This is a genomic window from Pseudomonas sp. LBUM1664, from assembly GCF_059695895.1.
In genome coordinates this window covers 3,889,004-4,119,689 of the sequence record NZ_CP166791.1, presented here as the reverse complement: position 1 = coordinate 4,119,689, position 230,686 = coordinate 3,889,004, and the positions used below count along the sequence as shown (strand labels likewise).

The window sequence follows — 230,686 nt, the reverse complement described above, 5'->3', positions numbered from 1 at the left end:
CGCCTGCTGGATAAACTGCCGGCCAGCGCCGTGCCGAGCTTCTGCCTGGACCGTGACTGGGCCCAGGTGCAGGCCTGTGTGCCGTTGCCGGTTATGGATGTGCCACCGTTGGCGGCGGCTTATTGCATCTACACCTCTGGTTCCACCGGCAAGCCCAAGGGCGTGATCAACAGTCACGAGGGCTTGTACAACCGGGTGCTGTGGATGCAGGACGCCTACGGCCTGACGGAGCAGGACCGGGTGCTGCAAAAGACGCCGATCAGTTTTGACGTGTCGGTGTGGGAATTCTTCTGGCCGCTGTTTACCGGCGCACGCCTGGTGATGGCGCCGCCGGGTGCCCACCGCGACCCGCGCCAATTGCGCGCCTGCATCGTCGAGCAGGGCGTGACCACGCTGCACTTCGTGCCTTCCATGCTGCAGGCCTTCGTCGGCAGCGGCGAGCTGGCGCACTGCCCGAGCCTGACCCGCATCCTTTGCAGCGGCGAAGCCTTGCCCGCGGACCTGCAACAGCGTACCCGCGCCGAGCACCCGGCGGCGCTGTACAACCTGTACGGCCCCACCGAGGCCGCCATCGATGTGACCGCCTGGACCTGCGGCGACTGGCCACGGCCGTGCACGCCCATCGGCCAGCCCATCGCCAACACCCAGATCCACGTGCTTGACGAGCAGTTGCAACCGGTGCCCCTGGGCGTGGCTGGCGAGCTGTACATCGGCGGCATCAACCTGGCCCGCGGTTACCTGAACCGCCCGGGCCTGACGGCCGAGCGCTTTGTCGCCGACCCGTTCGGCAGCGGCGGGCGACTGTACCGCAGCGGCGATCGTGCGCGCTGGACCGCCGAGGGCGAAATCGAATACATGGGGCGCCTGGACCACCAGGTGAAGCTGCGCGGCCAGCGCCTGGAACTGGGTGAGATCGAGGCACGGCTGCGCGAATACCCCGGCATCGCAGAAGCGGCGGTGATCCTGCGCGATGGCCCGGCGGGCCAGCAATTGATTGGTTATGTCTGCGGCCCTGCGGCGCAGGAGGAAGACGCCCTGCGCGCACACCTGGCCCAGACCCTGCCGGAAGCCTTGTTGCCAACCCGGCTGCTGGCCCTGGACAGCCTGCCGCTGACCCCCAATGGCAAACTCGACCGCAACGCCTTGCCCGAGGTCGAGTTGACTCAACAGCAGTACGTGGCCCCGCGCAACGACATCGAACGGGCCCTGGCTGGCCTATGGGAACAGGTGCTTGGCGCCGGGCAGGTCGGCATCGAGGACAACTTTTTCGCGCTGGGCGGCGACTCCATCAATGCCCTGCAAGTGGTCAGCCGCGCGGCCGCGCAAGGCCTGCAACTGGAACTGCGCGAACTGTTCCTGCATCCGCGCATCGACCGCCTGGCCAGCCGGGTCAGCCAGTTGCACGTCCAGGTCCCGACAAGTGCGCCGTTGCAGCCGGTGCCCGCCGACCTGCGGGCACGCCTGCCGGCTGAGCTGGGTGAGCTGGAAGACCACTATCGCCTGTCACCGATGCAGCAGGGCATGCTGTTCCATACCCAGGACGATGACGGCACGCTGTACATCAACCAGCTCACGGTGGGCGTCAACGGCCTCGACGTGGCCCGCTTCGAGGCTGCCTGGAACGCCACCCTGGCCCACCACAGCGTATTGCGCAGTGCCTTCCTCTGGGCCAACGGCGAGGAGGCGCTGCAACTGGTCACGCGTCAGGTGCGCCTGCCCCTGAGCGAGCTGGACTGGCGTGGCGGCGATACTTCGGCCGAGCGCCTGGACGGCCTGGCCCGCGCTGAGCGCGAACGCGGGTTCGACCCCTTGGTGCCGCCGCTGATGCGTCTGCTGCTGGTGCGCCTGGCAGACAACCGGCATTACCTGATCTGGACCTACCACCATGTGCTGATGGACGGCTGGAGCAGTTCGCTGCTGCTGGGCGAGGTGCTGCGCCGCTACGCCGACCCCGATCAGGCGCAACCGGAGGCCGGGCGTTTCCACGATTACATCCAGTGGCTGGAAAGCCGCGATGCGGCGCTTACCGAGGGCTACTGGCGCGGGCGCCTGCAGGCGCTGGAAAGCCCCACGCAACTGGCCGCCAGCCTGACCCCGCCGCGCGATGGCAGCCGCGGCCACCAGGCCATTTACACCCGACTGGACGCGCCTGCCACGGCGGCGCTGCGCAGCTTTTGCCGTGAGCAAAGCATCACCCTCAATACCCTGGTGCAAGGCGCCTGGCTGATTCTGTTGCAGCGCTACACCGGCCAGCGTTGCCCGGTGTTCGGCGCTACCGTATCCGGGCGTCCGGCGCAGTTGCCGGGCATCGAACAGATGCTCGGGCTGTTCATCAACACCGTACCCGTGTTGCACCCGGTGGCGGACAGCCAGCCGGTGGGCGACTGGCTGCGGGACTTGCAGGCGGCCAACCTGGAAGGCCAGGCCCATGAGCACGCCTCCTTGCCACAGATCCAGCGCTGGGCGGGCCAGGGCGGGCAGGCGCTGTTCGACAGCATCATCGTGTTCGAGAACCAGCCGGTGGACCAGACCCTCAAGGCCTGGAACGACGCGGATCTGCAGTTCGACGATATCGCCGACGTGGGCCTGACCAACTTCGCCATGGACCTGATGGTCAGCCTGACCGACTGCCTGCATATCGAATACATGTTCCTGCGCGAGTGCTTCACCCTGCAGAACGTGGAGCGCCTGCGCGACCACTTGGAATACCTGCTGCAAAGCCTGACGCAGCAGCCGGCGCGCCCGGTCGGCAGCCTGGGCCTGAGCGCAGCGCTGGCCCGCCCGCCGATGCCGACTGCAGCCGCGCCGTGGCGGGCGGTGATGTCGCGCATCAGCGAGCACGCGCAATGCCAGCCACAGGCCGTGGCACTGATCGGGGAACAGGGGCAACTGACCTTCGCCGAGCTCGAGCGACAGGCCAACCAGTTGGCCCACCTGATGATCGCTCGCGGCGTGGCGGCGGAAACCCGCGTGGGCGTGGCCCTGCCGCGCGGCCCGCAGACCGTGGTGGCACTGTTGGCGGTGCTCAAGGCCGGTGGCGCCTACGTGCCACTGGACGCCAGTTACCCGACCGAGCGCCTGGCCTTCCTGCTCGAGGATGCCGCACTGACCTTGCTGGTCACCGACAGTGGGTTGCACGCCCGCTTGCCCGTGCCGTCGCAACTGCCGTGCCTGGAACTGGACCGCCTGGACCTGGCGGCGCAACCGGCCAGCGCCCCGGCGGTGGCGGTTCACCCTGGGCAACTGGCCTACCTGATCTACACCTCCGGCTCCACCGGCAAGCCCAAGGGCGTGGCCGTGACCCATGGGCCGCTGGCGATGCACTGCCAGGCCATCGGCCAGCGCTACGGGATGAGCCCGGCGGACCGCGAGCTGATCTTCATGTCGTTTTCGTTCGATGGTGCCCAGGAGCGTTGGATCACCGCGCTCAGCCATGGTGCGGGCGTGGTGATCCGTGGCGAGGAACTCTGGACCCCGCAGCAAACCCTGGAGGCGATGTGCGAACACCGGGTCACGGTGGCGGCCTTCGCCCCGGTCTACCTGCAACAGCTCAGTGCCGAGGCGGCGCACAGTGGCAACGTGCCGTCCATGCGCATCTACTGCTTTGGCGGTGACGCGGTGCCCGAAGCTGCGTATCGGCAGGCCTGGGAATGCCTCAAACCCCAGGCGATCATCAACGGCTACGGCCCCACCGAGACAGTGATCACGCCATTGCTCTGGCGCGCGGCAGTCGACGACGCCTGCGGGGCGGCATACGCGCCCATTGGCAGCTTGGTGGGCGCGCGCACGGGTTGGGTGCTGGACGAGGACCTGAACCCTTTGCCGCCGGGCCTGGCCGGTGAGCTGTATCTGGGGGGCGAAGGCCTTGCCCGTGGTTATCACCAGCGCCCGGGCATCAGCGCTGAGCGCTTTGTCGCCGACCCGTTCGGCCCGTCGGGCGCGCGGCTGTACCGCACCGGCGACCTGGTGCGCCAGCGCGATGACGGGGTGTTCGACTACCTGGGGCGTATCGACCATCAGGTGAAGATTCGTGGTTTTCGCGTGGAACTGGGGGAAATCGAAGCCCGTCTGCGCCAGCGCCCGGGCGTGCGCGAGGCCGTGGTGCTGGCGCTGGACACCCCCCGCGGGCGGCAGCTGGTAGCCTATGTCGAGGGCGGCGAGGAAAGCAGCGGGCAATTGCGTGAGCAGTTGCACAACCAGTTGCCCGACTACATGGTGCCAGCCAAGATCATCAGCCTGGCCAGCCTGCCGGTGAACGCCAACGGCAAGATCGATCGGCGAGCGCTGCCCGAGCCGGTGTGGGAATCGAGCGGGCGGGTCGAACCGCGCAACGACAACGAGCGCCTGCTGGCCACCCTTTGGGCCCAGGTACTGGGCGTGGAGGCGGTGGGTATCCGTGACAATTTCTTCGAGCTGGGCGGCGATTCGATTCTTTGCCTGCAGGTGATGGGACGCCTGCGCGCGTTGCCGTCGTTGGGGGTGGAGATCAAGCTGCGCGACCTGATGCGCTACCAGACTATCGAGGGCGTGCTCGAACATGCCACGGCCCAGGCAGTGGCGCCGGTCGATATCCAGGCGCTGCCCGGCGAGTTCCCGCTGCTGCCGATCCAGGCTTGGTTCTTCGAACAGCCCATGGCCAACCGCTCGCACTATAACCAGGCGGTGCTGCTGGATGTGCGCGAGGCCCTGGACCCGCAAGCGCTGGAGCGCGCCTTGCAGGCCTTGGTGCTGCAGCACGCCAGCCTGCGCCTGCGCTACCGTGAAAGCGCGCCGGGCCAGTGGACCCAGGCCTACCGCGAAACCGCCGAGATGGAGGCGCAATGGCGCCATGCGCCGTTGCTGTGGCAGGCCGATATCGACGCTGTCGAGCAGGTTACCGTGCAGGCCGAAGCGGCCCAGCGCAGCCTGGATATCCAGCGTGGCCAACTGGTGCGCGGGCAATACTTGTGCCTGGGCCAGGAGCGTCGCTGGTTGCTGCTGTGCATTCACCACCTGGCCATGGACGGCGTGTCGTGGCGCATTTTGCTCGAGGACCTGCAGGCGGCCTATGCCCACGCGCTGGACCCGTCGGCCGAGGCCCCGTTGCCCACGGGCAGCCCTTACCGTGCCTGGGTTGAACGCCTGGGCGCGCGCGCCTTGGACCCAGCCTGGAGCGCCGCGCAACTGGCTTACTGGCAAGGCGGCGACGGGCCACAGGTTTTCGTCGAGCCGCCCCGTGACAACCCGCGCGGCCGGCAGCAGGTGGCCCAGCAGGCCACGGCCATGCTGGTGCTGGACAAGGCGGCCACCGCGCGCTTGTTGAAACAGTTGCCGACGGACCTCGGCGTGCGCATCGATGACTTGTTGCTGGCGGGCCTGGCCCGCAGTCTGTGCCGCTGGAGCCAGGGCGAGGCGGTGCGAGTGATGCTCGAAGGCCATGGCCGCGAGGACCTGTTCGATGAGCTGGACCTGAGCCGTACCCTGGGCTGGTTCACCAGCCTGTACCCGATGGGCTTGCAGGCCCCAGCCGCAGAGCCCTTCGCCGACACCGCCAAGCGGATCGCCAAAGGTTTTGCCGGCCTGCCGGACAAGGGCCTGGGTTATGGCGCCCTGCGCTATCTGGGTAGCGGGGAGGCCCGCGCGGCCCTGGCCGCGCATACCGCGCGGGTCACTTTCAACTACATGGGCCAGTTCGATCAGAGCTTTGCCGACGACGGACTGTTCAAGCCGGCTCGCGAGCACATGGGGGCCTTGCAGGGCGCCGATACGCCGCTGGCCAACTGGTTGGAGATTGTCGGCCAGGTCTACGACGGCCAGTTGAGCCTGCGCTGCGTCTATAGCCAGAAGGTCTGGCGCGCCGAAACCGTCCAGCGTTTCATGGACGATTACTGTAATGAATTGCTGTTGGCCACTGGAGTTTCCGATGTCGCTCAACCCTGATGTCGCCGTGTTTCTCGATCTGCTGCAGGACAGCCGCGACGCCGGTCGCAGCCAGCCTTTCCACGACATGACCCCGGGCCAGGCCCGCGCCGAGTTCGAGCGTGCGTCCCAGGGCTTGGACTGGCCGGGGCCCGCGGGGGTGACCTGGCAGGCGTTCAGTGGCGCCAGCCGCGACGGTGACCAACTGGCGCTGCGCCTGTATCGCCCGGCGCCCACTGCTATGCCGACGGCCTTGCCGGTGGTGGTGTACCTGCATGGCGGTGGTTTCATGGTTGGCAGCCTGGACAGCCACGCGGCGGTGTGCCGCGAGCTGGCCGGGCGGGTCGGCTGCGCGGTACTGGCGGTGAGTTACCGCCTGGCCCCGGAGTACCCGTTCCCCACTGCCGTGCACGACGCCGAGGATGCTCTTGGCTGGCTGGCACGGGAGGGAGCGGCGCTGCAACTGGACACCGCGCGGCTGATCCTGGCCGGCGACAGTGCCGGCGCGACCCTGGCGACGGTGCTGGCCAGCGCGCCCGAGCGATTGCCGCTGCGACCGTGCCTGCAGGCGCTGTTCTACCCGATCACCGACGCCAGCCGGGTCAGCGGTTCGGCGCAGTTGTTCGACGAAGGCTACCTGCTGGAAACGGCGACGCTGGAATGGTTTTACCAGCACTACGCCCGAACCCCGGAAGACCGTCTGGACCCGCGCTTTTCACCCTTGCTGCGGCCCGAGCTTGCGGGAGCGACGCCGACCCTGCTGGCCATCGGCGGGTTCGACCCGTTGCTGGACGAATGCCTGGCCTATGCCGAGCGCCTCGCCCAGGCCGGGGTGGCGGTGACCACCCTGCAGTTGGCCGGGCTGCCCCATGACTTCCTGCGCCTGTACACCTTGAGCGAGGAAATCGAGGGGCTTTACCAGCAGGTTGCCGAGTGCTTTGAACGGGCCTTCGCTCTCCTCACGCCTTGCGCTTGAGAATCAGCAGCATGAAGTAAGGGCCACCGATAAAGGTGGCCATCAAGCCAGCGGGGATTTGCCAAGGGTAGATCAGGGTGCGTCCCAGCCAGTCGGCCAGGCTCATCACGATGGCGCCCAGCAGCGCCGCACCGAGCAGTTGCGGCAGTGCCTGGCGCACCCCGATCATGCGCAGGATATGCGGCACGATCAGGCCGACGAAGCTCAAGGGTCCGACGATCAGCGTGGCGGTGGCCGTGGCCATGGCCGTGAGCAGCAACAGGAACAGCCGCGCCCGTGCCAGGGGAACGCCGACGTTTTGCGCGGTGACCCCGCCCAGGGGCAGGATGTCCAGCCAGCGTGCGGTCAGCGGAGTGCACAGCAGCAACACCAACACCACCGCGCAGGCGGTCCAGGCATCGGTGAAACCGACCCGGTAGGTGGAGCCCGACATCCATGACAGCAGCAGGTTCAGGCGCGGGTCGCCGCTGATCAGCACCATGGCCGACAGCGAGCCGGTGAGGGTGGCCAGCACCACGCCGGTGAGCAGCACTCGGTCGGGCGCGAAGGCGCTGCGCCAGCCCAGCCCCAACAAGATCAGCAGAGTGATGAAGGCTCCGCCCAGGGCCATCAGCAGCATCGCCCCTTCGGGCAGGGCGCGGCCGGCGGTCAGCAGAAACAGCAGGATCACCCCCAGTGCGGCTCCGGAGCTGATGCCCAGCACTTCCGGGCTGGCCATGGGGTTGCCGGTCATGCGCTGGATGATCACCCCGCCGATGGCCAACATGGCCCCGGCGGCCAGGGAGGCGATGACCCGTGGTGCCCGCCAGTTCCACAATTCTCGAAGCTGCGCCAAGTCGCTGATGTGCCAGCCCTGGGGCCCCTGGCTGACGAACAGCAGTATCAGCACCATCAGCACCAGGCCGAGGCCGGCCACGGGCAGCACGAGCCGGGGGGTGAAGGGGCGAGCACGGGTGGGGCCGCGGCTGTCGCCGGGGCGTGGTGGCGTGTCGCGCAGGCGGGGGAGCAACCACAGCAGCAACACCGCACCTAGCAGCGAGCTGGCGATCCCGGTGGGCAGGCCGTGGGCAAAACGACGCATCAATTCGTCGGCCAGCCATAGCAGCGCGGCGCCCATCAGCGGCGCGGCCAGCAGTTGGTTGCGCAGGCGCCGCACGCCGCCCAGGCGCACCAGGTGCGGTGCGGCCAGGCCGAGAAAGGCGATCACCCCGACACTGCTGACCACGCAAGCGCTCAGCCAGGTCGCCAGGAGCATGCCGGCCACCCGGGTCATGCCCAGCGACACGCCCAGGCCGCGCGCGCCGGCATCGCCCAGGCCCAGGGTGTCGAGCATGCGCGCCAGCAACGCGGTCAGCAGCAGGGCCAGGGCCAGGCGCGGCGCAAGGAACTGCACGTTGGCCCAGCCGATCTGGGTCAGGTCGCCGGCCTGCCAAACGAACAGCTCGCTCAAGGCTTCCTGGTTGAACAGCACCAGGATCGAGTTGCTGGTGCCGCAGTACAGGGTCACCAGCATGCCACCGATGATCAGCGCCAGCGGTGACAAGCCGCGCCGCGCCGCCAACAGCACCACCAGCAGAGTCGCCACGCTGGCCCCGGCCATGGCCACCCACTCGCGGCCGCCATCCAGCAGGTCGGGGGCGTAGAGCAGGGCGATGGACAGCGCCAGGTAGGCCCCGGCCGAAACGCCCAGGGTCGAGGGCTCGGCCAGGGAACTGCGCAGCACCGCCTGGAACAGCGTGCCGGCCAGGCCCAGGGCGGCGCCCGTCAACAGCGCGATACACGCGCGCGGCAGCACCCCGTACTGGATCAGCAGCAATTGCGGATCGGTTTGCGGGGCAAGCAGTTCAGCCCAGCGCTGCACGGGCAGCACCTGGCTCAACTGGCCGCAGGCGATGCTCGCGGCCAGCACCAACAAGCCCAGGATCAGCCAGACGGTGACCGGGAGGGGGCGGCGCGGGGTCGCCGAGCACAAGGCTTCAGACATGCTGGGCTTCCAGGTAGGCAGTGACGGCTTCGGCCAGGTTTACGGCACTTTGAGCGCCACTCACGTAGGTGGGGGGCAGGGGGATGACATGGCCCTGGCGTACCAGCGGCAGTTGGTTCCACAGCGAGCTTGCTTGCAGCTCGTGCAGGGCGCGCTGGCTGCTTTTGCCGTAGTTGAGGTAGAACAGCAGCGCGTGTTGCTCGGTCGCCAGTTGCTCGATGCCGACGCGGGTCTTGCCGTACTCGTCGACTTCCCCGTGCCAGGCATTGTCCAGGCCGATCAGGCGCAGTGCATCGTTGAGGATGCTGTTGCGTGCATACAGGCGGATATAGCCTTTGCCACGGGTCAGGTCGCCGATGAAAATCGGTGGCCAGGTGCGGCCGGTCAGTCGCTCGCGACAGGCTTGCAGGCGCGCTTCGAGCTGCTGCGCGACGGCCTGGGCCTGGGGCAGGCGATCGAGCCAGCCGCCGACTTGAAAGAGGGTTTCGATGCCTTTGTCGTAAGGGCGTTGGCCAGGGGCTAGTTCCCAGACGTATTCGCGCACCGGTGCGATGCGTTGCAGGGTCTGCCGTTGACCGGGGTCGAGCGTGGAGGTCAGCAGCAGGTCCGGCTTGAGTTGTTGCATCAGTTCCAGGTTGGGTTCGCTTTCGCTGCCCAGGTCCAGGACCTGAGGCGGCAGTCGCGGGTCTGCAATCCGCTCGCGAAAATGCTCGCGCTGGTTGACGGCCAACGGCGTCACGTCCAGCGCGAGCATCAACCGCGCCAGCTCCCAGTCCAGAGGGATGACCCTGGGAGAAGCGGGCGCGCCCAGCAGTGGCCAGCACGGCAGCAGGCACAGCCCGCCCAGCAGTTGGCGACGGGTATGTCCGATCATGCGTGAGGCCACTTGGTTACCAGTTGTAGGTGAGGGAGCCGGTCACGGTACGACGGTAGCCGTACTTGCAACTGTCACCGGTATAGCCGCACTGCGACACGTATATCTCATCGGTCAGGTTGGCGACGTTGAGCCCAACCTTGACGCCCTTGAGGGAATGCGCGACATGGCTCAAGTCATAGCTGAGAGCGGCGTCGAACAGGGTGTACGAGGGGACGGTGTCGGTGTGTTCGTCGTCGATGTAGCTGGCGCCGACATAACGCACGCCGGCACCGGCACCCAGGCCTGCCAGCGGGCCGTCATGCAAAGTGTACTGGGCCCAGAGCGACGCCAGCAAGGCCGGGGTGTTGCCCGGGCGATTGCCCACGTTGCCGTTGTCGTTCTTGGTGATCTCCACGTGCGAATAGCTGTAGTTGGCGATCAGGTCCAGGGAGTCGTTGACGGTGGCCTTGCCCTCGAGTTCGATACCCTTGGATTCCACCTCGCCGGTCTGGATGCTGTAGCGATTGTTGGTCGGGTCTGTGCTCACCACGTTCTGGCGGGTCAGGTCGAACAACGACACGGTAAAGAAGCTCTCGCTGCCCTTGGGCTGGAACTTCACGCCCACTTCGTACTGGTTACCGGTTTCCGGCTTGAACGAGCTGCCATCTTGCGCGGAATAGCCCACGGTGGGATAGAACGATTCCGAGTAGCTGACGTAGGGTGCCAGGCCGTTGTCGGCGAGGTACATGGCACCGGTGCGCCAGGTGAAGGCGTGGTCGCGCTGTTTGGTGGTGGTGCCGTCGAGGTGGTCGTCGACTTCCTTGCGGGTCCAGTCCTGACGACCGCCGACGTTCAGCACCCAGTGGTCGTCATACTTGAGTTGGTGTTGGAAGTACGCACCGGCCTGGTTGAGGGTTTGCTTCTGGTCCAGGTCGTATTCGATGTCCAGGTCGCTGTAGTCCTGGTGGTACACCGGGTTGTAGGCGTCCAGGGTCGAGGCCACGGCGCCGCCACCCAGTTGGTCGGTGGTGGCGTGCTGCAAGTCCAGGCCAACCAGGGTGGTGTTCTCGAACAGGCCGGCGTTCCACTTGGCCTGCAGGTTGTTGTCCATCAGCACGTTCTTGACCTTCTCATGGCCGACGTAGGCAAAGCGATCGACGGTGCGGTTGTCGTCCTCCAGGCCATATTGGTACAGCGTGCGCTGGTCCTGGTAGGAGCGCGAGTAACGGGTGTTCTGGTGGAAGGTCCAGATATCGTCGAAGTGGTGCTCGAACTGATAACCCAACGACCACTGTTGCACGTCGTACTTGTCGAAATCGGGATCGCCGACGAAGGTACTGGTGGACAGGCGGCCGTACTGTGAGGACTTCAGGGTGCCGACACGCGGCAGGGCGTAGTAGCCCAGCACGTTACGGTCTTTCTGGAATGAGGTAAGGACCGTCAGCGAGGTGTCCTCGGACGGGCGCCAGGTGAAGGCCGGCGCGATGTACTGGCGATCGTCCTTGGCGTAATCGATCTGGGTGTCGCTGTCGCGCACCAGACCGGTCAGGCGATAGGAAAACACCCCGTCGTCATCGATCGGGCCGCCGAAGTCGGCAGCGATCTGTTTACGATCGTAGGTGCCTGCTTCCACGGCGATTTCGTGCAGCGGCTCGTCGGTGGGGCGCTTGCTGACGATGTTGACCATACCGCTGGGCGCGCCCTGGCCGTAGAGGATCGACGAAGGGCCGCGCAGCACTTCGATGCGGTCCAGGCCATAGACTTCGCCAACGGCGCGGCTCTGGTTGCTGAAACTGTACTGGCGCAGGCCGTCGCGGTAGATGCCGCCGGTGGTGGTGGCGTCGAAGCCGCGGATGCCGATGGTGTCACGACGGGTATCGACACCGTTGGCCTCGGCGTTCACCCCGGAGGTATAGCGCAACGCGGCGCCTACGTTCTGGGGTTTCTGCTCGTCGATCTGCTTGCGGGTGACGACGGAAATGGACTGCGGCGTTTCCATGATCGAGGTGTCGGTCTTGGTGGCCGTTAGCGTACGGTTGGCGATCAGCCCGCTGACCGGGGTCAGTGCGGTTTCCTGCGAGGTGCCGGTAATGGTCTGCGCCGGCAGGGTCATCGCCGAGGAGCCGTTGGTGCCCACCACGGTGATGGTATTGTCCTGGCGTTGGTAGTTCAGATTGGTGCCTTCCAGCAACTGCTCGAGCGCGCGCTGCGGATCCATCTGCCCATGTACCGCATGGGAGTTGACTTTGGGCAACTGGCCTGGCTGGTAAATAATGTTCAGGCCGGTCTGCTGGCCCAACTGGCGCAGGGCGTTTTCCAGGGGCTGAGCCGGGATGCTGATGCTGGTCGGCGTGTCGGCCAGTGCCGAGCTGACGGGCAGGGCGACCATCAACAACGCGGCGGTCAGCAGGCCGATAGCCATGTGGGGCGATGCGGGTTGCGAGGGGCGTGCGAGGCGAAGCGTCCGAGACTGCTGTGAGTTCATGCGATCGAGCTCTGTGGTGAAGTTAGTGTGTGTTTTTTTTAGGATTGGCAGGTGAAGCAGAACATTGGTGCATGGGCCCCTTATCCAGCAGCGGGCAATTGCCGCAGTACTCGGTGTCGGGAATCAGGTACGCGATACAGCACAGGCGCCGTTGGCGATGCGTCTCGCCGTCGCCTTGGGCGATATAGCGGATCGGGTTACGCAACGGGTTGCGCCAACCATCGGGCCAGGTGGGCTGGGTGAGCAGCCACTCGCCATCGGCCATGGCCTGGTGCGGCGGATGTGGCAGGCGCGCAACCGAGCGCAGGATGAATTCGACGATGTTGCCGGCGTTGCTCCAGAACACTTTGGTCGAGGCACCGCTGATGCGTGCCAGGGCTTCGATGGCGGGCTGCAGATGGCCACGCACCAGGTTTTCGAAGCGTTCGGCCGGCGTCCCGGCGGCGCGGGTGTTCCCCTCGTTGGCCAGTTTCAGGGCCACGGGCAGGCCGTCATCAGCCAGAACCCAGGCCACTTCGCCCAGGTTCAGAGGCAGTTGGCGGTCCAGGATCAGGTTGGCCGACAGGCAGGGCATCAGCAATTGAGTGAAATAGCGCTTGGACCACAACGACAGCACGGCACGAAGATCCCCGTTGCCGAAGCGTCGGGAAAAATTTTGGGTGGCATGCAGCAGCGCCGACTCGGTAAACAACCGGTCGGCGGCAATCGCCGGGCGCGGGTCGTCATACAGCACCAGGCTGCCGCGATATTCCTCCAGAGGGCCCTGGAACAAAGGGGCGAGGAGTTCGGTCATGGTGGTGTTTTCCCCAGGCTGCCGCGTGGGAGCCTTGCTGCATTCAGTTCAAACGATGCGTACCTGTTAGGAAAAACGGATGGGCGGTAGAAAAGATTAGTAGTTTTTGAAAATATTTATCATTAACAGTACATCGAGCGTTTTTTTCCTCGGGGCGGATGTATTTCATTTGCCGTTTTTATTGTTTTTCTGCGTCCGCAGGCCCACCGCAGCGCCGCCGGACGCCGCCTGCGGTAGCGAAAGGTTGATCATCGGTGATGAGACTTAAAAAAGCCGGCCCGGATTTCGTATGAACAAGGAGGGCGGTCATTTTGTCCGTCATGCGGTTATTCGGGAATTTTTTCATGCACCCTTTCTGCTTGAGACACCCAGGCCAGCGCTCATTGGCCCTGGCCGTCGCCACGGGTTTGGCGCTGTTGTCGTTACCCTCGCTGGGCAGTGCCGCGCCGCGAGGCAGCCTGATCTCCGACACCCTGGTGCGCGACTACAGCGTGGATGCGTTGCGCGCCGCCGCCGGGCAGACCCTGGCGCTGACCGGTGCACCCCGTTGCGGGGTGCAGATGCGCGAACTGCTGTACCGGACTGTGGGTGTGCACGGTGAGCCTGCTACCGCGTCGGCCATGCTGTTGCTTCCCCAGGGCCACGGCTGCACCGAATCGCAACCGCTGTTGGGTTGGGCCCGGGGTACCGAGACCTTGCGCGATTCGCAGCAGGCTAGCCAGGAGCCAACTGGCCCGGCCACTGCGCTGATGACGTTTTATGCCGCCCAGGGTTACGTGGTGACTGCCACCGATTACCTGGGTCTGGGCAAGTCTGACTATAAGTTTCACCCTTACTTGCATGCCGACAGCGAAGCCTCGGCCATCATCGATGCCCTGCGTGCCGCACGGCTGGCCGGCAGGCAGGATGCCGTGAGGCTGAACGGTAAAGTGGCGCTGGCCGGCTACTCCCAGGGCGGGCATGCGAGCATGGCCGCCCAACGGGCCATCGAAAAAGACTTCAGCACCGAGTTCGACCTGCGTGCCAGCGCGCCGATGTCGGGTCCCTATGCCTTGAGCCAGACCTTCCTGGACAACTGGAACAGCCCCCATGGACGTGGCGATGCGCTGGCGCCATACCTGTTCGTCTACACGCTCAATTCGATGCAAAGCACCTACCGCAATATCTACCGCCAGGCCGAGCAAGTGCTCAAGCCACCATATGCCGAGCAGGTGCGGGGGCGTTTCCCTGGCAAGGAACGTTTGATGGACATGGTGCGGGCCGGCGTACTGCCGCCGCTGGGGGTGGGGGACAGCCTGCGTCAGGCGAGCTTTGCCGAGGACTTCGTGAGCAACCCCCGCAATCCGTTGCGCGTGGACCTTGTGCGCAACGACCTGCTGGCCTGGACACCCAAGACCCCGACCACCCTGTGTGGCTCTTCGCGCGACACCGTGGTGCCGTGGAGCAATGCGCAAACGGCCAGCCAGGCATTCGAGGGGCGGGGGGCGAAGGTGACTTTGGTGGACGTGGATGCGCAGATCCCGGCGGATGTCGACGGTGTTGGTGCGCACACCAGTTGGGGGGCGGCGCTGTGCATGGCTCAGACGCGACGCCTGTTGCTCGATCCGTTGATGCTTGATAACGGCAACCACGCCGTGGAGCAGGTGCCGGCCAGGCAGCCGAACCCGGCATGAGTGGCGGGCCGGCCGCAGCGATGCGGTCGGCCCGACGCTTCAGACAGCGACGCTTATTTCTTCCAGTACCTTGCCGGTCTGCAGTTTGAGCAGATGGTCAGCGCAATCGAAGTAGCGGTCGTCGTGGGAGATCACGATGATGGTCTTGCCCAAGGCCTTCAGGCTTGGCAGCAGCTCGTTGTAGAAGATCCGGCGGAACGTCGGGTCCTGGTCTGCCGCCCATTCGTCGAATACCAGCACCGGTCGTTTCTCGGTCCAGGCCTGTAACAGCGCCAGGCGTTTGCGTTGGCCGGTGGACAGGTCGGTGGTGGAGAACTTGCCGTCTTGGATATTGACCTTGTGGGCGACCTCGAGGCGCCGCAGGTATCGCTCGGTGTCCTCTGGAATGGCCTCGTCGCCCTGGATCAGGTCCTCGAACAGGAAGTAGTCGGAGAAGATCGTGGTAAACAGCTGGCGATAGTCGTCGCAGCTTTGCGCCGTGACCGGTTCGCCGTCCAGGAGGATGGCGCCCTGTTGAGGTACGTAGAGGCCTAGCAGCAGCTTGATCAAGGTGGTCTTGCCGCAGCCGTTCTCGCCGACGATGAACAGGATTTCTCCGCGATTGATCTTCAGGTTCACCGGGCCCAGCACAAAGGGCGCTACGTCGGGCTGGCTGGGGTAGGTGTAACGCACGTCGCGCAGTTCCAGGCTATCGATGCTGGTGGCTACCGGTTTGTGCTCGTCGAGCAGCAAGTGCGGTTCGGGCGAGGAGAACTGGGCGGACAGGTCGGCAATGCGCTTGAAGGCGATTTGGGCGCGGCTGACGATTGGCAGGGTGCCAATCAGGTGTTCCAGCGGGCCTTTCATGTACAGCAACACCAAGATGAAGCCGCTGAGGGTGGCTTTGTCGGTACTGGGCCAGATCGATTGGAAGCCCAGGGCCACGCCAATCACGATGAAGAACAGGGTGGAGCCGAAGCCTTTGGCGATGACGAACAGGCGGATGGCCCGCAGCTGGATGTCACAGATGCGCCCGGTGGTCCCCTTGAGCTTGTCTTCGAACAGACGCAGGCGGCGCGGGCGGTTGATGCGCAGCTCCTTGGCGCCTTCGGCGATGGAGCGGTACTGCTTTTGCAGGTCGTCCTCAAGTTCGCGGGCCTCGAAGAAGCCCTGCAGGCCCCGCACTCGGGCGGAGTACTGGATGATGCTGCCGATCAGGATGGCCACCACGGTTGTCAGGAACATCGGCAGGGAAAGACCGGCCAGGTAGGCCAGGCAGCCCAGGGTCACGCTCAGGGACACCGCCAGCGGCGCGAAGGCGAAGGCGAAGTCGCTGATGGTGTCGACGTCGTGGGTCAACACCGGGATCAGCCGGTGGGTGCGGTAGCGTTCTAGCTGGTCGATGGGAGCCGAGAGGATGCGGCTGCCCAGGTCGATGCGCAGCTTGGCGATCACATGCTGGCCCACATAGTTGGTGCCGATATCCGAGAGGATCGAACCCAGCAGCGCCAGGGTGCACAAACCGCCGAAGGTCAGCAGCAGGCCACTGGAGGTGATACCGTCGTTGTGCAGGGTCTGGTTGATGGTGGCCAGCAGGCCGGTAATGCTCAGACCGCCCAGAATGCCGAGTGCTACGGAAACAATCAGTATGCCGCGCATGGGTTTGAGAAGGCTCAGCAATTCGCTGAACGTGCTGCGTGGGTGCATGGACATCGGTGGCCAATCCTTTTTTGCATGGGCGCCTGAAGGCGTCTGTACGTGATCATCCTTTTTTAGACGAATGAGCCGGGTAAAAATTGAGGTTCTTCATGCAATGCAGGAACAAGTGCCCCGGCTCTTGAGCTCGCCCCTTTGCGCAGTGTGAGCTTGCAGATCGTTGTACAGCATCAATCAAGGCATCTAATGTGCGTCAAGGTGCGTTGCGTGGCAGGTCGGACGTCTTGCGGCAATGCACCAGGGCATCGCGAATCATGAAGTTGACCAGTGTGGGTGAAACCCCAAGTTCTTTGGCGATTTCCCTCTGCGGTACGCCGTGCAGGCGATACATCTCGAACGCGTAGCGGGTGCGGCTGGGCAGCTCGGTCAGCGCATTGGCAACTTGTTCCAGCGTCGCCTGGTTTATGTGCAGGGCTTCAGGCGAAGAGCCGTGTATGGTCACGCCTAAGGCTTCCTCTTCCGGGCTGCAAAAGCGCTGCTCGACGGCCTGCTTGCGGTGGTGGTCGATGGCCAGGTTGCGCACAATCTGGAAGATGTAGCCCAGTTGCGCCTTAAAGGAGGGGATAGTCAAGGGCGCCGGCTGCAGGCGGAAAAAGGCATCCTGCACCACGTCTTCGGCCCGAGACCGGCAACCAGTGATTCGGGTGGCGACCTTGATCAGGGTTCTTCGATTGTCGACAAACGCTTGAACCAAGGGCGAAGTGCACCCGTCTCTGGAGCGTTGTTCCTGCATGGACATCACCTTGCTACCAACTAAGAGTAAGCGGGCGCTCACAAGCAGCGGCTGCCAACTGAGCGAGATACAAATTAGAGATAATGACAATTGCTGTCAAATGCAAAAACTAATCGATCAGCACTTCTCACAAAACGGCCCAAAAGGCATATCCGGTTGGTCGCAAGCGCGCAGGACCTTGTTGAATTTCTGTTACGAGGAAAGCCGATGGCCACCTTTGTTGAGTCTGGCCAAAGCCTTTGGATACCGAACTCAGGGCTGGCAACAACACAGTGGCCCTCGCGGCTTGAAGCTTTTGTTCAGTAGATGAAGCTCAGTGGGCTGCCGTCCACAGGATGGGGCAGCACGCCCATGCTGATGCTATAAATTGACCCCAGGGTGGCACTGTTCATGAGTTCGGCCGGTGCGCCCTGGATCAGCAAGCGCCCGTTTTGCAGCGCAACCAGGTGGTCGCAGTAGCGGGCGGCCATGTTGATTTCGTGCAGCACCACGATCACGCCCAGGTCCAGGTCATGGCTGAGCTGGCGTACTAGCGACAGCACCTCCACCTGGTGGGCGATGTCCAGCGCTGAGGTCGGCTCGTCCAGTAGCAGGTAGCGGCTGTTCTGCGCTAACAGCATGGCCAGCCATACCCGTTGCCGTTCCCCACCCGATAGTTCATCAACGCGCTGTCCGGCGTACACCTGCGTGTGGGTGAGCTCCAAGGCCCGGTCCACTTGGATGCGGTCCTCGGCGCTGAAACGGCCGAGGGCGCCGTGCCAGGGGTAGCGGCCGAAGCCTACCAGCTCACGCACGGTCAATTCGTCAGCTGGGGGCAATTGTTGCGGCAGATAGGCGACCTGACGGGCAAAGTCGCGATTCTTCCATTGTTCCAGCGGCCGGCCATCCAGGATCAGGCGTCCGGCGGTCGGCAGTTGCTGGCGGGCAAGCAGTTTGATCAGAGTGGATTTGCCCGAGCCGTTATGCCCGATCAGGCCGATCATTTGCCCGTGGGGCAGGTTCAAGTCCAAGGGGTGGAGCAGGGTGCGTCCTGGTACGCCAAAGCTGACGGCCTGAAGATCGAACATGACGACATCTACGTGAAAAGCGATCGGGGCAATTTAGTGCATATGATAAGCAATATCAAATGAATAGGTAGGTTGAGCTATTGGTACTGGAGGGGGAAACGTAGTCGCTGCGACGTCAATGGGCATCACGATGTCGTCGTGTCCACTCGTCGACGACATCTCCCATGGTTTTAGTTTCTCCATTACGTATCCAGGCCATAAAGTCTCTGTCAAATTTAAAGCCCGCGCCGCAATGCTCTGCCATGAATCTGCGGACGTTCTGCGTATTTTTATAACGCTTGCAGACGTGAGTATTTCGTGTGATCGGGTCGCTGTGCCAGTTAAAGGTCATGGGCGTGGGCTCCATACGCAGTGTGCGTTATCAATGGATTTATAGCGGGTGTCTATCCGATGTTTCGGATGGCCCACGGCAGGCAAGCGGTATCCACACCTCCACGTAACCCTTGCCCTGTGATGGATCGAAATCGGCACTGTATTGTTCGAACTCAGGGGCATCGGCAAGCGCGTAGTCAGACTCAGGCAACCATTGATTGAAAATGGTGAAGAACGTTTGATGGATTGTCGAGATATGACCCTGATGCCGAAACACGACATAGCGCTGCGCAGGAATCCTGAAGTGTCGAAAAGCTGGAGCAAGCGCGTCGACGCGGGACACTTCGACGCCGGCAATGTACTCAAAACTACCATCCAGCGCAGGATTGCAGCACAGCCCATAGTTCCAGTCGTTTATCTGGCCTGGCACCCGACCTATGTAAGGAGCGAAGGTTTGCCACAAGCCAACGATTCCTTCATTTCTATCGACGGTAAAACGTTCGCCCATACCCGCAACGACAAACTCGGCTCGGGTTTCAAAGCGGGGCTCAGACAGTGGGATGAGCTTCTTTTCTTTCATACGTAAAGGCTCCACCAGTGGTAGGTTCTCATGCTCTTGTTCGCGAACCTGCTTCGGGGTCACCCCGAACAGATCGCAGAAGGCTCGCGTAAAGGCTTCATGGGACCCGTAGCCCGCATCCAGCGCCACTTGCAAGATATCCGGTGCCCCTCGCCGCAAGGTCAGTGCCGCCTGGCTCAAACGCCTCGCGCGGATGTAACGCATCACCGGCCAGCCCGTCGACAGCGCAAACAAACGGGTTAGCGCAAAGGGAGACAGGTTGCAATGGCGCGCCACACGTCCAAGATCCAGCGCGGATCCTAACTCCACCTCGATGTACCACAGGGCTTTTTCAATGTTCAGCATGACGACGCTCCTTGAAAGCTGGAGCCACGTTAGCAAATGAGCAGGGCGGGCATTTGATCGTTCTTGCGATTTGTGCGTGATAAAGTGAAGCCACTTTGGTCAGCAGCTGTCGCTATGCTGGTGCATAGAGGGCGCCGCTGACGGCACGCCACCCCGATCATATTCTTCAATGAATAGGCCAATGTTCACAGCATTGGCCTTTTTCATGTGCGTGAGTTTTGCGTGATGTAAGATGCTTGTCGTGTTGCTTCTTTAGTGTTGTAGAGCGCGCAGGATGCTCAATGAACCGCCGAAGACCTTGGAACCTGGACATGATCAATTCTTGAAATGGTCTTGACCCAGAAGCGGCGGTATTCAGTTTTGTCCGGCGCCAACGGTTTGTGGCTTGACCATGGATGCTCAGCCTTCAAGCTTGCGTAGTAAGCCTCCCATTCTTTCTGCTCGGCAACCTCATGGGCTTTGTTCCTGTCATCGAACCAACCCAAAACGTAAGCCTCGCCCTGATCCATGCCGTGCGCTATCAGCAGATAAATCTCTCTCATTATTGGCCCGCCGTTCAATCCTGAAACCCCCATGCACTGGGGCGTTATCATGACTATCGGCAGCAGCTTTTCGTTTTTTAGATTTATCGATGAGCGGCGTGTATTCCGAATCTGGATCAGGTCTGGGGCTGTTGCCGGCAAGCGAGGGGAGGGTGAGCTTGTCGACGACGGCCCCAGATAACTCAGGGGCGAGCGGCCGTGCCGTCAGGCAGTCGCGCATTGGTCCAGCTCGGAATGCCACCCTGGCACGGATAACGTTTGGCTTTCTCTTCGTCGATGTCCACGCCGATGCCCGGACGGTCACTGAGGTAGGCGTAGCCGCGGTCGATTTCCGGACAACCGGGGAAGACGTCCAGCAGGTTGTCGTTGAGCGGGGTCCATTCCTGGATGCCGAAGTTGGTGGTGCTCAAATCCAGGTGCAGGTTAGCGGCCACGCCAATCGGCGAGATGTCTCCCGGACCGTGCCAGGCGGTGCGCACGCCGTGGAACTCGGCGAAGGTGGCAATTTTTTTCGCCGGGGTGATGCCGCCAACCGTGCTGACGTGGCAGCGGATGAAGTCGATCAGGTTGTTTTGGATCAGCGGTTTGAATTCGTTGACGTTGGTGAACAGCTCACCCATGGAAATGGGGGTCGAACTCTGCGTGCGCAGGGTTTTCAGCCATTCAATGTTTTCTGGTGCAACCGGGTCTTCGAGGAAAAACAACTGATGCTGTTCGAGGTTCTTCGCCAGTTGCACCGCAGCGATTGGCGACACTCGTTCATGTACATCGTGGATGAACTCGACCCCGAAGCCGAGTTTGTCACGCAGGTGATCGAACAGCTTCGGCACGGCGCGCAGGTAGGCATCCGGATCGAAGTAGATGCCGTGGGTTTTGTTCCGCGGGGAAATCTTCGGCTGGATGTTTTTGGCTCTGGCCAGTTTGCCGGCGATCAGCTTTAAATCCTCGGTGCCCGAGCCGCCGTACATACCCATCTGGCAGCGTACGTGCTGATAACCTTCTTCCATCGCCGCCCGAATACTGTCTTCCACGGCGATTTCATCTTCACCGTCGCAGTGCCGGTACAGCGGCACGCCATCACGGCAGCGGCCGCCGAGCATTTGGTAGACCGGCAACCCGGCGACTTTACCCTTGATGTCCCACAGCGCCATGTCCACGCCGGACAGTGCGTTGTTCATGATCGGCCCGGAGCGCCAGTAGCCGCTGACTGCCGCCGACTGCCAGATGTCCTCGGTGCGCAGCGCGTCCTTGCCAATCAGGAAGGGCTTCATGTACTGCTCGATGGCCGCCTCGACTGCGAAAATGCGCTGGGTGAACGTTGCACAACCCAGGCCGTAGAGGCCTGGCTGGTTGGTTTCCACTTTCACTACCACCAGATCAATGCCGCCAGGGGCGGTGAGAATCGTTTTTACATTTGTGATTGTTATAGATTCCATCTCGGTCTCCCGGTTGAGCCGTCGTTTTCATAAACCTTGAGTCAGCCGCCAGCATTGGCCCGTTACTCGATGTGCCGTGCCTCATTGATCGCGTCTACGTTGTTGGCCATCGCCTCATTGAGGGTTTCGGCGGCGGCGACGGCGTCATGGTTTTTGATGGCCATGTAGACCTTGATGTGTGCATTGACACTTTCCAGGGTGACGCCCAGCACGCGATTCAATTCTTCGAGGTAGTACAGATAGATGTGCCGGATCGAGTCCATGGCATGGATGAATATCTTGTTGTGCGAGGCCTTGACGATGGCGTAGTGGAAGTCGAAGTCGGCCTGGGAGTAGCGCTTGTAATCGTCCTTGTTCACCAGCATCCGGTTCAGGGCCGCTTCCAGCAGGGCGATGTCGTCGCTGGTGGCGTTCACCACTGCCAGCTCCATGCAGCGAAATTCCACTGCCTGGCGAAAGACTCGCATGTCTTCGAATTCTTCCTGGGACAGGTGCATGATCGGCTGGTTGTCATTGAGCAGGCCGTGTTGTTCGAGGTCCTTGATGACGAAGGTGCCCTTGCCCTGATGCGTCACCACGATGCCCAGACCGCGCAGACGTTGGACGGCGCTGCGCACACTGACCCGGCTGACGTCGAAGCTGGCGATCAGCTCGGACTCGGAGGGCAGCTTGCTGCCAGGAGGCCAAAGCCCTTCCAGAATGTTGCGCTTCATCTGCTCGTAAACGATGTTGACGATGTTTTGCGTCTTGACGATTTCGGTGTTCATTTTGTTGTTTTTAACTCGTCACATAAGTTGCAGCCTTTGTAGCACCTTTCGCCAAAAAATCGAAGAAGTAAATAGACGATCAGAAAAAAAACTGATTATTTTCTTGATTCTTCCCTGAAAACGGGATCAGGATAGGGTCAAGGTTGTACGACTAGTCCGATTTTCCCTTTCAACTTATTAGTCATGTTATGGGTTGGTACGGTTGGGGAAGCGTCATTGCCAGGCGCATCGGGGCTTCGTTCCAAGAATAAAAACGCTGAAAACCGAGGAAATCATGTCATCACTTTTTGATTTGAGCGCCCGCACCGCGCTGATTACCGGCTCCACCCGCGGCTTGGGGTTTTCCTATGCGCTGGGTCTTGCAGAGGCGGGGGCCACGGTGATTCTCAACGGCACTGATGCGGGGCGGATGGAAGAGGCCATCGGCCAGCTCGCCGCCAAGGGGCATCACGCCACCGGCCATCTCTTCAATGTCGCGGATGAAGCGGCGGTGGAAGCGGTGTTCCGTGAACTCGACAGCCAGGGCGTGTTGGTCGATATCGTCTTCAACAACGCGGGCATCCAGCACCGTCAGCCGATGCTCGAACTGGCGCTGGCCGATTGGCAGCGAGTGCTGGACGTCAACCTGACCAGTGCCTTCATCGTTGGCCGGGCGGTGGCCAAGCGCCTGGTGGCTGCTGGTCGTGGTGGCAAGATTATCAACATCGGTTCGCTGACCAGCGAAGCGGCACGCGCCACGGTCGCGCCGTATACCGCGGCCAAAGGCGGCATCAAGATGCTGACCAAGGCCATGGCCGCTGAATGGGCGCAGTTTGATATTCAGTGCAACGCCATCGGACCGGGGTACATCCTCACTGAAATGAACGCGGCGCTGGTGGACAACCCGGACTTCGATCGCTGGGTCAAAAGCAGCAACCCGACGCAACGTTGGGGCCGTGCCGACGAGTTGATCGGCACGGCTGTCTACCTCTCATCTCAGGCCTCCAACTACGTGAGCGGCCAAATCATTTATGTCGACGGAGGCTGGTTGGCCACGCTGTGATCTGACTCGGCAGGCACGGCGGCCAGTGCCCGCTCGCCGTGCTTGCGAACGCAAAAACTTACCTCATAAATACAAATAAATAGGTAGAGCGATGAAACCCACACGCGCAAGACTTTCGGTCTTGGCCATGCTGTTTGTGGTCACGGCAATCAACTATATGGACCGCGCCAACTTGTCTGTGGCCGGCTCAGCGATTCAAGGTCAATTCTCCCTGTCGCCGACCCAGTTGGGCCTGCTGTTTTCGATGTTCACCTGGTTTTATGCCATGAGCCAGGTCCCGGTCGGCTATGTACTCGACCGCGTGGGGCCGCGACGTTTGTACGGCGGTGCGATCATCTTGTGGAGTGTCTTCACCTTCCTCATGGGCTTCGCCTCGCACCACCTGTTTGCCACTGCGTCGGCGTCGTTTGTGATGCTGATGGTCTGCCGCGCCTTGATCGGCGTCGCTGAAGCACCGTCATTTCCTTCCAACACCAAGATTATCGCCAACTGGTTCCCCGATCATGAACGGGCGCGGGCTACTGCGACCTATTCGAGCGCGCAATACATCGGCCTGGCGGTGTTGACGCCGGTGCTGTCGTACATCGTCGCCACCTGGGGCTGGGAAGCTTCGTTCTACATTAGCGGCGCAGTGGGCGTTGTGTTCGGTGTCTATTGGTTGATCGCTTATCGTGATCCGCAAGACAGCACCAAGGCTAACCAGGCGGAACTGGACATGATCCGCGATGGGGGCGGCTACGGTTCGGCAAACCAGCGCGGCAACAGTACCAAGGTCAACTGGCCGGACGTACGCCATGTGTTGCGGCAGCCAACCGTCTGGGGACTGTTTATCGCGCAGTTCGCTGCGTCTTCAACCCTTTACTTTTTTCTCACCTGGTTCATCGTCTATCTGGAAAAAGGCCTGGGGCTGTCGATTGCCAAAGCCGGGATTGGCGCCATGTTTCCGTACCTGATGGCCATGTGCGGCGTGCTGTGTGGCGGCGTGCTCAGCGACATGTTGCTCAAGCGCGGCCACTCGCGGACCAAGGCGCGCAAGATTCCGGTAATGCTCGGGCTGGCGGTGACGACCAGCATCTGCCTGGTGAATTTTTTCGAAGACCAGCCGGTGATCGCCATCGCGATTCTGTCGGTGGCGTTCTTCGCCAATGCTTTCTCCAATCTTGGCTGGGTGGTGTGCAGTGACGTGATTCCGCGTCACTTGATCGGCACCCTCGGTGGCTTCCTGAATATCTTCGGCAACCTGTCGGGGATCATCAGCCCGATCGTCATCGGGGTGATTCTGGAACGTACCCATAGCTTTCAGTACGCCATGTTTTACATCGCCGCCGTCGCATTGATGGGCCTGCTCGCTTACACCTTTCTAGTGGGCAAGATCGAGGTCGTCGCACTTCCAGGCGCCGAGCTCAAATCCAAATCCAAACCTGAATCCGATCGCCCTCTGGGCACACACTCTGAGGCATGAGGTAAATCGCAATGGCCATTCAAACCATAGAAAACCGCGCTTGTATCGCTTACGGGATCAAGGACGTACGCCACACCTCACTGCCTCTGGCGTACTCCCCCGAGGAGCAGGTATTGGTCAAGGTCAGTCGCGGTGGGATTTGCGGCTCGGACATCCATTACTACCAGCATGCCAGGGCCGGCATGTCGATCCTCAAGAACCCACTGGTGCTGGGGCATGAGTTCATCGGCGTGGTCGCGGCAGTGCCGACGGGTAGCGTGCTGAAGGTGGGGCAGCGAATCGCGGTCAATCCGTCGCAGCCATGCAACACGTGCACGCTGTGCCTGGAGGGTAAACAGAATGTCTGCCGCAACATGAAGTTCATGGGCAGCGCGCAGTTCAACCCCCATGTGAATGGCGGTTTTTCCGAGTACGTGGCGGTCACGCAACAGCAGTGCGTGCCGTATGCCGACAACTCCAAAGACAGCGTGATGGTTTTCGCCGAGCCTTTGGCGGTGGCCATTCACGCGGTGCATCAGGCGGGTGATCTGGTCGGAAAAAAAGTCCTGGTCACTGGCTCTGGCCCGATCGGTTGTCTGGTGATGGCGGCCGCCCTCAAGGCCGGTGCTGCCGAAGTGGTCGCCACTGACATGAGCGAACGCTGTCGCGAACTGGCACTGCAAATGGGCGCGACCCTCGCCGTGGACCCGACCGATACCGAGCGCACAGCGCAATGGGCGCAGGAGGGTGGTTATTTCGATGTCTGCTTCGAGGCATCCGGCTCGCCGGCAGCGATCGCTTCCACAGTGTCCTTCACGCGTCCCAAAGGCACGGTGGTGCAGTTGGGCATGGGCCACAACACGGTCGAGATGCCGTTGGGTCTGTTACTGGTCAAAGAGATCAAGTTGGTCGGTTCGTTCCGCTTTATCGACGAGTTCACCACCTCGGTGCGCTGGCTGGAGAGCGGTCGCATCGATCCACTGCCACTGCTGTCCGCCGAGTTCAGCCAGGACCAGGTGGTCGAGGCGCTGGAACTGGCGGGTGACAAGAGCAAAGCGGCGAAGGTGCAGTTGATCTTCGCTTGAAGACTGCTGACAGCTTGAGTGCATCAGCCCCTCCTTGTGGGGGGCATTTAATGATCCGCATCGGATGATTGAACTTCATGACTTTCATTGCACCAACCCTCGCGCCGTTGCGTATCGCTCTGATCGGCGAATGCATGATCGAGCTGCAACAGCGCTCCGATGGCCAGCTGCGGCAGAGCTTCGGAGGCGATACCCTGAACACCGCCGTTTATTTGCGCCGACTGGTCGCTGCGAAATGGCGGGTGTCCTACGTCACCGCATTGGGTGACGACAGTTTCAGCGACGCCATGTGTGCGGCTTGGGAAACTGAGGGGATCGACCTGTCACGGGTACAGCGTTTGCCGGGACGTCTTCCAGGGCTGTACTGCATCCAGACCGACGCCCATGGCGAACGACGTTTTTTGTATTGGCGCAACGAAGCTGCCGTGCGCGAATGCTTTACCAACGCTAACGCGGCTCAAGTGCTGACGGCACTGGACGATTACTCGGTGTTTTATCTGAGCGGCATCACCCTGGCGGTGCTGGGTGAGGCCGGTCTTGATCGACTGTTGCCACGGCTGATAGCGGCGCGCGCTCGTGGCGCCAAACTGGTGTTCGACAACAATTATCGACCCCGCCTGTGGCGTGATCGCCAACACGCGGCAGACACCTATCAACGGCTGTTGCCGCACCTGGATCTGGCCTTGTTGACCCTGGACGATGAGCAGGCGCTGTTTGAGGAGACCGACGTTGAATCCATCTTCAATCGCTACCGGCAAATGGGTGTGCGTGAAGTGGTGATCAAGCGCGGTGCGCAGAGTTGCCTGGTCCGATACGAAAGTGCATTGCATGAGATTCCTACGACGGCGGTCGCTAGGGTGGTTGATACCACGGCCGCTGGTGATTCGTTCAGCGCGGGTTATCTCGCCAGCAGGTTGGACGGCGGCACGCCACAACATGCCGCTGCCGAAGGCCATAAGCTGGCCGGGCGAGTCATTCAGTATCCAGGGGCGTTGATTGCAAGGGAGGTGATGCCGGGCTGACAGCAGCGCGGGGCTGGGGGACTTTTAATGGGGTTCAAGGCGCTATTCGATTCAGTTGGGTCACCAGGATGTATCCATCTGGGCCATATCTGCCATGAGGGACGCGTAGCGCCCGGATTGCTGTTTGCCTACGTATTTCAGGGATTCGCGCAGGTCTTTATTGCTCTGGACCCGGCCCTCCCTGGTGTGATCTTTCATCGACTGTTGGTAAGTCTTGTCTCTTGATAACGCGAGCAGGCCATTGACGACGATATCGTTATCATCGTGCGAGTGTTTTGACGTCTCCTTGCTGGGGTAAGGAAAATGCCAATAGACCGGTGTGTTATCCAGCAGCACATCATTCAAAAAAGGGCTGCAAGTGCCGCACGGTTGCCGCTCGGTATAGACCGCTAGAATCACGGTACCATCGAGTAATTGAGCGGCGGCTGGCGTTAGCCGTGGCAACCCGCCTGCTGCACCTTGGCCCACGACCCAATTGGGAATGTTAAGCCGGTTTAGCGAAGGCATCGCGCGTATCGCCATCCACACTTCTTTTTCCGAGTGGTAGTGGTTGCTCGGTTGCGTGACGATATAGGGCAGGAGCGGGCCAACGCCTAGTGGGTTGGGGACGGAAAAGAAGAATGTCGCGTAATTGACGAGGCTGAAGTCATTGTTTGCCCCGCGCATGGCCCGGGCGGCGGCTGCCCACTGGCTGTTCAAATACGCCTGCACCAGGGTTGGGTACCCTTCATAGCCGAGCCAAATCGAATTGAAGGCCAAGAGGATCTCCTTATCACGGCCGATTGACTGGGTGTCGTCACCTCCAGCCAGCTAAGTCGAGGATAATGACCCTGTCAATCGGGTTCACCCTTGAGCAGTTAGTGGATGCGTATCGTCAGCTGCGCTTGGCGGCGGACACCTAGACGATGGCGCTATCTCAGCTGGAATGGAAAGTGCATAGCGTTATGGGTACGCGGTCCCCTTCGAGGTTCTTCCATGCGCCATCTCGATACCGATTGTCTTGCCGCCTTCGTCGCCGTCATCGACTGTGGCGGGTTCACTGCCGCCGGTGAGCGAATCGGTAAAACCCAGGCGGCGGTGAGCCTGATGTTGGGACGGCTTGAAGCCAGGGTAGGGCGCAAGCTGCTGGAGCGCTCTCGCCGGGGTGTGGCATTGACGGATCATGGTGAGCGACTGATCGGCTATGCGCGGCGGATTCAGATGCTTGAAGATGAAGCACTGATCGCGTTGGAGTGTGGGCAGGAGGCAACGAGCATTCGTATCGGCATGCCGGATGACTACCTGGAGACCCTTGGCTGTGAATTGATGCAGGCTTTCACCCATCGCCATCCGCATCTACAGGTGGAAATCATCTGTGATTTTTCTTCTCGCCTGGAGGTCATGATTACAGATGGTAGCATCGACATCGCGATTATTACCCGTGCGCACGCCAAGGTGCAGGGTGAGTTGCTCAGGCGTGAGCCGATGCTATGGTGCGCGGCGCCCGGGCATTTCCCTGAGCAACAACGGATCTTGCCATTGTCGTTGTTTACCGATAGTTGCCGGGCGCGCCCGCACATCATCGAGGCGCTGGATCGGCTGGGTACGCCCTGGCGGGTGGTCAGTTCTTCATCGCATCTGCCAGGAGTGATGCACGCTGTTCGGCTGGGCACCGCGTTGACGGTGTTGCCGGCCTCGGTGGTGCCGTCTGACTGGCGTATCTTGGAGGGTGAGCAGCTACCGGCACTGCCGAGCATCGAGTTGGCATTGCTGATGCCCGAGCACGCACTGCTGAACACTCGCCGCCTGGCGCATTTCGTCCGTGATCGCTTCCAGGCGGCGAGCCTGCCTCAGAGCGAGGCGATGGCGGCGTTGTAGCCTTCGAGCAAGGCTTGCAGGGCTTCGTCGTCGTGGGCGAAGGTGAGGTAAATACGACCGAAGGCAAATGGCATGGTCATGACGCGCTCGCGGCGCAGTGCCTTATGCAGGGCCAGGGTCCAATCGCTGTCAGCCACTCTCGCGGCTTCGGCGTAAGTCTGTGGGGGGACCGGCGAAGGCCACAGTGTAAATACCGAACCGTAACCCGTACTGCTCACCGCGATGCCCTTGCGAGCGAATGCCGTGATCAGTTCGGTACGCAGGCGATCACCCCGCGCCAACAGCGCGCGATAATCAGCCGTGGCCAGTTGCTTGAGGGTCGCCAGTACGGCAGCGCAGGCCGGTGGCGCACCGCTGTAGGTGCCGGCGCGGATAATTTTCCCCTGCTCAAAAAGGCCCATGTATTCGGGTTTGCCCACCAGAGCAGCCACTGGCACACCGCTGCCAATCGCCTTGCCGACGGTTGCCAGGTCGGGTTCGGCGCCTAACAGCAGGCCGGTCAGGCCGGGGTATAAGCGCCAGCCCATCAGCACCTCATCGAGAATCACCAACGAGCCATGGTGATGCGCCAGGTCACTAAGGTGCTTGAGGTAGCCTGGCGCGGGCTCGATGCATCCGGCGTTGGCCAGTACGGGTTCCACCACCAGGGCGGCGATGTCGTTATAGTCGCGGAATAGCTGCTCGGCATCCTCGAAATCGTTGTAGCGCAACAGCAGCATACCCTCACGCTCAGGACGGACGCTGTCGGCCATCAAGGCGCAGGGCTGTCCGGCATTGCCAAAGGCGACCGAGTCATACCAGCCGTCGTAGCCTGCGGCGAACTTGACGATGCGGGTGCGACCGGTGGCCACGCGTGCGGTGCGGCAGGCCAGGTGCACGGCTTCACTGCCGGTGTTGAGGAATATCACTTGGCTGAGGCTGCCGGTGAAGGCCGCCAACGCGGCAGCGGCAGCCTCTTCCTCGGCGTGGGCAAAAGACGGCATGGGGCCGTTGAGCATGGCTGCATTGCTGGCGGCCATGACGTCCGCCTGGGCGTGGCCGAGCAGGGTGGCGCCGAAACCCATGGCGGTATCGACATAGCGCACGCCTTTGTCATCCCACAGCCACGGCCCTTGGGAGCGAGTCACGTTGAAGGTCTGGCCGTTGATTTCAGGCAAAGCGCGGCCACCGCTGGAAATGCCACCGATCAAATGATTCATCTGTTTTCTCTAATAAATGAGGGAGATCAGTAACCCATGACGCGGGGCAACCATTGCGTCAGGCCAGGGAAAAACACCAGTAAGGCGATAGCTAACGCCGTGGCGCCCCAAAACGGTATCAACCGTCGTGACACTGCACCGATGTCGATCCGGCCGACATTGCATACCACAAAGATGTTGGTACCGATGGGTGGGGTAAAAAGCCCCCAGCCAAGGGTCATGGTGAAGATAAGGCCGATCTGATAAGGCTCGAAGCCGGCTGCTTTGGCGACAGGAACCAGAATCGGCGCGAGGATGATCATGGCCGGCCCCAGGTCCAGCCAGAAACCGACCACCTTGAGCACCAGAATGACCAGCAGTATGGTGACCAGTGGACCGGTATGCATGCCCACGATCCATGTGGCCACGGTGTGGGGCACCAGCTCGAAGGTCAGGATCCACCCAAAGGGCATGGCCACCGCCATGATGATCATCACTGAGCCGGTGATCGTCACCGCTTCGGTCACCGCGGGGAAGAGGTCGCCCCAGCTCAGTTGCCGATAGATGAGGGTGCCTACTGCCAGGGCGTAGAGCACCGACAGCGAGGCGGCTTCGGTCGCCGTGGCAAAGCCGGTGACAATCGAACCCAGCACCATGATCGGCATTAACAGGGCCGGCAGTGCGCCGCGTATATCGCGCAGGAATTCGGCCCAGTCCATGCGGCCCTCAACCTTGGGAAAGCCCTCTCTGACACCCACCACATAAGCGGTCACCATGAACACGGCTGCCAGCATGACACCCGGGATCACTCCGGCCATGAACAGGCCGCCGATCGAGGTATTGGTCAACACGCCGAACATGATCAGAATGACACTCGGCGGCACGATGATGCCCAGGGTGCCTGACGCTGCGGTGACGGCGGCAGCGAAGGCGCGTGGGTAGCCGCGTGCTTCCATCACCGGAATCATGACCTTGGCCACAGTGCCGGTATCGGCCGTGGCCGAGCCGGTAAGGCCTCCATAGACAAACGCGGTGGCGACGTTCACCAAGCCAAGGCCGCCACGCAAGCGACCGAAGCAGTGTTGCGCGACGCGCATAATGCGCAGGGTCAAACCGCCGCGATTCATCAGTTCGCCCGCCAGCAGAAACAACGGGATCGAAGCCAGAGTAGAAGAATCCGCACCGCGCAGCGTCTGCTGGGCAAGCCAGGCCAGTGGCAGGTGCAGATCGCCAAACATCAGGGCCGCGATACTGCCGCCGGCCATGGCCCATACGACCGGCAAACCGGCCATCAATAAGCAAAAAAACGCCAGGAAAAGAATCAGTACGGTCATTGACGAGTTCCCGTACGAACCAGCCTCACCGCTCGGATGACGGCCAGCAGCGCGAGCATCGCAGCAGCGCTGATCAGCGCCATCGAGCTTAAGCCGGCAGGCCAGCGCAGCACTGGCGTCGGCATCCAGCCGGTACGCGCGATGAATGCACTGGCGCTGTACAGCAGCCATACACTGATCCCCAGCAGGGCGACGCTGGCAAAGATATCGAGCATCTTCTGCAGCGTGGCTGGCAGCAGCTTCACCAGGCCTTGGAAACGCACGTTTTCATGCCGTAGTTCGGCAATCACCGCGCCTATAAAAGTCACCCAGATGAAGCCGATGGTGGCGACTTCGAACGACCATTCAAAACCATGGAGGTTGAAGTAGCGGGAAAACACTCCCGCAAGGATGGACAGGAAGGTGATGGCAAACATCACCGCACCGACCACCGCAAGCGCGCGCTCTGACCATTTCCTGAGCGGATGGTCCGGTTGCTGGGGGATGGACATGGGCTTACTCGCCTTGTGCGTCGCGTCGCAACTGGTTGACGAAGTCTTCACCCCAGACCTTGCCGAACTGGGCGTAAACCGGATCGCTCAATTCGCGGAATGGGCGTGGGTTGACGTCGTTGAATTTCACGCCCTTGCTCTGCATTTCCAATTGGATCTTGCTATACACGGCTTCCAACTGAGAGCGATACCAGACCGTGGTGTCCACGACCGCCTTGTCCAACGCTGCGCGTTCGGTGGCGCTCAGGCTTTCGTACTTGTCCTTATTGATGAACCAGAAGTTTGCAGACCACACATAGTTCGAGAGCGAGACGTTCTTGGCGACCTCGTACCACTTCTGATCGTAGAAATCGCGCAGCTCCGGTTCGACACCGTCCACCACACCTGACTGCAGCGAGGTATAGACCTCTCCGAATGGAATCGACTGCCCCTGCCCGCCGAGTTGCTTGATGGTGGCCAGGATCACCGGGTTGGGTGGCGTACGTATTTTCAGGCCGCTGAGGTCTGCAGGTTTGAGAATCGGATGCTTGCTATTGGCGAACTGGCGAAAGCCCGAGTCCAGCGCCGAAAGTATGATGAAACCGTGGTCCTGCCCCATGCTCAGAAATTTTTTACCCGCCTCGCTATCGAGGTAAGCGTGCACGGCGATTGAGTCTTCAAACAGGAACGGCAACGACAATGCATTCAGCCGCGGATCAATGCCGTCGGTAGAGCCGCCCAGGCCAATATCGATGGAACCGGCCCCGACTGAATCGACGATGGGGGCCTCATCACCAAGTTGGCCATCTGGATAGAGCTGCACTTTTAATTCGCCTTTCGTTTCGGCGCTGACCTCAGCGGCAAAGCGAGTCATGGCTTGGTTGATCAGGCTGTCAGAGCTGGAGGCATGAGCCAGGCGTAAGGTTTGTTCGGCCATCGCGCCGTTCGCAGCAACGATAAAAACGAGCCCCGTGAGGGCGCTGAGGGTAGGATTTTTACGAAGTAGAAATCTGATCATGACGGCGACCTCTATGTCGGATGACGTTGAAGTCATTAATCATGACTGGCGACTTCAGCGTCAATCGAGGGATGGCCGTTGATGATTAAGATGCGTAATGCACCCATACATTTATTTATCCAACTGGCCCCGACAATTGCGCCAGCGGTTACGGGACTGACTATTTGTCACAAAATTCATACTCGATAATTCTCCCCCTGTAACGTCCCTGTCATCTCTAGTTCCTATGTTACTTCGGCGAAACAAATTGTTACGATTTTTTGGTTCTGAAAATCCGACAACCCACCCTCGCAGTGAATTCGCCCGAATGTACCAGGCCCATCGGCCTGGGGAGGAGAATGACCATGGATGCGACCTTGACATCTACACTGCACCTTCAGCCATTGCCTGCCGGCGGTCCCTGGCGCGTATTGCGCCGTGGGGTGGCGGTGGTGCTGGTGGTGGCAATGCACGCGCTGGTATTGAGCGGGCTGAACTGGCCATCAACCCAGTCACCTGCCACGCCGGTGATACGTACTATCTACGCATCGGTCATCAATGAACCGGCCCCCGCGTCAGCAGCCAGGGCCGAGCCCACGCCACCGCCGTCGGTTGCCCCGCTCATGCCAGCGCCGGCGGAGGCCGTTCGCCCCGTGGCCCGTCCCAAGCCGGTGGCCAAGCCACAGGTCGCGCAGCACCCGGTGGCGCCCGTCGCAACGCCTGGCCCCACAGCCATCAGCACCCCGGCCGCCGCTCCGGTCGTCGCGCAAACGCCAGCGCCGCCAGTCCAACCCAAGACCATCACCCGGGGTGTCGAATACCTGCGCGAACCGCAACCCGAATACCCCGACAGCGCTCGCGAAGAAGGCCATGAAGGCACCGTGATCCTGCGGGTGTTGGTGGACGAGCACGGCAAGCCCAGCTCGGTGGACGTGGTGCGCTCCTCAGGCTTCGGCAACCTCGACGAGTCGGGCAGGGCGGCGGCGCGCGGCGCACTGTTCAAGCCATACCTGGAGGATGGCCATGGGGTTTCGGTCTACGTGATCGTGCCGCTGAGGTTCCAGCTTGACAGTTAGCGCGCCAACCAGGCGTCACACCCCATTTATCGAAGGGCCTCCCGGTCAGGGCGGCACTCACTTCAAAGAAAGGAAAAGCACATGGAAACCGGATCACTGGGCTTGAACGTTTTGTGGCAGCAGGCCGACCTTGTCACCCGTGGCGTGGCCTTGATGTTGCTGGTGATGTCGATTGCTTCCTGGTACGTCATGGCCGATAAACTGGTGCGCCTGGTGCTCAATCGCCTGCGTGCGCCCAAGCTGTTGGCCGCCTTCTGGAGTGCGCCGACGCTCAAGGACGGCGTGCAGCAACTGGGCCGCCGCAGCGCCTACGCCGAACTCACCTATGCCGGCATCAACGCCGCGCGCCAGCACCGCGATGCGCTGGACGGCGACATGAACCCACCGGCTTTCAGCGACTGGCTGACCCGCGCGCTACGTCAGGCATTACTGAGCGTGGGCGGGCAGTTGCAAGGCGGCATGGCCATTTTGGCCACCGTTGGTTCCAGCGCTCCCTTTGTCGGTTTGCTGGGCACCGTGTGGGGCATCTACCACGCCCTGATGAAGATCGGCCTGACCGGTGATGCGAGCATTGATAAGGTTGCCGGCCCCGTGGGTGAAACCCTGATCATGACCGCCCTGGGTCTGGCCGTGGCCATCCCTGCCACGCTGGGCTACAACCTCCTGGTGCGCAGCAACAAACAGACCCTGGCCGAGCTTGGCAAGTTTGCCTTCGAACTGCACGATTTGCTGGTGATCGGCGCCCGTGCCACGCCGCGCGGAGCGCAACCTGCGCGAAGCACCTTCAGTGCCCAGGCGGAGTACGTCTGATGGCGGGTGGACTGTTGGACAGCGACGAGCTGGAAGAAGGCAGCTTCAACCCTGATATCAACACCACGCCGTTGGTGGACGTGATGCTGGTGCTATTGGTGATCTTCATCATCACGGTGCCGGCCATTCAGCACTCGGTGAAGATCGACTTGCCCAAGGCCGCCGCGCAGCAGGACAGCAAGCCGCCGGCCGCCGTGGACCTGGCGCTGGACGACAGTGGCCGCCTGCACTGGAACGACCGCGACATCACCGATAACGAGCTGCCGGCGCTGATCGCCGAGGCCGCTGCGCGCGAGCCGACGCCCGAGTTGCACCTGCGCGCCGAGCGCAACACGCCCTATGAAAAGGTGGTGCGTGTGATGGCCGCGGCGCAGTCCGGTGGCCTGGACAAGATCGGCTTCGTGACACAGGCCGTCACCCCTTAAACACCGCGTCACCCTCGTCGAATTCAACCGGTCGGCCGTTGCAGCCAGCCACGGTGAGGTGCGCGCCACATCAAACCAACAGAGCCTTGAACGGCCGCTTTTGAAGGTGCAGTCATGTTTCGCAAATCCCCGTTGTACCTGCGTGCCGGCCTCGGTTTTGCGGCGTTGACCCTGGGTCTTCCATCCTTTGCCGCCGACGCGCCACCTGCGATTGACGACAGTGTGCTGGCCACCTTGCCCCAGGTCACCGTGAAGGCAGCCAAGCGCAAGCCTGCGTTGCACCAGAAGGCCTCCAGCGGCGCCTTGGGCAACCTCGCGGTCATCGACACGCCGTTCTCGCTCAGGAGCGTGAGCAGCGACGAAATCCAGGCGCGCCAAGCCGGCATCTTGTCCGAAGCGGTGAAGTACGATGCCTCGGTCACCTCCATCAGTTCCAGCTACGGCACCCACCCGGCCACCCTGGCGGTGCGCGGCCTGCCCCTGGATGACCTGAACGGCTACAAGGTCGATGGCATGGCCAATATCAATCGCGGCGTGGAAATGCCTCTGGAGATGTTCGAGCGGGTCGAGGTGCTCAAGGGCCTGTCGGGCTTCATGTACGGCTTTGGCAGCCCGGGCGGCATCGTCAACTACGTGACCAAACGGCCCACCGACAAGACCACCTTGAGCGTCGAAGCCGGTTACCAGTCTGACAATCTCTACAAGGAACACCTGGACACTGGCGGGCGTTTTGACGACCCGCGTTTCGGCTACCGGGTCAACGTGGTGCATGAGGAGGGTGACGCCGCCTCGGGGGCGGCCAAGGTCAATCGCACGTCGCTGGGCCTGGCCCTGAACGCGCAACTGAGCGATGACCTGAGCATCGACTTTGACACCCTGTACCAACAGCGCAAGACCAGCGGTGGTACCGACATCATCGTCAGCACCAAGTACGCCTTGCCCAAGGCCATCGACGGCAGCAAGCGCCTGTACAGCAACGGCTCCTACACCGACGTCGACTACAGCCTGTCGACCTTGAGCGCCACGTATAAGTTTTCGCCCGACTGGCAGGGCAAACTGGCCTACCGCTACAGCGATTCGACGCGCCGCTATGCCAAGGATCAATACCAGATCTCCAGCGACTCCGGGAACTACTCCGACAAGGTCTCCTCCGAATACCACGCCTACGACTACAACGACGCCATGGCCACCCTGGAAGGCAAGTTCACCACTGGCTGGTTCAGCCATGACGTGGTGCTGGGCGGCAGCTACTCCGAGCTTAACTCGGACAAGTCAGTGAACACGCCCAAGACCACCGTGGGCAAGGGCAACCTGTACAGCCCGACGATCTTCTCGGTGTACAACATCGACTACAGCGGCGGCACCTACGGCGACGACAAGATCAACGAAAGCGCTTTGTTCGCCAGCGACACCGTCGGCTTGGGCGAGCACTGGTCGTTGCTGGCAGGCCTGCGCAACGAAACTTTCCGCGAAGAAACCCACGACTCGGCCACCTCCGACGCGACGCGCTACAAAGCCCGGCCGGCGACTCCGACCGTGGCGCTGATGTACAAGCCGACCCCGGACCTGACCCTGTACACGAGCTATGTCGAGTCCCTGGAAAGCGGCGGTACCGCACCCAGCTCCGCGGCCAACGCCGACCAGACCCTGGGCCCGCTTCGCAGCAAGCAATACGAAGTGGGCGTGAAGACCCAGCAGCGCAACTGGAACGCCACCGCTGCGGCCTTTCGCATCGACCGCGGCGCCGAGTACACCAACGACGCCAACGTCTATGTGCAGAGCGGTACCATCCGTTACCAGGGCCTGGAGCTGAACGCCAGCGTCGACCCCACGCCAGACCTGACCCTGGAAGGCAGCGTCATGTCCCTGGATTCGCAATACCGCGACGCCGGTGACGACGTGAACGGCAATCGTGCGGCCGGCGCGGCGCACTACCAGGCCGCGACCCAGGTCACCTATCGAGTGCCCGTGGTGCCAGGGCTGTTCCTGCACAGCGGCGCTCAACGCATCGGCAAGATGGCCGTGGATTCGGGCAACGTGCACACGCTGCCGGCCTATAGCCTGTTCGACGCCGGCGGCGGTTATCGCCTGCGCTTGGCCGGCGGCCACGCGCTGACCTTTGGCGCCAACCTCACCAACCTGGCCAACAAGAAGTACTGGACCTACTACCAGGAAAACTACCTGCAACCGGGTTCGCCGCGTACCTTGAGCCTCAATACCCGTTATGACTTCTAGGCCCTTGATGATGAGATCGACCTTACTGCACTGCATGGGCCTGGCGCTGGGCCTGTGCCTGGCCCTGCCATCACCGGCCGCTTCCCTAGACACCACCGGCCTGCACCTGGACAAGGTGGTGCTGGTGATGCGTCACGGCATACGCCCAGCCACCGACACTGCCGAATTGCAAAGCTGGTCGGCCAAGACCTGGCCCGCGTTTGGTACTCGTGACGGCCAGTTGACTGTCCATGGACGCGCCGCTGTCGTGCTGCTGGGTCAGTGGCAGCGCCACAGGCTGGATGAGCTTGGCCTGTTCAAGGCCGGGCAGTGCCCGCAGGCCGGCGATGCCTACGTGTGGTCCAGCCCGGTGGCGCGTACCCAGGCCACCGGTGCTGCGTTGGTGCAGGGGATGTTCCCGGGCTGCGGCGTGGTCGTGCACCATGCGCGCGAAAGCGAGGACCGGCTGTTCCACGGCAGCGAAAACGGCCTGGCACCGCTGGACCCGGCCCGAACCCAGGCGGCGTTGCTAGCGGCCATGGGCGGCAGCGTCGACGCCGCCCGCCAGCGCTACGCTGCGCCGTTGCTGGCGATGCAGCAACGGGTGGGCGTTCCGACGCCGTGCGCGAGAAAGACCTGTGCCTTGAGCGAGCAACCCTGGGCGCTGAAAACCAAGGGCAGCACGGTCAAACTGGACAGCCCCTTGGGTGTGGGCGCGGCCATGAGTGAAACCATCCGCATGCAATACGCCGAGGGCTTGCCGCTGGATCAGGTGGCGTTTGGCGAGGGGCGCACGGCGGCGGACGTGTCGCGCTTGATGGCCTTGCGTTCGGGCAAGTACGCGTTGAGCAATCACGTGCCCTACATCGCGCAGCGCGGTGCTTCGCAATTACTCGGGCAAATCCTCCAGGCCTTGCAACCGGCCAGCGCGGGTGGTCCGCCCGGAGCGAAATGGCTGGCCTACGTGGGCCATGACACCAACATCGCGCAACTGCGCACGCTATTAGGCTTTGACTGGAAAATCGCCGAATACCCCGAAAACGACGCCGCGCCGGGCGGCACAATCCTGTTCGAACGCTGGGTGAACGACCGCACGGGCGAGCAGTTTGTCAGCCTGGCCTACGTGGCCCAGAGCCTGGACCAGATGCGCAGCCTGTCCGGTTCGCCACCGTATCAGGTGCAGTACCTGGGGTATGCGGGTGAGGCGTTGATGCCGTTGAAGGGGTTTGTCACCGAGATGGAAAAACGCATCGACCCAAGCGCGACCGAGGCGCAGCAATATAGCGACCTCTGAAACCTGGAACGCGTGATCAAATTCGTGGCGTTCACTTCAATGCTTGGTCGTTGCATCATTTGCAATGGACGCCCCCAGGAGGTACAGCATTGCGCCCATGATGATGAACAACGCGAGCATGTAGAAAATGTAGTGGGCAGGCTGGGTTGCCAATACCATCCCGCAGAGGACAGGCCCCAATGCTGCGCCAATGTTGCTCAGGTTTTGGGCGCCGTAGTACATGCCTCGCAGGTGACTGGGCGCGATAGTGTCGATGAACATGTACTCGACGGGGAATACGATCATTTCACCGACTGTGAAAATGGCCATGGAAACCACCCAGAACATCATAGTGGTGGACAGGCCAAAACCTGCCAACCCCAAGATGAACATGCTGAGCCCGCCCACAAGCCACAGATTCAGGCGTTCATGGGAAATTCTTTTGCCAATGCTGTATTGCAGACTGATCACCATCAGAGCATTTGTCGCCACAACGGTGCTGATAATCCGGTACGCCGCCTCGGGTGTCGTGGTGACGATCAGGTATTGCGAGAGATAGGCAGTGAACTGACCAAAAACGACGGCGCTGAGTAACCCGCCCAGGGTAAAACATACGAGCCGATAATCGCCTAGCAGGCGTTTGCCCAGCGCCAGAAATGGCGTGGTTTGCCGGCTTTCCTCAACGGTCGCCCAGCGTCTGTTGCCCCACACGAAATAGATAAAAAAGAACCCGGCCCCAAGCCCCGCCGACATGAGAAATGGCAGACTGATGTCCAGCCTGGCCACTGCCGCACCGACAAAGGGCCCGACGGCATAGCCAATATTGGTCAGCGTATATTTGATCGAAAACACTTCACCCCGCTCGGCGACGGGGAGCAGGCTACCAAATCCGGATTTCACGCAAATATCGATGACGGCATACGCCAGGTTGATCAACACCAGGCAGAGGTAGAACAGCCAGAGTTCGCGCGCGATGTACGCTGCGAGACAACCCGCTGTGAATAAGCCGCTAAAGCCCAGGATGAGTCGATACCTGGACATCCTATCCACTAGAAAGCCGCCATACAGGCTCAACAGCGAGCCGATGATCAACGTGCTTCCGATCACCAGGCCGATATCGGCGACGCTTAATTTAAAATTACCCGACAAGTAAATGACCAGGTAGGGCAGCGTGATCGCGCGGGCGAGTGTTAGCACCAGTGACGCAGAAAGCAGCAGGTTAACCGTCGTGGGATAGTTTTTTAGCGTGGCCAGCATTCGAGCCTCATCGTCAATTTTAAACAGTCCATGCGTCGCGATTCGCTTGAGTGTATGGACGCAGCCTACAGTTGAACTGAATTCTGATTTAGGATGCTTTTTACCGAATTTCCTGAAATGAATTCATCAATATGGGAAGTCTATGTTTTCCTCCGAACGCTTGAAGGGAATCGATGTGTTTGTTTGCGTCTCGGAACTCGGCAGCTTCAGGGCTGCCGCTGAGAGAATGAACCTCACGGCCTCTGCCATTAGTAAAAGCATCGCTCGGCTGGAAAAACGGCTGGGGGTTCGGCTGTTCCAGCGGACGACGCGGCGACTGTCACTGACCGATGCTGGCGTTGCCTTCCATCGTACTTGTACGGGTGTGCTGGCTGACTTGGAAGAAGCCGAGCTTTCACTCCAGACCGAAAACACCGAGCCCCGTGGGCGTGTTCGCATTGACCTGCCAAGCGCCTTCGGTCGCGCACAGGTACTGCCGATCCTGCTGCAATTTGTGCAGGAATATCCGTTGGTGGTACCCCACATCACCTTCGGCGACAGCTACATCGATCCGCTCAAGGAAGGCGTGGATGTTGTGGTGCGTATCGGTGGCGCGGATTCCTGGCCGGAGACGGTAGGGCATCGTCTTCTCGCCCGTGAGCGCTATACCCTTTGCGCGTCTGCATCGTATTTAGCCCGCCATGGCGCGCCCCTGTCTGAATCCGACCTTGAGCACCATCAGTGCATCGCCTATGGCTGGGTGGACGGAAGCATCAGCCCTTGGAACTTCGCAGGAGAGCAGGGCACCACCCTGCGCAGGCACATAGACCCTCAACTGGTGGTGGGTCATGGCGACGGTCTGATGATGGCTGCGATGGCAGGCTGCGGCATCGCACAGCTGCCGTCCTGGCTGATAAAACAACCGCTGCAACAGGAAACATTGGTGGAGGTGCTTCCTCAACTTGCAACCGAGGGGATGGGGATCAGCTTGGCCTGGATCAAAAGCCGCCAGGCGCTTCCCAAGATTCGCGTGTTGCTGGAGGCATTAGTGGCAGGGTTAACGTTGCTGGAGGGCAGCGATCAATGACTGCTTCTGGCCGATTTTCTGCCTGTCGCCCCCGTCAGCTTTGGGTCGGTTGTTGCCTTTCGCGACGGGCAGCAACCGGCCCAGAGTGTGTAAAAACGTTTTTCAGCGAGATTGACGCCCAAATCAGGGTTGAAAGTCGCGCATCTACGCAAAATCCAGGTCTGCCAACCAGCCGATAAACTTCAGATTTCACATAGAAGCGCAGACTTCAATTTTGACTAAGCGTTTTTACACACTCTGGGCCAAAAGCGGTCCTCCGCATTATTTAGGGAAATTGGCAGCGCATCTACCAAATTGGGCGTATGACAGAGCGAACGCCCCACACCAATGGCAGCTACCGCGCTCCATCAAGCGGGGGCTGGAGAAGGAGTGAAAGTGCGGTATGAGGTGGTGTGTGAATCTGCTGCGACCGAGGCTTGCGTCATTATCTGAAACTTGGAGCCCTACAGGCGCACGTCACCGTGCGCCGACAGCATTAATCAATGGTGCTTAGTAACCAACGCCTCGTATACCACCCGAAGCCCGAATGGATTCGCCTGTTACCCAATGCGAGTCCTCGGACGCCAGGAAGACGGCCAGCGGTGCAATGTCTTCTGGTTCGCCGAATCGGCCTAGCGGCGTGCCCGCTATAAGTTTTTCGCCAAACTCACCGGCGAAGTTGCCATCAGTCGCAGGGGGGTGTTGGTGTGGCCGGGCAAGATCGAGTTGACCCTGATACCGCTCGGCCCAAGCTCTCTGGCCAAGGCGAACGTCAACGTATCGACCGCGCCCTTGGTGGCAGAGGTGTTGTCGCGCCCTAAAAATCTGTGATTGTCGTCCCTGAAATCGTCTCGGCGAATCCGATGCCAAACACCCGCGCAGGCGTTTCAAAGCCTGGTCGTCGCTCACCGCCCAGCACCCGGCGTGCAGCCTCCACAGCGGCCAACGGTGTGTAGGTGTAGCCGTTGACGGTCTCGATCACTGAGCGCGCACTTGTGCCGTCAGCGCCAATGACTTCAGCCACGGCTCGGGCGCGGTGGGCTTCACGCTGCTCCGCGCTTGGGCCATCGGGAAGTTGTGAGAGATCGCCTTCAGGAAAGGCATCGCCGGTGATGTGCACGAACATGGAAATGTTGGGAATGCCGGTGGAGTGCCAGCCGGTGACCAGGTCACCGAAAGACAGTGGCGCGCACAGTTCCGGGCCGTCGCCAAAATCGAAGTGCTGCGGCTTCGTATCCGGGGTGGCGACCAGCAGTCCGTCCACTCGTGCCAAAAGGCCCGCGCCAATGATCTTGCTGACACTCAACGCTGATCCCCGTGACATGGAGCCTGCGATCTGTAGCGCCACCTTCAGGGCCTGCGGATCCTGCACACGGCGAGCGACATGCATCGCCAGGCAGTCTGTCGGCACCACGTCCCAGCCGACTCCGGGCAGCAGCATGACACCCGCCTCGGTAGCCTGAGCGCCAAGCCGTTCTGCCAGCCGATAGACATTGATCTCGGCCGTTATGTCCAGATAGTCGACCCCAGCCTTGATACAGGCCTGCATCAAGGCGTCCGCCGTCTGAGCAAAAGGCCCTGCGAAATTCAGCAGCGCGCCGATGCCGTGCAGGGATTCGGCTGCTTGGGCATCAGGGGTGAACACTCGATAAGGCACGCCCAGTTGCGCAGCGAGTGACTCCAGCCTTTCTCCATTGCGACCAGAGATCACAATGTCTAGCCCCAGCGCTTTGGCATGCTCGGCAGCCATGCGACCGGTATAGCCGGTCGCCCCGTAGATCATTAATTGATTCATTGGGCGTGCTGCCAGTTTTTGTAGACGAATTCGAGGCTGTAACCGTCCGGGTCAAGGACATTGGCGGCGTAATAATTCGGGTCGTAATACAGACGTGCGCCAGGTGTACCGTTGTCTACAGCGCCATTCTCCATAGCCGCCGCGTAAGCTGCGTTGACCTCGGCCTTGCTGTTCGCTACGAAGCCAACATGTACCGCCCGCCCCTCCACAACACCCTCGCGCAACCAGAAAAACACCCGCCCATTGGCACCGAAGCCCTTGAGGTCCGGGTGGCCTGGCGGGCCGTCCTTGCCGTCGTAATCAAGCCTGCCGGTAATGCCAAGCGGGGTTAGTGTTGCCGTGTAGAAACGGATGGAACGATCAACGTCGCTTACCGAGATAAAAATATGATCAAGCATTGCGATTGCCTCGCTTTTCAGGTGCTGATTTAGATGAAATACCCGCCCGCGACTTCGATAGTCTGGGCATTGATCCAGCTTCCTTCTTCGGACAGCAGCATGGCGATAACGCGAGCTACGTCCTCCGGCTCGCCCACCCGGCCAAGGGCGGTTTGCGATGCGAGTAAAGCTTCGAATTCGTCATTCAAGCCTCCACCGAGTTCGGTGCGGATCGCCCCCGGCGAGACGGAGTTGGCACGGATGCGCCGAGGGCCGAACTCCTTGGCCATGTAACGAGTCAACACGTCGAGTCCGCCCTTGAAAGCCGCATAAGGCGCGACGCCTGCCGTGGCCACTCGGGTCGTGGCGCTGGTCAGGTTGACGATGCTGGCGCCCTCTTCCATCAGCGGCAGCAAGGCTTGAGTCAGGAAAAACGGGCCTTTGAGGTGAACGTTCAACAAGCCGTCAAACTGCGCCTCGGTGACCGATTCCATGGGATGGAAAAAGCCATGACCCGCGTTGTTCACCAGACCGCCGAGCGTTGCCACACCCCAGGTTGTCTGTAAGGTGAGCACCACCGTTTCTCGGAAGTGCTCGAAGCTGCTCACATCAGCAACGTTCAGTTCAAGCGCCACGGCCTTGCCGCCCGATGTCTGGATACGCTGGACAACAGCGGTTGCCGAATCTGCATGGCTTTTGTAGGTGAGGATGACCCCCATGCCGCATCGAGCACAATGTTCGGCCGTGCTGGCGCCGATGCCCCGGCTGCCACCGGTGATGACGATAACGCTCATGCGCTGCTCCAATGTCACTGAGATGAGTCACCACAGTAACCATCGCCTTCGCAACGAGCGCAGCCGTTCCTACTCGAATCCTGCCTGTTTCTGCTTTTTTCTTGCCTGGGCGTATCAACCTGGGTTCAGATGTTCCCCATGACAAACCAACTGAATGAACTTCGCTCGCTGGCTTCCCGTGCCGAAAACCGCCGCACGGAGACGGGCATCCCACGTGTAGCCATGGTCCAGGGCGAAATCCCTGAACACCTGCTGGCCGCCGTTTACGACCCGATGATCAACCTGATCCTGCAAGGCAGTAAATCAATGACCATCGGCGACCGCACGCTTCGCTATGACCCGGCGACTTATTTCGTCATGTCCATCGAGTTGCCTGCGGTCGGTCAAGTACACCCTGCCTCTTCCGGCGAGCCTTACCTGGCGGTCAGCCTGACACTCCACCCGACGGTCCTGGCGACTCTACTGTCCGACCTGCCAAAGCCCATCGGGCAATACGACAAGGATGCAGGCTTTTCGGTAGCCGCCGTGACGCCCGACTTGATGGATGCCTGGGTGCGCATGCTTCGATTGATGACCCGGCCTGAAGAAATTGCGGCCCTGGCGCCTGTATACGAACGGGAGATTTTGTACCGTGTTTTACAAGGCCCACACGGCTGGATGCTGCGGGACATCGCGGCACCCGATAGCGCCATGGCTCGGGTCAGCCTGGCCATTCAGTACATTCGCCGGGAGTTTGCCGAGTCCATCCGGGTGGAGACACTGGCACAACGCGCTGCGATGAGCGTGTCAGCCTTTCACCGTCACTTCAAAGCCGTCACCGCGCTTAGCCCGTTGCAATATCAAAAAAGGGTTCGACTACTTCAGGCTCGTACGTTGCTGGTGGCCAACGCCAAAAGTGTTACTAACGCGGCCTTTGAGGTCGGCTATGAAAGCGCTACCCAGTTCAGCCGCGATTACGCACGGGTATTTGGCTTACCGCCGGCACGAGATGCCGCGAGGATACTTGGGGAAACCCGAGGCGAGAGAAGATAGGAAAAAAATGACTATATAACCCCGTCACGTATTGAGTCGGCTTGGCAGTCGGTCTTTGTCAGGACCAAGCTATAGGGCCAAGAGATCATTGCTCCTTGACGAGAGACAGCAATCGGCCCAGAGTGTGTAAAAACGCTTTCGCAAACCCTTGCTATGATTTCTGAGGATTTCATCGCAGGGATCGCCCATGAAGCGCTTTATCCAAGGTGAACATCGAGGCCAAGGCACCTTCCTTCCGGCGAGCCTCGACGATTACGTCACGGATACCAATCCGGTGCGCGTAGTCGACGTCTTTGTCGACGAACTCGACCTGGTCAAACTGGGTTTCGAGGGCGCCATACCGGCTGATACTGGCCGGCCGGCTTACCATCCCGCGATCCTGCTGAAGATCTACATCTACGGCTATCTGAACCGCATTCCATCGAGCCGGCGTCTTGAACGAGAGGTCCAACGCAACGTCGAGCTGATGTGGCTGACCGGGCGTTTGATGCCCGATTTCAAGACCATCGCCAACTTCCGAAAAGACAACAGCAAGGCCATCCGAGGTGTCTGCCGCCAGTTCGTGGTGCTGTGCCAGCAGCTGGGACTGTTCGGAGAAAATCTGGTCGCCATCGACGGCAGCAAATTCAAGGCGGTCAACAACCGCGACCGCAATTTCACCAGCGCCAAACTCAAGCGGCGAATGGAAGAAATTGAATCGGGTATCAATCGGTACCTGACTGCGCTCGACGAAGCCGATCGGCAAGAACCCTCGATCGCCCAGCCTAAGGCTACTCGTCTGCAAGAGAAAATCGACAAGCTCAAAGCTCAGATGAAAGAGTTACAGGTCATTGAAACTCAACTCAACGAATCACCGGATAAACAGGTCTCACTGACCGATCCAGACGCCCGCTCCATGATGACGCGCGGCACTGGAATCGTCGGTTACAACGTGCAGACAGCGGTCGATACCCAGCACCATTTGATCGTTGCACATGAGGTTACCAACGTCGGTTCCGACCGCGATCAACTCAGCTCGATGGCCAAGCAGGCCTGCGAGGCTATGGCGTCAGAAACGTTGTCGGTAGTGGCTGATCGAGGTTACTTCAAAAGCGAAGAGATCCTGGCTTGTCACGATGCAGGCATCACTGCCTATGTGCCCAAGCCGATGACCTCTGGAGCCAAAGCGGACGGGCGTTTCAATAACGATGCTTTCATCTACGACGCGGCAAAAAACGAATACATTTGCCCGGCGGGAGAAGCACTGATCTGGCGCTATACCAACGTTGAAAAAGGCCTGACGCTGCACCGTTACTGGAGTTCGAAATGCAAGGGCTGCGCAATGAAACCGCAGTGCACACCGAGCACGGAACGGCGGGTTCGACGCTGGGAGCATGAAGCCGTACTGGAGGAAATGCAGAACAGGCTGAGCAACGCGCCGGACATGATGCGAGTCCGCAAACGTACGGTCGAGCATCCCTTCGGGACACTCAAACAATGGATGGGCGCCACGCATTTCCTGACACGAAAGCTGAACGGAGTGAGTGCGGAGATGAGCTTGAACGTCCTCGCCTACAACTTGAAGCGGGTCATGAAAATTCTCGGTACCAGCGGTTTAATGAAGGCGCTGTCGGCCTGAAGAGGTCTGTATTTTGGCCACCCAGCAAGGTAGAAGCGGTGCTAGGGGCTCCCAGGCCCTCGTGATGATCCGCAGGACTTGTTGCGAGCAATCACTCAGCTAACAACCGTCAGCGCTGCGCGCCGACGGTGCATCAGCGCGTTTTTACACACTCTGGGCCATTAACGGTCGTCTGGGCCAGACGGTCGGTGTGTTGCGCAGCAGCCTGCTGACGTTTACGGTGGGCACGGTGACCACCGGGTTGCTGATCGTATTTTTCGAGCCGGCCCACGCCGTCACCCTGCTGGAGGTACCGAAATGGCAACTCAGCGGTGCATTGTTCGGGGTGGTTTACATGATGGTGATGGTGGGCGCGGTGCCAAGGGTTGGCACTGCCGTGGCGACCGTGGCGGTCATCGTCGGGCAGTTGGGCATGGGCATGCTGATCGACAACTTCGGTTGGCTGGGCAACCCGGCCATTGAATTGTCCGGCAGCCGTGTCTTGGCAATGGCCTGCCTGGCACTGGCGCTGGTGTTCATGTATCGCAGCAGTGCGCGGCAAGCCTGAAAGACTCAGTTGGGTTCGACGACCAGTTGCAGGCTGTCATCTGAAGGATTAGAGGCTGGGCACTCCGTCTTTCCACACCGACCAGTTTTTCACGATGTCCTGCACCAACGGGTTACCGGTGCGGAACAGGTTTTCCAACGCGGGGACGAACGCGCCCTGGTCGGCGTACTTGAGTAGGTTGTCCACTTCGTTGCCACCAGGCTCGGGACGATCGAAGTCGGACCCAGCCCGCAGCACTGCTAGCCGGTTGATGTCCACCCGTCCTTCGCGACTGGCCCGTAGCAAGGCCTCGTAGGTGGAGTTGTCTTCCTGTTGGGTGGTGCAGTAGACGCCTTTGTTATCCGTGAGCAGACGAGTCCAGACTTCGGCGCGCTCGCTCAGGCGCGTACCGGAGAACCAGGTGTTGCCTGCCAGGGTGTCGCAGCGGGTCACCACCGGTGGCTGGTTGGCCGGCGCGTAGGGGTATTTCAAACGCCAGGCCGCCGATTCCTTGCTTTCAGTCAAGGTCACGTTCTGGCTGAGGGCAAAGGCCTTGGCTTGCAGCGCCGGGTTGAGTTCGAAGACTTCGGTCTTGTAGTCCAGCGGCGGCTTTTCGTTCGGCCCCTTGGTGTTGATGCCCAGATAACCGGTGGGCCAATCCTTGGGCACATCCCGCGAGTCCAGTTCCCATTGGGTGCCGAACTCCACCAGATAATGAGCCCAGGCGGTTGTGCCGAGGGTGCCGTGATGTGGGTTGATGCCGGCGATCCCGGCCACCAGGAAATAGCTTTTGCGCAGGTCGACGGTCGGGGACATCGCCAGGGCCAGTGTCGAGGCCGCGGCGTTGGTCTGGCCCATGCCGGTAACCAACAGGCAAACCCGCTCGGCATTACAGCGGATCTTCGGATACTCGGCGGACAGCCCCGGGACGCGGATTTCGTCCTTGAGTTCCAGGCGTTCGATCCAGTTCTGCGCCTCGGGGGCGAACATCGTGATCAACATGACCTTGGGCTGAATCGGTGCCGGTGCGGCCCCGGCGGTGGAGCAGAGCAGGGCAGTGTTTGCCAGGCCGATTGAAATAAACAGACGATTAATCATGTGTTTGTTACCTCCATGGATTCGAAATAGATGTTTCTACGAGGCCGCGTTTGATCAGAATTGATAGCCTACGCCAACGTAGTACCCCCACCCATCGGAGCGGGCGCGGAAGTTGCCATCGCCAAAGTTAAGCTCACTGCCGTCTTCCCAGTTGCCACCGTTATGGAAGTAACGGCCCGCCAGCATGAAGCGCAGATGGGTGAAGGAATACAGTAATACGTTGGTCGCGACCGTGGCGTTGGCGGTGCGGGCCGGGTTGTCTTCGTGCAGGTCCGAACCGAAATCGAAGTTGGTGAAGCCGATGTAGGTCAACGAAGCACCGTTGCTGAATTGGCTGATCGGCACGATGTATTTGAGTTGGGCGCGGTAGCCGTCCCAGGAGTATTCATTGCTGGCGCCGTAGTTTTCCCATTGATAACGACCGTAGATGTTGGCCGACAGGTTGACCCTGGAATGGGTATCGATGTCGGTGCCCAGGCCGCTGTACAACGTGTTGGCTCGGTTGGCGCGGTTACTGCCGTGATCGTAGATCCAGTCGAACGCCACATACCACTCTTTGAACGGCCCGATGGCCAGGCTGCGGCCGGTCAGGTAGTCGATGGAAATACGCGGCTCGTGCTCCATGAACACCGGCGAGCCGTGGTCCCACACGCCTGTGTCGTGGCTGTTGCCGATGTTGAAAATCTTGGGAATGTCGATGTAGCCATATAGTTCGAACGGGCCCTTGCGCCCGAAATATTCGTATTCCAGGTAAACATCGTCGGCCGGTTGCGGGCCGAAGCTGATGTCTTTGCTGCCGATGATTGACAGGTCCTGGTTGTACCAGTCCGACAGGTAGGCGCCTTTTTTAGAGGGGGTGGCTTCGGGGCTGAGAGCTTCGCCTTGGGCGGAGGTTTCGGCCGTTTCGGCTTGGCTCGTGGTACTGAGTAATCCGGTAACGGCGGTCAGTAGCAAGGAGGCTGCAAACACGCCGGGTGAAGCGCGACATTGGGAAATGAAGTGCATGGACATTCCTTATTCGTGCGGGTCGAAGCCGGTATTCCGTGATTGGGAAAAGTACGCGATCAGGTGTCCCTGATCGATTTTCGCAAACGTTTGCACAACCCATACCAGTGTTCACATATGATTGAAAATAATGGGGTTTATGTGTTTTTTCTGTCCTTTCGGTCAGTCATCCTGCCCCGGATAGTTCACTGCCGCTTGAAACGGCACCAAAGGGTGGCGGGAACGTGTGGTCGACACCCATCGCGGCGCGGCACTGAGCCGCTGGCGTTGCTGGTAGACTCGGTCATCTTGACTTACGAGAGGTATGCCCATGAGCGAGCCGATTCGCCTGACCCAGTACAGCCACGGCGCCGGTTGCGGCTGCAAGATTTCGCCACAGGTACTGGAAGTGATTCTGGCCGGCAGCGGTGCGCAAAACCTCGACCCCAAACTGTGGGTCGGCAATGCCTCCCGGGATGACGCTGCGGTATACGCCATCGACGAGGAGCGCGGTGTGGTCTCGACCACCGATTTCTTCATGCCCATCGTCGACGATCCTTTCGATTTTGGCCGCATCGCCGCCACCAATGCCATCAGCGATATCTACGCCATGGGCGGTGATCCGCTGATGGCGATTGCGATTCTCGGCTGGCCAGTGAATGTGCTGGCCCCGGAAATCGCACGGGAAGTGATTCGTGGCGGTCGTTCGGTGTGTGACGAGGCGGGTATCCCTTTGGCGGGCGGGCATTCGATTGACGCGCCTGAACCAATTTTCGGCCTGGCGGTTACCGGTCTCGTGCAAAAGCGCCACATGAAGCGCAACGACACCGCCACCGCGGGTTGCCGCTTGTACCTGACCAAGCCCCTGGGCATCGGTATCCTCACCACCGCGGAAAAGAAGGGCAAGCTGCGCGCCGCCGATGTTGGCCTGGCCCGTGACTGGATGTGCACCCTCAATAAGCCTGGCAGCCGTTTCGGCAAGCTTGATGGCGTGACGGCGATGACCGATGTCACTGGTTTCGGCCTGCTCGGGCACTTGGTGGAAATGGCCGACGGCAGCCAACTGACGGCGCGCATCCGCTACGACGCGGTGCCACGTCTGCCGGGCGTCGAGTATTACCTTGACCTGGGCTGTATGCCGGGCGGTACGTTGCGCAACTACGACAGCTACGCCAGCAAGGTCGGGCGCGTCCAGGAACTGCACAAGCGAGTGCTGTGCGATCCACAGACCAGCGGCGGCCTGCTGATCGCTGTCACCGCGCAAGGTAACGACGAATTCCTTGCGCTTGCCGTCGAGCTGGGCCTTGTGCTGGAGCCGATTGGTGAACTGGTCGAGCGACAGACCAACGCGGTCGAGGTGTCATGATGCCCCATGACGTTATCGATTACCGCGACATCTTCCTCAATGACCGGCCGATGATGGACACCCGAGCGCCCATTGAGTTTTTCAAGGGTGCATTCCCCGGTGTGGTCAATTTGCCGTTGATGACCGACCTCGAACGGCAACGCGTCGGTACCTGCTACAAACAGCAAGGGCAGCAAGCGGCCATTGTCCTGGGGCATCAACTGGTGTCCGGCCAGATCAAGGCGCAACGCATTCAGGCCTGGGCCGAGTTCGCCCGGACTCATCCTGACGGTGTGCTGTATTGCTTTCGGGGCGGCTTGCGTTCACAGATCGTCCAGCAATGGCTCAAGGACGAAGCGGGCATCGAATACCCCAGGGTCGTTGGCGGCTACAAGGCCATGCGGACATTCTTGCTGGACACCGTCGAGCAGGCAGTCGCCCAGTGCGACCTGGTGCTGCTGGGCGGCATGACCGGCACGGGCAAGACCGAAGTGCTAACCCAACTGGGTAACGGCCTGGACCTGGAAGGCTATGCCAACCATCGGGGTTCGAGCTTTGGCAAGCGCGCCACCGGGCAGCCGTCCAACATCGATTTTGAGAACCGTCTGGCGGTGGACGTGCTGAAAAAGCGCGCCGCCGGTGTCGGGCAATTTGTGCTGGAAGATGAAAGCCGCATGGTCGGTAGCTGCGCCTTACCGCTGTCGTTGTTCCAGCGCATGCAGCAGGTTCCGGTGGTCTGGCTTGAAGATAGCCTGGAGCGACGAGTCGAGCGGATCCTGCGCGATTACGTCATTAACCTGTGCGCCGAATTTGTCGCCGTGCATGGCGACGAAGGGTTCTCGCTGTTTTCCGAGCGCTTGCTGGCAAGCCTGAACAACATTCACAAGCGCCTGGGCGGCGACCGCCACCGACGCTTGATGAACATCATGGAAAGCGCCCTGGCCGAGCAGGCCAACAGCGGCGCCGTCGACTTGCATCGCGCCTGGATCGAAGGCTTGCTGCGTGAATATTACGACCCGATGTATGCGTTCCAGCGGGAAAAGAAGGGCGGGCGGATCGAGTTCTCGGGAGAGCAGGCGGCGGTGCTGGAGTATCTGAGTGAACGAGACGCCCGAAAAGGGTGATCTCAGATGTGATATTCACCGCAAAATCCCTGTGGGAGTGTTGATAGGCATTCACTTGCCTGATGTTTAAAGCAATACCGCCCCAATCAACCCGCAAACAATGCCCACCACCATGGTCAGCACCGCCACGGTCACCAGCACCCGGGCATCGAAGTCCTTACGCAGCATCAACAGCGACGGCAGGCTGATGCTCGGCAGGGTCATCAACAATGCCACGGCCGGGCCAGTGCCCATGCCCAGGGTCATCATCGTCTGGACGATCGGGATTTCTGCTGCTGTAGGAATCACGAACAGCGTGCCGACGATAGCCAGCGGCACCAGCCACAACACGCTGTCGGTCATGGCGCCGTCGACATGGGGAAACAGCCAGACCCGTGCCGCGCCCAGTACCAACACCGCCAGTATGTAGATCGGAATGGTGCTCCAGAACAGCTGCCATAAGGTCCGGCCCCAACGGACCAGGAAGGGCTGCGCGTCGACCACGCTGGCGTTGGTCACCGCTTCCACGGCCGCTTCGGGCAATACATCGGGATCGGGCCGTGCGATACGTTGAGCCACCATCGATACGCCAAACACCAGCACGATGCCCGCCACCAGTCGCAGGGCGGTGAACCCCCAGCCCAGCACGAAACCCATGAAGACCAGGGTGGCAGGGTTCAGCACCGGGTTACCGATCCAGAAGGCCAGCGCCGCTCCCACCGAAACGTTCTGTCGGCGCATGCCGGCCGCCACTGGTGCGGCGCAGCACGAGCACATCATGCCGGGCAGGGCGAACAGACCGCCGCGAAGGGTCGAGCCAAAACCGGCCCGACCGAACAGGCGCAACAGCCAGTCACGGGGAATCAATACTTGCAGCAGTGAGCCGAGGATCACCGCCAGCACCGCCGCTTTCCAGATAGCCAGGAAATACACCTTGGCGTAGGCCAGGGCCGCCGTCAGCGGTGCGGTCTGGGCATCGTTGAGGATCGAGCCGCCAATGCTGTGGTTGTCAGCGGCGACAAACGCCTTGAGGTAATAGGGCGACCATTTGACGTAATAGAGGCCGACGCACGCTACCAGCAGGAACAGGGCGGGTTTCCACCAGAACGACCAGCCCCGATCGGGAGCGGTGGAGGATGCAGTCATGGGGAGGTTCCGGGCAGTTAGAGAAGTGCTCGCATCATAACCCAGCGCGGCCTTCTCATGATCTGCACGGTTTGTGGGACGTACCGACTGGTTATGTCGGACAGGCTACCTTGCCGTTGTCCAGGCCTTGCTTGTAGCTCTTGCTGGTGAGGCTGGCCTTGCCGTTGTGCCAGGTCAGGGTCAGCACGTACAGGGAATCGAAGTCCCCCGATGCCCAGTCTTCGGTAATGGTTTGCTTCTTGCCCACGGCCTCACCGGCGACCTTGTTGATCAATTCCGGCAGGTAGCCATGGGACCAAGCGGTATAGATGATGGAATTGTGGTACTTGTCGTGCAGCAGTTCGTCAGCCAGGTCGCTGGTGTCGTTGGCCGAAAAATTGATGTTTACCGGCAAGCCGAGTTTGATGGCGCTGGGACTGATGGTCATCAGCGGGCGAATGTAGCTGTAGGAATTGTCCAGCTCACCCTCCTCGACGTTGCGGGTAGGGTTGGCCGCGAAGACGTAGTCGGCCTTGCCGAATTTTTCCGGCAGCAGGGTGGCCAGGTCGATGGCGCGGTTGAGGCCCTGGCAATTGAGCTGACCCAGGCCGCCGGCGGGTTTCTCGGCGTGGCGCAGGAACACCAGGGTCTGGACGCCATCGACTGGCTGGGCGCGGCTGACGCTGGATTCCAGCGCCAGCAGCAAGCCACAGACCACCAGCAGCGTTGGCAGCATCAGCCACGAGCGGTGTTTGAAGCGTTTGGCGAAATTCAGTGGGTTCATCATCGAATAATGTTCATCGGCACTCTCGAGGCAGGCTGACAAACCTTGGCACCGCGAAGTTTCTGGTCGCGGGTATTTTCCCTGTCGTTACGCCGCTCGATTCCGCGGGGGCATTGCTCAGAGTCTCCTGAAGCCCTTTGGTTCGATCTCGACCGAATCCCGCGCACTGTAGCGGCCTCCTTCCAGAAGATGGGGAGGATATTAGCGACAGGATGTTTCGAATTTAAGAACGGTTGGTGTGAATCCCGTTACGTGCCCATGAGACTTTTTGAATTTAGCGAATCGCCCTACATCCACCGCCTCTTTCCCTGACTTATTTCCTCCTGCATCCCCGGCAAAGTCTCGCGCTTCTTGAGTGCTGCGAGATTCCTGCATGTTTGCCCCCGACAAGCTCCTGGCTTTGAACAACACCATCGGCTTGCTGGTGATTGCCGCCATGGACCCCGAACGTCCGGATGTCGAGGCGGTGCTGGCGGACTTTCGGACCTGCCTGAACGACTACGACCGCTGGGCTGAAAGCTTCTGGGCCGGTTGGGCGCTGGATCTTGAACAGGTATTCAAGGTCGGCAGCGAGGTGTCGCTCGCGGCGCCGAAGAACCTTGATCAACCCTTCAGTACCACTGTGGAGGCTTGTCCGGCAGGCGGTCCGCTGACGCTGGTGCACATGTTTCAGGCGGCGCGCTTCGTGCCGATCGGCGATACACCGGTGATGCTGGAGCGGGTCACCGGGGGCGAACCAGGGAAGGAAACCTTCGATGAGCCGGCCCATCACGTGATCGGCCCCAGCGGCATTCTGGAAGTTCCTGACTGCTGGCGTGGCCATCGTTACCGGATCACCTTTTTCCCCTATGTGACGGCGGATCACGTCAAAGCGCTGTATGCCTCTTATCAGGACGTGATCGCCGAGCTTGAGGGGTGGCTGAAAGCGGAGTGGGAAGAATTTCAACCGTTGTGGACGGAGTTTTCCGACGCGGGGTTTCTCAAACGCTACGGCGTATTGCAGCAGGCCGATTGGCGTGGCTTTGAAAAAGCCCTGCTTGAACTGTGGGGCGACGTCAAACAGGTTTTCGGACTGCTGGCGGACCTGCAGGCCAATAGCGAAAAGCTGCTGGAATACCTGACCGAGGCCGAGCTTGAGCAACTGCTGAAAGCCTCTTCCGAAGCGATTGCCAAAGGGCTGATGGTGTTGAGCGACGAGCCGTTGCTCTTCGTTCACATGGCGGCGTTCGCCAGTTGGCTGAGGATGTTGCCACCTCAGTACGTTGCCGAGGTCGTGGGGGAGATGCGCGCCTCGGTACTGATCAATTACCTATTGATATGCTTGACCGGCGGGCTTGGGCTGGGCGTTCGGATGAGCGGCAAGGTATTGGGCCAGATTAAGTCGAGTCGGGCCCGGGAGTGGTTGCAGGCATCGAGCCAAAGGTTGGGCCAACTCACCACCGATCGCCTCAACCGGCACGCCGATGTACTGAAACCGGTGGTGATCAGCGCCCAGCATGCGCCGTTGAAGCCAGCGCCTGTCGGACCTCTGAACATCACCCGTGAACATGCGCCGCCACTGGCGGTCAGCAATCCAGCCGCCGTGGCGCGGGAGAAATCCCAAAGCGCTACGCGGCTGAGCCAATACGAACCCCACGACGACGTCCCGGCCCAATCGAAAAACCCCAACGGCGACAGTGCCGATACCGCAGCCCTGACCCAAACCAGCGGCTGCCCGGTGTCGATGGTCACCGGCGAAGAACTGCTGACCCTGGAGGACGGCACCCTCGATGGCCGGCTGCCGTTTGTCTTCACCCGCCTGTACCGCACCAGCGCGGCGGACCTGGACGTGGGGCTCGGGCGCGGCTGGAGCCATGCCCTGGCGCACCGCTTGCAGATCGAGGGCGAGCAGGTCATCTGGCTCGACCAGGAAAACCGCCGTACGACCTTTGCGCTGCCCAACGCCCAGCGCCCGGCGATCCACAACAGCCTGGCCCGCGCGGCCATTTACCTGGGCGCCGAGGCGGACGAACTGATCATCGCCCAGCCCGGCGAAAACGCGCCTTTCCTACACTTTCGCGACGGCCATCTGACCGCCCTCAGCGACCGGTACGACAACCGCCTGACGCTCCAGCGCAACATCCATGGCGACATCTGCCGCCTGGACAACGGCGCCGGGCGCTGCCTGCGCTTGCGCTACCAGCAGCGCCACCTGGTGGCCGTCGACTACCAGAGCTTTCACCCTGCCCTCACCCTGGACGAAGCCTGGCGCACCGAGCAGACGCTGGTGTCCTACCGCTACGACGGCCGTTTCCGACTGATCGAAGCGACCAACGCCGCCGGTGAAAGCGAACGCTACGACTACGACGACCAGCACGTCATCCTCCAGCGGCAATTGGCCGGCGGGGCGAGTTTCTTCTGGGAGTGGCAAGGGGCCGGGCCGGCGGCCCGCTGCGTACGGCATTGGGCCTCGTTTGCGCAGATGGACAGCCGTTACACCTGGGGCGAGGACGGCAGCGTCACGGTTCAACACCTCGATGGCAGCCAAGAGGTGTATGTCCACGACGAGCGGGCGCGGCTGGTGCGCCAGGTCGAGCCCGATGGCGGCGAGCACCTCAAGGCTTACGACGAACAGGGCCGGCTGATCGCCGAACAGGACCCGCTGGGCGCCGTCACGCAATACCGCTACGACGAAGTCGGACGGCTGGTGGCGCTGATTCCGCCCGAAGACGAGCCCACGTCCTACGAATACCGCAACGGTTTCCTGCACGCCCGTTCGCGCGGCAAAGCCGTGTGGACCTACCGGCGCAACGTCCAGGGCGACGTGATCGAGCTCATCGATCCGGAGCAACAACGCACCGGCTATGCCTACGACGCCCAAGGGCAACTGCTGTCGATCCGTTATCCGGACAGCAGCGAACATCGGTTTACCTGGAATCGCCTGGGCCAACTGAGCGAAGAAATCCTGCCCGATGCGGGGCGGCGGTGTTTTGCCTACGACGCCCAGGGGCGTTTGCTGACCCGCGAGGACGAACACGGCGCCCTCACGCACTACCAGTGGGACGCCGTGGGCCGTTTGCTGCAGACGACCTTGCCCAGCGGCGCCACCCGTGCCTGGAGCTACAACGCCTACGGCAAGGTCACCGCCGAGCGCGATGAGCAGGGGCGCATCACCTGCTACGAATACGCCGACGACCTGCACCTGATCAGCCGCCGCCTCAACCCCGACGGCAGCGAGCTGAAGTACCGCTACGACTCGGCGCGGCTGTTGCTGACCGAGATCGAAAACGAATCCGGCGAAAAATATCAACTGGACTACACGCCCAACGGCTTGATCCGACAGCAAGTCGGCTTCGACGGCCAACGCAGCGCCTATGCCTACGACCTCAACGGGCACCTGCTGGAGAAAACCGAGCACGGCGAGGATGGCAGCCAACGCGTCACCCGCTACCAGCGCGACGCGGCCGGGCGGCTGCTGGTCAAGACCTTGCCCGACGGCCAGGCGGTCCAGTACCGCTACGACGGGCTGGGCCGGCTGGTCCACGTCAACGACGGCACGGACCATCCGCTGGCTTTTGAATACGACGCCCAGGACCGGCTGGTCACCGAGCACCAGGGGTGGGGCACCCTGCGTTATCGCTACGACGCCTGCGGGCGCCTCAACCACCTGCGCCTGCCGGACGACAGCAAACTCGACTTCCACCACGCCCCGGGCGGGGCGCTAAGCGCCATCGACCTGAACGGCGCGCGCCTCACCGAGCACCAAGTGCACGGCGGTCGCGAACGGCAGCGCCAGCAGGGCCTGCTGCGCAGCCAGTACGATTACGACGAGCAGGGCCGCCTCAAGGCCCAGACCGTGTGGCAGAGCCAGCAGCAACTGATCTGGCGCGATTATGCCTACAGCGCCAAGGGCAATCTCGAGGTCCTGTCCGACAACCGAAACCGACGCCGCTACCAATACGACGCGCTGGATCGCCTGGTCCGCATCGACTATTCCCACACCGAGCCCGCGGAACACTTCGCCCACGACCCGGCCGGCAACCTGCTGATGCAGGACCGTCCCGGCCCGACCACCCTCAAGGGCAACCGCCTGCTGATGGAGGGCGACCGCCACTACGACTACGACGCCTTCGGCAACCTGATCCGCGAACGGCGTGGCAAGGCCCACAGCCTCGTCACCGAATACCGCTACGACAGCCAGCACCGCCTGATTGGCGTCACCCCGCCGGACGGCCGTGAAACGTCCTACCGCTACGACGCCTTCGGCCGACGCATCAGCAAGACGGTGGACGGCCTGACCACCGAATTTTTTTGGCAGGGCGACCAGGTCGTCGTCGAAAGCAGCCCGCACCACCACCGCAGCTACGTCTACGAACCGGGCACCTTCCGCCCGCTGGTCATGCTCGATGGACAAGGCCTCAACGCCTGCCCGTTCTACTACCACCTCGACCACCTGGGCACGCCCCAGGAACTGACCAGCTACAGCGGCGAAATCGTCTGGTCCGCGCGCTACAGCGGCTACGGCACACTCGCCGAGCTTGCGCACGGTGGCGGCGAACAGCTTGACCAACCGCTGCGCTTCCAGGGCCAATACTTCGACCCCGAAAGCGGCCTGCACTACAACCGGCATCGCTACTACAATCCCGAGACCGGCCGCTATTTGACGCCCGACCCGAGCAAGTTGGCGGGAGGGCTCAATGGGTATCGGTACACCTTGAACCCGACGGGGTGGGTAGATCCGTTGGGGTTGTCATGCCGGTGCCCTGGTGATACCGAAGTCGATGGGCCATTCAGCGAGATCGTACCGGGAGGAGGTTTGGCTGCGCATGAGGCTCGGGGTGGGCATTTGATTGAGAAACATATTGGTAGAACAGATGCACAATTAGCTCAAAGGCTGGAGGCGGAGCCGAATATCCCTGCCGCCTCGACATTTCCTGATCGAGCTACTGCTGAATCGTCCGCAGCGAGAGCGTTAGCGGCAAATGAAAAGAGAATCGAAAAATTTTTAACCAGCAAGAAAGAAAAGACGACTATTACCCATACCTTCTCCAAGCCAGTGGGGATCAGTTTGCTTAATGGCCGTACCGACTATCTGCCTGCATCGAAAGTACTATTGGTTCTGAAAAAAGACCAAAAAAGACCAGAAGGGTATTTTTTGCTAACAGGATTCCCGGAAGTATGAATACAGAATTTCCTGAGCTTCATGATTTTTTTGGGGCTTATTTTCACCAGGATTGGACATCTGAGCACGAAACCGCTGAGCAGGTCCTCGATGCTTTTCTAGCAGAGTCTGACATTGAAGATCTGAGGGCTATTCAGCAAGAACTCAATATTTTGCTCGGCAGGAAGAAAGGTGAGTTGGAATTGAGAGAGTATTTACTGAAAGAGTTGAGTTGTTACTACAGCTACTGGAACTCGTGGGGGACGGGCGAGGCGTGGTTGCGCCATATCGCTGGCAGGCTGGATTTTAAAATTGATCGTTTTGGCTGAGGTTTCAGGATCCAATCTGAATCATCTGATTTATGCTTCAGCTTTCTAGCTAACCCGTGGAATCCGCCCCATGCCCAACCTAACCCCATTCCCAATCACCCAGAAATGGCCCGCCCAATACCCTGAGTGGATCCAGCTCTACTCCTTGCCAACCCCTAACGGCGTCAAGGTCTCGATCATGCTGGAAGAGATCGGTCTGCCGTACGAGCCCCATAAAGTGGACTTCGGCAGTAACGATCAGTTGTCTCCCGAGTTCCTGTCCCTGAACCCCAATAACAAGATCCCGGCGATTCTCGACCCTCATGGGCCGGGGGATCAGCCGTTGGCGTTGTTCGAGTCGGGAGCGATTCTGATTTATCTGGCGGACAAGAGCGGCCAGTTGCTGGCCCAGGAATCGGCGGCGCGCTATGAGACGATTCAGTGGCTGATGTTCCAGATGGGCGGGATCGGGCCGATGTTCGGGCAGTTGGGTTTCTTCAACAAGTTCGCCGGCAAGGACTACGAAGACAAGCGGCCTCGCGATCGTTATGCCGAGGAAAGCAAGCGCCTGCTCAAGGTGCTCGACGGGCGTCTGGAAGGCCGGGACTGGATCATGGGCGATCGCTACACCATTGCCGATATCGCCACGTTTCCATGGGTGCGCAACTTGATTGGTTTTTATGAGGCCGGGGATCTGGTAGGCATCCAGAACTTCCCTAATGTGACGCGGGTGTTGGAGCGTTTTCTGGCGCGGCCGGCGGTGGCCCGCGGGTTGAAGATTCCGGAGTGAGCAGGCCGATGGCGAGTCGATTCGATTTCAAGCAATTGGATGTGTTCAGCGAAGTGCAGCTCAAGGGTAACCCGCTGGCGGTGGTGCTCGGGGCTGATGGGATCAGTGATGAGCGCATGGTCGCTTTTGCCAACTGGACCAACCTCAGCGAAACCACTTTCCTGTTGGCGCCGCAGCACCCGGAGGCTGATTACCGGGTGCGTATTTTTACCACGTCGACCGAGTTGCCGTTTGCCGGTCATCCGACCCTGGGCAGTTGTCACGCGTGGCTGGAAGCCGGAGGTGTGCCGAAAGGGCAGGAGATCGTTCAGGAATGTGGCGTCGGTCTGGTAAAAATTCGCCGCAGCGATTACGGGCTGGCGTTCCTGGCGCCGCCCTTGCTCAAGTCCGGACCGCTGGAAGCTGATGTGCTGGAGCGGGTGCGCAAGGGGCTCGGGTTGCAGGCCGAGGCGATTGTTGAGGCGCAATGGGTCGATAACGGCGCCGGTTGGTTGGCATTGATGCTCAAGGATCGCCAGCAGGTTTTAACGCTCAAGCCAGATTATCATCAGTTGTTGGATTTGGCCGTGGGTGTCATTGCGCCTTGGGATCGGGCTGTGGATGGCGACGACGCGCAATTTGAAGTGCGTGGTTTCATTGCCGGTGATGGCATGCCGGAGGATCCTGCCACCGGCAGTTTGAACGCGGGGCTCGCCCAATGGATGCTGGGCAAAGGGTTGGCGCCTAAGTCCTATGTGGTCAGCCAGGGGCTGACCATGGGCCGGGCTGGGCGGATCCATGTCGAGCAAATAGGGGAGGAGGTCTGGATCGGCGGTGCGGTGGTGACCTGCATCAATGGCTCGCTGACCTTGTAAGGGGATTATTGCCGGGCTGGTAACTCTCTGTTTTCCAGTCGGTGTTTGTGCCCTGTTTGACCAAGGCATAAGCTTCGTCCCCTGTTATTGAGCACCCATTTACCTAGGAGTCCCATGTCCAGCCAGTTCCCCGAAGCGCGTCCACGCCGTCTGCGCCGCAATGCGAGCCTGCGCAGCCTGTTCCAGGAAACCGAGTTCACCTTGAACGACCTGGTGCTGCCGATTTTCGTCGAAGAAGAAATCGATGACTTTGTGCCGATCAAGAGCATGCCGGGCGTGATGCGCATCCCTGAATCGAAACTGGCCGGCGAGATCGAACGATATGCCCGTGCCGGCATCAAGTCGGTGATGACCTTTGGTGTGTCCCATCACCTGGACAGCGACGGCAGCGACACTTGGAGAGCGCGCGGCCTGGTGTCGCGCATGGCCGGGATCTGCAAGGACGCAGTGCCGGAAATGATCGTGATGTCCGACACCTGCTTTTGTGAGTACACCGACCATGGCCATTGCGGCGTACTCCAGGGGCATGAAGTGGACAACGACCGGACCTTGCTTAACCTGGGCAAGCAAGCCGTGGCGGCGGCCCGTGCCGGTGCCGATGTGATCGCGCCCTCCGCCGCCATGGACGGGCAGGTCCAAGCCATTCGCAGGGCCCTGGACGAAGCCGGTTTCAGCCAGACGGCAATCATGGCCTACTCCACCAAATTCGCATCGGCGCTTTACGGCCCGTTTCGCGAGGCTGGCGGCAGCGCGTTTAAAGGCGACCGCAAGAGCTACCAGATGAACCCGATGAACCGTCGCGAAGCACTGCGTGAATCCTTGCTCGATGAGCAGGAAGGCGCCGACGCACTGATGGTCAAACCGGCCGGTGCCTACCTGGATATCATTCGCGACATTCGCCAGGCTTCGAACCTGCCGCTGTCGGCCTACCAGGTCAGCGGCGAATACGCGATGATCAAATTCGCCGCCCAGGCCGGCGCCATCGACGAAGCCCGCGTGGTGCGCGAGAGCCTTGGCGCGATCAAGCGGGCAGGGGCGGACCTGATTTTTACTTACTTTGCGATGGACTTGGCGTTGAGCGGAATCTGATTCAGCATCAGATTTTTGTGGGAGCGGGCTTGCTCGCTCCCACATGGGTCTCTGGTGACTATCGAATCGGTTGTCTTTCAAAGTTATTTTGTTGTTCTGATGAGCGACAGAACATAGCCCGTGCCCGTTTTTGATCGTATGGTTGCTCCGGGATAACAGACCTGATGGAGCAACATGCAACTCAATCGATTGATGATCAGCGTGGCTGCGTTGCTGGCCCTGGCCGGTTGCGGCAGCCGCCAGGCCCAGGAGCCTGAACGTCAGCCCGCCGAGGTCAAGGCACAGATCGTTCGATTGTTGCCGGCCAAGACCACGGATCGTGAAGGCTGGGCGAACGACATCTATGTAGCCTTCGCGGCTCAGCAGATCTCACCCACGACGCAGAATATCTGCGCTGTCATGGCTGTGGCCGAACAGGAGTCGACTTTCCAGGCTGACCCGGCGGTGCCGGGGCTGGGCAAGATCGCTCGGCAGGAAATCGACCGCCGTGCGGCGAAGGTACACATTCCGGGGGTGTTGGTCAGCGGCGCGCTCCAGGTGCGTTCGCCCAACGGCAAAAGCTACAGTGATCGGCTCAACGCGGCGCGTAGCGAGAAGGAGCTGAGTGAGATTTTCGATGATTTCATCGGCATGGTGCCGTTGGGCAAGACCCTGTTCGGCGGTTTCAACCCAGTGCACACGGGTGGACCGATGCAGGTCAGCATCGCGTTTGCCCAAGCCAATGCCAGGAATTATCCCTACGCGGTGGATGGTTCGATTCGTCGGGAAGTGTTCAGTCGTCGCGGCGGGATGTATTTCGGTATCGCGCATTTGCTGGGTTATCCGGTGAGCTACACCGAACCGCTGTATCGTTTCGCCGATTTCAATGCGGGGTGGTACGCCAGTCGCAACGCGGCATTCCAACATGCGGTGAGTCGCGCATCAGGCATTGCTTTGGCACTCGACGGCGATTTGATTCTTCCTGATTCAATCATGCCGGGCAGCACGGAGTTGGCGGTGCGCACGCTGGGCAAATCATTAGGGATGCGTAACCCGACCATTCGCGATCAGCTGGAGCAGGGCGACAGTCTGGCGTTCGAGGACAGCAAGCTTTACAAGCGGGTGTTCGAGTTGGCTGAAAACGCCGAGGGTAAGCCGTTGCCGCGCGCAGTGTTGCCGGGGATCGTGCTCAAGAGTCCGAAAATCACTCGCAAGTTGACCACGGCGTGGTTTGCCAAGCGCGTGGATGAGCGTTATCAGCGGTGCATGGGGCGGGCGGCGGGGCGTTAGCCAGTACTTAAGACCCATGAAAAAGCCCGGCGGATAAGGCCGGGCTTTATTGCGATGCGTTGGGTTCGGGCGCTGTTTGAAGCACTGTGGCGGGAGCAAGCTCCCTCGCCACGGATTGTGTTGAACAACTCATACACGGTTCTGAGTCAGACGATCGGAACCACCTTCAGCAACGCGGTTCTGTTGCAGACGATCGGAGCCACCTTCAGCAACGCGGTTCTGTTGCAGACGATCGGAACCACCTTCAGCAACGCGGTTCTGTTGCAGACGATCGGAGCCACCTTCAACAACGCGATTCTGTTGCAGGCGATCGGAACCGCCTTCGGCGACGCGATTTTCGATCAGTCGATCAGAGCCGCCTTCGGCGACGACAGGGTGGGAGGAGGCGGCAAATACGTTGGCTGCCAGAACCGAGAAAGCGATGCTGAGGATGATTTGGCGTTTCATGATGGTGTGCTCCGGGGATGCAGTGGTTTGGTGTGGAGCCATTGTTGCGCCGGGCAATCATCAAGAGAACTTCATTGACATGATGGTAAATATCGACGGCAGTGATAACGGGTTGGCCTGCTGGAGCAAGCTTGGCTTGCACAGTGAGTGTGTGTTGTCCACCAAGTGGAACACCGACGGGCTTGCGGGATCTACCGCCTAACCCACATGCAGAAGGCAGGTTTATGTATCAGTTATTCGGCCACAGACAGTCCGGCTCTTCGGCCGTTGAGATCGCCCTGTGCCTGTGTGGCGTACCTTATCGGCGGGTCGATGCCTATTCGACTGAAGACAGCGATGCGGCGGATGAACTCGAGGCGTTGAATCCGCAGAAACAAGTCCCGACCCTGCAGTTGCCGGACGGCTCGGTGCTGACCGAAGCCGCGGCGATTCTGATTCACCTCGGGCTGAGTTTTCCTGAATCGAAGTTGCTGCCTGAGGACACTGCCCAGCGCGCGCAGACCTTGCGGGGTTTGGTCTATATCGCCGCCAATTGCTACACGCCCATCGGCATCATCGATTTTCCAGAGCGCTGGCTGCTCGATTCCGATGAGTCGGCTCGGCAACACCTGGTGTCGGGCACCAAGCAACGGCTGTATCGCAACTGGGCCCTGTTTGCCGACCAGTTCCCGGCTCGACCGTTTCTCAGTGGTGCCGAGCCGGGAGCGCTGGATATCTTCGCCGCCGTGATCACGAAGTGGAGCGGAACGCGGGAGGCTATGCTCGGGGCGCGTCCTGAGTTCTACGGGCTGTTGGAGCGTATCGACCACCACCCGCGCATTGCGCCGGTGCTGTCATTGCATTGGCCTTCGTAGATTACGGGCAAGCATTGCGTGAAGCAGTCTGCTCAACGAGGCCGACAAATTGCCGGACATTATTCTGATGGGCCGTCACCAGTTCGTCGATGCTGCTTCCCGCCGGCGTTTGCAGGCTGCTGCGGCAGGTGAGGGTGTGCGCTTCGTTGCCTTGGTTGCGCAGGCGCCATTGCACGTCCATGCGGGCATAACGGCCGGGGATCGAATCGAAGCGTTGCACGTCTACCCGCAGCAATAACTTCGGTGCGCCGGGGTTGCTCAGTTGTTCGTCCAGGCTGCTGTGCAGCTCGTCAGCCAGGCTGGCGCCCCACCATTCGCTTTCCAGGATCGCCAGCCCGGTGTTGCCTTGGCGAATGACCATCTGGGTGCGATCCACCTGAGGCGGAACGCTGACTTGCTCGACCTGGATATCCATCCCGGCGCGCGGTTGGCCGGCCGGCTGCGCCGGGCTCAGGGTGTGATAATGGATCGGATCGCTGCGGCAGGCGCCGAGCAGTAATGCCAAGGCAATCAGCGAGCATCTAAGCGTCAGCGGCATAAGGCGTGCTCCTGTGATCATTGTTTCACCGGCAATGTGAGGTTCTGCGCCGGTGTGTCTTTGGGACGACCGCGAAGCAGCGATTCGGGGTGGCGGCTGAGGTAGTCAGACAGCTCACGCAGTGAGCGCGACATGCGGCCCAGGTCGTCCAGGGTCTGGGTCAGTTGTTCGCGCTGCGGCGAGTCTTCGGCCAGGGTCGAGTTGGCCGATTGCAGAGTCTTGCTGACGTCCTGCAAGGTACTTTGCACGCCCGGCAGGGTCTTGCTGTTGAATTGCGCCAGGCCTTTGCGCAGTTCCACCAGACTGCCGTCCAGGTTGCTGGCGATGCTTTCCACCGGCAGTTTGTTGATCCGTTCGACTACCGACTGCAGTTGTTCCTGCAATTGCTGGAGGCTGCCCGGGATGGTCGGTATACGAAGAGGTCGGGCAGTAGGGTCGAAGGTGACTTTCTCCGCCTTGGGATAGAAGTCCAGCGAGATGTACAACTGCCCGGTCAGCAGGTTGCCGCTGCGAGCCTGGGCGCGCAGGCCCCGTTCGACGAAGCTGCCGATCAGGCGGGCGCCGGCGGCTTCGTCCTCTTCATTGTGATTGAGCGCCTTGAGCAATTTCTCATGGGCTTTGCCCAGCCGTTGAGGGTAGAACACCAGGCCGACGTTGACCGGAAAACTGCGCTGCTTCTCATCGAAATCGAGGTTGATGGATACCACCGTGCCGACTTCCACCCCCTGGAACTCTACCGGCGCACCGACCCGTAACCCACGTAACGCTTGATCGAAACGTAAAGCCAGGTATTGCGCCTTGCCATTGGGCGGGGCGAGAGCGGTCTGCTGGTCGGCAAACAGCTCGAATGTCTTTTCCTCGGCGGCAGGGGTGTCGTTGGGGCTGTATTCCGGCGCCCGGAACGCGATGCCGCCGACCAGCAGTGCAGAGAGTGATTCGGTCTTGAGCTCGAAACCGTTGGCGCCGACCCCTACGTCCACGCCACTGACATTCCAGAAACGAGTGTTTTCGGTGACGTACACATCGTTGGGCGCGTTGACGAATACGTCGATGTTGACGCCTTTGCCATCGGCGTCCAGCGCGTAGGACACGACCTGGCCTACCGGGATCTTGCGCAGGTACACCGGCGAGCCGACGTCCAGCGAACCGAGGTCCTGGGAGTGCAATGTGAAGCGCTTGCCCGGTTCGCCGTAAGTGATCGGCGGCGGGACTTCCAGGCCGGTGAAGGATTTGGCGCGAACTTTCGATTGTCCGGCGTCGGCCCCGATGAAATCCCCTGACAGCAGGGTGTCGATCCCGGAGATACCGCCGGCCCCGATGCGCGGCCGTACTACCCAGAACACCGAGTCCTCGTGGGTGAAGGTATCCGCCGTTTTGGTGAGCTTGATCGTGGCGGTCACGTTCTTCTGATCGTTGCTCAATTGAACGTCGGTGACCTGGCCGATGACCACGTTGCGATATTTCACCGGTGTCTTGTTGGCGGTCAGGCCTTGGCCGGTCTTGAAGGTGATAGTGATGGTCGGCCCTTCCTGCAGCCAGTTGTGAACCACCAGGGACACCCCCACCAGCACCGCGATGATCGGCACGATCCACACCAGCGACACCGTCCAGCGGCGGGTGGTGACGTTGGCGCGCCCCGGTGCGGGTTGCTGCCCGTCAGTGGCTTGTGACTTCATCCATGACCTCCTCGGATGGTTGGGTGTCCCAGATCAGCCGTGGGTCGAAACTCATGGCCGACAGCATGGTGAACAGCACCACGAGACCGAAGAACAGGATCCCCGGTCGTGGTTCGATATCGCTCAGTGCCTGGAACTTGACCAGCGCCGCCACCAGGGCCACCACCAGCACGTCGAGCATTGACCAGTAGCCGATGATTTCCACCAGCCGGTACAGCTTCGCCCGCTGGACCTGGGCCCAGGTGCTGCGTCGCTGCACGGTCACCAGCAGTAGGGTCAGTACCACGAACTTGATGCCTGGCACCGCGATGCTGGCGATGAAGATGATCAGGGCAATGTCCCAGGCGCCACCTTGCCAGAATTCGATAACGCCACTGATGATGGTGCTGTCGGCGCCATCGCCGAGCATCTGGGTATTCATGACCGGCAGCAGGTTGGCCGGAATGTAGAACACCAGCGCGGCCAGCATGTAGGCCCACGTACGGGTGAGCGAGTTGGATTTGCGCCGATGCAGGGGGGCGTCGCAGCGCGGGCATGTCTGGGGTTCGGCGGTCATGTTGCAGGCCTGGCCGCAGCTGTGGCACAGGCACAGGTTCAAGTCACTGGCCAGGGGCGGGGGAGGCAGTGGCTCGCGACTCATAGGCTGTCCCACAAATCACGCACATCGCGCCCGGCGATGCGGATCATCAGCAGGCTCAAGGCGGCGAGGGCGAACAGGCCGATGCCTGGCAACACGTCCAGCAGCCCGGCGAGTTTGATCACCGCCACCAGCGCGCCCAGCAGGCACACCTCCAGCATGCTCCACGGCCGTAGGGTTTCCAGGCCACGCATGCACAGCTTGAACCCGGGTGCTCGCTGGTTGGCGTGGGCGTAGGCCAGCACCCAGATCAGCAGTGCCAGTTGAAAGGCCGGCGCGATGATGATCGCCACCGCTGCCACCAGGGCGATAAAGGTAATCGGCCCCAGGCTCAGCGCCACAACGGAATCCCACAGCGTGGCGCTGTTGCTCAGGCCTTGCAGGCGGATGCTCATCACCGGATAGAGGTTGGCGAAGGCCCACAGCACCGCTGCCGTGACGCTCAAGGCCAGGCGCTGTTCGATGCTCAGGCCGTTGTAGCGCTGGATTACCGCGTGGCATCGCACGCACGAGGCTTTTTGGTGCGCAACGAGTACAACCGGCTCGTATACCGCATCGCAATGCTCGCAAATGATCAGTCGGTCGGTATCGGCCATTGGGATGCTCGGCAGGAACTCCCCCTTCAATACATGAAGTGCGCTGGGAATAGCAACCCGCCGAGTGGATCATTCACCGCGAATGTATTGCTCCAGCTGTCGGATCAGGTCCGCCTGCTCGGCAATGGCTTCCTTGACCAGGTCGCCGATGGACAGCAGGCCGACGAGCTTGCCGTCCTCCACCACCGGCAAATGCCGCAAGTGCTTTTCGGTCATGATGCTCAGACAGTTTTCGACGTTCTGGTGCGGGTCTATCGTGATCACGGGGGACACCATGATGTCGCTCACCTTCGTGCCGACTGACGAACGACCGTGCAAGACCATTTTGCGCGCATAGTCGCGCTCACTGATGATCCCCAGCACTTCATCGTTTTTCACCACCAGCAAGGCGCCGACGTTTTTTTCGGCCATGCGCATCAGGGCCTGCAATACCATGTCGTCCGGTGAGATGGTGTGCACTTGCTGGTTTTTTTCATCTTTTATCCGGAGCAACTGCGCGACGGTTTTCATGGGAGGGCCTCGGGTGTTGTTTTTTGCGGGTGGTTAAAGAATCGTAGACCCAACGGCGCAGAGCAAGTGATAAAGCGGCAGCCAATCGTCAAAAAACGTCATTGCAGGTGAAAAACCCCCAATCTCACGCCATGCACTGTTGTGACAGAGGCGTCCGTCCGTCTGTGGGAGCAAGGCTTGCCCGCGATGAAGACGACGCGGTCTCCCAGGGAAAACGGGGTACCTGCATCGCGGGCAAGCCTTGCTCTCACAGAGGGATAAATCCCTTCGTCACAGGTAGAATCGCGGCTTACGCAAAATTCGAGGTTGCAGCGGTGGATTTACAGCAGGGCTTCGTCCTGACCCGGCATTGGCGCGATACCCCGGCCGGCACCGAAGTCGAGTTCTGGCTGGCGACCGACGCCGGCCCCCGGCGCGTGCGCCTGCCGGTGCAGCCGTCGGTGGCGTTTGTGCCGCAGATTCAGCGCGGGCAGCTTGAAGCCCTGCTGCAAGGGGAGAAGGAGGTTGAGCTGCGGCCTCTGGATCTGCTGGATTTCGAGCATCGCCCGGTGTTGGGGCTGTATTGCCAGCAACATGCCCAATTGATGCGCCTGGACAGCACCTTGCGCCGTGCCGGTGTGGAGGTGTTCGAGGCGGACGTTCGGCCGCCGGAACGCTACCTGATGGAGCGCTTTATCACCGCGCCGGTCTGGTTTGGCGGCACACCGGCCGCTGACGGCCTGCTGCTCGACGTCCAGATGAAACCCGCGCCCGAATACCGTCCACCGTTGCGCCTGGTGTCCCTGGACATCGAAACCACCGCCCAGGGCGAGTTGTATTCCATCGCGCTTGAAGGCTGCGGCGAGCGCCAGGTCTACATGCTCGGCCCGCCCAATGGCGACGATACTGGCGTGGATTTCCAGCTCGAATACTGTGAATCGCGCACCGTGCTGCTGAAAAAACTCAACGACTGGTTTGCCCGTTTCGACCCCGACGCGATCATTGGCTGGAATCTGGTGCAGTTCGATTTGCGGGTGCTGCATGAACACGCCCGGCGTCTGGCCGTGCCGCTGCGCTTGGGGCGAGGCGGGGAAGAGATGCAGTGGCGCGAGCACGGCGCGCGCAACAACCACTTTTTTGCCTCGGCGGCCGGCCGGCTGATCATCGATGGCATTGAGTCCCTGCGTTCGGCGACCTGGAGTTTTCCGTCGTTCAGCCTGGAAAACGTCGCCCAGACGCTGTTGGGGGAGGGCAAATCCATCGACAACCCGTACCAGCGCATGGATGAGATCAATCGCATGTTCGCCGAGGATAAACCGGCCCTGGCCCGCTACAACCTCAAAGACTGTGAGTTGGTGACGCGGATTTTCGCCAAGACCGAGCTGCTCAAGTTCCTGCTGGAACGCGCCAGCGTCACCGGCCTGCCGACAGACCGCAGCGGTGGTTCGGTGGCGGCCTTCACACACTTGTATATGCCGCTGATGCACCGCCAGGGTTTCGTTGCACCCAATCTTGGCCAGCGCCCGCCCGAAGCCAGCCCGGGCGGCTTTGTCATGGACTCCCAGCCGGGGCTTTATGAGTCGGTGCTGGTGTTGGACTACAAGAGTCTATATCCGTCGATCATCCGCACCTTTCTCATCGATCCGGTGGGCTTGATCGAAGGCCTGCGCCACCCGGACGACCGCGCGTCGGTGCCAGGTTTTCGCGGTGCCCGGTTCTCCCGTACCCGGCATTGTCTGCCGGCTATTGTGGCGAGGGTCGCCGAAGGCCGGGAAACTGCCAAGCGCGAACACAACGCACCGCTGTCCCAGGCGTTGAAAATCATCATGAACGCCTTTTATGGCGTGCTCGGCTCCAGTGGCTGTCGCTTCTTCGATCCGCGGCTGGCGTCGTCCATCACCCTGCGCGGCCACCAGATCATGCAGCGTACCCGGCAGTTGATCGAAGCCCAGGGGCATGTGGTGATTTACGGTGATACCGATTCCACGTTCGTCTGGCTGCGCCGGGCTCACGGCCAGGAAGAGGCGGCCAGCATCGGCCGCGAGCTGGTGACGCATGTCAACCAATGGTGGCGTGAACATGTGCGTGACGAATTCGGGCTGGAGAGCGCGCTGGAGTTGCAGTTCGAAACCCATTTCAAACGCTTCCTGATGCCGACGATTCGTGGCGCCGAGGAAGGCAGCAAGAAACGTTATGCCGGGTTGGTGACCCGCGCCGACGGCAGCGACGAAATCGTCTACAAGGGCCTGGAAACCGTGCGCACCGACTGGTCGCCGCTGGCCCGGCAGTTCCAGCAGGAGCTGTACGGGCGGATCTTCCACCGCAAGCCTTATCAAGATTACGTGCGCGAGTATGTCCACCAGACCCTCGCCGGCGCGTTCGATGATCGGCTGGTCTACCGCAAGCGCTTGCGCCGGCCACTGGAAGATTACGAACGCAACGTGCCGCCCCACGTGCGGGCCGCGCGGCTTGCCGATGAGTTCAACCAACGCCAGGGCCGTCCTCGGCAATACCAGAATGGCGGCTGGATCAGCTACGTCATCACCGTCGCCGGCCCCGAGCCGCTGGAAATCCGTAGCGCGCCAATCGATTACGACCACTACGTGACCAAACAGCTACAACCGGTGGCGGATGCGATCCTGCCGTTTGTGGACGATGATTTCTCGACGTTGTTGGGGGGGCAGATGGGGTTGTTCTAACGGCGGCGGCCCTGATGCTTTTGTGGCGAGGGAGCTTGCTCCCGCTCGGTCGCGCAGCGATCGCAAAATAATGGGGCCGCTACGCAGCCCAGCGGGAGCAAGCTCCCTCGCCACAAAAAGCTCTTTGCTCGTGAGAACTAGACCATCGCCAATCGCTGCTTGTCCTGAGGCTGGGGAAACATCAGGTCGAGGGCCGCCAGGTCCTGGGGTTCGAGCTTCAGGTTCGCCGCTTCGGCGTTCAGGCGCACATGTTCAGTCTGCACGGCTTTGGGAATGGCGATGACATTGTCGTGGCGCAACAGCCAGGCCAGTGCGACCTGCGCCGGCGTCGCGCCATGGCGTTCGGCGATCTGTCCCAGGGTATGGTCCTTGAGCAGATGCCCGCCCTGGCCGACCGGGCAGTAGGCCATGACCGGCATGCGCTGCTGTTGGCACCAGGGCAACAGGTCGAATTCGATGCCTCGTTCTTGCAGGTTGTACAGCACCTGGTTGGTGGCGCAGGCCGGCGAGGACAGCTCTTCAAGGTCGGCGACGTCAAAGTTCGACACGCCCCAACGGCCGATCTTGCCTTCTTCGCGCAGACGTTCAAAGGCTTCGACGGTTTCGTCCAGCGGGTACTGCCCGCGCCAATGCAGCAGATAAAGGTCAATGTAATCGGTGTCGAGCCGTCGCAAACTGCGTTCGCAAGCCTGTGGGATGCCTTTGCGGCTGGCGTTGTGGGGATAGACCTTGCTTACCAGGAAGACCTGATCCCGCAGGCCGGTGATTGCTTCGCCCACCACGTTCTCGGCGCCGCCCTCGGCGTACATTTCCGCCGTGTCGATCAGCGTCATGCCTAATTCGATGCCCAGGCGCAGGGCTGCTACTTCTTTCTTGTGATGGGACGGCTCTTCACCCATGCGCCAGGTGCCCTGGCCGATCACCGGTACGGACACGCCAGCCAAATCCAGAGTCCTCATGCCTGCCTCCTGTTGTGTAGAACTATTAATGCTTTTGGCAGCAGGATAGACGGGAATGAAGCCCGCGGACGCTCCGCGTTCCCCAAAGCGTGACGCAGAGCGTCACAGGAGTCGTTCCCACGCGGAGTGTGGGAACGATCAGTCAACGAAGAAGTTATTTTGCGGAGAACTTCAACACCATGGTCTGGGTGTAGGTCTGGCCCGGATCAAGCCGGGTGGAGGGGAAGTTCGGCTGGTTTGGCGAATCGGGGTAGTGCTGGGTTTCCAGGGTAAACGCACCCCAATGCGGATAGACCTTGCCGTGCTTGCCCTTGACCGTGCCGTCGAGGAAGTTGCTGGTGTAGAACTGCACGCCAGGTTCGGTGGTGTAGAGCTGCAAGCGGCGGCCGGACTGCGGGTCGAGGACGTCGGCGGCCAGTTTGCTCACGTCACCCTTGGCATCGAGCGCCCAGTTGAAATCGAAGCCACCCTGTTTCGGTTCGGCGAATTTGAGCTGCGGATGATCAGCCTTGATATGGGTACCAATGGCCGTGGGTTTGGTGAAGTCCATCGGCGTGCCAGCCACGGGAGCCAGCTCGCCGGTGGGGATGAGCTTGCCGGTTACCGGGGTGTAGTGGGCCGCATGCAGGGTCGCGACTTGCTTCAAGATATCGCCGTTACCCGCCCCGGCCAGGTTGAAATAGCTGTGGTTGGTCAGGTTCAGCACTGTGGGTTTGTCAGTGGTGGCCTTGTACTCGATGCGCAACTCGTTCTGTTCGTTGAGGCTGTAGGTGACGTCGGTCTTCAGCGCACCAGGAAAGCCCATCTCGCCATCCGCCGACAGGTAGGTCAAGGTCACGCCCACCGAGTCCTTGCCATCATGGGGTTCGGCCTTCCACACGCGCTTGTCGAACCCCTGTGGTCCGCCGTGCAGGGAGTTGCCATGGTCGTTCTGCGGCACTTGGTAGCGCTTGCCGTCCAGCTCGAACGCACCGTCGGCCAGGCGATTGCCAAAGCGGCCGATGGTCGCGCCGAAATATACGCTGCCGTTTTTCTGGTAACCCTGCACGTCGTCAAAACCGAGTACCACGTCGGCGGCCTTGCCGTTTTTATCCGGCACGATCAGTGACTGAAGGGTCCCGCCGTAAGTGATGACGGTGGCCTCTATGCCGTGGCTGTTGCGCAGCACGTACTTTTCCACCGCCGTACCGTCGTTGGTCTTGCCGAACGCAGCGTGTTCGCTGGTCAAACCGGCGGCCTGGGAAGCAGAGGTGGCGATCATCAGAGACACTCCGAGGGCCGTGAGCAGATATCTGGATTCAAACATGATGTGACCTTCCTGTTGTTTTGTTGTTGTTTTTAACGCGAGTCGAGTCCGTTGTTTGGACGGACAGCGGCGAAGGTTTTTCTGTTTAGTAGTCTTTCTATTTGAGGGGTGAGAAGGGATTTATAGCTACTAATCTAGATTTATCAACTAAAAAGTCAGACTAATTAAGCGGTCCGGGTTATGCCCAGACGCGAGGTTTTTGTCGGTATCGCACTTTTATCGGGCTGAACTACGTCCAGAGCCTGCTCTTGCTTAACTTCCTGGCGGTCCAAAGCGGTAATTGGTAAAAAAAGGAATAAAGATAGATCACATCGATATAGGGGGTTATAAGAAAAATCGCTATGCTCGCGGCCAGATTTTTCATGCGGTCGTGCTGAGACGGGTTTAATGGATTTCGGTAGTGTCGGTTTAGTCGTAGCAGGCCTGGTGGTCGGTTTCATCGTCGGGATGACCGGCGTTGGCGGTGGGTCGCTGATGACCCCCATTCTGTTGTGGTTTGGTATCAACCCTGCGACTGCGGTGGGGACAGACTTGCTTTACGCGGCCATTACCAAGTCTGGCGGTGTTCTGGTTCACGCCAAGAACCGCAACATCGACTGGGCCATCACCGGTTGGCTGACCTTGGGCAGCGTGCCGGCAGTCGGGTTGACGCTGTGGTTTCTCAGCAGCCTGCACAGCTCGCCCGACGCCATGAACGCGGTGATCAAACAAGCCTTGGGCTTTGTGCTGTTCGCCACGGCCCTGGCGATTCTGTTCAAAAAACGCCTGCTGCAATTTGCCCATGACCGCGCTGGCGGTCACTACAATCCCACCGGCACGCGCCTCAACGTACTGACGGTCATCACCGGCCTGGTGTTGGGCACGATGGTCGCGTTGACCTCCATCGGCGCCGGCGCCCTGGGCACCGTCGCACTGTTCATCCTCTACCCGTTCCTGGTCACCAAGCGCCTGGTGGGCACCGAGATCGCCCACGCCGTGCCGCTGACCCTGGTCGCTGGCCTGGGCCATGCGAGCATGGGCAACATGGACTGGCATGTCCTTGGTTTTCTGCTGATCGGTTCGTTGCCAGGGATTTACCTGGGGAGCCATTTGTCAGGACGCATCTCCGACGAACTGCTGCGCCCGTGTCTGGCGGTGATGCTGGCGATGATCGGGTTCAAATTGGCGTTTTGAGTATTTTTTGCCGGACCCGATCTACAAAGCTTCCATGACCCAATGTGGTCGCGCCCCAATCCCTCACCCCTGCGCCACGGTTGCGCAATGAACCCGCTGGCCTAAGCTTCAGGGCAGGCAGGCGTAGTATTGGGCGACTCGCGGAACAATCGCCGCCATGCGCAATCAGTACAGCGTAACTATCAAAAGGAGAGGCGCATGCTCATTCGGTCATTGACCTTCGCTACCTTGCTGGCCGTCGTCGGCCCCCTGTTCGCCGCAGATGGCGACTCACCCTTGGTGGCGGAGTTGGGCAGAAACCGCCCCTTGATCATCATCGCGCCCAGCACTGTCGACCCTGCGTGGGTCAGCCTGAAGAAAGCGCTGGATGAACCGGCAGGCAAACAGGGCTTTTCCGAGCGCAACATGGTGCTTTACACCGTGCTCAACACGATGGGGCAACGCGAGGGTAAAGACCTGGACCCGCAAAGCACCATGGCGCTGATCCGTTCACTCAAGCTGGGGGCTGGTGCGCAGACCAAGATCATCCTGGTGGGCAAGGATGGGGAAAAGAAGCTCGAGCATTCCGGGGCGATTGAACTGAAAGACGTCTTCGACACCGTTGACAAGCTGCCAGCGACAGAAAAAGAAGCGGCGGCTCCACCCCCACCTCCCGCAGCGGAGCCGGTACCCACCAAGGATGCGAAGGGCGCCAAGCCTGGCAAGGCGGGCAAAACGACGGCTGCGCCCAAGCCGTTGGATGATTGACCCCAAGGCCAATGAGATTCGCAGTGGCGAGGGAGCTTGCTCCCTCACTCACTCACCACAGTTAGCCCCGGTCGTTTTTTCTGCCGTTGAATCTGGCTGCTGCGCACTCGATCAACACAAATGATCCCTTTAGCCCGTTCGATTATTGCCCATCCAGTGCCGTCAGGATCTGGTGCGCGGCCTTCACCCGTTCCGCAATTGGATAGTTTTTGTTGGCCAGCATCACGATCCCCAGGTCCTTTCCAGGGACGAAAACCACGTAGGTGCCAAAGCCACTGGTTGACCCTGTCTTGTTGATCCACGCATTGTCCGGTGCCGGGTGGGGCGGATTGAGAGGTTCCACTTTCTGTGGCGTCATGACCATCTCCGGCGCGTTGCCGGCCAGTAACTCATCCAGGGTGACCGGGTAAGGGTAGAACTCCCAGCCCAGCCCTTGAGTCATTCCGCGCACTTTGTAGAACCCGGTGTGGGTCGTGGCGATGGCTTGGCGCAGGGTGGCGTCCAGTTTTTCAGGCCGCAGGTTGGCCTCGACGAAACGAATCAGGTCCGATGAGCTGGTTTTCACCCCATAGGCCTCGGAATCCAGAGCGCCGGGCCCGACCCGGACTGGCTTGCCGTCCTTTGCGTAGCCCTGGGCGTATTGGTTTGACTGAGCTGGCGGAACCCGCAGATAACTGTGCTTGAGGCCCAACCCTGGCATCAGCGTGTGCTCCATCACATCGTCAAACGGGCGACCCATGCTGCGGGCCGCCAGATAGCCGAACAGGCCGATGCTCGGGTTTGAATACACCCGCTGGGTGCCGGCCGGGTAGAGTGGTTGCCAGGACTTGAAATAACCGAGCATCCGATCCGAATGGTCCGCGTCGTCGGGAAACTGCAAAGGCAGGCCGCCCGGGGTGTAGGTGGCGAGATTGAGCAAAGTGATGCCTTCAAACGCGCTGCCACGCAGCTCGGGGGCGAAGCGACTGGCCGGGTCCGACAGCGACAGTTTGCCTTGGGCCTGGGCATAGGCACCGAGCGTGGCGGTGAAGGTCTTGCTGACCGAGCCGATTTCGAAGAGAGTCTGGTCGGTCACTGCCTGGTTCGTGTCCTTGGAGGCCACGCCGTAATTGAAATAATGACGTTGACCGTTGTGCGTGATCGCCACGGCCATGCCCGCGATGTCCTGTTGTTTCATCAAGGGCTGGATAACGGCATTGACCGTGTCTTCAGTACGGTCCTGGGCAAAGCCCGGCGTCGTTCCACAGGCCAGGAAGAAAGTGCCCGCGAGTATCGATTTGGCGATGTGCATGTATGACCGTTCTCCGTGGATGGCGATGGTTCAAGCTGCTCTGCAGCCCAGCAGCTTTTGAGGCATGGGTGTTACTTGGGGAGGTCAATCTAGGGAGTTTTCGGTTGCTGGGCAATCGGGATCCATCCGGCCCAGGCCAGGATCCGAGTTGTCTGACGGAGTCGTAAGGGCGCTCTTACGAAAGTCTTCGGCTGTCCGGGGACTTCGGCGGCCCCATGGCAAACCACACAAACCAACGGCCGCCGGGTAAACTTGCGCTCTTTCTAAAGGAGTTCACATGAGTTACTACCAGCCTGGCATTCTCGCCGCCCCTGTCCCGCCTCAGGCCCGTCATTTGTTTTTTGCCCTGGAATCGGTCGAGGCGCTGCCGGCTGCGATAGACAAGCTCCTGCTTCAGCTGGATGGCCGGGTGGTGATCGGCTTTGGCGAGTCGCTGGTCCAGGCGCTGGGCGCGCAGATCGAAGGCCTGCGGGCATTTCCGGCACTGGCCGGGGTGGGCGTGGACAACCCTTCGACCCAGCACGCGTTGTGGTGCTGGTTGCACGGCGAAGACCGAGGCGAGCTGCTGCACCGCAGTCGCGCCATCGAGGCCGCGTTGGCGCCGGCCCTGCGCCTGGTGCAAATGAACGAAACCTTCCGCCACATGACCGGCCATGACCTGACGGGTTACGAAGACGGCACCGAAAACCCCCACGACGATGCGGCCGTCGCCGCTGCCCTGGCCCAAGGCATCGATGGGTTGCGCGGCGGCAGTTTTGCCGCGATCCAGCAGTGGCAACACGATCTGGACGGTTTCGCGGCGATGCAGCCCCATGAGCGCGACAACATCATGGGCCGACGCTTGAGCGACAATGAAGAAATCGACGATGCGCCGGAGTCGGCCCACGTTAAACGCACCGCCCAGGAAAGCTTCGCTCCGCAAGCCTTCGTCGTGCGCCGCTCCATGCCCTGGATCGAAGGCGATCGCGCCGGCCTGATGTTCTTGGCGTTTGGTTTCTCCCTCGACGCCTTCGAGGCGCAACTGCGACGCATGAGTGGCCTGGAGGACGGTATTACCGATGGCCTGTATCGCATGAGTCGTCCGATCACCGGCGGTTACTACTGGTGCCCGCCGCAGTTGGAAGGGCGTCTGGATCTACGGGCCCTGGCCCGCTGAGCAGAGCACCCTGGCCCGCTGAGCGGAGCGCTTTGTCAAAAGCGATACGTGAACGCTATTCTTGGGCCGCACGTCTATCGGTGGAACGGAGGGAAGCAAGCGTGGATAAAGTCATGGTCATCACCGGTGGCGGTCGAGGTATTGGAGCGGCCACGGCGCTGTTGGCTGCCGATCTGGGTTATCGGATTTGTATCAATTACCAGTCCGATGAAGTCGCCGCGCAGAATGTGCTCGAACAGGTCCGGGCCAAGGGGGCGCAGGCAATCGCCGTGCGGGCCGATGTGAGCATCGAAGATGAAGTGATCGGCCTGTTCAATCGGGTGGACGCCGAACTGGGCCGCGTGACGGCGCTGGTGAACAACGCTGGCACGGTCGCCCAGAAGTCCCGGCTCGATGAAATGTCTGAATTTCGCATCCTCAAGATCATGAAGACCAACGTGCTGGGGCCGATTCTCTGCGCCAAACACGCGGTGTTGCGCATGTCACCCAGGCATGGCGGGCAGGGCGGCAGCATCGTGAACGTCTCGTCAGTGGCCGCACGCTTGGGGTCGCCGGGCGAATACGTCGATTACGCGGCGTCCAAGGGCGCGCTGGACACCTTCACCATCGGCTTGTCCAAGGAAGTGGCGGGTGAAGGCATCCGCGTCAACGCGGTTCGTCCAGGGTATATCTACACCGATTTCCATGCCCTCAGCGGCGACCCGGATCGGGTCAGCAAGCTGGAATCTGCCATCCCCATGGCCCGGGGCGGCCGTCCGGATGAAGTGGCGGAGGCGATTATCTGGCTGCTGTCGGATAAGGCTTCGTATGCCACGGGGACGTTTGTGGATTTGGGCGGCGGACGCTGAGCCCAGATCGTCGAAACTCAAAACGAGCGAATAATCCGCCCCAACGTCTCCATGGCTTTTTCCGACGCTTCGGTCCACGGGCTGCCGTAGTTCAGGCGGATGCAGTTCCTGAAGCGCCGGGTCGGTGAAAAGATCGGCCCCGGTGCAATGCTGATGCCTTGGGCCAGGGCCATCTGGAACAGTTTCAACGAGTCCATCTGCTCTGGCAGCTCCAGCCACAGGAAATAACCGCCTGCCGGCTGGCTGACGCGGGTCTGGGCTGGGAAATAGCGGGCGATGGCGGCAAGCATCGCGCTTTGCTGTTCTTCCAGGGCGTAGCGCAGTTTGCGCAGGTGGCGGTCGTAGCCGCCGTGTTGCAGGTAATCGGCGATGGCAGCCTGGGCCGGCATCGAGGCGCACAGTGAAGTCATGAGTTTGAGCCGTTCGATTTTCTGCGCGTAACGTCCGGCGGCGACCCAGCCGATGCGATAACCCGGCGCCAGGCTCTTGGCGAACGAACCGCAATGCATCACCAGCCCGTCGGTGTCGAACGCCTTGGCAGGCTTGGGTGCCTGCTGGCCGTAATAGAGTTCGGCGTACACGTCGTCCTCGATCAGCGGCACCTGATGGCGGCGCAATAACTCCACCAGCGCCTGTTTCCGTTCCTCGGGCAGGGTCGCGCCCATGGGGTTCTGGAAACTGGTCATGCACCAGCAGGCCTTGATCGGGTGGCGCTCCAGCGTCTGTGCCAATACGTCCAGGTCGATGCCGTCGCGCGGGTGCACAGGGATTTCCACGGCTTTGAGCTTGAGTCGTTCCAGCACTTGCAGGCTGGCGTAGAACGCCGGCGCCTCGATCGCCACCAGGTCGCCGGGCTCGGTCACGGCTTGCAGGCACAGGTTCAATGCCTCCAGAGCGCCGTTGGTGACCAGCAATTCCTCCATGGGCAGCATCAGCCCGCCGACCATGTAGCGCAGGGCGATCTGCCGACGCAATTGTGGATTACCTGGCGACATGTCCGTGACGACCACGCGCGGGTCCATATCCCGCGTTGCGCTGGACAGCGAGCGGGACAGCCGTTGCAGCGGAAACAGCGTCGGGCTGGGGAACGCCGAGCCGAACGGCACGGTGGCCGGGTCCTTGATCGAGTCCAGCACCGAAAACACCAGCTCGCTGACGTCGACTTCGGTGGACTCGTGCACATGGCTGCTGACCGCCGGCTCGGAAAACGGGCTCGGCGCATGGGTGTTGACGAAGTAGCCGGAGCGCGGCCGGGCTCGGATCAGGCCACGTCGTTCCAGCAGGTAATAGGCCTGGAACACCGTGGACGGGCTGACGCCGTAGGTTTGGCTGGCATAACGCACCGACGGCACACGCTGACCGGGCCCCAGCATGCCGGAGCGGATCAGTTCAGCGATGTCGTCGGCGAATTTCTCGTAGCGTTTCATAGCGGGCCCAGCCTTAAGTGACACATGGTTTGCGCTTTTTAACTGTGGGGCATCTTAAAGCTTCACCGATTCATCGGCGCCACAAAACGGCTTTTGGCCACGCTGTAGACGTCGTGCTCGTCACTGTCGACCACTTTGAAGGTCATTTCCCGGGAGCCGCTTTGGGGCCGCTCACTGAGCATGGCTACCGACACCGGCACGTCGACGATTTCCCCCGGCGCCAGGCTCAGTTGCGTCTTGCCCTGCAGAACAAAGCCGTCGCCGTCCACCAGGGACAGCTGGTAATCCTGGCGTTGCTGGGTCTTGTTGATGATTTTCAGGCTATAGATATTCTCGATCTGGCCTTCGCTGTTTTCCCGGAACAGACCGCGGTCCTTGCTCACGTCCAGCGACACCATGGGCCGTTCCACCAGCGCCAGGGCCAGTGCGCCGATCATCACCAGCAGCACGGTGGTATAACCGATCAACCGGGGCCGCAGCAGGTGAGTCTTGCCGCCCTGCAGTTGATGTTCGGAGGTGTATTTGATCAGCCCGCGGGCGTAACCCATCCTGTCCATGATCGAGTCGCAGGCGTCGATGCAGGCCGCGCAACCGATGCACTCCATTTGCAGGCCGTCGCGGATGTCGATGCCGGTGGGGCAGACCTGCACACACATCTGGCAATCGATGCAATCGCCCAGGCCAATATTGGTCGGGTTCACCTCGCGCTTGCGCGGGCCGCGGATTTCACCCCGGGCCGTGTCATAGGAAATGGTCAGCGTGTCCCTGTCGAACATCACGCTCTGGAACCGTGCGTAGGGGCACATGTGCATGCACACCGCTTCACGCAGCCAGCCGGCGTTGAGGTAGGTAGCGGCGGTAAAGAAAAGTACCCAGAACAGGCTGACGCCGGCCATTTGCAGGGTCAGCAGTTCTTCGGCCAGCGGGCGGATCGGCGTGAAGTAACCGACGAACGTCAGGCCGGTGAGCAGGCTGATGGCCAGCCACAGTGTGTGCTTGGCCGAGCGGCGCAACAGCTTGTTCAAGCCCCAGGGCGCCGCTTGCAGCTTGATCCGCTGGTTGCGTTCGCCTTCGGTGATTTTCTCGCACCACATGAAAACCCAGGTCCAGGAGCTCTGCGGACAGGTGTAGCCGCACCACACGCGACCGGCGAACACGGTGATCGCAAACAGGCCGAAAGCGGCGATGATCAGCAACGCCGACAGCAGGATGAAGTCCTGGGGCCAGAAGGTCGCGCCAAAAATGTGGAATTTGCTTTCGCTGAGGTCCCAGAGCACTGCCTGGCGGCCACCCCAGTTCAACCACACCGTGCCGAAAAACAGCAGGAACAGACCCCCGGCACCGCTCATGCGCAACGTGCGAAACAAACCGGTGAAACTGCGGGTGTGAATCAGGTTATCGGTGGTCCTGGCCTTGATCTTCGTCGGCGCGGGTTCGAAAGTCTGTATCAATTGGACGGGGATTCTATCGCTCATGGTCGGTCGCTCATCAGCCTGTATCTGGCGACGCACTATGACCACCGAACTGTTTGCATAACAGACTCAGGTGTTTGGATAAAAACCGGATCAGATGCGCTGAAGCCCAGTCCCTGCGACACTTTGATGCACCCAGGGACGAGCGAACAAGCTCCTGTTAAATCGGGCTTCAGATAACCGAATCACCATCAGTAGCCTTTAGGTTCTTGCGGCCATCAGTCGCCCCGGCCACGGTCAGGGCGTTGGCTTCCTTCTCGGTGATATAGATCCGCTCGTCGTTGATCTCCACGGCTGACATGGCTTTGTCCGAGTCGGTGATAACGGTCAGCTTGCTGGCAAGGCGCTGTTCCTCGCCGTGGGAGGTTTTGAAATAGCAGGTTTGGTTGTTTTCGATACGTACCGTCATGATTGTTCTTCCTTCTGGATGTCCTGAACGTTAGGTGCCGTCCGGTGGCGAGGGTTCGTTGCGCCTGATCAGCGGTCGGGCGCACCTCTGGCGTCGCTTGCGGTCCATCGTTTATCGAATGAAAAGAGGACGATTCATGAAAGCCTGGTGGCATGAAGTCTGGATAACCCTGCAAGCGGAATTTGCCGACATCACCGATGCCCAGCAACTGACGCGGGTCACCGTGCGCCTGCTGATGGCCGCGCTGTTAGGCGGCATCCTGGGCTTTGAGCGTGAACACAAGGGCAAGGCCGCCGGTGTGCGTACTCATATGCTCGTGGCGCTGGGGGCTGCGCTGTTCGTGCTGGTGCCACAGATGTCTGGCTCCCAGGCCGACGCCATGAGCCGGGTGATGCAGGGTGTGATCGCCGGCATCGGTTTTCTCGGTGCGGGCACCATCCTGAAAAGCAATGACGGCGACGAAAGCGACGTCAAAGGCCTGACCACCGCCGCCGGCCTGTGGATGACCGCCGCCATCGGCATCGCCGCCGGGCTGGGCCGGGAATCGACGGCGGTGCTGAGCACGTTGCTGGCGTTGGGGATCTTCAGTGTGATGCCGATGATTGTCCGGGCGCTGGATAAGGGGGATAAGCCGTAACTGCGGCCAATCCACACACAAACCCCACAGGTTTACTACTAGGCTGTTGAATCAAACCCGCTCCGGCGGCGCCTCGCTCGGCGGGTCGCCCAGGGGCGGTTGGGGATCGAGCGGTGGATCTTTTTCCGGAATCGGCTCCAGGTCAGGGTCGGGCAGCGGCAGGGTGGGGTTGTCTATGTTGGGATCAGGGGTTTCAGCCGGGATGGGGATATTCATTGGCAAGGGTCTCCGTGACGCACATGGCTTGAGTCGTGCTTATTAGTTGTTGACCACCCTGCGCCGGGTTTGATCCCGGATGCATCGGGGTAAATCCCTCTGAACTTTTAGCCGCCGGCTCGGTTCGGAGCTTAAGTGAGTTTATTCAGGACCCGTTGGGCCTTTACCGCCACAATCGCGTCCATGGGGCGTAAAAGGAGCGATGCTCGATGACTGCTGAATACCCGACTGACCTGGCGTACAACCCGCATTTGCCGTTGTCCCAGGCGTTGTTGTTGCCGCGTATTGCAATTGAAAACACCATGCCGGTAATTGATGGCGGGCAATTCGCCGTCAAGGCCGTGGCCGGGCAGGATGTGACGGTGACCTGCAAGGTGTTCGCCGACGGCCACGACAAACTGGCCGTGCGAATCCGCTGGCACGCGTTGGAGGATAAGGCGTGGAACAGCGAGGTCATGACCGATCTGGGCAACAACGGCTGGCAGGGCCAGTTCAACGTGCCGGACCAGGGCCTCTATGTGTTTTGCATTGAGGCGTGGATCGATCAGTTCGCCAGTTTCTGCTACGAGCTGGAGAAAAAATTCGGCGCCGGGGTCCCTATCAGTCTGGAGCTGCAAGAAGGGCGCAATCAGGTGCACATGGCCGCCGAGCGCAGCTCGGGTGAACTGAGCGAACAGTTGGCTGCGTTGCACCACGAGCTCTCCGGCCTGTTGCCGGACGAGCAGGTGGCATTGTTCCTGGCATCGCGCAGTGCCGATCTGATGTCACAGGCCGATCATCGACCTTACTTGAGCATCAGCCCCAAGTACCCGCTGGACGTGGAGCGCAAGCTGGCCGAGTTCGCCAGCTGGTACGAGTTGTTTCCACGCTCAATTACCGACGATCCCAAACGCCATGGCACTTTCAACGACGTGCATTCGCGCTTGGCGGTGATCCAGGACATGGGCTTCGACGTGCTGTATTTCCCGCCGATCCACCCCATCGGCCGTAGCTTTCGCAAGGGGCCGAACAATTCCCTCACCGCCGGCCCCGACGATCCGGGCAGCCCTTATGCCATCGGCAGCGAAGAGGGCGGGCACGAGGCGATTCATCCGCAATTGGGTTCCCGTGAGGACTTCCGGCGCCTGGTGGCGGCGGCCGCCGACCATGGCCTGGAGATCGCCCTCGACTTCGCCATCCAGTGCTCCCAAGACCACCCGTGGCTCAAGCAGCATCCGGGCTGGTTCAGCTGGCGGCCGGACGGCACGATCAAATACGCAGAAAACCCGCCGAAGAAATACCAGGACATCGTCAACGTCGACTTCTATGCCGCCGATTCGATTCCCAGCCTCTGGCTGGAGCTGCGGGACGTCGTGGTGGGCTGGGTCAACGAAGGCGTGAAGATCTTTCGAGTCGACAACCCCCACACCAAGCCGTTGCCCTTCTGGCAGTGGCTGATCGCCGATGTGCGGGCCCAATACCCTGAAGTGATGTTCCTTGCCGAAGCCTTCACCACGCCGGCCATGATGGCGCGGCTGGGCAAGGTGGGTTACTCCCAGAGCTACACCTATTTCACTTGGCGCAACACCAAAGCCGAGTTGGCGACCTACTTCAGCGAACTCAACGAGTCGCCTTGGCGCGAATGCTACCGGCCGAACTTTTTCGTCAATACGCCAGACATCAACCCGGCCTTTCTCCATGAGTCGGGGCGCGCTGGTTTTCTGATTCGCGCGGCCCTGGCAACCATGGGCTCGGGCCTGTGGGGCATGTATTCGGGCTTTGAACTGTGCGAAGCGGCGCCGGTACCGGGCAAGGAGGAGTACCTCGATTCGGAGAAATACGAGATCCGCCCTCGGGACTTCACCGCGCCAGGCAACATCATTGCCGAAATCGCCCAGCTCAACCGCATCCGCCGGCAGAACCCGGCGCTGCATACGCACCTGGGCCTGACGATCTACAACGCCTGGAACGACAACATTCTCTATTTCGGCAAGCGCACGCCCGACGGAAGCAATTTCATCCTGGTGGCGGTGAGCCTCGATCCGCACAACCCGCAGGAAGCCAATTTCGAATTACCACTGTGGGAGATGGGCCTGCCCGACGATGCCCAGACCCAAGGCGAGGATTTGATGAGCGGTCACCGCTGGAGCTGGCATGGCAAGTATCAGTTTATGCAGATTGACCCAGCGACCCAGCCGTTTGGGATTTGGCGGATCAGCGTGGCGTAAGGCTGTGGGAGCAAGGCTTGCCCGAGATGAAGATGACGCGGTCTCTTGGAGAATCTAGGCGCCTGCATCGCGAGCAAGCTTTGCTCCCACAAAGTGAGGATGAATCCCCTCGCTACAAAAGGCCTCACAACACAAAAAGACCTCACAAGCCTGTGTTCCAGCGGCTTTATTGAATTCATCAGGAGTTGCAAATGGCGAAGAAACCCCGGTCTGCCACCTTTATCAAAGACCCGCTCTGGTACAAGGATGCGGTGATTTATCAGGTTCACGTAAAATCTTATTTCGACTCCAATAACGACGGGATCGGTGACTTTCCCGGCCTGATCGAGAAGCTCGACTACATCGCCGATCTGGGCGTCAATACCATCTGGTTGCTGCCGTTCTACCCATCGCCCCGGCGCGACGACGGCTACGACATCGCCGAATACCGCGGCGTCAGCCCAGACTACGGCACCATGGCCGATGCCCGGCGCTTCATTGCCGAGGCTCACAAGCGCAACTTGCGGGTCATCACCGAACTGGTCATCAACCACACCTCGGACCAGCACCCGTGGTTCCAGCGCGCCCGTAAGGCCAAGCCGGGTTCGAAGGCGCGGGACTTCTATGTCTGGTCCGACGACGACCACAAATACGATGGCACGCGGATCATTTTCCTCGACACCGAAAAATCCAACTGGACCTGGGATCCGGTAGCCGGCCAATACTTCTGGCACCGTTTCTATTCCCATCAGCCTGACCTCAACTTCGATAACCCGCAGGTCATCAAAGCTGTACTGTCGGTGATGCGCTACTGGCTGGACATGGGCATCGACGGCCTGCGCCTGGATGCGATCCCGTACCTGATCGAGCGCGACGGCACCAACAACGAAAACCTGCCCGAGACCCACGACGTCCTCAAGCAGATCCGTGCCGAGATCGACGCCAACTACCCCGACCGCATGTTGTTGGCCGAAGCCAACCAGTGGCCGGAAGACACCCAGCTGTACTTTGGCGATGTCGACGCCCAAGGCCTGAACGGTGACGAATGCCACATGGCGTTCCACTTCCCGCTGATGCCGCGCATGTACATGGCGCTGGCCCAGGAAGATCGCTTCCCCATCACCGACATCCTGCGCCAGACCCCGGAGATCCCCGCCAATTGCCAGTGGGCGATCTTCCTGCGCAACCACGATGAGTTGACCCTGGAGATGGTCACCGACAAGGAGCGCGACTACCTGTGGAATTACTACGCGGCCGACCGTCGGGCGCGCATCAATCTGGGGATTCGCCGACGCCTGGCGCCGCTGATGGAGCGCGACCGTCGCCGCGTGGAATTGCTCAACAGCCTGCTGCTGTCGATGCCCGGTACGCCGACCTTGTATTACGGCGATGAAATCGGCATGGGCGACAACATCTATCTGGGCGACCGTGACGGCGTGCGCACGCCGATGCAGTGGTCCATCGACCGCAACGGCGGTTTCTCTCGGGCCGACCCGGCCAGCTTGGTGCTGCCGCCGATCATGGACCCGCAATACGGCTACCAGTCAGTCAATGTCGAGACCCAGGCCGGCGACCCTCACTCGCTGCTCAACTGGACCCGGCGGATGCTGGCGGTGCGCAAGCAGTCCAAGGCCTTTGGCCGGGGCACGCTGAAAATGCTGTCGCCGAGCAACCGGCGGATCCTGGCTTACACCCGCGAATACACCGGCCCCGATGGCAAGCACGAAGTCATCCTGTGCGTGGCCAACGTGTCGCGCAGTGCCCAGGCTGCCGAGTTGGACCTGTCGACCTACGCTGGCATGGTTCCGGTGGAGATGCTGGGCGGCAATGCATTCCCGCCCATCGGCCAGCTGAATTTCCTGCTGACCCTGCCACCGTACGGCTTCTATTGGTTCGTCCTGGCGACGGAAAACCAGATGCCGAGCTGGCATGTGGAACCGGCTCAGAGCCTTCCGGATTTCACCACTCTGGTGCTGAAAAAACGCCTGGAAGAGTTACTCGAAGCGCCGTCGCGCACCACGCTGGAGCAAACCATCCTGCCGAGCTGGTTGCAGAACCGTCGTTGGTTTGCCGGCAAGGACAGCGCGATCGAGAAGGTCAATATTGTCTATGGCGTGCGCTTCGGCGACCCGCAGCACCCTGTGTTGCTCAGCGAAATCGACGTCACCAGCGGCGGCCAGACGCTGCGTTATCAACTGCCATTCGGCCTGCTCGCCGAAGACCAGTTGGGCGCGGCGTTGCCACAGCAACTGGCGCTGTCGCGCGTGCGGCGGGTTCGTCAGGTTGGTTTGATCACCGATGCATTCAGCCTGGAAAGCTTCGTGCGGGCTGTGCTGCAAAGCATGCAGAGCGCCACGGTGCTGCCGTGCTCGGAGGGTGAGTTGCGCTTCGAACCCACCGAGGGCTTGGCCCCGTTGAACCTGGGCGCCGAGCCGGAAGTGCGTTACCTGTCCGCCGAACAGTCCAACAGTTCGGTGGTAGTGGGTGGCAGCCTGGTACTCAAGTTGATCCGCAAAATCGCCTCGGGCGTGCACCCGGAACTCGAAATGAGTGCTTATCTGACTGCCGCAGGTTTCGGCAACATCTCGCCACTGCTGGGTTCGGTGATTCGCCGCGATGCCGAAGGCGAGGATGCGCTGTTGATGATTGCCCAGGGGTATCTGAGCAATCAGGGCGATGCCTGGGAATGGACTCAGAACAACCTTGAACGCGCCTTGCGTGACGAGCTGGCCGATGCCGTGTCCGAGCAGGAGCAGCATTACAACGCCTTGGGCGAGCTGAAGGATTTTGCCGGCATGCTCGGCCAGCGCCTGGGAGAAATGCACCAGGTGCTGGCCCAGCCCACCGACGATGCGGACTTCGCTCCGCAGGCCACCCATGCCAAGGACGCCCAGGCTATCGGCAAGGACGTGGTCGCGCAGGTGGAAAACGCTTTGCGCCTGCTCAAGCAGAACCAGAGCCAGTTGAGCTCGACGGACCAGGCCATGGTCGCGCGCTTGCTGGAGCACAAGAAAACCGTTCTGGCCCACATCCAGGAACTGGCCGGCAAAGCCGTCGGTGGCTTGCGCATCCGCGTCCATGGCGACCTGCACCTGGGGCAGGTGCTGGTGATCAAGGGCGATGCCTATCTGATCGATTTCGAAGGCGAACCGGCACGGCCACTGCATGAACGCCGAGGCAAGCACAGCCCGTACAAGGACGTCAGCGGCGTGCTGCGCTCCTTCGATTATGCGGCGGCGATGGCGATTCACTTGCACACCGTCGATAGCACCGCCGATGCCGATTCGGCGCGGCAACGAGTGGCCGATCGTTATTTGAAAGAGGCCCGCCAGGCATTTGTTCAGGCATATCGGCTGGCGGCAGCTAGTCTTGCCCATGAATGGAAGGATGCTGAAGGCGAGGACGCTGCGCTGGCGTTGTTCGGCCTGGAGAAGGCGGCCTATGAAGTGGCCTATGAAGCCGAGAATCGCCCCGCCTGGCTGCCCGTGCCACTGCACGGTCTGTACGGGTTATTGAGCGGGTTGAAACCCTTTTCCGACATAGCCGGACCGATTTAGTGGAGAAAATCATGAATGTCTCGAACAAGGAACCACAGGGGCAGGCCAAAGAGTCACTGTTGCCGGCCCCCCATGACATCGACGCGCTGGTGCGCGCCGAACACCAAGACCCGTTTTCCATCCTCGGCCCCCACGGCGACGGCGCGGGCGGGCAATTCATCCGGGCGTATCTGCCCGGCGCGCTGAGCGTGCAGGTGCTCGCCCGTGAGGGCGGTGACGAACTGGGTGAATTGCAACTCACCGAAACCCCGGGCCTGTTCGTCGGCCATTTTGACCGTGCCCAGGCGTACCTGCTGCGTACCCGTTGGGCCGGCGGCGAGCAAGTGGCGGAGGATCCTTACAGCTTCGGGCAGTTGCTGGGGGAAATGGACCTTTACCTGTTTGGCGAAGGCAATCACCGTGACCTCAGTTCCTGCCTCGGTGCGCAACTGACCACTGTCGATGGCGTCGATGGCGTGCGCTTTGCCGTGTGGGCGCCGAACGCTCGACGGGTGTCGGTGGTGGGCGATTTCAACGTCTGGGATGGGCGGCGGCATCCGATGCGCATCCGTTATCCGTCCGGCGTGTGGGAGTTGTTCATCCCTCGGCTCGGCGCGGGCGAAGGCTACAAATATGAAATCCTTGGGGCCCACGGCATCCTGCCGCTCAAGGCTGATCCGGTGGCATTGGCCACCCAAATGCCGCCAGACACCGCCTCGAAAGTCGCCGCGCCGTTGAAGATCGAATGGCAGGACGACGAATGGATGCAGCACCGCGCTGAGCGGCAGTTGCCCGGTGCGCCGCTGTCGATCTACGAATTGCACGCCGGTTCCTGGCAGTGCGAAATCGACGAGGCAGGGGAGGTTGCCCGGCAATACAACTGGCATGAAATGGCCGAACGGCTGGTGCCTTACGTCAAGGACCTGGGCTTTACCCACATCGAGCTGATGCCGATCATGGAGCACCCGTTCGGTGGCTCCTGGGGTTATCAACCGCTGTCACAGTTTGCCCCGACGGCGCGTTTTGGTTCGCCGGACGATTTCGCCGCGTTCATTAACGCCTGTCACCAGGCCAACATCGGGGTGATCCTCGACTGGGTGCCGGCGCATTTTCCTACCGACACTCACGGCTTGGCCCAATTCGACGGCACGGCGCTGTACGAATACGGCAACCCGCTGGAAGGCTTTCACCAGGATTGGGACACGCTGATCTACAACCTGGGTCGCACGGAAGTCCACGGTTTCATGCTGGCTTCGGCCCTGCACTGGTTGAAGCATTTCCACATCGACGGCTTGCGTGTCGATGCGGTGGCCTCGATGTTATACCGCGACTATTCGCGCAAGGCGGGTGAGTGGGTGCCCAACCGCCACGGCGGTCGCGAAAACCTGGAAGCCATCGACTTTCTGCGGCACCTCAACGACGTGGTGGCGCTGGAAACCCCAGGTGCGTTGGTCATTGCCGAAGAATCCACCGCCTGGCCGGGCGTCAGCCAGAGCACGCAACAGGGCGGCCTGGGCTTCTCCTATAAATGGAACATGGGCTGGATGCACGATTCGCTGCACTACATCCAGCAGGACCCGGTGTACCGCGCCCATCACCACAACGAACTGAGTTTTGGCCTGATGTACGCCTGGTCCGAGCGGTTCGTCCTGCCGATTTCCCACGATGAAGTGGTCCACGGCAAACGCTCGCTGATCGACAAAATGCCGGGTGATCGCTGGCAGAAATTCGCCAACCTGAGGGCATACCTCAGCTTCATGTGGGGGCATCCCGGCAAGAAGCTGTTGTTCATGGGTTGCGAGTTCGGCCAATGGCGCGAGTGGAACCACGATCAGCAGTTGGACTGGTACTTGCTGCAATACCCGGAACACCGTGGGGTGCAGCAACTGGTCAGCGATCTGAACCGGCTCTATCGCGAAGAACCGGCGCTGCATGACCAGGATGACGCGCCCCAGGGCTTCCAGTGGTTGATTGGCGACGATGCGGTCAACAGCGTCTACGCGTGGCTACGCTGGAGCAAGGAAGGGCGACCGGTGCTGGTGGTCGCCAACTTCACACCAGTGCCGCGCGCCGCCTATCGGATCGGTGTGCCGTTCGCCGGGCGTTGGGTGGAATTGCTCAACAGCGATGCTGACACCTACGCCGGTTCCAACTACGGCAACGGCGGCGGAGCCTCCACCGAAGAAGTGCCTAGCCATGGGCAGAACCTGTCGCTGGAACTCAATCTGCCGCCGTTGGCGGTGTTGATTCTGCGGCCGGAGGGTTAGTAGTAGATCTGATGACACAGCCCCCTGTGGGAGCGAGCCTGCTCGCGATTGCGGTCTGCCTGAGAAGGTGATGTTGGATGTACCGCCGTCATCGCGAGCAGGCTCGCTCCCACATGTGATCGGCTCAGCGCACCAGGCACGGCTGTTTGTTGTTGAACGTCCAGCCTGGAATCAGGTACTGCATCGCCACCGCATCATCCCGAGCACCAAGGCCCATGCCTTTGTACAGCTCATGCGCCTTGGCCAGTTGATCGCTGTCCAACTCAATCCCCAGCCCCGGTTTTTTCGGCACCTGCACGCAACCGCCCTGGATCTGCAACGGCGCCTTGGTCAGCCGCTGGCCGTCCTGCCAGATCCAGTGGGTGTCGATCGCGGTGATATCGCCCGGTGCCGCCGCGGCCACGTGGGTGAACATCGCCAGGGAAATGTCGAAGTGGTTGTTGGAGTGAGAGCCCCAGGTCAGGCCCCATTCATTGCACATCTGCGCCACCCGCACGGACCCCTGCATCGTCCAGAAATGCGGGTCGGCCAGGGGAATGTCCACTGACTGCAAGGTGATGGCATGGCCCATTTCGCGCCAGTCGGTGGCGATCATGTTGGTGGCGGTTTTAAGGCCCGTGGCGCGGCGGAACTCGGCCATGACCTCGCGACCGGAGTAGCCGTTCTCGGCGCCACATGGGTCCTCGGCATAGGCCAACACCGCGTGCTGGTCGCGGCACAGGCGGATGGCTTCCTTGAGTGACCAGGCGCCGTTCGGGTCCAGGGTAATGCGTGCCTGGGGGAAGCGTTCGGCCAGGGCCGTGACCGCTTCGATCTCTTCGTCGCCCTTGAGCACGCCGCCCTTGAGCTTGAAATCCTGGAAGCCGTAGCGCGAATGGGCTGCTTCGGCCAGGCGCACAACGGCGTCGGCGTCCAGGGCTTTTTCGTGGCGCACGCGGAACCAGTCGTTGTCGGCGTCCGGCTCACTGCGGTAGGGCAGGTCGGTCTGCTGACGATCACCGACATAAAACAGGTAACCGAGCATCTTCACTTCATCGCGCTGCTGGCCTTCGCCGAGCAGCGCGGCAACCGGTACGTCCAGGTGTTGGCCGAGTAAATCCAGCAATGCCGCTTCCAGCCCGGTGACCGCGTGAATGGTGATGCGCAGGTCGAAGGTCTGCAGCCCACGGCCACCGGTATCCCGGTCGGCGAAGGCTTGGCGCACAGTGTTGAGAATCTTCTGATACATACCGATGGGGCTGCCGACCACCAGCGAGCGGGCGTCTTCGAGGGTCTGGCGGATGCGCTCGCCGCCGGGTACTTCGCCAAGGCCCGTGTGGCCGGCGTTGTCCTTGAGAATGACGATGTTGCGAGTGAAAAACGGGCCATGGGCGCCACTGAGGTTCAACAGCATGCCGTCATGGCCGGCCACGGGCACGATCTGCATGCTGGTGATGATCGGGGCTTTGCTGGCTTCTTGGAGGTTCATGTGCATGGGTCCTTGAACGAATAGAATAATCAGACGTGACTGGCGGCTGGGTTGGCCGGCGTCGATACGGGTTTGGGCTTGGGCGTATTACGCGCGGCAAACACGATGATCGCGGCAATGATCGAAGTGGCCGCCAGGCCATAGAGGCCACCTTGGATCGAGCCGGTGTGCTGCTCCAACAGGCCGAATGTGGTCGGGGCGACAAACCCGCCGAGGTTGCCCACGGAGTTGATCAGCGCAATCACCCCAGCGGCGATTCGTGCGTCCAGGTAGGCCTGGGGAATCGGCCAGAACAGCGACGACGCCGACTTGAAGCCCAGCGCAGCGAAGCAGATGGCGACGAAAGCGAAGATCGGCCCGCCCGTGGTAGACATGAACATCCCGGCTGCTGCGATCAGCAGGGCAGTGGCCACCCAGGCTTGCTGGAATTTCCACCTGGCCGACAGCGAGGCAAAGGTGTACATGCCGACAATCGACAGCAGCCAGGGGATCGAGTTGAACAGCCCGACCTGGATGTCGCTGAGGTCGCCCATCTTCTTGATGATGCTGGGCAGCCAGAACGTGGCGGCGTAGATCGTCAGTTGAATGAAGAAGTAGATCAGGCAAAACAGGATGATCTGGCGATCCTTGAGCAACTGGCCGATGGACAGTTTGATCGGCGAAGCAGCTTCGCGGGCCCGCTGTTCATCGTCGATGGTCTTGACCAGCGCGTCCTGTTCCTCACGGCTCAGCCATTTGGCGTCGTGAGGCTTGGAGTCCAACCAGAACCAGACGAAGACGCACAGGCCGACGGAGAACAGCCCTTCGATGAAGTACATCCACTGCCAGCCGTGCATGCCCAGGCCGTTGATTTGCAGCAGCAACCCCGACAACGGACCGGAGATTAGCGAGGCGATGGCCGAGCCGCTGAGGAAAATGGCGATGGCTTTGCCGCGTTCAACACCCGGTAACCAGCGGGTGAAGTAATAAATCACCCCAGGGAAGAAACCGGCTTCGGCCACGCCCAAGAGGAAGCGCAGGATGTAGAAGTGGGTTTCGTTCTGGATGAAGGCCATGCCCGCTGCCACCAGGCCCCAGGTGAGCATGATGCGGGTGAGCCAGATGCGGGCACCGATCTTTTGCAGCAGCATGTTGGAGGGCACTTCGAACAGGGCGTAACCGATGAAGAACAGGCCGGCACCAAAGCCATAGGCGGCTGCACCGATGCCCAGGTCTTGCTCCATATGGGCACGCACGAAGCCGATGTTCACGCGGTCGATGTAGTTGACGATAAACATGATGACGAACAGCGGCAGGATGTGGCGCTTGACCTTGGCTATGGCCGACAACAACACCGGATCCGCGCCGGCATTCGCCTTGAGGCTGGATGTGTTCACTGGTTTTTCTCCCACTCGTTATTTTTATGCGGGGCATCGTGCAGGTGTCGATGTTGATAGACATCATACAACCTGAATTTTTTTGGTTACAAGGGATTTTTCATCACCCTTGGATCGACATGTCTGCTTTTTTATGCCGTATTTGTTGGGCTTTGTAAGGGGATTAGCACTTTGTCAGGCGGGGGAATGCCTTGCGAAGTAATCTCTTTGGGGTGTTTGAGCCTAATTAAAATGGCTGAATATCCATGGTTATCATACAAGTTTGCGGTTCGGCGATGATCCCGCTCAAGCCCGCTGATGATAGGATCTATCAGCCTGTTTTCGAGGAACCCTGGCGATGCCGCAAGACACCGAAGCGCCCCTGCGCAAGCGCACCCACAACCTGGCCCATGACTTGGTGGCGAAGCTGAGCCAGAGCATCTTGCTGGGGCAGTTGAAGCCAGGGCAGAAGCTGCCATCGGAAGGGGCTATCGTGCAGGCGCATGGCGTCAGCCGTACGGTAGTGCGCGAGGCAATTTCCAAGCTGCAAGCGTCGGGGTTGGTGGAAACCCGTCATGGCATTGGCACTTTTGTGCTGGAGCAAACGGGCGAGCCTGGGCTGCGGCTCAATGTCGATACCGCGGCGGGCGTAAGGGGAATTCTGGAGTTGCGCATGGGCCTGGAAACCCAGGCGGCGGCCCTGGCCGCCCAACGTCGCAGCGAAGACCATTTACAGCAGATGCGCCAGGCCCTGGATGACTATCAGCGGTTGTTCAGCAACAACGACAGCTGTGTCGAAGCTGACCGGCGCTTCCACCTGCTCATCGCCGAAGCCACGGACAACACTTGTTTTGTCGAAATCATGCAGCACCTGGGCAGTGCGATGATCCCCAGGACCCGAGTGAACGTGGCCGAACGCGGCCAGGCAGACCTCGGGAAACTGGCGCAACTGGCGAACCTGGAACATGAGGCGATCTTCAACGCCATCAAACGCCAAGACCCAGACGCCGCCCGCGCCGCCATGTGGCTGCACCTGACCAACAGCCGTGACCGCTTTGGTGCGGGGGCCTGACAACGCATCGTCACCTGACCCACCGCTATCGCGAGCAAGCTCAGCTCCCACAGAGTTTGTGGTAAACACCGGATTTGTGAACACCCGAGATCCCCTGTGGGAGCCGAGCTTGCTCGCGATGGGGCCGGCAAGCCATGCTCAAAACCAACAGGCAAAAAAAACCGGCGCAACCAAGGTTGCGCCGGTGGTGTTGCCAGTGGGTGCGCGGATGTTCGTGGGTCCGCTCACCCACCGTTGAGCTCGTTGCCGGTTACGCCCGTTCCAGTGCCAGGGCCACGCCCTGACCACCGCCGATGCACAATGTGGCGAGGCCTTTCTTGGCATCGCGCTTGATCATTTCATGCAGCAGCGACACCAGTACCCGGCAACCCGAAGCGCCGATTGGATGGCCCAGGGCGATAGCGCCACCATTGACGTTAACCTTGTCCAAGTCCCATTTCAGTTCCCGTGCCACGGCCAGCGACTGGGCGGCGAAGGCTTCGTTGGCTTCGATCAGGTCCAGTTGATCCAGCGACCAACCTGCCTTATCCAGGCAGCGGCGGGTGGCTGAAACCGGGCCAATGCCCATGATTGCCGGGTCGACGCCCGCGTTGGCGTAGGCACTGATTTTCGCCAGCACCGGCAAGCCCAGTGCCTTGGCTTTTTCTGCGCTCATCAGCATGACCGCAGCCGCGCCGTCATTGAGCGACGAGGCATTGCCGGCGGTGACGCTGCCATCCTTCTTGAAGGCGGGCTTGAGCTTGCCCAGGGATTCGGCGGTGGTGCCGGCCCGTGGTTGTTCATCAGTGGCGAAGGCCACGGGGTCGCCTTTGCGCTGAGGGATCAGGATCGGTGTGATCTCATCGGCAAACCGGCCACCTTCAATGGCGGCGACGGCTTTCTGTTGGGAGGCGGCGGCAAAGGCGTCCTGCTCTTCGCGGCTGATACCGTACTTGTCTACCAGGTTCTCGGCGGTGATGCCCATGTGGTAATCGTTGAAGGCATCCCACAGGCCGTCGGTGATCATGCTGTCGATCATCTTTGCGTGGCCCATGCGCAGGCCGGTACGGGCGGCTGGCAGCACGTATGGAGCCAGACTCATGTTCTCCATGCCGCCAGCGATGATGACGTCGGCATCGCCGCAACGGATCGCCTGGGCGCCCAGGTGCAACGCTTTGAGCCCCGAGCCGCAGACTTTGTTCAGGGTCAACGCCGGCACCGCGTGAGGCAGGCCGGCGAGGATCGACGCTTGGCGGGCTGGGTTCTGGCCGCTGCCTGCGGTCAACACCTGGCCGAGAATCACCTCATCAACCTGCTCACCAGAAAGACCGGTCTGTTCCAGCAGGCGACGGATCACCGCTGCGCCGAGTTGCGGTGCGGGAATGGAGGCCAACGAACCCTGGAAGCTGCCGATGGCAGTGCGGGTGGCGGCGACAATCACGACTTCTTGCATCGAATCTCTCCTCATTGTGCAGCGAACTGCATTTCAGGGACGTGGTCTGGCACGATCAGTTTACCGGCGGTCTTGGCGATGATTTCCTCGACGCTGACCCCCGGCGCACGTTCCTTCAGGATGAAGGCGCCGTCCTGGATTTCCAGGTAGGCCAGGTCTGTCAGGACCCGCTTGATGCAGCCGGCGCCGGTCAGCGGCAGGCTGCAACGGGGCAGCAGTTTCGACTCGCCGTCCTTGGATGCGTGGGTCATGGTGACGATGATGTTCTCGGCACCGGCCACCAGGTCCATCGCGCCGCCCATGCCCTTGACCAGCTTGCCAGGGATCATCCACGAGGCAATGTTACCTTCGACGTCAACCTCGAACGCGCCGAGTACGGTCAGGTCGATGTGGCCGCCGCGGATCATGGCAAACGATTCGGCCGAAGAGAAGATCGAGGCGCCGATGCGCGCGGTGACGGTCTGTTTGCCGGCGTTGATCATGTCGGCATCGACTTCGGCTTCGGTGGGGAAAGCGCCCATGCCGAGCAGGCCGTTTTCCGACTGCAGCATGACTTCCATGCCTTCAGGGATGTAGTTGGCGACCAGGGTCGGAATGCCGATGCCGAGGTTCACGTAGTAGCCGTCCTGCATTTCGCGGGCGACGCGTTGAGCCATTTGTTCGCGGGAAAGTGCCATGTTGTTATTCCTTCATTCGGGCCGGGGGCAGGGGATCACTTACGCACGGTGCGCTGTTCGATGCGCTTTTCGAACGTGCCGCAAATGACCCGGTCGACGTAGATCCCTGGGGTGTGGATCTGCGCCGGGTCCAGCTCGCCGGGTTCGACGATTTCTTCGACTTCCACCACGGTAATCTTGCCGGCAGTGGCGGCCAGCGGGTTGAAGTTCTGGGCAGTGTGGCGATAGATCACGTTGCCGAAATGGTCGGCTTTCCAGCCTTTGACAATGGCGAAGTCGCCGGTGATGGATTCTTCCATGAGGTACTGGCGACCATGGAATTCACGCACTTCCTTGCCTTCGGCCACCGGAGTGCCAACGCCCGTGGCGGTGAAGAACGCCGGGATGCCTGCGCCGCCGGCGCGCATTTTTTCGGCGAGAGTGCCTTGGGGGGTGAGTTCGACTTCGATTTCGCCGCTTAGCAGTTGCTGCTCGAAGAGGGCATTTTCACCCACGTAGGAGGCCACCACTTTGCGGATCTGCCGGTCTTCCAGCAGCACGCCGAGGCCGAAACCGTCGACGCCGCAGTTATTCGAAACCACGGTGAGCTCGCGGATGCCCCTGCGCTTGATCTCGGCGATCAGGTTTTCCGGAATGCCGCAGAGGCCGAAGCCGCCAGAGATGACGGTCATGCCGTCCTTCAAGCCTTCCAGCGCCTCTTCATAAGAGCTCACGCGTTTGTCGAAACCAGCCATAGACACCTCTTTTAATTCTTGATGGGGTCGCAATGAAATGCAGTGTTGCGCCAAGTCATATATTTGTTAAGTTGATTTTTAGGTTGGATTGATTGATAAAACTCAATAATAGTTCTCCTGTAGGAGCTGCCGAAGGCTGCGATCTTTCCACCGCCTGTTAAATCTCAAGCGAAAGATCAAGATCAAAAGATCGCAGCCTTCGGCAGCTCCTACGCATCCGGACACAAGACGCTCATGACCCTCAAGCAAATCCGCGCTTTCCTCGCCGTGGCCCAGAGCCTGAGCTTCGCCGTGGCCTGCGAGCGACTGCACCTGTCCCAGTCGGCCCTGAGCCTGACCATCAAGGCCCTGGAAGAGGGCCTGGGCGGGCGCCTGTTCAGCCGCAATACCCGTAACGTGGCACTGACGCCCGAAGGCGAGTCCTTGCTGCCTCTGGCCCGGCGGCTGATTGCCGACTGGGATAACGCCGAGGATGAAATGCGTCAGCGTTTCACTTTGCAGCGCGGCCGAGTGACGTTGGCGGCGATGCCTTCATTTGCCGGCAACCTATTGCCGCCGATCCTCAAGACCTTCCGCGCCCGCTATCCGAATGTCAATGTCACGGTCAACGATGTGATCAACGAACAGGTACTGGAAATGGTCCGGGATCGTCACGTCGAACTGGGCGTGGCGTTCGAGCCGATGCAGAGTTCCTCCCTGGTCTTCACCCCGCTGTACCTGGACCGCTTCGTCGCGGTGGTGCCGCTGGATTCTGCGCTGGCCCAGTGCAGCGAAATCCAGTGGCAAACCTTGCTGGAGCAGCCGTTTATCACCTTGCAACGGCCCTCCACCGTGCGGGTGATGCTCGAAGAGCATTTGCAGGCCCGGGGCATGAAACTGCCCGTAGAGTTTGAAAGCCACCAACTGGCGACGGTCGGGCGGATGGTCGCCAGCGGGTTGGGGGTGAGCGCCGTGCCAGCGCTGTGTGTCGGGCAGATGCATGAGCTGGGCGCCCACTGCATCACCCTCAGCGATCCGGTGATAGAGCGGGCCATCGGCGTGTTGACCAAGCCTGGACACGAACTGTCAGCGGCGGCGCAGGCGTTGTTCGATACGTTCAAGGATCAGGACCTTGGTGCGCAGCTGGCCGTGCGCTAACTCCGCAATTGCTGTGGGAGCGAGCCTGCTCGCGATGCGGTGGCACATTCAACATGGATGCAAGCTGAAAAACCGCTATCGCGAGCAGGCTCGCTTCCACAAGGGTTATAGGTTGTTCTTTAGAACTGGCGCTGTGTCAGTAGCGGCAACAATCGCTCGCACGGCTCTTCAAGTTTCAGATCCAGCCACTCATCGGCCCGGGTCTTGCCCCGATTGATCGCCAGCAGCGGCTTGCCCCGGTCCTTGATCGCCCGGCACAAGCGAAACGCCGACCAGGCCATCAGCGACGAGCCCACCACCAGCAGGCCGTCCGCTTCCTCGACGGCCTGCATAGCGCGAGCTGCGGTGGTGGCGGCGACATTTTCGCCGAAAAAGACCACGTCGGGTTTCAAGCGCTCGCCGCCGCAATGGGGGCAACGGGGCACTTGGAAACGCGCCTCGAAGCTCGAGTCCAGTAGGGTGTCGCCGTCGGGTGCCTGCACTGCATCGACACCGGCCAGGTAAGGGTTTTCAGTTTCCATCGACAGCTGGATTTGCTGTCGCTCGCTGCGCTGGCTGCAATCCAGGCACAGCACGCGGTGCAGGCTACCGTGGAGTTCGATCACGTCCTGGCTGCCGGCCTGATCATGCAATGTGTCGACGTTCTGGGTAATGAGACCGGTGATGCGTTGTTGCTCCTGCAATCTCGCCAGGGCCTCGTGGGCCACGTTCGGCCGGGCCTGTCGCACCCGCGGCCAGCCCAGCATCGCCCGCGCCCAGTAACGCTGGCGCGCCTCGGGCTTGGCGAGGAACTCCTGATACATCATGGGTTGTCGACCCCGTCGCACACCGTCGCTGTCCCGGTAGTCGGGAATGCCCGACGGGGTGCTGATGCCGGCACCGGTGAGTACCAGGAAGCGGCGCCCGGCCATGTGCTCCAGCAATTGATCGAGCGGTTCACGGTGAAGATCGTCCGACATGTGTGTTTCTCCGCTGGCCTGGAGTCATTGAGGTTAGCACTGAGGTGGAGCCGCCGGTCGCGGTAACGCCTTTCGTCGCCCTGCGCGGCGGTTTCTTCAAACTTTCCCCGGCTGCGCGACATCCACCTTCTATGTGCGGTACTTCCTGAACCGAAGCCAAGCGCCAAGCGTAAAAAGAATGGTCGACATTTTTCGGTCGCCTGAACCTGTTGTGAAGAGGACCCGTATGAAGCAGACCACCAGTGAAGTACGAGCCATCAATCGACAGAGCGCAATGGTGGGTGTGTACGTGGCGCAAGAGCATGGCCACACCGTGCTCGAGTTGAGTACGGCCAATCACATCGACATTGGCGATGTCATCGAATGGGACAGCGGCACAGTCTTGGGCAATCAGTCCTATCGCAACCGGCAGCTTGCTTGGTTTGCTATAGATCAACGTGGGAGCGGGCTTCACGTTGATGAATAGGCCGGTACTTAAAATAATGTATCGGCTGTCGCTTGCTTCATAGCTTGATGCAATACAAACAACCTACGGAGATATAAGTAAACTGAACTTGAAAGCCAGGACCGTTCGTCGCCGTTCGCCGGTTTCTTTAAAACCTTAGCGGCGTCGGGTTTTCCCAATACTACGAGCCGTCGGGTTCGCTAATATTAACTAACGAGGTGAATGAAATGGCTAACACAGGAAGTAATAATCCTGGCAATTTCGCTAACGATCGTGAGAAGGCATCCGAAGCCGGCAAGAAGGGCGGCCAAGCGTCGGGCGGCAACTTTGCCAATGATCCGCAGCGCGCATCCGAGGCGGGGCGCAAGGGTGGCCAGGCGTCGGGCGGCAATTTCTCCAATGACCGGGAGCGTGCTGCTGAGGCCGGCCGCAAAGGCGGTCAGGCATCCGGTGGCAATTTTGCCAGCGACCCGGAACGCGCCTCTGTAGCCGGTAAGAAAGGGGGGAAGGTGGCGGTCGTAAATCGTAATGATTGATCACCGCGCAGGCCCCTAGCCACTTGCATGGGGCCTGCATCAGTGTTGATAAATAAATCCTTTTTGAGGATTTATCAATCGATTGAGTGGCGCTTCCATTATTCAATAACCTGACGTCTTGTACAGTTTTTTATGCGTTACCGTTCGTCTCGATTATTGAATAAAAAACAAATTTTAATCATTTAACTTTTTCAGAATTTTGTGGGCCTGCCACCAGTAGTGCCCCCATGACTTGTGTCCTGATCGAGGAATTTAATCATGTTTTTACATAACAAAAGACTGCAGTACACCGTGCGTGTCGCTGAACCTAATCCAGGACTCGCCAACCTGTTACTTGAACAGTTCGGTGGGGCCCAGGGTGAACTGGCGGCGGCGTCGCGTTATTTCACCCAGGCGCTGTCCGAGGACGATCCAGGCCGCAAGGATCTGCTGATGGACATTGCCACTGAAGAACTCAGCCATCTGGAGGTGATCGGTTCGATCATCGTGATGCTGAACAAGGGCGCCAAGGGCCAGATGGCCGAAGGCGTGGAGAAAGAAGGCCAGCTGTACCGCGACATCAACGGGGCTGGTAATGACTCTCACATCACCAGCCTCCTGTATGGCGCCGGTTCGCCGCTGACCAACTCGGCCGGTGTGCCGTGGACCGCAGCCTATGTCGACACTATTGGCGAGCCAACCGCGGACATGCGTTCCAACATTGCCGCCGAGGCGCGGGCGAAAATCATCTATGAGCGACTGATGAACCTCACTGACGATCCTGGCGTAAAAGAAGCGCTGGGGTTTTTGATGACGCGTGAAATTGCTCACCAGATGTCGTTCGAAAAAGCCCTGCACTCCATCCAGCCCAATTTCCCGCAAGGTAAATTGCCAGGCATGCCGGAGTTCACCAATGTGTACTTCAATATGTCCCAGGGCGAACCTTCTGTGCGTGGCCCTTGGAATCAGGGCGACGATTGGGAATTCGTTGAAAACCCTACGCCAGCCGTGGATGGCGGCGATGGCCTGGCCAGCGTAAAGCTGAGTAAAAAAGATGAGGCATTGTTGATGGACATGAAGGCGCGGACGATGTCCAACCCTGAAAGCGATCCCACCACAGGCGCCGACTTGGGCTCAGGGATGCAAGTTGAAAAACTGTAAAGGACCGGCGAGGGAGCTTGGCTCCCTCGCCTGAAAATACTGCTTGATCGTTCCCTCCGTTGCGTGAACGATCAGGCATGGCATGGCTAAACCAGTAAGGATATTCGATGGACCAGCCCACCTCCCGGATCCGATCGCCCTGGCGTACCTGGCTGGATCCTGTGCAAAACAATTTGCTGCTGGGGCTGAGCTTCTGGCTGGGGCTGGCCGTGGTCGCCGTGTTGCTGCTCTACAGCGGCTACAACGCACTGGTGGGCGCCGACCGGCAAAATCTGGGTTACGCGGTGTTGGGCGGTACGTCCGGTTTCGCCGCCACGGCCTTGGGTGCACTGATGGCGGTGGTGTTGCGGGATATCTCGTCACGTACCCAAGACATCATGCTGGGTTTCGCCGCAGGCATGATGCTCGCCGCCAGCTCATTTTCGCTGATCTTGCCGGGCATCGCCGCGGCACAGATCATCTGTGGCAATCAGTTGCTCGCTGCGTTTGTCGTCGTGGTCGGCCTGGGGCTGGGTGTTGCCCTGATGATCGGTCTCGACCGTTTCGTGCCCCACGAACACGAATTGAGCGGTCGACGCGGCCCGCAAGCCGAGCGCATCAATCGGGTCTGGTTGTTCGTGCTCGCGATCACCTTGCACAATTTACCGGAAGGCATGGCCATCGGCGTCAGTTTTGCCGACGGCGATTTCAAGGTAGGCCTGCCCCTGACCACCGCCATTGCGATCCAGGACATCCCCGAAGGGCTTGCGATTGCGATGGCGTTACGGGTCACCGGCATCAGTACGCTGCGTGCCGCGCTGATTGCGGTGGGCTCGGGACTGATGGAGCCTCTGGGCTCGGTGATTGGCCTGGGCATGTCGTCGGGCGTGGCCGTGGCCTATCCCATCAGCCTTGGCCTGGCAGCCGGAGCGATGATTTTCGTGGTGTCCCACGAAGTGATTCCCGAAACCCACCGCAACGGTCACGAAACCCCGGCCACCCTGGGGTTGATGATGGGGTTTGCGGTGATGATGTTTCTCGACACGGCGCTGGGTTAACGCGTCCGTTGACCGTCTTGATACCTCTGTGTGCGCCACAAGGTTTTACTTGATTCTACCCACCTATACTCAACCCGTGGATGACGTGAAACCGGGGTGGCGCGACCGTGCTGCGTTCGCTGATGCTGGCCGTTTTGATCGTTCTGGCGGGGTGCGCCACGTCGCAGCGCGGTCAACCGACAGCCACGCTGGCGATTTCCCAGGACACCTGGCGGCAGGTTGATCAGCAAATCATTGCCGCGTCGAAAAGCGCCCTCGAACAGTCCGAACGCTATGCTCGCGGGTCGATGGAGCATTGGCGGGTGTTGGTGTACGAACGGACCGAGGCTGAGTTCATCCCCTGGTTCAGCAGTTACTGGACCCAGGAATGGCTGGCGATGAAGGTCGGTTGGTATTCCGCCAGTGCCAAGGGTGAGGAGGATTCTTCGGCCAGGCGCCTGGCGATTTATCTGCAAGAACAGTATCGCGAGCAGGTGCTGGAGCCCGTGGCGGTGGAAATCGATCCCGAAGCGATCAGGGCCAATGCAACGGACTATTACGTGCGCCAGCTCAACCAGCAAGTCCAGGTGATCGCCCAACGGCATCGAATCCCCACCGAGCTGATGAGCCGCCGCCTGCACGGCATTGCCGCCATCAACCTGGGGCCGCCGGCGGCGCGCAATGCGTCGTTGTATGAGATGGTCCACACCGCACCGCTCAATACACTGCCGGCCTACGCCGCGTTGATCGACCACGTCAACAAGGCGTCCGCCACCGGTTCGGGTCCATCGGACGCGGTGATCGCCACGGTGGCGCAACGCACCAGTGAAAAGATCGAAGCGCAGTTCGCTACACGAGGGGCGGCCGGGGCGGCAGCGGCCGTGGCCGGGAAGGCGGCGGGGGCGTTGATCTCGGTGGGAGTGGCGGGCATTCGCGCCATCATCCATGAGGGCGAACGGCCGGAAATGGAAGCGCAGATCCGCAAAAGCCTGAGCGCCGCGTTCGACGAGGCCTGGTTCAAGTCACTCAAACATCCCCTCAGCGGAGTGATGGCCCCGGTGTACTACCTGGACGAGGAAATCGAAGGCAACCTGGTGGAGGCGGATCTGGCCAACCGAGCGGTGGTGTTGCCGGACATCAAGCCGTGACGGGACGGGCTCATTTTGACCCAAGGGTGACGCGGCAACCCTTACGATGATGGATTTGCTCGTCCGTGGGCCGTTCCTTTACGAATTCGAAGCGCGGTTCGCCTTCGCTGTAAATTACCAGCCAACCCCATTCCAGCTCGCTTTCATCCTGCCCAGGCTTGGGCGGCGAGGCCCACCAGGGTTCTTTCTGCATGATCTGCCGCATCCTGTACCTCCTGCCGGTTGATCCCTTCAACTATAGACCGCTCGATTTGTGACATGCGCCCGTGAAAATTTTTGAAGCTCATGGGCTGAATGAGCCTTCCAGTGGCGGGGATCTGTGGGAGCAAGGCTTGCCCGCGATGAAGGTTACGCGGTCTATCTTGAACCGAGTCGACTGCTTCGCGGGCCAGTCTTGCTCCCACAGAAATTCCCTCGCCACAGGATGTTTGTGCAGTTTGATGGAACAGTGTGCTCTGACGCCGCCCATCAGCGTCTAGCGTCTGTATCCCCGCACTCGAACGGGGAATGACTGGACCCCGCGCATATGCAAGCACTGTTGAACGAGATCCTCGATGCGGTTCGCCCCCTGATCGGTCAGGGCAAGGTGGCCGACTACATTCCGGCCCTGGGCAGCGTGCCGCCCAAGCAATTGGGCATTGCCGTCTATGGCAACGACGGCGAGATGTATTGTGCAGGCGACGCTGACACACCGTTTTCGGTGCAGAGTATTTCCAAGGTTTTCAGTCTGGTGCAGGCCATCCAGCATTCCGGCGAAGCGATCTGGGAGCGTCTGGGCCATGAGCCGTCCGGCCAGCCCTTTAACTCGTTGGTGCAGCTGGAGTTCGAACGCGGTCGGCCGCGCAACCCGTTCATCAATGCCGGCGCCTTGGTGATCTGTGATATCAACCAATCGCGTTTCGCCGCTCCCGCGCTGTCGATGCGCGATTTCGTGCGGCGCCTGTCGGGTAATCCGCAGGTCATGGTGGACGGCAAGGTCGCCGAGTCGGAATACCAGCACCGCGCCCGCAACGCGGCAATGGCCTATCTGATGCAGTCCTTCGGCAATTTTCATAATGACGTGGAAGCGGTGCTGCGCAGTTATTTCAGCCACTGTGCCCTGCGGATGAGCTGCATCGACCTGGCCCGGGCGTTCTGCTTCCTGGCCAACGACGGATTTTGCAAGCACAGCGGCGAACAGATCCTGAGCGCCCGTCAGACCCAGCAGGTCAATTCGATCATGGCCACCAGCGGGCTGTACGATGAGGCCGGCAATTTCGCCTATCGCGTTGGCCTGCCAGGCAAGAGCGGCGTGGGCGGTGGGATTGTCGCCGTAGTGCCGGGGCGTTTCACGGTGTGCGTCTGGTCGCCGGAGCTCAACGTCGCCGGCAACTCACTGGCGGGAATGGCGGCGCTGGAACTGCTCAGCCAGCGGATCGGCTGGTCGGTGTTCTAGGCACTGCGAAAAAGGGCCCGTTCCTGGTTGAGGAACGGGCCCTTTTTTATTCAAGTGCAATCAGCAGAAGCGGTCGATGACCTGCACTTGCGAGGTGTTTTGCATCGACTGCCAGGCTTGGGTCAGCGTTTGCAGTACGCGACCGATGAAGTCCTTGTCCGCGGCAGCCTTCTTGCCGACATAGCCCTGGCCGCGGCGGTACATCTTCAGCCGGGCACACAAGTCTTGTCTGTTCTGTTCGAACTCGTCTTCGTGAGCGTAAGGCGACAGGCAGTCCATATGCACCTGGCCAGTCTTACTGATCCACAGGATATGGCTGTCGAGGCTGTCCTTTTGTGCTGCGAATATGCGAGCCAGTTCATCAATAGATGGTTGATTATTCAGATTCATGTGTAAGCCCCTTGACCATTTGGTTGATCTGTCTGGTGGTTCGCAAAAACTTCGCTATTTGGTAAGTGCCTGCCCAATGCCTGTATGGCTAGCACCGAAACCGGGCCGTCAGCATCTGTCCGTCAGACTTCGACGGGGTCGTGCAACGGTGATGTAGTGTTATCGAAGGGCTGCTACGCAAATGCGCTACAACGAAGAGAAACAGCGAAGAACCTTCAGACATCGTCAACTTTCGAGGGTCGACCACGCGCGTCATGAGGATCGATCGCCAGCGTTTCTCGTCCTTGTTACCGGACGGTCATGCCAGGTCAGCACCTTCAATCTGCCTTGTGGGCAGTCCCTTATCCAAAAAACAGCTCGGCGGTCAGACGAGCTTGCTCAAACAGTTGCCTGTACTCCCGATCGGGGAGACGTCTTCATCATGCAAGGGCAAATCGGAGGCGTCAACGGTTTTGTAGTGATTATTTTAAAGCACTACATATTGTCGGACAAAATGGTTTGGGTATGAAAAATTGGCGAAAGGGCGTGCGGTGCAGTCTTTATGGCAAGCCTTGCTCCCACAGATAAAGCCCTTGCCAAGGGGTAATGCAGTGGCGAACCCAGGCTCAGGTCGCCTTGGCTTTGGTCGCCTTGCGCGGTGTACCGCCAGCCTTGCGCTTGGCCGGTTTGCGCTTGTTTTTCCACGGGGTAGCGCCACGGCCGGCGGGGCTTGCCGGGCCGCTGATGGTCAGGCTCATGCCCTGGCACCGGGCGATGTGCTTGCTCATCCAGGCAGCTTGCCGGGTCACGAATTCTTCCAGGCTCATTTCACCGCTTTGCACCATGTCCAGCGCCTGCTCCCAGATGGCGGTGGTCCCCGGGTCGGCGATGGCGCGGGGCACGGCGTCGATCAGGCTGAAGGCCGCCGGGGTGGCGGACAAGGCCTTGCCGTTTTTCACCAGGTAACCACGGTCGAGCAAACCCTGGATGATCGAGGCCCGGGTCGCTTCGGTGCCGATGCCGGTGGTGTCCTTGAGCTTTTGCTTGAGCAGCGGGTCCTCCACCAGTTTGGCGACGTTTTTCATGGCCTTGATCAAGTCACCCTCGGTGAATGGCTTGGGGGGTTGGGTCCACATGTCCTTGAGTTTCACCTCGTCCACGGCGCAGTCGCGACCTTCGACCAGCGCTGGCAAGGTTTGCGGCGCCGGGGCTTCACGGCCCCGTGCCGGCGCCAGCGCTTCGGGCAGGGCGCGTTTCCAGCCGGGTTCGACGATCTGCTTGCCGACGGCGCGCAGCGCCTGGCCGGCGCAGTCGAAGTTGGCCTGGGTCCGGTCGTATTCGTGGTTAGGCAGGAACTGCGCGAGGTAGCGCGCACGAATCAGTGTATAGACAGCCCGCTGCTTGCTGGCCAGCTTGTCGAGGTTCTTCGCCGCGGCGGTGGGGATGATGCCGTGGTGGGCACTGACCTTGGCGTCGTTCCAGGCCCGGGATTTACGCTGCGCCTGCAGGTGCTCGCGCAGTGGCGCAAGGCTCGGGTCGGCCTGGGCGAGGGCGGCCAGGATGGCCGGTGCTTCGCTGTGCTGGCTCACGGGCAGGAAACCGCAGTCGCTGCGGGGGTAGGTGATGAGCTTGTAGGTTTCGTAGAGCGATTGGGCAATGTCCAGGGTTTCCTGGGCGCCGAGGCCGAGCTTCTTCGAGCAGACTTCCTGCAGGGTCCCCAGGTCGAACGGCAGCGGCGCCGCTTCGCGCAGGCGCTCGGTGCGTACTTTCATCACTCGGGCGGTGGTGGCATTGCTCATGGCTTGGGCGGCATCACGGGCCAGGGCCTGGTTCAGGCAACGCTCCTGGTCGTCGCAGGCGTCCGGGTCGGCGCGCCACTGGGCGGTGAAGGCGGTGCCGTCGTGGCGCAGTTGCACGTCGATGGCCCAATAGGCGACCGGCACGAAGTCGGCGATGCTGCGGTCGCGATCCACCACCAGCCGCAGGGTAGGCGTCTGCACGCGGCCCACCGGCAACACGCCTTGATAACCGGACTGACGCCCCAGCAGCGTGAACAGTCGACTCATGTTCATGCCGATGAGCCAGTCAGCCCGGGAGCGGCCCAACGCCGAATGATACAGGTTGAAGGTTTCGGCCCCTGGCTTGAGGGCGGCCAAGGCCTTGCGGATCGACGCTTCATCCAGCGCGGACAGCCATAGCCGCTGGATCGGCCCGCGATAGCGGCAATGCTCCACCAGCTCCCGGGCGATCATTTCGCCTTCACGGTCGGCGTCGGTGGCAATCACCAATTCCTTCGCTTCCCCCAGCAGGCGCTTGACCGCCTTGTATTGGCCGGCGGTTTTCGGCTTGACGGTCATTTTCCATTGCGCCGGAACAATGGGCAGGTCGGCCAGCACCCAGCGCTTGTAGCGGGCATCGTAGGCGTCGGGCGGAGCGGTTTCCAGTAGATGGCCAATGCACCAGGTAACCGTGACATTCGCCCCCAGCCAGCACCCGTCGCCACGGCGCGTGGCGCCGAGCACGGCTGCGATGTCCTTGGCCTGGGACGGTTTTTCACACAGGTACAGCTGCATAGCGCCCTTTTCCTAAGCAAATTTCATGGGCTGTAGCATGGTCATGGATGCGCGTCGGAGCAAGCTTTATCTGTATGGATATACAGATAAAAGTGTTGCACCCCGCGTTGCATCGGGCTGTCTGGCACGACGTTCGGCAGCGTATTGGCACGCAGAATGAATTTCTCGCAAGCGCATCGCTCATAACTTGCAGAGCGGTTGAAACCGCAAAGAAAGTTTATGGGGTCAAGGAGAGTCACTTACATGAATTCGATGCCAAAGGGCAACGGACAGGCGGCCGCGCGTTTGATTCTCGTTGTGGAAGATGATCAGACCATTCTGGAATTCCTGTGCGAGATCCTGCAGGAAGAGGGGTTTGAAGTGGAACCGCGAGACAGCGCCGACGCGGCACTGGAGTTCCTCGAACACAGTGCTGGCGATGTGAGCCTGCTGCTTACCGATATCACCATGCCCGGCATGCTGAACGGTGCGGACCTGGCCAACCTGACCGGGGACCGCTGGCCACGAATCGCGCTGTTGATCATGTCCGGCTACGAAACGCCGGAAAGCGCCGGAATCAAACACCGCGCTTCGTTCATCGCCAAGCCCTGGGCGCTGGGGAAGATGCTGGATCTGGTGGTAGACACGATGAAAAATCATCAGGTGCAACGAGGGTTATGACACAAATCCTGGGAAGGGTTATCTGTGGAAGCAAGGCTTACCCGCGATGAAGATGACGCGGTCTATCCTGAACCGAGTCGCGTGCTTCGCGGGCAAGCCTTGCTCCCACAACTGACGTCCCACCACAGAGTGGTTGTTAAGCCGACTGTTCCTCAGTTTGTATCCAGGTCCACGTTCCTGGTTTCCCGCAGGCAGATCATGCCCACCACCAGGCTCACCCCGGTGATCACCACCGGGTACCACAGCCCATAGAAAATATCCCCGGTGTAAACCACCAGGGCGAACGATACGGTGGGCAGGAAGCCGCCGAACCAGCCGTTGCCGATGTGGTAGGGCAGGGACATGGAGGTGTAGCGGATACGGGTCGGGAACAGTTCGACCATCAGCGCCGCGAGCGGGCCGTAGCACATCGCTGAAATGATGATCAACGCCACGATCAGTGCAACGATCATTGGCCGGTTGATCTGCTGGGCGTCGGCCTGTTGCGGGTAGCCCGCCAGGGTCACTGCACCGCGCAGGGCGGCTTCGTCATAGCCATCGATCTTCACGTCACCGACGCTGACCTGCACATTGCTGCCGGCCGGGGCCGCGACGCTGCTGTAGGGCAGGCCTTGCTTGACCAGGAAGGTCTTGACCTTGTCGCAGGGGCTGTCGAAACGCGCCTTGCCCACTGGGTCGAACTGGAAGGTGCAGGTGGCCGGGTCGGCAACCACGGTGATCGGCGCTTGCTGACTTGCCATGTCGATGGCCGGGTTGGCGTAGTGGGCCAGTGTCTTGAAGATCGGGAAGTACAGCACCGTCGCCAGCAGCAGGCCGAGCATCAGCACTGGTTTGCGTCCGACCTTGTCCGACAGCCAGCCAAAGAAGATGAAGAACGGCGCGCCGATCACCACGCTGACGATCAGCAGGCTGTTAGCCAGCGCCGGGTCCATCTTCAGAAATTGGGTAAGGAAGAACAGCACGTAGAACTGTGCGGCGTAGAAGGTCACTGCTTGGCCAGCGTTGATGCTGAACAGGGCGATCAGCACCACCTTCAGGTTTTCCCATTTGCCAAAAGATTCGCGGATCGGCGCCTTGCAGCACTTGCCTTCTTCTTTCATTTTCACGAAGGCCGGCGATTCGTGCAGGCTCAGGCGAATCCAGGTGGAAATGCCCAGCAGCAGGATCGACAGCAGAAACGGAATGCGCCAGCCCCAGACTTCGAACTGATCACCGGTGAAGTAGCGACAGCCCAGCACCACCAGCAGCGAGAGCAACAGCCCGAGGGTGGCTGTGGACTGAATCCAACTGGTGTGAAAACCGCGCTTACCCGTTGGTGCGTGCTCGGCGACGTAGGTGGCCGCGCCGCCGTACTCACCGCCCAGGGCCAGGCCCTGAAGCATGCGCAGCAGCACCAGGATGATCGGCGCGGCGATGCCAATGCTGGCGTAGTTGGGCAGCAGGCCGACGCAGAACGTCGCCAGGCCCATGAGCACGATCGTTGCCAGGAAGGTGTATTTTCGCCCGATCATGTCCCCCAGCCGTCCGAATACCAGCGCACCGAACGGCCGCACGATGAAGCCGGCGGCGAACGCCATCAGGGCGAAGATGAACGCCGTGGTGTCGTTGACCCCGGCAAAGAACTGCTTGCTGATCACCGCCGCCAGGGCGCCGTAGAGGAAAAAGTCGTACCACTCGAACACCGTCCCCAGGGACGAGGCGAAGATGACTTTCTGGATTTGCTGGCTGGTGCCGGCGCTGCGCGTGGCTTCCAGGGGCTGAACATGTTCAGACATAGCGGTATCCCTCACAGTGATTGTTTTTGTTGTTCCACTGTCGACGCCGGTTTGGCGTCTCCTGCTTTGATACTTTCCTTGATTACACACATTCCCCTGTGGGGGACTCTGTTGTTCTTCAGACCGTGGCAGTCTCCTTCTGGATCGTGGTGTTCCTGGTGTCCGACTCAAGCATCAATTGCGCCGCCTTCTCAGCAATCATCAGCGTCGGCGAGCAGGTGTTGCCCGAGGTGATGCGCGGCATGATCGAGGCGTCGGCGATGCGCAGGCCTTTGACGCCGTGGACCCGTAATTGCGCGTCCACCACGGCGTCGCGGTCCTGACCCATGCGGCAGGTGCCCACCGGGTGGAAAATCGTCGTGCCAATGCGGGCGGCGGCCTGGTGCAGCTCTTCTTCGGTCTGCAGGCTTGGCCCCGGCAGGTATTCCACCGGTTTGAAGGCGCGCAGGGCCGGGGACGCGACGATGCGTCGGGTCAGGCGGATGGCGTCGGCGGCGATGCGCAGGTCTTCGGGGTGGCTCAGGTAATTGGGCTGGATTAGCGGCGCCTCGTGTGGGTCGGCCGAGCGGATGTCGACCCGGCCACGACTTTGCGGGCGCAAGTCGCAGACCGACGCGGTGAACGCCGCGAAGGTGTGCAACGGTTCGCCGAAGCGTTCCAGGGACAACGGCTGCACGTGGTATTCGAGGTTGGCCGACGTCTGTTCCGGCCCCGAACGAGCGAACGCGCCGAGCTGACTGGGGGCCATGGACAGCGGGCCGCTGCGGTCGTACAGATAGCGCAGGCCCATGCCCATCTTGCCCCACAGGGTGCCCGCGATCTGGTTCAGGGTGCGGGCATTTTCCAATTGATAGATCAGCCGCAGTTGCAGGTGGTCCTGCAAGTTGCCGCCCACCCCAGGCAGTTCATGAACCACGCCGATGCCCAGGCGCTGGAGCAGGCTGCGCGGGCCAATCCCGGAGCGCTGGAGGATGCCCGGTGAGCCAACGGCCCCGGCGCACAGCACGATCTCTTTGCGGGCTGTGAAGGTCATGCCTTTGCCTTGCCAGCGGGCGCTGACCGCGTGCGCCCGGTCGTCACGCAACAGTACGCGGTCGGCTTCGACGTCGGTCAATACCGTGAGGTTGGGGCGCTGGCGAATCGGTTTGAGGAAGGCCTTGGCGGCGTTCCAGCGTACCCCGGCTTTCTGGTTGACCTGAAAATAGCCGCAGCCTTCATTGTCACCACCGTTGAAGTCGTCGACGCTGGGGATGCCGCTCTGTTCGGCGGCGCTGCGGAACGCATCGAGAATCGGCCATGAAAGGCGCTGGCGTTCGACCCGCCATTCTCCGGCAGCGCCATGGAACTCGGACGCTCCAGCGAAGTGGTTTTCGCTCTGTTTGAACAGCGCCAATACGTCTTTCCAGGCCCAGCCAGGATTGCCCTCGGCGGCCCAGCCGTCGTAGTCCGTGGCTTGGCCGCGCATATAGATCATGCCGTTGATGGAGGAGCAGCCACCCAATACTTTGCCGCGCGGGTAACTCAGGGCGCGCCCTTGCAGGCCCGCTTGTGCTTCGGTCTTGAAGCACCAGTCGGTGCGCGGGTTGCCGATGCAGAACAGGTAGCCGACCGGGATGTGGATCCACGGATAGTTGTCGCGCCCACCGGCTTCGAGCAGCAGCACCCGGTGTTGCGGGTTGGCCGAAAGTCGGTTGGCCAGCAGGCATCCGGCGGGGCCGGCACCCACGATCACGTAATCGTATTCATCGACGACAGGTTGCATCCGCGACCTCATTTTTTGTTTTTGTGGGATCCATCCTAGTTGTTAGTTTTCGTCAAAAGAATGTTAGTTTTTGCGCAGCAGCTGTGCGTTTTTAAACAGTCATGCCTTCAGGCTTATTCAAGGATGGTCCATGTTTGACTGGAATGACCTACGCTACTTTCTGGAACTGCAACGCAGCGGCCGTTTGCTGACGGCCGCCCGGCGCCTGAACACCACTCATGCCACGGTGGCCCGGCACATCGAAGCTATCGAAAAAAGCCTGGGCACCGCGCTGTTTGTCCAGCACGCCCAGGGCTATGAACTGACCCCGGCCGGCGAGGCGCTGCTCAAGCACGCCGAGGCCATGGAGAACGTGGCGTTGCTGGCCCAGGAAGATATCACCCAGTCCAGTGCGCCCCTGGGCAAGATCCGGCTGGGGGTGACCGAAGGGCTGGGCATCATGTTCCTGGCCAGTCGCATGGACGGGTTGTTCCAGCGTTACCCGGGGCTGGAAGTGGAACTGGTGGCGGTGCCGCGGTTTGTCAGCATCCTCAACCGTGAGGCGGAAATCAGCATTCACCTTGAACGCCCGGCTGCCGACCTGCTGGTGACCCGCAAACTCACTGACTACAGCCTGGCGCTGTACGCCAGCCAGGCCTATCTGGATCGCTCGCCACCGTTGCGCAGCCGCGAGGACCTGGCCCGCCACGCCTGGATCGGTTACGTCGATGACCTGCTGTTCAGCCAGGAGCTGATGTTCCTCAACAGCTTTTGCCGTAACCCTCGGGTGGTGTTTCACAGCACCAGCGTCATCGCCCAGCAACAGGCCGCGCGCTCGGGGCTCGGGATCGCCGTGCTGCCGTGTTACATGGCCAGCAACGACCCGGCGCTGGTGCCCTTGCTGCCGGACGAAACCATCTGCCGCAGCTACTGGATCAGCACCCGCCGCGAACTGCACAAGTCCGTGCGCCTGCGCGTGCTGTGGGATTACGTGGTGCAGTTGTGCGAGCGCGAGCAAGGGCTGCTACTGCCTTAGCCGAGCAGCCCAATCTTCTGCCAGGCCAAAAACCTGTGGCGAGGGAGCTTGCTCCCTCGCCACAGGTTGCCTGGCCGCTCAAGCCCCCTTTTATGGCCCCCAATGACCTCAAGCAGACGCGGTGCGTGCCTTAGTGTGGGAACTGCCTGATCCACAACAAGAAACGTGCATTCATTGCACCGCCCAAGAGGGACGCCATGCCGGCAAAGACTCCAATGCCCCGCTTCAGTTGCCTGCTTCACGCCACAACCATCGTACTGCTCGGCGCGCTGCTCGCAGGGTGCGGCGAAGAGGCCAAAACGCCTGTGCCCACTGCAATCACGAGCATGCCCGCCGACGCGGCGCTGGCCCAGGTCTACGACAACAGTTGCAAGCTCTGCCATGCCAACCCCGGCGCCGGAGCGCCCTTGACTGGCGATGCCAACGCCTGGGCGCCACGGGTGGCCCAGGGCGCCGATACCCTGCTGGACCACGCGATCAACGGCTACAACGGCATGCCGCCGATGGGCTTGTGCATGCACTGCTCCGAAGAACAGTTCCTGGCCCTGATTTCCTTCATGTCCGGCCAACATTTCCAATAACAAGCATGGGTACTACGGCATGACGATGGACTACTCACGGCGCCAGTTGCTGCAACGCGGCGGCGTTGTCGCAGCCTTCACGGCGTTGCAAAGCCAGGGCGCCCTGGCCGACCTGCTGCGCGCCCCGCGACTGATCCCGTGGCGCAATTGGTCCGGCGCACAAAGTTGCCTGCCGGCGGCGCGCCTGGCGCCCAAGGATCTCGATGAACTGGTACAAGTGGTGACCCGTGCCGAAGGGCGGATCCGTCCGGTCGGTTCCGGTCACTCCTTCAGCGCGCTGGTGCCCACCGACGGAACCTTGCTGTCGCTGAGTTTTTTCAGCGGTCTGCTGGATCACGACGCGGCCAGCCTGCAGGCCGAGTTCGGCGGCGGCACGCCCATGTCCCGCATGGGCCCGGCACTCAAAGCCATCGGCCAGGCCCTGCCCAACATGGCCGACGTGGATTACCAGACCCTGGCTGGGGCTATCGCCACCTCGACCCACGGCACCGGCAAGGCCTTCGGCTCGTACGCGTCGCAGGTCGTCGGCCTGCAATTGGTGACGGCCAGTGGCGAGGTTCTCGATTGCGACGCCAACCGTCACCCCGAGGTCTTCAAGGCAGGTCGGGTGTCCCTCGGCGCGCTGGGGCTGGTGACCCGTGTACGCCTGCAGAACCGCGCGGCTTATCGGTTGCGTGAGCGCCAATGGGTGGCAAAAACCGAAGAGCTACTGGAGGATCTGGAAACCAACACCCGAGACAACCAGCACTGGGAAATGGAAGTCATCACCCATTCTGACTATGCGTTGTCGATTGCCCTGAACGAAACCACCGACCCGGCCACCCCGCCCATCAGCCCCGAGGAGGAGGGCGGTAACGAATTCGTCACCCTGATCGAAAAACTCGACAAGTACGGCAGTGACTTTCCAGAAACCCGTCGAACCTTGCTCAACAGCCTGCGGCTGCTGGCTAGTTTCGATGATCGGGTTGGCGATTCCCATAATATCTACGCCAATGCCCGCACCGTGCGTTTCAACGAGATGGAATATTCCGTGCCGGCCGAGCACGGCCCGGCGTGCCTGCGGGAGATTCTCAAGCTGATTCGTGACAAGGATCTGCGCACCTGGTTTCCCATCGAATACCGCTATGTGAAGGCCGACGACATTGCCCTGAGCATGTTCGAAGGCCGGGACAGTTGCTCGATTTCCGTGCATCAGCACTACCAGATGGACCATCACAATTTCTTCGCCGCCATCGAACCGATTTTCTGGAAATACCAGGGTCGCCCGCACTGGGGGAAACTGCATACCTTGAACGCGAAGGCGCTTGAGGCGCTGTACCCGCGCTGGAATGAATTCGCCCAGGTGCGACAAGCCCTGGACCCCGGCGGAAAATTCCTCAATGGGCACCTTTCATCGATTCTGGGGGTGAGCTGATGGGCTTCAATCGTCGTGGGTTCCTGGCCGGGACATTGGGCGCCGGCGTGTTGCTGGCCGGTGTCGGTGCCTGGTTGCGGCCGCAGGACCGGGGCGGGCCGTACAGCGATTATTTCCGCCAGTTGAACCGCGAACTCAAGGCTCACGGCCCCATGCGCCCGGTGATGGTGATTGACCTGGATCGACTCGATCACAACATCGACGTGGTGAAGGCCTCGGTCCGGCGCACCGGCAAGCAACTACGGCTGGTGGAAAAATCCCTGCCATCGCCCGGGCTGCTGAACTACATAGGCCAGCGGGCCGAGACAGGGCGGTTGATGTCGTTCCATCAGCCGTTTCTCAATCACGATGCGTTGCAGTTTCCTGAGGCCGACATCTTGCTGGGCAAGCCCCTGCCGGTGCGTAGCGCCGAGTTGTTCTATCAGCTTCACAAAGGGCCGTTTGACCCGTCGCGCCAGTTGCAGTGGCTGCTCGACACCCCCGAACGCCTTGAGCAATACCGCGCCTTGGCCCAGGGGTTGGGCACCCGTTTGAGGGTCAATATTGAACTGGACGTAGGCCTGCACCGGGGCGCAGTGGCCGACGATGCCACCCTGGACGCGATGCTCAAGCTGATCCGCGCCCATCCGGCGCAGTTGGAGTTTGCCGGGTTCATGGGCTACGACCCGTTCGTGGGCATGGGCGTGCCCGAGTGGCTGGCCACACCTGAAACGCTGCTGGCCCGGGTCATGGCGATCTACAACGCACGGGTGGATTTCGTCCGTCTGCGTTATCCCGACCTGTGGCATCCGGGGCTGACCTTCAACACTGCCGGCAGCCCCAGTTATCGCCTGCATGAACAGGAAAGCCTGAGCACCGAAGTCTCGGTGGGCACCGCCATGCTCAAGCCCAGCCATTACGACCTGCCGTCGTTGAGTGAGCACGTGCCGGCGGCCTACATCGCCACGCCGGTACTCAAGAGCACTGGCGCGGTGAACATTCCGGCGCTGGACGACAAGTCACGGGTTTTCTCCTGGTGGGACGTGAATCAGCGAGCCACCTTTTTCATCTACGGCGGCAACTGGATGGCCGACTTCGAATCGCCGTCAGGCTTGAAAAGCAACAGCCTCTACGGTCGCAGTTCCAACCAGGAAATGGTCAACGGCTCCGAAGCGGTGGGGCTGGCGGTGGAGGACCAGGTGTTCCTGCGACCGACCCAGACCGAGTCGGTGCTGTTGCAATTTGGTGATTTGCTGGCGGTGCGCGAAGGGCGGATTGTCGAGAGCTGGCCGGTTTATAGCTGATTCAGTCCTGCCGGATACAAAAAACTGTGGCGAGGGAGCTTGCTCCCGCTGGGTGGCATAGCCGCCCCAAATGACCCGACGCAATCTTCCAGGTAGACAGCGTCAGCCGGTTTTACGACGGCTGCGCCGCCGAGCGGGAGCAAGCTCCCTCGCCACAGGTCTTGAAGCCCTTCAAAACGCAAACGGAATACTGACCCTGGCCCAGAGCATTTCGCCTTCGGCGCGGTTTTCCAGGGCGAATTCCTTGGCCCAGCGGATTTCGGCGCTGGCGTATTTGAGGAAGGTCAGGTGCAGTGCCGGGCCCGATGGCGAATACCTGGCCGCGCGGCGGCCAGGGTCAGGTTTTTGCCCTAGCGGCAACAGGTCCGAGCCATAGAAATAAGCTGTTCGCCGCCGACAGGGCAGGGTATTGGCGGCCACACAGGGGACTTGCGCGGCCAGATTTGAGCGCCCGATTCACCGGGCCATGCTAACGTTCATAAACCCACCGGTTACAAAAACGCCTCCTAACGTGCTCCGGAACCCGCCTATGCAGATGAAAGTCATCGACCCCACCTATGAATTGGCGCTGGTGTCGCCGTTTCTGCTGCAAACCCTGGCCGAGGTGGTGACGAACAAAGGCTTCGATGCCACCAGCCTGTGTCGCGGCCTGGGCTTTGGCCTCGACGATCTGCAAGATCCCGTCCAGCGAATTTCCCACCGCCAGGCCGTGGTCATGATTCAGCGGGCGCTCAAGTTATTGCCCGACCAGGGCTTGGGATTGTGGGTCGGCAACCGCAACGTACTGGGCACCCTGGGCTTGTTAGGGCACGTCTTGTCGTTGTGCGAAACGCTGCGCGATGCTTTTGCCCTGGGGGTTCGTTATCAGCACACCACCGGCAGCATCGCGGTCTCCAGTGTCGAAGAAGCCAGTGACTGGGTCATGGTCGAGGCGAGTTGCCGACTGCCTTTTGCCGAGGTGCAGGTATTTGCGGTGGAAGAGTTCTTCGCCAGCCTGATGGTGTATGGCCGGGCGCTGGCGGGGCCTGATTTCAGGCCCCAGGCCGTGGAGTTCATGCACGCCGCGCCACCCTATGTCCAGGAGTACCAGCGGGTATTGGGGCCGGACGTGCGCTTCGGTTGCCGGCACAATCGCATGCTGGTCGATGTCCGTTGGCTGGACCTGCGTTTGCCTAATCACCACCCGCTGGCCTTGCGTCAGGCATTGGCCTTGCTGGAGCAGGAAGCTGCACAGGTCCACCAGAAGATCGATCTGATCCAGGCCGTGGAGCGAGCGATTGCCCGGGACCTGACCCGCGGCAGCCAAATCGAAAAAATCGCCAGCGACCTCAACATGAGCAGCCGCACCCTGCGCCGACGCCTGACTGGGCACGGCCTGACCTTCGAGGTCTTGCTCGAACAGGTGCGTCGTGGCCGGACACTGAACCTGTTGGCCAACCCCGAGTTGTCCATCGAGCGCATTACCGAAGAAGTCGGCTACAGCGATGTGCGCAGTTTTCGCCGGGCGTTCCGGCGCTGGACCGGGATGAGCCCCAGCGCATTTCGCAGCGAGGGGCACACACAGGTGTAGTCGGGACGGCCCCTGTCGGCTCCAGGTGATTGACTGACTGGCGGTGCTTGTCAGAAAAAATCGACAGGAGTACAAATGTACTCCATGACGACTCTCACTCCTCGCCGTACCGCCATCCTGACCTTCATCCGCGAACGCATCGCCGACCAGGGCCAGCCCCCCAGCCTCGCTGAAATCAGCGAAGCGTTCGGTTTCGCCTCTCGCAGCGTGGCGCGCAAGCATGTGCTGGCGCTGACCGAAGCCGGCTTTATCGAGGTCAACCCACACCAGGCTCGGGGCATCCGGTTGCTGAACCAGCCGCCGCGTCCCGAGCTGTTGGACGTGCCGGTGCTGGGGAGGGTGGCCGCCGGCCTGCCGATCGGCGCCGACGCCGAGGTCCACAGCCGCCTGATGCTCGACCCGGCGATTTTCACCAAGGCGCCGGATTACTTGCTGCGGGTCCAGGGCGACTCAATGATCGAAGACGGCATTCTCGACGGTGACCTGGTGGGCGTGCAGCGCACCCCTCAAGCCTCCAACGGGCAAATCGTCGTGGCGCGGCTCGACGGTGAAGTCACGATCAAGCGCTTTGAGCGAATAGGCGAGCGGGTGCGTTTGCTGCCGCGCAACCCGGCCTATCAGCCGATCATCGTCGAAGCCGACCAGGACCTGGCCATCGAAGGCGTGTTCTGCGGCTTGTTGAGGCAAGGTTGATGGGCGCTGTCGTTGCGCTGGACACGCTGTTCAACGGGGGCCAGGTCTGGAAGGGCCGGCCTGCGCCCCCGGCGGCCAGCCCGCAACCCACCGGTCATGCAGCGCTGGACGCGGCGTTGCCCAGTGGCGGCTGGCCGGAAGCGGCGTTGACGGAATTGCTCATCGGCGCACCGGGCGTGGGCGAGTTGCAACTGGTGTGGCCGACCCTGGCGCGGCTGTCGGCAGCGGGGGAGCGGATCGTGCTGGTGGCGCCACCGTTCGTGCCCTATCCCCAGGCCTGGCAGAACGCCGGGGTCGACCTGCGCCAGTTGTCGGTGATTCAGGCCGATGAGCGCGATGCCTTGTGGGCCACCGAACAATGCCTGCGTTCGGGCAGTTGCGGCGCGGTGCTGTGCTGGCCCCGCCAGGCGGATGACCGGGCTTTGCGCCGCCTGCAAGTGGCGGCGGAAACCGGCCAGACCCTGGCGTTTGCCTGGCGCTCGATCCAGGAAGCCATCAACCCGTCTCCGGCGGCCTTGCGCATCGCCATTGATGCCCGGCCTGCGCAATTGCGAGTGCTCAAGTGCCGAGGCGGGCTGGCCCGCTCGGCGCCGATTGCTTTCGCCACGCTCACCGCACATACCGGGTACTGAGGTTGCGATGCGCTGGGTCTGTATTCTCTTTCCGCAATTGGCGCTGGACGCCGCGCTGCGTCAGCGCCCCGATCCCGACGAGCCCCTGGCCCTGCTGACCGGCCCGTCCCAGCGCCGAGTGCTGCAAGCGGTCAATGGTCCGGCACGGGCCCTGGGTTTGCGCCCTGGCCAGACCATGACCGCCGCCCAGGCCCTGAGCAAAGGTTTTGTCACCGCCGAATACGACGCCGCGCAGATCGCTCACTGGCAACAGTTTCTGGCGGCCTGGGCCTACCGTTTCAGTTCCCAGGTCAGCGTGCATTACCCGCGCACGGTGCTGTTCGAGATCGAGTCGAGCCTGGGCCTGTTCGGTCCTTGGCCGGTGTTTGAGGCGCGGCTGCGGGCCGAGCTGACGGAACTGGGGTTTCGCCATCGCATCGTCGCCGCCCCGAACCCGGTGGCGGCGCGGGTGCTGGCCAATGCTTATGACGCCTTGGTAGTGCCCGATACCGAGGCCTTGCAAGCGTACCTGGGGCAAATGCCGGTGGACCGGATTGGCCTGGCGCCCGACGTGGCTACGGCATTGTCGCGCATGGGCCTGCGCCGCCTGAGCCAGGTCCAGGCCTTGCCCCGGCATACCCTGGCACGGCGTTTCGAAGCCCAGGTGCTCAAGCACCTCGACGGGCTGACGGGCAGCCGCACCCTGGCGCTGTCGTTTTACCTGCCGCCGGACCGTTTCGATGTGCGCATCGAGCTCAACTACGACGTGCAGTCCCATCAGGCGCTGCTGTTCCCGTTGCGCCGGTTGACGGGCGATCTGTCGGCCTTCCTGTGCGGTCGCGACAGCGGCGTGCAGCGTTTTGATCTGCATCTGGAGCACGCCGGGTTGCCGGACACGGTGATCAAGGTCGGTCTGCTCAGTGCGGAGCGGGATTGTTCGATGCTCTTCGAACTGGCCCGTGGTCGGTTGGAACAGGTGCAGGTCGAGGCGCCGGTGCGCGGTTTTCGCTTGTGTGCCGAAGACCTGCCGAGTTTCGTGCCGCAGCGTCTGGAGCTGTTCGATGAGCGCCCCCAGCAGTCCTTGCCCTGGGAACAGTTGCGCGAACGGCTGCGCGCGCGGCTGGGGGATGAAGCGGTGCAGGGCCTGGGGTTTCGCGCCGACCATCGCCCTGAGTGCGCCTGGCAGATGACCCCCCAGCCGCGGTTTGAGGCATGTCCGGTGCGCGATGGCGTGCAGCGTCCCGGCTGGCTGCTGGGCGAACCCCAGGCGCTGCAGGCGGGCCAGGCGCGAATCCTCATGGGCCCGGAACGCATCGAGTCCGGCTGGTGGGATGGCGCCGACGTACGCCGCGATTACTACCTGATCGAGACCCGCGCGGGGCAACGAGGCTGGGCTTATCGACCGGTGGGCGAGGGCGGGCCGCTGTGGCTTCAGGGGTGGTTCGCATGAGCGTCGAATATGCCGAGCTGCATTGCCTGTCGAACTTCAGCTTCCAACGCGGCGCCTCCAGTGCACTGGAGCTGTGCCGCCGGGCCAGGCAAGAGGGTTATCAGGCCCTGGCGATCACGGACGAGTGCACCCTGGCCGGGATCGTCCGGGCCTGGCAGGCCGCCAAGGAACTGGGCCTGCACCTGATCGTCGGCAGCGAGGTCCAGATCGAGAACGGTCCGAAACTGGTGTTGCTGGTGGAGAACCTTGAAGGCTATCAAACCTTGTGCCGGCTGATCACCCGCGCCCGGCGGCGCAGCGAGAAGGGTCGCTATCGCATTGTGCGAGAAGACTTCGACGAGCCCTTGCCGGGGCTGCTGGCGTTGTGGGTGCCCGATGGCAAAGACGCCGAAGAGCAGGGGCGCTGGCTCCAGCAGATCTTCGCCGGGCGCTTGTGGCTGGCGGTCCAGTTGCACTGTGGGCAGGACGACCGGCGTCGGCTGACGGACTTGCTGGCGCTGGCAGACCGCCTGAACCTTGCGGCCGTCGCCAGCGGCGATGTGCACATGCACGTGCGTGGCCGGCGCGCCTTGCAGGACACCATGACCGCCATCCGGCACCACGTCACGGTAGCCGAGGCCGGCCAGCGCCTGCATCCCAACGGCGAACGCCACTTGCGCAGCCTCCAGGCCCTGGCCGATCTCTACCCCCGGGCCTTGCTCGACGAAACCCTGAACATCGCTCGGCGTTGCACTTTCGACCTTGGGCAGTTGCGCTATCAATACCCGCGCGAACTGGTGCCTGAGGGGCATGATCCGGCGTCCTGGCTGCGGGAACTGACCGAGCGCGGCATGCGCGAGCGCTGGAAAGAGGGGGTAGAAGACCGGATTCGGCGGCAGATCGACGATGAATTGCAGCTGATCGCCGAACTGGGTTACGACAGTTATTTCCTCACCGTGCAGGACATCGTCAGCTTCGCCCGCAGCCGGCACATTCTCTGTCAGGGGCGTGGTTCGGCGGCGAACTCGGCGGTGTGCTACGCCCTGGGCATTACCGAAATCGACCCGAGTCGTACCCGCATGTTGTTTGAGCGATTCTTGTCCCGGGAGCGCAACGAACCGCCGGATATCGACGTTGATTTCGAACACGAGCGGCGAGAAGAAGTGCTGCAGTACGTGTTCCAGCGCTACGGTCGTCATCGCGCGGCGCTGACCGCAGTGGTCAGCAGTTACCACGGTGCCGGGGCGGTGCGGGACGTCGCCAAGGCCCTGGGCCTGTCGCCGGATCAGGTCAACGCACTGGCCGACTGTTGCGGTCGCTGGAGCGACGAGGCTCCGCCAGTGGAGCGCTTGCGCGAAGGCGGTTTCGATCCAGACAGCCCGGTGCTGCGCCGGGTCCTGAGCCTGACCCGGCAATTGATCGGTTTTCCCCGGCATTTGTCCCAGCACCCTGGCGGCTTCGTGATTTCCGAACAGCCCCTGGACACCCTGGTGCCGGTGGAAAACGCCGCCATGGCCGAGCGCACCATCATCCAGTGGGACAAGGACGACCTGGACGCGGTCGGGCTGCTCAAGGTGGATATTCTGGCCCTGGGCATGCTCAGTGCGATTCGACGTTGTTTCGACTTGATCGAGCAGTACCGCGGGCAGCGCTACACCTTGGCGTCGTTGCCCAGTAAAGACCGGGCTACTTTTGAAATGATGACCCGCGCCGACACCATCGGCGTGTTCCAGATCGAATCACGGGCGCAGATGGCGATGTTGCCTCGCCTGAAACCCGAGACGTTTTATGACTTGGTCATCGAAGTGGCAATCGTTCGACCGGGGCCGATCCAAGGCGGAATGGTGCACCCGTACCTGCGGCGCAAAAACAAAGAAGAGGCGGTGACTTACCCCTCTAAAGCGTTGGAGGAAGTGCTCAAGCGCACCTTGGGTGTTCCCTTGTTTCAAGAGCAGGTCATGCAGATCGCCATCGTCGCGGCCGATTACACCCCCGGCGAAGCGGACCAGCTGCGTCGCTCCATGGCCGCCTGGAAACGCCACGGCGGGCTGGAACCCCATCGTGAACGGCTGGCGGCGGGGATGAAGAAAAACGGCTATACGGCCGAATTCGCCGCACAGATCTTCGAGCAGATCAAAGGCTTTGGTAACTACGGTTTTCCCGAATCCCATGCCGCCAGTTTTGCCTTGCTGACCTACGCCAGCAGTTGGCTCAAATGCCATGAACCGGCGGCGTTCGCCTGTGCCCTGATCAACAGCTGGCCCATGGGTTTCTACAGCCCGGACCAGATTCTGCAGGATGCCCGTCGGCATCAATTGCAGATCCACCCGGTGGACGTGCGCGCCAGTGACTGGGATTGCAGCCTCGAACCCATGGAGGGTCGGCAACCGGCGATTCGCATGGGCCTGCGCATGGTCAAAGGCTTTCGTGAAGACGATGCCCGCCGTATCGAGGCGGCCCGCCGGCATCGGGCTTTCAGTGATGTGGCCGACTTGGGCGAGCGCGCGCAACTCGATGCCCGGGCTCAGGAACGATTGGCCGATGCCGGTGCCTTGCGTAGTCTGGCCGGCGATCGCCATCGCGCCCGCTGGGAAGTCGCCGGGGTGCAGAAACAGTTGGGCTTGTTCGCCGGTTTGCCCAGCCAGGAAGAACCGCCCGTGGCCTTGCCAACACCCACGGTGGGAGAAAACCTGTTCGCCGATTACGCCAGCCTTGGTACGACACTGGGCCCTCATCCGCTGGCCTTGCTGCGCGCCGAACTGCGAGGCCGGCGTTGCCGCAGCTCACGGGAACTGCAGGACGTGGAGCATGGCCGCAACGTCAGCGTCGCCGGGCTGGTTACCGGCCGCCAACGCCCGGGCACGGCCAGCGGCGTGACCTTTGTCACCCTGGAAGATGAGTTCGGCAACCTCAACGTGGTGGTCTGGCGCGATTTGGCCGAGCGCCAGCGCAAAACCCTGGTGGGCTCGCAACTGCTCAGGGTTGACGGGCGTTGGGAACGCGTCGGTGAGGTCCGCCATTTGATTGCCGGGCGCTTGAGCGACTTGACCGAATTGCTGGCGGGCATCCAAGTGCATAGCCGCGATTTCCGCTGAAACCCGTTGCACACTGCACCCTCGCCACAAAGATTTGCGCCATGACCTCACCATGAAACCAAACGCCAACGCAGTGCTCGAAGCTCTGATCGCAAGGGACTTGTGCATGCCGATTCCTTGCAGGCATTTCGAGGTTGAGAGTCGACCCATGCAGTTCTTATCCCAAAATCACGGATGTCCCGGTTGGGGCGGTGAAATGGCCGGGCGTATCCGGGCGTTCGATTGGAGCCAGACCGAACTGGGCACCATCGAGCACTGGTCTGCCAGTTTGCGCAGTGCTGTCCAATTGCTGCTGGCCTCGCCGCTGCCAATGGTGATGTTGTGGGGCCGCCAGGGCTTCATGATCTACAACGATGCTTATGCCGAGTTCGCCGGCGGTCGTCATCCGTACCTGCTGGGGTGCGCGGTGGAGCTGGGTTGGCCGGAAGTGGCCGAGTTCAATCGTCATGTGCTGGACGTATGCCTGGCCGGTGGCACCTTGTCCTATCGCAACAAAGAGCTGGTACTGCTGCGCGATGGCAAGCCCGAAGATGTGTGGATGGACCTCTTATTACAGTCCGGTGCCCGACGATGATCAGTCGCCGACGGGCGTCCTGGCGATCGTGGTGGAAACCACCGAACATGTGCTGACCGAGCGGGCCCGGCAAGAGGCGGAGCGCAGTTACCGCGCCGTCAATGAACGCATCCAGCTGGCTCTTTCGGCCGGGCCATTGCTGGGCTCTTTTGTCTGGGATATCCAGGCCGACACGCTGTCCGGCGATGAGCGTTTCGCCCGTACCTTCAACTACCCGCCAGGCTGTTCGCTGGATGCACTGCCCGTCGAGATTGCCCGCCAGAGCATCCATCCGGATGACCAGGACGAAGTCAACCAACGGGTCGAGCTGAGCTTGCGCACGGGTACAGCTTACAGTGCAGAGTATCGGGTGCGTCGCTCTGACGGTGATTACCTGTGGGTGTTGGCCAGCGGTCGATGTGAGTTCGATCCCTTGGGCAGGCCCCTGCGTTTCCCCGGGGTGCTGATTGACATTAACGAACGCAAGACCGCCGAAGCGTCGCTGCTCACGTTCACCCACGATCTGGAGCAGCGCGTCGGCGATGAAGTACAAGCGCGGCTGACGGCTGAAGAACAACTGCGCCAGTCGCAGAAACTCGAGGCCATTGGTGGGCTCACCGGCGGTGTGGCCCATGACTTCAACAATTTGCTGCAAGTGATCGCCGGCAACCTGCACTTGCTGGCCCGCCACGAGCCCAACAACCTCAACGTGCAACGGCGGGTCAGCGCCTCCATCGAAGCCGTGGAGCGGGGTGCCAAGCTGTCCTCGCAAATTTATGAGGCCCTGGGCGAACTGCTGCAACGGGCCCTGGGCGAAACCATCCAGATCGAAGTGACTTTGCCTCAAGACCCCTGGTGCATTCACGTCGATCGCAATCAACTGGAAAACGCCCTGTTGAACCTGGCGATCAATGCGCGCGATGCCATGGGCGGCGAGGGCACCATTGGCATGATCAGCGAGAACATCGTGCTCGACGAATTCTCCTGTGTCGGCAAGGGCATCCCGGCGGGGGACTATGTACGCCTGTCGGTGATTGATCGCGGTGCAGGCATGCCGTCTGAGGTCCTGAATCAAGTGTTCGAACCGTTCTTCACTACCAAGACTGACGGCCAGGGCACCGGGTTGGGGCTGAGCATGGTGTTTGGGTTCGTCAAACAAAGTGGCGGCCATATCGAGATTTCCAGCGACCTGGGCGAAGGCACCCGGGCGCAAATGTATTTTCCCCGCAGCCACCATGCTGAAAGCCCGGAGGAGGTGCAACACCGTCCTCTTCAGCCCGGCGAACAGGAGACCATTCTGGTGGTGGAAGACAACGACGAGGTGCGCAGTGCGTCAGTGGAACTGCTGGAGCAGTCCGGCTATCGGGTTCTCACCGCCGCCAACGGCGACGCGGCCATGAAACTGCTGCTCGAGGGCGCCTCGGTGGACCTGATCTTCACCGACGTGGTCATGCCCGGCCTGATCAAGAGTTCCGACCTGGCGGCGTGGGCCAAGGTGCAGAATCCGCCGGTGCCGGTGCTGTTCACCTCGGGCCACACCCAGGACATCATCTCGCGCAATCACCAACTGAGCCCCGACACTCATTTGCTGAGCAAACCCTATGGCCCGGACGCGTTGACTCAGATGGTCCGGTCGGTGCTCAGCGGTTGATCGTGGCGCCGCAAACAAATGGAACCGAAGCCGTTGTGTCACCTTCGAATGAACAAGGCCGGTCATCAAACCGACCCTGTCAAAACGAGGTGTCTATGAACGACGATCCTGCAAACACCCAGCAACAAGGCCAGACGCAAACCCCATCCCCACGTAACGACTCGGCCATCGATCCCCAGGCCCCGGCCGACCCATCGAGCGCCCAGCCGGTCAGCCCCGCCGGAGCGAATCAGGCTCAAAGCGCTGACAGCGAGGTCGATCAAAAAAATCATCATCAGGACAATGACAACACCTTCAGCCCTGGCTTCGAACCTGACCCGGATCGGCCGAAGTCCAATGACAGTACTGATGCTGATATTGATACCGATGGTGGCTAGGGATATCTATCTTTTATGGGCGCTGGATTTCGGAGGTTTGGGTGTATATCCGTTGCTGCGGTAACGGATATACACACCACCCAACCCCAAAAAAGCGGCGCTTTCCCTACCTGGGAGAAGCGCCGCTTTCCTTAAGTGAACAACATCACGACTCAAACATTACTTGCTTGGGTGAGCAGCCTGCAGTTTCTTGGCTGCATCCAAGTGATGCTCCAGGGCTGGCAGCATCTTCTGGGCAAACGCCTTCAGCTCAGTGTTGCCAGGCTTCTTGTCGTCCGTCACGGTGTCGGCTTCTTTCTTGAACAGGGCGATGGTTTCTTCGTGGGCCTTCACTTGGTTGTTGGCGTAGGCCGCATCAAAAGACTCATCGCGCATTTCGAGGATTTTCTCCTTGGCCTGCTTCACCAGCGTGGTGTCGTCGGGTACTTCGATGTCGTGTTTTTTCGCCAGCGACATCAATTCCTCATTGGCCTTGGTGTGGTCGGAGATCATCGTGTTGGCAAACGCCTTGACGTCCGCCGAGGCGCTTTTTTCCAGCGCCAGTTTGCTGGTCTCGATTTCCGCGATGCCACTGGCCGCCGCGTTCTCGACGAAGTCGTTGGAAGTCGCGGCCCAGGCCATGCCCATGCTGGTGCTCAGGGCAACTGCCAGGCCGAGTTGACGCAGGGTGAATCCGTCCATAGGTAAGTCTCCACGCGGGTTGAAAGAGCGATTCTTTTCGTCTCTGTTCAGTGGAGAGCAGCGCGCCGGCAAAGGTTTGATCGCAAAACGTCGTGGTACGACGAACGGTCACCGCTGGTCGGATTGGCGGTCGACAGAACCCCATCGGCAAGGCCATCCTGAAATTGACGAGCGCCATAAAAGGCGTCTGCCGTCGTCCCACCAAAGGAGGTGTTCCATGCCGGTGCCACACGATTTGTGCCAGGATCTCAAATGCACAAAAGACCACATCCAGAAAAAACGCAGCGAGGATCCAAGGCTCGACTCGTTACTTCACAAATACTCCCAACTTGATGCCGAGGTGGTGGACGCCGAGAAGCCATCATCTGCCGCGCTATCCGACGATGCCCTGGAGACGCTCAAGAAGAAACGATTGCTGGTCAAAGACGAGATCGCGGCGAAGTTGCAGGTGTAGCCATTAGACCGGTCTGCTTGTGAAGGGCCCTTTGCGCTGCAAAGGGCCTTTGGACTGTAAGCGGCTTTTGTGGCGAGGGAGCTTGCTCCCGCTGGGCCGCGAAGCAGCCCCATTCAAACGACACTGTCAGCTTTCAGGACTGTTACGCGCTCCAATGGGGATAAATCCCCTCGCCACAAAACCGATTTTTTCGGACTCAAGGCACCGTTTGCAGGGCCGCCGCCAATGGCAGCCGGGCCATGTGATCGGCCTTCAACGAGCCGAAATACAGCCAGTCGCCATACTCGCGCACGGTGGTGATGGGGGCATAGCTGTCCTTTGCGGTGTCCTGCAAATTGGCAATGACCTGACCTTGCAGATCCAGCCCGAGCACGAAGGCGCGCTTCTCCACCGGTTTGGGCAAGACCATTAATGCCCGGACAATCATCTTGCGCACAAAAGGGTGTCCGGCTGTGCCGTCCAGCAGCCCGCTGCGCGGCGCATAGAGGGCCACCCAGAAGCGGTCACGACCATTGAAACTGAGGTTGTCCGGCAATCCCGGCAGGTTATCGATGAACACATCCTGGGTGCCCGCTTTTGGCCCTTTGAGCCAGTAGCGGGTGATGCGATAGGCCCCGGTTTCGTTGACCAGTACAAAAGCATCGTCAGGCCCCAGGGTGACGCCATTGGCAAACTCCAGCTGTTGCAGCAGTACGTCGGTCTTGCCGGTCTGGAAGTCATAGCGCAACAGGCGCCCGTCGCCGCCGTGCTCGATGATCGCTTCGCTGTCATGGCCATAGCCCCAGCGGCTGGAGGCATCGCTGAAGTAGGCGTAATGCCCCGGGCTGTCGACAGCGACGTCATCGGTGAAACCGTAGGGCAGGCCTTTGGCTTCGGTGCTCAAGGCGACCAGGTGGCCCTTGGCGTCCAAGGCCAGCAGACCCTTGACGGCGTCTGCGATGATCAGCAAACCGCTGGGATGCCGCGCCAGGCCCAAGGGCCGGCCGTCGGTGTCGGCCAATACATCGAGGGTTTTGCCGTCCAGGCCGGTGCGCACAACGCGCCCGTCGTGCAGCCCGGTAATGAGAAACCCGTCTTCCAGCAACAACGCTTCAGGCCCGGAGAGGGGCGCTCGTGCGGTGCTCTCGACACGCTTGAGCGCACCGTTCTCGGCATAAGGACCGTTGCTCAATGAGGGCGCGGGCGCTGGGGTCCAGGCACGCGGTTGAACCTTGGTCGGCATCAGGAGCAGGAAAACGGCGACGAGGATTGCCAACCCCAGCAGCACGGTGCGAAGACGGATCATTAAGCGTCCCCCGCAATCGTCGGCGGTTTTCGCTTAAGCGATGACGGGGGCATGGGGACGATGTTGATGGGGTGTGGCGGGTGGGTCATGGCGTTCTCGTTTTTGTTAGTGGCCATTGAACAACATACATTGGCGATGAATTAAAACGCCAGGATGCACTGCAAATCTGTCAGGTCAGCGGATCCCAGCGCTGGGACCAGTCGCTGCCGGTTGCAACGATCTCGCGCAGGACTTCGAAGGCCTGCTGCAACGCCGCCGAATCCCGGTCCCGGGAGTAGACCAGGTAGGTCGGGTAGTTGAACTCCGGGGCCTTGGGCACCCGTTCCAGGATGCCGCTGTCCAGGTAGCTCTGCACGACCCGGGTGCGGAAGTAGCCGCTGCCGCCGTTCTCCAGGATGTACTGCAAGGCCAGCGGGCCAAGGTTGAAGGTCACGGCGGCCTTGGCTTTGTCCGGCAGGGCGGTGTCGTGCTGGCGGCGGAAGTCAGCGCTCCAGTCGATATACACGTAGGGCTCGGGACGGGAGGCCAGGCGCACCAGGATCAGTTTTTCTTCCAGCAACTGCTCCACCTGCAACCGCGGCCAGTATTCGGGCTGGTAGACCACCGCCGCATCCAGCAGGCCCAGTTCCAGCTGTTGCAGCAGTTTTTCGCCGTCGCGGATGTCCATGCGCAGGGCATGGCCGGGGATCTTCTGGCGCAGCTCTCGGGCCCAACTGAGCATCAACGGGTTGCACAGGCTGACCTCGCCACCGATGTGCAACACGTTGCGATAACCCTCAGGCAGTGGCAGGTCCCGGCGGGCCGCTTCCCAGGTCTGCACGAGCTGGTTGGCGTAGACCACGAAGGCTTCGCCGTCGGCGGTCAACCGCGCGCCGGCACGATTGCGCACGAACAGCGCGCAACCGAGCTGGCTTTCGAGCTTCTGTACCCGAGCGGTAATCGCCGTCTGGGTGACGTGCAGCTTGTCGGCCGCTGCGGCCAGACTGCCGTGGCGAACGATTTCCAGAAAGGTGCGGGCGAGGTCGATGTCCATGTTCAGGCCGATGCGGGGGGAGCGGGCATTGTAAGAGCTGCCACGCGTCCCCGATACCGGCAATCATTGGACGATTTTGGCCTCGACCAGCCGCGCCCATGGCGCAATCAGGCGTTCGGGCGTGCGACAGGCCTTGCGCTTGAGTACGAAGTTGCGGCACTTCTCGGCGAAGTCGTGGCGATTGTCCACCATGTCGCGCTGCATTTGCTTGAGCTCGCCATCACGACACGCCTGGACCGCCGGCAGGTTCCGTTCGGCCTTGCGGGCCCGGATGCTTTCATAGGCCGGATCGAGCAGCGCGCCGTTGGCCCGTTGCAGCAGCCACAGACCAAGCTGGTCGGGGCAGCGCGGGCCGATCTCCTGGACCATGCCGTAGCGCAACGCCTGGAGGGCGCTGATGGGCAGGCAGTCCTGGGTGAGTTTCCAGGCCATGTCCGGGCCGACTGCGCGGGGCAGGCTGTAGGTCCAGTATTCGGAGCCGTACAGGCCCATGGTTGCGTAGTGAGGGTTGAGCACAACCTCGCTGCGCGCCAGCACGATATCGGCGGCTAGGGCCAACATCACGCCGCCAGCCCCGGCGTTGCCGGTCAGGCCGCTGACGACCAGTTGCCGGGCGCTCAACAATTCAAGGCAAACGTCATCGATGGCCTGGATGTTGGCCCAGGCTTCCAGGCCGGGTTCGGCGGCGGCCTGGATCACGTTCAGGTGCACGCCGTTGGAAAAACTGCCGCGCCCGCCCCGGATCAACAGCACCTGGGTGTCCCGGGATTTGGCCCAGCGCAGCGCCTCGACCAGGCGTCGGCATTGCTCGGTGCTCATCGCGCCGTTATAGAACTCGAACGTCAACTCACCCACGTGACCGCATTCCCGGTAGCGAATGGGCTGATAAGCCTCATCGCTGAACGGCTGCCGGGCCAGCGAACCGTCGAGTACCGGAACATCGTCGAGCCGTCCCGACAGCACGTGGCGAGCCGGTCGCTTGAAGGTCTGTTCGCCGGGCTGCGGTTTGTGGCGCAGGGCGCCGATCCAGAGGCTTGCATCACCGGTTGCCACCAGCACCGCATCGTCACGCACGGCCAGCAATTCGCCGGGCAGGCCACGACGGACATCCGGATGGGCGTCGTACAGGTAAAACTGGCCGCCGGCCAGGCTGGCGAGCACGCCCGGCTGACCGTCGGCGGCGTCGATGCGGCGCTTGATGAAGCCGGTGCTGTCGTGCCAACTGAAGGCGCGGTCGTCCTGGGTCATGTTCGGTTGCAGGCGCCCGATAACGTGATGGCAGCTGTAATCCAGTGGCTGCGGGACGAAACCGGTGCCGAATTTATCCACGACTTCGCGGATGCAACGAATGGCCGCGTCGCTGACCGGGCCGTTATACAGCTCTGATTTACGCAGGCCTTCGGGCAGGTTGAATTCACAGGTGGCCCAGATCGGCCCGGCGTCCATTTCCTCCACTGCCTGCAATGCCGTCACGCCCCAGCGCTCGGGTTGCCGGGTGATGGCCCAGTCCAGGGCGCTGGCACCGTGATCGCCGACAATGCCGGGGTGGATGATCACCACCGGGCGTCGGGGGTTGCGCCACAGCCGCTCGGGGACGCGGTCCTTGAGAAACGGGCAGATCACTAGGTGGGCGCCACTTTCTTCGATTTTCCGGCAGACCGAGGCTTCATCGGTGAACAGCACCACGCTGGGGCGGTAGCCGGCCTCGCGCAGGTCCAGCCAGACGCGTTGGGTCAGGCCGTTGAACGCGGTCGACAGCAGAATGATCTTCAGTGCGGTCATGACAGTCTCTTCCTTGAGATGAGCGGGCGCAGGCTCCCGATGAGCCGTCCCTGGCTTTGATGGAGGCGCTAACTTAGCGGTTGCGGGAAGAGGGGCAACTGACGGGGATCAAGGTTGTGTCTACGGCATGAAAGCATGAGGGCAAAAACACGAATCCCGCCACGGGGGCGGGATTCGTTTGCAGCCAGGTGCACCCGAAGAAAGGGTGCCCAGACTCAGGCCGGGAACAGCTCGGACAGTTTCATCGCCAGCATCATGTCGCCTTCAGCGCGCAGTTTGCCGCCCATGAACGCTTGCATGCCATCGGTTTCGCCGCTGACGATGCCTTCGAGGGTTTCCCCGTCCATCACCAGAGTCACTTGGGCGTCCGGGTTTTCACCTTCCTGCAGTTCGCAGGTGCTGTCCTTGACGATCAGCGAGAAATTCTTGGTATCGTCGATGCGAAAACCGAATACCAGGTCCAGGCCGGCAGCGGCGGCTGGGTTGAACTTGGCTTTCATGGCTTGTACGGCGTCGGCTACGGAGGTCATGGTTTCGATCCTTATTTGGGTTAATACAGCAAGGGTCTACAGTAATCCGGACTCAGCGAAAGGTGATGAGGTCCGGGGCCTTCAGCAGTTGCAGGTGGGCATGACTGTTGAAGGAAGCCAGGGCCACCTCGCGGCCTCTGAATTTCAGATGGTTGAGCGAGGTGTTGACGATTTGCCAGTTCAGTTCGAAGGCCTGTCGGGCAGGTATCTGGGTGATCAGGTGGAGCAGGGCGGTGATGGTGCCACCGGACGTGAACACGGCGATTTTCTGAGTGTTGTCGGCTTGTTCCAGGATGCGGTGCAGGCCGGCCTGGACCCGCTCGACGAAACCCAGCCAGCTTTCCAGCCCCGGCGGGTCGTACTGGCCGCTGAGCCAGCGCTCGACGATCAGCGCGAAGATGCGTTGGAATTCGGCGCGGTTCTGCGCGGCGTTGCGCAGGATGTACAGGGCTTCGGGTTCCTGGGGGAGCATGTCCGGCAGCAGGGCGCGGATCACCGCGTCGGCGTCGAACTCGTTGAACGCTGAGTCGATTTCCAGTTCGGGAACCGGCAGCCCGGCGGCGGACATCTGGCCCAGCGCACCGGTGGCGGTGTCCTGCTGGCGGCGCAGGTCACCCGAGAGGCAGCGATCGAACACGACACCGAGCTCCACCAAGTGGCTGCCCAGCACTTGCGCCTGGCGTATGCCGTTGGGCGAAAGGACATCGTAGTCGTCCGCACCGAAGGAGGCCTGGCCATGTCGAATCAGATAGATGCTGCCCACGTCCGCGTCATCCCGGTACGTTGAAGGTTTGGCGAGGTTATGAGGATGGCGGTGAGCTGTCAATGAAAAAACATACGCTTGTTTGAAATGCCCGTTACAGCCTTGTCCTGCCTCGTCCCGCTAAGGTAACCATAGGTTTCATGGCTGGTCGCGACGCAGGCGCATGGGTATGCTGGGACCGTTACGCGCCTGCGTTTGAGCGGCGTATTGAACTGATTAGGAGCCACTGTGGAGTTTTTCATCGAATACGCCAGTTTTCTGGCCAAGACCGTGACGCTGGTAATCGCCATTCTGGTGGTGCTGGCCAGTTTTGCTGCGCTGCGCAGCAAGGGACGGCGCAAGTCGGTCGGCCAGTTGCAGGTGAGCAAACTCAACGATTTCTACAAAGGGCTGCGCGAGCGCCTGGAGCAGACGCTGCTGGACAAGGACCAGCTCAAGGCCCTGCGCAAGACAGAAGGCAAGGCTGAAAAGGCGCAAAAGAAACAGAAGGACAAACCGGCGGACAAACCCCGGGTGTTCGTGCTGGATTTCGACGGCGACATCAAGGCCTCGGCCACCGAGAGCCTGCGTCATGAAATCACCGCGCTGCTGACCCTCGCGACCTCGAAGGATGAAGTGGTGCTGCGCCTGGAAAGCGGCGGCGGCATGGTCCACAGCTACGGCCTGGCTTCGTCGCAACTGGCGCGCATCCGTCAGGCCGGCGTGCCGTTGACGGTGTGCATCGACAAGGTCGCGGCCAGCGGCGGCTACATGATGGCGTGCATCGGCGAGAAAATCATCAGTGCCCCATTCGCCATCCTCGGCTCCATCGGCGTCGTGGCCCAGTTGCCGAACGTCAATCGCCTGCTGAAGAAACACGACATCGATTTTGAAGTGCTGACCGCCGGTGAATACAAACGCACGTTGACGGTGTTCGGCGAAAATACCGAGAAAGGCCGGGAAAAATTCCAGGAAGACCTGGACATCACCCATGAGTTGTTCAAGAACTTCGTGTCCAACTACCGTCCACAGCTGGCCATTGATGAAGTGGCCACCGGTGAAGTCTGGCTGGGGGTCGCGGCACTGGACAAACACTTGGTGGACGAGCTGAAAACCAGTGACGAATACCTGGCTGAACGGGCCAAAAAAGCCGAGCTGTACCACCTGCACTACGCCGAACGCAAAAGCCTGCAGGAACGCATCGGCATGGCGGCCAGCGGTTCGGTGGACCGCGTATTGCTGAGCTGGTGGAGCCGCCTGACTCAGCAGCGTTTCTGGTAATTGGGGGGCAGGTGTTCCCAGGATTGGGGTGGGCTGCGGGATTTTGTGAAAGTCATGCTCCAATAAAAAAAGCCCTGATCCGGATGTTCCGGATCAGGGCTTTTTCATGGGGCAGTTTCAGCGACGACGAAACAGCGGCAGCGGTTCGTCAGTGGCAGCCTGGTAGGTTACCGAGAAGTCCTTGAGGCTTTCGAGGGCTTCGTAGGGGTCTTTGTCGGCACGCAAGGCAAAGGCGTCGAAACCGCAGCGGCGCATGTAGAACAGCTGGTCGCGCAGCACATCGCCAATTGCCCGCAATTCGCCTTTGAAACCATAGCGGTCACGCAACAGGCGGGCGTTGGAGTAGCTGCGCCCGTCGGTAAAGGCCGGGAAGTTCAGGGCGATGACCCGGAGCTGATTGGCGTCATCACCAATCTCTTCCGCTTCCTCGTCGGCGTCCAGCCACACACCCAGGCCGCCGTCGCGGGCCTTGAGGGCGTGAGCATGATCGCGCCACAGGGCCAGGGGTACGATCAGGTCATCGCAGTTGGAGATGCCATCGAAGGTCGCGTCCTTGGGCAGCAGGTGCCAGGTTTCGTCGATGACCTCGTTGTTCTTAATGATTCGCTGCATAGACGCGTTCCTTGAAGAGGTCGATGCCAATACGTTGATAAGTGTCGATGAAACGCTCGTCTTCGGTACGTTGTTCGATGTACACGTCAATCAGCTTCTCGATCACGTCAGCCATGTCGTCCTGTGCAAACGACGGGCCGAGGATCTTGCCCAGGCTGGCGTCGCGGCTGCCGCTGCCGCCCAGGGAGACCTGGTAGAACTCTTCGCCTTTCTTGTCCACGCCCAGAATGCCGATGTGGCCAACGTGGTGGTGACCGCAGGCGTTCATGCAACCGGAAATGTTCAGGTCCAGCTCGCCGATGTCGAACAGGTAGTCCAGGTCGTCGAAACGACGCTGGATCGATTCGGCGATAGGGATCGACTTGGCGTTGGCCAGGGAACAGAAATCGCCGCCCGGGCAGCAGATCATGTCGGTGAGCAGGCCGATGTTCGGTGTGGCAAAGCCTTGCTCGCGCAACTCGCCCCACAGGGTGAACAACTGGCTCTGTTCAACGTCCGCCAGGATGATGTTCTGCTCGTGGGACGTGCGCAGTTGACCGAAGCTGTAGCGCTCGGCCAGGTCGGCCACGGCATCCAGTTGCTTGTCGGTGATGTCGCCCGGCGCAACGCCGGTCGGCTTCAGGGACAGGGTCACCGCGACGTAGCCCGGCTTCTTGTGGGCCAGGGTGTTGCGGGTACGCCAGCGGGCGAAGCCTGGGTATTGCTGGTCGAGTGCGGTGAGCTCTGCGTCCTGATTGCTCAGGGCTTTATATTGCGGGTCGACGAAGTGCTTGGCTACGCGGTGCACTTCGGCTTCGGTCAACGTGGTCTGGCCGCCGCGCAGGTGAGCCATTTCGGCTTCGACCTTCTCGGCGAACACTTCAGGCGTAAGGGCCTTGACCAGAATCTTGATCCGCGCCTTGTACTTGTTGTCGCGACGGCCATAGCGGTTGTACACCCGCAGGATGGCGTCGAGGTAGCTCAGCAGGTCCTGCCATGGCAGGAACTCGTTGATGAACGCACCGACCACCGGCGTACGGCCGAGGCCGCCGCCCACCAGCACACGGAAGCCCAGCTCGCCGGCGGCGTTGTAGACCGTCTCCAGGCCGATGTCGTGGACTTCGATGGCGGCACGGTCCGAGGTCGAGCCATTGATGGCGATCTTGAACTTGCGCGGCAGGTAGGCGAATTCCGGGTGGAAGGTGGTCCACTGGCGGACGATCTCGCACCATGGACGCGGGTCGATCAGCTCATCGGCCGCGACACCGGCGAACTGGTCGGTGGTGACGTTGCGCAGGCAGTTGCCGCTGGTCTGGATCGCGTGCATCTGCACGGTGGCCAGTTCAGCCAGGATCTCGGGGACGTCTTCCAGGGCCGGCCAGTTGTACTGGACGTTCTGCCGGGTACTGATGTGGGCATAGCCCTTGTCGTAGTCGCGGGCAATTTTGGCCAGCATGCGCACCTGGCGCGAAGTCAGCTGGCCATAAGGCACCGCCACCCGCAGCATCGGGGCGAAGCGCTGGATATACAGACCATTCTGCAAGCGCAGAGGGCGGAATTCTTCTTCGCTCAGCTCGCCTGCCAGATAGCGTCGGGTCTGATCACGGAACTGCTTGACGCGGTCCTCGATGATCCGCTGATCGTACTCGTCATATACGTACATATAAGTCTCGTTCTCAGGCTTGGGCCGATCAGAAACAGCTGCATGTTGGCTCGCTGAAATCGGGTTCTGCCTCGGCAATTCTGCGCGCACGGCCGCGCACTCCTAGAGGAGCCGGTGCAAGATACCTGTTTTGGGTTATGCGCAAAAGTGATGTTTGAGTATATGTAAAGAACCAAAACGACTAATGAGATTGATTATTGGCTAACCCACATTTGTCGTATGGGCAATCATCGTCTTAACTGTGGTCGAGTCCGTATGCAATCACCTACAAAACCGACAAGAGGCGATGCAATGAGCAATCCGACCAAAGCAAGGAAAAGCGACAGTTCTGTTGATGCCTGGGCCATTTTGTTTCTGATTATCCTGGTGGTGGGCACTGCAGTGTTCTGGGTCAGTCATCAATAAAGCGGTGGTGAAAAAAACTGTGGGAGCGAGCAGGCCCGCTCCCACAGGGTTATGTGTGTGCCATAGATAGATTTACAACCCGGCCAGATGCACCACCAGCTTGACGATGCCAAACAGCGTCAGGGCGAAGATCACCGTGAACACTATTCCCAATATCACGAAGTGACTCGGTTTGCCGTGGGTGAAATCACGGGCGCGGTTCTTGCCGCTCTGCACGCCGAAGGCGGCAGCCAGCACGCTGTGCATCATCTGCCACAGCGTGGGCGGCTTGTTGTCGATTGGATCGTCCATAAATCCCTCGTCTGCCATGTGTTTGGGACAAGCATAGACAACCCGTGAAAAAAGAAACCCTTAGCTGTCGTAACCCAGGTTCGGCGACAGCCAGCGCTCGGTCACGCTCAGGTCCTGGCCTTTGCGGCCGGTGTAGCTCTGGACCTGATCCTTGTCGATCTTGCCCACGGCGAAGTACTGCGCCTGGGGATGAGCGAAATACCAGCCGCTGACCGCCGCCGCCGGGAACATGGCGTAGTGCTCGGTGAGGAACACGCCGCTGCGCCCGGCCTTCAGTTCGCTGGCCTCGGGGTCGAGCAGGCGGAACAGCGTGCCCTTCTCGGTGTGATCCGGGCAGGCCGGGTAACCGGGGGCAGGGCGGATGCCGGTGTATTGCTCTTTGATCAGGGCGTCGTTGTCCAGGCTTTCGTCCTTGGCGTAGCCCCAATGGTCTTTGCGCACCTGCTGGTGCAGCCATTCGGCGCACGCCTCGGCCAGACGGTCGGCCAGGGCCTTGACCATGATCGAGTTGTAGTCGTCGCCGGCCTCTTGGTAGGCCTTGGCGACTTCTTCGGCGCCGATGCCGGCAGTGGTGATGAAACCACCCACGTAGTCGGTCACGCCGCTGTCCTTTGGTGCGACGAAGTCGGCCAGGGAGAAGTTCGGCTTGCCGTCGGTCTTGATGATCTGCTGGCGCAGGTGATGCAGACGGGCCAGCGGCTTGCCGTCGTCGCCGTAGACTTCCAGGTCGTCGTCATGCACCTGGTTGGCCGGCCAGAAGCCGAACACGGCGCGGGCACTGATGAGTTTCTCGTCGATGAGCTTGCGCAGCATCGCCCGGGCGTCGGCGTACAGCGCGGTGGCGGCTTCGCCGACCACTTCGTCGGTGAGGATGCGCGGGTACTTGCCGGCCAGGTCCCAGGAAATGAAGAACGGTGTCCAGTCGATGTATTCGGCCAGGACGTTCAGGTCGATGTCGTCCAGCACCCGGGCGCCGATGAAGGTCGGCTTGACCGGCTGGTAGCTGCTCCAGTCGAACTGCGGCTTCTTGGCCACCGCCGCCGGGTAGCTCAGGCGTTCGGTGCGGGCGCTGCGGTTGGACGTGCGTTCGCGCACGTCTATGTATTCAAGACGGGTTTTTTCGACGAACGCTGGTTTGAGCTCCTTGGACAGCAACTGGGTGGCCACGCCCACGGCGCGAGAGGCGTCGGTGACGTAGATCACCGCGTCGTTGCTGTACTTGGGCTCGATCTTCACCGCCGTGTGGGCCTTGGAAGTCGTTGCGCCACCGATCATCAACGGCAGGTGGAAATCCTGGCGCTGCATCTCGCGAGCCACGTGCACCATCTCGTCCAAGGACGGGGTGATCAGGCCGGACAGACCGATGATGTCGCACTTCTCGTCCTTGGCCACCTGCAGGATTTTCTCCGCCGGCACCATCACGCCCAGGTCTACGACGTCATAGCCGTTGCAACCCAGCACCACACCGACGATGTTCTTGCCGATGTCGTGGACGTCGCCCTTGACCGTGGCCATCAGGATCTTGCCCTTGGCCTCCGGCTTGTCGCCTTTTTCCGCCTCGATAAACGGAATCAGGTGGGCCACGGCCTGCTTCATCACCCGGGCGGACTTCACCACCTGGGGCAGGAACATTTTACCGGCGCCGAACAGATCGCCGACGATGTTCATGCCGGCCATCAGCGGGCCTTCGATGACCTCGATCGGGCGGGTGAAGGACTGTCGCGATTCTTCAGTGTCTTCAACAATGTGCGTGGTGATGCCCTTGACCAGCGCATGTTCCAGGCGCTTGTTCACTTCCCAGCCGCGCCACTCTTCGGTTTCCGCTTCCTTGACGCTGCCATCGCCCTTGTACTTGTCGGCGATGGCGAGGAGGGCATCGGTGCCTTCGGGCGTGCGGTTGAGGATCACGTCTTCCACGGCGTCACGCAGTTCCGCCGGGATCTGGTCGTAGATCTCCAGTTGGCCGGCGTTGACGATGCCCATGGTCAGGCCCGCGCGGATCGCGTACAGCAGGAACACCGAGTGAATCGCCTCGCGCACCGGGTTGTTGCCGCGGAACGAGAAAGACACGTTGGACACGCCGCCCGAGGTCAGTGCGTACGGCAGTTCGTCGCGGATGTAGGCGCAGGCGTTGATGAAGTCCACGGCATAGTTGTTGTGCTCTTCGATGCCGGTGGCGACGGCGAAGATGTTCGGGTCGAAGATGATGTCTTGCGGCGGGAAGCCGACTTCATTGACCAGGATGTCGTAGGAGCGTTTGCAGATTTCCTTTTTGCGCGCTTCGGTGTCGGCCTGGCCGGATTCGTCGAAGGCCATCACCACCACGGCGGCGCCGTAGCGTTTGCACAGCTTGGCGTGGTGGATAAATTGCTCCACGCCTTCCTTCATGCTGATGGAGTTGACGATACCCTTGCCCTGGATGCATTTGAGGCCCGCTTCGATCACTTCCCATTTCGAGGAGTCGATCATGATCGGCACGCGGGAGATGTCCGGTTCGCCGGCGATCAGATTGAGGAAGGTCACCATGGCCTTCTTCGAATCGAGCATGCCCTCGTCCATGTTGATGTCGATCACCTGGGCACCGGCCTCGACCTGCTGCAGGGCCACTTCCAACGCCTCGGTGTAATTGTCTTCGCGGATCAGCCGGGCGAACTTGGCGGAACCGGTGATGTTGGTCCGCTCGCCGACGTTGACGAACAAGGAGCTGCGATCGATGGTGAACGGTTCCAGGCCCGACAGGCGGCAAGCCCTGGGGATTTCCGGAATCTGCCGCGGCGCGTAGCCGGCCACAGCCTTGGCGATGGCTTCGATGTGCGCCGGGGTGGTGCCGCAGCAACCGCCGACGATGTTCAGAAAACCGCTCTGGGCGAATTCCTCGATGACTTTGGCGGTCTCGACCGGCAATTCGTCGTATTCGCCGAATTCGTTAGGCAGGCCGGCGTTCGGGTGCGCCGAGACGTGAGTGCTGGCCTTGTTCGACAGTTCTTCGAGATAGGGGCGCAGCTCGCGGGCACCGAGGGCGCAGTTCAGCCCCACGGAAATCGGATTGGCATGGGCCACGGAGTTCCAGAAGGCTTCGGTGGTCTGGCCGGACAGGGTGCGGCCGGACGCGTCGGTGATGGTGCCGGAGATCATGATCGGCAGCTCGACACCCAGCGCTTCATAAACCCCTTGCACCGCGAAAATCGCAGCCTTGGCGTTCAGCGTGTCGAAAATGGTTTCGATCAGGATCAGGTCGGCGCCGCCTTCGATCAGGCCCTGGGTGGCCTCGGTGTAGTTTTCCACCAGTTCGTCGAAGGTCACGTTGCGGTAGCCGGGGTTGTTCACGTCCGGCGACAGCGAGCAGGTGCGGCTGGTCGGGCCGAGCACACCGGCAACGAAGCGCGGCTTGTTTGGCGTTTCGAGGGTCTTGGCGTCGGCCACCTTGCGGGCCAGGCGCGCGCCTTCCAGGTTCAGCTCGTAGGCAAGGCCCTGCATGCCGTAGTCGGCCTGGGAGACTTGGGTGGCGTTGAAGGTGTTGGTTTCCAGGATGTCGGCGCCGGCATCCAGGTAGGCTTTTTCGATGGCGCCGATCACGTCGGGGCGGCTCAGCACCAGCAAATCGTTATTGCCCTTGACGTCGCTCGGCCAGTCGGCGAAGCGCTTGCCGCGGTAGTCTTGCTCCTCGAGCTTGTAGCTCTGGATCATCGTGCCCATGCCGCCGTCGAGGATCAGAATGCGTTCCTTGAGAGCTTGCTGGAGAAGATAAAGGCGAGCGCTGCGATCGGACATAGGACTACCTGGGAAAAAAAGACCATTACGAAGGCCCGAATGATAACAAACCTGTGCGGGATTTGATCATGGATGGCTTTTTCATGAATTCTGCTCATGTTTGCAACCCCATGCTGGCCCGGTAGAATCGCCAGACACTCTTTCAGGATCCGAGACATGCCGTACCGCGTCTTCTTCGGCAGTCTGTTGCTGCTGTTGTCTTTTAACGCAGCTAACGCAGCCTCTTCGGATCCCGCTCCGACGCTTTCCTATACCCGCGACATCCAGCCGATCTTCACGGAAAAATGCGTGGCCTGTCATGCCTGCTACGACTCCGCGTGTCAGTTGAACCTGGGCAGTGGCGAAGGCGTTGCCCGGGGTGCCAGCAAGCTTTCGGTGTATGACGGCGAACGGCGCCAGGCCGCTGACCCGACCCGATTGTTTTATGACGCCTCCGGCCAGCGGGCCTGGCAGCGCAAGGGCTTCTATTCGGTGCTCGATGCCCAGGGCAGCCAGGCCTCGCTGATGGCACGGATGCTGGAACTGGGGCACAGCACGCCGCTGCAGCCCAATGCCAAGCTGCCGGAAGACATCGTGCTCGGGCTCAACCGTGATAATAGCTGCGCGATGCCGAGTCAATTCGACGAATACGCCGCCGTGCATCCCAAGGAAGGCATGCCCTTGGCCGTCACCGGCCTGACCGACCAGCAATACCAGACCTTGCAGCGCTGGCTGGCCGCAGGCGCGCCCATCGACCAGCAGGGCTTGGCCCCGAGCGCCGCCGAAGCCTTGCAGGTGGTGCAATGGGAAAACCTGCTCAACGCCCCTGGCGCCCGGGAAAGCCTGGTAGGCCGCTGGTTGTTCGAGCATTGGTTCCTGGCGCACATCTATTTCAAGGACGGCGCGCCGGGGCATTTTTTCCAGTGGGTGCGTTCGCGCACGCCCACCGGCCAGCCCATCGACCTGATCAACACCCGCCGCCCGAATGATGATCCCGGCACCAGCGTCTATTACCGGCTCTGGCCGGTGCAAGGGGTGATCGTGCACAAGACTCACATCACCTACGGGTTGAACGCGGCCAAAATGGCGCGGATCAAGAGTCTGTTCTACAGCGGCAAATGGCAGGTCAGCGCGTTGCCGGGCTACGGGCCGGAGCGCCGGGCCAACCCGTTTTCCACCTTCGAAGCGATCCCGGCCCAGGCCCGTTATCAGTTCATGCTCGATAACGCCGAGTATTTCGTGCGCACCTTCATTCGCGGCCCGGTGTGCCGGGGGCAGATCGCCACGGATGTGATTCGCGATAATTTCTGGGTGCTGTTCCAGGCCCCCGAACATGATCTGTACATCACCGACCCGAACTACCGTGGCCAGGCCACGCCGTTGCTGGCGATGCCGGGGCAGAACGACGACGTGGGCAGCGTCCTCAGCCTGTGGGTCGAGTACCGGGACAAACGCAACGAGTACGACGCCTTGCGCCGCGACAATTACGCCGAGCTGCCGGCGCCAAGCTGGTCGACCCTGTGGGCCGGTAACGACAATGCGTTGCTGAGTATTTTCCGCAACTTCGACAGTGCGTCGATCGCCAAGGGCCTGATCGGTGAAGTGCCGCAGACGATGTGGCTGTTCGATTTTCCATTGCTGGAACGCACCTATTACCAGTTGACGGTGAACTTCGATGTGTTCGGCAACGTTTCCCATCAGCTCCAGACGCGATTGTATTTCGACCTGATCCGCAACGGCGCGGAACAGAATTTCCTGCGCCTGATGCCGGCCGATTCCCGGGCAGGCTACCTTGATGACTGGTACCAGGACGGTGGCAAATTCAAGATGTGGCTGGATTACGAGGCCATCGACAACGACAAACCGACAGCGCTCAAGCTTGACGAGCATGACCCCAAGCGCGATTTCGCCCAGCAATTGCTGAGCCGTTATGGCGACCTGAACGCTCGGCCCGATCCGATCAACCGCTGCGACGGTGCCTATTGCTCACGCCCGAACATCGATCCGGCCCTGCAGGACGCCGAACAGGCTCTCAGTCGGCTGGTTTCGCGTCCGGCGGCGGGGCTGCGCGTGATCGACCAGTTGCCTGAGGCGACAATGCTGCGCATCGAAACCGCCAGCGGCCACCGTGAGGTCTACAGCCTGCTGCGTAACCGCGCCCACAGCAACGTGGCATTTATTCTGGGTGAGGACATGCGTTACCAGCCGGGGCTCGACACGTTGACGGTGTACCCGGGCGTGCTCAGCAGCTACCCGAACTTCATGTTCAACATCCCGGCCTGGCAAGTGCCGGCGTTCGTCGATGCCATGGAAAGCGCCCAGGATGCGCCGGCTTTCGAGCGGATCGTCGAACGCTGGGGGATTCGTCGCAGTCACCCACAGTTCTGGTACTATTTCCACGACCTGAGCCAATACATCCAGGAGACGGAGCCGCTGGAAACCGGCGTGCTGGACATGAATCGCTACCAGAACCTCTGATCGGCATACCCGGCGGCGTCCCCCGCGCCGCTGGCTGCTTTCCTGACAAAAATACTAGGACTTTGTCCGGCGCGATGATTGGCGTAAACTGCTGGCAAGCCTGCGAGGAGTTTCCATGACCGCCATTACCATTACCGATGCCGCCCACGATTACCTGGCTGACCTGCTGTCCAAGCAGAACACCCCGGGTATCGGGATCCGCATCTTCATCACCCAGCCCGGCACCCAGTACGCTGAGACCTGCATTGCCTACTGCAAGCCGGGGGAAGAAAAACCCGAAGACACCGCGCTGGGGCTCAAGAGCTTCACTGCGTACATCGACTCGTTCAGCGAAGCGTTCCTGGACGATGCGGTGGTCGACTACGCCACCGACCGCATGGGCGGCCAACTGACCATCAAGGCGCCGAACGCCAAGGTACCGATGGTCAATGCCGACAGCCCGGTCAACGAGCGCATCAACTATTACCTGCAAACTGAAATCAACCCGGGGCTGGCCAGCCACGGCGGCCAGGTTTCGCTGATCGACGTGGTGGAAGACGGCATCGCCGTGCTCCAGTTCGGCGGCGGCTGCCAGGGCTGCGGCCAGGCTGACGTGACCTTGAAGGAAGGCATCGAGCGCACCCTGCTCGAGCGCATTCCGGAGCTCAAGGGCGTGCGCGACGTGACCGACCACACGCAGAAAGAAAACGCTTACTACTGATAGGCGTTCGCTGCGGAAAAAACGGTGTGTGGCGAGGGAGCTTGCTCCCGCTCGATTGCGAAGCAATCGCAAGGCAACCGATGCGTTCTTCGTGATGGGCGCATCGGTTGACGGGGACCGCTCTGCGGTCCAGCGGGAGCAAGCTCCCTCGCCACAATTGCTTGAGGGCCTGACAGATTGCTTCAGGGCCTGTAGAGATGCGCATGCCCGGCGCGGTACAGCGAGGATTCGCTGAACAGGTCATTGCCCAGCACGCGCCCCACCAGAATCAACGCCGTGCGGCGAAAGCCCTTGGCTTGCACTTTTGCGGCAATATCGGCCAGCGTACCCACGACCCAATCCTGATCCGGCCAGGTGGCCCGGTGAATCACTGCGATCGGGCAATCCGCGCCGTAGTGGGGCAGCAGTTCGCTAACGATTTTCTCAAGATGATTGACCCCCAGGTGAATCGCCATGGTCGCCCCGTGCTGCGCCAGGCTGGTCAGTTCTTCCCCAGCAGGCATTGCGGTTTTGTCCGCGTAACGGGTGAGGATCACGCTTTGGGACACGTCCGGCAAGGTCAGTTCGGTGCCCAGCAGGGCTGCGCAGGCTGAGGTCGCGGTGACACCGGGGATGATCTCGAAAGGGATGTCCAGTTCGCGCAGGCAGCGAATCTGTTCGCCGATGGCGCCGTACAGGCTCGGGTCGCCGGAGTGCACCCGGGCCACGTCCTGGCCCTTGAGATGGGCGGTTCTGATCAACTCGATGATCTGTTCCAAGTGCAGTTCGGCACTGTTGACCACTTGGTCGGCACGATGCCCTTCAAGCACCGCCGTTGGCACCAGAGAGCCTGCGTAGATGATGACTGCGCAGCTGCGGATCAGCCGCTGGCCTTTGACGGTGATCAGTTCCGGGTCGCCGGGGCCGGCGCCGATGAAGTAAACGGTCATGACCGGCTCCTGAAAAGGTGAGTGAGCGACGCCCAAATGAGGATTGCTCATGATCCTGAGCGCGGATTATCGGGATTTACGACGCCACCGCCAATGCCAACGTGGCCTTGGGGGCCTTTTGGCGGGGAATCAGCAGCCTTGCGGGCGCCGTGCCTAATTGGTCGGCCAGGGCAAGGGCCGCGCTTTCGGCGATGCCGTAGCAGCCGGTGTGCTCGAACGCGATTTGGGAGCGGTGACTGAGACGCTGTTGAGCACTGGCCAACTGCCCGGCACTGAAGCACGTCAGCGGCAGCGCCAACTGCTCGGCCAGTTCCAGCAGCCCCGGTTCGTCACGCTTGAGGTCGATACTGGCCAGGGCCCGCACCGACTGGAGCTCAACGCCGTGGGCCAGCAGCGTTTGATCGAGCAATGCTCGCAACGTGCTGGCCGGGCAACCACGCTGGCAACCCAGGCCGATCACCAGGACCGGCTCAGTGCTCATGCGTCGCGGTGGGCTTGACCGCCACGGCGAAACAGCCAGGTGCTGATCAGGCCCAGGGCCAACCAGAACGCGACGTTGGTCAATTGCGAGGCGATCTTGAACTGGCTTTCAAGCGCTTCGGGCGCCAGCATCGAATGGACTTCGGGCTGCGGCGCGCCGATGACATGGGGCACCAGCAAGGTCGCCACGCCCAGCAGCTTGAGCAGCCAATGCCGGCCGAAGGCGATCAGGGCAATGCCCACGGCCGTGGACGCTGCGGTGCCGATCCACCACATCTGCCGCTGGGCCAGGTCGGCCGCCGCAGTGCCGGGCAATTCCGGTGGCAGCCCGAGGGTCGGCGCCAGGACGAAAGTGGCATAACCGGCCAGGCCCCAGAGCAGGCCTTGGGAAGTGCGGGTTGGCGTGCGCAGCGTGTACAGGCCCGCCAGCATCAGGGCGAAACCCACGGCGACCACCAGGTTGCCGCCCGTGGTGGACAGCACGCGCTGCCAGCCATCCTCCGGTTCCCAGGCTTGGGCGTCGTGGGTGTGAGCAACCCCGGCGGCGTGTTCATGAACCTCGGCAGCTGGGGCTTTTTCGTAGGTTTCAGCCTGCAGAATCAGCGGCGATACCCAGAAACTTTGCAGGAGGGTCAGCAGCAGGGCGGCCAGCAGTCCACTGAACCCGGCGGTTTGCGCGATACGCTTAATCATCTCGTCAGGTCTCAATGGCACGGGAATGCGGCGCTGTGGCGGGTGTCGTGGGCCGCGTTATGCACCGCTTCGATGTGGGAGAAACCGGCGAAATAGACCAGGCCGGCGCCCAGGATCGAGGCGAAGATCGCTGCGCTCAGGCGCTGGCTCAGGGTGGTGGTGCTACTGGCGGTGCGGGCGATGCTGCTGATGGTCGACATGGCGCTTCCCTCGGGTTGTGTCGGCGGGGGAAGCGAGCGCAATGAAAACCCTGGCGAAGGCCCGCCAAGGTTCGAACAGCGCCCGCCCACCGCGGGTTGTTGATGCATGAGTCATGGGCCGGTCTCCGGGCTCACGAGGGGCAGGGCTTGCGCCTGGCCTGCAAGCGTCACCTTCCCATGCGCCCTTTTTGTAGCAGGGCATACACAGTGGATTCGACGCTTCGCTCGCTTACCGTTGCGGGGGCAGCACCGGACTGACGTGGCTTTGAAGTAAAGCACACGATTCACCGGTTTCCCGTTTCACCCTGTGAAGGGCACCCGTAACTAGGCGCACAGGAGAGCATGGGCGGGGGCGGGGCGTCAATTGGCATGGGTTTGCAGATTGACATCGAGTTGCCCCTATCGCGAGCACATACACCACAGAACTCCCTCGCAAACATTGACCCGCCCCCACACCCTGCGTAGCCTTGCGCCTTCGAGGTTCTTCGGCTCGCGCCGAAGCTAAGAAGGGAACGCGGTCCAAGCCGCGGCTGCCCCCGCAACTGTGAACGGTGATGTTTCTGCCAGGCCACTGTGCATGCACTTTACAAAAAAGTGCGCACGGGAAGGCGCAGTAATTGCCAGTACCAGGCTTTGTATGAAAAGCCTGGACTGGCCCACCGTCAGCCAGGAGACCTGCCTCGAGACAGATTCTCACTACAACCGGGCGGGGTGATCCGGTGGCGAAATCTTCCGCGCACGTCTGTGCCTGCGGTTGTCGTCCGGTTTGCCCGCCACCTTGCCAAAGGGCATCCGATGAAAACACTGGCCAAACTCCCCGTCACCATCGTCACCGGTTTCCTCGGCTCGGGCAAAACCACCTTGCTGCGGCACATGCTCGACAACGCCCAGGGGCGACGCATTGCGGTGATCGTCAACGAATTCGGCGAGCTGGGCATCGACGGCGAGATCCTCAAGCAGTGCTCCATCGGTTGCACCGAAGAAGAAGCCAACGGCCGCGTTTATGAACTGGCCAACGGCTGCCTGTGCTGCACGGTGCAGGAGGAGTTCTTCCCGGTGATGCGCGAGCTGGTGGCCCGGCGCGGCGACCTTGACCACATCCTCATCGAAACCTCCGGTTTGGCCCTGCCCAAGCCGCTGGTCCAGGCCTTCCAGTGGCCGGAAATCCGCAGCGCCTGCACCGTCGATGCGGTGATCACCGTCGTCGACAGCCCAGCCGTGGCCGCTGGCACCTTCGCCGCGTTCCCCGACCAGGTTGATGCCCAGCGCAAACTCGACCCGAACCTGGATCACGAATCACCGCTGCACGAACTGTTCGCCGATCAACTGGCGAGCGCCGACCTGGTGATCCTCAACAAAGCCGACCTCATCAGCCCTGAAGACCTGGCCAAAGTCCGTCTGGAAGTGGCCGAAGAGCTGCCGCCGGCGGTCAAGGTCATTGAAGCCAGCAGCGGTCGCCTGCCGCTGGACGTACTGATTGGCCTGGGCACCGGCTCCGAAGAGCACATCGACGGCCGCCACAGCCATCACGACCATCACCATGGCGGCGACGAAGACGATCACGATCATGATGCCTTCGATTCGATTTCCATCGAACTGCCCCAGGCTGACGAAAGCCTGTTGCTGGACGCACTGACGCAACTGGTGGTCCAGCACGGCGTGCTGCGGGTCAAGGGTTTTGCAGCGATCCCGAACAAGCCGATGCGCCTGCTGATCCAGGGCGTGGGCACGCGTTTTGACAAGCATTTCGACCGCCAGTGGGGCGCCGATGAAGCGCGGGTTACCCGTCTGGTGCTGATTGGCCAAGCGCTGGACGCCGGGCTGCTCGAAGCGCAGTTGCGCGCCGCCCTCAGCGCCTAAGCCATGCACCTGCTCAGGACCCAACCCGGCGGCTTCGTATCGGACGACAACATTGCCGACCTGGGGCAAACCCCCGCCGAGCTGGTGATCCTGTGCAGCGGCGATTCCAGCCTGGCGCTGCTGGCCGAAGCGGCGAAGCAGTTGCCGGGCGACTATCCCGAGTTTCGCCTCGCCAACCCGATGCAGGTGCAGAACCATGCCTCGGTGGATCTGTACTTCGAAGACGTGCTGCGTCACGCCAAGGTCATCCTGTTGTCGCTGCACGGCGGCATTGGCTATTGGCGCTACGGCATCGATCGGCTGATGGAACTGGCTGGGCGCGGCGTCAAGCTGATCCTGGTGCCGGGAGACGATCGCCCGGACCCGGAACTCAGCGACCTGAGCAACGTGCCCGCCGCCGACCGTGACCGGCTCTGGCAGTTTTTGCGCCAGGGTGGGCTGGGCAATGCCCTGGACCTGTTTCATAACCTGGCCAGCCAATGGTTCGGTCGCGATTATCCTTGGCGTGAACCGCAAACCCTGCCACGCACGGCGATCTACCATCCGGAAAAAACCAGCGCCAGCCTCAGCGATTGGCAAGCCGACTGGCAGGCCGATGAACCGGTGGCGGCCGTGCTGTTTTATCGCTCCCACTTGCAAGCGGCGAACACGGCGTTCATCGATGTATTTTGCCAGCGGCTGCAAGCGGCAGGGCTCAATCCGCTGCCAATCGCCGTGGCGAGCCTCAAGGAGCCCGGTTGCCTGGCGTTGGTCGAAGACTGGCTGGATGAGGTGGCGGCGGGGGTGATCCTCAACACCACCGGGTTCGCCCAATCCAGTCCCGAAGCGCCGCACTTGCGTCCGTTTCGCCGCAATATCCCGGTGATCCAGGCGATCTGCGCCCAGGACAACGAACCCGGCTGGCGCGCCAGCGAACAAGGGCTGGGGCCGCGGGACTTGGCGATGCACATTGCCTTGCCGGAACTGGACGGGCGGATCATCAGCCGCCCGATCAGTTTCAAGGATCTGGCTTGGCGCAGCGAGCGCAGCCAGAGCGACGTGGTCTGCTACCGGGCTGTGCCCGAACGCATGGATTTTGTCGCCGAACTGGCGCGGCGCTGGACCACCCTGGGGCGCCTGCCCAACGAGCAAAAGCGTGTGGCGTTGATCCTCGCCAACTACCCGACCCGGGACGGGCGTATCGGCAACGGCGTCGGCCTGGATACCCCGGCGGCGGCGTTGAATATCCTGCGGGCTTTGCAGGCCGAGGGCTATCCACTGCCGGCCGAATTGCCCTCAAGTGGCACCGCGCTGATCCAGCAGTTGCTCGGTGGGGTCAGCAACGATCTGGACAATCTCGACCTGCGACCCTGTCATCAAAGCCTGGCGCTCGATGCTTATCAAGCCATGTTCGACGCCCTGCCCGAGGCCAATCGCCGGGCGGTGCTGGAGCGCTGGGGTTCGCCCGACAAGGATCCGATGTTCCGTGATGGCCGCTTGATGGTCGCCGGCCTGCGCCTGGGCCTGACCTTCGTGGGCATCCAGCCGGCCCGCGGTTATCAGGTCGATCCGAGTGCGGTGTACCACGACCCGGACCTGGTGCCGCCTCACGGTTATTTGGCGTTTTACTTCTGGTTGCGCAACACCTACGGCGCCCATGGGGTGATTCACGTCGGCAAGCACGGCAACCTCGAATGGCTGCCGGGCAAGGGCGTCGGGCTGTCGGAGAGCTGCTGGCCGGATGCGCTGTTGGGGCCGCTGCCGAACATCTATCCGTTCATCGTCAACGACCCGGGCGAGGGCGCCCAGGCCAAACGCCGCACGCAAGCGGTGATTATCGACCACTTGATGCCACCGCTGACCCGCGCCGAAACCTACGGGCCATTGCGTAACCTCGAACTGTTGGCCGATGAATACTACGAGGCGCAATGGCTGGACCCGCGCCGGGCCCGGGAACTGCAACGGGATATCCTGAACCTGGTGCGCGAGACCCACATCGACCGCGAGCTGCAATTGGACGCCCCGCTGGACGGCGACGCCGACGCGGCGATCTGGTTGCCGCGCCTGGACACCTACCTGTGCGATTTGAAGGAATCGCAGATCCGCGACGGCTTGCACATTTTTGGCGAGTCGCCCACCGGACGGCTGCGCATCGACACCTTGCTGGCGTTGCTGCGCATTCCCCGTGGCGACGGCAAGGGCGCGCAGTCGAGTCTGCTGCGGGCGTTGGCCAAGGCGTTCGAGCTGGGTTTCGATCCGCTGGATTGTGCCCTGGCCGAGCCTTGGACCGGACGCTGCCCCGAGGTGTTGCGCAACATCAGCGCCGAAGCCTGGCGCACCGCCGGTGATACCCGCGAACGCCTGGAATTATTCGCCGGGCAGTTGATCGAGCAGGCCCTGGAAGGCCTGGTCGAGCAACTCGACGCGCCGGGTTGGGAGATGGTGAGCAGCATCATCCAAAACCTGCGATCCGTTGTGGCTCCACGTTTGGACGCTTGTGGCCCGGCTGAAATGCGCGGCCTGCTCGATGCGTTGAGCGGGCGCTTCGTGCCGGCCGGCCCCAGCGGTGCACCGAGTCGCGGCCGCCTGGATGTGCTGCCCACTGGGCGCAACTTCTTCTCGGTGGACGTGCGCAACCTGCCCACCACCACGGCGTGGCGCATCGGTTTCCAATCGGCGAACCTGATTCTCGAGCGGCACTTGCAGGATCACGGCGATCACCTGCGCCAACTCGGCCTGTCGGTGTGGGGCACCGCCACCATGCGCACCGGCGGCGATGACATTGCCCAAGCCATGGCGCTGATGGGCGTGCGCCCGGTTTGGGCCACGGGCAGCCAGCGGGTCGATGATTTCGAGATTTTGCCGTTAAGCCTGCTGGACCGGCCTCGGGTCGATGTGACGCTGCGGGTGTCCGGATTTTTCCGTGATGCCTTTGCCAACCTGATCCGGCTGTTCGATGCGGCGGTGCAGGCCGTTGCCGCTCTTGATGAACCAGAGGACTTGAACCCCTTGGCGGCGAAGGTGCGCAGCGAGCGCGAAGCCTTGCTGGAATCAGGCCTTGAGCCAGAGGCTGCAACCCGCCAGGCCGGCTGGCGGATTTTCGGTGCCAAGCCCGGTGCCTATGGTGCAGGCGTGCAGGGCGCCATCGACGGTCGCTTGTGGCAGAGCCGCGAGGACTTGGCCGAGGTGTACCTGAACTGGGGCGGCTACGCCTACGGCGCCAGCGATGAAGGCACCGCCGCCCGGGATCAATTTTCCCGGCGCTTGAGCCAGGTGCAAGCGGTGTTGCAGAACCAGGATAACCGCGAACATGACCTGCTTGATTCCAACGATTACTACCAGTTCCAGGGCGGCATGCTGGCGGCAGTGGAGACCCTTAGCGGTGAAGCAGCGGCCAGTTACCACGGTGATCACAGCCAGCCGGACCTGCCGAAGATCCGCACCCTGAAAGAAGAACTCAACCGCGTCATTCGGTCGCGCGCGGCCAATCCGAAGTGGATCGAGGGGGTCAAGCGTCACGGCTATAAAGGTGCGTTCGAACTGGCGGCGACGGTGGACAACCTGTTTGCGTTCGACGCCACCACGCAGTTGATCGACGATCACCAGTACGCCTTGCTGGCCGAGGCCTACTTGCTCGACCCGGACACCCGGGACTTCGTCCGCCAGCACAACCCCGACGCCCTGCGGGACATGACCGAGCGCCTGCTCGAAGCGCAGCAGCGAGGGATGTGGCAGCAGCCGGGTGAGTATCGCGAGGCGTTGGAGAATTTGTTGTTGGACATAGAAGAAGATGGCTGACACGCATACTCAGCAGGCCAGACACAACCTTGTGGCGAGGGGATTTATCCCCGCTGGGTCGCGAAGCGCCCCCTATCAGCCACCTAGGTGTGTCAGCCTTGTTGGAGTGTGATTTTTGGGGCTGCTTCGCAGCCCAGCGGGGATAAATCCCCTTGCCACACTCTGTTCACACTGACTTCCCCGACCACCTTGAGAACTCAACATGACCGACACCCCCCATTTCCCGCTCTGCGCCGTGGTCGGCGCCGATGACCTGAAACTGGCCCTGTGCCTGGCCGCGATCGATCCGAAAATCGGCGGTGTGCTGATCGAAGGCCCGCGGGGCATGGCCAAGTCCACGCTGGCCCGGGGCCTGGCGGATCTGCTGGCCAGCGGTCAATTCGTCACCTTGCCCCTGGGCGCCACCGAAGAGCGGCTGGTGGGTACCCTGGATCTGGACGCGGCCCTGGGAGAGGGGCGTGCGCAGTTCTCCCCGGGTGTGCTGGCCAAGGCCGATGGCGGTGTGTTGTACGTCGATGAAGTGAACTTGCTGCCCGATCACCTGGTGGACCTGCTGTTGGACGTGGCCGCCAGCGGCACCAACCTGATCGAGCGCGACGGCATTTCCCATCGGCATCCGGCGCGCTTTGTACTGATCGGCACCATGAACCCGGAAGAAGGCGAACTGCGCCCGCAATTGCTCGACCGTTTCGGCCTGAACGTGGCCCTCGGCGGTCATACCGAACCCTCTGAGCGCGGGCAGATCATTCGTCGGCGGCTGGATTTCGACAGCGATCCGGCGGCGTTCTGCGCCGCGTGGGAACCGGTCCAGCAGCAGTTGCGCGAACGCTGCCAACAGGCTCGTAATCGGTTGGCAGGGATTGCGCTGGATGATGCGGCGTTGGCGCAGATCACCGAGCGTTGCTTTGCCGCCGGGGTCGACGGTTTGCGGGCCGATCTGGTCTGGCTGCGGGCCGCCCGGGCCCATGCCGCGTGGCGCGCTGCGGCTGCCATCACCGATGAAGACATCGATGCGGTCGCCGAGTTTGCCTTGCGTCACCGCCGACGTGGGCATTGGGCCCCGGCACCTGCGCCGCCCCAGGCGCCGTCGACTACCGAAAAAACCGTCGAACCCAACGAAGGTCAGGGCCAGTGGGGCGACCTGCCGGCCCGGGCGTTGCCAACCGGTGCCCGGCGTGACGTGCCGAGCTGGCCAAAAAAGCCCTAGGCATTCGCCCCCGTTCACCCGCGGGGGCGAATGCCAGACCCCGTGCGGGACGGCTGGACCAGGGGCGTCAGGGCCGCAGTAAAGCGGCGGCCAGTGGTGCGGTGAACTGGCCGGCTACGTTGCTCAATGGCCGTCCACGTCTGCGTGAAGAGCTGCGTTTCCACGGGCGCCATCGTTCGTCCCATGAGCTGTGGCTGGTGCTCGTCGACGCCTCGGCCTCGACCCGTCGTCATCGGGCCTTGACCGATGGCAAAGGCCTGCTGGCACAACTGTTCGATGATGCCTACCGACAACGTGCCCGGCTGGCGCTGCTGACGGCCAGCGGCAGTGCTCCGACCTGGCAGGTGCAAGGACTCAAGGCGTCTGCCGGCCTGCGGGGCTGGCTCGATGGGTTGGGCGCCGGTGGCGGTACTCCGTTGCTGGCTGCGCTGAACGAGGCCGGACGCTGGCTGACAGCCCGGCGCAAACGCTTTCCGGCGGAGCAGCAGCGGGTGCTGGTGATGACCGACGGGCGAGTGAAAGAGGGGCTGTCACTGCCGCCACTCGATTGCCCGTGCCTGTTGATCGACATCGAACGAGGCCCAATTCGCCTGGGCCGGGCCCGGCAGTTGGCGGGGCAGTTGCAGGCTGAGTACCGGCATATTGATGAAGGGTTTCCTGGCTGAGATCTGTGGTGAGCGATCTGGCCTCATCGCGAGCAGGCTCGCTCCCACATTTGATCTGCTGTGAACACATAATTGAGGAACACCACAGAACCCATGTGGGAGCGAGCCTGCTCGCGATAGCATCATCTCAGTACCGGATTGCACACTTAACCCGGATTGCTGCTCTATGCTCAGGCAGCCCCCACAGGAGTGAACCATGCGCGTACTCGTCACCAACGCCCAGGACGATTTCCGGGTCAAGGCCTATGCCGGCACCAACGGTGTGTTGCTCGCCATGGACCTGGCCGAATCCCGGCGCAAGGGCTTGCTGGGCTTTGCCATCGAGAAGCAGCAGGGCGACAAGCCCTGGCTGTTCCTGTTCAACAGCCTGACCTTTCCCGACAAGACCCACACGTTCCCCCAGTTCCACGCCACGCCGAGCGATCAGGCGCCGTTGCAGAAATTTCGCTGGGCCGACTACGCCGTCAACCCCGGGGTGACGATTCACTACCGCGTGCACCTGGCCTATGGCAGCCCCGATGCGCCGCAGTTGGGGGAGTCTTTGGAAGTCACGGTCACCAGCGACGACGGATCGCCGGCCAACCAGCGGGTGATCTTCAATCGCGCCGTCGCCGCCAGCCAGGCTTTCCAGCGCAAGTTTCCCGAACTGGACGCGCTGATCAGCGCTAACAAAAACCTGTCCATCGATGACTGGCCCGACGCACCGCGCCGCTGGCTGGAAAATGGCTTGCTGGGACGTTTGACCGGTTTCATCGACCGGGCACTGGACGCCAACTGGGCCCTGGATGTCGCCATCTACGAATACGAACTGCCGGTGATCGTCGACGCGGTGAATGCCGCTTATGCTCGCGGCGCGCAGGTGCGGGTGCTGTACCACGCCAAGCCGGGAGACGACACGACGGTAAGCAACGAAGCCAGTCTTGAAAAACTGCCGGTGGCCAACAAGCGCGGGCGGGTCACTCACAAGATTTTCCATGACAAGTTCATCGTGCTGAGCAAGGTTGACGGCGCCGGTTCGTTACAACCTGAGGCGGTAATGTGCGGCAGCGCCAACTTCACTCCCAACGGTGTCTACCGTCAGGCCAACGTTATTCATGTGCTGGACGACCCACGGGTAAGCGACAGCTACCGCCAGGTGTTCGAGCAGATCTGGGCTGCACCGCAAGATGTCGCGGCCACCCGCCAGTGGCTCAGTCAGCACAACCCCATGGCCCCGGAGCAGGCATTGTTCACCGGCTTCTCGCCACGCACGGGCGAGGGCGACCTGGACCGCTTCGTCGACATCATCGATGCCGCCCGCAAGGACCTGTTGTTCGTTACGGCATTCGTCTTGCCCGACCGGATTCTCGATGCCTTGCTCGGCCGGCCCAATGACGACGTGCTGCGTTACGGCCTGCAAAACACCAAGAGCCGCATCACCGGGTTTCATGCCGACCGCACCGCCGAATTCGCCGCTACGGCGTTGCTCAATACCGGCCTGGAAGGCTGGCTCAAGGAAACCATGAAAGGCCAGAAGGGCAACCTGCTGGTGCACACCAAAGCCATCGTCACCGACTTCACCAGCGACGCGCCGACCATCATCAGCGGCAGTCATAACCTGAGCGCCGCAGCCAGCAGCGGTAACGATGAGAACTACCTCATCATCCAGGGCGACACCGACCTGGCCGACCGCTATGGGCTGGAACTGTTGCGTTTCTATGAACATTACCGCTTTCGCTATTTCGCGAAAAAACTGGCCCTCAAACAGGTCAAGCCGCTGGCGGTGGATGACAGTTGGAGCGATGACTATTACCGCGACGGGGATTTGCGGATGTTGTCCAGGGTGAGGTTTTGCGGGCGTTAGGCGCAGCAGGTTATGCGGTGATAGCATAGGGCTACCTATCAGCTTGGAAGCTGCCATGAACCTCTGTCACGGAATGTCCGGTTTACTTCGCACCAGTGTCACGATCCTGTTGTTGATCCTATGTACTTCGGCTATCGCCGCCAACAAACCGTGTTCCGGAAGCAAAGGCGGCATCGCCGGGTGTGACGGCGATATCTTTCTGTGTAACGACGGCTCCATCAGCGCTTCAAAGAAATCCTGTTCTGCTGAGTTGGGGCTAAGTAATGAGGCTCGACCGCAGTCGTTGCTCAAGTCCTCTGACGGTTGCCAATGCGGCAGTGGCAGTTATTGCGTCGGCCCCCGTGGTGGCGTCTATTGCCTCACGCCTGGCGGTAGCAAGAGTTACAAGCGCAAATAGGGCGAACACTTTCAGAAACACCCACAGGGTTTGCGACGTCAATAAGCAGGGTTGAGAGCTCACCGGCTCCGTTTCGGTGCGGCTAAGGGGAGCGAGCAACTCGCTTGGCCTCTGTTTGGGGCCTTGCTACCCGTGCGCCGTGGCCAAGGGTATCAACGGCGGTAGCGGATGTGCGCCGCCGTCCACCTATCTGTTTTTCCCATCTCTCTGATTTCATTCGCATTCCATTTTCCTTGCCCATGCGGCGTAAGCCTGTGGCACACTTTCTGCTGTCTATTCCGTTGTTACATACTATGTTCCGGTATAGCGGAATAAACTCACCCTGGAGTGCTTGTCATGCATCGCCGACCTTCCTTGTTCAAAGCGTGTGTTTTTCTCTTCGCGGCCACGACGGCTGCCATGGGTGTCGCTCAGGCGGCCGACAGCAAGCTGGACAGCGTGCTGCAACGCGGAAAATTGATCGTGGGCACGGGCAGTACCAATGCGCCGTGGCACTTCCAGGGAGCGGATGGCAAGTTGCAGGGTTTTGATATCGACATTGCGCGGATGGTCGCCAAGGGCCTGTTCAATGACCCGGAGAAAGTCGAGTTTGTGGTGCAGTCTTCCGATGCACGCATTCCCAACCTGTTGACCGACAAGGTCGACATGAGCTGCCAGTTCATTACCGTGACCGCCAGCCGTGCCCAGCAGGTGGCGTTCACCCTGCCGTACTACCGCGAAGGTGTGGGCCTGCTGCTGCCGGCCAACAGCAAGTACAAGGAAATCGAAGACCTCAAGGCCGCCGGCGACGGCGTCACCGTGGCGGTGTTGCAGAACGTCTACGCCGAAGAGTTGGTGCATCAGGCATTGCCCAAGGCCAAGGTCGACCAGTACGACAGCGTCGATCTGATGTACCAGGCAGTGAACTCCGGTCGCGCCGATGCCGCCGCCACCGACCAGTCTTCGGTCAAGTACCTGATGGTGCAGAACCCCGGTCGCTATCGCAGCCCGGCCTACGCCTGGAGCCCGCAAACCTATGCCTGTGCGGTCAAGCGCGGCGACCAGGACTGGCTGAACTTCGTCAACACCACCTTGCATGAAGCCATGACTGGCGTGGAATTTCCGACGTACGCAGCGTCGTTCAAGCAGTGGTTCGGCGTGGACCTGCCGTCGCCGGCTATCGGTTTTCCCGTTGAATTCAAATGACCCTGTGAGCCCGGGGCGCCAGCTGTCGGCGCCCCGTTTAAGGTACTGCCGACCATGAATTATCAGTTGAACTTTGCCGCCGTCTGGCGCGATTTCGACACCTTGCTGGCGGGGCTCGGCCTGGGGCTTTCCCTGGCGCTGGTATCGATCGCGATCGGTTGCGTGATCGGCCTGCTGATGGCGTTTGCGCTACTCAGCAAACACCGTGCCTTGCGGGTGCTGGCGTCGGTGTATGTCACGGTGATCCGCAATACGCCGATCCTGGTGTTGATCCTGTTGATTTACTTCGCCTTGCCGAGCCTGGGCATTCGCCTGGACAAGCTCCCGTCGTTCGTCATCACGCTCTCGCTGTACGCCGGGGCCTACTTGACTGAAGTGTTTCGCGGCGGGCTGTTGAGCATTCACAAGGGGCAACGTGAAGCGGGCCTGGCCATCGGCCTGGGCGAATGGCAGGTGAAAGCCTACGTCACCGTGCCGGTGATGCTGCGCAACGTGTTGCCGGCCTTGTCGAACAACTTCATTTCGCTGTTCAAGGACACCTCCCTGGCGGCGGCGATTGCCGTGCCGGAGCTGACCTATTACGCGCGCAAGATCAACGTGGAGAGCTATCGGGTGATTGAAACCTGGCTGGTGACCACGGCCCTGTATGTCGCGGCCTGTTACCTCATTGCCATGGTGCTGCGTTATTTCGAGCAGCGCCTGGCGATCCGCCGTTAGGAGTGTGCCATGTACGAATCCCCCAGTTGGTTGCATGAGTTGTGGGTCGCCCGGGACACGCTATGGGCAGGTTTCCTGACCAGCGTGCAGTGTTCGGTGCTAGCAATTCTGTTGGGCACGTTGATGGGGCTTGTCGCCGGGCTGGTGCTGACCTATGGCCGCTTCTGGATGCGCGCGCCGTTTCGTTTCTACGTCGACCTGATCCGTGGCACGCCAGTGTTCGTGCTGGTGCTGGCGTGCTTCTACATGGCCCCGGCGCTGGGTTGGCAGATCGGCGCATTCGAGGCTGGAGCCCTGGGCCTGACACTGTTCTGTGGCTCTCACGTGGCCGAGATCGTGCGCGGTGCCTTGCAGGCGTTGCCCCGTGGGCAGATGGAAGCGAGCCAGGCCATTGGCCTGACGTTCTTCCAGGCGTTGGGTTATGTGCTGTTGCCCCAGGCGTTGCGGCAGATCTTGCCAACCTGGGTCAATTCCTCCACCGAGATCGTCAAGGCCTCGACGTTGCTGTCGGTGATCGGCGTTGCCGAACTGCTGCTCAGCACTCAACAGATCATTGCCCGGACCTTCATGACCCTGGAGTTTTACCTGTTCGCCGGGTTTCTCTTTTTCATCATCAATTACGCCATCGAATTGCTCGGGCGATACATTGAAAAGCGGGTGGCCTTGCCATGACAGACGTTTCGACCCCCTCCAACGCCCGACCGCTGCTGGACATTAGTGGTCTGCGCAAACAATACGGCCCGGTGGAAGTGCTCAAGGGCGTGGACCTGAGCATGCAGCGCGGCAACGTGGTCACACTGATCGGTTCCAGCGGTTCGGGCAAGACGACGCTGCTGCGCTGCGTGAACATGCTTGAAGAATTCCAGGGCGGGCAGATCGTGCTCGACGGTGAGTCCATCGGCTATGACGACGTCGACGGCAAGCGCGTGCGCCACGCCGAGAAAGTCATCGCCCGGCATCGGGCCATGACCGGCATGGCGTTCCAGCAATTCAACCTGTTCCCTCATCTGACGGCACTGCAGAACGTCACCCTGGGTCTGCTCAAAGTGAAAAAACTGCCCAAGGATGAAGCCATCGCCCTGGCCGAGAAATGGCTGGAACGGGTCGGCTTGCTGGAACGGCGCAATCACTTTCCCGGTCAGTTGTCCGGCGGCCAGCAGCAGCGCGTGGCGATTGCCCGTGCGATTGCCATGAACCCCAGCCTGATGCTGTTCGACGAAGTGACCTCGGCCCTGGACCCGGAATTGGTGGGTGAGGTGCTGAACGTGATCAAGGGCCTGGCCGAAGACGGCATGACCATGCTGCTGGTGACCCACGAAATGCGCTTTGCCTTCGAGGTCTCCGACAAGATCGTGTTCATGAATCAGGGGCGCATTGAAGAGCAGGGCCCACCCAAAGAACTGTTCGAGCGGCCACAGTCGCCGCGTCTGGCGGAATTCCTCAAGAACACTCGTTTTTAAGGCTAATTCAACAAGGAGAAACACTCATGAGCATTACGCGTTACGGCACCGGCAGCACCGCAGGCGGTGGCCAGCCACGGCCATTCGCTCGCGCCGTGGAAGCCGATGGCTGGTTGCACGTGTCCGGCCAGGTGCCGGCGGTGAACGGCGAGATTATTGTCGGCGGAATCGTCGAGCAGACGCACCAGACCATGAAGAACCTGATCGCCATTCTCGAAGAGGCCGGTTATGACCTCAAGGATGTGGTGCGCTGCGGCGTGTGGCTGGAAGACCCGCGCGATTTCTGGAGTTTCAATAAGGTGTTCGGCGAATACTTCAGCTCGGAACATGCCCCGGCCCGGGCTTGTGTGCAGGCCAACATGATGGTTGATTGCAAGGTCGAGATTGATTGTGTGGCGTACAAGAAGAAGTAATCATTGATCGGGAAATACTGACATGACCGAAGACACCATCAAACGCCGGGCCCGGGGACTGGATCGGGCGTTCGATATCCTCGATTTCCTCAAGGAAATCGGCCAGCCGCTGCGCCCGAACGACATCGCCAGCGGCATTGGCAGCCCCAAGTCCACGGTCTATGAACTGGTGGCGTCGCTGTTGGAACGGCGCATCCTGGAACCCGTGGGCAAGGACGGTCATGTCTATCTGGGCCGTCAGTTGTACTTTCTCGGGCAGGCGCACCTGCGGCATTTCGACTTGAGCCGCGAGGCTGATCACGCCTTGCAGGAGATCGTGAGCCAGACCCGGGAAACTGCCCAGATGTGCCTGCTCAACGGGCGCAAATACACCGTGGCGCTGATGAAGGAGGGCGAGCGGCATTTCCGCATTTCATCGGACATTGGGGAAAACGCACCGATCCCCTGGACCGCCTCCGGTCGCCTGCTGCTGGCGCATTTGAGCGACCAGCAGATCGTCGACCTGATCGACCCTGACGACTTCATCCTGCCGGATGGCGATCGTCTACCCCTGGAGCAGTTCCTTGCGCAAATCCGCCAGGCCGGCCTCGATGGTTTTTTCTCCTTCGACAGCGTTGCCGACACCTTCACCCACTGCTTCGCCGCACCGGTCAAAGACCCGAACGGCGTGGCCATCGCAACCCTGTGCATCGTCGCCCCAAGGGCCGACGCCAAGAACAATTACGCCGACTATCGCCGGGTGCTGATCGAAAGCGCCAACAACCTGGCCCGTCGCATCAATGAATAGACAGCCGCGGCGGTTAGCGGCTGTGTGTGAGGAGTTCAAACATGTCTTCTGCCATTCATAACGCTGGCGTAGAGAAGGGTGCCGCCACCACCGGTGCCCACCTGCTGCGGGACGTCAGCCTGCCGGCGCTGGTGCTGCACCGCGAGGCGCTGGAACACAACATTCGCTGGATGCAAGCGTTTGTCACAGGCAGCGGTGCCGAACTGGCGCCCCACGGCAAGACCAGCATGACCCCGGCGTTGTTCCGCCGACAGCTCGACGCTGGCGCCTGGGGCTTGACCCTCGCCACCGCGGTGCAGACCCGTGCCGCTTACGCCCATGGCGTGCGCCGGGTGCTGATGGCCAACCAATTGGTGGGCACGCCGAATATGGCGCTGATCGCCGATCTGCTGGCCGACCCGGCGTTTGAGTTTCATTGCATGGTCGACCATCCGGACAACGTTGCCGACCTGGGCGCGTTCTTTGTCTCTCGCGGTATGAAGCTGAACGTGATGATCGAGTACGGCGTGGTCGGTGGCCGGTGTGGTTGCCGTACCGAGGCCCAAGTGCTGGCCCTGGCCGAGGCGATCCGGGCGCAACCGGAGTTGGCGTTGACCGGTATCGAAGGCTACGAAGGGGTGATCCACGGTGACCACGCCATCAGTGGCATCCGGGCGTTTGCCGCATCGTTGGTGCGGCTGGCGGTGCAGTTGCAGGACACCGGCGCGTTTGCCATCAACAAGCCAATCATTACCGCTTCGGGTTCGGCCTGGTACGACCTGATCGCCGAATCCTTTGAGGCCCAGAACGCCCATGGGCGTTTTCTCAGCGTGCTGCGCCCCGGCAGCTACGTGGCCCATGACCATGGCATCTACAAAGAAGCCCAGTGCTGCGTGCTGGAGCGGCGCAGTGACCTGCACGAAGGCCTGCGCCCGGCCCTGGAAGTCTGGGCCCATGTGCAATCGCTGCCGGAACCGGGCTTCGCGGTGATCGCCCTGGGCAAGCGCGACGTGGCCTACGACGCGGGTTTGCCGGTGCCGCTCAAGCGCTACAAACCCGGTTCGGATTCGGTGGCGGGGGACGACGTGAGTGGCTGCAAAGTGACGGCGGTGATGGACCAGCATGCGTTCATGAGCGTGGCCCCGGGGGTTGAGTTGCGGGTGGGTGACATCATCTCGTTTGGTACATCGCATCCGTGCCTGACGTTCGACAAGTGGCGCGTGGGGTGTCTGGTGGATGAGGGGTTGCGGGTGGTTGAGAGCTTGGAGACTTGTTTTTAGCCTTTAGACCGAGTCGCGGCTATCGCGTGTAAGCCTTGCTCCTACACTGATCGACTGTGAACACAAAATTTGTGTTTGCCCAAGATCCCCCTGTGGGAGCAAGGCTTGCCCGCGATAGCGGCCTCCCAGACCCCACCGAACCATCAGGATCACCCATGAGCACTTCCAAACCCCGCATCGCCCTGATCGGCGAATGCATGATCGAACTGCAACAACGCGCCGATGGCAGCCTGCAACAGAGCTTCGGCGGTGACACCCTGAACACGGCGGTTTACCTGTCTCGCGCCTTAGGCGACAAGGGGGCGGTGGATTACGTGACTGCCCTGGGCGATGACAGTTTCAGTGACGCCATGTGCCAGAGTTGGGCCGCGGAAAACATCGGGTTGGACAGGGTTCAGCGTTTGCCCGGGCGCTTGCCGGGTTTGTATTGCATCCAGACGGACGCGGCGGGTGAGCGGCGGTTTTTGTACTGGCGCAACGAGGCGGCGGTACGCGATTGTTTTACCACCCCGGCCGCCGCGCCGATCCTGGCCTCGCTACCGCATTACGACGTGCTCTATTTCAGCGGCATCACCCTGGCGGTGCTCGGTGAGCGCGGGCGCGGCAAGCTCATCGATACCCTGATCGAGGCCCGCCGGCGCGGGGCTCAGGTGGTGTTCGACAATAACTACCGGCCAAGGCTTTGGGCCTCGGTCGACGCCGCCCGCGCGGCCTATCGCAGCGTATTGCCCTACGTGGAACTGGCGCTGTTGACGGTGGACGACGAGCAGGCGCTGTTCGGTTATGCCAACAGCGAGGCGGTGTTCGCTGCATACGCAGAGTTCGGCACTCCCGAAGTGGTGCTCAAACGCGGCGCCGAGGCTTGTCTGATCCGTTGCGATGGCAAGTCTTATGAAATTCCTGCCCAGCGGGTCGAGCGCGTTGTGGACACGACGGCGGCGGGGGACTCATTCAGCGCCGCATACCTGGCGAGCCGATTGTTGGGCGGCGGTCCGGTGGAGGCCGCCGAGGCCGGGCACCTTCTGGCGAGCCGAGTGATTCAGGTGCCGGGGGCATTGATTCCCAAGGGCTGACTACACCGAAGATTGGGTTAGCCCTGTGGCGAGGGAGCTTGCTCCCGCTGGCCTGCGAAGCAGGCCCCAACAAGCGGCTGCTGCGCAGCCGAGCGGGAGCAAGCTCCCTCGCCACAGGTGGGGACTCTCGGCGAAGCGTGGATTCAATCCCGGTAAAACACCTGCACCAGGTGATACCCGAACTTGCTCTTGATCGGCCCATGCACCACCCGCAGCGGCTTCTTGAATATCACCGCATCGATCACGCCAACCATCTGCCCTGGCCGCACTTCACCCAGATCGCCGCCGCGTTTGCCGGAGGGGCAAGTGGAGTACTTCTTGGCCAGCACATCGAAGGCTTCGCCCTTGGCGATGCGTTGTTTGAGCTGTTCGGCTTCTTCGGCGGTTTTCACCAGGATATGGCGGGCTTGGGCTTTCATTGCAGCGCTGACCTGAGGGGTGGGAAGGTGACGGGGCGGCGATTATGCCTCAAGTCAGGCGCCATGGTTGATCATCGTCCGAATCTTGTTTGCCAGCAGATCAAGGGTGAAGGGCTTGGCGACCATGTCCATCCCGTGGTCGAGGAACCCCTGGCGTTCGGTGGCTTTTTGCGCATAACCGGTCATGAACAGCACTTTCAGCTCGGGCCGGTGCTGGCGGGCGATTTCCGCCAGTTGCCGGCCATTCATACCCGGCAGGCCGACATCGGTCACCAGCAGGTCGATGCGCTGGTCCGACTCCAAAAGTGGAAGGGCCGTCTTGGCATCCTGGGCTTCGAGGGCGGTGTAACCCAGGGCACCCAACAGGTCGAGCACCAGCATCCGCACCGCCGGTTCGTCCTCCACCAGCAACACCGTTTCTCCGGCGACCGCGGCTGGCGCGTCGACGGTCACTGGCAGCTCAGACTGTTCGGTGGGCGAAACGTACAGCCGCGGCAGGTACAGCTGCACACGCGTGCCCTGGCCCGGCACACTGTCCAGGTTGAGGTGCCCACCCGACTGCTGGGCAAACCCGTAGATCATCGAGAGCCCCAGGCCGGTGCCCTGACCGATGGGTTTGGTGGTAAAGAACGGGTCGAAGGCCTTTGCCAGCACAGAGGGGCTCATGCCGCTGCCGTTGTCGCTGACGGCAATCATCACATAGTCCCCTGCCTTGATTGGCTCCAGGGTGTTGATGTCATTGCCGTCGAGGTAGACGTTGGCGGTTTCGACGATCAACTCGCCGCCGTCGGGCATCGCGTCCCGGGCGTTGATCACCAGGTTGAGCAGGGCGTTTTCCAACTGGCTGGCATCGGTGCTGACCGGCCAAAGCTCGTCGGCCAATTGCAGCCGTAGCACGATGTGATCGCCGGTGGTGCGGCTCAGCAGGTCCTCGAGCGAGTGCACCAGTTCATTGGGGTCAAGCGGTTTGCGGTCCAGCGACTGGCGTCGGGAAAAGGCCAGCAGCCGGTGAGTCAGGGCTGCGGCGCGGTTGGCCGAGGACACCGCCGCTTCGGTAAAACGCCCGATCTCGGCGGTGCGGCCTGTGGCGATGTAACGCTGCATCAGGTCGAGACTGCCGAGGATGCCGGTGAGCATGTTGTTGAAGTCATGGGCGATGCCGCCCGTGAGCTGGCCCACGGCTTCCATCTTCTGGGCATGGCGCAGCGCTTCTTCGGCGCGTTCGCGTTCGAACATCTCGCTTTGCAGACGATGGTTGGCTTCGGCCAATTGCTGGGTGCGGGCGATGACCCGTTCCTCGAGCGTTTCGTTGAGATTGCGCAGGGCTTCTTCGGTTTTCTTGCGCTCGGTCTCGTCGATTACAAAGATGTAGAAGCCGTTCACCGAGCCGTCCGCCCCATGGCGAGGCAGGTAGTTGATCAGCGCATGGCGTGGCCGGCCGTCGCGATGTTGCGAATGTACGGCGAAGCTGCACGGCTTGCCCGCCAGGGCGGCGGCGATCTGTTCGGCGAGACCGGCGTAGGCTGTTTCGCCGAGCACTTCGCGGACGGTCTTGCCGTAAAGCTCCTGCGGGGTCAGGCCGTACCAGTCCAGATAGGCGCTATTGTTCAGCCGGAAGCGCTCTTCGCGGTCCACATAGCTGATGAGGATGGGCAGGGCATTGATGACCAACTGCAGCTCGGTCTGGCTCTGGCGCAGGGCCTGCTCGGTATTTTTACGCTCGGTCAGGTCCAGGGCCGCGCCGAGGAAACGCTTGGGCCGACCGTGGCGGTCCTTGTAGCAGCGACCGCGCACGAACACCCAGCGCATTTCACCGTTGGGTTTGAGCAGGCGGTACTCCTCGGCGTATTCCGTGCCATGAGTGATGCAGTGCTTGATGCTGCGGGCGACCATGGCCCGGTCTTCGGGGTGCACACCTTCGAGGTAGGCGCTGATGGGCAACTGACGAGACAGGCTCGGATCGACGCCATGCAGCAGGGCGAAATGGGCGTCGGCAATGAAGCGGTCTTCGCTGATGTCCCAGTCCCAGGTGCCCAGCGCGTCGGTGGCGGCCAGGGCCAGTTGCAGACGCTCTTCGCTTTCATGCTGGGCCTTGAGGCTGGCCTCGGAGCGTCGTTCGAATTCCTGGGCCAGGCGTCGTCGCTCGCTGGTTTCGATGGCGGTGATCAGGATACCGGCCACGGTGCCGCGCTCGTCGTGCACGGGGCTGTAGGTCAGGTCCAGCCACAGATCGCAGAGGCGGCCGGCGAACGGCACGCGCCATTGCTGATCGCGGCAGGTATGCGTCTGGCCTTGCAACACGCGGTGATAAATCGGTTCGCTCACGCCTCTGAGTTCAGGCCATGCTGTGTGGGTCGGCTGGCCGAACGCCCGGGGATGTTTGTCACCGGCCAGACGGGCGAAGGCGTCGTTGTAGAGATGGCTCAGTTGCGGGCCCCACAGCAACGCCATCGGCATCGGCGAATGGATCACGATGTCCACCGTGGTGCGTAGGCTCTGGGGCCAGGTTTGGGCAGCGCCCAGCGGGCTGCTGGTCCAGTCCAGTCGGGCGATCAGGCTCTGTGTGTCGCTGCCGGTGGGTGTTGCGTTCATCACGGAATCCCTGGATGTCGTGTCGCAGCTACGGCGTCTACTATCCTCTGAAGAAGGTAAGCGCGGTTGGTCTGAAGGGTTTCATATTCGGGGCAGCTTGTTTCATTGATGTCTCGCGGAAGTTTCAGTCCATGGAAATTGATTCCTTGTTGCAAATCCTGGCGAGCCAGGCAGGCTCCGACCTTTACCTGTCCACCGGTGCGCCGCCGTGCGCGCGCTTCGAGGGCGTGCTCAAGCCCTTGGGTCACCAGGCATTCAAGGTCGGCGACATCGCCGGGCTCGCCGAGTCTTTGATGGACGCCGAACAGCGCCTTGAGTTCGATAGGGAGCTGGAAATGAACCTGGCGATTTCCCTGCCTGGTGTTGGGCGGTTCCGGGTCAATATTTTCAAGCAGCGCAATGATGTGTCCATGGTAATACGCAACGTCAAGCTGGACATCCCGCGCTTCGAAGATCTGAAACTTCCTCAGGTTCTACTGGATATCATCATGCAGAAGCAAGGGCTGATGCTGTTCGTCGGCGCCACGAGCTCGGGCAAGTCGACCTCCCTGGCGGCGTTGATCGATTACCGCAATCGCAACAGCAGCGGCCACATCATCACCATCGAAGACCCGGTGGAGTATATCCATCGGCATAAGAAATCGATCATCAATCAGCGGGAAGTGGGGGTCGACACGCGCAGTTTTCATGCCGCCCTGAAAAACACGTTGCGCCAGGCGCCGGACGTGGTGCTGATCGGCGAGATTCGTGATCGCCAAACCATGGAGCATGCCCTGGCCTTCGCCGACACCGGGCATCTGGTGATTTCCACCTTGCATGCCCATAACGCCAATCAGGCCCTGGACCGGGTGATCAATTTCTTCCCGCAAGAGCGCCGGCCGCAGTTGCTGAGCGACTTGGCTAACAACCTCAAGGCGTTCGTGTCCCAACGCCTGGTGCGCACCCGCACTGGCAAGCGTCGGGCTGCGGTGGAGGTCATGCTGGGCTCGCCCACGGTGGCCGACCTGATCCGGCGCAACGAGTTTGGCGAGCTCAAGGGCATCATGGAAAAGTCAGAAGAGTTGGGAATGCAAACCTTCGACCAGGCCCTGTTCAACCTGGTGGTGGAGGGGGCCATCGATGAGGAAGAAGCGCTGAAAAACGCCGACTCGGAAAACAACCTGCGGTTGCGCCTGAAGCTGCATGCCGAGTCTGGCGCGGCGCCTGCGCCCGACTCGGCGGGTGAGTGGGGGTTGGTGGATTGAGTACTTCTGTGAGAACAACACCTGTGGGAGCAAGGCTTGAGGTTCGCTCAACTCAGGTAGCAAGCTCCGGCCGACCACGAAACTGCTCCAGCGCCTCGGGGTTGGCCAGGGCATCGGTGTTTTTCACCGCCTCGCCATGCACCACATTGCGCACCGCCAGTTCGACCACTTTGCCGCTGATGGTCCGCGGAATGTCGCTGACCGCCAGGATTTTCGCCGGTACATGACGTGGTGTGGTGTTGGCGCGGATAACCTGACGGATCTGCTGCTCCAAAGCCTCATCCAGCGTCACACCATCCCGCAGGCGCACAAACAGCACCACCCGCACATCGCCCTGCCATTGTTGGCCAATGGCGACGCTGTCCAGCACCTGCTCGACTTTTTCCACCTGCCGATAGATCTCCGCCGTGCCGATGCGCACACCTCCGGGGTTGAGCACCGCGTCGGAGCGCCCATGGATCAGGAAGCCGCCGTGGGGCAGTTCCTCGGCATAGTCCCCTTGGGACCAGACGCCGGGGAACTGACTGAAGTAGGAAGCACGCAGCTTTTCCTGCTGCGGGTCGTTCCACAACCCAATGGGCATCGCCGGAAAATGCCGGGTGCACACCAGTTCACCTTTCTCGCCGATAACCGTTTTGCCAGCCTCGTTCCAGACCTGAACCGCCATGCCCAGGCTCTTGCCCTGCATTTCGCCCCGGCGTACCGGCGACAGCGGGTTGCCGTTGACGAAGCACGACACAATGTCGGTGCCGCCGGACATCGAGGCCAGGCAGATGTCGGGTTTAACGTCACGGTACACGTAATCGTAGCTATGGGGCGCCAGCGCCGATCCGGTAGACAGGATGGTTTTCAGGCTGCCCAGGTCGTGGGTTTGCCGAGGCTTCAGGCCCTGGCTTTCCAGGGCTGCCAGGTATTTGGGGCTGGTGCCGAACACGCTGATGCGCTGCTGGTCGATCACGTCCAGCAAACGCTCGGCCCCGGGGTGAAACGGCGAGCCGTCGTAGAGCACCACCGCACTGCCGACGGCGAGGGCCGACACCAGCCAGTTCCACATCATCCAGCCGCAGGTGGTGTAGTAGAACAAGCGATCCTTGGGGCCGAGGTCGACGTGCAGGCCATGTTCCTTGACGTGCTGCAACAACACGCCGCCGGTGCCGTGGACGATGCACTTCGGCACGCCGGTGGTGCCGCTCGAATAGAGGATATACAGCGGATGATCGAACGGCACGCCGATGAATTGCGGTTCGCCGCCGCTTTGGTAAAACCCCTCCCACAACGCGACGCTGGCCTGGGTCTTGAAGTCCTCGACACGAACCTCGGGCCGGGCGTAGGGCAGCACGATCAACTGCTGCAACGACGGCAGCCGTTCGAGGATTTCGTTGACCTTGGGCCGCTGGTCGATGACCTTGCCGGCGTAGCGATAACCGGCGCAGGTAATCAGCACCTTGGGCTCGATCTGGCCGAATCGGTCGATAACCCCCTGGGTGCCGAAATCCGGCGAGGAACAAGACCAGATCGCCCCCAGGCTGGTGGTGGCGAGCATGCCCACCAGGGTCTGCCAGGTGTTGGGCATGCAGGCGGCCACCCGGTCACCCTGGGTCACGCCGACCGCTTGAAGGCTTTTTTGCAGGCCGGCGACATGGGCGGCGAGTTCGGACCAGGTCAATTGTTCCTGGCCGCCGTTTTCGTCGAGGGCAACCACTGCCACGGTGTTATCGCGGCGGCGCAGCAGGTGTTCGGCGAAATTCAGGGTCGCCCCTGGGAACCAGCGGGCGCTGGGCATTTGCGGGCCTTCCACCAGGACCTCGGTGGATGCTTGGTGAAAGCGGATCTCGAAGAAATCGACGACGGCCTGCCAGAAAGCTTCGCGCTGTTCGATGCTCCAGGCATGCAGGGTTGGGTAGTCGCTCAGTTGCAGATGATGCCGCGCATTGACGAACCGGCGAAAGGCGTCCATGCGCGACTGGACGATGCGCTCGGGACCGGGTTGCCAGAGGATGTCGGACATGGGTTGCCTCTTATTTTTTATGCACACACAAACTATAGAGCGGCTCAATCTTGTGGCGAGGGGATTTATCCCCCGTGTGGGAGCAAAGCTTGCTCGCGAAACAGGTACCTCGATTATGAAAGACCGCATCGCCTTCATCGCGGGCAAGCCTTGCTCCCACAGTGGTTCGCAGGCGCTTATTGGGCCAGCCACCCACCATCAATATTCCACGCCGCTCCCCGCACCTGGCTACCGGCTTCGCTGCACAAAAACAACACCAGTTCCCCCAGTTGCGGCGGGGTCACGAACTCCAGTGAAGGCTGCTTTTCGGCCAGCAGATCATGCTGAGCCTGTTGTGGATCGACGCCGGTTTTGATGCGATCGTCGATCTGTTTTTGCACCAGCGGCGTCAGCACCCAGCCTGGGCAGATGGCGTTGCAGGTCACGTTGCTGGTGGCGGTTTCCAGGCCGACCACTTTGGTCAGGCCGATCACCCCATGCTTGGCCGCGACATACGCCGCTTTGCCCACCGAGCCGACCTGGCCGTGCACCGAGGCGACGTTGATGATCCGCCCCCAGCCCTTGGCGCGCATGCCCGGCAGGCTCAGGCGGGTGGCGTGGAACACCGAGGACAGATTGATGGCGATGATTGAATCCCAGCGCTCCACCGGGAACTCCTCCACAGCGGCCACGTGCTGGATCCCGGCGTTGTTCACCAGGATGTCCACGCCACCGAACTCGCGTTCGGCGTAGGCGAGCATGTCGGCAATTTGCGCTGGGTCGCTGACATCGGCCGGATGATGGCCGACCTTGCCGCCGAACTGTTTGACTTCAGTGATCACCGCCGAAGCATCGCCAAAGCCGTTGAGGATCAGGTTGGCGCCGGCCTTGGCCAGGCTCAGGGCGATGCCCAGGCCGATGCCGCTGGTAGAGCCGGTCACTAGGGCGGTCTTGCCCGAAAGAAAGGTTGTCATAGGAGCCTCACACAATGCCAGTGGCGTAAAACACACCGATCACTACGAAAACCGCGAGGGTCTTGATCAGCGTAATACAAAAAATGTCTTTGTAGGCTTCCCGGTGGGTCAGGCCGGTCACCGCCAACAGGGTGATCACCGCGCCGTTGTGGGGCAGGGTGTCCATGCCACCGCTGGCCATGGCCGCCACCCGGTGCAGCACCTCAAGGGGGATGTTGGCGGCGTGGGCGGCGCTGATGAAGGTTTCGGACATCGCCGCCAGGGCGATGCTCATGCCGCCGGAGGCAGAGCCGGTAATGCCCGCCAGCAGCGTGACGGTCACGGCTTCGTTGACCAGAGGGTTGGGAATGCTCTTGAGCCAGTCGGCCAGCACCAGGAAGCCTGGCAACGAGGCGATGACCGCGCCGAAACCGTATTCCGAAGCGGTGTTCATCGCCGCCAGCAACGCGCCGCCTACCGCGCTCTTGCTGCCTTCGGCCAGCTTGCTGCGAATGGCTCGGAAGCCAAACAGCAGGACCATGATGATGCCCACCAGCAATGCAGCCTGCACCGCCCAGATCGCGGTGAGTTTGGCGATGTCACTGGTCACCGGCGCCGCCATGCCCGGCAGCGCCAGGCTATGGGTCTTGCCGTACCACTGGGGAATCCACTGGGTGAACAGCAGGTTCATGATCCCGACCGCCAGCAGTGGCGAAACGGCGATCCATGGGTTCGGCAGCTTGATGTCTTCGGCGGTTTCGGGCTCGTTGCGCAGTTCGGTGCCGTAGCCTTCGCCCACACGTTGGGCCTTGTTGCGCTGGCGTTGCAGAAACAGCATACCGGCGCTGAACACAAAGATCGTGCCGATCAGACCCAGCCACGGCGCGGCCCAGGCGGTGGTGTTGAAGAAGGTGCTGGGGATGATGTTCTGGATCTGTGGCGTGCCGGGCAGGGCGTCCATGGTGAACGAGAACGCGCCGAGGGCGATGGTGGCCGGGATAAGCCGCTTGGGAATATTGCTCTGGCGAAACATCTCGGCGGCGAACGGGTACACCGCGAATACGACGACGAACAGCGACACGCCACCGTAGGTCAACAGGGCGCAGACCAGCACGATCACCAGCATGGCCTGGCGCGTGCCGAGCAGGCGAATCGCCGCCGCCACGATGGCGCGCGAGAAACCCGACAACTCGATCAGCTTGCCAAACACCGCGCCGAGCAGGAACACCGGGAAATACAGTTTGATGAAGCCGACCATTTTTTCCATGAACACCCCGGTGAAGGCAGGGGCGACGGCGGAAGGGTCGGTGAGCAGGACGGCGCCGAGGGCGGCGATGGGGGCAAAGAGGATGACGCTGTAGCCACGGTAGGCGGCAACCATCAACAGCGTGAGAGCTGCCAAGGCAATGATCACACTCATGGTGTGTCTCCTGGGATTGTTATTTTTGTGGGTGAAGCTGAGGAAGGTCTTTAGCGAGTTTTGTGCCAGGAACGTAACTTTATGAAATATAAGGAAATTATTTTTTTAATGAGGGTGTTTTCGGGTTTTTATCTCTATTTTGAGATTTTCGTGGACGGTGCTGGACTCATCGCGAGCAGGCTCGCTCCCACAGGGGTGCCCGTGTTTATCAGGAAAGCACCGTTCCATGTGGGAGCGAGCCTGCTCGCGATGAGCGCAAAGCGCTCCAAAAGGGAGTTGTCTAAATTTAGAGACTTAAGTCTCTTTACTGAGACTCCGCAATCCCCAGCGCCACCATCTTCTTATACAAAGTCGACCTCCCGAGCCCCAACCGCTCGGCCGCTTCAATCACCTTGCCCCCGCATTGCGCGAGGGTGTTTTCGATCAATTGCCGGTCGAATCGCGCCCGGGCCTGACTGAAGGTTTCCTGCGGCAGCGGCTCCAGGTTCGAGTTTGTCGTACGGGTAATCGGCGTGAACGTACCAATGGCGGCGCGGATGTCCGCAGCGGTGAGCACCAGGTTATCGCTGAGCAGCGCGGCCCGTTCCAGCACGTTGCGCAGCTCCCGGATGTTGCCTGGCCAGGCATGTTGTCCCAGCAGGTCGAGTGCGTCGTGGTTCAGTTCGTGCTGGCTGCGCAGTTCTTCGAGAATCGCCTCGCTCAGGGCCGGCAAGTCATCCAGGCGTTCGCGCAGCGACGGGACCTGGATGGGCAGCACATTGAGGCGGTAATACAGGTCGGCGCGGAACTCACCGCGTTTAATCGCCGCTTCCAGATCCATGGACGTGGCGGCGATCACCCGTACATCGCTTTGCAGCACCTCGTTGGAGCCTACCGGTTCGTATTCCTTTTCCTGCAGCACCCGCAGCAGTTTGCTTTGCAGTGGCAAGGGCATGTCGCCAATCTCATCCAGGAACAGCGTGCCGCCCTGGGCAATTTGCAGTTTGCCGGCGCGCCCCTTGCGGTCGGCACCGGTGAAGGCCCCCGGAGCGGTGCCGAAGAACTCGGCTTCCAGCAGGGACTCGGGAATTGCCGCGCTGTTAATGCTGACGAACGCCTTGTGCGCCCGCGGTGAAGCACTGTGGATCGCCTGGGCCAGCAATTCCTTGCCAGTGCCGGTTTCGCCAAGCAGCAACACCGGCGAATCGGCGCTGGCGCTGCGCCGGGCACGGCGCTTGACCTCCAGGCCGGCGCTGCTGGTGCCGATGAAATGGGCGAAGTTGTACTTGGTCTGCCGCGCCCGCAGCAGCGAGCGGGTGGAGGCCAATTCTTCCTGCATGCTTAGGTAACGCTTGAGCATCGGCGACAGGCTGCGCAATTCATCGAACAAGGCAAAGCCGATGGCGCCGATCACTGCGCCCGCGCTGTCGTGGATCGGCAGGCGCATCACCACCAGTGGCTCTTTGGGCGTGTCCTGCATGTCCAGCAGAATCGGCCGCCCGGTACGCACCACTTCACGCAGCAGGCTGCCGGGGATCACGCTCTCGCACGCCCGGCCGATGGCCTCCTGCGCCGAGTTCAGACCGAAGCGGCGGGCGTAGCGTTCGTTCATCCAGACGATATTCGCATCACGGTCGACAATCACCGTGCCTTCGCTGGACTGCTCGATGATTTCGAACAACGAACGGATCGCCAGCGTGCGTACGCGCTTGTAATCCTTGAGGCTTTCGGTGGGGTTCATGGATGTTATTTCCGGGACCTGAGGTGAATGTGCCGCCGCCATCGCGAGCAGGCTCGCTCCCACATTTGATCTTCAGTGCGACGCGGCCCCGTGTGGGAGCGAGCCTGCTCGCGATGGGCGCGATACAGAGCTACGCCATGCGCTGCATTATGCCCACCCCAGATGCGCCGCCGCCAACAGCTCCTTGGTGTAGGGATGCTGGGGCGAGTCGAATACCTCATGGCTGGCGCCTTGCTCGACCACTTTGCCGTCCTTGATCACGATCATGTCGTGGGCCAGGGCGCGAACCACCGCCAGGTCATGGCTGATGAACAGGTAGGTCAGGCCGTGTTTTTCCTGGAGCTGGCGGAGCAGGGCGACCACTTGCTTCTGCACGGTGCGGTCCAGGGCTGAGGTCGGTTCGTCCAGCAGGATCAACGCCGGCTTGAGCACCAGTGCCCGGGCAATGGCGATGCGCTGGCGCTGACCACCGGAGAATTCGTGGGGGTAACGATGGCGGCTCTGCGGGTCGAGGCCGACTTCCTTGAGGGCCTGGATTACCCGTGCTTCGCACTGTGCGGGACTGGACGGGCTGTGGACCTCAAGGCCTTCGCTGATGATCTGCTGCACCGACATCCGTGGGCTGAGGCTGCCGAACGGGTCCTGGAACACCACCTGCATCTGCTTGCGCCACGGCCGCAGTTCTTTCTGTGACAGATGATCGAGGGCCTGCCCCTGGAAGTGAATGCTGCCTTCGGATTCGATCAGTCGCAGGATCGCCTGGCCGAGGGTTGACTTGCCGGAACCGGATTCGCCGACGATGCCCAGGGTCTTGCCGCGCTGAATGTTCAGGCTGATGCCGTCCACGGCACGCAAGTACTCCTTGCGTCGGAACAGCCCGCCGCCCAAGGCAAAACTCACTCGCAGGTCCTGCACCCGCAACACGTCTTCGCGGTCGTCCCGGGGCGGGGCCTCGCCTTCCGGTTCGGCGTGCAGCAGTTCGCAGCTGTAGGGATGTTTCGGCGCGCTGAAGAGGGTTTCGCAAGGCGCCTGTTCGACGATTTCCCCGGCCTTCATCACGCACACCCGTTGCGCGATGCTACGCACCAGGTTCAGGTCGTGGCTGATCAACAGCAATGACATGCCGAGCCGTTGCTGCAGTGATTTGAGCAGGAGCAGAATTTTGCGCTGCACGGTCACGTCCAGCGCGGTGGTCGGTTCGTCGGCGATCAACAGTTCCGGCTCGCAGGCCAGGGCCATGGCGATCATCACCCGTTGGCGCTGGCCGCCGGAGAGCTGATGGGGGTAGGCCTTGAGCCGTTCGCTGGGTTTCTGAATGCCCACCAGGGCCAGCAATTCCAGAATGCGCTGGCGCGCCGCTTTACCGCCCAGGCCCTTGTGCAGCATCAGGGTTTCGCCGATCTGCTTTTCGACGCTGTGCAGCGGGTTCAGCGAGGTCATCGGTTCCTGGAAGATCATCGCGATCCGGTTGCCGCGCAGCTCCCGCAGGGTCTTGGCCTCGGCGCCCACCAGTTCCTGGCCACGGTAGCGAATGCTGCCGGTGGTGCGGGTGCCGGTTTCGGGCAGCAGTTGCAGGATGGAGTGGGCCGTCACCGATTTGCCGGAGCCTGACTCGCCCACCAGGGCCAGGCACTCACCGGGGCGGATGTCCAGGCACAGGTTGCGCACCACGGCGTGGTCGTTGAAGGCCACGCTCAGGTCGCGGATTTCGATCAGGTTGTCGCTCATCTCAGGGTTCCGCTTCATGATCGGGGATCGAACGCGTCTCGCAACGCTTCGCCGATAAACACCAACAGGGACAGAATCAGCGCCAGGGTGAAGAACGCCGTCAGCCCCAGCCACGGCGCTTGCAGGTTCTGTTTGCCCTGGCCGATCAACTCGCCCAGCGACGCGCTACCGGCCGGCATGCCGAAACCGAGGAAGTCCAGGGCGGTGAGGGTGGAAATCGCCCCTGTGAGGATGAAGGGCAGGTAACTCAGGGTAGCGTTCATCGCATTGGGCAGGATATGTCGCACGATCACCTTGCGGTCGGTCAGGCCCAGGGCCCTGGCGGCTTTCACGTATTCGAGGTTGCGCCCGCGCAGGAACTCGGCACGTACTACGTCTACCAGGGCCAGCCAGGAAAACAGCGCCATGATCCCCAGCAGCCACCAGAAATTCGGCTCCACGAAGCCGGACAAAATGATCAGCAGGTAGAGCACTGGCAGCCCGGACCAGACTTCCAGCAAGCGTTGCCCCAGTAGATCGACCCAGCCGCCGTGATAACCTTGCAACGCGCCGGCAGCGATGCCGATCAACGCGCTGATGGCGGTCAGGGCCAGGGCGAACAGGATCGACACCCGCGCGCCGAAGATCACCCGGGCCAGCACGTCCCTGGCCTGGTCATCGGTGCCCAGCCAGTTCACCTTGGAGGGTGGGCTCGGGGCCGGTTGGTTGAGGTCGTAGTTGGGCGTGTCGTCGCTGAACGGGATCGGTGGAAACAGCAGCCAGCCGCCGTCCTTGTGAATCAGGTCTTGCACGTAGTTGCTGCGATAATCGGCCTGGAACGGCAACTGCCCGCCAAATTCCTGCTCGGTGTGGCGCTTGAACACCGGGAAGTACAGCGAGCCCTGGTAGCTCACCAGCAGCGGCTTGTCATTGGCGATCAACTCGCCGCCCAGGGTCAGGATGAACAGCCCGAGGAACAACCACAGCGACCACCAGCCCCGGCGGTTCTTTTTGAAACGCTCGAAACGCCGGCGGCCCAAGGGTGAAAACTTGAACATCAGGCGTTCCTCGCGGCGAAGTCGATGCGCGGGTCCACCAGGGTGTAGCAGAGGTCGCCGATGAGTTTGATGAGCAGGCCAAAGAGCGTGAAGATGAACAATGAGCCGAACACCACCGGGTAGTCCCGGGACACGGCGGCCTCGTAGCTCATTCGTCCCAGGCCATCGAGGGAAAAGATCACCTCGATCAGCAAGGACCCGGCAAAGAACACACTGATGAATGCCTGGGGAATACCCGATACCACCAGCAGCATCGCATTGCGGAACACGTGGCCATACAGCACCCGCTGCTCGCTCATGCCCTTGGCCCGTGCCGTGACCACGTACTGGCGCGTGATTTCATTGAGAAACGAGTTCTTGGTCAGGATCGTCAGGGTCGCGAAGCCGCCGATGACCAGTGACGTGACCGGCAATACCAGGTGCCAGAAATAGTCGGCGACCTTGCCCAGCGTCGACAGCGATTCGAAGTTATCCGACACCAGCCCGCGCACCGGAAACCAGTTCAGCGATGTACCGCCGGCGAATACCACGATCAGGAACATGGCGAACAGAAACGCCGGCATTGCATAGCCGATGATGATCGCCGTGCTGCTCCACACATCGAACGCGGAACCGTGCCGCACCGCCTTGCGAATGCCCAGCGGAATCGACACCAGGTAGGTGATCAGCGTCGCCCAGAGCCCGAGTGAAATGGTCACTGGCATTTTTTCCAGGATCAGGTCGGTGACCGTGGAACCCCGGAAGAAGCTCTTGCCGAAGTCCAGGCGGGCGTAGCTGCTAAGCATCAGCCACAAACGCTCGGGGGCCGGTTTGTCGAAGCCGTATTGTTTTTCGATGTCTTTGATCAGCTGTGGGTCAAGGCCACGACTGGCGCGGGAACTGCCGGTCATGGCATTGCCCGAACTGCCGACGCCGCCGCCGATGCCTTGCAGGTGGGCGATGGCCTGTTCCACCGGTCCGCCCGGCGCGGCCTGCACGATGACGAAGTTCACCAGCAGAATAATCACCAGGGTCGGAATGATCAGCAGCAGGCGCCGCGCGATATAAGCCCACATCAGTTCCGCCCTCCAGGTGTGCCGCGTTTGATGCGTTCGGCGCTCATCTGCTCGTTGGTCAGCGGCGTGGTGCTCATTTCCCACCAGCTCTCGATGGCTTCGTCATTGCTGGCTTGTACCTTCGGAATACCGAAGCGGTTCCACCACACGGTCGAGCTGCCCGGCGGGTAATAGTTGGGGATCCAGTAGTAATTCCATTGCAGCACCCGATCCAGGGCGTGGGCGTGGCGGAGCATGTCGCTCTGGGTGGTGGCCTTGACCAGCCCGTCGATCAGGGCGTCCACCGCCGGGTTCTTCAAGGCCATGTAGTTGTTGGCGCCTGGATCGTTGGCCGCTGCCGAGCCGAAGTAATTGTAGAGTTCCATACCCGGCGAGGTGCTGACGGGGTAGCCGGTGATGATCATGTCGTAGTCGCGGCTCATCAGGCGATTGACGTACTGGGACGAATCAATGCGCCGAATGCTCATGTCGATGCCGATCTGCGCCAGGGTCCGCTTGTAGGGCAGCAGCAGGCGGTCGATACCGTTCTGGGTGGTCAGGAAAGTGAAGCTCAGTGGCTCGCCCTCGGCATTCACCAGGCGATCGCCGTCGGGTTTCCAGCCAGCCTCTCCCAGCAGCGCCAGGGCTTGCAATTGTTTGTCACGGATCACGCCGCTGCCGTCGGTTTTCGGGGCCTGGAATACCTGGGTAAAGACTTCGTCGGGTATTTGCCCGCGCAACGGCTCGAGGATCGCCCGCTCGTCTGCATCGGGCAGTTGCCGGGCGGCGAGGTCGGTGTTGGAAAAGAAACTCTGCTGACGCACGTAGAGGTTGCGCATCATCTGCCGATTGCTCCACTCGAAATCCCAGAGCATGGCCAGGGCCTGGCGTACACGGCGATCCTGGAACTGTGGTTTTTGCAGGTTGAACACGAAGCCTTGGGCCGTCTGGGGCGCTTCGGTGGCCAGGTGGGCCTTTTGCAGGCGACCGTCTTGCAAGGCCGGGCCGTCATAGCCGATGGAATAGCCGGTGGCAGAGAATTCGCGGTTGTAGTCGTAGGCGCCACCGCGCAAGACTTGCCGGGCCACATCGGTGTCGCCGAAATACTCGATGCTGAAGTGGTCGAAATTGTAGAGCCCGCGGCTGACCGGCAGGTCCTTGCCCCACCAGTCGGCGTTGCGTTCGAAGGTGATACTGCGCCCAGAGTCGACCTTGCTCACCCGGTACGGGCCACTGCCCAGTGGTGCCTCGTAGCCGCCGCCACTGGCAAAATCACGGGTCTTCCACCAGTGTTCGGGGAAGACCGGCAGGGTGGCGATGTCCAGGGGCAGGGTGCGGCTTTCATTGTTCTTGAAGTCGAACCGAACGGTACGCTCGGATTCCACCTCGACACCTTTGACGGCCGCGAACTGGGTGCGATAGCGCAGGCTGCCCTGGGTCATCAGCAGCTCGAAGCTGTAGCGCACGTCCTGGGCGGTGATGGGCTTGCCATCGGCGAATCGGGCCTTGGGGTTCAGGTAGAAGCGCAGGGACAGGCCATCGTCGGAGCGCTCCATTGCCTGGGCCACCAGGCCGTAGACGGTGTAGGGCTCATCCAATGAGCGTTGGGCCAGCGGCGAATAAAGCATCCCGTCGATTTGAGTGACGCCGATGCCTTTGTCGATATACGGCAGCACATGGTCAAAATGGCCAATCTCCATCGCCGAGCGGCGCAGGGTGCCACCCTTGGGGGCCTGGGGATTGGTGTAGGCGAAGTGGCTGAAACCGTCGGCATACTTTGCCGGCTCGCCATAAACTGTCAGGGCATGTTGCGGTGCGGCATCCACACCGGTGGCGCCTGTCAGCAGGACCACGGCAGTGAATAGTAGTGAGGGGAACGCCAGTCGCATTGTCAGCCTTAAAGCCGGGTGATCGATGACCACGATTTGTACGCGAGCGGCGTGTTGATCGCCAGCCCGTTTGCGTGACGCAAACACAACGGCCCACCTAAGGGTGGGCCGTTTGTCGATAAACCGGGGGATCAGTCCTGGCGGCTGGTCACTTCCAGCAGGTGATAGCCGAACTGGGTCTTCACCGGGCCCTGGACCACATTGATCGGGGCGCTGAATACCACGGTGTCGAATTCCTTGACCATCTGGCCTGGACCGAACGAACCCAGGTCGCCGCCCTGACGGCTGGACGGGCACGAGGAATTGCTCTTGGCGACTTCGGCGAAATCAGCGCCGGCTTCGATCTGGGCCTTGAGTTCGTGGCACTTTTCTTCGTTGGCAACCAGGATGTGGCGGGCAGTGGCTTTGGCCATGGGGAAAACTCCTTTCAATATGTTTAAAGGTGTTGAGCCTACCGGAATCGTTAACGGTGTGTTGTCAAAATTGCGTCAAAGCCTTGGGCCTGGCGATCAAAGGCCGGCTTTGCGCAAGCGCTCGGCGTGGCGCACGTAAAGCGCTACCGGGTCTGTGCCCTTGCGCACCGTGCCGGTGGTCTGATTGATGACATCCAGGTGGTCCAGTGGGTAGTCAGAGCGAATGACTTGGCCCAAGTGCGAGCTGAAACGCCCCACCAGGCCGTCATTCTGCCCGGCTTCGGTAATGAAATACTCGGAAAAGGCCCGGCAGAAAACCTGCAAGGGCCCCATTGCACCGAGTTCTGCGCCCGGCGTCTGCGGCAATGTGCCGCTCCATGAGTAGTAGCGCACGCCGTTGACGGTTTGTGGGCCGTTGCTCCCCCAGTTCTTGGGCAGACCTTGGGGGTATTTGTCATTGAACGCGCCCACACCTTCGGTGGTGAGCGACGCCAGTGCGGCGATGGCGGCGGGCGCAAGCGGCGCCTGGCCGCTGAGCAATGAGATGAAATCGGCGAAAAGCGTGGCGACTTTATTCGCCACGTGCTCCGGCAGGCGTCCCGGGGTGAGGGCCTTGTGCAGAAAGTCGGCCAGTTCGGAACCATGGTTGGGGCCGCTGACCGACGTCACCGAGGCGACCCGGTCGGTTGCCAGTGCGGCGGCATAACGGGCGGCCAGCGCACCCTGGCTGTGGCCGATCAGGTTGACCTTGGCGGCGCCGGTTCCACTCAGGACCCGATCGATCTGAGCCAGCAATTGTTCGCCACGGGCTTCATTGGAATGGGTGGCCGATAAATGGGGGATGAACACCCGGGCACCGGCGGCGCGCAGTGCCTGTTTGATGCCGTGGAAAAGTTCGACGCCTGCGATCCTGTCAAACCCGAACAACCCATGGACCAATAGGATGGGAAATTGAGTAGTTGCATTCCGTTGCATGTTCGTACCTTTTTCGAAGAGGTTCACGTTGAATTTGCGACCTCACTCTAATGCAGGCTCGTGATCGGCGGTGTAGGAAGAAACCGCAGTGACGTACTGAAACCGGAATAAAAGAGGCGGGAAAATTCGAGCAAGAAACCGGGCGGGGCTGAAGGTATCTGGATACTTCCGATAGCCCCTGTGGTTTGCAGCTACAGCTTCAGGCGCAAGAGACCACTTCCTCTGCTGTCAAGTCTGACTGTGGGGTTGGGACGGTCGGGGTTTAATGGCGTCATCGGGCACCGCTATGTGAGACGGTGCCTTTATCCAAGGAATGGAGCCCATACATGACCACTTACCCATCTGCCCAACGAGCCAGGCTCAGATTGCCAACGAGACTGCCGGCACCGATTCTGGCGGCGGCCAAGGGCGGGGTGATCAACCCCGCCTGGAGAAAGACGGTCATCACCGTCAAGCCTTATCCGCTGATGACGTGCGGGGATGAACTGCTGCTGTTTTGGCACGGACTCAACTCAGACGGCGAGCCCTATCGGCATGAAGTGCGAAGGTTTGTAACCGAGCGCCAAGTCGGGCTGAGCGTCGTTTTCGTCGTGCGCGAACCTCATATCGCTGAACTGGATGGCGGCTCGCTGGAGATTTCCTACCAAGTGACTGGCAAACAACTACCGGCCTCGCTGGTTTCGGAATACCTGCAATTGGAGATCGGCGACGTGCCGTTGCAACTGCTGGCCGCCGTTGCCGACGATGCGGTAGGCGGCAGCCTGGATCCGAATCGGGTGCCCGAAGGGACGTGTGTGAGCCTTCGGCCCTATTCCAGAATGGCCGTCGGGGATCGATTGATCTTGACTGCCAGTCGCGACTCCAAGGCGCTTTGGCGCGATGTGCTGGACATAGAAACTCACGCCGTCGGTCGTGATGTATCGTTCTGGATCGATCACTCGCAAATCGCTCCTCATGTTGGCCATAGCCTGGCCTTGGCTTACGTCGTCAGGCGTGGCCATTCAGTGCGTCGCGCCGAGCCCTTGTCGTTGCACATCGGTCCTTTGGTGCGCCCCGCGCTGAAGGTCCCGCGGATTCTGGAGCTGAACGACGGTTGGCTGGATATCGACGATCTTCAACAGGGGGTCACTGTCGTCATTGACGGTGCCGGACTTGAGGCGGGCGAGCTGGTCTGGCTGCAGTGCAACGGGAGTTACGCTCATGTCGCCGAGCAGGAAATCACCGAGGCCACGGCAGGTCAACCGGTCAACTTTAGGGTGCCTGCGGCATTTTGGCAGGAGCAGCGCGACAGAACGGTGCGGGTGTTTTATCAGGTCGAGCGCCTGGATGATGTCAGTCAGCATTCCGGATGGGTCACTGTTGACGTTCGTTCCAAGGTGCAAAGCTGAGCGACGCCCTTCCTGGGGAAGGGCGCGTCCGGGACTCAGGCTGGCAATTGCAGCTTGCGATGGGCCTGGCGCAGCAGCTGCTCGGTGGATTCCCAGCCGAGGCAACCATCGGTCACCGATACGCCGTAGCGCATCGACGGGCTTAATGGCTGGCAGCCTTCGAACAGGTGACTTTCCAGCATCATGCCGATGAGCGAGCGGTTCCCTTGCAACCGTTGTTCCAGCACGTCATTGAACACCTGCGGCTGACGCAACGGGTCTTTGCCGCTGTTGGCATGGCTGCAGTCAACCATGATCCGCGCCGGTATCTTCAGGCGGGTCAGGTCATGGTGTATCTGCGTGACGCTCTGGTGGTCATAGTTGGGCCCGCGATGGCCGCCGCGCAGCACCAGGTGGGTGTCGGGGTTGCCCTGGGTCTGGATAATCGCGGGATGGCCCTGGCTATCGATGCCGAAATGCCGATGGGGATGGGCGGCCGAGCGCATGGCATCGCAGGCGATGCCGACTCCACCGTCGGTGCCGTTCTTGAAACCCACTGGCATGCCCAGGCCGCTGGCCATTTCCCGGTGGATCTGCGATTCGGTGGTGCGGGCGCCGATGGCGACCCAACTGAGCAGGTCATCGAAGTAACTGGCGGCCATGGGTTGCAACAGTTCGGTGGCGACGGGCAGGCCCAGCTGCAGCATTTCACGCATCAGTTCCCGGGACAGCGTCAGGCCGGTGGCCATGTCATCGCTGCCATCGAGGCCGGGGTCGTAAGCCAGGCCCTTCCAGCCCACGGTTGTGCGGGGCTTCTCCACGTAGGCGCGCATCACCAGCAGCATGTTGTCGCTCACGTCATGAGCAACGCGAGCCAGGTTGGCGGCGTATTCGAGGGCGGATTTCGGGTCGTGAATGGAGCAGGGGCCGACGATGACCAGCAAGCGGGAGTCCTCACCGTTGAGGATCGCGCGGATGGCCTGGCGATGGGCATCAACCTGTTGGCTCAGCGCGGTGCTGAGGGGCAATTGGTGTTTGAGCTGCAACGAGCTGGGCAGACGCAGGGTCAGGGCTTCATTGGCAGGGTTGAGCGTGGACAGCGGTAACGCGCAGATGGACGAATTCATGATTGGCTTCCTGAGCGAGCAGCGGGTTCGTTCCCGCGCGCTCGACCCTAGTGGGGTGTTCGACAATTGGCCGTAATGGCCCGCAAGGTAGGCATGCCACCAGTAGGTGACCGATCGGAGGCGGCAGGCTGTCCCGAGCGGTGGCTGGTAAATCGCCAGGCGCAAAAACTGTCGTAACGGTAGTAAGTGGCGTAGTTCATGGCTCAATCCTCAAGTTGTCGGGTGCTGCAAATGGGTGTGGCGCTGAAAAACAAAACCCCCGGTCGGGAGGCCGACCGGGGGTTTGGAAAACTCTGGTAGGCGACCCGTTTAAAGTGGGCGCCGGTTGGGTATCAGGCGCGCCAGTGGCTAAACCAATACCCAAAATAGAAGCTGACCGGAGTTTGAACACTGTTCGCCCAGGCAGCCGCAACCGAGCGCGGGGCGCTGGCGGTTTGAAGCGGTGAGAGGGCGTTGAACATGATCTGTCTCCGATGAATGGACCCGAGCTTACTAGAGGGCGGTGCGCCGGTTCAATCAGAAAATTCTATCGCCGGTATGTAAATGTTCAGGCTGCTTGAGTCCGGCGGGCTTTATGACAAACTTCGGGTTTGCGCTACCTGCTATGGAAGAACCATGCCCCCTCCAGTATTCGCCGCCGCTCAATCAATTTCCATCGCGGGGGACGTTTGCGCCAACCTCGTCCGCCATCGGCACTTCATGCAGGCGGCGGCTGAACAGAATGTGCAACTGCTGGTATTCCCTGAGCTGTCACTCACCGGTTACGAACGGAGCCTGGCGACGGATTTGGCCATTCTGCCCGAGGACAGCGTCTTGCAGCCGCTGCGCGATCTGGCGCGAGAGCTCGGCCTGAGCACGGTGGTTGGCATGCCGATTCGCCTCTCGGCAAATGCACCGGTGCTGATCGGTGCGCTGGTCCTCGGCGCCGACGGCTCCCTCGGGGTGTACAGCAAGCAGCATTTGCATCCAGGCGAAGAAGTCGCCTTCGCCCCGGGCCATGGCGGCTCGATACTGGAGATGGGCCAGGATCGCATTGCGCTGGCGGTGTGCGCCGATTTCTCCCACGCCAGCCATGCCGCAGCGGCAGCCGAGCGGGGCGCTACGCTGTATGCAGCGGGTGTGTTGATCACCGAAGGGGGTTATGGGACGGACACGGCGATGTTGCAAGGTGCTGCCAGGCAACATGCCATGACGGTCCTGATGGCCAATCATGGTGGCGCCACCGGTGGCTGGGAATCGGCCGGTCGCAGTGCCGTCTGGGGCCCGGACGGTTCGCTGATTGCTGCCGCGCCAGGCCCGGGCGAGCTGTTGGTAATTGCCCGCCGCGACGCCAACGGGTGGGCCGGACACGTTGTGCCGGTGGCAACGTTTTGACGAGGTCATCATGAGTTTCCAGTGGCATGCGGCAACTGCCGGGGACATCGCTTTCGCCCGACAGCTGACCTGTACCAACATGCTTGCTTACTATCTGCAGCATGACTTGCTGTGGCAGGACGACGCGTTCGATATGGCCTGGATCATTCGCCAGAACTGGATAATCCGCCGTGGGGACCAGGCGTTGGGTTTTGTCAGCCTGAGCCGTGATGCCCGGGCGCTGTATATCCGAGAGTTACAGGTCGTTGAAGCGTTCCGTGGGCAGGGCGCCGGTACCTGGGCGATCGAACAGGTTTGGAGCATGGTCGCGCTGGAGCGTCGGCCGGCACTGCGCCTGACGGTTTTCAAGAACAATCCGGCCAGGGCGCTCTACGAGCGCATGGGGCTGCGCGTCGTAGGCGAGGATGAATGTTTCCTCAGGATGCAGCGAGACGCCAGTGCTTGAGCTTCGGATATTTGCATATAAAGATTTGTTGTAACTTTTATATGCCCCTTTACGCTAGGTCTGCCGAGTGCTTTTTGCTAAGGTGTGGGGCAACCCAAATAAGACCAAATCGTGAGGTGTCTGCTTGATTAGGGTGTTAGTGGTCGATGACCATGATCTCGTCCGTACGGGCATTACACGAATGTTGGCTGACATCGATGGTCTACAGGTCGTTGGCCAAGCCGAATCCGGGGAAGAGTCCCTGATCAAGGCGCGTGAATTGAAACCCGACGTGGTATTGATGGACGTCAAGATGCCCGGCATCGGCGGTCTTGAAGCCACGCGTAAACTGCTGCGCAGCCACCCGGACATCAAGGTCGTCGTGGTGACCGTCTGTGAAGAAGATCCGTTCCCGACCCGGTTGCTGCAGGCGGGCGCGGCGGGTTACCTCACCAAAGGCGCCGGTTTGAACGAGATGGTCCAGGCCATCCGTCTGGTTTTTGCCGGGCAACGCTACATCAGCCCGCAAATTGCCCAGCAGTTGGCGATCAAATCGTTCCAGCCGACCAACGATTCTCCCTTCGATGCACTGTCGGAACGGGAAATCCAGATTGCGCTGATGATTGTCGGTTGCCAGAAGGTCCAGATCATCTCCGACAAGCTGTGCCTGTCGCCTAAAACCGTCAACACCTACCGTTACCGTATTTTCGAGAAGCTTTCGATCAGCAGCGATGTCGAGTTGACGCTGCTGGCGGTGCGCCACGGCATGGTTGATGCCAGCCTCTGATAATGACTGAACTGTTTGATCCAAGCGCTTTCCTGTCCACATGCAGCGGCCGTCCCGGCGTCTATCGCATGTTCGACGGCGACGCACGTCTGCTTTACGTCGGCAAGGCCAAGAACCTCAAGAAGCGCCTGGCCAGTTATTTTCGTAAAACGGGTCTCGCGCCGAAGACCGCTGCCCTGGTGGGGCGCATCGCGCAAATCGAAACCACCATCACCGCCAATGAAACCGAAGCGCTGCTGCTCGAGCAGACGCTGATCAAGGAATGGCGTCCGCCCTACAACATTCTGCTGCGCGACGACAAATCCTACCCGTACGTGTTTCTGTCCGACGGGGCGTTTCCGCGCCTGAGCATTCACCGGGGGGCAAAAAAGGCTAAAGGTCGATATTTCGGTCCTTACCCCAGCGCCGGGGCAATTCGTGAAAGCCTGAGCCTGTTGCAAAAGACTTTCTTCGTTCGCCAGTGTGAAGACAGCTACTACAAGAACCGCACCCGGCCGTGCCTGCAATACCAGATCAAACGCTGCAAGGCGCCTTGCGTCGGGTTTGTCGAACCCCAGGTCTACGCCGAAGACGTGCGTCACTCGGTGATGTTCCTGGAAGGCCGCAGCAATGCGTTGGCCGACGAACTGTCGGCAGCGATGGAGGACGCGTCGGTCAACCTTGAATTCGAACGGGCCGCGGAGTTGCGCGACCAGATCGGGCTGCTGCGTCGTGTGCAAGACCAGCAAAGCATGGAAGGCGGCAGCGGCGACGTCGATGTGATCGCCGCGTTCATCAACCCGGGTGGCGCTTGCGTTCACTTGATCAGCGTGCGGGGCGGCCGCGTATTGGGCAGCAAGAACTTCTTCCCCCAGGTGGGTATCGAGGAAGACGTGGCCGAGGTCATGGCAGCCTTTCTGGGCCAGTACTACGTCAGCAGCCCGGAGCGCGACTTGCCTGCCGAGTTGATCGTCAACGTGGTCCATGAAGACTTCCCGGCCCTGATCGAAGCCATTGATACGCTTCGTGGTCGTGAACTGACCATCAGCCACCGGGTCCGTGGTACTCGGGCGCGCTGGCAACAGCTGGCCGTGACCAACGCCGAACAGGCCCTGGGTGCGCGCTTGGCCAACCGCCAGCACGTGGCGGCACGGTTCGATGCCCTGGCCGACGTCCTCAACCTGGACGAGCCGCCACAACGGCTGGAGTGCTACGACATCAGCCATTCCAGCGGCGAGGCAACCGTGGCGTCCTGCGTGGTGTTCGGTCCGGAAGGCCCGATCAAGTCCGATTACCGACGCTATAACATCGAAGGTGTGACCCCGGGCGATGACTATGCGGCGATGCACCAGGCGCTGATGCGCCGTTTCGGCAAGCTGAAGGATGGGGAGGGCAAGTTGCCGGACATCTTGCTGGTGGATGGCGGCAAGGGCCAGTTGTCCATGGCCCGCGACGTGCTCAATGAGCTGATGGTGCCCGACCTGATTCTGCTGGGCGTGGCCAAGGGCGCGACGCGCAAGGCTGGCTTCGAAACCCTGTACCTGAACGACGCCGCCCATGAATTCACCCTGAAAGGGGATTCGCCGGCGTTGCACCTGATCCAGCAGATCCGTGACGAAGCTCACCGCTTTGCCATCACCGGACACCGCGCCCGTCGCGGCAAAACCCGCCGTACGTCTACGCTGGAAGGTGTGGCAGGCGTCGGGCCGACGCGGCGTCGCGACTTGTTGAAACATTTTGGTGGATTGCAGGAGCTGTCTCGTGCCAGCATCGAAGAGATAGCCAAAGCACCCGGTATCAGTAAAAAGCTCGCTGAGTCGATTTATGCAAACCTGCACAGCGAGTAGAATGCCCGTCAACCTCGTAGCCAGTTGTGCCGATGAATATCCCAAATCTGATTACCGTTCTACGCGTCCTGCTCATTCCGATCTTCATATTGCTGTTCTATTTGCCGTACCACTGGAGCTACATAGCCTCCGCATCGGTCTTCGCCTTCGCCGCCGCGACGGACTGGCTCGACGGCTACCTGGCCCGCCGCCTGGAGCAGAGCACGCCGTTTGGCGCGTTCCTCGACCCGGTGGCCGACAAGCTGATGGTCGCGGTAGCCTTGGTGCTGCTGGTGCAGGAGCACGGTAACCTCTGGCTGACATTGCCGGCGGCAGTGATCATTGGTCGCGAAATCGTTGTATCGGCACTCCGGGAATGGATGGCCGAGCTGGGCGCCCGCGCTCAGGTAGCAGTGTCGAACCTGGGCAAATGGAAAACCGCCGCGCAAATGCTGGCACTGGTGATCCTGCTGGCCAACCCTGCAAACTTCAATTTCTGGGTGCTGCTGGGCTATGCACTGCTGCTGGTTTCCGCAGGCCTGACGCTTTGGTCAATGGTCCAGTACCTGCGCGCCGCCTGGCCGCATCTGCGGACTGACGTAGACCCAAAATAAACTTTTTTGAATCAAAGGGTTGACGGCGTAATCTGAGTCTATAGAATGCGCCACACCAAGACGCGGGAATAGCTCAGTTGGTAGAGCACGACCTTGCCAAGGTCGGGGTCGCGAGTTCGAGTCTCGTTTCCCGCTCCAAATATTGCGCTACAGAGTTCCACTGAATTCTGTAAGTGATTGAAATAAGGGCCTTTAGGCCCTTTTTTCGTTCCAGCGGGAACCACTGAAATCCAGCACTATCCGGTGCGTTTGAGTCCAGAATTGAGTCCAGGATTCTGACGAGCGCTGAATCGGTTTAATGCTGGAGCAGATTGTGTAGCGAGATGAGCATCTGGCCCTGACTCTGTTCAGGAGCTCGCGATGGCACTCTCAGAAATGACAGTTCGGCATGCCCGAATCACCGGCAATGACTACACCCTCGGTGACAGTGATGGCCTCACTCTCAATGTGACGGCCAGGGGCGGAAAAGTCTGGCTCTTCCGTTACTACTGGGCAGGCAAGCAGAAGCGCATGTCCTTGGGTTGTTACCCACAAATCTCCCTCAAAGAAGCGCGTACACGACGTGACGATGCGCGCGCCTTGGTCGCCCAAGGCACCAACCCTTATGAGCATCGTAAACAACAGCGGCTTGCTGTTCATACTGCGAAGGAGCATACCTTCGAGGCTGTGTTCAATCAGTGGGTAGAGTTCCGCAGGCTCAGCTTGAAGGAAGGGCGCCAGAGCACGCTCTCGCAGATCTTGAGAATCTTCAGTAAAGACGTCCTGCCCACACTGGGTGGACGGTCTATCTACGATATCAATCGTCACGATCTGCTGGATTTGTTAAGCAGGATCGAACAGCGCAAGGCCTTAACGACAGCCGAGAAATGTCGGACCTGGTTCAACCAATTGTTCCGCTATGCGCTGGTGAAGATCGAGGGGCTGGAACACAACCCGGCTTCAGACCTCGATGTGGTCGCACTTCCCAAACCTCCCGTAACGCACAACCCGTTTCTCCGTATGGACGAGCTCCCGGCATTGATGGCTGCTCTTCGAAATTATGGTGGCGCAAACCAAACCCGCCTTGGCCTTCGATTGTTGTTGCTGACCGGTGTCCGCACGGGCGAATTGCGGTTGGCGACACCCGACCAGTTTGATCTGGAGAAGCGCTTGTGGGTCATACCGGCGGAAGTGGTGAAACAACTCCAGCTAGCGATGCGCAAACCAAGTAAGCAGATTCAAAATGTACCACCCTACATTGTCCCGCTGTCGGTCCAGGCGCTGGAGATCGTGCGTCACTTGCTGGACCAGGTTGTCCCCGCACAGCGCTACTTGTTTGCGCATCGAAGCGACCTGAGCAAGCGCATCAGTGAGAACACTCTGAATGGCGCGTTGCGTCGGATGGGGTATGCCGATCAACTCACCGGTCATGGGATGAGGGCGACGATCTCGACGGCGCTGAATGAGATCGGGTATCCGAAGGTTTGGGTGGATGCTCAGCTTTCTCATGCTGATCCGGACAAGGTGAGTGCGGCCTACAATCACGCGGAGTATGTCGAGCAGCGCCGGACGATGATGCAGGACTGGGCGAATCGTTTGGACCTTTGGGGGCAGGGTCAGCTGAAAGCGGCAAGCTCTCCGCTGACCATTCGTTTAGAGGGCGCAGCTTCGTTACCTTCGTCGGAAAGCGCGAACGCAAACGCCGTTCTGTACAGTAGTTGCTTCCCAGCGATGACGATCCCAGCCTCCAAAACGTCCGTCAGCGACGAACCGGTCCTTAACGCGGCTCAGTATTCACCTGTCCTACCTGTTCCAACGCAGACCGAACAGCCGCGCGAACCCCAAGTATCTGACATACAACGCCAGCGCGCCGAGATGCTAGCCACCTATGAAGCTTCGAGTAATTTGCCGCTGCTTGTCTTCGCCAAACTGGCAGGCAAATCCCGAGATCAGATCAACCGCGATATCAAGGCTCGGCGCCTGCTATCCCTGAGCCTGGGGAATCGCGGTCAGCGCATCCCCGATTGGCAGCTTGATCCACTGCGGCACAAGTTGGTAGCTACTGCATTAGCGCGGTTTTCGGATGTCGATGCTTGGAGGCTTTATCGGACGGTCTGTGAGCCTCATGAGCGACTGAAGGGGCGTTCGCCAATCGATGGGCTAACTACGGATAATTTCGAATTTACCGTGCGGATTGTCTGCGGGGCCCTGAGCCCGAGATAATGTTTCGTCTTCGGGGGAGTGGCGGGGTGTCACTGAATTTACGGCTTTCGGTGAACTCCCGTCATCACCTAGTGTTCATTGGTGGGTGCGCGCGAAAAGGTCGATGTTCCGCTGAAGATCAAAGTGTCCGAAAAATATTTTCGACTTAGTTCTGTCGCGATGGGTTCAGCTCGAAACAAATGAGTTATGCCCCCATTTTTATTCCCTCTCGCGCCGGGTGTGCGAGCGATTACGAATTGCGATTTCTGACAAAATAAAAAAATGATAATGGGCAGCTTTTAGTGTGAGGCTCGTTTGCGCAGTACGTTGCCGCTGAGATTCAGTGCGCTGGTGCATCACGCTGCCAGATGAGGCGAGCAGCGCCGCGCTTGTTAGATGCGCGGCGACATCGCCTCGACGGCTTTGTTGTCCCCATGTTACGAAACACTTGGTACCTGTTCTACTTTTGATAAGCATGGGCAATAATACGTAAAACGTGTGGATGCCTGCGGGCCGTCAATGGCTTGACACCAAGTTAATAACGGAGAGGAAAGATGTTGGAGTTTGGCAGGTTGAAAGTTAAATTCCAGGCTATGAACTGGTCAGGGCGCTTTTACAGTTTTTCCGTCGGTGTTACGCTGCTTGGAGTATTATTGTCAGTGCCGATGGGTGTTGCAATATTAGATCAAGTAATTTTAATTGCCTCTCTAGGGTTTGTTGCAGGTTTCATGTTTGTATGTTTGCGCATATACCGCTGGTTTATCTCTGTATGGGATAGGCCCTTTGGTAAAACACCCATTATTCTACTGCACTTATTGGTGCTGTTGATATCGACAGCCATTTCTAGGTGGGTTGTGGCTGAAGCCCTGGGGCTACCACCGCAATCATTTGACATTACCGTCGGATTTCTAGTGCTTGCCTTTTATGTTCCCGCATGGCTACTCTTGGGAGCTTTCGTTTTTACCCTGCTTGGGTTCGTGCTTTTAATCGGCGTCGGGCTGGGAGCATTGTTTTTAATCCCTCTATCTATTATTGCGAACATGTTGAACATTTTTAACCTGCTACCGTACCTGCGCAACGCATGGAGCAAAGTAGCGCCAGGCAGGCTCAGCTTTATCGATGTGCAGGGGCATTCAGTGGGGGCACTTTTGAGCGGAATTATTCTGATTAATCTATATGGAGCGCTCGTTTCTGATGTTCGGCCGTGGATTTACTCCTCGGTCAGGCTGATAGCTATCCTCAGTGATTTTCAGCCTGCCGTTAACTATCCCGGCGTGCAAGCGGGTGAACGTGTCCATCCGTTAGACAACGGTTTTATCGTCGTAGCCAAGGAGTTGGCCGATAACAGTATTGAAATCGCTGTGAAAAAACAGATTGAAGACTTTGAGTATCCGCAAAGTCACCCAGTCATCACTCCCATCCCTTCTATGAAGCAGCTGACCGATCCCCTTATCCAGCGCATGGATGACTATTTAACCACGGTGCCTAGGCACGGACGCTCCGGCTGACCGTCAGGCGGCATTGACGCCGGCGCGTGGCACTATCAGCAGGCCGGCGTATTGCACTATCACGGCCTTGATCGACTTTACGAGGATAAGCTGATAATCAAAATATGGTCCTGATAATTGCGGATATCGAGTGGGATTGGAATTGCCACGACTTTGGCCTGTCAGGATGCTGAGCAATATGATTTCGCTGGCAAGGTAACTGGGCAGAAATTTGGTACCTCGACCACTGGTCCGACCATCTACTTGCTGCGGATCGAGGAAAACCTCTCGGTTGCTGTTCACTCTGGTCCGGGATCTACGTCGAAAACCTCCCCTGGCTTGGATGTGCTGAACGCTATGGTCATGCCGGCTCCTTCCATTACATGGCCCCACCCTACTGGCAGACCGTCGGCTACGGCGTAGATTTCTCGTTTGAAAACTACGGGCGCATGGATGCTGTTAAGTCTGGGCTAGTCAGATGAATAAACTACGATCTGTACGTCGCGCCCCAGCCCGCCGAAGCGACCCGGTGCGGGTGCTGGAACAGATCAACAGACGGTGGGGGAGGCGCACGCTGCGAGCTGCCAGTGTCGACCACCACCCGATTGGAATAGCGGACGGCCAGTTAGTATGGATGGCATAAAGACGTCACCCATGCTAAATATCGAGTCGATAGGTGGCTTGTCGCCATCAAGCACGAGGTGGCGCAAGGATGCAATTTGTAACGAATGGTCCTGATATCCCTGACGAACTGCTCCAAGCCCATGAAGAGGGCAAAGTGGTCTTCTTTTGCGGAGCAGGTATTTCATACCCCGCAGGGCTTCTGGATTTCAAAGGCTTGGTGCAGCTCATCTACAAGGAGGCGCTCACCACATTCGATAGTGCGGAGCAGAAAGCCTTTGATAACTATCAATACGATGCCACCCTGGATCTTCTTGAGCGGCGCTTACCGAACGGTCGGGGCTCGGTTCGAGAGGCTTTAGCACGGGCTCTCAAACCCAATCTCCGGCTCAAAGGGGCAACAGACACGCACGCAGCATTGCTGAGTTTGGGTAGGAGTCGGACCGGGGCGCTGCGTCTCGTCACAACAAATTTCGACCGCGTCTTCGATGCCGCAGGTCGGCGCACAAAACAGCGTTTCAATTCTTACTCCGCCCCGATGCTCCCGCTTCCTAAAAATAGTCGCTGGGATGGGGTAGTTTACCTGCACGGATTGCTGCCGACTAAGCCCACCTTTTACGAACTCAACCGACTCGTCATCACAAGCGGTGACTTCGGGCTTGCATACCTGACTGAGCGTTGGGCTGCCAGATTCGTGAGTGAGTTATTCCGCAACTACGTGGTTTGCTTCGTCGGATACAGTGTCAGCGACCCGGTTCTGCGCTACATGATGGACGCGTTGGCTGCTGACAGAATGCTTGGAGAGATCACTCCGCAGGCATGGGCATTTGGATCCTGTAAACCAGAAGAGGAAAGCCAGAAAACCGCTGAATGGAAGGCAAAGGGAGTAGCTCCCATCCTCTACCACACTCAGCCTGGGGCTAACTCGCATAGGGGGTTGCATCAGACCCTGAAAGCTTGGTCTGAGACATACAGGGATGGAACTACTGGAAAGGAGCGGATCGTGACTACCCACGCTCTGTCCAAGCCCTCGGCCAGCACCCGGCAAGATGATTTCGTAGGACGTATGCTTTGGGCGCTTTCTGATAGGTCAGGGCTACCGGCGCGTCGGTTTGCGGATTTCAGTCCCGCCCCGTCCTTAGAGTGGCTGTTGGGCGCATTCAGTGATCCACGCTACTGCCACTCAGATCTCGGGCGCTTCGGGATTCCTGCTCACGCGGAAGCTGATCCTAAGCTCAATTTCAGTCTGGTTCAAAGGCCCACCCCTTATCAATTGGCAGCGCCGATGACGCTTGTCGGAGGGCGAACGGGTTACTGGGATGATGTGATGTTCCAGATAGCTAGATGGCTTGTACGGCATCTCGATGATCCGGACCTTTTGCTTTGGCTCTCTGCGCGGGGCGGATGCGTCCACGATCGCCTTGCATTTCTCATCCAAGACCAGTTGGGGCTCACCGCAAAGCTTCAAAATGAAGGAAACACCGCCGAGCTGGATGCGCTCCGCAAAAGCTCACCTAAGGCGATACCAGGGCCTCATATACGCAAGCTCTGGGGACTGTTCCTAGCTGAGCGGATCAAGTCGCCCTGGAGAGAGCTGGATCTTTACAGCTGGGCCGAGCGGTTGAAAAGAGATGGTCTAACTGCGAGTCTTCGACTACAGCTACGGACGCTGCTTTCACCTGTGGTTTCCATATCTAAACCATTTCGATTGTCGGACGATGTGGATGTATCACCAACGAATCTGCGCCATCTGGTAAATTGGGAATTGGTATTAAGCTCCGACCACGTGAGATCCACGCTCTCCGAATCGTCTCATGAAGAGTGGGCGTCGGCCTTGCCGTTGCTCCTTGAGGACTTCCAGGCATTGCTTCGTGATGCTTTGGACCTCTTGCAAGAATTAGGAAGTGCCGACTCCTTTGAGGATCGTTCATTCTGGGATCTGCCGTCGGTTAGCCATCACTGGCAGAATCGTGGTTTCCGCGAATGGGTCGTGCTCATTGAGCTGCTCCGTGATTCGTGGCTGGCTAATTTCGGAGAGCATCCTGATGTTGCTGCGAAGATCGCGCGTAGCTGGTTTGAGATTCCGTATCCTACCTTCAAGCGTTTGGCGTTCTTTGCAGCGAGTCGAGATGGCGCTATACCGGCGGATGAGTGGGCTGAATGGCTACTGGCGGAAAATGGCCGATGGTTGTGGTCAATCTCCACTAAACGAGAAGCTTATCGCCTGCTTGTGTTGCAAGGGCAAAGGCTGTCTCTTGCGGCTCAAGAAATGCTGGAGGCGGTGATTTTGCTCGGGCCTCCAAGAGAAAATTTCGTAGATGACATCGCGGATGATCGATATCAACAACGCGTAGATCAGGCCGTTTGGAGGGTCTTGGCGAAGCTTCAGTTAGGTGGGCTTATCCTCGGTGATCAAGCTCAGCAAAGGCTTGATGAGCTATCCGCGGCCTACCCCCATCTCCGCTTGGCGGAAAACGAGAGCGATGAATTTTCCCACTGGATGAGTGGGACCGGAGACCCTGATTATCAAAATCAGCGCGTCATCAGGTTGGCACCTTACAAGCGTGAAGCACTCCTTCAATGGCTTCGAAATCCCCCGGCTGATCATGAATACTTCGATGAAGACACTTGGAGAGATGTGTGTAGAAAGCACCTTCTCAACAGTTTGTATGCTTTGGGGGATCTAGCGCGGGAAGGACAATGGCTTGTGAGGCGTTGGCAGGAGGCGCTCCAGGTATGGAGCGAATCATGTGTTGCTCGGCGATCATGGCGTTACGTTGTTCCATGGATCGAAGCGATGCCAGACGAGGTTCTTTCTCAAGTAATTTATGATGTCACACGTTGGCTTGATGAAGTGTCTAAATCGAGCTTTGAAGGCCTTGCTGTCTTCTTGAGAATTTGCCGTAGGGTGATGGGCCTGCCTCTTGAAGCGGATACGGGCATGACAAGTAACGGCGAACCGATTAATCAACCAGTTACTGAGGCCATCAATCATCCCATTGGGCATGTAACGCAAGCACTGCTAAACATTTGGCAGAAAGCTGACCTTAGCGACAATGATCGTCTTCCAAAGGAGCTAGCTCAGCTCTTCACCGAACTTTGCGACTCGCAAGTGGAAAGATACCGTCATGGCAGGGTTCTGCTTGCGTCCAGACTTATCGCTCTGTTCAGGGTTGATGAGGCTTGGACTAGAACTAATCTCCTTCCTCATTTCAGCTGGTCTATCAGTCCTGTTGAAGCTAGAAGGGCGTGGGAGGGGTTCTTGTGGTCACCGCGTCTGTATCGTCCGCTACTTTTAGCTTTCAAGGCTGAGTTCCTCGATACTGCTAGTCATTATGAGGATTTGGGAGAGCATGCTGAGCAATTCGCCGCGATATTCACGTACGCCGCATTAGGTCCCCTTGAGGGGTATAGCTCTGAGGAGTTTCGTCTGGCTTTTGCCACGTTTCCTTTGAAGGCGCTACAAGAGTCTGCTCGGTCTCTGTCGCAAGCGCTGGAGGGGGCAGGGAAACAGCGGGAGGAATATTGGCAGAATAGGATCCTGCCCTTCTGGAAGCATATCTGGCCAAAATCTCAAGATCTAGTGACTCCCGCCATCGCTGAATCACTGATCCGAATGTCCATTGCGGCCGGGGCTGAGTTCCCTGCTGCCTTGGATACAGTCTATGACTGGCTGGTACCCACTGAGCATATGCACTATGCAATCCACGAACTGCGCCAGTCAGGTCTATGCACAAGCTTCCCTCGAGAAGCGTTGCGGCTATTGGCGGCGGTCGTGGACAGCCAAGCTTGGCTATCTCCTGATCTTCGACCGTGTTTGGAGGCAATTACTGAGGCGCAGGCGAACCTTGCTGAAAATCCCGAGTATCGCAGGTTGGCTGACTATCTGCGTCGTCATGGACGGCCTTAATGCTAAAGCGCCTCAGCGCAGTGGTTTGGGAATTTAATAACAGGAATAGGCATATGGAATCGCTAGAATTTCACAAAGCACCAACGCGAATGCTAAGGCAGTCAATCAAAGACTGGGCACAACTCGGGATAATCCAACTGCTTTGAGTGACTGTGCGCCCCAGTTCCAAGCTGCTAACCTGTTCGTCCAAGAACGCTAACCATGTGCTGAAAAGGGACTTTATGTCGATTGCAGGCTTTGAGAATAAAAACGACTTTACGACAAAACTGAACGAACATATTTCAGCGTCAGGCCCAGTTAAGAGCATACAACAGCTATTTGGACGCGAAAAAGAGCTATCTTTGATAGAGGAGGCTCTATATGCCAATGGGCGTCATGTCTTCATCTATGGAGATCGGGGTGTAGGGAAATCGTCATTAGCAGCCGCCGCTGCGGCTCAGTATCAGTCCCCCGACAATTCACCTATACAGATAGGTTGCGGGCCTGATACTAAATTTTATGAGACTATTGAGAATTTAGTCGATAGGGTAATGAAATCGCTTGCGGGCAAGTACGAGCATGTGATTAGCCAGTCTGTTAATATCAAAATTTATTCTATTAGCTGGAAGAGTACTGCCAAAAAGGTCGAGGTGCCAAAGGTGGACTCAATGTATTCAGCGGTCAACGCCACTGAAGAGATAGCAAAATATCACTCCGACAATCCTGTGGTAATCATTGATGAGTTTGATCAGATAGACTCAGAGGTTGAGAGAAAGCTATTTGCTACGTTCCTCAAAGATCTTGGGGATAGAGGGGTGAATGTAAAATTTATCTTCACAGGGGTGTCTACGTCACTTGAAAAACTCTTAGGCTCACACGAATCGAGCTTCCGACAGCTCCATACCATTGGACTTGAGCGTCTAGGATGGACAGCGCGAGAAGATATAGTTCGAGATGCTGCCGCTGCGTTCTCGCTTTCGGTAGATGACGACGTGTGTTTTAAGATTGCCAAAATTTCTAACGGTTTTCCATATTATGCACATCTAATTACGGAAAAACTTCTCTGGCTAGCATTTAACGAAGAGTCCACTGTCAGCCATCTGGACGTCGCGATTTTTGAAAAAGCACTGGAAGATGCGATTTTGAGTATCGGTGCCCATCTCAAGCGGCCTTATGAACAAGCAACATCTCACAGGTCTCCCGATTACACCGAAATACTATGGGCGACAAGTGACTCCGAGGATATTATCAGATATGGAGAGAGTGTCTTTTTGTCATATATCCGCATACATGAAAAGCTGCACGGAAAAAATCCATCGGCGGAATATCTTCCGTTATCTCAGTCAAGCTTCCTGGCAAAGCTGCGTGATCTGAAGAAGAAGCAGTATGGGGAGATAATTGAGAATGCGCTAGATAGAAAAGGAATTTATACCTATAGGGAAAATATACTTCGAGGCTTTATAGCTATGAAGGCTCTTGAAGGGGGAGTGGAACTGCAAGGAAATATACCGGATGCCCCTAAAGCTCCCACTGCAATGGCAAAAGCCAAGCGACCTACCTCAGCGGGAAAAGATAACACTCCTCGTATAAAATTCAGAGGGGAAGAAGAGTTGTCTGAGGAAAGTTAAATTGTTCGTAGGCGCAGGCGGATATTAAAGCCGGATATATGCTTTAGTTGTAGAGGTCATTAAAAATTATTCGGAGCGGCCGCCTGACCCGGAGAAAATCTATCTGATGGGTAAGCGTCCGGCGAAATCGCCTTTACTGTCCAAACATCAAGATAATGGTGTCCACCTCAGTTTTCCGGACTGGTCAATTAATTCGCTGGTGCTGGCAAGTTAAGAACTGGGGAGCGGCTGGCTCATAGGTCTTGCACCTCAGTCTTTTAGGATTGCATCCAGCAAATGGGTCGGCTGCTCGACTAGCTTGTCGGCACCGCACTCGATCAGCTCCTTACGGGTGCCGTAGCCCCAAAGGACGCCAATGGCAAGTAATCCGTTTTGATGGGCGGCGATAATATCATCGCGTTTGTCACCGATCATGCAGGCGGATTTAGGAAGGATCGCTTCTATCGCCAGCATTGTATCCAGCAAGCGGGATTTATCGTCCAGTTTACCGTCCGGCGAAGTACCGAAAACGCTTTGGAAATACCCTCGCAGCCCTGTATCGCTCAGAATGCGCTCGGCAAACCCCTGACGTTTAGAGGTAGCAACGTACAACGCATATCCTTGTGTAGCCAGCGAATCAATAACTTGTCTAATTCCCGTGTAAGCCACTGATCCAGAGATACCGTCCTGCCCATAATGTGTCCGGTACAACTCGACGCCCTCGTCGACCCGGTCATCTCCATAAGGCTCTAGCAATTGCGCCATTACCTGAGTCATCGGCGGCCCCAAAAGGTGCGTGATTCCGGCATAGGGCGTGAAGTCATGACCTAGAGCCCGAACGGCGTGTGTCAGGCTGACGACGATACCTGGTGCGGAATCAACAAGAGTGCCGTCTAGGTCGAAGATGAGATTTTTCATAGCTTTCCTTTGTCGAACTGTGCGCTTTTGGGGTGTGCGCCGGGCATAATGTCTTGCGTGATTAAACCAGCTGCCACTTATGCGGAAGCAGTTGCTCGATCTCACTGGCCCGCTGCGTCGGCAACCGTGTCAGCACGTCCTTGAGATAAGCATACGGATCATGCCCGTTGATGCGCGCTGACTGGATCAAACTCATGATTGCCGCCGCCCGCTTGCCGCTACGCAGCGACCCGGCAAATAACCAGTTCGACCGCCCAAGCGCCCACGGCCGGATTAGGTTCTCGATTTGATTGTTGTCGATGGGCACAGCACCATCTTGCAGGTAGCGCGTCAGCGCTACCCAGCGTTTGAGGCTGTAATCCAGGGCCTTGGCCGTGGCCGAACCTTCGGGCACAAGTTCACGCTGAGCCAACATCCACTCATGCAGTTTTTCAGCGATGGGTACCGCTGTTTCCTGGCGTAATCGCCAACGGTCTTCGTCGCTCATTTCCTTGGCGTGTCGCTCGACTTCGTACAGCCCGCCAATCGAGTGAAGCGCCTGCTCTGCCAACTGGCTCTTATTAGCTACATGCAGGTCGAAGAACTTGCGGCGCGCATGGGCCATGCAGCCGATTTCCGTGATGCCCAGCTCGAAGCTGGCCTTGTAGCCGGCGAAGTCATCGCAGACCAGCTTGCCGTTCCATGCGCCCAGAAAGTTACGCGCATGTTCGCCGGCACGGCTGGGGCTGAAGTCGTAGACTACGGCCTTGAGGGCCGAAAACGGCGTACTGCTGTAGGCCCAGACATAGGCGCGGTGGGTTTTCTTCTCGCCGGGTGCCAGCATTTGTACCGGCGTTTCATCGGCGTGGACGACGCGCTGGGCCAGTACTGCTTCTCGCAGCACATCAACCAGCGGCTGAAGCTGCACGCCGGTTTGACCCACCCACTGCGCCAGTGTCGAGCGCGGGATAGTCAGGCCGGCACGGCCGAAGATCTTTTCCTGCCGATACAGCGGCAGGTGGTCGGCGAACTTGGCCACCATCACATGAGCCAGCAGGCCGGCAGTGGGAATGCCCTTGTCGATCACCTGCGCCGGCACCGGGGCCTGGATCAGTGTTTCGCACTGCCGGCAGGCCCATTTCCCGCGAACGTGCTGTTCGACGGTGAAGACGCCCGGCGTGTAGTCCAGCTTCTCGCTGACAACTTCACCGATGCGCTGAAGCTGGCAGCCGCACGCGCACTGGGTGTTGTCCGGCTCGTGATGGATCACAGTGCGTGGGAACTGCGGTGGCAACGACGCACGCTTGGGTTGCTGGCGTGGCTCTGCCTGCGCGGGTGCGGGATGAAGAGCTTTTAACTCCGCCTCGATGGCTTCGAGGTCAGTATTGAGTAGGTCATCGAGCAGGCTGCCCTGCGCCGGGCTGATCTGCTCGCTGCGCTTGGCGAACTTGTGCTGTTTAAGGATGGCGATCTCGTGAGTGAGCTGCTCGATAATCGTTTCGTCACGATGGATCTTTCGGCTCTGGGTGTCGACCTTGGACATCAACTGCGCAGCCAGTGTGCGCAGTTGTTCGGGGGTCATTTGTTCGAGATCGGGCAAGGACGTCATGGGGGTGGATTTTACCAAAGCAGCCCGACTGCTTCAGCTAAAAGGCAACATTTAAAGCAATGTAATTACGCCGCCCGTACCGACTCGTTGCCAGGGTAATCCCAGTACCAGCGCCTGAAGTTGTACGGGGTCGAGTTCGACCTCCGTCCCACGATGGACGCCTGGCCATTGAAACTTACCTTGGTTCAAGCGCCGTGCAGCCAGCCAGATACCGACGCCGTCGTGCACCAGGACTTTCATGCGGTTCGCCCGGCGGTTGGCAAAGAGGTAAGCGCAGTGCGGCTTCGCCGCACCGAACACCGCAACCACTCGGGCTAACGCAGTCTCAGTGCCGGCGCGCATATCCATAGGCTCGGTAGCGAGCCAGATGGCATCAACGCGAATCATTGGGCCAAGCCACGAATGAAACACGCGCAGCCGTCCGGATCCGCAGCTGGCCACTTTACGGTGATGGATTTATCGCCCAGAGGCAGCGAGATGATCACCATCTCTTCTGTTGCTCGCCTTGGTACGGCTTTTACCGGAACGAAAGCCGGCAAGGTTGCAGGCGATTGATCCCGGTAAGCAGGTAGCCACTTGCGGATCACGTTGGCGTTGATGCCGTGATGGATGGCTACGCTGGAAATCGTCGCTCCGGGTTGCAGGCATTCCTGGACGACCTGGGCTTTGAATGGTTTGGGATAAGAGCTTCGTTGGCGCATGGAAATCCTGGCGATAGGGGCAATCGCGTCCGCTTAAAAATACGCGGACACCATCGCCCTTAATTCTGGGATTTTGAAGGTGTGTTCGCCGGCCGCTTACTCTGATGGCACATGCATTGGACTTTAACTACTCCCACGAGTGCGCCAACGTCGCGGCGAGCCAACCGGTGGTTTTTCTAGGGAATTCCCAAGAATCCGTGCTTGTTGCCCCGTATAGGCTGGCCATTTCGACTTCGAGGAGTCCTTTGAGGCGTTCGTAATAGTACCGACTGACTTCGTGCGGCGACGGGGCCAATACAAACTATCATCGGCGGTGGAGGATGGGGGGAGGGGGTGACTTGATTTGCTCAAGGAAGGCCCAGTTTCCTTCCTCATTACGCTATCAAATAGTTAGAGCAGAAACTCAACCTGCGCCCCGTGCTCCAGGCGTCGGCTCGGATAATGGCTTTGTCCCCTCTCGTGAAGGCACAATTTTTGGTTAGCAATTTGGTCTGGGCTCTGGGTCATGGGCGGAGATGACAGACTTTGCCTTCGGTGGCGTGCAACAAGATAAATAGCGAGCCCCAAGACGATTGAACCTGTACTCATAGGAGCTATTCTTGGATTCAGCTAAGCAAGCCAATCAGGTAGGATTGCTGACAACTGCTTTCTCCGGAAAAACGGCCGGATAACCGCTTCATGGAGAGAATCGATGTCCGACCAAACCCGTCATCTTTCATTGTTTGAGGAGGACTACCTTCTCCGTGAGTTGGGCCCAGTAGCGCACGTGCCGCAGGTGGCACTTACTGAGCTTGTGGCCAATGCCTGGGATGCTGGTGCGAGCAAGGTCGACCTGATCTTACCCTCTGAGCCTGGCGGCACGCTGACCGTTGTCGATGATGGTCACGGGATGTCGGCCCAGCAGTTCAGCAAACGATGGATGACGCTTCGGTACAACCGCCTCAAACACCAGAGCTCCAAGGTCGAATTTCCTAAAGGCAAGAACTCCAAACTCAGGAAGGCCTACGGGCGCAACGGGGTTGGTCGGCATGGGCTTCTTTGCTTCGGCGATCAGTACCAGGTAGAAACCTGGCGCGACGGTAAGCTCAGCACCTTCGTGGTGGGTACAGAGTCGGGACCCAGCCCGTTTGTGGTGCGCTCAGAGGCGTTTGCCGAGCGCGATGGCGCAGGCACGCGTCTGTCCGTGTCGGTCACCCGCAAGATGCCGGATGCAAAGGAAATCTTCACAGTTCTTGCCGCGCGATTCATTCATGACCCCGGGTTCCAGATTCGCGTAAACGGCACGCCCCTTACCCTGGCAAAGCTTGAGCAGCATGCGCGTACACATATCCTGAAGTTGAGTGATGGCCGTACGGCAAAAGTCATTGTCATCGACTCCACGCAGCAGAACCATTCATCCATCCACCAAGGCGTGGCGTTCTGGGTCGACCACCGGCTCGTAGGTAACCCCTCGTGGGTAATCGGCCAGGTCGCTAATTTCGATGGACGTACACGATTTGCCAAGCGCTACAAGGTCATCGTGGATACCCAAGGCTTTGAAGGACACGTGCTTCCAGACTGGACGGGATTTCAGTCGACGCCAGCCGTCGAGGAGCTATTCAAAGCTGCTGCAGACTGTATCAGCCGGGTAGCGGATGAGCTGGCCGCTGAAGTCGTGGAAGCGACGTCCGAGGATGCCTTGGTACAGAACCGTTCAGAGCTCAAGTCTTTGGGCCATGGCGCTCAACTCGAAGTGACGGAATTTACGAAAGCTGTCGCCCAAGCACACCCTATGGTCTCTCCAGACTTCCTTGCCACGGCGGTGAAGGCAGTCATCAACCTAGAGAAATCCAAAAGTGGGGCATCCTTGCTTCAGAAGCTTGCCAACCTGTCTGCGACCGATATTGAGGGCCTGGACTCCCTCTTGGAAGACTGGTCTGTCAAAGACGCATTGCGCGTTCTCGACGAGATTGATGGCCGGCTCTGCGTCATTGAGGCCATCACCAGGCTTGCGAATGATCCCGATACAGATGAGCTGCACACCCTTCATCCACTGATTCTGCGATCCCGCTGGTTGTTTGGCCCCGAGTTTGAGTCGATGGAATACTGCTCAAACATGACGTTGAAAAGCGTTGCGAAGCAGCTCTGGGGGGATGGCGACGCTTCATTCATCAACGAGCGGAAACGACCTGATATCGTGGTGCTGCCAGATCGATCCACTGTACAGCTGGTGGGAATCGAGCATCTCGACCCCCAAGATGCCTCGGTCGCCCAGATGCAGAACATTCTTCTGATTGAGCTGAAGAAGGGTGGATTCAAGCTCAACCGCCAGGAGGTCAACCAGGCCGACGGATACGTTCAGGATATCGCTGGATCAGGCTATGTCAACGGTTCGCCGTTCATTACTGCCTGGGTAGTAGGGCAATCGATTGCTGCCGGGGTGGGTACCTCCAAAACGGTGGGTGATGAATCACGCAAGTATGGGCAAGTACGGGCCACCACTTATGGCGCCTTAGTGAGCACGGCCAACCTTCGACTGATGCGTTTGCGGAAAGTCTTGGAAGACAGGTACGACAATCTCAAAACGGATGCGCTCCTAGCCAAGGTACTGTCGACGCAGGAGCAGGGCACGCTCGACCTAGTCGAATCCAATGCCGCTGAAGCAAACGACGTCGCAATCAAGGAAGCTGTATAACCTCTACCAGCTCGATGAACGTGGGTTTATCAATCAAGGAGTTTCCGTGCTACAAGCTGCGACCGGAAAGCTTTTCACAAATCGCGAAAACCCACGCCGACAAGATCTCAAAGGGGTGATTTATACGAACTTGGATCTCGGTGCTGTCGACCGGTTAACCTCCAAGATCGGAACACTGATCAACCTGGATACATCGCATATCCCAGCTGCATTGGGCTATGAAATGACCGAGTACATGGAAGCGGCTGACCCGGAACCAGGAGTCCTCGTTTCCCGCTCGATGGGAGCCTACATCGACGACTTTGCTGACGTAGCCTCCTTCAGTTTGCAGGTGATTTGCTCGCCAGATGTTCACGTTGCCGAACGCTTGCTGCGCCAGCGTCTTCGACCAAGTGAGCGGCAGCCTAGTGAACGGCTAGCGCGCTTTTATGATACGTCGGTAAGGGCCACTCACTCCGAGCTTCAGGATTTCGAACAGTTTGCAGACCAATTGATCGGTTTGCAGCGCACCACCTACCTGGTTGTGATCCAGGCAATCAGAACGTACGTGGCCGCTGTCCACAGAATGAGCGATGACCTCAATCTGGCATACACCCTTCTGGTCATGTGCGTTGAGTCGTTGGCCCAGAAATTTGATGGGCACGAGCCGCAATGGACAGATATCCCTGATCAAAAGCGATCTGGCGTGGATGAGGCACTCACTGATGTCAGCGAAGAACACTCGCAAAAGGTCAGGGACGCAGTGTTGGAAGTTATACATCCGCGCCTTGGCTTTCGATTTGTACAGTTCATCCTTGCTTACCTGCCGGTGGATTACTTCTCGGTTCAGGCCGATCCCCAGAAGCATCCGATAGGACGCCGTGATCTGGAAGCTGCGCTACAGAACCTCTACGGCGTCCGCTCTAGCTATGTTCACACGCTCAAACCTTTGACCAAAGAGTTCCTCCACTTCGCCAGCCACCGAGAAACGTGTGAGGACGACGGGAAGCTCACGTTCACCTTCCAAGGGTTATTCCGCCTTGTACGGGCAGTGATCATCGAATTCGTCCGCAAGTCCACGAAGATAGAGCATGAACCGTGCAGCTACGAGTGGGATAACCCCCACCTCTTGACGCTGAGGCTCGACCCCACATTGTGGATCTACAATCCTCCAGGCTTTGATAGTCAGACGTCGAGGCGCTATTTCCAAGGCTTGGTAGAGCTGCTCGACCAGTGTCTAGTTGATTATCCCAACCGCAAACTCCACCGGCTGACTCATGTGATTGAGAAGGGATTGAGCATCCAGCCTCAAATGAATGAAGCGCAGAATGTGTCGTTTCTAGCCCTCTGGTATTTGTCCGACATCTACCTTGGATGTGATCCCATGGGAAGAAAGCACTCCGCCAAAGAGTTGAAGATCCTAAACAAGCCGAGTGTCGACTCCCTGATTGCGCAGGCGTTGCTTGGTAGCGACTCGGAATGGACACCGGCTGACCACCAGCTCCAGCTGGATCGCTATTACACGCAGCGTTACAAGAATAATGGCATCAGGGTGCCCACGAGCGTGGAGGCCTGCATGGCTCTATCACTAGCCGAACGGCACAGGAGGGCGGGTGAGTCGCCTTTGGCCAAGGCTGCATTATCTTCAGCAGCCGAGAACTTTCCGCATCTAATCCAGCTGCGTACATTGGCAGCTGAATTCGATCAAGACACTCCCATCGCCTGGCTTTCAATCATTTATCCCCGCATCACCACGCAACAGGCAACCCTGGAATGCATTGGCTTGTGATCAGCGACGAGAAGACAGCCTAAAAAATCCGGGGGCGATCCGCATTCGAAACTCAGCCCTGCCCACACGTGCGCCCCGTGCGTGCAGCGATGATATTGCTACGGACATGGGCTGGCGTGTATTTCGAAAAATACCTTCGACAAATTGAACATGGAGTGAAAAATTGGGTAATCCGCCTGCAAGCCGAAAACAGTTGCAAGGTGCGGTCTGGAATGGAGCTCGTGGCTCGGCTACAGAGCGGATTTAGTCAGCCTACTTGACAGCGGTGAAGGGGGAGCTGAAGCAATACGATCACTGGCTTACCTATATCGATTAAGTCGGTCAGAATCGACGCCCCTCCTCGTTGGCCACGTGGCGTTGTTTTATTGGCCAAACGCTAACCACCAAAACAGATCTCTAAGGTTGTCAAAATGGGCCGAACCGCCTTGAAGGATATTCCACCACACATTCGGGAACGGGCTAGAGTCGTTGCCCAGCATGAGATGGGACACTACGTGCTGTCCAGGCTGATGGGGTTCGTCACTAGCAATGTCAGTGTTGAGGTTACGGGGCCGGAAAGCCACAGCGGGGCGGCAAGCATTCACTTAGCGGAGTCGGTGCATAGCCTCCATGACGTCACGATATACCTCGAACGTCGTGTCCTTGTGCTCTATGCCGGGGCCATGGCGGAAACGCTCCCTCCAGGCCACGTTCCACAAACGGGAGTGGATAACGAGAAGGCAGTGCAGATCATTCGCGGGGGATTTGGGGCTGAACAAGATCACGCCAAGGCCCGGGAGGCAATTCATCTGCTACGCAACATTCTGCATCCCGGTGCACACGACGCGAGCGTAATTGACGAACAACTGAGTGCACTTGATTTACGTCTCTGGAACCGGGCATTGGCGCTTGTCGAGGAGTTTGAGAAAACGATTGTCGGCGTTGCCTATGCACTCACTCAGCATCTTGAAGCTAAGCAGCCACGTGGATCGTACATCGCTGTGTTCACTAAAGAAGCATTGGATGAGATCCCTGCATTGAAAGCGTTACCGTTGCTGCAACCTTGAACCTACGTTTCTCAGGCACAGCGGGTAGATAGGCGTGGAGTGTCGCGGTATGGCCTGACTCCTTTTAAGCTGGGGAAATCGGCGGATCACAGATCAACACATACCGATTCCAAGATGGCGCCGACGGCGTCGGTATCCGGATCTCATTCATTCATTCGGAAAAGGGGAATGCGACGAGTTTCAATCTTTTTCGATTGTGAGAAAAGGATTGTCGGGTGGTGTCAATTCAAAAAAAAGCTTGGGCTCTTCAATAAGATACCCCCTCAGGATGGTTTTCTTCCTAGGGCCCTGGACATGGCATGCCCAGATATTTAGGCCGTTGTCTCGCTTCCTGTGGACCTTTAGTTTCTCAAATTGCTTCTGCACCCAACGCCATTCTTCAATCTCATGATCTACACCCTGAGGGATACTAGGGAACTCCTGTGCGTAACGCTGGAAGAGGCCAGGTGTAACCAGTAATACGCTGCCACTAACCGTGTGGATTTTGGCCTTGCTGTCATTGATGATCAGCTTATGGCTCAGAATGCCTTCCTTGACCCAATTCAGGAATGCCTGACCGGGGTTGTCCGATGAAGGATTTGAGATTTCGAGGGTGCTTTCTGACGGTGCATCAGTGCCCTCGGGATCTGCCAGTTCGAACATGTCCAGTAAGGTTCCGAGGTAGTCGGCATCTTCCATGGCCAAGAGATCTGGCTGCGATGCGCTTTGAGTTGGTTTTTTGTTCACCGCCGTGGGCGGTAGTGATACCGAAGCGTTAGTCGGGTGATCATCGGCTGCCACGCTCACTGTTCCGCTGAAAGCCTCAGGCCGGTCTTCATTCCCCCAAATCAACGTCGGTTGAAGGCGCAGAAAGGTGAAACTCTGCTGCCAATTTCCCTGTGCCACAAGCGCGGTCCAGATGGCTTTGCCTTCCGGCGTGGACTCAACCAATCCATGTGATTGCAGCTCGTCAAACACCGCGAGATTGGACGAAGGAATACCCTCAATCGATTGCGACAGCAGATAAGCTCGTAGCTTGTCCGTGACCGTTTTGCTGACGAGCCAGAGCGCGTCCTGGGTCAACCATCCTGCGGCACCTGGCTGGTTGAGTTTCAGCTCGTGCTGAACCAGATGACGCAGTCCGCTGATCAAGTGATGTTGCAGCGAATGAATCGGTGCTTGCAGTGCCTTGCTCGGGTTTCCACCGATGTTCTGTGCGGTGGAAACGCGGTCGGCCTGCATCACCAATTCTCCCAGCACGCCGGCACGTTCATACTGACCCGCCAGGACATATAGCAGACTGGCCCACAGTGGCGGAAATCCACTGAGCCAATCGAGGATTGGGCAGTCGAGAATCTGGTTGTAGAGCAAGCCTGCGGCCGCGCCGTGCAAGTGGTAGTCGCGCCCCTTGAGATAGCGGAAACGATACGGCTGATCCAGGGAACCCTGCCAAGGATGCCAAACACGGCCATCCTGGCGTTCGACCAGCAGGTCCACGGCGATCTTGCCGATGTCATGGAGCAACGCGCCATAGGCGATGCCAGCGGACCAAGCATCGGTCTGGGCGGCCTGGTCTTCGGGCGCGGCGCCGGTCGGCAGCAGATACGATTGACGCAGTTTCAAACTGCAAGCGACCAGCTCCAACCCATGGTCGAGCATGCCACCAAGATAAGCATGGTGGTGCGTCTCGCTGGCTGGAAGCTGCTGGACCAGCTCGGCGTAGCGATGGATCGGATTTAAATAGAGCTGGCTGAACTGTGGATGGGAGAGGGCGGTGTACTGCCAGATGCGATCGAGCAACTGGCGGCGGTGCTCGGCTGCTAACAGGCTCTGGAACGATTCGATGGGCAGGTACCCATCGGCGACGTTTACGGTGGGCGTCGGAGGAGGTTTTATCCTTTTGTGCCGAAACAGACTGAGCATCATGGTGTCCTCCCGGGAACTGGCAGAGTCGGTGGCCTTTTAGCCTTTTAGCCTTTTCGGATAGGACTCTTACCCTTGACTCCCCATTCCCTTCCAACCCTTACCGGCCCTTTTGGTGCATTTCCCTTTGTGCGGCAATCGGAATATCGATTTGTCCTGGTGCCGTTTTGTTGGATGCGCGTGCTGGTACGAAAAAGGAAAGTGTCGGTACACTGCGGTGCGAATTTTATTGGGTCTTGTCATGAATCTCACTGACGCCACGCTCGTGCTGCTGCTCGCGGCACGTATCCATGGGACAGACGAAGCTGTCAGGGCCTCGGCGAAGAGCGTGGTCAAGAAGCTGCCGCGCAGCAAACGCGATCTGATCTACAAGGTGATCGACAGCCGAAGTCCACTCGAGCTGGTGGATTACCTGGCTGAGAATCTGGATACGTAACGGTGTACTGCGGTTACGGGATTACCTCATGTTCTTTGCGTCAGAGCTCCGCAGTGTGGGGATTTTTCTGGGCATAGAAAAAGGGTCCAACTCGTGTTGGACCCTGTGAAGCGATTGCAGCAGTGAGGTAACGATCAAGCTCCATCGTTCATGCATCGCGAATTATCCATTACCGTCTGCTTCTGTTGCTGCTCCAGGTCGAGCACATACTCCGAGGCGCATCGGGCCTGGCCACTGGCGCGGAAAATCGCGCGGTTGTCAGAATTGAGCAGGCCGAGCCAGGAGTCGATATAGCCCTCGTGCCGAAGCTCTCCCCGTATACCGGCGTAGGCACATAAAAAAGCGGCGCCCATTTCGGCGATCAACTCTTCAAATGCATAGCCTGGCGAGCCAAATGGACACGGAGAGGTCACGCCTTCGCGCTGCAATCGAGAGTGGTGTCCGGTCCAGTGCGTCAGCTCGTGAAGTGCAGTGGCGTAGTATCCACCTTGATCGTGGAATTGCGATTTTGTCGGCAGTTGGATGAGATCCCTGATCGGGTGGTAAAAGGCTTCGTCGGCAAATCGATGGATGATATGTGCGCCCGAACTTCGCAACAAACTTTCTGCAGCAGCGTTAGGGAAGAAGGGATCGCTCGATTCCGTCTCGAGCACCGTTTCGTTGAGCGTTTCGAGCCCCTCCGTTTGCTCGATGTTGAACAGAAAATGCGTCCTGAGAATGCCAAAGTGAGCGACCTTGGGCTGACCGTTTTCATCTAGTACGGGTTGGCCTGATTCGGTCTGTTCCTCGCGTTCCATCGGATTGTAGAGCACTGCCAGGGTGCTGTGCTCACCCTTCCGGATGTGCCCGCCGGCTTTTTTGGCTTGGTTGAAAGTCAGCCAGCGATCTTGAGTGAACCCCTGCAACCTAGCCTCGGTCCAGAGCAGCGGTAAATTGATGCCCGAATAGGGACGCTGGGTGATGGCGTTGATGGGGTAGGGGTGGTGATGACCGACGTCAGCTGAGCCACTTGAGGACCAAGGTTTGATCCAGGGCGCTACGCCTTGGTCTAACGCGGTAACGATCTTGTCTGTGACGTCTTGGTAGATATTGCGCATGGCATTTCCCTCGAAAAACCGGAGGAACGCCTTGCCCGTCGGGGAGGGTTCCCCGGTGGGTGTTGATTGGATTGGTGCAGGACTGCGTATAGCCTGAGTTGGATCAGTGGCCGGGTATGGCCGTTTGCGTTTAGCGTTGCTGCTCTTCCGCAAGCGCTATCAGTAAGGCGTTAGGTTGGTCTGATGCCTGAAGTAGGCTGAGGCTCAGTCGCAGCAATGGTTCATGATCTGCATCACTCACTGAGACGAACTTGGCTACCTCAAACACCACGTAGGGTGCGTTTGGATCGGCCAGGTGCGCTTTGAAGGCTGCGCGTACGATGTTGCTCAGCCTATCGAGCTGCAGCTTTTCAGGATGATTTGAACCATCGATCAATACTGCGTGTTGCCACGCCTCTGGAGTGAACACAACGGGCAAGCGCAGAGTGTTCAGTGCTTCGCTTGTGAGTGAGTCGGACATGGTGTGCCTCCGTTGATAGCGCGAAGAAACCTGTCCCATTGGGGAATGAATTTCCCCGCAGTGGGTTGAAGAAAAGCAAGAGGGGTTAGGACGAGCCGAGCTTGAAAGACGCTCGGAAGAGCAGTAGGCGTTCATCACCCGTGAAACGTGACTGTGCGAGCCACCGAACGCTAATCGCACTTGGGGGGAACCATCACCGGAGTGACGTAGCTTTGAAGGCTCTGGCTACCTGGGAAGGTGCTGTCGATAACAGCGATCCGTACCCTCTATGTAGCTGGATGATATAGATGGGTCAACGGCCATAGAGGCGCTGGTGCACGAGCTGCGTCTTCTGTCTTCCAGTGAAGAGTTTTTCGACCGAGTAAGCTGATAAACGGTTAAGCATGGGCGGTTTTCAGTAGTAGTCTGTAATCTCGATTTCCACAGGAACACGCTCAGAAGAGGGCGCAACCATGCCGGCTCAGCAGCCACTTCAGATCTCCCGCGCACACCGCTGGGCATATGCATGCGGTATGTCCGTAAAACGTGTTTATCGCAGGTTGAAAGGATTTGAATCTCGTGTGGCTAAACGTGCGGTGGCGACAGGTATGCCTGCGGGTGGGCTATTGGTTCGTGGGAGCTTTCTGGTTACGAAGCTGGCACTCATCCTTGGGTTGCTCTTTATCGGTTTCTGGTTGGTAGCTTCTGTCGTAACGATGATTGCTGTGATTGGTCTCCTATTGTCCAGGGCTGCCATTGATGGGGATCTTGAAGGCAATGATCCAGGTCCAGACTTTTTAGGGGCCAACTCCTATCTAGGCAATTACGACGACAACGGCCATTACATCGGGCATTCCAAATCATCGAGTAGTGACGTCAGATGATCCTTTTCGTAGCTCCCATCAACTGATCTGTGCCTTTGCTTGCCGCGCCATGCGCTGCCTTGCTCGCACTTCCTAGCATCCCTTCAAGGCTGCTGCCAATTGAGTAGCCTGCCCAGCTCATGGCAACTAGAAATAGTCCTGGCAGAACCAAGAACATCGCCCCCATCACATACTCAATCACCTGTGCCGTGACGGTCCCGTCCATAAAACCGGATGTGGGCAGCGACAGCAGCACCTGATTGGACGCCGACACTTGGTTGTACAAGGTATCGAGCATGCTGGAGTCGACCCAGCGGGCCAACTCCCACCAGAAGGTCAGCATGTGCAGCGTGAACAGCGCGAACGTCACCGTCATGACGGTCTTTAGCTGGTAGGTACTGACCAGCAGGATCAGTGGCAGGCTGATGATGACGCCCATGATCAGGAAAGCCTGCACCATGGGCAGGGCGGCGCGTAGCGCATTCATCGCCGGGAAGTTGCTGAAGGAACCGAGGGCCAGCCCAGTGTTGGTCGCCAGGTTATTGAGCCCCTGATTGATCGACCCTCCGCGAGCACTGGAGCCATAGTCCTGGTACACCTGTCCGGGCGACATGGACATCGATTGTTGGCGCGGACTGACCAGTTCGCGCAGCGTGGCATCCTCGATTTCGTTGCTTGAACGGCCAGTCAACCAGCTTTTCAGTTGAGTCAGCAGCGACGGATCAAGCTGCTCGATCAACCGTTCGCGCAACCCGATACCGCTGTCACTCCACCATTGTTTGCAAGTGGGGTAGCCCGCGCCATTCTCCAACCGTGGCAAGGAAATATCGCGGGTTTCATCATAGGGCCAGCTGACTCGCGGTGTCCGTGAGCGATCGGTGTCGTAGTAGCCCGGCGTGTCGAGAAAATAGCGTGAGCCGATCCAGGACGCATCGTGACTTTGTGCCTTGTCCAACTGAGGACGGTTGGTGAAAAGTCGAGAGCGGGAATAGCCGTAGCAGTCGCGAGTGAAGTCGGCGACTTCCTGTAGCAATACCTGGTTATCGATGCGAGAACTGTCGATCTCCATGCGCAACTGTCGGATATCCGGTGCGCAGGGGATGGCCGCGGTGGCCGCTGCGGTCACTCCTTTGCTCAGGGCGTGCACCAGAAACCACCAGATTGGCACGTTGGCAGAGCGTTCGCCGATGGTGTTGAAAGTGGTACCCCAGGCAGTTTCTGCTGGCTTGGCCACGCTGACACCGCAGCGTTGGCTCGCTGCATCATCAAACGCCATTGAAGCGAGGTTTAGCGGAAAGACCGGCGCGCAGCCGAACAATACGACAATGTAGGCCAGCCAAAGCCGGTTCTCGATTCGAGGTACCGAGAGCAATCCCTTGTTGCCTTCATCTGCGCCTTGCTGACGGGCCGACAACCATTCTTGCAAGATGATCGCGCCGAAGGGCGCGGCGAACAATCCAGTATCGGATCTGATGTTCCAGATACCGTTGTTGATGATCCAGGCCAGCAGGGAAAGGTAAAACTCCAGGTAGCTGTTAGTGCTCATGAGCATGGTGGTGACCTCACAACCGAGTGAGCTCGACGCAGGTAAAGAGCAAGAGCCCTAATGTCCCGGCGCGTTTCACGCGCAGTCGGTCCTGTGGTCGATGTCGGTAGCGCCTCAGCAGGTCCCACCAGAGTGCAAAGAGGACGCTGTAGAGCAGGACACGCCACCACCGCAGATAAGGCCGTATCGATTCCAAGGCTTGCTGCCAGACCCCGAAACTGCCCAGCGCAGTGCCGCCGATCCAGGCGATCAGTGCGGCGGTCAGGATCATCCCTGCGACGATCCCTAGACTTGAAAGCAAAGTGAATAGCAGTGAGCGTTTCATGGCTCACTTGCGCCTGGCGTCAGCGTCGTTGAGTCGGCCAGGTTCGGGGTCGCCTTGCTCGACGGTGCGCGACGCATCGGCACCTCCGGCATGTCGATCGAGCACGAGGCTGGCGGTATTGGTTGTGAGCATCTGCCGGACCTGCAACTCGGTTTGTAGCAGGCGTATCTCGCGCTCCAGTGTGTCGATGTTTTTCGTCAAGGCCATTTGGGCCGGTTCGGCGGAAGCGATGTTAGGTTCGTGGCTGCCTGCCAGCAGCGTGCGCAACAGCAGGAGCGCTTTGTCGAGCACGCTGGACAGGGCCGTCTCACTGGCCAGGCGCCGCGCCAGGAGTTCCTGATCAGGATCGTCGCGCAGGGCTTCGATCACACCACGGGTCACTGGCAGCATCGGGCTGGAGGCTTTGCTCAGATTGTCAGGGGTAGGCGGCAGAGAACCGGACAGCAATCCTTGCAGGGTCTTGAGATGTTCACCGTAGGCCTCCTGGATCAGCGGCGTCAGTCCGCTGCCAGCGGTAGCCCGCAGAGTCTCGCAGGTGTCGCAGGTTGCGACTTCGGTCTCGCCCAACACTCGAACAGCCCATTCGGATTCCTCTTGGGGTGAGGTCCATGCCTGGCAAATAGCGCCGCCCAGGCAATCACTGCTACTGATCGAGGCGCTGTCATCCACGGACCGGTTATGCAGCAGGTTATAGCCCGCGCGCACCACATCGGAGGTTGCCCGGATGGGTGTTTGTCCGCTACCTCCAGCCTTCTGCCCGCCGACCCATGACACCCCATTATTGCCGTTACGGGCCTCGGTGTTTTTCACTGCGGCCACCGCATCACCGCCGGTTTGTTCGAGGTTGTCCTGCATCTCCTGGTTCTTGGCCAATGCGCCCCAGCCGGCTTGGCCGACCTTGTCAGCCATCTTCTCGGCCATGGCCTGGCAGGTCAGTTTGGAGCGGTCGAAGTCGATACGCCCCTGCATCACCCCGTTACTGAGCAACTCATAGAGACCGGGATTGGCGCGCTGAATAATCAGCGCCGGCAGCGACATGACTGCTTGGGTCGCGTTCTGCACGATGCTGCCCATGATCTGCTGGAAACCTTCGGTGACGCCGTTCAACTGGTTTTGCAAGGTGTTGGTGAGGCTCATGTTTCCGCACATCATGTTCGCCTGCCAGGATCCGCCGACACCGAGCCCGTTAGGGCGATAGAGCGAGCTCGGCGAGCCCGCTGCAGAGCCGCCACCGATGGTGTACATCACTCGGTCGTCGAGCACCTCGCCTTGAGTGCCTAGACGGTAATCGTCCTCGGCGGCATGGGCATGCGTGGCCACGGCGAGCAGCCCGCAGAGCAACAAGCTCATCGGGCCCAACCATGATCCTGCGAGAAGTCGACTCATGACGTACCACCTTCGAAGTCGATGCTGAACAGGAAGGTCTGTCCCTCACGCTTGCAGCAGCTATAGGGACGCCACAGCGACCAGGAGTAGCCGCCATCCACGCTCTGCACCGGTTCACTGGGGAAGATGGCACATGTGGGTTGAACCCGGGGGGAGAGCAAGTGCCATTTGTGGGTCGAAGCGTCGTTTTCAACGATTGGGCCAGGCGGCCAATAACCATCGCGTGGTACGGGTGTGAGCGGGACATACACGTGCGGTTGCCAGTTGCGGGTAATGACGTCACCCGCTCGCTGCGCCATCACCGCAGCGGCTTTGAAGTCGTCGGGTTGTACCAGAAATCCTTGCCGGGGATAGACGTTGCCCCACATGTTGCCCGCGAGCTGACGACCGATCTCACGGACTCCCGGTAAGAGCGACTCGGGATAAAGGCTTTCAGGGATGCCATGACGCCAGGCCAGTGAGTCCAAAGTGCTCAAGTAGTAGGGTATGAACGCAGTGGCGCCGCTGGCGCAGGCGTAGCCGGATTGCGAGGCAAGTTGCGTGGCGGCCCAGCCACCTGGATGACCGATGGCATCAACGTTTTTGAAACGAGGCAGATTATCGCGCTGGGTGTTCGGCGTGATCAGGTTACCGCCTCCTTCCGCCCCACTGATAGGAGAGGATAGGGCGGCCATCTCGGTCCAAGGATTGGCACCGGTGGTGGCATAGCTCGAGACCACCAGCTCAGGAATGAAGTGACGAACCTTGGTTGAGGTTTTAACCGTGCAGCCGAAGGGGGTGCAGAGCAACCAAAAGCAGATGCCGACGACTCTGTACTCGAGGCAGTCTGGAGAAAGTACGGAGGCGGTAATGTTGCCGGTATCCAGCGCTACGCTTGACCCGGATGCCAGCAGAATGCTCAGCACCAACGGATGTAATTTCTGGGGCGAAATGTGCGGGCAGGCAGCAGACATGATCCAGGCTCTGGGTGTATGGCCTGGACAGGTTCAATAATCGAGAGAGGGGTGTCAGTGAGAAAGCCGAACGCAGGATTGTCGGTTTATAACGATCTTCTAGATCAGCAGAGGGTCATTCAGCGCTCAGCGTACGAGCAAGCGCGTCAGACTCGATGAGCAACTGATCCGTTTTGATCTCGAAAATGTTGGCGAGTTTGCAGAGGACCAATAACGACGGGTTGCCTACCCCTCGTTCGATTTGACTCACGTAGGTACGATCCACCTCGGCCATGAGCGCCAATTGCTCCTGGGTAAGGTTCTTCATGCGTCGCATCGAGCGGATATTTTCCGCGAGTTGCAGACGGAGCTGTTCGAAGTTTTGAGTCATGCGCGCAAACTGCGCCTTGAGGGACTCTCAATCCACGGGATATAGTCTACATTGGCTCTGATTCGGGCTTTTTTGATGCTTAAGCCGAGTGTCAATTTTGTTTCTATGCTGCTTAGAACAGACCGAGCATTAATAAATAATCGAAAGCTAAGGTGTCTATGGACGAAAATTACGTTTCAATTCCGGCGGCGGACGGCTGCCCGAGCCTTTTGACACCGTGGGGCAGCGAATTTGCGCCTATGATCGAACGTGGCGTGCAATGCGCCCAGGCCTGGCTTAATACACCCGGTGACGTACCACTGTGGTGGGAACTGGCGCAGTCTCGGAAGACTTGTCCGGCAGGAGAATCTCAGGATGCTTTCGAAGCAGGATTTTTATTGAGAGTTCAGCAACGGCTTCAAGGCGTTTCACCGTAGCCGTGCGGCTCCAACCCTGACGATATGGCCTACACGGGAAAATTTACTGGAAGGTATGGTTCCAGGCTCCATTCCTCTAGAATGGAGATCTGACAGAAGTGGCGTTGGTCTGTGATAAACAGATTTACGTAGCTAGGATTCTGATAAGTGCAGATTCTGCACGCTCTGAGAACGTGGAGCGCGATATGAAAGCCGACCAAGTGTTGAGTGATGATCTGGTGAGCCGACTGGAGGGTAAAATCCCAGCCATGGCTGAAGGTGCGATCAATACGGCCTATATCAACGCGCTGGCGGCCGGACGCAGCGTGATGGAAGTCATGGACGGCAAGCTCGTTGAGACGACTGCCGACGGTAAGCACAAGGTTATTCGAGTGGCCAAGCCCAAGCATAAAGTGACCTTGGGCGGGATTATCAAGGTGCACCGCTGCTCATGACCGTCCCTCGGCTGAGGGTGTTTGCCGGCCCTAATGGTTCCGGTAAAAGCACAATGAAAAGTGCCGTCCCTTCCCACCTGATCGGGATCTACATCAACCCGGATGAAATCGAAAAGGCTGCCAAAGAGGGCGGACGCCTGGAATTCAGCGATTTTCAACTGGAAGTCGAGGGTGACGAGGTTCTCGGCTTTATCAAGGTGCACCGACTGATTCGGTCGACCCAGCTCGTTGAAGAGGCAGCCAAAATAGGCTTCAGCAATAACGGCCTGAATTTCCAGTCCGTCGCGATGAACTCCTATTTTGCTTCCGTGCTCTCTGATTTCATGCGGCACAAGCTCCTCAAAGCCCAATTGTCTTTCACCTTCGAAACGGTGATGTCTAGCGAGGACAAAATCGCTTTTATGCTCAAGGCAAGAGCGTCGGGATATCGAACCTACCTCTACTTTGTCGCCACTGAAGATCCTGACATCAATATCAACAGGGTCAAGAACCGTGTCGCGGCAGGTGGGCACCCAGTCCCCACGGAAAAAATTGTGCAGCGCTACGGTCGTTGCCTGAACCTATTGCCAGCAGCCATCGCAGCCTCGAACCGGGCTTATATCTTTGATAACTCCGGCGCTGATCTGGTGCTGCTCGCTGAAGTAACAGACGGGACTGACCTTGAATTCAGGGCTGATGAGATCCCTGACTGGTTCATGCAAGCCTACGTGGAGAAGGTTTTCAAGGATTTGCTGCCGGGTTGATCGAAACCTAGGATCAGCTCCGTTTCACTTAATTCCTCGCATCCTATCGATCCGTTCAGCTATCCGGTAAGCCGCTTCCAGTTCCGAGCAGCCGGTGCTCTGCATCAGTGTCCAGCGTTCGGCTTTTTCCTCGGGCTCCGTCATGGCCAGGGCGAGATAAAGACTGGGCGGCACGGCCCGAAACAGCGTCTCGAGCTTCTTCGATAGCACGACCCCCTCAGTGTATTTCCCCGGCTCCTTACTGGCGGAGAGCAGCAAGGCTTTCTGTGCCGGCGTGAGTTTCTTGAACCGTGCGATTTCTTCGATTTCCGCGGGCGGCATGTTCAAGCAAATCCACCATTCGATCATGTTGAGCATGGTCTGCGCGGCGGTGGGGAAGTCGGCAAGGTTTTGCGTCGCCAGCCAGAACCACGCGCCGAGCTTGCGCCACATCTTCGTGCCCTTGACCACGAAGGGTGCCAGCAGCGGGTTCTTGGTGATGATATGGCCCTCGTCGGTGACCATGATGATCGGTCGGCCCAGGTACTGGTCTCGTTCGGCAAGGTTATTCACGGTGTTCATCAGGCTGATGTAGCTGATGGACATCTGTGCCTCGTAGCCTTCGCGAGCGTAGGTGGCCAGATCGATAATGGTCACATCGCTCTCGGGCCAAGGCGTGCCTTCACGATCGAACAGTTCACCCTCGAAACCCTGGCAAAACAGGTCCATGGACTCGCCCATTTCCTGGGCACGCTCGCGACGTTTCTCTGGCAAGTGCGGGTCGGCGGCGACGCGCAGCAACGCGTCGCGCACGTCGCGGGTCAGTACCTGGCGCTCCGCTGCGACACAGGTCTGTGCTGCATCTAGGATGCACTCGCGGATCAAGCTGCGATCGGCTCGACTCAGGCGCGCTTCTTCCTTGGCTTCGCCGCCGGTGATCATCAGGCGGGCGGTGATTTCCAGTTCGCCGAGAACATCGCGCTGGTCTTCGCGACTGGTTACCACCTCATCGTCCCACTCATCGATCGATAGACTCGCCACCTGATCCGGCTGCTCGACCAGGCGCCAGGCATCGGCGAACGGGGCGAGGCTGACCGCGGTACCAGGTTTCAATTGGACCTTGTTGACCGACAGGCCTTGCGTTGCGAAGTAGTCGCCCTGTAAACCGAATGAGTTACCGGCCTCAACGATGAACAGGCGAGGGCGGTACACCGCCATGACCTGCATCAGCAGGGTGACCAGGGTGGCCGACTTACCGGCGCCGGTCGGGCCGAATAACAGCAGATGGCCGTTCATGGCTCGGTCTAGGCGTGACAACGGATCAAAGCTCAACGGCGAGCCACCACGATTGAACAGTGTGATGCCCGGGTGGCCGGTGCCGGTGCTGCGACCCCAGATGGGAACGAGATTTGCCAAGTGTTGAGCGAACATCAGGCGTGTGTACCAGTTGCGTGTGTCGCGGGCCGGGTTGTAAGTCATCGGCAGCCAACGCAGGTAACTGTTGCACGCGGCGACTTCATCACCCTCACGTACCGGTTGCAGCCCCGCGCCCAACAGCGCGTTGGCCAGGCTGACCGAGCGCTGGTGCAATTGCTGCTCATCGTGACCGCGCACGTAAAACGCCAGGGTGCCCCGGTACAGCTTGTGCTGGCGGCCGATGATCGCGCGAGCCTCTTCAACATCCTGGCGGGTCTGGGTTGAGGCCAGGTTTTCACCGATGGCTTTGCGGGCTAGGCGGTTCAACTGATCCTCGAGCACATCCTGCGGCTTGACCACCAGGGTCAGGCTCATCACCGTGCCTTCGGGTAACTGGTCGAACAGCGCATTGACTGCATCGCCTTTGCGGGTTTCTCCGGTGAGTTGGCCAATCGACGGTGCCCGCCGCAGTTTGTCCACCACCATCACCCGATGGGGTTGCCCATCGAAAAACCAGAGTCCCTGTTGCACATCCGAACGCGGTTCGTTGAAAAACAGCCGCTCGGCGAAGTCGTGATCGAAGGGCAGTTCCAGCGACTCGCCATCGCCTGACTCCGGATAGGCCACGCATTGGTAGAAATCCTCGGACGCTTCATCGGTGAGCATGGGTACCGGATTGAACCAGGGCAACAACCAGGCATACAAACCTCGGCCATCGACTCGTGTCGATCGCACCCCGCACGCCTGCAAAGAAGCCCCGATACGTTCGCAAGCCTGTTGCAGAGATTGCACCGGAGTGAGTCCCGTCTCCTCAGTGCCAGCCTCAAGCCAGCGATAGATCACCAGGCGCACCCGTCGATTATTGCCACGCCAGGGTAGGCGCGTGACGGCCTTGTCCTCGAACAGACCTCCCGGCTTGGCGATAGCCTTCAGATGACGACGACTGAGTTCCAAAAACGTATCGGTGAAGTCCGTTCCTCGCGCGCTGTCCTGAATATAATCGGTGAGCCGGGTCAGATAGGGGACGAAGTCGTTGTCGTCCTGGCAGAAAAACTGCGCCACCCACGGCGCTTGATCCAGCTCGTCAAAGCTGTCCTGCAGGGCATCCTCGAGGGCATCACGAGCCGCTATCAGCCAGTCAGGCTCGCGCCCTTCGGTGCCGATGGGCAGTAACTCGAACACAGCGCCCACCGAGCGATTGTCATCCAGTAGAAAACACTGCTCGGTGTCGAGGTATTCGACCCAAGGCAGATGATCGGTGAAGCTAGGGTTGTGTGCATACAGTGCAGCTTCATCGGCCAAGGTGGCACGAGGGCGCAATGGGTGGCGCCAGGCTTTCCACGCAGAAGTGCGGCTGCCCGAATCGCCGGTACGCACTACAAGTCTTCCTGACGTTCACCCGGCAATGCGTACTGCACCCGTTGGTAGAACGGAAAGACGGTCGAGTAACCCGGGACCGGTGCCTGCTCGGTACCACTCAAATGCGGATACACGTACAGCACCAGATCGGGATTGGGCAAGCGAGGGAACAGGTTGCGGATCTCGTTCGCCGCTGTGCGCGTGTACGGCTCCTGGAGAGCACCGGAGAAATCTGCCTGGGCCAGCGGGCGGCGTAACTGCTGCCGAGCATCCAGCAGTTGCTGCTGAGTGCCTTGCGACCCGGCGCCGTTCCAGATGTCCAGCATGGTTTGCTCGCCATGGGGCAGCAGCGTCTCCTTGTCAGTAGAACACCCTGTCAGGACCAAGGAAAACACGCTAATCCAGGTCAGGCAGAGAAACGTGGTCTTTTTCATGGCGAACGCTCCGGCCCTTGGGCTCGTAGTCGATGGTAATTTCATGGTCGAGGTGCAGCGCGACTTGGGCGGCCGGTGGCACGTATACGGCAGCAAAGGTCTCACCATAGAGTTTGTTGATCCACTCACGGATGTCGCTGACCCCACCACTGAGAATTGAATTCAGCGCGCTATTGCCACTGCTGCTAGTGACCCCGAGCGTACTGCCGCCCGAACTGATCACGCTGCTGTTGTTCTGCTCATCCCCAAGCAAGGCGGCGACACCGGCGCCGGCGGCAGTGATCAAGCTCTGGCTGCCGAGGTACTGTTGAGCGTTTGAGCGGCGCTCACCGGCAATGCAAGGAACGCCAAACGGATCGGACAGGTAACCGAGTCCGCCACGAATCTTGTCGGTGTTCGAACTCTGGGCGGTGGAGGCGTTGCGGCTGGCTACCGCCTTCGGCTGAGGCACCGTGCGGATGGTGCCGTCGGTAAACACAAAGGTGATTGACTCGACCTGTCCGCGTACGCACGACAGGGTCCAGTCACCGGACGCCGTGCCGCTCATTACGGCGCCCGCAACGTCCGGCAGATCGATGCCGTTGGCCGTCAGATTCTCGGGCCCAACCAGCACCTTGAAGGGGTAGGGATCATTCACCGTGCCGTCCACCGGGACTCGACCGATCAGCGCAGTCATGGCAACCGAACCCATCAATGTTGCGTTTTCGGGAATGGTGTAGACCGGCTTCGCGCCTTCGGTACGATCAGCGGAGCGTGTCAGGTCACGTTCACCCTTGGTGACCTCGCGTAACTGCTTCTGGCTGCGGTCGATGGCATTGTCCTTCAAATCCTCCAGTGAGTTGAAGGCAGCAGGCAGACTCAGGGCGGACGCGGTTTTGGTTTTGTCCTGGGCATCGGTGGGCAGAGCATCCGAGGGCTCAATCCACTGCAGTACATCATTAGCAGAATGCTGCCCTTCGAACTGAGCACCGTCGCCCGGCTCAAGCCCCAATCCGATCGGCATTTCCTTGCCTTTGCCGGTCAGCCCCGACAGCTGTTCCTGCAATTGCGTCAGCAAACCACGGGCCTGGCGACTGTCTTGTTCCGCTTTGAGCCGGGCCTCGTTGGCTTGGCGACGGCCTTCGTCGACCTGCTGGGTCACGCTGCCAAGCGCCGTCTGGATACGCGAATCGACGCTGCTTTCCCGCTCGCGAAGGCGGTTGTTCTCCGCCTGCAGCGAATCGTTGTGTTTTTTCAGGCCGAGCATGTCGCTGCGCATGGCCTTCACCTGGCCGACCAAGGTGGCAACCGTGTCGCGTGGGGTATCACCCGCAATACCGAGCGACTTGGCCTGCTCGGCGGATAATTGGAGGTTGTCCTGAGCCGTCGGACTTTCTGGCGAAGGCGTGGTACCACCCGCGACCCAAGATTTCAGGATGATGAACACCACGCCGAGCAGCACAGCCGGTACCAGCCATTTGAGCAAGGCGTTAGCTTTCATCGTCAGCACCTCGCGCGATGGGCGGAGGCAGCACGGCGCGTTCGAGGCCGGAACCGTGGGTGACAAGGTAGACAACCGTGGTGTCTTCAGGGCTGCCGATAGGCCCGAGGAAAGCATGCTGGAAGGCCGCGGCGAACAGCTTGGCCTGAAGCCGACGCGGATCGAGTTGTACCGTCTCTGGACCACGATTGCGCAACTTCACCGCCGTCACCCAGTAATCACCGAATCGCCAGGCGGCGATGGGTGTGCCGGACACGTTTTCGGTCGGCAGCAGGTTTGGCAGTTCGGTGCGCAGCTTGAGCGGGACGCGGCGTACACCGGGCAGGGACTCCACGGTGCGCAACGGCGCGTACAGACTCTGTGCGGCGTAGCGCGTCAACGCGACCGGGATCGGCGTGCGTTCTTGAACAGGGGCGGTGCTAGATTCAGCCTCGGTAGCTTGCACCTGAGCATTCTTGAGAATACGCACGGGCTCCAACGGTTGATCGCCAGGCGTGGCCGCGATGTCCAGCAGGATGATCTCGCCCGTCGCGACTGATTGCAGTTGCAGTCGGGTCGGTGCAATGGCTTCCGACGCCCGCAGGTACAGCGTGCCACCGGCTGATTGCACGCGTAGCTTGCCCGTCAGGGTTGAGGGCACACCGACGCGAACAGCCTCATCGACAAAGATCACCCGCTCCTGATTGATCACCAGTGGGACCGCGAGGGGGAGGCGTTCCCAGTGCATCAGTTCGACGGCCTGCGTTGCCGCTCCCCATAGCATCAGTGCGACGGTGAGTCCCAGTGTAGACATCCGCTTCATGGCTCACCTCCAGGCAGGGAGAGCTTTTGCGGAGTGCCCTGATAACAATCCAGTGCCAGCCCCCACTTATTGCGTTCGGGGTCCAGATCAAAACGCACCACACGCAATGGATAACGCACCACGACCCGTTTCACCGGTTCGGCGGCGTAATACTCATCGGCGTTGAGGTCGAGTTTGACCAGCCAGCTGTCGCGGTCGAGTTGCTTGACCCTGAGTTCCGGATCTTCGCTATAGCCTCGGCCCAAAATTTCGTAGACGCCACGCACCCGCTGGCGCAGTTCGCCGGCGGCCTTGCGGTACTCGTAGTCGCCGTCGAGGAAGGTCTTGCAGGCGGGGGTCAGATAGGGCTGCAAACCATAGATGGCGCGGCGGTAGTCCTGCTCGCCGTCGGAAGGCCAGCGGTTGAGTTGGCCAAAGATGTACAGGGCAAAGGCATACACATTCTCTGAAGGAATATCCCACCACTTGCGTGTACTGCCGGAGCGCAGATCCGGCGGTACATGCACGGTCAGATCGGTCGGTGCCGAGCGCCAGCCATACCAGAGTCCGGCGCAGATCAGGGCGAGGATCGCTACCGCCATACGCAGGCTGAAGATATGGGCCTGTTGGGCATCCACCTTGTTCCGAAAACGACTCATGGTTGCCACCGGGACAGAGCAGGGCGCAGTCGACGCGAACGGCGAACCGTCCAGGCGCCGGAGTGAAGGATCAGACTTCCGCGACCCAGGCGCCAACGGCTAGCGAGTATCCATTCGAGCTTGCGGTACAACCAGGTCTCTGGCCGGGCCCGTTTGGCTCGACGCAGTAGCGTGTCACCGACAAATAGCACCAGCGCCATGCTTGCGATCATGCTGGTCGGCGCCACGGCAATAGAGGCGGTGGCGATCGCTAGAGGAACGCCCAGCAGCAGGCCAATGACGGCGCCGGTGCCGAGCGCTACCCACATCTCATCATTGGTCAAACCACGCAATACGGCGGGATCACGATTGAGTCGCTCTGGCAGAAGGGCCAAGGTGCCGTCGGCAAGGCGTTCGATAGTGTCGTTCATATCGACCTCACAGAATTGCAGCAGCCTTGGTCAGGAACCAGATGATAATCACCACCAACAGAGCACCGATACCGACCACCGCACCCAAGTCTTTCCAGGTCTTGCGTTGGTTCTGCACGTCGGCATAGACGGTCAGGGAGTGCCAGGCCACACCGAGAAAAGCGAGCAGGGCGATCAGCAGGCCGAGCAGAATGCCGCCGTCGTAGGCGTAGTTTTTGATCGTCTCGATCAACCCGGAACCTTCACCACGTGAAGGTGCCTCCATGGTGGGAAGTTCGGCAAAAGCCAGGCTTGGACCGAGCACCAGCATCAGACCGATTAAGCGCTGGCTCGCATGATCACGCAGGTTGTTTTTCAGGGGGACAAGGCACTTGAGCATGACGGTGATCTCCGGTGTTAGGACAGGGTGAAGAACATCAAAACCAGCAAGGTGAGCAGCACGCGAGCGGCGCTGCCGCCGAAGGCTCCAAAGCGCACACTGCCGGCGGCCCAACCCCGGTAAGCCGTCCACATCACCCAGGCACACCAAAGCAAAGCCAGGACTAGAACCAGGGACAGCCACAGTGTCGAACTGCTCTGCGGTGAGAAACCGGAGGCGTTTTGGAACGCTGAGGTCTGGGCGTCAGTCATGCTCATGGAGAGGGTTCCGCAGGCGGAGTGTCGAGGTGGTAATCGCCGACCAATTCAGTGGGGTCGCGGGGTTGAGCGCGAGAGGGGGACAGATAGCCCTGCACACCTTGACGGATGCGCTGGATGTCCTGAGTCAGCCGGGGATAGTCGAAGCGATAGCGCTCGACTGATTCTGATGGGCTGGCTGCCTCAGCTTGCGTTGCAAGGCCTTCGATAGCATCGAGTTGCTGCAGAACCAGGCTGAGTTGACTCTGTTTATGAGTAGATGCGGCATAGCTACCGCCATGGACAAGTACCAGCGAAAGTAGAGACAGGTAGCGAAAAGCAGTAGTCGGCATGATGTTGGCCCATAGTCATATGGAACCAGAATCAAGTTAAAAGGGTGGGCAGGGCAGTAAGAAAAGCGAGATATGAGGAATCGCTTTTTCTTTATCAAGATACGCAGCGGAAATTGAGGTGCAGGTCGATTGAATCTGGGTTTTAGGTTTTTGAGGTAACCCCAATCCGTGCTCGATAGATTGGCGATGACGTTCGGGTCATCTTTACATCAGAGTCTGTTGGAAAGATGAGCAGTATAAAGGAGACGAAACCCGGCGTGACGCCGGGTTTCGATGCCTTACAGAATGTTTAGCGGATAGCTAACAATGACCCGGTGCTCGTCGCTGTCCCGCTGCGTGGACACTTCAGTGCGTAGTGACGCATGGCGCAGGGAAATGCTCAAATCCTTGAGCGGACCTTGCTGAATGACATAGCTGACCGTCAGGTTGCGTTCCCATTCGCTTTTGTCGCCCGTCGGCGTGCGGATGTTCGAGCCGCTTTCGTACATGCCCATGAAGCTCAAACCAGGAACACCCACCGTCGCAAAATCATAGCCGTAGCGAACTTGCCAGGTGGTTTCCCCGGCGCGCTGGAACTTGCCGATCATCGACTCCGTCATGAAATAGGCGGTGGAACCGTCGCCCTGGTTCAACCAGACGGCATCACTGTCGCCGCTGACTTGTTGCAGGCCAGCGGCGAAGGTGTGGCCGTTCACCAGGTAGGTGAATTGCGCGCTGTCCAGGCGACTGTCGACCTTGCCTTTGGTGACGCCATTACCGTAATAGCCAAAGGTGTAGAAGTCGGGATTATGACCGTTGGCGCCATCGGAGCGGTTGTCGAAGTGACGCAGGTCGGTACGCAGGGTGCCGGGACCCACCTTAAAATCGTATTTGAGCCCGAGAAAATTCTGTTTGTAGAAGTCCTCCAGGTTGCCGTAGTAGTACTGCAATGTTAGGTCTTTGGTCGCTTTGTAGTCCACGCCGCCGTAATAGAACTTGTTCACGAATTCACCGGTCTGCGCGTTGTTCGCGCCGGGAATCGACATGCCCATCTGGTTACTTGAACCACGACCTTTGACGTGCTCCAACTGGCCGAGGGTGAACGTGAAATTCTCCAGGTCTTTGGACTGAATCTGCCCGCCATTGAAAGTCTGTTGCAGCATGCGGTCGGTGGACATCACCACCGGCAACATCGGCACCAGCGTGCCGTATTTCAGTTCGGTGTTGGAGAACTTCGCCTTGGCCGTCAGGCCCAGGCTGCCGAACTCATCCACGGCACGCCCATCACTGTCGGTCGGGAAGATGTTGCCGTTGAAGGCAGTGCTTTGCGGGTTGTAGTGCCGACCTTTTCCGGAGTCCAGACGGACCCCGAACATACCAATGGCGTCTACGCCGAACCCGACCGTACCTTGGGTGTAGCCGGACTGAAAATTGGCGATAAAGCCCTGGCCCCATTCCTGAGTGTAATTGGGGTCGGCGGCGCCGCTGCGGTTGTCGGCATTACTGAAAAAATTACGGGCCAGCACGCTGAGCTTGCTGTCTTCCACCAGGCCAGCGGCGTAACCATGTTGAGCAATGATCAGGCCGCAAAGGCCGGCCACTACTTTAGGTGCGCGATTGAAAAGCTCCATCGGAGTCATCCCCATGAGTTGTCGAATGTTGTGAGAGGCAGTCAAAAGCGGCAGTAAGGTTTTTATTGTTTTTCAGGAGCAACGGTGGCCGGCAAGACGTTCAGTCTCACGGGCGGCAAGCGGTACAGGATGAACAGCGCCAAAACGCCGAGACCGGCGCACAGCAGCAGGCCGACGCCCACCGACTGGGCCAGTGCCTCACGGGCCAGGTTCAGCCATTGCGGGTGTTCGAGCAGCGCTGCAGCGGGGTGCAGCAGGATCTGCGGGTCGGCGTACATCGCCAAACCGTCCGCGTGTCCTTGGGCAATGAACAGTCGTTGCAGGTTGGCGCTGTACAGCAGGTTGACCAGCACGCCCATTCCCGCCGTTCCCAGCAAGCCTCCGACAAGCCGTAGCGATTGGGTCAGCGCGGTGGCGATGCCGAGGAACTGGCACTCGGCGAGGGTCTGGGTGAAGACCGTCAGGTTCAGCAGGATGAAGCCCAGCCCAAGTCCCGCCAGCAGGATCAAGCCGAGTAGCGCATTAAACGAAGCGTTGCGTCCGGCGATGGCCAGCCCGAGGCAGGCCAGCAGCAGAGCGACAAAACCACCCAGCGGCAACAGGTTTGGATTGCGCAAGCGGGTGACGATGCGACTGTTAACGATGGCGCCCAGGGTGATGCTCAACGCCAGTGGCGTAATCAGCAGGCCGGCATCTTGCGGCGTGTAGCCATAGCTTCCTTGCAGTAACAGCGGCAGATAGAACAACAAGGAAAACATGATCGCCCCGGCCGCCATCGACAGCAGAAACAACAGACGCATGCTCGGTAATACGAGTAACGCCGCCGGCAGCAGTGCGTGTTGGCAGCGACGTTCCCAGTGCCATAGGGCAAGGGTCACCACGACGCAACTCAATCCCAGCGCCGCGCTTAGGATCAGACTGGCATGGCCCAACCATTCGACGAACAACTGCAGGCTGCCCAGCGCCAGGGCAATCAGTAATGCGCCGGGCCAGTCGAGGCTGATTTTTGCCCGTTGCTGCGGGCGGTAATAAGGCAGGTAGCGCCAGGCAAAAAACAATGCCAGGCAACCCAGCGGCAGATTGATGTAGAACACCGAACGCCAACCATAGGCTCCCGTCAGATAGCCGCCCAACCCTGGCCCGATGGCGTTGACCACGCTGAACAGTGCACTAAGCAACATCTGCCAGCGCAGGCGTTGGCGGGTGTCGGGAAACAGTTCCGGAATGCAGGCGAATGCCGTGCCGATCAACATGCCACCGCCGACACCCTGCAAGGCGCGGCCGATCACCAGCCATAACATGTCAGTGGCGAGTGCGCAGGCCAGTGACGCCAGGGTGAAGATCACCGTGGCCGCGATGACGAAGGGCTTGCGCCCGTAGTAATCGCCCAGTCGGCCGAAGATCGGAATCGTGACAATCGATGCCAGCAAGTAACCCGTGGCCACCCAGGCGTAGAGCTCAAAACCCTTGAGTTCGGCGACAATGCTCGGCAAAGCGTTGCCAATCACCGTCTGGTCGAGCGCCGAAAGCATCAGCACCAGAGAAATGCCGAGCATCGCCAGCAAGGCCTGCTGGAAACTCAGGGCAGGGTGGGTGGCCACAGTCATCGTCGGCTCCTCAGCTCAACGCCGCAACGGCAGCGGCGATCCGCGAGCAACCTTCGTCGAGGGTCTGGATGTCGGTGGCGATGGACATCCGGAAGAACGGTGCCAACCCGTACGCGGTCCCGGCCACCACGGCCACCCCCTGACTTTCCAGCAGGTACATGACCACGTCGTAATCAGTGTCCAGGCACTTGCCTTGAGTCGTCGACTTACCCAGCAAACCCGCGCAGTTCACATAGAGATAAAACGCGCCATCGGGTTTGCGGCAACTCAGTCCATCGATGGCGTTGAGCAGGTCCAGGCAACGATCACGACGTTGCTGGTAAACCACTACGCTGTCTGTGACGAAGGTCTGGTCGCCATTGAGTGCTTCAACCGCTGCGGCCTGGCTGACTGAGCAAGCATTACTGGTCGATTGCGATTGGAGGGTGGCCATAGCGCCGATCAAATCAGCCGGGCCTGCGGCATAGCCGATGCGCCAGCCCGTCATGGCGTAAGTCTTGGACACGCCGTTGACCAGCACGGTGCGCTCGGTCAGCGCCGGTTCGATAGCGAGGATGTGCGGGTTTTCCAGGCCTTCATAGCGGATGTGTTCGTATATGTCGTCGGTCATCAGCAGCACCTGCGGATGTTCGAGCAGCACATCGGCCAGGGCACGCAGTTCGGCAGCACTGTAACTGGCGCCGGTCGGGTTGCTCGGCGAGTTGAGCAGTAACCAGCGAGTACGCTCGGTGATCGCGCCGCGCAGTTGCTCCGGGGTCAGCTTGAAGGCGTGTTCTTCCGGGCAGGCGAGGGTGACTGGTTCGCCTTCGCAGGCCAGTACCATGTCCGGGTACGACACCCAGTACGGCGCCGGAATCAACACTTCATCGCCGGCGCCCAAGGTGGCGGCGAAAGCATTGAAAATCGCACTCTTGGCGCCGCTGGTGACCAGGATCTGATTCGCGCCATACGTCAGGCCGTTTTCCCGCGCCAGCTTGTCGGCAATCGCCTTGCGCAGTTCCGGGGTGCCGGCATTTTGTGTGTAACGGGTTTCGCCGCGCTCGATGGCAGCATTGGCCGCTTGCCGAATGTGCGTCGGAGTATCGAAGTCCGGCTCGCCGACTACCAGATTGATGATTGATTTACCCTGCCGGCGCAGTTCGTTCGCCCGGTCAGAAGCGGTGCTGCTTGGGGACGGCTTGATGCGTTGCACACGGGCGGCGATGCGGGAGGCGGTCACGTGTCGTTCCTCGTTGATGACGTTGACGAGGCCCTACAGTACGAGTCGCTGCTTGCGCCGCCATAAGACGAGATCGTTCTGGTCGGATAGGAATCGCTTATGGCTGGAACTGAACACGCTTTGCACCACGGCGGTGCGCTCAAGCCTGTATGCCCGAGGCGGGTGTCGATCAGAATCGCCCCGATCCAGCCATAGCAAAGGCTTATGGTTGAGCCTTTGACTTAACCACGCATGCAAGATTTTGCGCTGGCCTGGCTCTTGCTAACACTTGTGGGTTGTCTCCCTTTTTCGAGTAAGAGCATCGCCACCGTGAATCTGCGTCGCTTGAAGTATTTCGTGAAACTCGTCGATATCGGCAGCATGACCCAGGCCGCCGATGTGCTGCATGTCGCGCAACCGGCGCTCAGTCAGCAACTGGCCACGCTGGAAGCGGAGTTGCAGCAACAGCTGTTGATCCGGACTAAACGCGGCGTCACCCCGACCGAGGCGGGCAAGGTCCTTTACGGCCATGCGCAAATCATCTTGCGCCAGTGCGAGCAGGCTCAAAGCGACATCAATGCCACAGGCCATGCCTTGTCCGGGCAAGTATCGGTCGGACTGGCCCCGGGCACCGCCGCGTCGTCGCTCTCTTTGCCGTTGTTGCGCCGGGTGCGCGAACGTCATCCGGGCATTCTGCTGTACCTCAATGAAAACTTCGGCACCACGTTGAGCGAGCTGATCATGAACGGCCGGATGGATATGGCCGTGCTCTATGGCGGGCGCGAAGTCCACGGCTTGAGCTTCGTGTCGCTGCTGCGCGAGCACCTTTACCTGGTGAGCGCTGATCCGGTTATCAGCACGCTCGACGAGATTCCCCTGGCCGAACTGGCGGACATGGACATGCTCTTGCCGCGTCCCTACAACGTGATGCGGCGGCTGGCGGATGAAGCCTTCCAGCGCATCGGCATGAGCGCGCGGGTGGTGGCAGAAATCGAATCGTCGATCACCCTGACGGCTGCCGTCGCCGAGCATTTCGGCTCCACCATCCTGCCCGAATCCTCGGCGCGGGTGATGGTTGCCGCCACCTCAGTGCATATGTGCCGCATCGTCGAGCCGGAAATCGAAGCACCACTGGCACTGTGTTTGTCCGGACACCTGCCGCTGTCGGTGCCGGCCCAGGCGGTCAAGGCAATTCTGCTGGAACTGGTTGCGGAGATGCGCGGTAGCCTGGTCTGAACGGTCATAAGGACGGCTTATCACCCCAAAGCCAAAGCGTCTTGGTCGTCGTTGATGGGGCTCGCTACATTGACTCCATCCACTCAGACACGCTCGACAGGCAGGGGCCCACGCATGGATTCAGAACGCATCAAGGGGTTGATCGATTTGCTCGCCGAATCCGATTTGCTCGAACTGAGTCTGACCGAAGGCGACAGTACGATTCGCCTTTTCAAGCAGGCCGGGAAGGTCGTGGCGACCGAGGCGCAGGCTGATCAGGCGCCGGTACCGACCGTGGAATCACTGAAGCCCTCATCGGCAACGGCCACCGAGATCAAGGCCAGTCTTTACGGCGTGCTGCACCTGACGCCGGCGGCGGGGGAAGCGCCCTTTGTTGCGGTCGGCGATCAGGTTGAAGCGGGGCAGACTC

The 230,686-nt window shown here is 60.4% G+C and carries 192 protein-coding genes, 1 tRNA gene, 6 pseudogenes and 2 riboswitches (2 of these 201 cut by a window edge); of the genes and pseudogenes, 96 read left to right on the top strand and 103 right to left on the bottom strand.

The window, feature by feature from the left end; translation table 11 throughout:
• Both ACA047_RS19050 and ACA047_RS19045 read left to right on the top strand, forming a co-directional pair.
• A protein-coding gene (locus ACA047_RS19050; protein WP_497351920.1) for an amino acid adenylation domain-containing protein crosses the window boundary here: on the top strand, positions 1 to 5,919 show its 3' portion. Its footprint begins 1,845 nt before the window's first position; the window shows 5,919 of its 7,764 coding nt (coding positions 1,846-7,764); its start codon lies off the left edge, out of view; its stop codon occupies positions 5,917 to 5,919.
• Complete coding sequence (locus tag ACA047_RS19045) at positions 5,903 to 6,874, top strand: alpha/beta hydrolase (protein WP_497351918.1); 972 nt, start codon at positions 5,903 to 5,905, stop codon at positions 6,872 to 6,874. The genes ACA047_RS19050 and ACA047_RS19045 overlap by 17 nt, the downstream gene beginning before the upstream one ends.
• Here the strand turns inward: ACA047_RS19045 and fhuB are convergent.
• From fhuB to ACA047_RS19020, 5 genes are all read right to left on the bottom strand, one after another.
• Complete coding sequence (fhuB, locus tag ACA047_RS19040) at positions 6,858 to 8,858, bottom strand: Fe(3+)-hydroxamate ABC transporter permease FhuB (RefSeq protein WP_497351916.1); 2,001 nt, start codon at positions 8,856 to 8,858, stop codon at positions 6,858 to 6,860. The genes ACA047_RS19045 and fhuB overlap by 17 nt on opposite strands.
• Positions 8,851 to 9,732 carry an ABC transporter substrate-binding protein gene (locus ACA047_RS19035; RefSeq protein ID WP_497351914.1) on the bottom strand — a complete coding sequence of 294 codons (882 nt, stop codon included), beginning with the start codon at positions 9,730 to 9,732 and terminating at the stop codon, positions 8,851 to 8,853. Before ACA047_RS19035 ends, fhuB begins: the two co-directional genes overlap by 8 nt.
• A gap of 16 nt (positions 9,733 to 9,748) precedes the next feature.
• Complete coding sequence (locus tag ACA047_RS19030) at positions 9,749 to 12,199, bottom strand: TonB-dependent siderophore receptor (protein WP_497351912.1); 2,451 nt, start codon at positions 12,197 to 12,199, stop codon at positions 9,749 to 9,751.
• 22 nt (positions 12,200 to 12,221) lie between these two features.
• On the bottom strand, positions 12,222 to 12,992 hold the full coding sequence (gene fhuF, locus ACA047_RS19025) for a siderophore-iron reductase FhuF (protein ID WP_497351910.1): 771 nt from the start codon (positions 12,990 to 12,992) through the stop codon (positions 12,222 to 12,224).
• A gap of 178 nt (positions 12,993 to 13,170) precedes the next feature.
• Positions 13,171 to 13,338, bottom strand: coding sequence for a hypothetical protein (locus tag ACA047_RS19020; RefSeq protein ID WP_497351908.1), 168 nt, complete (start codon positions 13,336 to 13,338; stop codon positions 13,171 to 13,173).
• On the opposite strand from ACA047_RS19020, the gene ACA047_RS19015 reads away from it, so the two are divergent.
• On the top strand, positions 13,337 to 14,665 hold the full coding sequence (locus ACA047_RS19015) for a lipase family protein (RefSeq protein WP_497351906.1): 1,329 nt from the start codon (positions 13,337 to 13,339) through the stop codon (positions 14,663 to 14,665). The two genes, ACA047_RS19020 and ACA047_RS19015, sit on opposite strands and share 2 nt — an antisense overlap.
• Positions 14,666 to 14,704: 39 nt before the next feature.
• On the opposite strand, the gene ACA047_RS19010 is transcribed toward ACA047_RS19015, so the two are convergent.
• From ACA047_RS19010 to ACA047_RS18975, 8 genes are all read right to left on the bottom strand, one after another.
• Positions 14,705 to 16,357, bottom strand: coding sequence for a cyclic peptide export ABC transporter (locus tag ACA047_RS19010; RefSeq protein WP_497351904.1), 1,653 nt, complete (start codon positions 16,355 to 16,357; stop codon positions 14,705 to 14,707).
• Between the two features lie 196 nt (positions 16,358 to 16,553).
• Positions 16,554 to 17,093, bottom strand: coding sequence for an RNA polymerase factor sigma-70 (locus ACA047_RS19005; RefSeq protein ID WP_497351902.1), 540 nt, complete (start codon positions 17,091 to 17,093; stop codon positions 16,554 to 16,556).
• 299 nt (positions 17,094 to 17,392) lie between these two features.
• On the bottom strand, positions 17,393 to 18,160 hold the full coding sequence (locus tag ACA047_RS19000; protein ID WP_497351900.1) for an ATP-binding cassette domain-containing protein: 768 nt from the start codon (positions 18,158 to 18,160) through the stop codon (positions 17,393 to 17,395).
• A gap of 115 nt (positions 18,161 to 18,275) precedes the next feature.
• Entirely contained in the window at positions 18,276 to 18,491 is a 216-nt protein-coding gene (locus ACA047_RS18995) for a DUF6434 domain-containing protein (RefSeq protein ID WP_497351898.1), read from the bottom strand.
• A gap of 39 nt (positions 18,492 to 18,530) precedes the next feature.
• Positions 18,531 to 19,397, bottom strand: a complete 867-nt coding sequence (locus ACA047_RS18990; RefSeq protein WP_497351896.1) for an AraC family transcriptional regulator — start codon at positions 19,395 to 19,397, stop codon at positions 18,531 to 18,533.
• 278 nt (positions 19,398 to 19,675) lie between these two features.
• On the bottom strand, positions 19,676 to 19,939 hold the full coding sequence (locus ACA047_RS18985; protein ID WP_497351894.1) for a hypothetical protein: 264 nt from the start codon (positions 19,937 to 19,939) through the stop codon (positions 19,676 to 19,678).
• A gap of 182 nt (positions 19,940 to 20,121) precedes the next feature.
• On the bottom strand, positions 20,122 to 21,375 hold the full coding sequence (locus ACA047_RS18980) for an enolase C-terminal domain-like protein (protein ID WP_497351892.1): 1,254 nt from the start codon (positions 21,373 to 21,375) through the stop codon (positions 20,122 to 20,124).
• Positions 21,376 to 21,437: 62 nt separating this feature from the next.
• Positions 21,438 to 22,142, bottom strand: a complete 705-nt coding sequence (locus tag ACA047_RS18975; protein WP_497351890.1) for a FadR/GntR family transcriptional regulator — start codon at positions 22,140 to 22,142, stop codon at positions 21,438 to 21,440.
• Positions 22,143 to 22,416: 274 nt separating this feature from the next.
• On the opposite strand from ACA047_RS18975, the gene ACA047_RS18970 reads away from it, so the two are divergent.
• The 4 genes from ACA047_RS18970 (at position 22,417) to kdgK (ending at position 26,732) form a co-directional block, all read left to right on the top strand.
• The gene (locus ACA047_RS18970; protein WP_497351888.1) at positions 22,417 to 23,184 is read left to right on the top strand and encodes an SDR family oxidoreductase; all 768 of its coding nucleotides are present in this window, start codon (positions 22,417 to 22,419) and stop codon (positions 23,182 to 23,184) included.
• Positions 23,185 to 23,275: 91 nt separating this feature from the next.
• Positions 23,276 to 24,646 carry an MFS transporter gene (locus tag ACA047_RS18965; protein ID WP_497351886.1) on the top strand — a complete coding sequence of 457 codons (1,371 nt, stop codon included), beginning with the start codon at positions 23,276 to 23,278 and terminating at the stop codon, positions 24,644 to 24,646.
• A gap of 11 nt (positions 24,647 to 24,657) precedes the next feature.
• Positions 24,658 to 25,710, top strand: coding sequence for an L-idonate 5-dehydrogenase (gene idnD / locus ACA047_RS18960; RefSeq protein WP_497351884.1), 1,053 nt, complete (start codon positions 24,658 to 24,660; stop codon positions 25,708 to 25,710).
• Positions 25,711 to 25,787: 77 nt separating this feature from the next.
• Positions 25,788 to 26,732: a 2-dehydro-3-deoxygluconokinase gene (kdgK, locus tag ACA047_RS18955; protein WP_497351882.1), complete on the top strand. Its 945-nt coding sequence runs from the start codon at positions 25,788 to 25,790 to the stop codon at positions 26,730 to 26,732.
• Positions 26,733 to 26,792: 60 nt separating this feature from the next.
• Here the strand turns inward: kdgK and ACA047_RS18950 are convergent, their stop codons facing one another.
• Entirely contained in the window at positions 26,793 to 27,491 is a 699-nt protein-coding gene (locus ACA047_RS18950; protein WP_497351880.1) for a hypothetical protein, read from the bottom strand.
• A gap of 216 nt (positions 27,492 to 27,707) precedes the next feature.
• Here ACA047_RS18950 and ACA047_RS18945 point away from each other — a divergent pair, with 216 nt between their 5' ends.
• Positions 27,708 to 28,589 (top strand): LysR substrate-binding domain-containing protein, encoded by an 882-nt coding sequence (locus tag ACA047_RS18945; protein WP_497351878.1) that lies wholly within the window; start codon positions 27,708 to 27,710, stop codon positions 28,587 to 28,589.
• On the opposite strand, the gene ACA047_RS18940 is transcribed toward ACA047_RS18945, so the two are convergent.
• Genes ACA047_RS18940 through ACA047_RS18925 form a run of 4 tightly spaced genes read right to left on the bottom strand, consistent with a single transcriptional unit; the run spans position 28,562 to position 32,589 of the window.
• Positions 28,562 to 29,788, bottom strand: a complete 1,227-nt coding sequence (locus ACA047_RS18940; protein WP_497351876.1) for an aminotransferase class III-fold pyridoxal phosphate-dependent enzyme — start codon at positions 29,786 to 29,788, stop codon at positions 28,562 to 28,564. The genes ACA047_RS18945 and ACA047_RS18940 overlap by 28 nt on opposite strands.
• A 26-nt stretch (positions 29,789 to 29,814) precedes the next feature.
• Positions 29,815 to 31,101: a TRAP transporter large permease gene (locus ACA047_RS18935; RefSeq protein ID WP_497351874.1), complete on the bottom strand. Its 1,287-nt coding sequence runs from the start codon at positions 31,099 to 31,101 to the stop codon at positions 29,815 to 29,817.
• Positions 31,098 to 31,592, bottom strand: a complete 495-nt coding sequence (locus ACA047_RS18930; RefSeq protein WP_497351872.1) for a TRAP transporter small permease — start codon at positions 31,590 to 31,592, stop codon at positions 31,098 to 31,100. The genes ACA047_RS18935 and ACA047_RS18930 overlap by 4 nt, the downstream gene beginning before the upstream one ends.
• A gap of 4 nt (positions 31,593 to 31,596) precedes the next feature.
• Positions 31,597 to 32,589: a TRAP transporter substrate-binding protein gene (locus ACA047_RS18925; protein ID WP_497351870.1), complete on the bottom strand. Its 993-nt coding sequence runs from the start codon at positions 32,587 to 32,589 to the stop codon at positions 31,597 to 31,599.
• Positions 32,590 to 32,933: 344 nt separating this feature from the next.
• Between ACA047_RS18925 and ACA047_RS18920 the strand changes: the two genes are divergently transcribed.
• The 5 genes from ACA047_RS18920 to ACA047_RS18900 all read left to right on the top strand — a co-directional run bounded on the left by ACA047_RS18920 (position 32,934) and on the right by ACA047_RS18900 (position 38,387).
• Complete coding sequence (locus tag ACA047_RS18920) at positions 32,934 to 33,644, top strand: energy transducer TonB (RefSeq protein ID WP_497351868.1); 711 nt, start codon at positions 32,934 to 32,936, stop codon at positions 33,642 to 33,644.
• A gap of 81 nt (positions 33,645 to 33,725) precedes the next feature.
• Positions 33,726 to 34,454, top strand: coding sequence for a MotA/TolQ/ExbB proton channel family protein (locus ACA047_RS18915; RefSeq protein WP_497351866.1), 729 nt, complete (start codon positions 33,726 to 33,728; stop codon positions 34,452 to 34,454).
• Positions 34,454 to 34,879: an ExbD/TolR family protein gene (locus tag ACA047_RS18910; protein WP_497351864.1), complete on the top strand. Its 426-nt coding sequence runs from the start codon at positions 34,454 to 34,456 to the stop codon at positions 34,877 to 34,879. The genes ACA047_RS18915 and ACA047_RS18910 overlap by 1 nt, the downstream gene beginning before the upstream one ends.
• Positions 34,880 to 34,993: 114 nt before the next feature.
• A complete protein-coding gene (locus ACA047_RS18905) occupies positions 34,994 to 37,114 on the top strand; it encodes a TonB-dependent siderophore receptor (protein ID WP_497351862.1) in 2,121 nt (706 codons plus the stop codon).
• Between the two features lie 7 nt (positions 37,115 to 37,121).
• Positions 37,122 to 38,387, top strand: a complete 1,266-nt coding sequence (locus ACA047_RS18900; protein ID WP_497351860.1) for a histidine-type phosphatase — start codon at positions 37,122 to 37,124, stop codon at positions 38,385 to 38,387.
• A 36-nt stretch (positions 38,388 to 38,423) separates the two neighbouring features.
• On the opposite strand, the gene ACA047_RS18895 is transcribed toward ACA047_RS18900, so the two are convergent.
• Entirely contained in the window at positions 38,424 to 39,623 is a 1,200-nt protein-coding gene (locus tag ACA047_RS18895) for an MFS transporter (RefSeq protein WP_497351858.1), read from the bottom strand.
• 142 nt (positions 39,624 to 39,765) lie between these two features.
• Between ACA047_RS18895 and ACA047_RS18890 the strand changes: the two genes are divergently transcribed.
• Positions 39,766 to 40,689: a LysR family transcriptional regulator gene (locus ACA047_RS18890; protein ID WP_497351856.1), complete on the top strand. Its 924-nt coding sequence runs from the start codon at positions 39,766 to 39,768 to the stop codon at positions 40,687 to 40,689.
• 489 nt (positions 40,690 to 41,178) lie between these two features.
• Here ACA047_RS18890 and ACA047_RS18885 read toward each other — a convergent pair.
• The 4 genes and pseudogenes from ACA047_RS18885 to ACA047_RS18870 all read right to left on the bottom strand — a co-directional run.
• Positions 41,179 to 41,474: pseudogene (locus ACA047_RS18885) on the bottom strand (SDR family NAD(P)-dependent oxidoreductase); the annotation flags it as partial.
• An 11-nt stretch (positions 41,475 to 41,485) separates the two neighbouring features.
• Positions 41,486 to 42,463, bottom strand: a complete 978-nt coding sequence (locus tag ACA047_RS18880) for a saccharopine dehydrogenase family protein (RefSeq protein WP_497351854.1) — start codon at positions 42,461 to 42,463, stop codon at positions 41,486 to 41,488.
• Positions 42,460 to 42,861, bottom strand: a complete 402-nt coding sequence (locus ACA047_RS18875) for a VOC family protein (protein ID WP_480437190.1) — start codon at positions 42,859 to 42,861, stop codon at positions 42,460 to 42,462. Before ACA047_RS18875 ends, ACA047_RS18880 begins: the two co-directional genes overlap by 4 nt.
• Before the next feature lie 29 nt (positions 42,862 to 42,890).
• On the bottom strand, positions 42,891 to 43,634 hold the full coding sequence (locus ACA047_RS18870; protein WP_497351851.1) for an SDR family NAD(P)-dependent oxidoreductase: 744 nt from the start codon (positions 43,632 to 43,634) through the stop codon (positions 42,891 to 42,893).
• A gap of 138 nt (positions 43,635 to 43,772) precedes the next feature.
• On the opposite strand from ACA047_RS18870, the gene ACA047_RS18865 reads away from it, so the two are divergent.
• From ACA047_RS18865 to ACA047_RS18855, 3 genes and pseudogenes are all read left to right on the top strand, one after another.
• Positions 43,773 to 44,666 carry an AraC family transcriptional regulator gene (locus ACA047_RS18865; RefSeq protein WP_497351849.1) on the top strand — a complete coding sequence of 298 codons (894 nt, stop codon included), beginning with the start codon at positions 43,773 to 43,775 and terminating at the stop codon, positions 44,664 to 44,666.
• Between the two features lie 187 nt (positions 44,667 to 44,853).
• A complete protein-coding gene (locus ACA047_RS18860; RefSeq protein ID WP_497351847.1) occupies positions 44,854 to 46,284 on the top strand; it encodes an IS1182 family transposase in 1,431 nt (476 codons plus the stop codon).
• Positions 46,285 to 46,441: 157 nt separating this feature from the next.
• Positions 46,442 to 46,831 (top strand): annotated as a pseudogene (locus ACA047_RS18855) (DMT family transporter); the annotation flags it as partial.
• Positions 46,832 to 46,879: 48 nt separating this feature from the next.
• Here ACA047_RS18855 and ACA047_RS18850 read toward each other — a convergent pair.
• Positions 46,880 to 47,908: a purine-nucleoside phosphorylase gene (locus ACA047_RS18850; protein ID WP_497351845.1), complete on the bottom strand. Its 1,029-nt coding sequence runs from the start codon at positions 47,906 to 47,908 to the stop codon at positions 46,880 to 46,882.
• A gap of 54 nt (positions 47,909 to 47,962) precedes the next feature.
• The gene (locus tag ACA047_RS18845; protein WP_497351843.1) at positions 47,963 to 48,913 is read right to left on the bottom strand and encodes a nucleoside-specific channel-forming protein Tsx; all 951 of its coding nucleotides are present in this window, start codon (positions 48,911 to 48,913) and stop codon (positions 47,963 to 47,965) included.
• Between the two features lie 310 nt (positions 48,914 to 49,223).
• Here ACA047_RS18845 and selD point away from each other — a divergent pair, with 310 nt between their 5' ends.
• A complete protein-coding gene (gene selD / locus ACA047_RS18840; protein ID WP_497351841.1) occupies positions 49,224 to 50,258 on the top strand; it encodes a selenide, water dikinase SelD in 1,035 nt (344 codons plus the stop codon).
• Entirely contained in the window at positions 50,258 to 51,361 is a 1,104-nt protein-coding gene (gene mnmH, locus ACA047_RS18835; RefSeq protein ID WP_497351839.1) for a tRNA 2-selenouridine(34) synthase MnmH, read from the top strand. Before selD ends, mnmH begins: the two co-directional genes overlap by 1 nt.
• A gap of 66 nt (positions 51,362 to 51,427) precedes the next feature.
• Here the strand turns inward: mnmH and ACA047_RS18830 are convergent, their stop codons facing one another.
• Together ACA047_RS18830 and ACA047_RS18825 are read right to left on the bottom strand one after the other, a co-directional pair.
• Complete coding sequence (locus tag ACA047_RS18830) at positions 51,428 to 52,486, bottom strand: permease (RefSeq protein WP_497351837.1); 1,059 nt, start codon at positions 52,484 to 52,486, stop codon at positions 51,428 to 51,430.
• A 91-nt stretch (positions 52,487 to 52,577) separates the two neighbouring features.
• Positions 52,578 to 53,252 carry a histidine phosphatase family protein gene (locus ACA047_RS18825; RefSeq protein WP_497351835.1) on the bottom strand — a complete coding sequence of 225 codons (675 nt, stop codon included), beginning with the start codon at positions 53,250 to 53,252 and terminating at the stop codon, positions 52,578 to 52,580.
• Between the two features lie 370 nt (positions 53,253 to 53,622).
• On the opposite strand from ACA047_RS18825, the gene ACA047_RS18820 reads away from it, so the two are divergent.
• The 6 genes from ACA047_RS18820 to ACA047_RS18795 all read left to right on the top strand — a co-directional run bounded on the left by ACA047_RS18820 (position 53,623) and on the right by ACA047_RS18795 (position 62,699).
• Positions 53,623 to 58,410, top strand: a complete 4,788-nt coding sequence (locus tag ACA047_RS18820) for an RNase A-like domain-containing protein (protein WP_497351833.1) — start codon at positions 53,623 to 53,625, stop codon at positions 58,408 to 58,410.
• Positions 58,407 to 58,718 (top strand): contact-dependent growth inhibition system immunity protein, encoded by a 312-nt coding sequence (locus ACA047_RS18815; protein ID WP_497351831.1) that lies wholly within the window; start codon positions 58,407 to 58,409, stop codon positions 58,716 to 58,718. The genes ACA047_RS18820 and ACA047_RS18815 overlap by 4 nt, the downstream gene beginning before the upstream one ends.
• A 70-nt stretch (positions 58,719 to 58,788) precedes the next feature.
• Entirely contained in the window at positions 58,789 to 59,487 is a 699-nt protein-coding gene (locus ACA047_RS18810) for a glutathione binding-like protein (protein ID WP_497351829.1), read from the top strand.
• Between the two features lie 8 nt (positions 59,488 to 59,495).
• Positions 59,496 to 60,341, top strand: coding sequence for a PhzF family phenazine biosynthesis protein (locus ACA047_RS18805; protein WP_497351827.1), 846 nt, complete (start codon positions 59,496 to 59,498; stop codon positions 60,339 to 60,341).
• A 114-nt stretch (positions 60,342 to 60,455) separates the two neighbouring features.
• On the top strand, positions 60,456 to 61,430 hold the full coding sequence (hemB, locus tag ACA047_RS18800) for a porphobilinogen synthase (RefSeq protein ID WP_497351825.1): 975 nt from the start codon (positions 60,456 to 60,458) through the stop codon (positions 61,428 to 61,430).
• A gap of 174 nt (positions 61,431 to 61,604) precedes the next feature.
• The gene (locus ACA047_RS18795; RefSeq protein ID WP_497351823.1) at positions 61,605 to 62,699 is read left to right on the top strand and encodes a DUF1615 domain-containing protein; all 1,095 of its coding nucleotides are present in this window, start codon (positions 61,605 to 61,607) and stop codon (positions 62,697 to 62,699) included.
• A 132-nt stretch (positions 62,700 to 62,831) separates the two neighbouring features.
• Here ACA047_RS18795 and ACA047_RS18790 read toward each other — a convergent pair.
• A pseudogene (locus ACA047_RS18790) lies at positions 62,832 to 63,146 on the bottom strand (phage infection protein); the annotation flags it as partial.
• Positions 63,147 to 63,370: 224 nt separating this feature from the next.
• Between ACA047_RS18790 and ACA047_RS18785 the strand changes: the two are divergent.
• A complete protein-coding gene (locus ACA047_RS18785; RefSeq protein ID WP_497351821.1) occupies positions 63,371 to 64,000 on the top strand; it encodes a glutathione S-transferase family protein in 630 nt (209 codons plus the stop codon).
• Position 64,001: 1 nt separating this feature from the next.
• Here ACA047_RS18785 and ACA047_RS18780 read toward each other — a convergent pair whose 3' ends face one another.
• The 5 genes from ACA047_RS18780 to ACA047_RS18760 form a co-directional block, all read right to left on the bottom strand.
• Complete coding sequence (locus tag ACA047_RS18780) at positions 64,002 to 64,538, bottom strand: PqiC family protein (protein ID WP_497351819.1); 537 nt, start codon at positions 64,536 to 64,538, stop codon at positions 64,002 to 64,004.
• Between the two features lie 17 nt (positions 64,539 to 64,555).
• Positions 64,556 to 66,214 carry a PqiB family protein gene (locus ACA047_RS18775; protein WP_497351817.1) on the bottom strand — a complete coding sequence of 553 codons (1,659 nt, stop codon included), beginning with the start codon at positions 66,212 to 66,214 and terminating at the stop codon, positions 64,556 to 64,558.
• Positions 66,195 to 66,839 carry a paraquat-inducible protein A gene (locus ACA047_RS18770; protein WP_497360442.1) on the bottom strand — a complete coding sequence of 215 codons (645 nt, stop codon included), beginning with the start codon at positions 66,837 to 66,839 and terminating at the stop codon, positions 66,195 to 66,197. The genes ACA047_RS18775 and ACA047_RS18770 overlap by 20 nt, the downstream gene beginning before the upstream one ends.
• An 11-nt stretch (positions 66,840 to 66,850) precedes the next feature.
• Complete coding sequence (locus ACA047_RS18765; RefSeq protein WP_497351815.1) at positions 66,851 to 67,447, bottom strand: paraquat-inducible protein A; 597 nt, start codon at positions 67,445 to 67,447, stop codon at positions 66,851 to 66,853.
• Positions 67,448 to 67,516: 69 nt separating this feature from the next.
• A complete protein-coding gene (locus tag ACA047_RS18760) occupies positions 67,517 to 67,957 on the bottom strand; it encodes a CBS domain-containing protein (protein WP_497351813.1) in 441 nt (146 codons plus the stop codon).
• 314 nt (positions 67,958 to 68,271) lie between these two features.
• Between ACA047_RS18760 and ACA047_RS18755 the strand changes: the two genes are divergently transcribed.
• Positions 68,272 to 70,635: a DNA polymerase II gene (locus ACA047_RS18755; protein ID WP_497351811.1), complete on the top strand. Its 2,364-nt coding sequence runs from the start codon at positions 68,272 to 68,274 to the stop codon at positions 70,633 to 70,635.
• A 137-nt stretch (positions 70,636 to 70,772) separates the two neighbouring features.
• Here ACA047_RS18755 and ACA047_RS18750 read toward each other — a convergent pair whose 3' ends face one another.
• Positions 70,773 to 71,594 (bottom strand): aldo/keto reductase, encoded by an 822-nt coding sequence (locus ACA047_RS18750; RefSeq protein ID WP_497351809.1) that lies wholly within the window; start codon positions 71,592 to 71,594, stop codon positions 70,773 to 70,775.
• Positions 71,595 to 71,748: 154 nt separating this feature from the next.
• Positions 71,749 to 72,900, bottom strand: coding sequence for an aldose epimerase family protein (locus tag ACA047_RS18745; protein ID WP_497351807.1), 1,152 nt, complete (start codon positions 72,898 to 72,900; stop codon positions 71,749 to 71,751).
• A 387-nt stretch (positions 72,901 to 73,287) separates the two neighbouring features.
• Between ACA047_RS18745 and ACA047_RS18740 the strand changes: the two genes are divergently transcribed.
• Entirely contained in the window at positions 73,288 to 74,073 is a 786-nt protein-coding gene (locus ACA047_RS18740) for a sulfite exporter TauE/SafE family protein (RefSeq protein ID WP_497351805.1), read from the top strand.
• Positions 74,074 to 74,271: 198 nt separating this feature from the next.
• The gene (locus ACA047_RS18735; protein WP_497351803.1) at positions 74,272 to 74,820 is read left to right on the top strand and encodes a DUF4174 domain-containing protein; all 549 of its coding nucleotides are present in this window, start codon (positions 74,272 to 74,274) and stop codon (positions 74,818 to 74,820) included.
• 142 nt (positions 74,821 to 74,962) lie between these two features.
• On the opposite strand, the gene ampC is transcribed toward ACA047_RS18735, so the two are convergent.
• Positions 74,963 to 76,111: a class C beta-lactamase gene (ampC, locus tag ACA047_RS18730; protein ID WP_497351801.1), complete on the bottom strand. Its 1,149-nt coding sequence runs from the start codon at positions 76,109 to 76,111 to the stop codon at positions 74,963 to 74,965.
• A 277-nt stretch (positions 76,112 to 76,388) separates the two neighbouring features.
• Here ampC and ACA047_RS18725 point away from each other — a divergent pair, with 277 nt between their 5' ends.
• Complete coding sequence (locus ACA047_RS18725; RefSeq protein WP_497351799.1) at positions 76,389 to 77,267, top strand: Dyp-type peroxidase; 879 nt, start codon at positions 76,389 to 76,391, stop codon at positions 77,265 to 77,267.
• A 101-nt stretch (positions 77,268 to 77,368) separates the two neighbouring features.
• Positions 77,369 to 78,115, top strand: a complete 747-nt coding sequence (locus ACA047_RS18720; RefSeq protein WP_497351797.1) for an SDR family oxidoreductase — start codon at positions 77,369 to 77,371, stop codon at positions 78,113 to 78,115.
• 17 nt (positions 78,116 to 78,132) lie between these two features.
• On the opposite strand, the gene mapR is transcribed toward ACA047_RS18720, so the two are convergent.
• The 3 genes from mapR to ACA047_RS18705 form a co-directional block, all read right to left on the bottom strand.
• Positions 78,133 to 79,542 (bottom strand): GntR family transcriptional regulator MpaR, encoded by a 1,410-nt coding sequence (gene mapR / locus ACA047_RS18715; RefSeq protein ID WP_497351795.1) that lies wholly within the window; start codon positions 79,540 to 79,542, stop codon positions 78,133 to 78,135.
• A 62-nt stretch (positions 79,543 to 79,604) separates the two neighbouring features.
• The gene (gene ccoG, locus ACA047_RS18710) at positions 79,605 to 81,017 is read right to left on the bottom strand and encodes a cytochrome c oxidase accessory protein CcoG (RefSeq protein WP_497351793.1); all 1,413 of its coding nucleotides are present in this window, start codon (positions 81,015 to 81,017) and stop codon (positions 79,605 to 79,607) included.
• A gap of 169 nt (positions 81,018 to 81,186) precedes the next feature.
• Positions 81,187 to 81,423, bottom strand: coding sequence for a DUF3203 family protein (locus tag ACA047_RS18705; protein WP_497351791.1), 237 nt, complete (start codon positions 81,421 to 81,423; stop codon positions 81,187 to 81,189).
• A 136-nt stretch (positions 81,424 to 81,559) separates the two neighbouring features.
• On the opposite strand from ACA047_RS18705, the gene ACA047_RS18700 reads away from it, so the two are divergent.
• On the top strand, positions 81,560 to 82,060 hold the full coding sequence (locus ACA047_RS18700; RefSeq protein WP_497351789.1) for an MgtC/SapB family protein: 501 nt from the start codon (positions 81,560 to 81,562) through the stop codon (positions 82,058 to 82,060).
• A gap of 51 nt (positions 82,061 to 82,111) precedes the next feature.
• Here ACA047_RS18700 and ACA047_RS18695 read toward each other — a convergent pair whose 3' ends face one another.
• Positions 82,112 to 82,276 carry a hypothetical protein gene (locus ACA047_RS18695; protein ID WP_497351787.1) on the bottom strand — a complete coding sequence of 55 codons (165 nt, stop codon included), beginning with the start codon at positions 82,274 to 82,276 and terminating at the stop codon, positions 82,112 to 82,114.
• Between the two features lie 209 nt (positions 82,277 to 82,485).
• Between ACA047_RS18695 and ACA047_RS18690 the strand changes: the two genes are divergently transcribed.
• The 3 genes from ACA047_RS18690 to glgB all read left to right on the top strand — a co-directional run bounded on the left by ACA047_RS18690 (position 82,486) and on the right by glgB (position 90,265).
• Positions 82,486 to 84,483, top strand: coding sequence for an alpha-1,4-glucan--maltose-1-phosphate maltosyltransferase (locus tag ACA047_RS18690; protein ID WP_497351785.1), 1,998 nt, complete (start codon positions 82,486 to 82,488; stop codon positions 84,481 to 84,483).
• Between the two features lie 191 nt (positions 84,484 to 84,674).
• Entirely contained in the window at positions 84,675 to 88,019 is a 3,345-nt protein-coding gene (gene treS, locus ACA047_RS18685; RefSeq protein WP_497351783.1) for a maltose alpha-D-glucosyltransferase, read from the top strand.
• An 11-nt stretch (positions 88,020 to 88,030) separates the two neighbouring features.
• Positions 88,031 to 90,265, top strand: coding sequence for a 1,4-alpha-glucan branching protein GlgB (gene glgB / locus ACA047_RS18680; RefSeq protein ID WP_497351781.1), 2,235 nt, complete (start codon positions 88,031 to 88,033; stop codon positions 90,263 to 90,265).
• 124 nt (positions 90,266 to 90,389) lie between these two features.
• Here the strand turns inward: glgB and gudD are convergent, their stop codons facing one another.
• Positions 90,390 to 91,733, bottom strand: coding sequence for a glucarate dehydratase (gene gudD, locus ACA047_RS18675; protein ID WP_497351779.1), 1,344 nt, complete (start codon positions 91,731 to 91,733; stop codon positions 90,390 to 90,392).
• A 29-nt stretch (positions 91,734 to 91,762) separates the two neighbouring features.
• Positions 91,763 to 93,109, bottom strand: a complete 1,347-nt coding sequence (locus ACA047_RS18670) for an MFS transporter (RefSeq protein WP_497351777.1) — start codon at positions 93,107 to 93,109, stop codon at positions 91,763 to 91,765.
• Positions 93,110 to 93,446: 337 nt separating this feature from the next.
• On the opposite strand from ACA047_RS18670, the gene ACA047_RS18665 reads away from it, so the two are divergent.
• On the top strand, positions 93,447 to 94,160 hold the full coding sequence (locus tag ACA047_RS18665; protein WP_497351775.1) for a FadR/GntR family transcriptional regulator: 714 nt from the start codon (positions 93,447 to 93,449) through the stop codon (positions 94,158 to 94,160).
• A gap of 250 nt (positions 94,161 to 94,410) precedes the next feature.
• Here the strand turns inward: ACA047_RS18665 and ACA047_RS18660 are convergent, their stop codons facing one another.
• From ACA047_RS18660 to ACA047_RS18650, 3 genes are read right to left on the bottom strand one after another with little or no spacing between them, the layout of a single operon-like run.
• Positions 94,411 to 95,592: an acetyl-CoA C-acetyltransferase gene (locus ACA047_RS18660; RefSeq protein ID WP_497351773.1), complete on the bottom strand. Its 1,182-nt coding sequence runs from the start codon at positions 95,590 to 95,592 to the stop codon at positions 94,411 to 94,413.
• Positions 95,593 to 95,603: 11 nt separating this feature from the next.
• Positions 95,604 to 96,269 carry a CoA transferase subunit B gene (locus ACA047_RS18655; protein ID WP_072406966.1) on the bottom strand — a complete coding sequence of 222 codons (666 nt, stop codon included), beginning with the start codon at positions 96,267 to 96,269 and terminating at the stop codon, positions 95,604 to 95,606.
• A gap of 35 nt (positions 96,270 to 96,304) precedes the next feature.
• Positions 96,305 to 97,003, bottom strand: a complete 699-nt coding sequence (locus tag ACA047_RS18650) for a CoA transferase subunit A (protein ID WP_497351770.1) — start codon at positions 97,001 to 97,003, stop codon at positions 96,305 to 96,307.
• A gap of 234 nt (positions 97,004 to 97,237) precedes the next feature.
• Here ACA047_RS18650 and ACA047_RS18645 point away from each other — a divergent pair, with 234 nt between their 5' ends.
• On the top strand, positions 97,238 to 98,140 hold the full coding sequence (locus ACA047_RS18645) for a LysR family transcriptional regulator (RefSeq protein ID WP_497351768.1): 903 nt from the start codon (positions 97,238 to 97,240) through the stop codon (positions 98,138 to 98,140).
• A gap of 119 nt (positions 98,141 to 98,259) precedes the next feature.
• Here the strand turns inward: ACA047_RS18645 and ACA047_RS18640 are convergent, their stop codons facing one another.
• On the bottom strand, positions 98,260 to 99,099 hold the full coding sequence (locus ACA047_RS18640; RefSeq protein WP_497351766.1) for an NAD-dependent protein deacetylase: 840 nt from the start codon (positions 99,097 to 99,099) through the stop codon (positions 98,260 to 98,262).
• A gap of 226 nt (positions 99,100 to 99,325) precedes the next feature.
• Between ACA047_RS18640 and ACA047_RS18635 the strand changes: the two genes are divergently transcribed.
• The 5 genes from ACA047_RS18635 to ACA047_RS18615 all read left to right on the top strand — a co-directional run bounded on the left by ACA047_RS18635 (position 99,326) and on the right by ACA047_RS18615 (position 103,384).
• On the top strand, positions 99,326 to 99,565 hold the full coding sequence (locus ACA047_RS18635) for a hypothetical protein (protein WP_497351764.1): 240 nt from the start codon (positions 99,326 to 99,328) through the stop codon (positions 99,563 to 99,565).
• Between the two features lie 206 nt (positions 99,566 to 99,771).
• Positions 99,772 to 100,080: a con-10 family general stress protein gene (locus ACA047_RS18630; protein ID WP_497351762.1), complete on the top strand. Its 309-nt coding sequence runs from the start codon at positions 99,772 to 99,774 to the stop codon at positions 100,078 to 100,080.
• A 258-nt stretch (positions 100,081 to 100,338) separates the two neighbouring features.
• Positions 100,339 to 101,220, top strand: coding sequence for a manganese catalase family protein (locus ACA047_RS18625; protein ID WP_497351760.1), 882 nt, complete (start codon positions 100,339 to 100,341; stop codon positions 101,218 to 101,220).
• 107 nt (positions 101,221 to 101,327) lie between these two features.
• The gene (locus ACA047_RS18620; protein ID WP_497351758.1) at positions 101,328 to 102,257 is read left to right on the top strand and encodes a ZIP family metal transporter; all 930 of its coding nucleotides are present in this window, start codon (positions 101,328 to 101,330) and stop codon (positions 102,255 to 102,257) included.
• A 107-nt stretch (positions 102,258 to 102,364) separates the two neighbouring features.
• Positions 102,365 to 103,384: a hypothetical protein gene (locus ACA047_RS18615; RefSeq protein ID WP_497351756.1), complete on the top strand. Its 1,020-nt coding sequence runs from the start codon at positions 102,365 to 102,367 to the stop codon at positions 103,382 to 103,384.
• Positions 103,385 to 103,394: 10 nt separating this feature from the next.
• Here ACA047_RS18615 and ACA047_RS18610 read toward each other — a convergent pair whose 3' ends face one another.
• Complete coding sequence (locus ACA047_RS18610; RefSeq protein ID WP_497351754.1) at positions 103,395 to 103,589, bottom strand: hypothetical protein; 195 nt, start codon at positions 103,587 to 103,589, stop codon at positions 103,395 to 103,397.
• Between the two features lie 321 nt (positions 103,590 to 103,910).
• Between ACA047_RS18610 and glsB the strand changes: the two genes are divergently transcribed.
• Positions 103,911 to 104,819: a glutaminase B gene (gene glsB / locus ACA047_RS18605; protein ID WP_497351752.1), complete on the top strand. Its 909-nt coding sequence runs from the start codon at positions 103,911 to 103,913 to the stop codon at positions 104,817 to 104,819.
• 60 nt (positions 104,820 to 104,879) lie between these two features.
• Here the strand turns inward: glsB and ACA047_RS18600 are convergent, their stop codons facing one another.
• Both ACA047_RS18600 and ACA047_RS18595 read right to left on the bottom strand, forming a co-directional pair.
• Positions 104,880 to 105,209, bottom strand: coding sequence for a hypothetical protein (locus ACA047_RS18600; RefSeq protein WP_497351750.1), 330 nt, complete (start codon positions 105,207 to 105,209; stop codon positions 104,880 to 104,882).
• A 605-nt stretch (positions 105,210 to 105,814) separates the two neighbouring features.
• The gene (locus ACA047_RS18595) at positions 105,815 to 107,761 is read right to left on the bottom strand and encodes a DNA topoisomerase III (protein ID WP_497351748.1); all 1,947 of its coding nucleotides are present in this window, start codon (positions 107,759 to 107,761) and stop codon (positions 105,815 to 105,817) included.
• A 243-nt stretch (positions 107,762 to 108,004) separates the two neighbouring features.
• Here ACA047_RS18595 and ACA047_RS18590 point away from each other — a divergent pair, with 243 nt between their 5' ends.
• Positions 108,005 to 108,421, top strand: coding sequence for a response regulator (locus ACA047_RS18590; RefSeq protein WP_497351746.1), 417 nt, complete (start codon positions 108,005 to 108,007; stop codon positions 108,419 to 108,421).
• Between the two features lie 152 nt (positions 108,422 to 108,573).
• Here ACA047_RS18590 and ACA047_RS18585 read toward each other — a convergent pair whose 3' ends face one another.
• Together ACA047_RS18585 and ACA047_RS18580 are read right to left on the bottom strand one after the other, a co-directional pair.
• Positions 108,574 to 110,196 carry an MFS transporter gene (locus ACA047_RS18585; protein ID WP_497351744.1) on the bottom strand — a complete coding sequence of 541 codons (1,623 nt, stop codon included), beginning with the start codon at positions 110,194 to 110,196 and terminating at the stop codon, positions 108,574 to 108,576.
• A gap of 118 nt (positions 110,197 to 110,314) precedes the next feature.
• Positions 110,315 to 111,958, bottom strand: coding sequence for a GMC family oxidoreductase (locus tag ACA047_RS18580; RefSeq protein ID WP_497351742.1), 1,644 nt, complete (start codon positions 111,956 to 111,958; stop codon positions 110,315 to 110,317).
• Positions 111,959 to 112,088: 130 nt separating this feature from the next.
• On the opposite strand from ACA047_RS18580, the gene ACA047_RS18575 reads away from it, so the two are divergent.
• The 4 genes from ACA047_RS18575 (at position 112,089) to ACA047_RS18560 (ending at position 116,251) form a co-directional block, all read left to right on the top strand.
• The gene (locus tag ACA047_RS18575) at positions 112,089 to 112,973 is read left to right on the top strand and encodes a LysR family transcriptional regulator (RefSeq protein ID WP_497351740.1); all 885 of its coding nucleotides are present in this window, start codon (positions 112,089 to 112,091) and stop codon (positions 112,971 to 112,973) included.
• A gap of 197 nt (positions 112,974 to 113,170) precedes the next feature.
• Entirely contained in the window at positions 113,171 to 113,554 is a 384-nt protein-coding gene (locus ACA047_RS18570; protein WP_497351738.1) for a c-type cytochrome, read from the top strand.
• A 19-nt stretch (positions 113,555 to 113,573) separates the two neighbouring features.
• On the top strand, positions 113,574 to 114,968 hold the full coding sequence (locus tag ACA047_RS18565) for a D-arabinono-1,4-lactone oxidase (protein WP_497351736.1): 1,395 nt from the start codon (positions 113,574 to 113,576) through the stop codon (positions 114,966 to 114,968).
• 74 nt (positions 114,969 to 115,042) lie between these two features.
• On the top strand, positions 115,043 to 116,251 hold the full coding sequence (locus ACA047_RS18560; protein WP_497360440.1) for a DSD1 family PLP-dependent enzyme: 1,209 nt from the start codon (positions 115,043 to 115,045) through the stop codon (positions 116,249 to 116,251).
• A 171-nt stretch (positions 116,252 to 116,422) separates the two neighbouring features.
• On the opposite strand, the pseudogene ACA047_RS18555 reads toward ACA047_RS18560, so the two are convergent.
• Positions 116,423 to 116,576, bottom strand: a pseudogene (locus tag ACA047_RS18555) (transporter); the annotation flags it as partial.
• Between the two features lie 204 nt (positions 116,577 to 116,780).
• Here ACA047_RS18555 and ACA047_RS18550 point away from each other — a divergent pair.
• From ACA047_RS18550 to ACA047_RS18520, 7 genes and pseudogenes are all read left to right on the top strand, one after another.
• Positions 116,781 to 117,821, top strand: coding sequence for an AraC family transcriptional regulator (locus ACA047_RS18550; protein WP_497351734.1), 1,041 nt, complete (start codon positions 116,781 to 116,783; stop codon positions 117,819 to 117,821).
• Between the two features lie 75 nt (positions 117,822 to 117,896).
• Positions 117,897 to 118,514 carry a transcriptional repressor LexA gene (gene lexA / locus ACA047_RS18545; protein ID WP_232200205.1) on the top strand — a complete coding sequence of 206 codons (618 nt, stop codon included), beginning with the start codon at positions 117,897 to 117,899 and terminating at the stop codon, positions 118,512 to 118,514.
• Entirely contained in the window at positions 118,514 to 119,146 is a 633-nt protein-coding gene (gene imuA, locus ACA047_RS18540) for a translesion DNA synthesis-associated protein ImuA (protein ID WP_497351731.1), read from the top strand. Before lexA ends, imuA begins: the two co-directional genes overlap by 1 nt.
• Before the next feature lie 7 nt (positions 119,147 to 119,153).
• Positions 119,154 to 120,575, top strand: a complete 1,422-nt coding sequence (locus tag ACA047_RS18535; protein ID WP_497351729.1) for a Y-family DNA polymerase — start codon at positions 119,154 to 119,156, stop codon at positions 120,573 to 120,575.
• Complete coding sequence (locus ACA047_RS18530; RefSeq protein ID WP_497351727.1) at positions 120,572 to 123,649, top strand: error-prone DNA polymerase; 3,078 nt, start codon at positions 120,572 to 120,574, stop codon at positions 123,647 to 123,649. The genes ACA047_RS18535 and ACA047_RS18530 overlap by 4 nt, the downstream gene beginning before the upstream one ends.
• A 196-nt stretch (positions 123,650 to 123,845) precedes the next feature.
• Positions 123,846 to 125,853: pseudogene (locus tag ACA047_RS18525) on the top strand (hybrid sensor histidine kinase/response regulator).
• Positions 125,854 to 125,948: 95 nt separating this feature from the next.
• Positions 125,949 to 126,230 carry a hypothetical protein gene (locus tag ACA047_RS18520; RefSeq protein ID WP_497351725.1) on the top strand — a complete coding sequence of 94 codons (282 nt, stop codon included), beginning with the start codon at positions 125,949 to 125,951 and terminating at the stop codon, positions 126,228 to 126,230.
• Between the two features lie 159 nt (positions 126,231 to 126,389).
• Here ACA047_RS18520 and ACA047_RS18515 read toward each other — a convergent pair whose 3' ends face one another.
• Positions 126,390 to 126,911 carry a DUF4142 domain-containing protein gene (locus tag ACA047_RS18515; RefSeq protein ID WP_497351723.1) on the bottom strand — a complete coding sequence of 174 codons (522 nt, stop codon included), beginning with the start codon at positions 126,909 to 126,911 and terminating at the stop codon, positions 126,390 to 126,392.
• 217 nt (positions 126,912 to 127,128) lie between these two features.
• On the opposite strand from ACA047_RS18515, the gene ACA047_RS18510 reads away from it, so the two are divergent.
• On the top strand, positions 127,129 to 127,365 hold the full coding sequence (locus tag ACA047_RS18510; RefSeq protein WP_497351721.1) for an HP1242/YdcH family protein: 237 nt from the start codon (positions 127,129 to 127,131) through the stop codon (positions 127,363 to 127,365).
• A 196-nt stretch (positions 127,366 to 127,561) separates the two neighbouring features.
• On the opposite strand, the gene ACA047_RS18505 is transcribed toward ACA047_RS18510, so the two are convergent.
• From ACA047_RS18505 to ACA047_RS18485, 5 genes are all read right to left on the bottom strand, one after another.
• Positions 127,562 to 128,650 (bottom strand): SMP-30/gluconolactonase/LRE family protein, encoded by a 1,089-nt coding sequence (locus tag ACA047_RS18505; protein ID WP_497351719.1) that lies wholly within the window; start codon positions 128,648 to 128,650, stop codon positions 127,562 to 127,564.
• Positions 128,651 to 128,819: 169 nt separating this feature from the next.
• Positions 128,820 to 129,683, bottom strand: a complete 864-nt coding sequence (locus ACA047_RS18500; RefSeq protein ID WP_497351717.1) for a LysR family transcriptional regulator — start codon at positions 129,681 to 129,683, stop codon at positions 128,820 to 128,822.
• Between the two features lie 63 nt (positions 129,684 to 129,746).
• Positions 129,747 to 131,465 (bottom strand): hydrogenase maturation protein, encoded by a 1,719-nt coding sequence (locus ACA047_RS18495; protein ID WP_497351715.1) that lies wholly within the window; start codon positions 131,463 to 131,465, stop codon positions 129,747 to 129,749.
• 215 nt (positions 131,466 to 131,680) lie between these two features.
• The gene (locus ACA047_RS18490; protein WP_008154977.1) at positions 131,681 to 131,995 is read right to left on the bottom strand and encodes an SCP2 sterol-binding domain-containing protein; all 315 of its coding nucleotides are present in this window, start codon (positions 131,993 to 131,995) and stop codon (positions 131,681 to 131,683) included.
• A 52-nt stretch (positions 131,996 to 132,047) separates the two neighbouring features.
• The gene (locus ACA047_RS18485; protein ID WP_497351713.1) at positions 132,048 to 132,758 is read right to left on the bottom strand and encodes a histidine phosphatase family protein; all 711 of its coding nucleotides are present in this window, start codon (positions 132,756 to 132,758) and stop codon (positions 132,048 to 132,050) included.
• Between the two features lie 228 nt (positions 132,759 to 132,986).
• Between ACA047_RS18485 and sohB the strand changes: the two genes are divergently transcribed.
• Complete coding sequence (gene sohB / locus ACA047_RS18480; RefSeq protein WP_497351711.1) at positions 132,987 to 134,018, top strand: protease SohB; 1,032 nt, start codon at positions 132,987 to 132,989, stop codon at positions 134,016 to 134,018.
• Positions 134,019 to 134,135: 117 nt separating this feature from the next.
• On the opposite strand, the gene ACA047_RS18475 is transcribed toward sohB, so the two are convergent.
• From ACA047_RS18475 to metH, 4 genes are all read right to left on the bottom strand, one after another.
• Positions 134,136 to 134,630 carry a DUF934 domain-containing protein gene (locus tag ACA047_RS18475; RefSeq protein WP_497351709.1) on the bottom strand — a complete coding sequence of 165 codons (495 nt, stop codon included), beginning with the start codon at positions 134,628 to 134,630 and terminating at the stop codon, positions 134,136 to 134,138.
• Positions 134,614 to 136,272, bottom strand: coding sequence for a nitrite/sulfite reductase (locus tag ACA047_RS18470; RefSeq protein ID WP_497351707.1), 1,659 nt, complete (start codon positions 136,270 to 136,272; stop codon positions 134,614 to 134,616). Before ACA047_RS18470 ends, ACA047_RS18475 begins: the two co-directional genes overlap by 17 nt.
• Before the next feature lie 477 nt (positions 136,273 to 136,749).
• Entirely contained in the window at positions 136,750 to 136,968 is a 219-nt protein-coding gene (locus tag ACA047_RS18465) for a DUF2970 domain-containing protein (RefSeq protein WP_497351705.1), read from the bottom strand.
• A gap of 60 nt (positions 136,969 to 137,028) precedes the next feature.
• Positions 137,029 to 140,739 carry a methionine synthase gene (metH, locus tag ACA047_RS18460; protein WP_497351703.1) on the bottom strand — a complete coding sequence of 1,237 codons (3,711 nt, stop codon included), beginning with the start codon at positions 140,737 to 140,739 and terminating at the stop codon, positions 137,029 to 137,031.
• Between the two features lie 156 nt (positions 140,740 to 140,895).
• Here metH and ACA047_RS18455 point away from each other — a divergent pair, with 156 nt between their 5' ends.
• Both ACA047_RS18455 and nfuA read left to right on the top strand, forming a co-directional pair.
• Positions 140,896 to 143,196 (top strand): fatty acid cis/trans isomerase, encoded by a 2,301-nt coding sequence (locus ACA047_RS18455; RefSeq protein ID WP_497351701.1) that lies wholly within the window; start codon positions 140,896 to 140,898, stop codon positions 143,194 to 143,196.
• A 115-nt stretch (positions 143,197 to 143,311) separates the two neighbouring features.
• The gene (gene nfuA / locus ACA047_RS18450; RefSeq protein WP_003182850.1) at positions 143,312 to 143,896 is read left to right on the top strand and encodes a Fe-S biogenesis protein NfuA; all 585 of its coding nucleotides are present in this window, start codon (positions 143,312 to 143,314) and stop codon (positions 143,894 to 143,896) included.
• Positions 143,897 to 144,078: 182 nt separating this feature from the next.
• On the opposite strand, the gene cobM is transcribed toward nfuA, so the two are convergent.
• The 4 genes from cobM to ACA047_RS18430 form a co-directional block, all read right to left on the bottom strand.
• Positions 144,079 to 144,825, bottom strand: coding sequence for a precorrin-4 C(11)-methyltransferase (gene cobM, locus ACA047_RS18445; RefSeq protein WP_497351699.1), 747 nt, complete (start codon positions 144,823 to 144,825; stop codon positions 144,079 to 144,081).
• Positions 144,826 to 144,901: 76 nt separating this feature from the next.
• Entirely contained in the window at positions 144,902 to 145,306 is a 405-nt protein-coding gene (locus ACA047_RS18440; protein ID WP_497351697.1) for a cobalamin biosynthesis protein, read from the bottom strand.
• Entirely contained in the window at positions 145,303 to 145,998 is a 696-nt protein-coding gene (locus ACA047_RS18435) for a CbtA family protein (RefSeq protein WP_497351695.1), read from the bottom strand. The genes ACA047_RS18440 and ACA047_RS18435 overlap by 4 nt, the downstream gene beginning before the upstream one ends.
• An 11-nt stretch (positions 145,999 to 146,009) precedes the next feature.
• Positions 146,010 to 146,198: a CbtB domain-containing protein gene (locus ACA047_RS18430; RefSeq protein WP_497351693.1), complete on the bottom strand. Its 189-nt coding sequence runs from the start codon at positions 146,196 to 146,198 to the stop codon at positions 146,010 to 146,012.
• A gap of 99 nt (positions 146,199 to 146,297) precedes the next feature.
• Positions 146,298 to 146,535: riboswitch (cobalamin riboswitch) on the bottom strand.
• Between the two features lie 124 nt (positions 146,536 to 146,659).
• Positions 146,660 to 146,895: riboswitch (cobalamin riboswitch) on the top strand.
• Between the two features lie 98 nt (positions 146,896 to 146,993).
• On the opposite strand from ACA047_RS18430, the gene cobW reads away from it, so the two are divergent.
• From cobW to ACA047_RS18360, 14 genes are all read left to right on the top strand, one after another.
• Positions 146,994 to 148,058 (top strand): cobalamin biosynthesis protein CobW, encoded by a 1,065-nt coding sequence (gene cobW / locus ACA047_RS18425; protein WP_497351691.1) that lies wholly within the window; start codon positions 146,994 to 146,996, stop codon positions 148,056 to 148,058.
• Positions 148,059 to 148,061: 3 nt separating this feature from the next.
• Positions 148,062 to 151,835, top strand: a complete 3,774-nt coding sequence (gene cobN, locus ACA047_RS18420; RefSeq protein ID WP_497351689.1) for a cobaltochelatase subunit CobN — start codon at positions 148,062 to 148,064, stop codon at positions 151,833 to 151,835.
• Positions 151,836 to 152,037: 202 nt separating this feature from the next.
• On the top strand, positions 152,038 to 153,042 hold the full coding sequence (locus tag ACA047_RS18415; RefSeq protein ID WP_497351687.1) for a magnesium chelatase ATPase subunit I: 1,005 nt from the start codon (positions 152,038 to 152,040) through the stop codon (positions 153,040 to 153,042).
• A 101-nt stretch (positions 153,043 to 153,143) separates the two neighbouring features.
• Positions 153,144 to 153,707: a vWA domain-containing protein gene (locus ACA047_RS18410; protein WP_497351685.1), complete on the top strand. Its 564-nt coding sequence runs from the start codon at positions 153,144 to 153,146 to the stop codon at positions 153,705 to 153,707.
• Positions 153,708 to 153,903: 196 nt separating this feature from the next.
• Entirely contained in the window at positions 153,904 to 155,550 is a 1,647-nt protein-coding gene (locus ACA047_RS18405; RefSeq protein WP_497351683.1) for a phospholipase D-like domain-containing protein, read from the top strand.
• 73 nt (positions 155,551 to 155,623) lie between these two features.
• On the top strand, positions 155,624 to 155,947 hold the full coding sequence (locus ACA047_RS18400; protein ID WP_497360438.1) for a YdcA family protein: 324 nt from the start codon (positions 155,624 to 155,626) through the stop codon (positions 155,945 to 155,947).
• A gap of 336 nt (positions 155,948 to 156,283) precedes the next feature.
• On the top strand, positions 156,284 to 157,132 hold the full coding sequence (locus tag ACA047_RS18395; RefSeq protein ID WP_497351681.1) for a transporter substrate-binding protein: 849 nt from the start codon (positions 156,284 to 156,286) through the stop codon (positions 157,130 to 157,132).
• Between the two features lie 54 nt (positions 157,133 to 157,186).
• Positions 157,187 to 157,849: an amino acid ABC transporter permease gene (locus ACA047_RS18390; RefSeq protein WP_497351679.1), complete on the top strand. Its 663-nt coding sequence runs from the start codon at positions 157,187 to 157,189 to the stop codon at positions 157,847 to 157,849.
• Between the two features lie 9 nt (positions 157,850 to 157,858).
• The gene (locus ACA047_RS18385) at positions 157,859 to 158,521 is read left to right on the top strand and encodes an amino acid ABC transporter permease (protein WP_497351677.1); all 663 of its coding nucleotides are present in this window, start codon (positions 157,859 to 157,861) and stop codon (positions 158,519 to 158,521) included.
• The gene (locus ACA047_RS18380; protein WP_497351675.1) at positions 158,518 to 159,309 is read left to right on the top strand and encodes an amino acid ABC transporter ATP-binding protein; all 792 of its coding nucleotides are present in this window, start codon (positions 158,518 to 158,520) and stop codon (positions 159,307 to 159,309) included. Before ACA047_RS18385 ends, ACA047_RS18380 begins: the two co-directional genes overlap by 4 nt.
• Positions 159,310 to 159,335: 26 nt before the next feature.
• Positions 159,336 to 159,722, top strand: coding sequence for a RidA family protein (locus ACA047_RS18375; RefSeq protein ID WP_497351673.1), 387 nt, complete (start codon positions 159,336 to 159,338; stop codon positions 159,720 to 159,722).
• A 22-nt stretch (positions 159,723 to 159,744) separates the two neighbouring features.
• A complete protein-coding gene (locus ACA047_RS18370) occupies positions 159,745 to 160,509 on the top strand; it encodes an IclR family transcriptional regulator (RefSeq protein ID WP_497351671.1) in 765 nt (254 codons plus the stop codon).
• 41 nt (positions 160,510 to 160,550) lie between these two features.
• A complete protein-coding gene (locus ACA047_RS18365) occupies positions 160,551 to 161,768 on the top strand; it encodes an amino acid deaminase (protein ID WP_497351669.1) in 1,218 nt (405 codons plus the stop codon).
• A 155-nt stretch (positions 161,769 to 161,923) separates the two neighbouring features.
• Complete coding sequence (locus ACA047_RS18360; RefSeq protein WP_497351667.1) at positions 161,924 to 162,841, top strand: sugar kinase; 918 nt, start codon at positions 161,924 to 161,926, stop codon at positions 162,839 to 162,841.
• 143 nt (positions 162,842 to 162,984) lie between these two features.
• Here the strand turns inward: ACA047_RS18360 and ACA047_RS18355 are convergent, their stop codons facing one another.
• A complete protein-coding gene (locus tag ACA047_RS18355) occupies positions 162,985 to 163,260 on the bottom strand; it encodes a peptidylprolyl isomerase (protein ID WP_003182808.1) in 276 nt (91 codons plus the stop codon).
• Between the two features lie 54 nt (positions 163,261 to 163,314).
• On the bottom strand, positions 163,315 to 165,852 hold the full coding sequence (locus ACA047_RS18350; RefSeq protein ID WP_497351664.1) for a PAS domain-containing hybrid sensor histidine kinase/response regulator family protein: 2,538 nt from the start codon (positions 165,850 to 165,852) through the stop codon (positions 163,315 to 163,317).
• A 131-nt stretch (positions 165,853 to 165,983) separates the two neighbouring features.
• On the opposite strand from ACA047_RS18350, the gene ACA047_RS18345 reads away from it, so the two are divergent.
• Positions 165,984 to 167,096 (top strand): PilT/PilU family type 4a pilus ATPase, encoded by a 1,113-nt coding sequence (locus tag ACA047_RS18345; protein ID WP_497351662.1) that lies wholly within the window; start codon positions 165,984 to 165,986, stop codon positions 167,094 to 167,096.
• Between the two features lie 52 nt (positions 167,097 to 167,148).
• On the opposite strand, the gene ACA047_RS18340 is transcribed toward ACA047_RS18345, so the two are convergent.
• The 10 genes from ACA047_RS18340 to ACA047_RS18295 all read right to left on the bottom strand — a co-directional run bounded on the left by ACA047_RS18340 (position 167,149) and on the right by ACA047_RS18295 (position 180,252).
• Complete coding sequence (locus tag ACA047_RS18340; protein ID WP_497351660.1) at positions 167,149 to 169,104, bottom strand: acetoacetate--CoA ligase; 1,956 nt, start codon at positions 169,102 to 169,104, stop codon at positions 167,149 to 167,151.
• A gap of 176 nt (positions 169,105 to 169,280) precedes the next feature.
• Entirely contained in the window at positions 169,281 to 170,057 is a 777-nt protein-coding gene (locus tag ACA047_RS18335) for a 3-hydroxybutyrate dehydrogenase (RefSeq protein ID WP_497351658.1), read from the bottom strand.
• Between the two features lie 7 nt (positions 170,058 to 170,064).
• A complete protein-coding gene (locus ACA047_RS18330; protein ID WP_497351656.1) occupies positions 170,065 to 171,456 on the bottom strand; it encodes a GntP family permease in 1,392 nt (463 codons plus the stop codon).
• A 304-nt stretch (positions 171,457 to 171,760) separates the two neighbouring features.
• Positions 171,761 to 173,176 (bottom strand): sigma-54 interaction domain-containing protein, encoded by a 1,416-nt coding sequence (locus ACA047_RS18325; protein ID WP_497351654.1) that lies wholly within the window; start codon positions 173,174 to 173,176, stop codon positions 171,761 to 171,763.
• Between the two features lie 147 nt (positions 173,177 to 173,323).
• Positions 173,324 to 174,904, bottom strand: coding sequence for an ABC transporter ATP-binding protein (locus ACA047_RS18320; protein WP_497351652.1), 1,581 nt, complete (start codon positions 174,902 to 174,904; stop codon positions 173,324 to 173,326).
• A gap of 14 nt (positions 174,905 to 174,918) precedes the next feature.
• The gene (locus ACA047_RS18315) at positions 174,919 to 175,941 is read right to left on the bottom strand and encodes an ABC transporter permease (protein WP_497351650.1); all 1,023 of its coding nucleotides are present in this window, start codon (positions 175,939 to 175,941) and stop codon (positions 174,919 to 174,921) included.
• The gene (locus ACA047_RS18310) at positions 175,941 to 176,996 is read right to left on the bottom strand and encodes a microcin C ABC transporter permease YejB (RefSeq protein WP_497351648.1); all 1,056 of its coding nucleotides are present in this window, start codon (positions 176,994 to 176,996) and stop codon (positions 175,941 to 175,943) included. Before ACA047_RS18310 ends, ACA047_RS18315 begins: the two co-directional genes overlap by 1 nt.
• On the bottom strand, positions 176,996 to 178,864 hold the full coding sequence (locus ACA047_RS18305; protein WP_497360436.1) for an extracellular solute-binding protein: 1,869 nt from the start codon (positions 178,862 to 178,864) through the stop codon (positions 176,996 to 176,998). The genes ACA047_RS18310 and ACA047_RS18305 overlap by 1 nt, the downstream gene beginning before the upstream one ends.
• Before the next feature lie 131 nt (positions 178,865 to 178,995).
• Complete coding sequence (locus ACA047_RS18300; protein WP_497351646.1) at positions 178,996 to 179,277, bottom strand: peptidylprolyl isomerase; 282 nt, start codon at positions 179,275 to 179,277, stop codon at positions 178,996 to 178,998.
• A 96-nt stretch (positions 179,278 to 179,373) separates the two neighbouring features.
• On the bottom strand, positions 179,374 to 180,252 hold the full coding sequence (locus ACA047_RS18295) for an esterase/lipase family protein (protein WP_497351644.1): 879 nt from the start codon (positions 180,250 to 180,252) through the stop codon (positions 179,374 to 179,376).
• A 326-nt stretch (positions 180,253 to 180,578) separates the two neighbouring features.
• On the opposite strand from ACA047_RS18295, the gene ACA047_RS18290 reads away from it, so the two are divergent.
• Positions 180,579 to 181,640 carry a hypothetical protein gene (locus ACA047_RS18290; RefSeq protein ID WP_497351642.1) on the top strand — a complete coding sequence of 354 codons (1,062 nt, stop codon included), beginning with the start codon at positions 180,579 to 180,581 and terminating at the stop codon, positions 181,638 to 181,640.
• Between the two features lie 35 nt (positions 181,641 to 181,675).
• On the opposite strand, the gene ACA047_RS18285 is transcribed toward ACA047_RS18290, so the two are convergent.
• On the bottom strand, positions 181,676 to 182,746 hold the full coding sequence (locus tag ACA047_RS18285; protein WP_497351640.1) for a 3-deoxy-7-phosphoheptulonate synthase: 1,071 nt from the start codon (positions 182,744 to 182,746) through the stop codon (positions 181,676 to 181,678).
• A 615-nt stretch (positions 182,747 to 183,361) separates the two neighbouring features.
• Between ACA047_RS18285 and ACA047_RS18280 the strand changes: the two genes are divergently transcribed.
• The 11 genes and pseudogenes from ACA047_RS18280 (at position 183,362) to ACA047_RS18230 (ending at position 197,556) form a co-directional block, all read left to right on the top strand.
• A complete protein-coding gene (locus ACA047_RS18280) occupies positions 183,362 to 184,120 on the top strand; it encodes a carbon-nitrogen hydrolase family protein (RefSeq protein WP_497351638.1) in 759 nt (252 codons plus the stop codon).
• A gap of 10 nt (positions 184,121 to 184,130) precedes the next feature.
• On the top strand, positions 184,131 to 184,565 hold the full coding sequence (locus ACA047_RS18275; protein ID WP_497351634.1) for a GNAT family N-acetyltransferase: 435 nt from the start codon (positions 184,131 to 184,133) through the stop codon (positions 184,563 to 184,565).
• Between the two features lie 124 nt (positions 184,566 to 184,689).
• Positions 184,690 to 185,331 (top strand): response regulator transcription factor GacA, encoded by a 642-nt coding sequence (gene gacA / locus ACA047_RS18270; protein ID WP_497351632.1) that lies wholly within the window; start codon positions 184,690 to 184,692, stop codon positions 185,329 to 185,331.
• 2 nt (positions 185,332 to 185,333) lie between these two features.
• The gene (gene uvrC, locus ACA047_RS18265; protein WP_497351630.1) at positions 185,334 to 187,157 is read left to right on the top strand and encodes an excinuclease ABC subunit UvrC; all 1,824 of its coding nucleotides are present in this window, start codon (positions 185,334 to 185,336) and stop codon (positions 187,155 to 187,157) included.
• A 32-nt stretch (positions 187,158 to 187,189) separates the two neighbouring features.
• Positions 187,190 to 187,750, top strand: coding sequence for a CDP-diacylglycerol--glycerol-3-phosphate 3-phosphatidyltransferase (pgsA, locus tag ACA047_RS18260; protein ID WP_497351628.1), 561 nt, complete (start codon positions 187,190 to 187,192; stop codon positions 187,748 to 187,750).
• Positions 187,751 to 187,812: 62 nt separating this feature from the next.
• Positions 187,813 to 187,888 (top strand) — tRNA-Gly (locus tag ACA047_RS18255).
• 222 nt (positions 187,889 to 188,110) lie between these two features.
• A complete protein-coding gene (locus tag ACA047_RS18250) occupies positions 188,111 to 189,952 on the top strand; it encodes a tyrosine-type recombinase/integrase (RefSeq protein WP_497351626.1) in 1,842 nt (613 codons plus the stop codon).
• Between the two features lie 533 nt (positions 189,953 to 190,485).
• Positions 190,486 to 191,439, top strand: a complete 954-nt coding sequence (locus ACA047_RS18245; protein ID WP_497351624.1) for a hypothetical protein — start codon at positions 190,486 to 190,488, stop codon at positions 191,437 to 191,439.
• A 171-nt stretch (positions 191,440 to 191,610) separates the two neighbouring features.
• Positions 191,611 to 191,870, top strand: a pseudogene (locus ACA047_RS18240) (DNA adenine methylase); the annotation flags it as partial.
• Between the two features lie 260 nt (positions 191,871 to 192,130).
• Entirely contained in the window at positions 192,131 to 195,949 is a 3,819-nt protein-coding gene (gene dsr1 / locus ACA047_RS18235; protein ID WP_497351622.1) for an anti-phage defense-associated sirtuin Dsr1, read from the top strand.
• Positions 195,950 to 196,170: 221 nt separating this feature from the next.
• Positions 196,171 to 197,556: an AAA family ATPase gene (locus tag ACA047_RS18230; RefSeq protein ID WP_497351620.1), complete on the top strand. Its 1,386-nt coding sequence runs from the start codon at positions 196,171 to 196,173 to the stop codon at positions 197,554 to 197,556.
• Positions 197,557 to 197,805: 249 nt separating this feature from the next.
• Here ACA047_RS18230 and ACA047_RS18225 read toward each other — a convergent pair whose 3' ends face one another.
• The 4 genes from ACA047_RS18225 to tnpA all read right to left on the bottom strand — a co-directional run bounded on the left by ACA047_RS18225 (position 197,806) and on the right by tnpA (position 200,742).
• On the bottom strand, positions 197,806 to 198,453 hold the full coding sequence (locus ACA047_RS18225) for an HAD hydrolase-like protein (RefSeq protein WP_497351618.1): 648 nt from the start codon (positions 198,451 to 198,453) through the stop codon (positions 197,806 to 197,808).
• 61 nt (positions 198,454 to 198,514) lie between these two features.
• Complete coding sequence (gene tnpC, locus ACA047_RS18220) at positions 198,515 to 200,041, bottom strand: IS66 family transposase (RefSeq protein WP_497351616.1); 1,527 nt, start codon at positions 200,039 to 200,041, stop codon at positions 198,515 to 198,517.
• Between the two features lie 51 nt (positions 200,042 to 200,092).
• Complete coding sequence (gene tnpB / locus ACA047_RS18215; protein ID WP_497360434.1) at positions 200,093 to 200,428, bottom strand: IS66 family insertion sequence element accessory protein TnpB; 336 nt, start codon at positions 200,426 to 200,428, stop codon at positions 200,093 to 200,095.
• Complete coding sequence (gene tnpA, locus ACA047_RS18210; protein ID WP_497351614.1) at positions 200,425 to 200,742, bottom strand: IS66-like element accessory protein TnpA; 318 nt, start codon at positions 200,740 to 200,742, stop codon at positions 200,425 to 200,427. Before tnpA ends, tnpB begins: the two co-directional genes overlap by 4 nt.
• 691 nt (positions 200,743 to 201,433) lie before the next feature.
• Here tnpA and ACA047_RS18205 point away from each other — a divergent pair.
• From ACA047_RS18205 to ACA047_RS18195, 3 genes are all read left to right on the top strand, one after another.
• Entirely contained in the window at positions 201,434 to 203,416 is a 1,983-nt protein-coding gene (locus ACA047_RS18205; protein WP_497351612.1) for an ATP-binding protein, read from the top strand.
• Positions 203,373 to 205,184, top strand: coding sequence for a hypothetical protein (locus ACA047_RS18200; RefSeq protein WP_497351610.1), 1,812 nt, complete (start codon positions 203,373 to 203,375; stop codon positions 205,182 to 205,184). The genes ACA047_RS18205 and ACA047_RS18200 overlap by 44 nt, the downstream gene beginning before the upstream one ends.
• A gap of 410 nt (positions 205,185 to 205,594) precedes the next feature.
• Positions 205,595 to 206,230 (top strand): hypothetical protein, encoded by a 636-nt coding sequence (locus tag ACA047_RS18195; RefSeq protein WP_497351608.1) that lies wholly within the window; start codon positions 205,595 to 205,597, stop codon positions 206,228 to 206,230.
• A 180-nt stretch (positions 206,231 to 206,410) separates the two neighbouring features.
• Here the strand turns inward: ACA047_RS18195 and mobH are convergent, their stop codons facing one another.
• Positions 206,411 to 208,132: a MobH family relaxase gene (gene mobH, locus ACA047_RS18190; protein WP_497360432.1), complete on the bottom strand. Its 1,722-nt coding sequence runs from the start codon at positions 208,130 to 208,132 to the stop codon at positions 206,411 to 206,413.
• A 241-nt stretch (positions 208,133 to 208,373) separates the two neighbouring features.
• Here mobH and ACA047_RS18185 point away from each other — a divergent pair, with 241 nt between their 5' ends.
• A complete protein-coding gene (locus ACA047_RS18185; RefSeq protein ID WP_025214500.1) occupies positions 208,374 to 208,568 on the top strand; it encodes a DUF7740 domain-containing protein in 195 nt (64 codons plus the stop codon).
• A 134-nt stretch (positions 208,569 to 208,702) separates the two neighbouring features.
• Here ACA047_RS18185 and ACA047_RS18180 read toward each other — a convergent pair whose 3' ends face one another.
• Together ACA047_RS18180 and ACA047_RS18175 are read right to left on the bottom strand one after the other, a co-directional pair.
• Positions 208,703 to 209,665, bottom strand: a complete 963-nt coding sequence (locus ACA047_RS18180; protein WP_497351606.1) for an ArdC family protein — start codon at positions 209,663 to 209,665, stop codon at positions 208,703 to 208,705.
• Between the two features lie 130 nt (positions 209,666 to 209,795).
• Positions 209,796 to 210,125: a hypothetical protein gene (locus ACA047_RS18175; protein WP_497351604.1), complete on the bottom strand. Its 330-nt coding sequence runs from the start codon at positions 210,123 to 210,125 to the stop codon at positions 209,796 to 209,798.
• Positions 210,126 to 210,577: 452 nt separating this feature from the next.
• Here ACA047_RS18175 and ACA047_RS18170 point away from each other — a divergent pair, with 452 nt between their 5' ends.
• The gene (locus tag ACA047_RS18170) at positions 210,578 to 210,988 is read left to right on the top strand and encodes a DUF3742 family protein (RefSeq protein ID WP_025214497.1); all 411 of its coding nucleotides are present in this window, start codon (positions 210,578 to 210,580) and stop codon (positions 210,986 to 210,988) included.
• On the opposite strand, the gene ACA047_RS18165 is transcribed toward ACA047_RS18170, so the two are convergent.
• The 5 genes from ACA047_RS18165 to ACA047_RS18145 form a co-directional block, all read right to left on the bottom strand.
• Entirely contained in the window at positions 210,981 to 212,519 is a 1,539-nt protein-coding gene (locus ACA047_RS18165) for a conjugal transfer protein TraG N-terminal domain-containing protein (RefSeq protein WP_497351602.1), read from the bottom strand. The genes ACA047_RS18170 and ACA047_RS18165 overlap by 8 nt on opposite strands.
• 10 nt (positions 212,520 to 212,529) lie before the next feature.
• A complete protein-coding gene (locus ACA047_RS18160) occupies positions 212,530 to 212,838 on the bottom strand; it encodes a hypothetical protein (protein ID WP_497351600.1) in 309 nt (102 codons plus the stop codon).
• Positions 212,839 to 212,841: 3 nt separating this feature from the next.
• Positions 212,842 to 214,224, bottom strand: a complete 1,383-nt coding sequence (locus tag ACA047_RS18155) for an integrating conjugative element protein (RefSeq protein ID WP_497351598.1) — start codon at positions 214,222 to 214,224, stop codon at positions 212,842 to 212,844.
• Positions 214,221 to 215,177, bottom strand: a complete 957-nt coding sequence (locus ACA047_RS18150; protein ID WP_497351596.1) for a TIGR03756 family integrating conjugative element protein — start codon at positions 215,175 to 215,177, stop codon at positions 214,221 to 214,223. Before ACA047_RS18150 ends, ACA047_RS18155 begins: the two co-directional genes overlap by 4 nt.
• Before the next feature lie 115 nt (positions 215,178 to 215,292).
• Positions 215,293 to 215,547, bottom strand: a complete 255-nt coding sequence (locus tag ACA047_RS18145) for a helix-turn-helix domain-containing protein (RefSeq protein WP_497351594.1) — start codon at positions 215,545 to 215,547, stop codon at positions 215,293 to 215,295.
• A gap of 158 nt (positions 215,548 to 215,705) precedes the next feature.
• On the opposite strand from ACA047_RS18145, the gene ACA047_RS18140 reads away from it, so the two are divergent.
• The 3 genes from ACA047_RS18140 (at position 215,706) to ACA047_RS18130 (ending at position 217,140) form a co-directional block, all read left to right on the top strand.
• Positions 215,706 to 215,963, top strand: coding sequence for a LasR-specific antiactivator QslA (locus tag ACA047_RS18140; protein WP_080712583.1), 258 nt, complete (start codon positions 215,706 to 215,708; stop codon positions 215,961 to 215,963).
• Positions 215,964 to 216,148: 185 nt separating this feature from the next.
• Entirely contained in the window at positions 216,149 to 216,397 is a 249-nt protein-coding gene (locus tag ACA047_RS18135) for a hypothetical protein (RefSeq protein WP_017529804.1), read from the top strand.
• On the top strand, positions 216,394 to 217,140 hold the full coding sequence (locus tag ACA047_RS18130) for an ATPase (RefSeq protein ID WP_497351591.1): 747 nt from the start codon (positions 216,394 to 216,396) through the stop codon (positions 217,138 to 217,140). The genes ACA047_RS18135 and ACA047_RS18130 overlap by 4 nt, the downstream gene beginning before the upstream one ends.
• A 24-nt stretch (positions 217,141 to 217,164) precedes the next feature.
• On the opposite strand, the gene ACA047_RS18125 is transcribed toward ACA047_RS18130, so the two are convergent.
• The 12 genes from ACA047_RS18125 to ACA047_RS18070 all read right to left on the bottom strand — a co-directional run bounded on the left by ACA047_RS18125 (position 217,165) and on the right by ACA047_RS18070 (position 229,062).
• Positions 217,165 to 219,912: a conjugative transfer ATPase gene (locus ACA047_RS18125; RefSeq protein ID WP_497351589.1), complete on the bottom strand. Its 2,748-nt coding sequence runs from the start codon at positions 219,910 to 219,912 to the stop codon at positions 217,165 to 217,167.
• Positions 219,912 to 220,328 carry a TIGR03751 family conjugal transfer lipoprotein gene (locus tag ACA047_RS18120; protein ID WP_497351587.1) on the bottom strand — a complete coding sequence of 139 codons (417 nt, stop codon included), beginning with the start codon at positions 220,326 to 220,328 and terminating at the stop codon, positions 219,912 to 219,914. The genes ACA047_RS18125 and ACA047_RS18120 overlap by 1 nt, the downstream gene beginning before the upstream one ends.
• Positions 220,291 to 221,808, bottom strand: a complete 1,518-nt coding sequence (locus tag ACA047_RS18115) for a TIGR03752 family integrating conjugative element protein (RefSeq protein ID WP_497351585.1) — start codon at positions 221,806 to 221,808, stop codon at positions 220,291 to 220,293. The genes ACA047_RS18120 and ACA047_RS18115 overlap by 38 nt, the downstream gene beginning before the upstream one ends.
• Entirely contained in the window at positions 221,798 to 222,610 is an 813-nt protein-coding gene (locus ACA047_RS18110; RefSeq protein WP_497351583.1) for a TIGR03749 family integrating conjugative element protein, read from the bottom strand. Before ACA047_RS18110 ends, ACA047_RS18115 begins: the two co-directional genes overlap by 11 nt.
• Positions 222,607 to 223,248, bottom strand: coding sequence for a PFL_4703 family integrating conjugative element protein (locus ACA047_RS18105; protein ID WP_497351581.1), 642 nt, complete (start codon positions 223,246 to 223,248; stop codon positions 222,607 to 222,609). The genes ACA047_RS18110 and ACA047_RS18105 overlap by 4 nt, the downstream gene beginning before the upstream one ends.
• Positions 223,245 to 223,658 (bottom strand): TIGR03750 family conjugal transfer protein, encoded by a 414-nt coding sequence (locus ACA047_RS18100; RefSeq protein ID WP_497351579.1) that lies wholly within the window; start codon positions 223,656 to 223,658, stop codon positions 223,245 to 223,247. The genes ACA047_RS18105 and ACA047_RS18100 overlap by 4 nt, the downstream gene beginning before the upstream one ends.
• A gap of 7 nt (positions 223,659 to 223,665) precedes the next feature.
• A complete protein-coding gene (locus ACA047_RS18095) occupies positions 223,666 to 224,037 on the bottom strand; it encodes a TIGR03745 family integrating conjugative element membrane protein (RefSeq protein ID WP_262947854.1) in 372 nt (123 codons plus the stop codon).
• Positions 224,038 to 224,054: 17 nt separating this feature from the next.
• A complete protein-coding gene (locus ACA047_RS18090; protein WP_497351577.1) occupies positions 224,055 to 224,294 on the bottom strand; it encodes a TIGR03758 family integrating conjugative element protein in 240 nt (79 codons plus the stop codon).
• Positions 224,291 to 224,626 (bottom strand): integrative conjugative element protein, RAQPRD family, encoded by a 336-nt coding sequence (locus tag ACA047_RS18085; protein ID WP_497351575.1) that lies wholly within the window; start codon positions 224,624 to 224,626, stop codon positions 224,291 to 224,293. Before ACA047_RS18085 ends, ACA047_RS18090 begins: the two co-directional genes overlap by 4 nt.
• Positions 224,627 to 224,904: 278 nt before the next feature.
• Positions 224,905 to 226,236, bottom strand: coding sequence for an OprD family porin (locus ACA047_RS18080; protein WP_497351573.1), 1,332 nt, complete (start codon positions 226,234 to 226,236; stop codon positions 224,905 to 224,907).
• Between the two features lie 62 nt (positions 226,237 to 226,298).
• A complete protein-coding gene (locus ACA047_RS18075; protein WP_497351571.1) occupies positions 226,299 to 227,843 on the bottom strand; it encodes an MFS transporter in 1,545 nt (514 codons plus the stop codon).
• 10 nt (positions 227,844 to 227,853) lie between these two features.
• Positions 227,854 to 229,062, bottom strand: coding sequence for an aspartate transaminase (locus tag ACA047_RS18070; protein ID WP_497351569.1), 1,209 nt, complete (start codon positions 229,060 to 229,062; stop codon positions 227,854 to 227,856).
• A gap of 309 nt (positions 229,063 to 229,371) precedes the next feature.
• Here ACA047_RS18070 and nac point away from each other — a divergent pair, with 309 nt between their 5' ends.
• A complete protein-coding gene (gene nac / locus ACA047_RS18065) occupies positions 229,372 to 230,277 on the top strand; it encodes a nitrogen assimilation transcriptional regulator NAC (RefSeq protein WP_497351567.1) in 906 nt (301 codons plus the stop codon).
• A 114-nt stretch (positions 230,278 to 230,391) separates the two neighbouring features.
• On the top strand, positions 230,392 to 230,686 hold the 5' portion of the coding sequence (locus ACA047_RS18060) for an acetyl-CoA carboxylase biotin carboxyl carrier protein (protein ID WP_497351565.1). It continues 128 nt past the right edge of the window; 295 of the gene's 423 nt are visible here — the first part of the coding sequence; its start codon is at positions 230,392 to 230,394; the stop codon falls past the right edge of the window.

Excerpts from the sequence above, each read along its gene's own strand:
- ACA047_RS18740 (WP_497351805.1), top strand. The coding sequence starts at position 73,288 with ATGGATTTCGGTAGTGTCGGTTTAGTCGTAGCAGGCCTGGTGGTCGGT.
- ACA047_RS18610 (WP_497351754.1), bottom strand. The coding sequence starts at position 103,589 with ATGCGGCAGATCATGCAGAAAGAACCCTGGTGGGCCTCGCCGCCCAAG.
- treS (WP_497351783.1), top strand. The coding sequence starts at position 84,675 with ATGGCGAAGAAACCCCGGTCTGCCACCTTTATCAAAGACCCGCTCTGG.
- ACA047_RS18915 (WP_497351866.1), top strand. The coding sequence starts at position 33,726 with ATGGAAACCGGATCACTGGGCTTGAACGTTTTGTGGCAGCAGGCCGAC.
- ACA047_RS19045 (WP_497351918.1), top strand. The coding sequence starts at position 5,903 with ATGTCGCTCAACCCTGATGTCGCCGTGTTTCTCGATCTGCTGCAGGAC.
- ACA047_RS18120 (WP_497351587.1), bottom strand. The coding sequence starts at position 220,328 with ATGAAAAAGACCACGTTTCTCTGCCTGACCTGGATTAGCGTGTTTTCC.
- ACA047_RS18275 (WP_497351634.1), top strand. The coding sequence starts at position 184,131 with ATGAGTTTCCAGTGGCATGCGGCAACTGCCGGGGACATCGCTTTCGCC.
- ACA047_RS18280 (WP_497351638.1), top strand. The coding sequence starts at position 183,362 with ATGCCCCCTCCAGTATTCGCCGCCGCTCAATCAATTTCCATCGCGGGG.
- ACA047_RS18945 (WP_497351878.1), top strand. The coding sequence starts at position 27,708 with ATGCGCCATCTCGATACCGATTGTCTTGCCGCCTTCGTCGCCGTCATC.
- fhuF (WP_497351910.1), bottom strand. The coding sequence starts at position 12,992 with ATGACCGAACTCCTCGCCCCTTTGTTCCAGGGCCCTCTGGAGGAATAT.
- cobW (WP_497351691.1), top strand. The coding sequence starts at position 146,994 with ATGAAAACACTGGCCAAACTCCCCGTCACCATCGTCACCGGTTTCCTC.
- ACA047_RS18375 (WP_497351673.1), top strand. The coding sequence starts at position 159,336 with ATGAGCATTACGCGTTACGGCACCGGCAGCACCGCAGGCGGTGGCCAG.
- tnpB (WP_497360434.1), bottom strand. The coding sequence starts at position 200,428 with ATGATTCGCGTTGATGCCATCTGGCTCGCTACCGAGCCTATGGATATG.
- ACA047_RS18300 (WP_497351646.1), bottom strand. The coding sequence starts at position 179,277 with ATGGCCAAAGCCACTGCCCGCCACATCCTGGTTGCCAACGAAGAAAAG.
- ACA047_RS18845 (WP_497351843.1), bottom strand. The coding sequence starts at position 48,913 with ATGCACTTCATTTCCCAATGTCGCGCTTCACCCGGCGTGTTTGCAGCC.
- ACA047_RS19015 (WP_497351906.1), top strand. The coding sequence starts at position 13,337 with ATGCACCCTTTCTGCTTGAGACACCCAGGCCAGCGCTCATTGGCCCTG.
- ACA047_RS18975 (WP_497351890.1), bottom strand. The coding sequence starts at position 22,142 with ATGAACACCGAAATCGTCAAGACGCAAAACATCGTCAACATCGTTTAC.
- ACA047_RS18145 (WP_497351594.1), bottom strand. The coding sequence starts at position 215,547 with ATGACTCAAAACTTCGAACAGCTCCGTCTGCAACTCGCGGAAAATATC.
- mobH (WP_497360432.1), bottom strand. The coding sequence starts at position 208,132 with ATGCTCAGTCTGTTTCGGCACAAAAGGATAAAACCTCCTCCGACGCCC.
- ACA047_RS18575 (WP_497351740.1), top strand. The coding sequence starts at position 112,089 with ATGTTTGACTGGAATGACCTACGCTACTTTCTGGAACTGCAACGCAGC.
- ACA047_RS18320 (WP_497351652.1), bottom strand. The coding sequence starts at position 174,904 with ATGAGCGACAACCTGATCGAAATCCGCGACCTGAGCGTGGCCTTCAAC.
- ACA047_RS18110 (WP_497351583.1), bottom strand. The coding sequence starts at position 222,610 with ATGAAGCGGATGTCTACACTGGGACTCACCGTCGCACTGATGCTATGG.
- ACA047_RS18115 (WP_497351585.1), bottom strand. The coding sequence starts at position 221,808 with ATGAAAGCTAACGCCTTGCTCAAATGGCTGGTACCGGCTGTGCTGCTC.
- ACA047_RS18865 (WP_497351849.1), top strand. The coding sequence starts at position 43,773 with ATGACAAACCAACTGAATGAACTTCGCTCGCTGGCTTCCCGTGCCGAA.
- ACA047_RS18360 (WP_497351667.1), top strand. The coding sequence starts at position 161,924 with ATGAGCACTTCCAAACCCCGCATCGCCCTGATCGGCGAATGCATGATC.
- ACA047_RS18455 (WP_497351701.1), top strand. The coding sequence starts at position 140,896 with ATGCCGTACCGCGTCTTCTTCGGCAGTCTGTTGCTGCTGTTGTCTTTT.
- ACA047_RS18985 (WP_497351894.1), bottom strand. The coding sequence starts at position 19,939 with ATGAGAGAGATTTATCTGCTGATAGCGCACGGCATGGATCAGGGCGAG.
- ACA047_RS18245 (WP_497351624.1), top strand. The coding sequence starts at position 190,486 with ATGTTGGAGTTTGGCAGGTTGAAAGTTAAATTCCAGGCTATGAACTGG.
- ACA047_RS19035 (WP_497351914.1), bottom strand. The coding sequence starts at position 9,732 with ATGATCGGACATACCCGTCGCCAACTGCTGGGCGGGCTGTGCCTGCTG.
- ACA047_RS18825 (WP_497351835.1), bottom strand. The coding sequence starts at position 53,252 with ATGATGAACCCACTGAATTTCGCCAAACGCTTCAAACACCGCTCGTGG.
- ACA047_RS18640 (WP_497351766.1), bottom strand. The coding sequence starts at position 99,099 with ATGTCGGACGATCTTCACCGTGAACCGCTCGATCAATTGCTGGAGCAC.
- ACA047_RS18370 (WP_497351671.1), top strand. The coding sequence starts at position 159,745 with ATGACCGAAGACACCATCAAACGCCGGGCCCGGGGACTGGATCGGGCG.
- ACA047_RS18385 (WP_497351677.1), top strand. The coding sequence starts at position 157,859 with ATGTACGAATCCCCCAGTTGGTTGCATGAGTTGTGGGTCGCCCGGGAC.
- mnmH (WP_497351839.1), top strand. The coding sequence starts at position 50,258 with ATGCCCCATGACGTTATCGATTACCGCGACATCTTCCTCAATGACCGG.
- ACA047_RS18495 (WP_497351715.1), bottom strand. The coding sequence starts at position 131,465 with ATGACCGCACTGAAGATCATTCTGCTGTCGACCGCGTTCAACGGCCTG.
- lexA (WP_232200205.1), top strand. The coding sequence starts at position 117,897 with ATGTACTCCATGACGACTCTCACTCCTCGCCGTACCGCCATCCTGACC.
- selD (WP_497351841.1), top strand. The coding sequence starts at position 49,224 with ATGAGCGAGCCGATTCGCCTGACCCAGTACAGCCACGGCGCCGGTTGC.
- ACA047_RS18305 (WP_497360436.1), bottom strand. The coding sequence starts at position 178,864 with ATGCGACTGGCGTTCCCCTCACTACTATTCACTGCCGTGGTCCTGCTG.
- ACA047_RS18340 (WP_497351660.1), bottom strand. The coding sequence starts at position 169,104 with ATGTCCGACATCCTCTGGCAACCCGGTCCCGAGCGCATCGTCCAGTCG.
- ACA047_RS18625 (WP_497351760.1), top strand. The coding sequence starts at position 100,339 with ATGTTTTTACATAACAAAAGACTGCAGTACACCGTGCGTGTCGCTGAA.
- ACA047_RS18830 (WP_497351837.1), bottom strand. The coding sequence starts at position 52,486 with ATGACTGCATCCTCCACCGCTCCCGATCGGGGCTGGTCGTTCTGGTGG.
- ACA047_RS18700 (WP_497351789.1), top strand. The coding sequence starts at position 81,560 with ATGAAAGCCTGGTGGCATGAAGTCTGGATAACCCTGCAAGCGGAATTT.
- tnpC (WP_497351616.1), bottom strand. The coding sequence starts at position 200,041 with ATGACGTCCTTGCCCGATCTCGAACAAATGACCCCCGAACAACTGCGC.
- ACA047_RS18530 (WP_497351727.1), top strand. The coding sequence starts at position 120,572 with ATGAGCGTCGAATATGCCGAGCTGCATTGCCTGTCGAACTTCAGCTTC.
- ACA047_RS18345 (WP_497351662.1), top strand. The coding sequence starts at position 165,984 with ATGGAAATTGATTCCTTGTTGCAAATCCTGGCGAGCCAGGCAGGCTCC.
- ACA047_RS18490 (WP_008154977.1), bottom strand. The coding sequence starts at position 131,995 with ATGACCTCCGTAGCCGACGCCGTACAAGCCATGAAAGCCAAGTTCAAC.
- ACA047_RS18440 (WP_497351697.1), bottom strand. The coding sequence starts at position 145,306 with ATGAGCACTGAGCCGGTCCTGGTGATCGGCCTGGGTTGCCAGCGTGGT.
- uvrC (WP_497351630.1), top strand. The coding sequence starts at position 185,334 with ATGACTGAACTGTTTGATCCAAGCGCTTTCCTGTCCACATGCAGCGGC.
- ACA047_RS18880 (WP_497351854.1), bottom strand. The coding sequence starts at position 42,463 with ATGAATCAATTAATGATCTACGGGGCGACCGGCTATACCGGTCGCATG.
- ACA047_RS18980 (WP_497351892.1), bottom strand. The coding sequence starts at position 21,375 with ATGGAATCTATAACAATCACAAATGTAAAAACGATTCTCACCGCCCCT.
- ACA047_RS18705 (WP_497351791.1), bottom strand. The coding sequence starts at position 81,423 with ATGACGGTACGTATCGAAAACAACCAAACCTGCTATTTCAAAACCTCC.
- ACA047_RS18315 (WP_497351650.1), bottom strand. The coding sequence starts at position 175,941 with ATGTTCAAGTTTTCACCCTTGGGCCGCCGGCGTTTCGAGCGTTTCAAA.
- ACA047_RS18200 (WP_497351610.1), top strand. The coding sequence starts at position 203,373 with ATGCCGCTGAAGCAAACGACGTCGCAATCAAGGAAGCTGTATAACCTC.
- kdgK (WP_497351882.1), top strand. The coding sequence starts at position 25,788 with ATGACTTTCATTGCACCAACCCTCGCGCCGTTGCGTATCGCTCTGATC.
- ACA047_RS18105 (WP_497351581.1), bottom strand. The coding sequence starts at position 223,248 with ATGAGTCGTTTTCGGAACAAGGTGGATGCCCAACAGGCCCATATCTTC.
- ACA047_RS18910 (WP_497351864.1), top strand. The coding sequence starts at position 34,454 with ATGGCGGGTGGACTGTTGGACAGCGACGAGCTGGAAGAAGGCAGCTTC.
- ACA047_RS18180 (WP_497351606.1), bottom strand. The coding sequence starts at position 209,665 with ATGCGCAATATCTACCAAGACGTCACAGACAAGATCGTTACCGCGTTA.
- ACA047_RS18635 (WP_497351764.1), top strand. The coding sequence starts at position 99,326 with ATGAAGCAGACCACCAGTGAAGTACGAGCCATCAATCGACAGAGCGCA.
- ACA047_RS18795 (WP_497351823.1), top strand. The coding sequence starts at position 61,605 with ATGCAACTCAATCGATTGATGATCAGCGTGGCTGCGTTGCTGGCCCTG.
- ACA047_RS18335 (WP_497351658.1), bottom strand. The coding sequence starts at position 170,057 with ATGACAACCTTTCTTTCGGGCAAGACCGCCCTAGTGACCGGCTCTACC.
- ACA047_RS18225 (WP_497351618.1), bottom strand. The coding sequence starts at position 198,453 with ATGAAAAATCTCATCTTCGACCTAGACGGCACTCTTGTTGATTCCGCA.
- ACA047_RS18660 (WP_497351773.1), bottom strand. The coding sequence starts at position 95,592 with ATGCAAGAAGTCGTGATTGTCGCCGCCACCCGCACTGCCATCGGCAGC.
- ACA047_RS18365 (WP_497351669.1), top strand. The coding sequence starts at position 160,551 with ATGTCTTCTGCCATTCATAACGCTGGCGTAGAGAAGGGTGCCGCCACC.
- ACA047_RS18500 (WP_497351717.1), bottom strand. The coding sequence starts at position 129,683 with ATGGACATCGACCTCGCCCGCACCTTTCTGGAAATCGTTCGCCACGGC.
- ACA047_RS18690 (WP_497351785.1), top strand. The coding sequence starts at position 82,486 with ATGACTGCTGAATACCCGACTGACCTGGCGTACAACCCGCATTTGCCG.
- ACA047_RS18250 (WP_497351626.1), top strand. The coding sequence starts at position 188,111 with ATGGCACTCTCAGAAATGACAGTTCGGCATGCCCGAATCACCGGCAAT.
- ACA047_RS18175 (WP_497351604.1), bottom strand. The coding sequence starts at position 210,125 with ATGTCCGACTCACTCACAAGCGAAGCACTGAACACTCTGCGCTTGCCC.
- ACA047_RS18100 (WP_497351579.1), bottom strand. The coding sequence starts at position 223,658 with ATGAACGACACTATCGAACGCCTTGCCGACGGCACCTTGGCCCTTCTG.
- nfuA (WP_003182850.1), top strand. The coding sequence starts at position 143,312 with ATGACCGCCATTACCATTACCGATGCCGCCCACGATTACCTGGCTGAC.
- ACA047_RS19005 (WP_497351902.1), bottom strand. The coding sequence starts at position 17,093 with ATGCAGGAACAACGCTCCAGAGACGGGTGCACTTCGCCCTTGGTTCAA.
- ACA047_RS18805 (WP_497351827.1), top strand. The coding sequence starts at position 59,496 with ATGGCGAGTCGATTCGATTTCAAGCAATTGGATGTGTTCAGCGAAGTG.
- ACA047_RS18155 (WP_497351598.1), bottom strand. The coding sequence starts at position 214,224 with ATGAGTCGACTTCTCGCAGGATCATGGTTGGGCCCGATGAGCTTGTTG.
- ACA047_RS18095 (WP_262947854.1), bottom strand. The coding sequence starts at position 224,037 with ATGCTCAAGTGCCTTGTCCCCCTGAAAAACAACCTGCGTGATCATGCG.
- ACA047_RS18405 (WP_497351683.1), top strand. The coding sequence starts at position 153,904 with ATGCGCGTACTCGTCACCAACGCCCAGGACGATTTCCGGGTCAAGGCC.
- ACA047_RS18920 (WP_497351868.1), top strand. The coding sequence starts at position 32,934 with ATGGATGCGACCTTGACATCTACACTGCACCTTCAGCCATTGCCTGCC.
- ACA047_RS18785 (WP_497351821.1), top strand. The coding sequence starts at position 63,371 with ATGTATCAGTTATTCGGCCACAGACAGTCCGGCTCTTCGGCCGTTGAG.
- ACA047_RS18465 (WP_497351705.1), bottom strand. The coding sequence starts at position 136,968 with ATGGACGATCCAATCGACAACAAGCCGCCCACGCTGTGGCAGATGATG.
- ACA047_RS18470 (WP_497351707.1), bottom strand. The coding sequence starts at position 136,272 with ATGTACGTATATGACGAGTACGATCAGCGGATCATCGAGGACCGCGTC.
- ACA047_RS18905 (WP_497351862.1), top strand. The coding sequence starts at position 34,994 with ATGTTTCGCAAATCCCCGTTGTACCTGCGTGCCGGCCTCGGTTTTGCG.
- ACA047_RS18900 (WP_497351860.1), top strand. The coding sequence starts at position 37,122 with ATGATGAGATCGACCTTACTGCACTGCATGGGCCTGGCGCTGGGCCTG.
- ACA047_RS18550 (WP_497351734.1), top strand. The coding sequence starts at position 116,781 with ATGCAGATGAAAGTCATCGACCCCACCTATGAATTGGCGCTGGTGTCG.
- ACA047_RS18285 (WP_497351640.1), bottom strand. The coding sequence starts at position 182,746 with ATGAATTCGTCCATCTGCGCGTTACCGCTGTCCACGCTCAACCCTGCC.
- ACA047_RS18400 (WP_497360438.1), top strand. The coding sequence starts at position 155,624 with ATGTCCGGTTTACTTCGCACCAGTGTCACGATCCTGTTGTTGATCCTA.
- ACA047_RS18860 (WP_497351847.1), top strand. The coding sequence starts at position 44,854 with ATGAAGCGCTTTATCCAAGGTGAACATCGAGGCCAAGGCACCTTCCTT.
- metH (WP_497351703.1), bottom strand. The coding sequence starts at position 140,739 with ATGTCCGATCGCAGCGCTCGCCTTTATCTTCTCCAGCAAGCTCTCAAG.
- ACA047_RS18995 (WP_497351898.1), bottom strand. The coding sequence starts at position 18,491 with ATGACCTTTAACTGGCACAGCGACCCGATCACACGAAATACTCACGTC.
- ACA047_RS18355 (WP_003182808.1), bottom strand. The coding sequence starts at position 163,260 with ATGAAAGCCCAAGCCCGCCATATCCTGGTGAAAACCGCCGAAGAAGCC.
- ACA047_RS18350 (WP_497351664.1), bottom strand. The coding sequence starts at position 165,852 with ATGAACGCAACACCCACCGGCAGCGACACACAGAGCCTGATCGCCCGA.
- ACA047_RS18135 (WP_017529804.1), top strand. The coding sequence starts at position 216,149 with ATGAAAGCCGACCAAGTGTTGAGTGATGATCTGGTGAGCCGACTGGAG.
- imuA (WP_497351731.1), top strand. The coding sequence starts at position 118,514 with ATGGGCGCTGTCGTTGCGCTGGACACGCTGTTCAACGGGGGCCAGGTC.
- ACA047_RS18295 (WP_497351644.1), bottom strand. The coding sequence starts at position 180,252 with ATGCAACGGAATGCAACTACTCAATTTCCCATCCTATTGGTCCATGGG.
- ACA047_RS18650 (WP_497351770.1), bottom strand. The coding sequence starts at position 97,003 with ATGGCTGGTTTCGACAAACGCGTGAGCTCTTATGAAGAGGCGCTGGAA.
- fhuB (WP_497351916.1), bottom strand. The coding sequence starts at position 8,858 with ATGTCTGAAGCCTTGTGCTCGGCGACCCCGCGCCGCCCCCTCCCGGTC.
- ampC (WP_497351801.1), bottom strand. The coding sequence starts at position 76,111 with ATGCACATCGCCAAATCGATACTCGCGGGCACTTTCTTCCTGGCCTGT.
- mapR (WP_497351795.1), bottom strand. The coding sequence starts at position 79,542 with ATGAAACGCTACGAGAAATTCGCCGACGACATCGCTGAACTGATCCGC.
- ACA047_RS18875 (WP_480437190.1), bottom strand. The coding sequence starts at position 42,861 with ATGCTTGATCATATTTTTATCTCGGTAAGCGACGTTGATCGTTCCATC.
- ACA047_RS19010 (WP_497351904.1), bottom strand. The coding sequence starts at position 16,357 with ATGTCCATGCACCCACGCAGCACGTTCAGCGAATTGCTGAGCCTTCTC.
- ACA047_RS18750 (WP_497351809.1), bottom strand. The coding sequence starts at position 71,594 with ATGAGGACTCTGGATTTGGCTGGCGTGTCCGTACCGGTGATCGGCCAG.
- ACA047_RS18230 (WP_497351620.1), top strand. The coding sequence starts at position 196,171 with ATGTCGATTGCAGGCTTTGAGAATAAAAACGACTTTACGACAAAACTG.
- ACA047_RS18870 (WP_497351851.1), bottom strand. The coding sequence starts at position 43,634 with ATGAGCGTTATCGTCATCACCGGTGGCAGCCGGGGCATCGGCGCCAGC.
- ACA047_RS18515 (WP_497351723.1), bottom strand. The coding sequence starts at position 126,911 with ATGGACGGATTCACCCTGCGTCAACTCGGCCTGGCAGTTGCCCTGAGC.
- ACA047_RS18520 (WP_497351725.1), top strand. The coding sequence starts at position 125,949 with ATGAACGACGATCCTGCAAACACCCAGCAACAAGGCCAGACGCAAACC.
- ACA047_RS18620 (WP_497351758.1), top strand. The coding sequence starts at position 101,328 with ATGGACCAGCCCACCTCCCGGATCCGATCGCCCTGGCGTACCTGGCTG.
- ACA047_RS18815 (WP_497351831.1), top strand. The coding sequence starts at position 58,407 with ATGAATACAGAATTTCCTGAGCTTCATGATTTTTTTGGGGCTTATTTT.
- ACA047_RS18075 (WP_497351571.1), bottom strand. The coding sequence starts at position 227,843 with ATGACTGTGGCCACCCACCCTGCCCTGAGTTTCCAGCAGGCCTTGCTG.
- ACA047_RS18085 (WP_497351575.1), bottom strand. The coding sequence starts at position 224,626 with ATGCCGACTACTGCTTTTCGCTACCTGTCTCTACTTTCGCTGGTACTT.
- ACA047_RS18430 (WP_497351693.1), bottom strand. The coding sequence starts at position 146,198 with ATGTCGACCATCAGCAGCATCGCCCGCACCGCCAGTAGCACCACCACC.
- dsr1 (WP_497351622.1), top strand. The coding sequence starts at position 192,131 with ATGCAATTTGTAACGAATGGTCCTGATATCCCTGACGAACTGCTCCAA.
- ACA047_RS18090 (WP_497351577.1), bottom strand. The coding sequence starts at position 224,294 with ATGAGCATGACTGACGCCCAGACCTCAGCGTTCCAAAACGCCTCCGGT.
- ACA047_RS18970 (WP_497351888.1), top strand. The coding sequence starts at position 22,417 with ATGTCATCACTTTTTGATTTGAGCGCCCGCACCGCGCTGATTACCGGC.
- ACA047_RS18925 (WP_497351870.1), bottom strand. The coding sequence starts at position 32,589 with ATGATCAGATTTCTACTTCGTAAAAATCCTACCCTCAGCGCCCTCACG.
- pgsA (WP_497351628.1), top strand. The coding sequence starts at position 187,190 with ATGAATATCCCAAATCTGATTACCGTTCTACGCGTCCTGCTCATTCCG.
- ACA047_RS18165 (WP_497351602.1), bottom strand. The coding sequence starts at position 212,519 with ATGCTCATGAGCACTAACAGCTACCTGGAGTTTTACCTTTCCCTGCTG.
- ACA047_RS18745 (WP_497351807.1), bottom strand. The coding sequence starts at position 72,900 with ATGTTTGAATCCAGATATCTGCTCACGGCCCTCGGAGTGTCTCTGATG.
- hemB (WP_497351825.1), top strand. The coding sequence starts at position 60,456 with ATGTCCAGCCAGTTCCCCGAAGCGCGTCCACGCCGTCTGCGCCGCAAT.
- ACA047_RS18765 (WP_497351815.1), bottom strand. The coding sequence starts at position 67,447 with ATGGCCGATACCGACCGACTGATCATTTGCGAGCATTGCGATGCGGTA.
- ACA047_RS18140 (WP_080712583.1), top strand. The coding sequence starts at position 215,706 with ATGGACGAAAATTACGTTTCAATTCCGGCGGCGGACGGCTGCCCGAGC.
- ACA047_RS18820 (WP_497351833.1), top strand. The coding sequence starts at position 53,623 with ATGTTTGCCCCCGACAAGCTCCTGGCTTTGAACAACACCATCGGCTTG.
- ACA047_RS18935 (WP_497351874.1), bottom strand. The coding sequence starts at position 31,101 with ATGACCGTACTGATTCTTTTCCTGGCGTTTTTTTGCTTATTGATGGCC.
- ACA047_RS18780 (WP_497351819.1), bottom strand. The coding sequence starts at position 64,538 with ATGCCGCTGACGCTTAGATGCTCGCTGATTGCCTTGGCATTACTGCTC.
- ACA047_RS18130 (WP_497351591.1), top strand. The coding sequence starts at position 216,394 with ATGACCGTCCCTCGGCTGAGGGTGTTTGCCGGCCCTAATGGTTCCGGT.
- ACA047_RS18645 (WP_497351768.1), top strand. The coding sequence starts at position 97,238 with ATGACCCTCAAGCAAATCCGCGCTTTCCTCGCCGTGGCCCAGAGCCTG.
- ACA047_RS19020 (WP_497351908.1), bottom strand. The coding sequence starts at position 13,338 with ATGAAAAAATTCCCGAATAACCGCATGACGGACAAAATGACCGCCCTC.
- ACA047_RS18290 (WP_497351642.1), top strand. The coding sequence starts at position 180,579 with ATGACCACTTACCCATCTGCCCAACGAGCCAGGCTCAGATTGCCAACG.
- ACA047_RS18580 (WP_497351742.1), bottom strand. The coding sequence starts at position 111,958 with ATGCAACCTGTCGTCGATGAATACGATTACGTGATCGTGGGTGCCGGC.
- ACA047_RS18895 (WP_497351858.1), bottom strand. The coding sequence starts at position 39,623 with ATGCTGGCCACGCTAAAAAACTATCCCACGACGGTTAACCTGCTGCTT.
- ACA047_RS18585 (WP_497351744.1), bottom strand. The coding sequence starts at position 110,196 with ATGTCTGAACATGTTCAGCCCCTGGAAGCCACGCGCAGCGCCGGCACC.
- ACA047_RS18595 (WP_497351748.1), bottom strand. The coding sequence starts at position 107,761 with ATGCAGCTGTACCTGTGTGAAAAACCGTCCCAGGCCAAGGACATCGCA.
- ACA047_RS18965 (WP_497351886.1), top strand. The coding sequence starts at position 23,276 with ATGAAACCCACACGCGCAAGACTTTCGGTCTTGGCCATGCTGTTTGTG.
- ACA047_RS19030 (WP_497351912.1), bottom strand. The coding sequence starts at position 12,199 with ATGAACTCACAGCAGTCTCGGACGCTTCGCCTCGCACGCCCCTCGCAA.
- ACA047_RS18160 (WP_497351600.1), bottom strand. The coding sequence starts at position 212,838 with ATGAAACGCTCACTGCTATTCACTTTGCTTTCAAGTCTAGGGATCGTC.
- ACA047_RS18990 (WP_497351896.1), bottom strand. The coding sequence starts at position 19,397 with ATGCTGAACATTGAAAAAGCCCTGTGGTACATCGAGGTGGAGTTAGGA.
- ACA047_RS18325 (WP_497351654.1), bottom strand. The coding sequence starts at position 173,176 with ATGAACCCCACCGAAAGCCTCAAGGATTACAAGCGCGTACGCACGCTG.
- ACA047_RS18890 (WP_497351856.1), top strand. The coding sequence starts at position 39,766 with ATGTTTTCCTCCGAACGCTTGAAGGGAATCGATGTGTTTGTTTGCGTC.
- ACA047_RS18080 (WP_497351573.1), bottom strand. The coding sequence starts at position 226,236 with ATGGAGCTTTTCAATCGCGCACCTAAAGTAGTGGCCGGCCTTTGCGGC.
- ACA047_RS18435 (WP_497351695.1), bottom strand. The coding sequence starts at position 145,998 with ATGATTAAGCGTATCGCGCAAACCGCCGGGTTCAGTGGACTGCTGGCC.
- idnD (WP_497351884.1), top strand. The coding sequence starts at position 24,658 with ATGGCCATTCAAACCATAGAAAACCGCGCTTGTATCGCTTACGGGATC.
- ACA047_RS18535 (WP_497351729.1), top strand. The coding sequence starts at position 119,154 with ATGCGCTGGGTCTGTATTCTCTTTCCGCAATTGGCGCTGGACGCCGCG.
- ACA047_RS18380 (WP_497351675.1), top strand. The coding sequence starts at position 158,518 with ATGACAGACGTTTCGACCCCCTCCAACGCCCGACCGCTGCTGGACATT.
- ACA047_RS18390 (WP_497351679.1), top strand. The coding sequence starts at position 157,187 with ATGAATTATCAGTTGAACTTTGCCGCCGTCTGGCGCGATTTCGACACC.
- ACA047_RS18395 (WP_497351681.1), top strand. The coding sequence starts at position 156,284 with ATGCATCGCCGACCTTCCTTGTTCAAAGCGTGTGTTTTTCTCTTCGCG.
- ACA047_RS18775 (WP_497351817.1), bottom strand. The coding sequence starts at position 66,214 with ATGAAGTCACAAGCCACTGACGGGCAGCAACCCGCACCGGGGCGCGCC.
- ACA047_RS18760 (WP_497351813.1), bottom strand. The coding sequence starts at position 67,957 with ATGAAAACCGTCGCGCAGTTGCTCCGGATAAAAGATGAAAAAAACCAG.
- ACA047_RS18850 (WP_497351845.1), bottom strand. The coding sequence starts at position 47,908 with ATGATTAATCGTCTGTTTATTTCAATCGGCCTGGCAAACACTGCCCTG.
- tnpA (WP_497351614.1), bottom strand. The coding sequence starts at position 200,742 with ATGCGCCAACGAAGCTCTTATCCCAAACCATTCAAAGCCCAGGTCGTC.
- ACA047_RS18185 (WP_025214500.1), top strand. The coding sequence starts at position 208,374 with ATGAATCTCACTGACGCCACGCTCGTGCTGCTGCTCGCGGCACGTATC.
- ACA047_RS18195 (WP_497351608.1), top strand. The coding sequence starts at position 205,595 with ATGGGCCGAACCGCCTTGAAGGATATTCCACCACACATTCGGGAACGG.
- ACA047_RS18630 (WP_497351762.1), top strand. The coding sequence starts at position 99,772 with ATGGCTAACACAGGAAGTAATAATCCTGGCAATTTCGCTAACGATCGT.
- ACA047_RS18205 (WP_497351612.1), top strand. The coding sequence starts at position 201,434 with ATGTCCGACCAAACCCGTCATCTTTCATTGTTTGAGGAGGACTACCTT.
- ACA047_RS18170 (WP_025214497.1), top strand. The coding sequence starts at position 210,578 with ATGCCGGCTCAGCAGCCACTTCAGATCTCCCGCGCACACCGCTGGGCA.
- ACA047_RS18150 (WP_497351596.1), bottom strand. The coding sequence starts at position 215,177 with ATGTCTGCTGCCTGCCCGCACATTTCGCCCCAGAAATTACATCCGTTG.
- cobN (WP_497351689.1), top strand. The coding sequence starts at position 148,062 with ATGCACCTGCTCAGGACCCAACCCGGCGGCTTCGTATCGGACGACAAC.
- ACA047_RS18695 (WP_497351787.1), bottom strand. The coding sequence starts at position 82,276 with ATGAATATCCCCATCCCGGCTGAAACCCCTGATCCCAACATAGACAAC.
- ACA047_RS18665 (WP_497351775.1), top strand. The coding sequence starts at position 93,447 with ATGCCGCAAGACACCGAAGCGCCCCTGCGCAAGCGCACCCACAACCTG.
- cobM (WP_497351699.1), bottom strand. The coding sequence starts at position 144,825 with ATGACCGTTTACTTCATCGGCGCCGGCCCCGGCGACCCGGAACTGATC.
- ACA047_RS18810 (WP_497351829.1), top strand. The coding sequence starts at position 58,789 with ATGCCCAACCTAACCCCATTCCCAATCACCCAGAAATGGCCCGCCCAA.
- ACA047_RS18475 (WP_497351709.1), bottom strand. The coding sequence starts at position 134,630 with ATGCAGCGAATCATTAAGAACAACGAGGTCATCGACGAAACCTGGCAC.
- ACA047_RS18940 (WP_497351876.1), bottom strand. The coding sequence starts at position 29,788 with ATGAATCATTTGATCGGTGGCATTTCCAGCGGTGGCCGCGCTTTGCCT.
- ACA047_RS18655 (WP_072406966.1), bottom strand. The coding sequence starts at position 96,269 with ATGGCACTTTCCCGCGAACAAATGGCTCAACGCGTCGCCCGCGAAATG.
- ACA047_RS18735 (WP_497351803.1), top strand. The coding sequence starts at position 74,272 with ATGCTCATTCGGTCATTGACCTTCGCTACCTTGCTGGCCGTCGTCGGC.
- ACA047_RS18600 (WP_497351750.1), bottom strand. The coding sequence starts at position 105,209 with ATGAATCTGAATAATCAACCATCTATTGATGAACTGGCTCGCATATTC.
- ACA047_RS18510 (WP_497351721.1), top strand. The coding sequence starts at position 127,129 with ATGCCGGTGCCACACGATTTGTGCCAGGATCTCAAATGCACAAAAGAC.
- glsB (WP_497351752.1), top strand. The coding sequence starts at position 103,911 with ATGCAAGCACTGTTGAACGAGATCCTCGATGCGGTTCGCCCCCTGATC.
- gudD (WP_497351779.1), bottom strand. The coding sequence starts at position 91,733 with ATGAACCTCCAAGAAGCCAGCAAAGCCCCGATCATCACCAGCATGCAG.
- ccoG (WP_497351793.1), bottom strand. The coding sequence starts at position 81,017 with ATGAGCGATAGAATCCCCGTCCAATTGATACAGACTTTCGAACCCGCG.
- ACA047_RS18310 (WP_497351648.1), bottom strand. The coding sequence starts at position 176,996 with ATGTGGGCTTATATCGCGCGGCGCCTGCTGCTGATCATTCCGACCCTG.
- ACA047_RS18725 (WP_497351799.1), top strand. The coding sequence starts at position 76,389 with ATGAGTTACTACCAGCCTGGCATTCTCGCCGCCCCTGTCCCGCCTCAG.
- ACA047_RS18415 (WP_497351687.1), top strand. The coding sequence starts at position 152,038 with ATGACCGACACCCCCCATTTCCCGCTCTGCGCCGTGGTCGGCGCCGAT.
- glgB (WP_497351781.1), top strand. The coding sequence starts at position 88,031 with ATGAATGTCTCGAACAAGGAACCACAGGGGCAGGCCAAAGAGTCACTG.
- ACA047_RS18930 (WP_497351872.1), bottom strand. The coding sequence starts at position 31,592 with ATGTCCATCCCCCAGCAACCGGACCATCCGCTCAGGAAATGGTCAGAG.
- ACA047_RS19000 (WP_497351900.1), bottom strand. The coding sequence starts at position 18,160 with ATGTTCGATCTTCAGGCCGTCAGCTTTGGCGTACCAGGACGCACCCTG.
- ACA047_RS18570 (WP_497351738.1), top strand. The coding sequence starts at position 113,171 with ATGCCGGCAAAGACTCCAATGCCCCGCTTCAGTTGCCTGCTTCACGCC.
- ACA047_RS18565 (WP_497351736.1), top strand. The coding sequence starts at position 113,574 with ATGACGATGGACTACTCACGGCGCCAGTTGCTGCAACGCGGCGGCGTT.
- ACA047_RS18505 (WP_497351719.1), bottom strand. The coding sequence starts at position 128,650 with ATGATCCGTCTTCGCACCGTGCTGCTGGGGTTGGCAATCCTCGTCGCC.
- ACA047_RS18330 (WP_497351656.1), bottom strand. The coding sequence starts at position 171,456 with ATGAGTGTGATCATTGCCTTGGCAGCTCTCACGCTGTTGATGGTTGCC.
- ACA047_RS18590 (WP_497351746.1), top strand. The coding sequence starts at position 108,005 with ATGAATTCGATGCCAAAGGGCAACGGACAGGCGGCCGCGCGTTTGATT.